Raw genomic sequence first — 230,686 nt, 5'->3', positions numbered from 1 at the left:
AGATGTCATTGCGTAAGTATGATGCACGACCTCACTGGGGCAAAAATTCTGTTGCGATCTTCGAGGATATGCCTTCTCGATTCCCGATGTGGCCTGAGTTCTTACAGGCGAAAGCAGAGCTGGACCCTTACAATATTTTTACCAACCCTTTCTGGGAGCGCGTAAGTGGAGATATCCCTATGGATGACTATTTAACGCCAGGATGTAACGTCCGTGGGGAATGCTACTGCCAGACAGACGAGCACTGTCAGTCTGGAACGCAATGTCAGGCTGGGCTGCATTTCACCGACGCTCGTATTTGTCGCTAGCTAGTGTCAATTGGCCATAGGGAGAACTCCTTGTGGCCGATTCAGCATCAATACTTATTTCCCTTTACTCATCCTCATTGATTTAAAGGAACAACAGACGATGAATCTCAAATCGATTTTTCTTACCGTCACAGCAGCGTTTTCTCTGCTGAGTCTAACTGTGTTTGCGACTACCTTAGATGATATTCGGCCACATGTACCAAGCTCGGATAAAACTTGGGCAGAACAGTGGTTCTATAATGTTGCGGTACCGGATGTGGGTTATTTCAAAATCAGCCTCCAGAGCTATATAGCGCCTGATTTTGATGAGCCAACGCCCAAAGCGTACGTTCACCTTGCTTTTACCCCACTCAATGGAAAAACCATTAAGTACGATATCTTCCGTGATAAACTCATTATGAAAGGTTTTGATGATGCGACGCTTTTTCACTATGAAATCCCGGGAGTTGTCGTCGCTAATCAAGACTCGGTTGAAGTGACCTACAATGACTTCCATTTCTCGATGCGTTGGGATGGCGAGCATGCTCATTATTGGCGAGGATTAAACCCAGGGCAGACCCCATTTGGTATCATTCCAGAATTGCCCGGTGTCGGAGGCAAATGGTTTCTTTATACTGTAGGAACACCAATTCAATACAGCTTCTCTGATGGTGACGTGTCTCTTTTTGGAAGCGGTTATGCTCAGGTTGATAAAGGCTGGTATGACAAAGAGTCGAGTGCAGGCATGGTTTATAGTATGGGACTCTCCGATGATCTCTACTACATGTTCACAGGTGCTAAAATTGGAAACTCCAACATAGAGTTATGGGCTGGACGCTACATTTCAGACAACTACGACCTTATTTTCTACCCCGCCATTGGAAACCTATCGGTCAAGCGTGAATATGATTCTTGCGCTGGCTACCTAAAAGTTGAAATGAACAAACTCAGATACAAAATGGTGATGGAGGCAAAATCTGATTTAGATGATTTTTATCCTCTTGAATTTCCTTCCGTTATCATTTTTGGTGGTGAACAAAAGTACATGAAGTCTATGAAAGCGGATGTAAAATTCTCTTTGTATGACTTTGGGCAATTGGAAGAATCCATCGAAATTCCGCAAGCATTGCTTGAGTTCAGTGGTCCTTTCTATTGCGATGCCTTGTCTACAGAATAAGCAGCTGGCCTATATAAAATGGTTGGAAAACCCAGCCATTTTATAGGCCTTATACTTTTAATATTTTTATTAAATAACGATTTCCTACATTAGGAAGTTTTAATTTAGAGGCATTTAAAATATAAACCTTAACTGAACATAATTGTTTTAACATTATTCCTTAAAGCCTATCTGGTTATTATACCGAACGATAAAAAATCATAAAAATACCTGAAGTTTCTTATAAGAAACATTTGTGATCTATGTTTTGATTTTAGCTTAAAATTTCAAATTATATTTGAATTTTAATTAGAGCAATTACTTTAATTAATGTTTTGACATTATCAATATTGAGACATATGACTGAGAGCACTTTAGCAACATCTGAATGAAGAGCTATTCACTGTTATAACGATCACTTAAAAACTAATGCAAAACAAAAAATTTTCTTTTTAAACAGAAATTTATATTAAAATCCATCATCTGCTCTTTTTATATTTAACTCATTTAATACCGTTTAAATTAAATAACAAAAGTGGCATTAAGATCATTAAAAGAACAAAGTCTGTATCATTTCCGAGCAACAATGTCATAGACCAATCATGGTTTAAAATGAATTAATGTCACATTTTGTGCTAATTGATTAGTATAAGAATTCAATTAATTCACCTAAAAAATCCCTTTCCCGAAATCCATTGATCGTGGTACTAAATAAAACACGGGGATTGATTTGGAATATAGCTTGATTCCAAGAGGTATTTATTCTCGTTCAAGGATGACAACAAAATATCATGGAAAGTTAACTAACGTTTAAATTGTTATTAAGTAATAACTCTTTACGAGGATTTTTGTATGCAAAATAACAGAACTAAAGTGTTAGGGACGCTTACCCTACTCTCTTCTTTGTTTGCTGCACATGCGTTTGCTGATATTCAGATACTTGGAAGTGAAAGTGAAATTTCTCAGTCAATTACTGAGCACTATCAGCAATCAACTCAGTTTTACAACGGACACTTGGCTAAGACCGATTTACTCTACATCAATGTAGGAACCGCATCTGATGATGATATAGCACAGGCAAAATCTCATGTTGTTAAAGGTGATACAGTGGTTATCGACCTAAAACAAGTTTCCGGTGACGATGCAAAAATTGAGTTAAGCCAATCGTTAACAGGGCTTGGTAGTGACGCACCTGTAGTGGTCACTGGAATGTATCAAGGCGACAATATCATCAACTCTATTGTGGCGGACGTTCGTGACGAAAACGGTGAGCCAGTGAATAACCCATCGGCTGAATTAGAAAGCATTAAGCAATCATTGGTTCATGCACTTGATCGCCTTGGTTTTGGAGGGGAGTAACATGAAAACTTCTACTATTTTCACACTTTCCTTGCTTGCGGCTTCTGTCAACGCGTTTGCGGATGATTACGTTCCTGTTGTTGAGAAAGTCTACTACATCACCAGTTCCAAGCTGACGTGTAATTTGTATACCAGTAAAGATTTCGAAACGAAACGAGATTGGTGTAACGCGGGGGCCTCGGTTGATATTCGCGTTAACGTATCCCAAATGCGTTCGGTTCAGTCATCAACTTCACAAGGTTTTACACCTGACGCTAAGATCGTGCGCTTTACCGTTGAAGCTGATAAACCTGGCACAGGTTTCCACCTCGTCGATGACCTTCAACAGGATCACAGCTGGTTCCAAAGCTGGGCGAATCGACGTACATATATAGGTCCATTTGCAAGCAGTTACGAGCTATGGGTAAAACCAGTTTCAGGTTACGTACCAAAGAAAGTCAGCGACTTTCCTCATAACGAGAATAAGAATTACCAGCATCGTGATACACATGGCTACTCTATCGGTATTAATGGCTCCGCTGGTGCGGAGGTAGGCAAAGATGGGCCTAAAGTCAGCGCAGAAGTCAGCGGTTCATTCAGCTATAAGAATGAAAAAACATTGGTGTTTGATACCAAAGACTACCGTGTAAACAACCGTTCTTCACTCAGTGATTTTGAGGTTGCTTTTGAGCGCGAATTTGATGAATGTGAAGAGCTACGCCGTGAAGAACTAGGCTGCTACTTTACATCTGCACACTGGGGAAGCGGATGGGTATTCGATAAATCGAAATTCAACCCAATCTCTTACGCTAACTTCAAACCTAACTACGACGTCATCTACGAAGCTCCAGTCTCTCAGACAGGAACTACGGATTTTGAAATCGGTGCGAAGTTTATTGCCAAAGCACGCTATGGCGACGTTATTCCATCGGCACTCTTCTCCGTCTATGGACCTGGCGGCTGGGCAACAACAGGTTGGTCCATTCCGCGTACAGTTCGTATAGACTGGAGTCACCCACTGTTTGAAGCTGAGGCACACGTAACCTTGCAGTCGTTAAGCAACAACGACTTGTGCCTAGACGTTTATGGTACCAACGGCGATAAAGAAGCCGAGGGTGGTCAAGTGGATGGCTGGAGCTGTCACGGAAGTTGGAATCAGACTTGGGGCCTAGATAGTAATGAGCGTTACCGCAGCCGTGTTGCACCAGATCGATGTCTGACGGTTTCTGATGATAAGAACCTAACCGTTGAGTCATGTAGCTCTAACCTTGCTCAAAAATGGTTCTGGGAAGGTGACAAGCTGATCAGTCGCTACGTCGATGGTACCAATAAACGTTATGTGCTTAACATTCTAGACGGTCGTAACGTTGGAGTAACGCCTGAAGATCAAGCAACACACGCGAGATGGAAACCAACACTACAAAAAATCAAACTGTAATTTTGTAATGAAGCTAAAACGGAAGACACTGTCTTCCGTTTTTATTTGGAAACACTCTTTTTAGACAGAGAAACTCGAATAGAAAACCACTCCACTTTGGCTGATTAATAGTTAGCCTGTTCCAGATGTTTGTTCAAATCGTCGCTTTGATTACACAAAAAACCGAGGACTGGGATCGTTCGTAATAGTACGTTTCTCTTATATCTATAATTAATTTCAAGCCAAATAGCGGTGCGATTCTTGTGCCACAAAATTAGGTAGAATAAGTTAATCTTATGTTTCATTTTTAGCAGGTGCATAACTTAAACGGTCCTATTATTGTTATCAGTAGGTTTACAAACCGTTACACAGTGAGGGCCAGATGAAAGTACTAATCCAATATACTCAAACCGGTAAATATCGCGATCACGCTTGGGAAGCCTATACTCTTAGAGCTAAAGGCGATATTCATGCGGTCACTCCTTCTTACGCAGCACAGCTCATAAAGCAAAATAAAGCCAACTTGTTCACCACAGAAGATTCTGACATCGTCATTGCGCCATAATATAAAAGTTCTCAACGATTACGCTGAGAACTTCTTTTTGTTTGATTTACAGAAAAGTGCCCATCATCAGTCAATATAGGCGGCCCTTTATTGGTAGGAGTATGAGTTAAACTATGATGAAGTTGGCGATTATCGTTCAGATCTCGATAATATTTTGATATTGAAGTATTCAGTTATAGTGCGTTAAATGGTGCTTATCTTAACTCAGACACTCAAGTCAATACGGCCAGGGTTACAATTACGGATAGCTTTTAATGCCTCTGGTGGCATCTGAACGTTGGCGAACCAAAATGGCTTATGCTTGTTAACAAAAACACTACTACGATCAAGCGCATCATATATTGAATAGGCTTGAGCTTGGGCTAAAGCAACCCCGTAAGGGCTTCGCTCTAATATGGGAATGTCATCTAAATCTTCAAGTAAAGCATTCTTTAGGTGTATATTTCTGGGTGACCACTCAATATGCTCTACCACTTTACGTGTTAGTAAACTTTCTAAACCAAGAATAACGTCTGGAAGCACACTCATAATGGGCTTAATCTCCGCGCAAGCGTAATATTCTTCACGACGATTCTTATCACGATAGAACTGCATTCGTTCTACTAAGGTATCTTCGAACATCATCGGGAAGTTGTTAACAATAGCAAACTGGCTAATAGTCCGTAAAATGCCGATTGCTATTCCCTGCTCAGGTGATTTTACACCAGCTTCCTCTAGGCGAATACGAGTAACATTTGCTGTCAAAATCATATGTTGCCAAAGTTTTGGAGCTATGAGCTTAGTGGTTGGTTCATCCCAACGTAGCAAAGGCTTAACCATTAAGATTGGAAACAAAACACGACTGTTATCAATACCAAGCAAGCCTATTGCCATCTTCGTGTCAGTGAAACTTCTTACCGTTTTACCCAAACGAGCACAAAACTTGGGATTCCTGCATAGTTCGAAAAGATTATTCTTTAATTGATTGTCGTTGACGGCTAAAACATCGAGCTTGCTATAACTGACTGAGGGCGAATACGCGATACTTAAAAAATAAGAAAAGTCAGGGAAACGCCCGAATAACTTTAACACCTCTAGCTCTGCAAGCTTTTCTATCATTCCTTCTGTCGCTAACTTGGAAATGTCCCCTATGACACTCTCATGTATCTTCTGCCTTGCTTCTGCTGCTTGGCGCCTCTCCTCGACTTTACTACTTTCACATTCCAGTAAGAGGCGCTGGTTTTTCATTACTCGCTCTTTTTCATTGAGAATCACTGTGTCGCAAAACTCACTCTGCCGACTGAGCACTGAATCAACGTCTGACTGATCAAGCACATACTTAATACTAACAAGCCATTTGGCGTAACGTTCTCTGGTTGATGCAGCTATTGCTCCAGCCAGCTGATTTGCTTCTTCATTGTATTTTTTGTTGGTAAGTAGCAAACAGAAATACCCCATGGGAAGAATCATTATTTAACATTAGCACAAACAATTATACCTAAGAGTGCTGACTAAAAACCTAATAGCAAAAGCCCCAGTGATTGATGCCAATCACTGGGGCTTAGGTATAAATGATGTTCTGTTAATGCGCTTTTTTCTTACCTTTGGACTGAAAACCTTGATGAGGGAACACATTTCTTATCCGCTGCTGGATCTTCTTCGGCACTTGTTTAGAAAAGACAAGTTTCATTCCTGTCCGTTGCTGATAGACTTTAAATTCGCCATCGAAAGGATCGCGCTCAGCAATATCGAGAACATTGTGGCGAAAAGTAGGAGGAAAGTGACCTTTTTCCTTAGTGATTTGCCCCAACTTAAATTGAACTCGCAAGACTGGTCTATCAATAGCTACCAGCCAAAAGATAACAATGGCCGCCACTAAAATTACATAAAGCATATCTACTCCTTAATCTAGTAACTTACTCAGATCCTCTTTGAGAGTGTTGACTGCTCTGCTTGCCTTTTCACTTCTAGAGGCCTCCGAAAGCAGATATTCAATGGCATCAGACAAAGTACAGCCCAGTTCATTTGCCCGCGTTGACAGCTTTTCCCAAACTCGATAGTCCAAGTCAATTGACTTCTTCTTGGTGTGTATCTGTTCGGCATTAAAATGGCGCTTACGCTTTGCTCGAATGGCTTGTTTGAGTTTATTGTCTAACTCAAGAGACATGTGAAGTTCTATCCACTCCAGAACTTTTGTTGGCTCATGCTCAAGGTTACGCAACTCATTCACCGCAGCCTCAGCTTCACTAGTGTCAACGTGACGAGTGATCTCCTCACCGTTTTTCCATTTACTAATGAGATAATTCCACTTCCAACCACATTCTAAATTTTCAAGCTGTTGATATTTCATTGTAAGCAGTTCCATTGAATTTGGGTGACAGCGTAACTCAGCGTCACTATAGATACAATCTTTATTGTAGAAAAATCGACCTAGATCATCACATTAAATTGGCTATGTCATACTTAGCGGTTTTTCTATATAATTTCTGACCTTTTCAAGCACATGAATACTGTCGATGAACCAAGAAAGCTGGCATGCCGTCACACCGCAATACTCCCATTATGACGATGTTATATCGCAATTTGAAAGCCTACCCCATGTTAGCTTTCTCGATGTTCAACCTCGATTAAAGCAAGCCTTGTCAACCTTTGCTGAGATTAAAGGCTTTTCCAGAATTCTCGTAATAAATTCACCTGATAATGCTTTCTACCGCACAAGTATTAAAAACGGTTTATCTTCGTTATCTAACAGCCCCATTATTTCATCTGAAAGCATTAATATAAACGAGTTGCTTGGCACTTATTCATGTAACAAGCTTGGTGAAATTGTTTCACAAAAACAAGGTCTTTTAGAAAAAGCAAATGGCGGTTATCTTGTAGTATCGGCGAATATTCTTCTAGCGAATCCAAGTAGTTGGCTAATGCTTAAATCTGTCTTTCTTGGCGAACAGGTTAGCCCCGTCAACGTTACACCAAGCAACATTGCAAACGAGTGCCCTATTTCAGCTTACAACATTAAACTCGTTGTCGTTGGCAATAGAGATCAGATCGCTGATTTAGAGTACTTGGATGGTGAACTCTATAATGGTTTGGCTTCTTATACCGAGATCGAACACGAAATCACATTAAGTGAACAATCTATCAGACCGTATTTAGGGTATCTGTCTTCCTTGCTAAAGGAATACGGTTTGCCATCGCTTTCTGCAGCATCTATTCATCGCCTAATGGTCGCTGGTGCAAGGTATACCGAAGATCAACGCTATATGCCGATTGAGCCACTGTGGTATCTCTCGCTCTTTCAAGAAGCATCCCTCTACTCCGATGGGCAGCAGATTAGTGAAAGCGCACTAGATAAAGCTATAGAAGCAAAATTTCAGCGTGAGTCATATCTTCCGGAGCGTGCATTATCTGATATCTTAGATGGTCAAGTGATTATTGAAACTCAGGGTGAGTGTATTGGCCAAGTAAATGGTCTGACAGTCATTGATGTTTCAGGTCATCCTCTTCCTTACGGTGAGCCCGCACGAATTTCATGTGTTATTCATTTTGGTGATGGCGATATTTCCGATGTTGAACGCAAAGCTGAGCTAGGTGGTAACCTCCATGCAAAAGGCATGATGATCATGCAAGCATTTGTCTCAAGCGCGCTACAATTGGATGAGCCGTTGCCTTATTCGGCTTCAGTTGTATTTGAACAGTCCTATTGTGAGGTTGATGGCGACAGCGCCACGCTCGCGGAGTTGTGCTCTTTTGTGAGTGCCCTATCTGAATATCCAATTAATCAACAGATCGCAGTCACTGGTGCGGTAGATCAATTTGGACGAGTGCAAGCAGTCGGTGGCCTTAACGAGAAGATTGAAGGTTTCTACCATGTTTGTAAACACCAAGGCCTCACTGGCCAACAAGGGGTAATTTTACCCAAAACGAATCTAAAACATTTAGCCCTTCATAAAGATGTAGTAGAAAGCATTAAGAATGATGAGTTCCATATTTGGTCGGTGGAAACGGTTGATGAAGCTATTCCTATCATTATGGGAAAACCATTCCGTGGAGACGATGAAACTAGCGTGATTCATAAAATTGCGGAACGAATTGATAACTATGAAAAACATGAACATCCACAGGGAATTGTGGAACGCATCAAAAACTGGTTCTCTTAGAGCAAAGATTAGTCACATTTAGACTGATCGGAGTTGTTTAGCGTACACGTGTTCACTAACATGCTGCTATCAAAATTTGGAGTAATTGATAATGCAAAACAAACGTGATTCTTATAACCGCGAAGATCTATTAGCTTCTAGCCAAGGTGAGCTATTTGGCCCAGGTTACCCCCAGCTACCTGCACCTAACATGCTAATGATGGACCGCGTCACTAAGATGTCTGAAACTGAAGGTGATTTCGGTAAAGGTCTAATTCTAGCAGAACTCGATATTACTCCTGATCTCTGGTTCTTCGATTGTCACTTCCCTGGTGACCCAGTGATGCCTGGCTGTCTAGGCCTTGATGCGATGTGGCAACTTGTTGGCTTCTTCCTTGGTTGGGTTGGTGGCAAAGGTAAAGGCCGAGCTCTAGGTGTGGGTGAAGTGAAATTCACTGGTCAAATCCTGCCTACTGCAAAGAAAGTTACTTATGAAATTCATATGAAGCGAGTTGTTAACCGTAAGCTTGTAATGGGTCTAGCTGATGGCCGCGTTCTTGTAGATGGAAAAGAAATCTACGTAGCGAAAGACCTTAAAGTAGGCCTTTTCCAAGATACATCTGCGTTTTAAGCAAGTCTTTTTCTAAGCGACTCGATTGAGTCGCTTTTTTGTTGCCAATGCATTTAGTTATAGTGCGTTATAAATGCAAACAAAAGCCCCGAATTTTCGGGGCTTTTGTGTTCCTTATGTCGTATGTGGATTGAGTCTGTTATTTGTAGAGACCAGAGTGTTTGTCTTCCCTGGCATCGCGCCAACCACCGAGCCAATAAGATCGAGCATCCATCTGTTGATATGGACATGAGTCCGTTGAGCGGCCATTTAAGCCTGCTTTGTAGCCTTGAGATTGAGCTCTTTCTAAGCGGTCACGCTTTTGTCTCTTCATAGTGTCGTCCTCATACATAAAGTTTTTCTAACGTACTACTATTAACTTTTTGTGGAGCTTTTATGACTCCACCATTAAGAATCGATCAAAATCTGGTCTTTCTCAAGGCATAAAAAAAGCACAGGCTCAAAAATGTGAACCTGTGCCCTAGATGAAAATTTAATCTATTTTCTACGGAACCCTAAGAAAGCAAGTAGAGTCAGAGCTAGGAAACCAAGCGAAGATCCTTTGCGCTCGACTGTCTCAGTGCGGAAGCTTCTCGCTTGAATATCATCTTTTCCACTTCCAGCAATAGGCACCAGTTTAACCGCGACCAGCTTTTCAACCCCAATAGCGCCACCTTGACAGTATGAATCAACTTCAGTGGTGTCGTAACCATTTGTACATTTAAGCGCCGTAGCAGCAATGACACCTGCATCATTGATATCTGCTGCATCAATAATTCGGTATTGGTTATTATTTGAGGAAACAGAACCATCGTTAGTGAGGTCATCTAGAATCCAAGCTTTGCTATTAAATATAGATGAACGACGTGTAGAATTTGTGTCAGTAGCGTTGAGGGGATTTATAAATGCTCGCTTAGCTCGCTCCACTCCATCGACTTCAGCCGAGCTACTGATATCAACGCTACCGACCACTTCATTAAAGTTGTTGATCCCGCCCATGGTTCCACCAGCTCCATCAAAGAAGATTCCACCACTAAAGTAGGTGGCTGTAGGTGAGCTTGTCACATCAGCAATATAAAACAGCCTATTTGAAGCAGCGCGATTCTCTGGCTTATCACCCGCTCGCTTTGCACTACCTACTGCGACAAAGTTGTCATTAATAGATGAAACGACTGAATTGCTATAGATATAGTCAGAACCGCTTGTTGCATTGGCAACTGATTTAATCCCCGTACCTTTTGCATCATCAGAGCTAAAAGACCATTTAGTCACATCAGTTGGCGCTGCGCTCATATCACCAACAAATACGGTCGCATCCATCCTTTGATCAGTGTAGGTGTTATAGCCGACAGCATAGAACAGATTACCATCTACTCTGAAGTCTCTGATACTTGCCTGGCCCAAAACATCAGAGTCAATGGTTGCTCCACCATCACCAAAGCCTATTTCTAATGAATCAGAACTATCCCAAATAGCAGCTTGAGAATAAAAGTGTGACCCATTAGCATTATCTTGTTTACGAGAAATACTACCAACGGTATAGGTACCATCCGTTTTCCAAGCTCGTGTTTGCACTACACCAGTAGGATTATCTGATGGTAGCGTTAAATCCGAAGCACCAACAAATGCCACATTTCTTGTGCTTCCATCACGTTTATTACCAACCGGATCCGTTCCATCTAGACTATTAATAACTGCGTTGGTTGTAGAAACTGCCGCTGTTTCGCCCTCGACAAAAGCAATCGAATTTAAATAGTTGCTCGATAGCTCTTTAGCATAACCATTCCATTCATCTGTAGACCAAGTGTCACAATCTGCATAACGAAGCTGAGCATTACAATAGCTTTCAAAATCAGCTTGATCATCCACGTAGTTAAAAGCGTTATCCATCGCAAACGGAACTTCTTCTCGATAGCTAATACCTTCCTTCCAGTTACGCGTTTCTGCAGCAATTTTGAAATCAGAACTACTACATGGAACACCAACTGCATTTTCATCAGTACTGGTAAAACAGCCTAAAAAATTAGGTGTCCCCCCAATATTTCCTTGCTCAACCGCTGTTCCGTAATATTCCGTGGTATATCCACCAAGACTGTATGTATCGTTAAGAGACTCATCAATCTCAACAACTTTATATATAGCGGCATTTACCCCAAAAGAAGCGGCTACAGCCAATGTAATAGATGATAGTTTAAAGATTTTACTACTCATTGTTTGTTAACTTTCCTGTTGCATTGCTTCGAGTTCTTCCCAACGCTCGAAAGCAATTTCAAGTTCCTGCTCTACGGCAGAAAGCTTATCTAAAATCGGTTGTGTCTGCTCTACTGGTTGAGAGAAGAAGTCAGGATCATTGACCTGCTCTTGCAGCGATTCCAACTCAGCTTCCAGTGCTTCAAGTTTTGCCGGCAGTGCTTCTAATTCACGCTGCAGTTTATAGGATAACTTCTTCGGCTTACTCTTTACAGACACTGTTTTGGGAGGTGCCTCAACCTGTTTCTCAGCCTTGTTCGGTTTTTCGACCGTACGAGCTTTCTTTGTTTGTTCACGTTGCTGCTGGGCATCATGATAACCGCCAACAAACTCTTCTATTCTACCTTCACCTTCAAAGATCCAACTCGTCATAACTGTGTTATCTACAAATTGTCGATCATGGCTTACAAGCAACAACGTACCCTGATAATTGGCAAGTAAATCTTCCAAAAGTTCCAACGTTTCGATATCTAAGTCATTGGTTGGTTCATCTAAAACTAATAAGTTGTTTGGTTTTAGCAAGATACGAGCAAGTAATAAACGGTTTTTTTCGCCACCGGATAGCGCTTTCACTGGCGTCCGCGCTCGCTTAGGTGCAAATAAGAAGTCCTGAAGATAACTCAAGGCATGGCGCTGACGACCACCTACCATCACTTCTTGTTTCCCATCAGCAAGGTTATCGATAACAGACTTCTCAGGATCGAGCATTTCTCGGTATTGATCGAAATAAGCTACTTCCAACTTGGTCCCACAATGAAGTCGCCCCGAATCAGGTTGAAGATCACCAAGTAATAACTTAAGTAAGGTGCTCTTACCGCAGCCATTAGGTCCAATCAAGGCAATGCGGTCTCCACGCATGATATTGAAAGAAAAGTCCTTCAATATCGGCTTGCCATCAATATTGAAGTTGATACTTTCCGCTTCGAAAACGATCTTTCCAGAACGAGCCGCGTCGTCAACCTGAATATTGGCTTTGCCCTGCACTTCACGACGATCTTTACGCTCTTCACGGAGCTTTTTTAGGGCTCGAACTCTCCCTTCATTGCGGGTTCTTCGAGCTTTAATGCCTTGACGTATCCACACTTCTTCCTGAGCGAGTTTTTTATCAAACTCCGCATTTTGCATCTCTTCGACACGCAGCATTTCTTCTTTATCAACGAGGTAATTGTCGTAGTTACCTGGAAATGAGGCTAATTTACCGCGATCAAGATCGACAATACGAGTCGCCATGGACTTAATAAAGGCTCGGTCGTGAGAAATAAAGATAATTGAGCCGCGAAAATCTTTCAGGAAGTTCTCTAGCCATTCGATCGTTGTCACGTCTAGATGGTTAGTCGGCTCGTCGAGCAGCAAAACATCAGGGTCTCGTACTAAAGCTCTAGCCAACGCAGCCTTACGCTGCCAGCCACCAGATAGATCCGTCAGCTTTGTATGCCCGTCAAGCTTCAACGCGCCAAGAACATTTTTAATCCGATCTTCGAAACGCCAAGCACCTGAATGCTCAAGTTGTTCTTGAATCCGTGCAAGTTTATTAATGTTCTGCTCTGTTGGCTGAGTGGCAATCAGATCGAGTTGATCTTGGTAGATCTTTAAATGTTCCCCAATTTCCGCTAGCCCACCAGCCACATAGTCAAAAACCGTTCCTTCTTGATTACGTGGTGGATCTTGCTCAAGGCGAGACACAACGACATCTTGAGTCACCGTCAGTTTGCCGTCATCCAAAGTTACTTCGCCGGCAAGAACTTTCATTAATGTCGATTTACCCGCTCCATTGCGACCGACTAGACAGACACGTTCATTTTCTTGAAGCGCAAAGTCTGCATTATCAAGTAGCGGGTGATCACCGTATGCCAGCAATCCATTATTTATGGTAAGTAATGCCATTTTGTTCCAACCAATGTTGTAATTCTTGTAAATCAAATGGCCAGTTCAACTCTTCACCGTTGATATTAAGAACGGGAATAGTGACGCCGTAACGAGAAAATAGCTCATCATCGAATGCAATATCGACAATCTCTACGTCCTGGCTGACCTTTGCTTGTTGGCAAAGGTCATAGGCCATCTCACAGAGATGGCACCCTTCTGTACTGTAAAGTGTGATCAAATCTTGGCCTACTATTCTGTGTGAGTCACAATCCAGCAGTTGTGAATATGTTTATTGCGAGAAAAGTCTAACGGCAAAGTTTGACTCGATATATTTTTCGCATTGAGATTCAATTCACTCATCGCTTCTATGTCCATTTTGAACTGTCGTTTATTGTTCGAGAATACGATGGTTCCACCTGGACGTAGCAGTCGCTTTAGATTTTTCATCAGCTGAATATGGTCTCTTTGAACATCAAAACTTTGCTGCATCCTCTTCGAGTTAGAGAACGTCGGAGGATCAATAAAAATTAGGTCAAACTGTGAATTTGAACTTTCTAGCCACTGCAAGCAGTCTGCCTGTTCAAATTTGTGCTGCCTCCCTACCTGACCATTAAGCTTCATGTTTTCTTTAGCCCACTCAAGATAGGTATTAGACATATCCACTGTTGTTGTCGATTTCGCACCACCACAGGCCGCATGAACGGTACCTGAACCTGTGTAAGCAAACAAGTTCAAGAAGTCTTTACCTTTGGCCATTTCACCCAACTTGCGACGAGTTAGCTTATGATCAAGGAACAAGCCCGTATCGAGATAGTCATGCAGATTGACGATCAAATTAACGCCATATTCGTTAACATGCATGGTTTCAGATTCTTGGGAGAGTTTCTGATACTGTGAGCGTCCCTTTTGCTTCTCTCGGACCTTAAGCACAACCTTATTTGCTTCCGTACCAGTCACTTGAATTGCTGCACGAATAATATCCGTTAAACGGCGCTTCGCCTTCTCTTCTGGGATATTCTTTGGTGCAGCGTATTCTTGGATCACAAGATGATCGAGGTAAACATCAATAGCTACGTTATATTCAGGTAGGTCTGCATCATAGATTCGGTAGCAATCGAGCTTTTCTTTGCGCGCCCATTTGCCAATTTTGGCAATGTTCTTCTTCAATCGGTTAGAGAAATCAGGAGCAATTAACGACTCTGTGACATTGACACCTTCATTTTCTACCGGACGCTCACTAATCAAGTAGTTCTTCTGGTGACAAGGTAACGCACCATTATTCAGTTTGAACTGTTTATCTGCGCGCATGCGCAAACAGCTTAAAAGCTCGTCAGAACTAGAGAATATAGACGCTTGGCAGCCACCAAATTCAGATTTTAGCTGGGCACCAAATGCGGTGTACAGAGCAATTAAGCCTGGATGCGTCCCTAAACGCTCACCATATGGCGGGTTTGAAACAATAACGCCTGCTGTAAACTCTTTAGGACGTTTAACTTGAGCGGCATCGCCAAGATTAAATTCAATCAGAGCATCAACACCTGCTCGACGGGCGTTGTCTTTTGCCGTTTTAAGTACTTTTGCATCGTTGTCAAAGCCGAAAAACTTAGTGTCAACTTTTTTGACGCCCTTTCTCGCCTGTACTGCTGCTTCTGATTTAATCTCAGCCCAAAGCTCAGGTTCAAAGTCTTCTAGTGACTCAAAGCCCCATTTTTCACGATTGACGCCTGGTGCCATGTTCGCCGCCATCATGGCTGCTTCAATCAATAGCGTGCCTGAACCACACATAGGGTCTAGCAGAGGCTTATCAGCACTCCAGCCACTACGAAGAATAATGGCAGCAGCTAGGGTTTCGCGAAGTGGCGCACGACCAGACTCAGGACGATAACCACGTTGGTGCAGGCCTCCCCCCACCATATCCACGCCAAGAATTGCTTTATCGCGATGCAGGCGAACATGAATACGAAGATCTGCACGATCTTTACTGATCGACGGTCTTGGCAAGTTCTTTTTCTCGAAACTATCCACTACGGCATCTTTCACTTTCATTGCGCCGTATTGGCTATTGCGGATTTCTCGGTTAGTACCATTGAAATCAACAACAAACATCTTCGAACTATGGAATTGGTTTACCCAGTTCACTGAAGACGTTGCTAGATAGATATCCATATCATCGTTACAAGTGAACTCGGATAACACACGGACGAAACGCGACGCTAAGCGGCTCCATAAGCAACAACGATAAATTTGCTCATTTGATGCTTTAAAGCGTACCCCTGCTTGAACAGGTTTGGCATTAGTGATCCCTAGCTTAGTTAACTCTTCAACCAACAAGTTTTCCAAACCGTTGGACGTAACCGCAAGATATTGATGCATAGTGTTTTTAAATTCTTGATAAATGACCCTTCATTATACCTGTCCCATAACAATTTCGTTAGCCCAATCCGAGTCAATCTCCCACTCAATTCACTTGATTGAGCAAAACATCATCAATGTTGATTTGATCCATAAATTCCAAAGTACTCATTAGTGTCTTTTCAATTTCCTACCTATCTTTTGGCTTAAGGTGATAGTGAATGCTTATTCACAGCAAATCTGGACTACACCAAATGATATCTAATGTGTAATAAAGTTTCATTTTTGAGCTAATTGGGGAATAAATAACAACTAACAGCTCTGCTATCATCAATAACAGGAATATTTTATTGATAGTTAAATCGAAAATTTATGGGTTAATTACGGATGTACCCTCTCAATATACGACGAGCAGGCAAAAAAAAGTCGGCACACAGGCCGACGGGGAAATGAAACAAAGGAACGAATGGTTAGCTGACCAGAGCCATTGGCTGTGTCTGACCAGCGAAAAGATGGTTAATATTAGCCATACGGTCATGCATCACTTTTATTGCCTGACCGAATGCGAGAGATTTCACGCCATTAAGAACAAAGGCGTCCAAATTAATAGATGCGCATAGACTTGCGTTATCTCCTACTTCCAGAACCAGGAAGCATCCATCACTGTAGCTATTAGATAACTGGACAAAGTCCCCTTCTTTAGGAGTATCAAGACCATTCGAGAGACAATCAAAAAACCAGCTCTTGGGCTGTACTGGTTTATGGAAACGCTTGGCAGCAACACAGTAAAGTGCCAGTTCTGCTTGGCGAGGTTCTGAAAGGTCTAAATGGGCGATTTGCTCTTTATAGGTTTGATAAGCAGATGCGTCATCAACGGAGAACTCATTCACACCTATTGCACAATCTACAATCAACTTTTTGGAAAGATTTGTCTTGAATACCATATCATCACCCAGATCCAGCATTAGGTGCTGCTCTGCGTCATCATAGTACCAAGTCCATTTGTCACTCGGTTTAAGCATCATTCCAATCTCGTGTAAAAGTTAATTCAGGTAAAACACTCAATTACCTTCCCATACATTTACCGAAATTCTATTCGCTAATAAGCAAAAAAAAAGAGGAAATGATAAATCATCCCCTCTTCAGAAACCGAGTAATTTCAAACCATTTTCTCGTGTGACAATGTCACTAATAGATTATAGGTTTTTAACAATATCTCTGACCAGTGCGGGCCCGTGATAGATGAAACCAGAGTAAACTTGTACAAGTTGCGCTCCAGCCATCATCTTTTCTTTTGCAGCCACGTACGAATCAATGCCACCTACCCCTATGACGGGAATTTGCTCTCCCAACTCTTCATGCAAACGACGTACAACTTCCGTGCTACGAGATTGAACTGGTCGACCACTTAAACCTCCTGCTTCATTTGCGTGCTTCATACCTTCGACAATACTGCGATCCAATGTCGTATTGGTCGCAATAACACCATCGATTTTATTCTTCAGTAAAGAATCACAAATTTGGCTGATCTCATCGTTACTGAGATCTGGTGCGATCTTTAGAGCAAGCGGAACATATTTATTGTGTTTCTCAGCTAATTCGGCCTGCTTTACTTTTAATTCGGAAAGCAACTCATCTAGAGCCTCGCCATATTGAAGTGAGCGTAATCCCGGAGTATTCGGCGATGAGATATTTACCGCGATGTAACCTGCGTGCTCATACACTTTTTCCATACAGTTCAGGTAATCTTCGGCACCCTTTTCAATTGGTGTATCTTTGTTCTTACCGATATTGATACCAAGCACACAATTGAAGTTTGCTTTCTTCACATTATCAACTAGATTATCGACACCTAAGTTGTTAAAGCCCATTCGGTTGATGATACCTTCCGCTTCCACCAACCGGAAAAGACGCGGCTTATCATTACCAGCTTGTGGTCTTGGTGTTACAGTTCCAACTTCAACAAAACCAAAGCCCATCGCATCAAAAGCCTCTATGCATTCACCATTTTTATCCAAGCCAGCGGCAAGGCCAACAGGATTACGAAAAGTGAGCCCCATACATTCAACAGGACGATTTGGAAGTTGTTGACGATAAAGAAGATCGAGAGGTGTTCCTGTGAAACGTTTGAAGTTTTGAATTGCGAGATCATGTGCCTTTTCGGCATCAAGTTGAAAAAAGCCAGCTCTGGCTAGACGGTAAAGCATTTTGCCTCCGATAGAAAAAAGCCCCGTATAAACGGGGCTGTATTATTGACTGTTTTACCGAATAATTCAACGAAATATGTGTTGATTACTCGTTCGCGGAACAGTTTAAGTTAAGCAGCATCAATTCACGTAAAGCAACGGAGAACTTAGCAAATTCATGCACCGAGCCAACTTTAAACTCATTAAGGATATTCTCCCAACGATGAAGGGAGACTTCATTATTGGCGATCCAATCATCCAGTGCTTTCATCACATCAAGATCTTCCGGTGCACAACTGCAACTCAGAACTTGACCGGTCAACTGGCGTTGCTGCCAGTCTAGATCTTCACGGAAAGCCGCTCTTGCTAACGCTTGCCAATGATTGTCTACGGCCTGCCCGTTGATCTGTTTCAAGAACCAATGCAGAGACAAACGATCGCCCAAGTTGTAGTACAGCTTAGCGCTCTGCTCGACTGATTTGCCTTTTTCTCTAGCTACTGTGGAAATGTCCAGTACTGAGTATAAACTAGACAAGCGAGAAACGTAGTTGGCAATCTCTGGACTAATACCTTGTTCAATCCATGCTTGTGCCATTTCATTATGCTCTTCCACTTCTGATGGAACCAGCATATCGTCAAGCTTGGCTTTGATCGTTTCTACATCGCCTTGATAAAGTTCGATCAATGCTTTCACACATTGACGGCCAGTGCGGTTACGTAACAGCCAGCGAGACAGTCGACGTAAAGTCCGACGGACATAAAACATCATATCGTACTGAGCTTCTGTTGAAGCTTGGTTATCTAGTTCGCGCAGTGATTTGAGTACATCACCTAAACCAAAAATTTCGCGAGAAGCTGCATATGCATTAGCAATATCTACAACGTGAGCACCTGTCTCTTCTTGTAGACGTGTCACGTAGTTACAACCCATTTCATTAACCATCTGGTTCGCAAGCGCTGTTGCAATAATCTCAGCACGTAGAGGATGGTTGTCCATTTGTTGAGAATAGTTACGGCGTAACTCAGTAGGGAAATAATTAACCAGCTGCTGAGCATGATAATCATCGTTTGCGATATCATCATGGACTAACTCTTCTTTCAGAACCATCTTGCCATAAGCGACCAAGACGGAGAGTTCTGGTCGAGTTAATGCTTTGCCCAGCTTTTCTCGCTCCAGTAAGGTTTCATCATCAGGGATATACTCAAGCGCACGATCAAGGTGCCCCGCTTTTTCTAAATCGTGAATAAAGCGAATCTGCTCTTTGACTAGAGAAGTACCCTGCTGTTCAGTTACTGAAATAGACTCAGATTGGCAATATGCATCATCAAGTACGATTTCACCGACTTCATCTTCCATCGATTCGAGAATCTTATTACGCTGCTTGACTGTAAGATCACCATTAGCAACAAGACCATTTAAGAAGATCTTAATGTTAACTTCGTTGTCCGAACAATCTACACCACCAACGTTATCGACAAAGTCTGTATTTACGCGACCACCGGTCAATGCATACTCGATACGACCTAACTGAGTCATACCTAAGTTACCGCCTTCACCGACCACTTTTGCTCGCAGGTCACGCCCATCGATACGTAAAACATCGTTAGCACGATCACCAACATCAGTGTGAGTTTCGCTTGATGCTTTCACATAAGTTCCGATACCACCGTTCCATAAAAGATCGACTTTCATTTTCAGTAGCATCTTAATGAGCTCATTTGGTGCCAAGGAAGCTTTCTTGGTACCAATCATTTTTTGAATTTCTGGCGTTAGTGTAATCGACTTCGCACGACGAGAGAAAATACCACCGCCTTTAGAAATCAGTTTCGCATCGTAATCTTCCCAACTTGAGCGAGGCAATTTGAACAGGCGCTCACGCTCTTTCCAACTCTTCGCTGAATCCGGATTTGGGTCAATAAAGATGTGCATGTGGTTAAACGCTGCTTGAAGACGGATATGCTTAGATAGGAGCATACCATTACCAAATACGTCACCAGCCATATCGCCGACACCAATCACGGTAAAGTCCGTGGTCTGACAATCAATCCCCATTTCACGGAAATGACGTTTTACAGACTCCCAACCACCTTTTGCCGTGATGCCCATGGCTTTGTGGTCATAACCGTTAGAGCCGCCAGAAGCAAACGCATCTCCAAGCCAGAAGTTGTATTCATCGGAAACTGAGTTTGCTAAATCAGAGAATGTTGCCGTGCCTTTATCTGCAGCAACCACTAGATATGGATCATCATCATCATGACGAACCACACTCTTAGGTGGAACCACTTCCCCTTCGATGATGTTGTCTGACACATCTAGAAGTGCACGAATGAAGCGTTTGTAGCAACGCTGGCCTTCTGCGAAAATCTCGTCACGACCACTCAACGTATGCTGACGCTTACAAACAAAGCCACCTTTTGCACCGACTGGCACAATAACGGTATTCTTTACTTGCTGCGCTTTTACTAAGCCGAGGATTTCTGTACGAAAATCTTCCTGACGGTCTGACCATCGCAAACCACCTCGGGCCACTTTACCACCACGAAGGTGCACACCTTCAATGTCTGGGGCGTAAACAAAGATCTCAAATGCAGGTACTGGCTGCGGGATCTCCGGAATATCACTCGGCTTCATTTTCAATGATAACCAAGGCTTATTCTGCTTTTTCTCATCTAGCTGGTAGTAGTTAGTACGCAGTGTCGCAGTGATCATTTCCATGTAACGGCGGAGAATACGATCATCATCCAAACTTTCTACATGGTCCAATTTCTCAGTGATCTTTTTCGTCAGATCATTTTGACCTTTCTGGCTGCCTTTGAACTTAGGATCAAAGCGCTTGGCAAATAGCTCAACAAGACACTTAGCTAATTCTGGGTAGTGACTAAGTGTTTCCTCTATGTATTGTTGACTAAATGGGAAGCCGACCTGGCGCATGTAACGAGCGTATGCACGCAGAATAGAAATCTCACGGCCAGTGAGTGAAGCCCCAAGAACTAAACGGTTAAAGCCATCACTTTCTAGTTCGCCAGCCCAAATAGCAGCAAACGCTTGTTGGAAGCGATCACGAGCTTCACGAAGATCCACAGTTTTCTCGCTCTTATGCAGCATAGAGAAATCTAGGATCCAATAAACCTGCCCGTTCGCTTTGCGAACTTCGTAAGGTGATTCTCCAATAACACGTAAGCCAAGGTTTTCCAGCATCGGCATCACATCGGATAGATGAATAGGCTCATCACGATGATAAAGTTTCAGACGAACTGACTTTGAATCTGAACCCAATTCTTGTGGGCGATAGAAGAGCATGCCTAGTTTATTGTCATCACTCAATGCCTCAAGGCGTTCGATATCTGCAACCGCAGAACCTGGCATAACATCTTCTTTATATGAACGAGGGAATGCACGTAGATACTCTTTCGATAAAGGCAGACCTTTACTTTCACCGAAGTTCGCTACAATCGCGTCTGATAGGCGATCATCCCAAGTTGAAGATGCTTCCATTAAGTTTTGCTCAATCATTTTTACGTCTACATCCATGTTGTTGTTATCAACACGAACAATGTAATGAGTTCTGGCTAGTGGGCTTTCAGAGAAATAAGTTGTGAATTCTACTTCTTTATCGCAGCCAAAATATTGTTTTAATATTCGCTGAGTCTGGCGACGAAGCTCTGTGTTATAACGATCTTTCGTTACGTAGACCATGCAACTGAAGAAGCGACCAAACGGGTCTTTGCGAACAAATAAACGAAGCATGTCGCGATCTTGCATCTGCACTACGCCCATGCCCACTTCAAGAAGTTCTTCTTCGTTGGCTTGAAGTAGTTCATCACGCGGATAGTTTTCTAAGATGTTGTGCAGTGCTTTATAGGAGTATGAACCTTCGCGGTAGCCACTTGCGGCTAGGATACGTTCTACTTTTTCGCGGATTAATGGGATGCTTTCCACACTTTGATTGTAGACAGCTGAAGTGTAAAGACCCGTAAAGCGGTGCTCACCAATGACTTTACCATCTTTATCAAATTTCTTGATACCGATGTAGTCCGTATATGCCGGACGGTGAATTCGCGAAGGCGTATTGCCTTTAGTCATGATCAACAAAAACGGCTTTTTCGCTTCTAAGCGTGCCGAATCTGGAAAGTCAGAAAGCTTAACGCTGCGGACACGATCGCGATTCGCAAACAGCCCCAGCCCTTTATCAGCTGTTGGACGAAGCTCTGTATCACCATCCACATTGACCAAGTCATATTCTTTGTAGCCCATGAATGTGAAGTTATGATCGCCTAACCAGCGTAAGAACTTAATCGTTTCCTCATAACGATCACGTTCGACATCAACTTTGCCTTCATGCGCTTCAACTTGGTTCGTTACTTCTTCCAGTTTCTCGACCATCAACAACCAATCTTGCACCACTAGAGCGGTATCCGTCAGGATTTTCAAAAGCTCTTCTTTTAGCGAGCTCATCATCTCCTTCGCACTTAAGCGGTCAACCTCAATATGGAACAGTGACTGGAGAACACCTTCTCCTTCGTTGATACTTATGATCTCACCTTTTTTATTGCGTTCAATTTGTGTAGGGCCATGAAGCATAAGGTGGGAAGCTAAATCTAAACGGCTAAGCGCCATTTTTACCGAATCAACAAGGAATGGACTATCGGGAACGACGATTTCTACAATGGTGTGTGTGGATTGCCATCCTTGACGGCTTACGGTCGGGTTAAAAACTCGAACCGATACATCATCTGCTTTTTTCTCATTAATATGGTGCCAAAGGCTGACTACAGCACCATACAAATCAGATTCGTTTCGTTCGACTAGATCGTCTTGAGATATGTTATTGAATAAATGCTGAGCAAGTTGAGTGACTAGGGGTTGATGAGCAAGCTCGAGTTTGTCTTGAATCAGTTTGTAGACCTTTTCAAGCAGAACCGGCATCAGAGTTTCACGCGCGGTCATAATCACACTCCACAATTAGAATTGTATATATATTTGGGGGATGTTGTAAGCATAGTGCTTAACACGGGTAATGCCGCTTTATTGTAAAAGCTTTATTGATAAATAGTTAATTCTTTTAGGAGTGGTAGGAGGTGAAATGTTCGATAATGTGACTAAGGCACTATTTAAACTCCTATAAAATCAGTTGCTCACAGAACTTCTAACTTAATAAACTTGTTATTTTGGTCAGTTGTTAAACGAAAGCGACCTTTAAGGCCGATTTGACTAAGAAAAGGTCTGAACCTCGATGCAGGCAATTGTAAGCGTAAACCATTATCAGTTATCACTAAAACGTTGCTTGCAGCTCCACTGTAATGAGCTAGAAAAGATTGATAAGAGATGTTAAGTGAAAAGTAGTAGTGATTCATTTGTGTTGATTAAAAAAGTAACGGTTTGTTCACACTGACAAAATAACTGTATAAATAAACAGTAGCGCTATGTGGCGCTACTGTTTCTATTAAAGCCCTAGGATTCTAGTGCTTTATTGACCTTTTCAAACAGGTCTTTTGCTAAGTTATCCATTGACTTGAGTGCTTCAAGCTCAGTTCTAATCAAAGCTTGACGCTCTTCATCATACTTGCGGAACTTGAGCAATGGGTCAATGAGCCGCGAAGCAACTTGTGGGTTACTACTGTTGAGCTCTTTCAAAATCTCTCCCGCGAACTTGTAGCCTTCACCTGACTTAGCGTGGAACCGCACTGGGTTCATATTCAGGAAAGATCCAATCAGGCTGCGAGTTCGGTTTGGATTTTTCAAGCTGAACGCTTCATGACTCATCGTGTCCTTGATGACTTCCAGCACATTTTCGGCTGGGTTTGTACCCTGTAAAGCAAACCATTTATCCATGACCAAACCATCATGCTTCCACTTATTGCTGTAATCAGCCATTAATTTTTCACGGCATTCAAGTTGGGCACTGTTCGCCGCGCTCATCGCCGCAATCGTATCTGTCATATTGTTGGCTTCAGAATACTGTCTTTCAGTTAATCTGTTGCCTTGATCTGTATACGCAAGATACGCCAAAGCTGTATTTCGCAAAGAGCGCTTGCCAATTGCATCGTGATCAATCGTATATTCTGACTGCGTCAAGCTGTGATAAAGCGCGCCAAACTCATCTTCTAGCTCGAAAGCAAGCTTCATTTTGATGGATTTAAGCACTTTAGCAACAGCGTCTACATCAATCTGCTTGTACCAACCGGATACTTCATTGTGGTTTGGCAATGCCATCATCTCAGCAATAAATGCTGGTTCAAGCTTGTCTGATAGTAAGACACCTCGGAAGGCATCAATTAGCGCTGGAGACAGTTCAACATCTTGACCGTTTTGCACTGCTTCAACGTTACTACGAATGTATTTTGCTAACAGCATTTGACCAGCGTCCCAACGAGCAAATTCGTTACGCGCATGCACCATCAGGAAAATCAGTTCTTCATCGCTATAATCGTACTCCAAAACAACTGGTGCAGAGAACTCACGTAGCAAGGACGGTACTGGTTGCTCAGATACGTTTTCGAACACGAAGGTTTGCTCAGCTTCGGTAACGTTAAGAACATTATCGACTTTTTCACCGTTACATTGTAACTCAATGACATCACCGTTTTCCGCATACAACTCAACATCAAATGGAATATGAAGCGGCTGCTTTTCTTGCTGCTCATGAGTCGGTTCAGTGTGCTGAGAAACAGTAAGCGAATACGTTTGTGCCGCAGAATCATACTCACTTGTGACAGATACCGTTGGTGTACCTGACTGGCTGTACCATAGGCGAAATTGTTTCAGATCGACACCTGATGCATCTTCCATAGCCGCGACAAAATCTTCACAGGTTGCCGCAGTACCATCATGCCGCTCAAAGTAAAGCTTCATACCATTCTGGAAGCCTTCCTCTCCCAGCAGTGTGTGCATCATTCGGATAACTTCACTACCCTTTTCGTATACCGTTAAAGTATAGAAGTTGTTCATTTCTATAACTTTTTCAGGTCGAATTGGATGTGACATAGGGCTCGCATCTTCTGCGAATTGTGGGCCACGGATAATTCGTACGTTGTTAATACGATTCACCGCTCTAGAACCCAAATCAGAAGAAAATTCTTGATCACGGAATACAGTAAGGCCTTCTTTCAGGCTCAATTGGAACCAGTCTCGGCACGTCACTCGGTTACCCGTCCAGTTATGAAAGTACTCGTGACCAATGACTGCTTCGATACCTAGGTAGTCAGTATCTGTTGCCGTTTGATCATTAGCCAAAACAAATTTAGAGTTAAAGATGTTCAGGCCTTTGTTTTCCATTGCCCCCATGTTGAAGAAGTCAACGGCAACAATCATGTAGATATCTAGGTCATACTCAAGACCAAAACGCTCTTCATCCCACTTCATTGAGTTAATAAGAGACGTCATGGCATGAGGGGCACGATCCAGATTGCCTTTATCAACAAAGATCTCCAACTCAACATTACGACCTGATTTTGTTACGTATCTATCACGAAGAACGTCAAAGTCTCCGGCTACCAATGCGAACAAATAGGCTGGCTTAGGATGAGGATCCTGCCACTGAACCCAGTGGCGACCGCCTTCCAGTTCACCTTCAGCAATACGGTTACCATTGCTTAACAAGAATGGGTACTCGAATTTATCCGCGATGACTTTGGTGGTGTATTTAGCCAAAACGTCAGGACGATCCATGTAGTAAGTGATACGACGGAAACCTTCCGCTTCACATTGCGTACAAAATGCACCACCAGACTTATATAATCCTTCCAGAGCGGTATTCTCTTCTGGATTAATCTCAGTAACAATTTTCAGTTCGAATTCTTCAGGTAAAGCAGAGATCTCCAATGTACCTTCAAGCTCTTCAAATCGAGTCCAAGCTTCACCATTAACGAAAATACTCACTAACTTGAGACTTTCGCCATCAAGGCGAAGCGTGCTTTGATCTTTCATTTGTTTAACTTGAGAAACCGCCGTGACTATAGTTGCGGTATCATGAAGCTCAAAGGTTAAATCAATGTCGGAAATAGTGTGTGATGGAGAGGTATAATCTTTACGGTATTTGGCTTGAGGTGTTTGAGCCATGTCGAAATCCTTCTGACTAGATGTAATACACTGTGAACTGCTCTACAAGAGCACTTGGTGAGTATGTTGTTATTTAAAAACACTGCTACTTTCTTTTCAGCTAGCTTAACCTCAGAAAATTAAAAAAACGAGGTATTATGTCTAAATACCTCGCTTTTCAGCTGCTGTGGTTAGTATTTTCAAATTATACGTCTAAATAATCACCATCTTTTAATGCTTGTTATATCACCTGACTCGATTCAAAACAGCATAAAGTGCACCTTCTTCCATCTCTAATGTCAAAATATCACTGTTCAAGCTGTATCTCGTTTCATGCTCACCATTTTCATACAGTAAAACTAAATGCTCCCCTTCTGTGTAATAAACACCTTTATGGATAGCTTCATCGCCTTCTTCATTGCTGACTCTAAACATGAACACAAAATCTGGCTGCAAAATGAGATCCATACGTTGCACTTCACTTGCAATCATTTCATGCCCACTTAGCTGAGCACTAGACCACATACCAGCAAGTGAATTAGATAAAGCTTTTGTGAAAACCACGCCATTAAGGTTAAGCATATTATGGTTACTGCTGTAATTGTATATTTGCGGCTCAGACGTGTTTAAACCTAGAATTATCGTATCTTCATTTGCCGCATAAAGCCCCTCCCAATGATCCACAGAGTAATCGCGCTTTTGAATATCAATTTGGAAACTGTAGTTGGAGTCGAGACTAAGTTTGATTGCTAAGAAATTTTCTTCTGATTGTTCTGGGTTTGGGTTCACAAGGTACCAATCCCCAAGTAAGAATGGTTGATCGAATTGGGTCAAATCGCTGTTATCTCTGGTTTCGCTTGCGAACACAGAAACGCTTATACAAGTCAGTAGAATTCCAATCCATCTCATATCGCATCCCTCACTCTTTTCTATAAGCTTAGGTGCGGAAATCTGAATAAGCGAAATTTTTTGATCTATATCACGTTAATTATTTAAATAAAAAAAGCGAGCTACAAATTAGCTCGCTTTTTATTTCAAATATTTCAATTACTTAAGCATATCAACCATGATAGCTACCGACTCATCCAAGTATGCATCTGGAGCTTCATAATCTTTTGGCACGTCATCAAGAGATTTAAATGGTTTCTCTCCATGAGCAGTTTGCCTTAAATTAATACGAGCCAAGCGATCGTCATCCGCTTTATCACTTTCATCCTTACGAACTTTCTCGTTAAGAGACAAAGTATTATCGTCTTTTTCTGCTTTGTATTTCGCAATATCCTCAGAAATAAACTGGAATTCTAAATCCTTAGCTATTCTTGCCTGATGCTGAGCATCGAGTTTTTTGATTAATTCACTGTTACGCTGTAACACTTCATATTTAGCTTTATCAATACTATCCCAAGGCAGCGCATTGTCTTCAACGCTTTCACCCGTATCGCTTGGTTCGATCGGGGTTGGGAACGCAATATCGGGTGCTACACCTTTGTTCTGAGTACTGCCACCATCGATGCGATAAAACTTTTGAATCGTGTACTGTACATAACCCAGCTCTTTATCAAATAGATCATAAATATGATTTAAAGAGCGATGCTGTTGCACAGTCCCTTTACCAAATGAGTTTTCACCTAGAACGATTGCTCGGCCATAGTCTTGCATTGCAGCAGCAAAAATTTCTGAAGCCGATGCACTGTATCGATTAATAAGAACTGTCATAGGGCCGTCGTAACTGATTTTACCATCAGTGTCACTATTCACATTGACACGCCCGTAACTGTCGCGAACTTGCACCACTGGCCCACTGGTAATAAAAAGGCCGGATAAAGCCGTCGCTTCCGTCAGTGCTCCACCACCATTGTTGCGAAGATCAACAATGATACCGTCAACACCTTTACCTTTCAGTTCTGTAATCAATTTATCTGTGTCTTTCGCGAGGCCAACATAAAAGCTTGGTACTTCTAGTATGCCAATCTTCTTACCATCTTTTTCAACCACCTCAGACTTTACAGCGCGGTCTTCAAGTCGGATTTTATCTCGAACAATGGTAATGACTTCCGCGTTAGCATCTTTACCTTCAGGCAAGATTTGCAGATACACTTTAGTGCCCTTCGGCCCTTTGATTAGTTGAACAACATCATCCAACCTCCAGCCGATGACATCAACGATACCTTCGCCATCCTGACCAACACCGATGATACGATCACCTTCAGCCAATTGTTTGCTCTTGGATGCTGGGCCACCAACCACTAATGAACGAATAACAGTGTAATCATCTGTCATTTGAAGAACAGCGCCAATACCTTCTAGAGACAAATTCATCTCTGTTTGGAACTGCTCAGCATTTCGAGGAGAAAGATAGCTGGTGTGGGGGTCCACTTCTCGAGCAAACGCATTCATATACAGTTGGAATGCATCCTCATTATGAGTTTGGCTGAGGCGCTTGAGTGCATTGTTATAACGTTTGCCTAAAACGTCTTTAATTTCATCCCAGTTTTTACCGGTTAGCTTGAGATTCAACGCATCATATTTAACACGTTTTCTCCATAGCTCATTAAGCTCTGCTGTATCTTTCGGCCAAGCCGCTTCACTACGATCAAGTTCAATACTTTCATCTGTATCAAACTTCATTTCGTTATCAAGTAGAGACAACGCATAGACAAACCTTTCGTAGCGACGTTTCATCGACAAGTTATAGATGTCAAAAGCGATTTGGTTATTACCTGACTTTAGCTGGTCATCAATATCCAAAGCTACCTTATTGAATGAATCGATATCAGCTTGAGTGAATACATTTCTGTTGAAATCAAGAGATTCAATATAGCGCTGAAATATCGCTTGAGAAAACTGATCGTTGAGAGTGAAGTGCTTGTAATGGGAGCGAGTGAAACGTGAGGTCACACGTTTACTTGCAGTTGCATGTTGATCTTCGGGAGTTAAGACAGGTAAGTCTTCGAGGTTAATTTTCGCTTCAAGAGCGCTTGCTGAAGAAGCTGCCAGCCAGAGGCTAGCAGCAATCAGCGACAATTTTGAACGGCATTTCATGCGTAGGAGTATCTCCTTTATGCGCGCAGGTGCTCCGCTTTAACAACCATTTGCAGGCCGTTAGACAGTTGAACACGCACATCTTCCTTATTAATTTCAACGATAGTCGCAGCCATGTTTCCTTTGCCCATATTTACGTTTACTTGATTACCGATCGTCATTTCGTCAGCGTTCAGAGCACGCGTTTCTACTGGCTTGTTGGCTTTCTGTGTTTTGTTTTGCTGTGGGCGACGGCTCTGTGGCTTTTTATTCGCCGGTTTAGCTTTCGCTTTACCTTCTTCACGAGCTTTTTGAGCTTGCTCTTTACGACGAGCTTGCACTTTTGCTTTACTTTCAGCTAGTGCTGTTTTCGCGTGTTCAACATGCTCTTCTTCTAGCTCACCCGCTGGATTGCCATCTAGATCAACACGAGTCGCCCCCGGTTTGACACCGTGTAGGTAACGCCATGATGAAGTGTACTGTCTTAACGCTGCACGAAGCTGAGTTTTACTCACCTTAGGATCGTCACTTAGACGTTCCGCAAGATCTTGAAAAATACCAATTTTAAGTGGTTTTGCTTCACCTTCTAAAGTAAAGCACTTAGGGAAACATTCAGCAATATAGGCAATAACTTCTTTGCTGTTTTTTAACTTTTCAGTGTTTTCCATGAGGAGTCCTGGTTAGTGCGGTCTGTCCGCGAGCATTAAGATAAATATTTCAGGTATTATAGTGACCTGCAAGCGAAAAACCACACTCAATCTGGAAATTATGCACTGATAGCGTGTGAATTAAGCAGCTTTTCCACTTCGCTCATCAAAAAAGTCAAACCTTCTTCATCTGTTTCACTAAATCGGCCGACTTTCGGACTATCAATATCCAGAACACCTACAATATTACCGTTAATGCTAAATGGAATGACGATCTCAGAATTACTCGCCGCATCACACGCAATATGGCCTTCAAACTCATGCACATCATGAATCCTCTGGACGGTATTATTTGCAACAGCAGTACCGCACACCCCACGACCCACAGGAATTCTTACGCACGCAGGTTTACCTTGAAATGGCCCAAGGACCAGTTCCCCTTCTTTCATTAGATAAAAGCCCACCCAATTAAGTTCCTCAAGCTCCATGTTCAAAAGAGCACTTAAATTAGATAAGTTGGCGATAAGGTCCTTTTCCGATTCTAAAAGTGCGACAGCTTGCTTGGTTAAGCGGTGGTAATATTCTATTTTCATACTGACTTCCATTTGAAAATGAGAGACTTCCATCATGAATCAACGTACAATCTTCCGTAAATTATAAATAGTAAGCATTCTCATTATAATGTCTGATAACCCCAACACTATTAGCCGTTCTTGGCTAATAACTCAAGTAAAACAGCACAAGTCGAAGCTTGTTCTCGCTAATATTATCGCGTTGATAGCCACTCTTGTGAGTGTCCCTATCCCGCTTTTGATGCCTTTAATGGTTGATGAAGTTCTTCTAAACCAGCCTGCAACCGGCCTCGAGTTGATGAATAAAGTGTTACCTGTTTCAATGCACACTCCAACAGGTTATATCTTCTTGACACTGCTTCTCGTCATTCTCATGCGCACCGTCAGCCAAGGACTGAACATTCTTCAGGGGCGACAGTTTACGTTAATTTCCAAGACCATCACTTATCAAATGCGAAGTAAAATGATTGATAAGTTGGGGCGTATTAGTATCAGACAATACGAAACTCGTGGTAGTGGTGGCATTAATGCTCACTTAATCACCGATGTGGAAACCATCGATCAATTTATTGGGACGACACTAAGCAAGTTTCTTATTAGCTTACTTACAGTTATCGGCACCGCTGGTGTATTGCTTTGGTTGGAATGGCGCCTTGGGCTATTTATTCTTCTAGTCAACCCTATTGTCATCTACTTCTCTCGCAAACTCGGCAGTAAAGTTAAGCACCTTAAAAAAAGTGAAAACCAGTCCTTCGAGCGCTTCCAAAACCGGCTGGTCGAGACCTTAGACGGTATTTATCAACTACGAGCAGCTAATCGCGAGCGTGAGTTTCTCGGCGAGTTAAAGCAGCAGGCAAACCAAGTTCGCCTTGATGCGGATAAATACGCATGGCAATCAGAAGCAGCTGGTCGAGTTTCTTTCTTGCTATTCCTCTTGGGCTTTGAACTTTTTCGCGCAGTAGCCATGTTAATGGTCCTGTTTAGTGATTTAACCATCGGACAGATTTTTGCCGTCTTTGGCTACCTTTGGTTTATGCTTAGCCCGGTACAGGAGCTACTCGGCATTCAGTTTTCTTGGTATAGCGCAAAAGCTGCAATGGCCCGTATTAATGCTCTCCTTGATTTAGAAGAAGAGCATCGCCCTGTCAGCAAAACCAACCCATTCACTGAAGATAGAGAAGTGGATGTTAGAATCGAAAACGTTGACTTTTCTTACAATGAAGAGAGCCGAGTCCTCAATAATTTGAGTCTTAGTATTCCCGCAGGGAAAAAAGTGGCATTAGTTGGTGCAAGCGGTGGTGGAAAATCGACACTAATTCAGTTGCTCATTGGTGTTTATCGCCAAGACTCAGGCATCATACGATTCAATGGTGAGACAACCGATGATATCAGTTTTGATGTAATTCGTGATCAAATTGCCGTTGTATTACAACAACCTATACTATTCAACGACAGTTTAAGGCATAATTTGACACTCGGTTCCGACTACGATGATCTACAACTATGGCGTGCTCTTGATATCGCACAGATGCAAGATGTCATTAGCCAGTTAAGTGATGGCTTAGATACTCAAGTGGGCCGAAATGGCATTCGTTTATCAGGCGGACAAAGGCAGCGCCTAGCAATCGCTCGTATGATTTTAAGCGATCCTAAGTTTGTCATTCTGGATGAAGCGACTTCTGCTTTAGACACCGCTACCGAGGCAGCACTACACAAAGCGCTGACAGAGTTTTTGAATGGGCGCACAACCTTGATTGTGGCGCATCGACTCTCGGCAGTAAAACAGGCTGATTTGATCTACGTTTTAGAAGATGGACAAGTTACACAGGCAGGCACGCATGTTGAGTTGGTTGAACAAGAAGGATTATACCAGACGCTTTATGGAAGCGTTCAATCGCACGCCTAAAACCCTGACTGCATGCCATTTAAGGAGGGCGTTATGAGCCCTCCGCAAAAGCTTGCACCGCACTTATCTGAAACTTCTCATATTAGGTTATGCCATGGCTGCGAGTTGCCCATTGATACCGTTGCAGTCGCTCGAGGCAAAAGCGCATTCTGCCCTCGTTGTGGTAGTCAGCTATATAGGGGGGGAACACCTTCTCTATCTGGCAATTTAGCCATCGCAATAACCTGCTTGTTGTTGTTTATCCCCTCTCACTTCTTTGACTTTATTAGCATTCGCTTGTTCGGGGTAATGATTCCAGCGACGCTACCTTCAGGTGTCTTCACATTATTCAATGAAGGGTTTATTTTCCTATCGGTCTTGATTATTTTCTGTAGCTCAATCGCCCCGTTGCTTGTGAGTGGCTCCGTATTAACTGCTCATCTTGCATTAAAACGTCGTGACTTCCAATTGCTCAAACATTCCCTTTATTTGATCCAACATCTTAAAAATTGGGTCATGATCGATGTCTTTCTTGTTAGTGTCGCTATTTCATGTTTCAAACTTCAAGATTATTCCGATATTTATGTTGGTGTAGGCTTATATGGCTTAGTCCTATTGCAAATCGCCACCGTTATGCTAGTAACTCGTGTTAGTGTTCGACATTATTGGGAAGCGTATGAATCAGAGTTTTCATATCAGTTCAAAGAGAAGCAGTTGCACTGTCACCATTGTCACCTATCTCAGCCGGAAGGCTTAGAATGTGTTCGTTGCCATAAACCAATCTATCACCGAAAGCCGCATTCAATATCACTGACATGGTCCTATCTAGCTGCCGCTACCATTGCTATTTTCCCTGCCAACCTCATCCCAATTTCTATCTTAATTACGAATGGCCAACGATTGGAAGACACGATTTTTTCCGGTGTGGCATCACTTATGAAGAATGGAATGCCAGGCATTGCTGTCATTATATTCGTAGCCAGCATTGTCGTACCTGTAGCAAAAATCATCGGTTTGGCCTATTTATTGCTGGCTATCCAATTAAAACGTAAAGTGTTTCACCGCCAACGAATGACTATTTATTTTGTTATTAAGTGGATTGGACGTTGGTCTATGATGGACCTGTTTGTGATATCCATTATGATGACATTGGTGGATCGTGGTCAGATTCTAGATTTTACCCCTGGATATGGGGCTGTCGCATTTGGAATCGTTGTTGTACTGACTATGCTAGCTGCTGAAAGTATTGATCCTAGATTACTCTGGGACAATTACTCTGATCCGGCAAAAAATAACTCAGAGAAAAAAGAAGAGCCTTTAAATGACTAATTCATCTTCTAATCAACCTTCTTACTCACCAGATATCAAGCGTAACAAGGGGATATCGCCTTTATGGCTTTTACCTGTTTTAACCATGGTTTTAGCAGGATGGTTAGTAGTGAAGGCAATTAATGATGCGGGTCAGCGAATTCAAATCTATTTCTCTGATGCTCAAGGGCTAGTGGCGGGTAGAACAACGATTCGCTACCAAGGCCTAGAAGTGGGAATGGTGCGTGATATCAACCTCTCCGAAGATTTAGAAAGTATCTATGTCGACGCGGATATTTATCCTGAAGCCACTAAGTTGCTATCAAAAGAAACACGCTTCTGGATGGTGAAGCCCACGGCAAGTCTCTCAGGCATTTCCGGATTAGATGCTTTGGTCTCCGGTAACTATATTGCTATCCAACCAAGTGATAACCCTTCAGAACCAGAAACCAAATTTACCGCACTGGAACGCGCGCCTTCAGATATTCTGACTCGTGAGGGGCTTAGTATTACTTTACGGGCAGAAGATCTCGGCGGTATTTCCGTCGGTTCTCAGATAGTTTATCGTAAAATCCCAATTGGTGAGGTATACAGCTTTCAGCTTGATGAACACGGTAAAAATGTACTAATTCAAGCTTCTATCCGCGATGAATATCGGACAATTATCACTGATGAAAGCCGCTTTTGGAACGTCAGTGGTCTGGGTACCAATATCGGTTTTGATGGCGTTGATGTGCGATTGGAGAGCTTGAGTGCTTTAATTGGAGGCTCTATTGCGGTTGATTCTCCAGACGGTGGCGAGCCGGTTGCAGATAATACGAGATTTAAACTTTACCCCGATCTAAAAACTGCGGGGCGAGGTATACCAATCAAAATCACACTTCCAGATGATAATCAGATCAGCCCAACTGGCGCTCCCATCATGTATAGAGGGATTGAAATTGGTCAGATTACTGATTTACAACTTAGTAATGGCCGAAAGGAAATTGTCGCCTCAGCAGCCATTCAGCCTGCTTTCTCAGACATGCTGACGAGCGGAAGTAATTTTATCCTCGAAGAAGCGAAAGTCTCTCTTTCTGGTGTAGAAAACCTAACTAACTTGGTGAAAGGCAATTTCCTCACTCTCGTGCCAGGTAAAGGCGAGCGCTCTCGTTACTTCAACGCCATTCGTAAAGAGCAGTTCAACAAGCAACAAGCTAAATCAGTCGCCATTACGTTGATTGCTGACAACTCATTTGGCTTAGGAGCCGGTGCTAATGTTCTTTATCGTGGGATCACGGTCGGTGAAGTAACTAACGTTTCCTTAATCAACGAAAAAGTGCATTTAGATGTGTTGGTGGACAAAGCTTACGCAAAGACGATTAAGTCGCAGAACCGCTTTTTTGTAACAGGCAGCGCCACCGCCGAATTGACAGAATCAGGCCTAAACATTAGCGTTCCTCCCGCCCAGCAGCTTTTGACTGGTTCGATTAGCTATGTCAGTGAAGGGGATCAAGACCCTAGAGAGCAATATACTCTCTACCCAAGTAAATCGCTGGCTGAACTCGCCAAATACAACATGTCTGGTTCACAGACGATCACTCTCTTTGCTAATGAGTTGCCACCAATTAGCAAGGGAAGTCCCCTACTTTACCGCAACCTACAGGTTGGAAGTATTTCAGACTTCCACTTAGTCGATGGGGGCATCATTATTTCAGCCAGTATTGAAAATCAATACAAGCATCTTATAACTGAGCAAACGGTTTTCTGGAACCGTTCTGGCGTCGAAGTAGACGCCAGTCTTTCAGGTTTCAGTGTCAAGGCTGCACCGCTAAAATCCTTGATTCAAGGTGGCATCGCGTTTGACTCTTTACCCGGCGTCGAGAATAAACAGAATGACAAATGGCTGCTTTACCAAGATTTTAAAACAGCTAGAAAATTTGGCCATGTCATAACACTCAATGCTGAGGGTGAGAACAACATCACCAAAGGTACCTCTGTCAAATACAACGGCGTCAAAGTTGGTGAAGTGACCTTAGTCGTACCTGACTTTAACCACAAACGAGTTGAGATCAAACTTCGTGTGCTTCCAGAGTATGCTGACAAATTGGCAAGAGAAAACAGCTATTTCTGGGTTGAGCAAGCTACGTTAGGCCTGGATGGCGTTAAGAACCTACAAAACCTGCTCACGCAAACGATCAATGTCACCCCAGGTTCAGGTAAGCCAGAGCACACTTTCACTTTACACAAGGAAGAAAAAGACAGCCAAGGAGTGAGTTTCACATTACAGAGCGAATCTCGCGGCTCAGTCACCAAAGGGACTCCCGTTCTCTACAGAGAGATTGAAGTCGGTAAAGTCACCAATGTCGAACTTGGTGAGTTCGCCGATCGCGTTGTATCAACTATCTCCATCAATCCAAAATACGCTTACCTCGTCCGTCGAAACAGCGTGTTCTGGAACACTTCTGGCGTCGATGTTTCAATCGGTCTTGGTGGGGCCAACATTAAAGCGGGAACCATAGATAGCCTTGTTCGGGGCGGAATTACCTTCTCAACTCCTGAGGGTAATCAACTGCAACCCGCCGCTCAAGAAGGGCAATCCTTCTTTCTTTACCCTACACCAGAAGAAAACTGGAATGCATGGCGTACAGCCATACCCAAGCCATAACGTCAGTAACCTAACAAAACGCAGCGATATCTCGCTGCGTTTTGTTTTTCTATCCGCTATAATCCCTGCCTCTTTACAAACCGAGACAGAACCTTGCATCAGAACGTCTACTTACCAGAAGAATTCTTGAAAGAGATGGAGGCTATACTTCCTGATGGCCTCTATATGGACGACTTCATCGCCGCATGCCAACGTCCACTGCGCAAAAGTATCCGCGTCAATACCCTGAAGATTTCCATTGATGATTTTACCCGACGTGCCTCTGATAAAGGTTGGCGCCTTACACCAGTCCCTTGGTGTACAGAAGGCTTTTGGATTGAGGCAGATGAATCTGACACACCTTTAGGTAACACAGCAGAGCATATGTCTGGCTTGTTCTACATTCAGGAAGCCAGCTCCATGATGCCTGCAGCTGCTCTTTTTGAAGGAAAAAACGAATTTCATCGTGTCTTGGACATGGCTGCAGCCCCAGGCTCAAAAACTACTCAAATTGCCGCAATTATGAGAAATAATGGCGTATTAGTTGCCAATGAATTCTCGGCCAGTCGAGTCAAGGTATTACATGCAAACATTGAACGTTGCGGTGTTCGAAACACTGCATTAAGCAACTATGACGGTCGGGTCTTTGGTGGTTGGTTACCGGAACAGTTTGATGCCGTGTTGATCGATGCTCCGTGCTCTGGCGAAGGTACTGTTCGCAAAGATGCCGATGCGATGAAAAACTGGAGTAAAGAATCCGTTATTTCGATTTCTGATACACAAAAAGATTTGATAGAAAGCGCATTTCACGCTCTAAAACCAGAAGGCACGATGGTCTACTCAACATGCACCTTAAGTATTGAGGAAAACCAACATGTCTGTTTGTACTTGAAAGAAAAGTTTGGTGATCTAGTTGAATTTCAGCCACTCAACTCCCTATTCCCCAGCGCCGAAAAAGCACTCACCGAGGAAGGTTTCCTGCATATTTTTCCTCAAATGTACGATTGTGAGGGATTCTTTGTAGCAAAGATCAAAAAGCTAGGTTCTGTCGAAGCACCACAAGTCAAGAAACGCTTGGGCAAATTCCCATTTGAAAAAGCGTCTAAAAAAGTTCAGCAGGATATTAGTAAACAGCTGAACGAAAGTTTGGGGATTAAACTTCCACAAGATGCGGCAATATGGCTACGTGATAATGATGTTTGGCTTTTCCCCAATGCATTAGAGCCCATGCTTGGAGAGTTTAGATTCTCTCGAATGGGGATAAAAATCGCCGAATCACATAAGAAAGGCTATCGCTGGCAACACCAAGTGGCAATGGCCTTAGCCTCAGGTAATGAAGCTAACAGCATTGTATTATCCGTCGATGAGGCTCGTGAGTGGTTCATGGGCAGAGATGTCAGACCGCAAAATCAATCTGGCAAAGGCGAAGTGATCGTCAAACTTGGTAACGATGTGATTGGCTTGGGAAAATGGGTAGGAAATCGAGTGAAGAATGGCCTACCTAGAGAGTTAGTTCGAGATAAAAACCTATTCTAAATGGGTATTTTTCAGTAGAAAACTCCACATATGCCTAGCGAAACGATGATGATGTACTACACTTTAGTTAATGATAAGTCATAGAATATCAAATAGTTAGCGCAGGCTCATAAGAGCCATTCCCCTAGGCCCAAAGCAATATCTGCTTCGGGCCTTTTTTTAGACTCAATTACGAAGCGATACGAATCCCATCTTTCTCTATCGTAATTTTTCCTTGCTTATACAACCCACCAATTGTTTTCTTGAAAGTGCCTTTACTGGTACGAAATGCAGCAAAAATACTTTCCGGTGATGATTTGTCGTTCAATGGAAGAAACCCACCTTTTTTTTCAAGGAGGTCTAGAACTTTCTGACTCAAGTCATCCATTTTAGCCACACCGACTTTCTGTAGCGATAGATCGATCTTACCGTCTTCTCTAACCGCTTTGATATAACCTTTTAGACGTTTACCAATGAACAGCTTTCCGAACACATCAGATTTAAAGATCATTCCCCAATGTTCACCTTCCACGATCGCTTTAAAACCAAGGTCACTTCGCTCAGCAATAATGAGATCCACTTGCTGATTACGTGTATAGTTTGCTGGCGTCTTGTCCAACACTTTGTTGAACTTGGTGGTGCCAACAATTCGTCCAGAAGCTTTATCAGTATAAACGTATACAAGGACCGTTTGACCTTCGGAGAAACGCCCACGCTGCTCACTGAATGGAATCAATAAGTCTTTGCCTTTGATGCCCCAATCTGCGAAGGCACCTGTGCTATTAATTCCTTGAATCTTCATCAGCCCCCACTCACCCACTTGAGCAATTGGAGTTTCTGTAGTTGCAACCAGCTGATTGTCTGAATCGAAGTATAAAAAAGCATCGATAGACTGACCGACTTCGGTACCTTCGGGAACAAATTTATTTGGTAATAAACTCGTTCCAAAATCCTCCGCATCGAGAAATACGCCAAAATCTGCTTTCTTTACTACTTCTAAGTGGTTTATCTGACCAACTTTAATCATTTCAACTGTCTCTTGCTAAATTTGCGGAGATTATACCGAAACTCTGTTATGCTTTCGCCAGATAATTATAATTTTTTCAGGAGTACTCTTTGCTCACCGTTGATAAGCAGGACGGCATCACTCTCAAGATTTCCCACGCTATGGCTTCCTCTAAGAAGTCAGATCTCGACCTCTACTTTTTCATTCCTGGCGAACTTGGCCTAACGCCCGATGTGCTTAAAGAAAGTGAGATTTACTACGAATCCATCGTACAAAAACGTGCCTACTATAGTGATAAAACACTTCTCCCGCTTGTACACAGTCGATTGGCAAAGCGTGGCCGCCTATCCTCAACTCAATATCGCGTGAGTTTGAGTTTGTTTGCTTATCAATATGTGATTGCTTTAGATAAAGCCGTGAACGAGCTTAATAAGCATAATTCCGATGTCATTACGACAGATGAAGTCGATGAAGTCATTGAGCTTGCTTTAGATATACTGAAAAAACTCAGACGAGGAATTCCTTACGAGGAAAGCCTCAAACGCTACTACGCTAACATTGATAACTATCTTTCTTGGTACACAGGTCAACGATTCATGTCGTTGATTGCGCATATGCCAAGAGACAATGATTATAAGACCATTAAAGATCGATTACTGGCGATTATTGAGAAAGAAGCCGCACACCGCAAGCTCAACAATTACAACTCTGAAAGTGTTCGTGACGATGTAACACGGCTTAGTAACAAAATGCGTTTGCTACGTCGATTAATTGAGCATCCCGTTGTATTGAAAGCAAAGACTCAATCACTCGGGAAAAACATGAAGCGCGTTGTCAAAGGCTCTGCAACCGGCTTTGTTATGGTTTTCGTCACTATTACAGCCATCCTAGCTCGTGACTACTGGGGTGAGATCACCGTTTCTTTCATCATTTTGATGTCGTTCGTTTATGCGTTACGTGAAATATTTAAAGATGATCTACGCGACGTTATGTGGCGTTGGATACGTAAAGGCAGGCCTAAATGGCGTAAATACTACTTGGACCCTACAACCAATAAAGCGGTCGGCCAAAAGCTTGAGTGGTTGGATTATAAAAATATCCTCAAGTTGCCCGATCGGATTCAATTAATCCGCAAAAAACGCGTTGTACAGCGTGAAGAACAAATCCTGCATTATCGTTCAGAAACAGAAATGTCGACGTCCAAGTTTATGAGTGGTTATGAAGAAACTCGCGAGTCCATGATGCTCAGTATGAGACCATTTATGCGTTTAATGGACAAAGGTTCAAATAAGGTTTACACACTCAATAATGGTCAAGTCAGTAAAGAATCCGTTGAAAAGCGACACCTGATCAACCTGATCGCGAAAGAAGATAATCACAATGGCGAGCCCAACTATTATCGTTGGAAAATTGTTCTTAATCGAAACAAGATTGTGGCAATTGAACAAATGGAGGTCGATGACATCAACCACCCATTCTCTTCAATGAAAGAGTAAGTTGAAACTCTGCCATCGGCTCGTTGCCATGTAGGCTTGGGCATATCGCAGTGATTTTGACCGGTTGGTTGATTCGTTCTCCAGTTTCTAATGCTTCATCCAACATTTGATCAATAAGCGCGCCGTCGTTGCAAACGAAATGGACATCACTTTCTGGTCGCTTCAAGAACTGTCCATCGACGGCTTTAAATGCCAGTGATACTTTATGCCCACGCTCTTGTGCTTTGCTCATTGCCATGAAACCGCCCGCCACATCAGCCCCCACAGCCAAAACACCAAAATACATACTATTTAGATGGTTTTTTGTTTTTCGTTTGAGGGGGATTTTAATTTCAACTGACTGAGAGTCGAGTTTTAATATTGTAGGTCGGCATAGCCAGATCAATGGCACTTTGAAGAATCCGAAGAGCTTGAGATATAGATTTGCTTTGGCGAGTGGAGAGAGCATTAAACTGGTCCGACATGTTATTATTTGTACGTCTAGTTCATACTGTCCAAAAGAAGATGTCAACACTTTGTTAACATCTTGCTTATGAAATTATAGCCGTATCACCTAACCGTTGGTTACAGCGTCACTACAAGTTCAATATTCGAATGCTCAACCATATAATCTTGAATTCTATGATAACGGGCTAAGCCGCTACTGATCATAACGATTGGCTTGCTACTGCTATTCGCAGCTCTAACAGATTTATCGATAAGATCGATAACCGCTTCACTTTGCGGATCAAATAGGTACTCTAATTCTTCATTAAGTCGGTCAACACCTAAGGTAAATTGAGCTAAGTTCTCTAGGTTAATGACCACACCATCAAAGTAGTGCAGTAAGCGCTCCGACATAAGAGCAGCAGAAGGAACATCAACGGTATACAGTACTTTCAAACCATTTAGCCCACGAGGTAAACCCTGCTCAGCTAATAAATCTATGATTTTTGCAGCATCTGATAGCGCTCTAACAAATGGGATGACAATATCCACTTGCACACCCTGCTGTTGCAGTGTCTTAATCACCTTACATTCGAGAGCAAAAACTGAATTGAAAGGCTCTGATGCGTAACGAGATACGCCACGAAGCCCCAAGGCAGGGTTTATCTCTGTGCTCTCTACTTTACCGCCAAGAAGAGAACCAAGTTCATAGCTATCGGCACTGCTCAATGCAACTCGGATTGACTGGTGGTTCGGTTGAATAGCTTGCAACACCTGTTCGGTTAACGTCGCTACAAAATGATCCTCAGCAGAAGCGCTGCCCAGTATCGCTTCGATAGAGTTGCGTTCCACATCATCCAAAGTCGACTTCACAGTCTTATAACATGGGTGATAGAAAATATGTTCTGAGGCTAAATCTGATAAAGAAACAAAGAGATGAGGGCTATCAGAAGTGTTTTCTGGCCCCGGCAATGCATCGCCGATGTTCAGCTCTGAATGCAAATTGTCTGAAGTTTTAATGCTCATTACTGCTCCGTGCATTTTTACTGTGTTGTTCTACACCGAACATACCGACAGTCCTCTTCTAAAACAAGTTAAAAAGCATCTTTAGTAACAATAAGTGAATAAAATTTCACTCTAGAGTAATGAGCACTCTAAGAATGCAGATAAGAGGTTTATTCCTACTGACGTTTCCGTTATCTTTACCGCTTCGCAATAAAAGAACAGGCTGTCGTATGCCACTCAAAACCGATGAACTAAGAACTCAACCACTGGGGCCAATGCCGACTCCGGCAGAGCTTGGAAGCGCCCACCCAATTACGGAAGATGTCGCAGAGCGCATAGCTGAGTCTCGCCGTCAAATTGAAAAGATTCTTGTAGGGGAAGATAACCGTCTGTTGGTAATCGTCGGCCCTTGTTCAGTCCATGACACAGAAGCAGCTCTTGATTACGCTGAGCGTCTTGCAAGTATCCAAGAACAATACAAAGACGAATTGTTTGTTGTCATGCGAACTTATTTTGAAAAGCCTCGCACCGTTGTCGGTTGGAAAGGCTTAATCACAGATCCTAATTTAGATGGGTCATACGCACTGGAAGCGGGCCTCAATAAAGCACGTAAATTGCTTTTAGATATCAACAAGCTAGGATTAGCGACTGCGACCGAGTTCCTCGACATGATCACTGGTCAATATATTGCAGATTTGATTACTTGGGGAGCCATTGGTGCACGTACTACAGAGTCACAGATTCACCGCGAAATGGCCTCTGCTTTATCCTGTCCTGTAGGCTTTAAGAACGGCACCAACGGAAACATTAAGATTGCTATCGATGCGATTCGTGCGTCCCAAGCTTCACACTACTTCTACTCACCCGATAAAAATGGCCGCATGACTGTTTATCGCACAAGTGGTAATCCATTCGGACACGTGATTCTTCGTGGTGGTGATAAAGGTCCGAATTTTGACGCTGATTCTGTTGAAGCCGCTTGTCAGCAATTGGCAGAGTTTGATCTACCTCCACGTCTGGTTGTCGATTTCAGTCATGCTAACTGCCAAAAGCAACACCGCAAGCAACTTGATGTTGCACAAAATATTTGCGAACAAATCACATCGGGTAAGAATCAGATTGCGGGTATTATGGCCGAAAGCTTTATTATCGAAGGCAATCAGCCAATGAAGGACATCAGCAACCTCAAATACGGACAGTCAATCACAGATCCGTGTTTGAGCTGGGAAGATACTGTAACTATGCTAGATATGCTGGCATCAGCAGTAAGATCACGCGGTTAAAGAAAGGAAATTGAGCAATGCCATCTTTTGATATTATATCTGAAATCGATACGGTTGAACTTCGTAACGCAGTAGATAACGCATCCCGTGAATTGTCTACTCGCTTTGACTTCCGTGGTGTTGAAGCGTCATTCGAAATGCAGAAAGATGAATCGGTACGCTTAAATGCGGAAGGTGACTTCCAACTAAAGCAAATGCGCGATATTTTACGTTCACATTTAACCAAGCGTGGTGTTGACGTTAATGCAATGGAAGCAAAAGCGGAAGAAGCGTCAGGCAAAAACTGGCATCAAATTGTTGTTTTCAAACAAGGTATTGATACCCCAACAGCAAAGAAAGTGGTTAAAGCGATTAAGGATGCCAAGCTGAAAGTGCAAGCGTCAATTCAAGGTGAGAAGGTTCGAGTCACTGGCAAAAAACGTGATGATCTCCAGTCAACCATCGCCATGATTCGCGAAGCCGACCTCGGCCAACCGTTCCAGTACGACAATTTTCGTGACTAACTTTTTTATTCATAATCCTCACAGAGCCCGCTAACGGCGGGCTCTGTTTTTCTGGCTTCAGACTGAACCCAATCGAATATGCATATCGCTGCTTTTAAGCAAATTATACTGAGAAGAACTTGGGGCAACTAAGATTACCACTCTCAAATTCTCACTTTTTGCCGTTGCTAATCCCTCTGATAAGTCCACATCATCACGATACTCCTTTCTTTCTGCATCCCTTCTAATCAAATCAACAAACTCGAACGGACAAGCGTTATCAAAAAATACAAGTTCAGCTTGCTGCATGATTCGTAATGCCTTGATAGGAAGCAGTTCAACGTCATGACCATAGTCTATCCAAGTGACTGAGCCTTGGGCTTCAAGCTTATTTTCAAGCGTGTTTAAATAGACGTCCTCTAGCTGCGTTCGCTCTGTTGCCATTTCAGTTTCAGGGCGATTAAAGAACGACTCCCAAAACTTTCGTCGCAGATCAACCGAAGGTAATCGCTGTTTGATGTCAGTACGCTTTGATGCTCCAAAGTCAGCCAGTAATGACAAGTTCTGAGGCAAAGTGGCTTCAAATTGCTCTCTGATATTACGCACCAAAACAGGAGAAGCTCCACCACTCGAAATCGCAATCTGAATTCTTCCACGATTTATCATCGAGGGTGTAATAAAATCACAATATGGCTGATCATCGACTACATTCACTAATAAACCTAACGCTTTCGCATCATGGTAAACACGATGATTAAGCTCCGGGTTGTCTGTCGTTGCCCATACCTGTAGATATTTACGATCTAGTAGTTCCTCAGAGTAAAAGTTCTGTACCCACAAACACTCGTCATTTTCGGCAAGTTTTTGTAGATAAGGCTCAATATTGGGCGACACTATGGTGACTTCCGCCCCCGCACGAATCAGGCTGTCTACTTTTCGACAAGCAACCTCTCCTCCCCCCACAACCAGAACGGGTTTGTCGGTGAGATTCATAAACAGAGGAAAATACTGCATTTTTATCCTTGAGCAATGTTACGACCTATACAAACGATACTACCAAAAATGGGGCACATCGATAAACCCAACAATGCGAAACGTATAATTTATCACCAAATTTAATGCTATTTATAGAATTATATTTTAATCATAACCCAATGCTCGAAATGTAAATATTGTGTAAACACTAACTTATAGAGAGTCTCTATGTTTGCACCATTAGTGTGAAGTCTTGCACTATTTACATTCGTGTAACATTTAGTCATTCTATTCACAGGTTGGATTCGTAGATTCGTTTAATAAATCTTTTTAAATTATATATTTGAGAATTTACAGATCCTTTCCTACTCTTATAAACGGTTGATTTATATACAACTCAAATTTGAGTAATCAGCCAATAACTATTGAAACACAACAATTTTTTCATTCGTTGTATCAGGTGTTACCTGGTTTAACATGGATCATACAGGAAGGATACAAATGGCGAACAAACTAACACTTCTTGCTTCTGTAGTAGCGGCTTCTACTGCTCTAATGTCTACGAGCGCTTTTGCAGCAGATAGCACTTTGGATAAAGTGACTAAGCAGGGTTTCCTAACTTGTGGTGTAAGTACCGGTCTACCAGGATTCTCTAACCCAAACTCCAAAGGCGAATGGGAAGGTATTGACGTTGAATACTGTCAAGCTCTTGCAGCCGCTGTTCTTGGTGATAAATCTAAAGTTAAGTATGTGCCCCTCACTGCAAAAGAACGTTTCACTGCACTACAGTCTGGTGAAATTGATGTTCTGTCTCGTAACACTACATGGACTCTACACCGTGATACAGCATTGGGTCTGAACTTCGTAGGCGTCAATTACTACGACGGTCAAGGTTTCATGGTCAAGAAAGACTTGGGGCTGAAGAGCGCGAAGGAACTTGACGGTGCATCTGTATGTGTTCAGTCCGGTACCACCACTGAACTAAACCTTGCAGATTACTTCCGCAACAATGGTATGTCATACAAACCCGTTGTATTTGATACAGCAGCTCAAACTTCAAAAGGTTTTGATGCAGGTCGTTGTGATGTCCTAACCACAGACCAATCTGGTCTGTATGCCCTTCGCCTGAATCTTCAAGATCCAAGCTCAGCAGAAGTTCTTCCTGAAATTATCTCTAAAGAACCACTAGGCCCAGTGGTACGTCAAGGTGATGATCAATGGTTCAACATTGCCAAGTGGACACTTTCGGCGATGGTGAATGCTGAAGAATATGGTATTTCCTCTAAAAATGCTGACGAGATGCTAAAATCTAAAGATCCGAATGTAAAACGTATTTTGGGTGTGGATGGTCCTAAGGGTAAAGGCCTTGGTATCCGCGATGACTGGGGTTACCAGGTAATCAAACAAGTTGGTAACTACGGTGAAAGCTTTGAACGTACTGTAGGTAAGGGCTCTCCACTACAAATCTCACGTGGTGTAAACGCACTATGGAATGCGGGCGGCTTTATGTACGCTCCACCAATCCGTTAAGCAATACATTACAACAAAATGGGCGGTGTAAGCCGCCCTTTTTACAAAAATGGATTTGAGGTTATAGCTGTATGAAACCTACTAATACTGTTGCGTCGAAGGCGGATAACGGACCGACTTCTAACGCTAGCCTTTTTTACAATCCCACCTTTCGATCAGTCGTATTTCAGATTATCGCAATACTTGCACTGATCTTTTTCTTTTACACTATTGTAAACAATGCACTGACAAACTTGGAGGCACGCGGTATCGCCACAGGTTTTGGATTTCTGACGCAAGAAGCTGGCTTTGGGATTGGCCTAACGCTGATTGAATATGATGAAACCTTCTCTTATGGCCGCACTTTCATCGTTGGCCTACTCAACACAGCCCTAGTATCCGTGCTCGGCATTATACTTGCGACTGTCATTGGGTTTGTTATGGGTATTGCCCGCCTTTCATCCAACTGGTTGGTGAGCAGACTGGCAGCTGTATATATCGAAACGTTCCGCAATATCCCCCTACTTCTGCAAATCTTCTTCTGGTACTTTGCCGTTCTGCAGGCGTTACCTTCTGCTAGACAAAGTTTGAGCCTTGGTGAAGCTATTTTCTTAAATGTTCGAGGTTTGTATTTCCCTGCTCCAATCTTTGAAGCTGGGTCATCCGTGGTGATTGCGTCTCTGGTTATTGGTATTATTGCGACCATCTTTATTGGCATTTGGGCTCGCAACAAACAGCGTTTAACAGGCCAACAAACACCAATGGGTCGCATTGCGCTTGCCTTAGTGTTTGTGCTTCCGATTGTTGTCTATTTCATTATGGGTTCGCCAATTTCGGCAGAATATCCAGAGCTGAAAGGCTTCAACTTTAAAGGTGGTGTCAGCATCATCCCTGAACTTGCTGCTTTATTGCTTGCGTTAAGTATTTATACTGCGTCTTTCATTGCAGAGATTGTTCGTTCAGGCATTAATGCCGTCAGCCACGGTCAAACTGAAGCCGCGATGTCTCTTGGCCTCCCTCGTTCTAGAACGTTGAAACTGGTTATTGTTCCTCAGGCGTTGAGAATCATTATTCCACCTTTGACCAGTCAGTATCTGAACTTAACCAAAAACTCATCATTGGCGATGGCCATTGGTTACCCAGATTTGGTCTCCGTATTTGCTGGTACAACTCTTAACCAAACTGGCCAGGCGATTGAAATTATCGCAATGACCATGGCGGTATACCTATCATTGAGCTTAATTACTTCTGCTCTGATGAATATCTACAACCGTAAAGTTGCTTTGGTGGAGAGATAGCATGAAGATACATCAATTTCAGCCAGATCTACCACCACCAGCTAATACGGTGGGCGTTGTAGGCTGGCTACGTAAAAACCTGTTTAATGGCCCAGTAAATTCGATCCTGACCGTGATTTTGGCCTATCTTGCCTTATCACTGTTATGGACTGTTTTCGATTGGGGAATTTTAAAAGCCGACTGGGTCGGAACCACACGTGATGCCTGTTCGCGTGATGGCGCTTGTTGGGTATTTATCAGTGTACGCTGGGAACAGTTCATGTACGGATTCTACCCTCAAGAAGAGCTTTGGCGCCCTCGCCTTTTTTACATTACGTTAGCAATCTTTACTGTATTGTTAGCCTACGAGAAGACTCCAAAACGTTTGTGGATATGGCTTTTCTTCGTCAACATCTATCCCTTTATCATCGCAGCATTGCTCTACGGTGGCGTATTTGGGCTAGAAGTGGTAGAAACACACAAATGGGGCGGATTGCTGGTTACGCTAATCATAGCGCTTGTCGGTATTGTTGTGTCTCTCCCTATTGGTGTAGCACTGGCGCTGGGTCGACGTTCTGAAATGCCAATCATTCGAAGCATCTGTACCGTCTACATAGAGATTTGGCGTGGCGTACCGCTCATCACGGTTCTTTTCATGGCATCAGTAATGCTTCCACTGTTTCTTGCGGAAGGCTCTGAAACCGACAAACTTATTCGCGCTTTAATTGGTGTGGTTATGTTTAGTGCTGCGTATATGGCGGAAGTCGTTCGTGGTGGATTACAGGCAATCCCTAAAGGCCAATATGAGGCGGCTGATGCATTAGGGCTAAGTTACTGGAAGAAAATGGGCTTGATTGTTCTTCCTCAAGCATTGAAGATTACCATTCCATCCATTGTAAATACCTTTATTGGGCTGTTTAAAGACACCAGTCTAGTACTAATTATTGGTATGTTTGATGTGCTAGGAATCGGCCAAGCAGCAAACACTGACCCAGAATGGCTTGGGTTTGCAACAGAAAGTTATGTATTTGTCGCGTTAGTGTTCTGGGTATTTTGTTTCGGCATGTCGAGATATTCGATATGGCTAGAGAACAAACTTCATACCGGTCACAAACGATAATCAGAAAGCTCAAGGACGTATTATGACGCAACAACAAGAACACATGATCCAAATTAAGGATATGAACAAGTGGTACGGTGAGTTTCACGTACTGAAAAACATCAACCTCGATGTTAAAAAAGGCGAAAAGATCGTAATTTGTGGCCCTTCTGGTTCTGGTAAATCCACCATGATTCGCTGTATCAACCGTCTTGAAGAACATCAGCAAGGGCAAATTATCGTTTCTGGCAACGAGTTGACCGAAGATTTGAAGAACATTGAAGCGGTTCGACGCGAAGTGGGTATGTGTTTCCAGCACTTCAACCTCTTCCCTCATCTGACGGTTCTGGAAAACTGTACTTTGGCGCCTATATGGGTGAAAAAGATGCCAAAAGACGAAGCGAAAAAAGTCGCAATGAAGTACTTGGAGCGAGTGAAAATCCCTGATCAAGCGGAGAAATACCCTGGTCAGCTATCTGGTGGTCAACAGCAACGTGTGGCTATCGCTCGCTCACTATGCATGAGCCCACAAGTGATGCTGTTTGACGAACCAACGTCTGCACTTGACCCAGAAATGGTACGTGAAGTATTGGATGTTATGGTCGAGCTCGCTGAAGAAGGGATGACCATGCTCTGTGTAACTCACGAGATGGGTTTCGCGAAAGAAGTGGCTGACCGAGTTATCTTTATGGATGCTGGAGAGATAATTGAAGAAAACAACCCTGTCGATTTCTTTGAAAACCCTCAGTCTGATCGAACACAAAACTTCCTTGCTCAAATCTTAAGTCACTAAGAAAAAAGAGCAAATTTTTAAAGAGGCGATTTAGATCGCCTCTTTTTATTTGTTATATTGTGTTACATCTTTCAAAATACATAACTTTGTATTTCTATTATCATTTACTCTACTGCATGCATTAGCAGGGCTTGATTTTTTCACTGTTCGCCCTCATAAATGTAGATATAAACATAAAACCTTACGAGGAAGATTATGAACAGCCCTATGTTTACACGTTCTACAAGCACTCCTAGCACACTTGAGATCAATAAGACACTGAAAAACACTTATTTCTTATTGTCTATGACACTAGTAACAAGTGCCATTGCAGCAATAGCAACGATGGCGATTGGTATTTCTCCAATCATGGCTATTGTTATGCAAGTCGCGGCTATTGGTATTCTATTCTTTGCACTACCTAGAAGTATCAACTCATCAATGGGTATTGTTTGGACGTTTGTTTTTACAACATTAATGGGCGGTGCTCTTGGCCCAATGCTCACTTATTACGCATCCATTGCTAATGGTCCTTCAATCATTGCACAAGCCCTTGGTCTGACGGGTATGGTGTTCCTTGGTCTTTCAGCGTACACAATCAGTAGCAAAAAAGACTTTTCTTTCATGCGTAACTTCCTGATCGCAGGGCTTATCATTGTTATCGTCGCTGCAATAATCAATATCTTTGTTGGTTCTACAATCGGTCAGCTAGCGATCAGTAGCATGTCGGCTTTAGTATTCTCAGGTTTTATTCTGTATGACACTAGCCGTATTGTGCGTGGCGAAGAAACTAACTACGTTAGTGCGACTATCTCAATGTATCTAAATATTCTGAATCTGTTTACTAGTCTACTTAGCATTCTAGGCATCATGAATGACGATTAATTCATAGACTTAAGTTAATTAAATAATGCCCGGAAGATGAAACTTCCGGGCTTTTTCTTTTCTTACATATTGTTGTCCCAACCTAAGCTGCGCTACCCTATCCTATATCTGAGTTTTTGAGACCTATAACAATGTTTGAATACAACGGTAAATCAATCGAAACTGATGCACAGGGTTACCTACTCGATCATACTCAGTGGGAAGAAGGCATGATTCAAATCCTTGCAGAGCAAGAAGGTATCGAACTGACTGAAGCTCATTTGGAAGTTGTCCATTTTGTTCGAGAGTTTTATGAGGAGTTCAACACATCTCCAGCGGTGAGAATGCTAGTGAAAGCCATGGAAAAAGCGCATGGCCCAGAGAAAGGTAATAGTAAATACCTTTTTAAGCTGTTTAAGCAAGGCCCTGCGAAACAGGCAACCAAACTCGCAGGCCTACCAAAACCCGCGAAATGTTTGTAAATATCAAAGAATTTTGAATCCGCTAAACGGTTTAAAAGACATTGGCTCTGAGACTACTGAATCAACATGTGACGTCTTAGGGCCATCTTCCAACCACTTTGCCATGTCGGCGATTTGTTCTTCATTGCCACACACCACCACTTCAACATCTCCATTATTTAAGTTCTTCGCATAGCCTGTTAAACCCAATTTCATGCCATAGTGAGAGGTGTGATAACGAAAACCAACTCCTTGCACAACACCTGACACTGTGAACTTCTCGCACTTTTGATTCATTACTCATTCCTCAAGACAAGGTCCGTGATATATTCGCTTGGTATGTTTTACGCCCCATAAGGAACTACGGGGTTTCATCGGAAGTTGCCATTATGAAAGAAATACCATTTCGCTGGATTGATAAATATCTCATTCATTTAAAGATACAGGAAAAATTCTACCTCCTATTTTTCCTTCCCGTTATCGCACTACTCGTTCTCACCTTCGTTTTCGATAATGCCGCAGATCAAATGCTAACTCACTTATATCAAGATGAACTAGTTTTGATAAAAAATCTAATAGAAGCAGGGAATCTCACTCAAAGTCAGGTCGCTAGCTTATTAGCCAGTTCTGAAACCATCGCTCTTGGTAATGGACCTAGCGCTATCAATATAAACAATGGTGCTTTTAGCATCGTTGCTAAGCCAAGCATCAATCTATGGTCAGCTCTTTCTACAACCCATATCGTCGTTGTTCTGGTTACACTGTCTCTTATTGCATTGGGGGTCTACTACATCATGACCTTTATTGGCGGAGCTATGTTTACAATGAACAAGGCACTCAGCACTCTGGCAGATGGTGATTTGACGAGTCGAATGAACTTTTTCAAGGTTCGCGATGAATTCAGTGAAATCGCGATAACCATAGACAAAGTCGCAGAGCGTGAACAATCGCTGGTGCTCTCCATTCAAGAGTCAGTAGCGTTAATGCAACAAATAAGCTCAGAACTTAATCAATCTAACCAACACAGTGCTGAAATTTCCGGAACTCAACAGGAACACCTGAATTCACTGGCAAGTGCCACGGAAGAAATGGCTTCCACCATTCGTGAAGTCGCAAACCTAGCTCATGACTCCAGCACGCAAACTGAAAACGCGCGTTCTGTTGCTCAACAAGGGCAGCAGAAAGTTGGACACACGTTAGCCTCTATTTCCCAACTTTCCAACGAAGTTCAGTCAGCTTCACAAGCGGTTGCCGAACTTGATGCTAATGCCGCCCAAATCGACGAAGTGGTCACTGCCATTAACGGTATCTCTGAGCAAACGAACCTACTAGCACTCAACGCGGCCATCGAAGCTGCTCGAGCGGGAGAACAAGGCAGAGGTTTTGCCGTTGTTGCCGATGAAGTACGAGCATTAGCAGCAAGAACTCAACAATCTACCGTTGAGATTCAATCTATGATCGAAGCCTTACAGCGCAACAGTCAGTCTTTGACAAAACTGATGGAAACCACCGTGGTGAACTCTAGCGAGGGCCAAACATTGATGTCAGAGGTGAATACAGAAATCGCATCCTTGGCAGACAAAAACCAATCCATATCTGACGCAAGTGTACAAATAGCCACAGCCGCAGAAGAACAGGGTGTTGTTGCAGATAGCATCGCGGCGAGTGTGGAAGAAATTCGCACTCAGTCGAACCAAGTCTGCGAAATGATCAACGCAACCAATGGAAATATTGAACAACTTCGGGGACAAAGTGATTCCATGGAAAATCTACTCACAGGCCTTAAAGCATAATGTACAGAGCCGCCAGTTGGCGGCTCTTTTATTTGCTTTTCACTCCCACTTCCCTGAAAATAGCCAACCTTTCAAAACCAATCAATTGAGTAAACACATGACTCCAGCTATTTACCTTGAAAAAGGCCGTGATAAATCCTTAAGACGTCGACATCCTTGGATTTTCTCTCGCGGTATTCGCAAAATGGAGGGAGAGCCTTCATTAGGTGAAACAGTGGACATTTTTACTCATGACGGCAAATGGTTGGCAAAAGGCGCTTACTCTCCCCACTCTCAAATTCGTGCCCGTGTTTGGAGCTTTGAGAAAACTGAGATAAATGAAGATTTCTTTGTTAAACGTATCCAAAACGCACTACTGCTTCGTCAAGATGTGATTGAGCGTGACGGTCTCACTGGTTATCGATTGATCGCAGCAGAATCAGATGGTCTACCTGGTATTACCATCGATAAATATCAAGACTACCTTGTCTGCCAGCTCCTAAGTGCAGGCGCAGAGTTCCAGAAGCAATCACTGATAAACGCTCTCCTAAAAGTATTCCCGCAGTGCAACATTTATGAACGTTCAGACGTAGCGGTACGTAAGAAGGAAGGCTTAGAAGAACGCACAGGTGTTTTACACGGTGATGAGCCACCAAAGTCTGTTGTCATTGAAGAGAATGGAGTAAAAATCAGCGTCGACATCGTTGGCGGACATAAAACAGGTTTCTACTTAGATCAACGTGACAGCCGCCAACAAGCCATGAAATACGTTAAAGGCAAAGAGGTACTTAACTGCTTCTCCTACACCGGTGGATTCGGCTTGTATGCGCTTAAAGGTGATGCAAAACGTGTCATTAATGCTGATGTCTCTCAGCCAGCACTGGATACTGCAAAGCTCAATGCTGAGCTTAACGAGTTCGATATCTCTAAAAAACGCGCTGTGTTCCTCAATGCTGACGTGTTTAAGTTGCTACGTGAATATCGCGATCAGGGCACCAAGTTTGATGTTGTCATCATGGATCCGCCAAAGTTTGCAGAAAGCAAAGCTCAGCTCAATGGTGCATGTCGCGGCTACAAAGACATCAACATGCTGGCAATGCAGATTCTAAAGCCTGGTGGAACGCTGCTGACGTATTCATGCTCAGGCCTTATGGACCAAGTTCTATTCCAGAAAATCATCGCGGATGCTGCGGTCGATGCGGGTAGACAAGTCAAGTTCGTCGAGCGATTTGAACAAGCTGCAGATCATCCTACTGATACCGCTTACCCGGAAGGTTTTTACCTTAAAGGGTTTGCTTGTAAAGTTATCTAAGCAGACAAATTCATTAATAGAAAAGGGCCTTACGGCCCTTTTTTAATCGTGTGATTTGATAATTTCATTCAGTAAATTGGTCAAGTCGTTGCCCGTGATACTGCCATGACTGGTATCAATGCCGTTCAGTTGATCGACGACGTTATCCAGCTTAATCGACTGAGTGGTTTGTCCGTTGTCTCTCTGAATGGTGAGTTCAATGCCGTTACTATCAACAACATTGGCAGAGACATCAGAGAGCAACTCTTCCATGGTTTCATCTTGTCCCAACAGGTCAGAAATATCGATCTTATCTTCTGATACATGGAAATCCGTAATTACGTCAGTACTGCCATCTAGGTCACCATAATGCCAGACGAATTCATCTTCTCCATCGCCGCCAGATAGAATATCACTACCTAAGCCACCGATGAGCGTATCATCACCCGCTCCACCCAACAGGATGTCATTGCCTGCACCGCCGTCCAGAGTATCATCCCCCCCTTGACCGAACAGAATGTCATCTCCTGCTCCACCAGAAAGAGTGTCGTCCTGATCACCGTCACGGGAAACATCAAAATCACTGTGGCTCTGACGAACATAACTGTGAACATCTTCTGCTGATACGTCAGCTAATGGACTGCTGGTCTCTGATGCAACGTATTTCTGTAATGCTGCAATACCTTGGCCGTCGATGTTATCGAAATCAATGAGGTCGCCAAATAGAATATCATTGCCCTGCCCACCTTCGATATTGTCTTCACCTTGCTCTAAGGTCACTTCTTGGCCAAGGATTGTTTCAGCTAGCTTATCTACGTTGATGTTAGGAACAACGACACCATCAGAATCATATTGCGATAAGGTGGCTTCATTAATTCCATTACCAATACCCACTGCTTCCACTGCTGAGATTAGTGCCAATACCTGATACATATGACGAGCTTGCACAGATGCATTGCTACCATCGGTGTATCGCAATCCACCTGAATAGCTTAAGTTACCAAGCGTTGCTCCTGTCAGTGGAGATTTAACAGCACCAGAACTGGAGACAATTTCTTCGCCTTTGTAAGAGACTGCAGTTCCCACAGAATAATTGTCAGGAAGAATATCGTCTAAGGTCACAACATCCTTCGTTGATGTATCATAATCCAGCACAAGCTGATCAAAATCGTCAGAAGTCACATTAAGGTGATTGCTAATGTTAGGATAACCATCGGTAATGAAGTAAGTAATGTTTTCAGCTTGGTCGTTAGTATTGCTATCAAACCATTCAACAGCTGCGTCGAAGCTGGTTTCGTAGTTTGTAAGACCACTACCATTGTTTTCGATATTACTGATCTGGGATACAAAATCGGCGCGTGCGGTTGGAGAGCTTAGGTCCACCGATATCGTGACACCTGAGTTAGTAGCGAACTCAGTCAAGAGGATATTGACTGTCCCGGCATTATCGCCTGAGTTAGCAGTGCTGAGTAACTGATCGAAAACCTCGATAATTTCTGTTTTCGCCGTACCAACTCTTCCACCCATACTACCTGAAGTATCTAGAACAAATGCGATGTTATAGTCCTGACCCGCAATAATCTGGATACCCTGTACATCACCGACAATGAGCTCATGATCCCCGTTGCCAACAATAGTGTCATCACCATGGGAGCCTGATTCAAGCACATAGCTACGGAAAGAAAGTGTCTCTTCCGCTGTACTATGCGCTGTATCTTGGTTGGCGGTTTCGACGGAAGACCCTTGAACCTGAATCGGGAACTCTAAGCTACCACTGTAATCGTGAGGTACTTTGATATCGAAGGACGCGTCGCCATCACCATCTAGTGTGATTAGATAAGAGCCATTAGGTTGTGAGACAATTAAGCTATCGTTCACATACACTTCGACTCCGGCAGGAATACCTGTGACCACAATTTGCGATCCTAAAGACTCACTACTATCAATATCAGTGAGTTCAACAGAAACACTGACTGGGATTGTTTTATCTTGAGATGTCTCATAGCGGCCGTCATCTGTTTGCTCCGTCGCCACGTTCACCACTTCCATTTCACCTATAATCATAGAGACCTGAGGTGCATCGGCTACTGGCACGACTTGAATGGATAGCGTATCTGAGGCACCCGTATTCGTCGTGTAAGTGATAACTGGAAGCTGACCAGACCAGTTTGCGTTTGGTGTAAATTCATAAGCACCATTAGCCTGCATGACAAACGTGCCTTCAGACAAAGTCACGCTACCGCCAGCTGGGTAAGAGACATTGTTGATAGAGAAGTGTTCAACAGAAAGGATGTTATCTTCGTCGCTGTCTCTACCGTCTATATCCGTCAGCACATTACCAATCGCACTGTGGTCTTCATCGACAACATTAACGTCAGATTGCGTCACTGTAGGTTTGTTTTCATGAACGACAACATCGATCGTTGCTTGAGAATCCGCCTCGCTGGTTGAGTTCACCTCTGAAGCTGTGGCCACAACTGTAATTGTAAAATCGTCGTGAGAACCTGCTGGTGGTAAAACGGATAACGAAGATAGATCCCAAGTCGTTACATCCACCTCACCGGAAGCGCCTACAACCACATTATTAGAACCACCATCACTCAATGTCGCACCTTGTGGTAAACCACTCAATGTGACCTGCAGCGTTTCAGAGCCATCGTTATCGTTAAGAGCACTCGTAATCTGAGAAAGTGGGATTTCAGTATCTTGAAGCCCTTCGTTGTAACCGTAGACTTCATATACTTCCACACCATTTACCGACTTAAGCTCTGAAGCCCTGACATCAGATTGATCCAGCTGTGTTTCGTCGGTCACTACGGATAGAGCAGAGCTGGTAAGATCAACTGCTGTTGCGCCATTTATAGAAACATCGACATTAAAGTTGCCTGGACCACTTTGGTTATGGTGGTAAATCGCAAGTGGGTAATAACCCGACACCTGAGGCGTAAAGGCACTGCCCTGAATTTGCCCACTTGAGTTCCCCCAGTAGGCTTGATCGGACATGACGCCACCAATAGTGATCGCTAGGCTGTCATCACCACGCCCTACAAAGTCATAACTCATTCCAGCCTCAAGGTACACCAAACCAGTCACGAGCACGGCATTGTCTGCTGCCATTGCCCATCTTCCAGTATCTTGCGCATTAGTTGTTGTACTTGAAGAGGCAAGCTGAGGATCGAGAGCATCAATAGCTGAAATCAACGTGCTGCCATTCACACCCTGACCATTGTCATTTCCTACAACCACTCCCGTCCAGGTCGCCACATTAAAGTGTTGTTCTGGAAGCACAGCATCTGGAGTGGTGATGTTAAGAACTGGAGTATCTGCCACGGGCGCAACATCAAGAGTCAGCGTCATTTCGTCAGACTTGGCATCACCTTTTTCAACCACAAAGTCAATGTGAGCATAATCCTGATTCAGGTTACCTTCTCCGGCGCCAGTATGCTGGTTGTATCCTGACTCATTATCCTCAGGCGTAAATCGGAGATTGCCCTGAGACACATTACTCACGGAGATCAAATCACCTTCTGAGACTGGTGACCAGACTCCCGGCGAAGTTTGCACCTCTAAAACACCTGAACTCGGTAATTCAGAGATTGATATTTGTGCATCTAGATCAGTAATCCCGAAGTCAGAGACACCTAAGATATAGTTTTCGTCTTCATCAAGTGTCACTTCCTTGCTCTCAGCATCAAGCACAGGCAATACCGTTAGATTAATTACCTTGCTGACTGACTCAGCTGTCGCAGGTGCATTATCTTGTGCGGTTACAACAAATTCGAGCGGGTAGCTGCCCTCCTCAGAAACATTCACTTCAAGTCCCGTCAGGTCATTACTCCATGCAGACAAATCTACGCTATTCTTCCCATCTGGCGTTGCTACAACAGTGATCGAGTGACCATTGCCATCTCGAATAACAGTACCTTCTGGTAATCCATTAAGTACCAAAGACAAGGTTTCTGAGCCGTCAGTATCACTTAAGCCAACAACAATATCGCTAAGCGGGATGAAGCTGTCTTCGTAACCAATGTTGTCTGCTTTCTCTAACGTTATGTCATCGAGCAGCGCACCGTAGCTGTTTGATGATGTTTCTGATTCAAATACAACTTTGTACTCGCCATCCGATGGTGCTTGGAAATTAATACTTTCGGTTTGCCAATTGAGGCTTTGCTGATCGGTGTACTCAAACAGAACTTTACGATCACCATTTTCATCTTCAAGGAATACCGTCAATGGAGAATCATTTAGCCTGCGCGCGACGACATCAAATGAAAGGGTGTAGAACTGGTCTGCTTGCGCAGTAAACTGAGTGAATAGTTGGTCATCGCCATTGCGACCTTCCAGTTCATATATCTGGTTTTCTCGGTCTGAGACTCCACCTCGATAGACGGTTTCTTTACCAACTTCATTGTAACTATTACGGTTATCCGTTCCCCAGATACCTTCTGCACCATCAGATTGTGTAAGCTCACTCGCACTCACATTACCGCGCCATGAGCGGTTACCCATGTCGATAGAATCGAAATCATGGAACGAAACGACTTCTGGCTCTGCAATAGTAATCAAAGGCACGTCAGTAACAGCATCAACCTGAACATCGATACTATGTTGTTCTATAAGCTCGTTCGAAGAAGTATAACCTTCAACATTAACCGTAAAATTCTCGTCATTGTTGTTTGGCGGAGTTATGGTCAACTGCGCTAGCTGTTGTGGAGTCAGCGTCGCTTCTCCATTGCTGATCGCAATCATATTTTCGCCAGACTTAAGAATCGAACCGTCTGGTAAATCGGTCAATACAATTTCAGTCACGGAGCTGTTCGCAGGGACAGAGATGTTCAGCGCAATTTGGCTATCTTCATCACCGCTAGCATTCTGTTGTACGGTCAGGTCAGCCACTTCAACAACGCTTACCGTTGTCGTTGCCGTTTCCGATTGTTGACCCGAAGCATCCGTCACATGGATGTCGATCTCACGATCCGTTTCATCAGGGTTTTCACTGGTATTTTCGAATCGAATCCCTTTGAGGAAAGTTTCAAACTCTGAAGAAGATACACCACCAACTGTATCGGCTGTAATCAACAAGGTAACACTGGTAGGTATCACAGTCTGGCTGACGGTGAACCCGGGTGTAGAAGACCAAGTAAGTTGATCGCCTGCATACTTGTTCGTCAACGTCACTTGCATAGATTGAATAGCGTCTTTGTCGTCAAAAATGTCGACAGTTGCATCCGCAATCGAGATTGCATCATCACCTTCAGTGAAAGAAGTAGCAAAATCAACATTGGTGTCTTGTTTCGAAACTTTGATGACTAAGTCGTTGTAGTCATTGTCATCATTGACGTGATTTTTCTGGTCGTCAAAGCTTAAAACCGTATTTCCATCGCTATTTTCAGATACTCTCAGGTGAGAGTTTTCGTCATGGCTAAGGAACACATTAATATTGGATTGCGTTGCTCCATTAATAAGCAACTTGCCACTTGAATCCACTTCAAACGTTGAGCCTGATGGTGCATTTTCAATTGCATTGGCACCATTTGGAATGAGGAAGTACTCGACGTTGTCCATGCTATCTAGATTCGCAAGGACAGGAGCAAACCCATTTTGACGAGAGTCGTACGAGTCCGACATCAAGATTTGAAGCTGCTGTGTATCTGACGATTCATCATAAATGTAGTAGCCGAATACATTGTGATAACCCGCACTTTCGCTGACAAATTCAATCTGATATTCACTGCCATCTAAATCGATGGTTGGTTTTTCATTATCTTGGATCGTGGCTGTACCGCTAACCTGATTCGATTGATACTCTGTCTTAGCTTCTAACGTGAACGTCTCGTTGTTATCGGACACCTGATCATCGTTCGTTTGTACAGAAACCGTAAAATCACTTTCACCGGCTGGTAAATCAAACTCAAAAGCACCATTTTGTAGGGTGACTTGCTCTGATTGCTCAGGGTCCCCATATTTCACCGTCACAACACTACCATAAAAGTCTTCTGGTGACGTGGCATTAATTTCATTGAGCTCTAAAACCACTTGGGTATCCGAAGTGCTCTTTGCAGACAATGCGACATCGAAGCTAACAACACCGCCTTCTTCAACATTTTGGTCACTGACAGAGGTTACAACCGGACGATCATCATCGGCGATTTCAGGGCCCTCACCGTCAGGGTCAACGCTTCCATCATCGACAATAGTCACCACGCTAGAGTCAGAACCCTGAGCACCAGCAACACCGCTAACGGCAAGCTCGAATCGCTCATCTCCCTCGTAAACAGGCTGAGAATCATCATCGCTTGTCTGAACAGAAACGCGAGCCTGAGTCACCCCTGCTGGGAATATGACATCACCATTTGGAGCAATCGCCAGCGTTTGCCAGCTGTTGCCATCGTGATACTCCACTACCATGCTTGAAATATCAGACGCGTCTGTCTCTAAGTGAGTCACAGCTAGGTTGATAGTCACCGCTTCAGCCGTGTTTTTGCTCAATGAAACGGTGAACTCTGCAGCTGAACCTTCACTGACACTCACATTTTCAGAAACCGACACCAATGGTATATCTACATTCTCAATCGTGCCCGTGGCCTGCTGTTCACCTAAAATCAGTGTGTAATCTTCGGAGCTTTCATAAACACCATCTATTACGGTCGGGATGAGAACGGAGAAAGAGCTAACACCGACAGGAACAACCACTTGCTGTGTCGTGGAGTCATAAGTCACCCCGTTGGTGAATATCACTTGAGACAAGTCCACATCCGAATTGTCTGCGCTATCACTATCTGACTTACCAAAAGTGACACTGTATTGTGTTTCTTGCAGTACACCTTCTTCCAGTGTCACTTTGTAGACTAGGCTATCCCCTTCATCCACTGAATTCTCTAGCATTGAGATAGATTCTACGGCGACTTCTTGAGGCAATGGATTCACAACAATTGAAACCTTCGCCTCGGCAAAGCCCCCTTTATCATCAGTAATAACGTAGTCAAACGTAGTACTACCAACGAATGCATCATCTAGATCTATATAAACTACGCCATTCTCAATCCTAGCACTGGCGTTATTGACTTCAGAGACATGGGTAATTCGAATATTGTCGCCATTCGGGTCAAAATCGTTACCCAATAGTTCAGTCAAAGGAATTTCAAGAACTTCTCCTTGATTGGCTGCGTATGCTCCGTCACCAGACGCTTTAAAGCCTGTTAGGAAATAGTCTGAAGAGTCACTGCCACGGGCAGGAATGTTGCTAAAATCTGTCGCTTCAAAAACAACGCTATCAAATGCGACGCCGCCGAGGTCTTGCTCGTCAAAATGATAAGAACCTTGGTTGCTACCATCATTGGCGACGAAAGTGCCACTCGCGACTGGGTTATCACCGAGATAGGCCACCCATTTACCTTGCTCATGGTTACCACTTCTACCTTCATTTTTGAATAGATTCGATACTTCAAAACTAAACTCTGTTGCAGGCTTATCTAGGTCTACTCTGAACTGCTCAGATTCACCATCTTCTCGGTTGTATTGAATTTGAGCACCTGGCCCTCCATTCTCGTCACCTGCAACCCCACGTTTGACACCGCTTTGAGTAATAGACTGATCTTGACCTTGATAGCTACCGCTAATACTCACGCCATCATGTGTCCAAGAATTAGAGTTAAAGGTACCAAGTGCGACCTCAAACGCAACAGGGTCATCTGTGGCAATCGGCGCTTGGTTTCCTTCGACTAGAGTCACCGTGTGCTCGTCGCTGTAATTTCCATCACTATCTACTGCTCGGTAATCGAAGGTATCATTTGATGATGTTTCTAGATAACGCAGCTCCCAGTTACCCGGGCCTTCGGTGGTAACTATCAGCTCTTCAATTTGTCGACCTTCTGGAGCATCGATAGTCACAACCTGGAACAAATCTGTATTGCCTGAGGTCTCTTTTGAGACTGGTACTTCGATGATTGAGCCATCATCAAGTTTTGCTTGCACTATCGCTGTTGTTTCAAACTCGTGGCCATCCTCAAACCAGCCACCGAGTCCATCTAACCCTATTTCTACAAACGTTGACGGGCGCTGGGTAAAATCAATCGTAATTGTCTCACCTTGCTGAAGACCGCCATCATTTCCTACTGCAAGTCCATATCCAACATGCCCTACACTTTGCTGACCAAAGTATTGTGTTAATGCCTGACCTGAGGAAGTAATTGTGATTGAATCGCCGTTGTCAAAAGTCAGAACCCTCTGACCAGCATTGCCTTGAACAGGTTCACCCCAATTTAAGAAATTAGACTGGCTAGCGCCGCCATCCATACCATCGGGCGCTTCTTTTACTCCCAGAACGAAGCCTGTCGATTCAGCATCATTTTCATAACGAATCAGGTTTGGATCACTGAATATTGTTCCTTGCTGCAGCACTTCGCCTTCTGAAGTAAAGGTCGTAAGATCATCGGCGTCGATCAACTGATCGCCGTAATACAGTTGACCCGACTCAGGAAGCTCTGTGATAACAACGCCAACAGGTGTGTTTGTTGCGTCATCTTCGTTATCAGAAATATGATCTTGTTCAGCATCCTCACTATTAAACAAGATGGTTGCATTTCCATTTGCGTCGAGTGTCGCATCAAAATCTTCTGCTTCAGGTGGATTATCTTCGAAATCTAAAATCGTAGCGCTCGCAGTGGTGTCTGTTGACGCGCTAACCGTTCCGCTTCCCGCACTAACGGACAGACTAAAGCTTTCATCCCCTTCATAGGTATCATCTTGTTGAGTGACCACTTTGACGTTTACGGCACTCGAACCTGGAGAAACAGAAATTTCTCCCGACGCTGGTACATCCAACCAAACACCGTCCGCAGCTTGATATTGGTACGAAGCCAGATCTTCTGGTGAAGTATCTCCCGCATTTAACGTGAGAACGAAAGAAACAGTCGATGTCACAGTATTTGACAAATGAACTGTGAAGTTAGCGGTATTACCTTCATTAACGTCCCCACCTCCTGAGATGGAAACTTGAGGGCGGTCATCGTCGCCACCCTGCCCCCATCTTGAATGGTCGCTTCACCGCTGACGGTACCTGTTTGACTGCTGCTAGCTCCACTTAAAGTAAAGGTTTCATCGCCTTCATACACAGGTGCATTGTTGTCATCCGTGGTCTCAACCGACACAGTGTAAGAACTGTTGCCCGCTGGCACATCAAAACTGAACTCACCATTGACCGAGTTGACCACCGTGCTGGTACCATCGGCAAAGTTGACCGTAATTTGATTACTGGTGTAGTCGTCACTTTCCGCCGTGCCATTCGCCAGCGTCATGGTGACTGGTGTAGCCAATTCACTTGGGTTGCTCAGCGTCACATCAAAGACAGCCGTACCGCCTTCATCGACGGTTGGACTGGAGATGCTGGTAATGTCTGGGCGATCGTCGTCTGGGTTATCCCCCGCACCATTGCCACTGTCATCAATAAACGCCGCCGCTTTGGCTTTGCCATTGCTGTCGGTGGTCACGCCATCGACATCGCGTACCACAAGCTGGAAGCGTTCACTGCCTTCATGCACTGGTGAAGCGTTGTCATCCACGGTATCAACTTCAACAAAGATGTCCTGCACACCCGCTGGCACAGAAATCTCACGACCATCAAAGTCCAGATAGACTTTGGCGTCGCCATCGAGATAGTACGCGCGCATCTCACCAATATCGTCCGCTTCCGCGGTATTGGCATTGCCGTTGGTTTTGGCACGCAGGTCAAGGGTAACCGCATGGTCAACAGGGTTAGAAAGATTGATGCTAAACGTTGCCACGTCACCCTCGGAGACGGTACCTGCGCCTGTCACGGTTAAGTCAGGGCGATCGGATTCATCGCTGATTGTACCTGTCCCAGACTCATTGAGATTAAAACTCTCATCGCCTATTGTAGCGTTTGCACTTACATCCAACGTAAAGCTTTCGTTGCCCTCAAAAATACTATCATCCGTAGTTTCAACAGAGACTTGAATGTTAGTTGCGTTACCGGGAATGGTGTAGCTGCCATCTTGATTCGCTGCAGCTGTCTTCGTCTGCCCATTCACTTGATAACTAACATCGATGGGATTTACGGCAAAATCATCAAGAGTCGCAGTTTGCTCATTGAAGTTTAACGAGAAGTTATAGGTAACATTGCCATCAACATCATTCGACAACGCAACGTCAAATACTGCTGTATTGCCTTCTACAACAGATTCTGAACTAACCGAAAGAGTTGGTGTATCAGCATTACTACCACCTACTTGTTCGTCGGTAATTGTGCCTATTCCTGATTCATTCAAGTTAAAACTATCATCACCAACGGTAGCGTTCGCGCTAACATCCAGTTTGAAGTTTTCTCTGCCTTCAAAAATATCGTCATCTAATGTTTCAACTGAGACTTGAATATTGGTTGCATTACCAGGGATGGTGTATGTACCATCCTGATTGGCTTCAGCTGGCTGAGTAACACCATTCAGTTGGTAGCTGACACTGTTCGGATTCGTTGTAAAGTCTGCTAACTCCGCAGATTGTCCTTCTATACTAAGTGCAAAGTTATAAGTCACATCACCATCGACAACATTCGACAGCGCAACATTAAACACAGCGGTGCTGCCTTCAACGACAGCTTCAGAGCTCACTGACAAGGATGGAGTGTCCGCGTTGCCTCCTCCCGGTTGTTCATCACTGATCGTGCCTGACCCGGACTCACTCAGGTTAAAGCTTTCACCACCCACTGTGGCACTCGCATTAGCATCCAAAGTGAAGCTTTCACTTCCTTCGAAGATCTCATCATTTGTGGTTTCAACCGAGACTTGGATGTTGGTCGCGTTGCCAGGAATCGTATAACTGCCATCTTGGTTTGCAGTGGCAGTTTGAGTAACACCCGTTATCTGATAAGTGACACTGATAGGGTTTTCGGCAAAGTCAGCAACCTCAGCTGTTTCACCATCAAGATTTATTGAAAAATTATAGGTAACATCACCATCTACATTGTTTGACAAAGCAATATCGAAGACGGCGGTGTTGTCTTCAAACACGGATTCATTACTGACAGTGAGTTGCGGAAGATCGGACTCGTTGCCAGTGTTGTCCAAAATTGCCGTGCTTGCACTGTTGCTGCCAGCACCATCTCCCACTAGACCGAATACAGGCTCGACGTTGAGCTGGTATTCTTCTGAGCCTTCAAATGTTGTGTCCTGAGCAGTGTTGACGGTCACACGGAGTGATGTAACACCTGCTGGCACCTCAACCGTTCCATCATTTCCCACAACAAGAATGACGCGTTGCGATGAATCAGAATCACCAGAAGAACTTAATGCTTCTACACTCATCCCCGACAAATCTTCTCCTTCAGCAGAGCTCAAAGACAAAGTCAGTTTTAAATTAGTGGTTTGGTTTGACGCTTTGTCAAAGTTGATGGTGTAGCTCGCATTACTACCTTCATCTACCTGAGCATCTCCTGAAACAGATATAGCCGGAATCGGGGTCACATCTACATTAACGACTACAGTATCCGTTCCTCCATTCCCATCATCGACCGTTACTTCAAACGAATCAGAGCCATCATAATTTTCATTAGGCGTGTACTCCCACAGCCCAGTAACAGGATTGATCGTGACTACCCCGTTTTCCGGGGATGAGGAGATAGAAAAAGTAAGGGAGTCATCGGGGTTTGGATCAGTAGCACTAACCTGTCCGCTAATCGACGTATCTTCATTCGTTGTTACAGATACATCATCGGCAAGAGGGCTATTATTTGAAGTAGTAAAGGCTGGGGCTTGTTGAATGGCTTGATATTGGTCTAAAAGCGTTAGGCTCTGAGTTCGAGAAATACCCAAATTTTCAAAACCTTGAGTATTAAATTCAGTATTAGCAATGGTCTCATCACCTGTCCTGACGATGGAACCAATTGTGGTCAGACTAGAGCTTATTTGACCACCAGCAGCAGTCGAAAATTCATCACCTAGTTGAGTTGGATCTTGGCCTTCTTCCAGTGCTGCAATAATGTCATCTATTTCGCTTGTTATGTCTTGAAGTTCAGCACTTCCGTCAACAATACTAATATTCACATCAGCTAAATCCGGATTAAGCTCTTCCATAGACATGACAACTTCACCGGGTTTAGCAATTTCATTCTCATTGAGGAGTCGAATGTTGCCATTTTCATCGATTGCAATTGTCTGACCAGCAGTTAGATTACCCATTGCTGTGAATCTACCAAAACCCATAATCCCCCCTATCTCTTACAGAGCTTTTCCTGTCAGCACCGTGTAAGTAAAGCAACCTTACATATTTCTATTTTACCTAAGCTAACATTGGCGACTTTCGAAACAAAACCATTTTTGTTTATAATACGGACACCAAATATGAAATTTAATACATATCAATATGGTCGTTATTTGAACTAATATCACTATTTTTTGGTCTTCACCGGCAATTTTATCTTTGTGTTGAGTTTGAGTATGTACACTAACCAAGCAGCATTTTATTAACGAATTACCATCTCAGTTTCTTATAATGATGTTAGTCTTCATAGTTGGATAGTGTTACTTTATTGATGTCACAGATGGATAATTCTCAAAAATGAGACCGAACAATTGAGTAATATCCCTCGAACAAGATGTACCCGAGGAGCCCCCATAGTGAAATGGAACCGGATTAAACTGTTGAGCATCGCTACCGCGTTCGCTTTCCCAGTACAAAGCCAAACCTTAGAACAAGCTGTCGCCCTTACAATTGCTAATAACCCAAACGTTAAAGCCTCTTATAATGAGTACATGAGCAAACTTTACGATGCCGAAGCATCATCAGGTGCTTATTTACCATCGATCGATCTCGATGCAGGCATTGGCTATGAACAAGTCGACTTAGCATCGGGAACAGAAGATGAACTGACTCGTAAAGAAGCAACATTAAGTCTGACACAGCTTATATGGGATGGCTCTGCCACGTTGAACGACATGGATAGAACCGCAGCTGACGCAGAATCCGTTCGATTCCAACTACTCGCCGATTCTCAAGACATCGCTCTCGAAGTAACAAAGATTTACCTCGATGCGACCAAAGCTCACGAAGTGCTAGCGCTTTCAGAAAGCAATTTAGCGGTTCATAAAGAGATTTACAGTGATATCAAGAAACGGGTCGAATCAGGAATAGGTTCAACCGCAGACCTATCACAAGTGGAGGCCCGCTTAGCGAAAGCTCATGGTAATCTACTGGCTGCGCAAAATAACCTTTATGACGTCCACACTCAGTTCAAAAGAATTGTCGGCCAGGCACCACAAGGACTTATTTTCCCAAGAGCAGACGAAAATGCCATTCCATTCTCTATCGATGAAGCCCTTGATATTGCAGTTAAGAATCACCCAGTAGTTAAGATTGCACAAGCGGACGTAGATTCAGCTCGTTTTCAATATCAACAGTCAAAAGGTGTCAACTACCCAACTCTCTCTGTTGAGGCAAACCAAATATGGCGTGATGATGCTGGAGGTATACGAGGCAGTAGCAACGAATCTTCTGCCATGCTGCGTATGCGCTATAACTTGTACAATGGAGGCTCTGACTCTGATCGTACCGAGAGTGCAGCGTATCAGTTGAATAAAGCGAAAGATTTTCGTGACCGTACATTCCGTAGCCTTGAAGAAGGCCTGCGTTTGTCTTGGAGTGCTCTTGACCTAACTCTGCAGCAAAAAGAATTTCTTGCTGACCACGTAGACTCGGCATCCGATACTGTTATTGCTTACGAAAAACAATACAAGCTTGGCAAGCGCACTCTTCTCGACCTCCTCAACACTGAAAACGAGCTGTTCGAAGCACGTAAAGATTACCTAGACGCCAAATACGATGAGCAGTATGCCAAGTACCGGGTTATGAATGCTACGGGTGGATTGCTAACAGCACTTCGTGTTGACACGCCTGAAGATTGGAACAAAGTGGTTGAGTACTAATATGAAAAAGTCGATTATTTCTACAGCTATCATCGCTCTGACATTTTCTGCCACTACTTACGCTGAAGATGTTTACAGTTACCGCGAGACGCCAATAGCGAACCAAGTATCGGATCTCTATGATGATGACAAGGATGGAGTTATTAATGCACGAGATCTCTGCCCAGAAACGCCTCTGGGTGCAGATATCGACAATGAAGGCTGCGGTACATACGTAAAGTCTGAAGAGGAGTTAAACCTTCACATTTTATTTGCCAATGACTCAAGCGATATTCAGCCAGTGTTCTTAACTCAAATTCGTGAAATGGCAGATTTTTTGAAAGTGTACCCTTCAACGTCTATTGAATTACAAGGGTATGCCAGCAAAGTTGGTAACCATAACCACAATATGGAGCTTTCCAAAGAGCGCGCTCAGGAAGTGGAGTCCGCTCTGATTAATAATGGCGTGAGCCATCAAAGAATTAAGATCGTCGGTTTTGGAGACACCAACCTAGACGACAGCGGTAATGATGAAATTACTCACGCTAAAAACCGGAAGGTGGTCGCGACTGTGATTGGGCACAAAGGTAACTTCAAAAAAGAATGGACGATTTTCACTAAGAAATCTCGCTAGTTAATTTTTCATTTACATCGAATGGGCACTCAATGTGCCCATTTTTATTTAGCTTTCATAGCAACAGTGGTACCCTATCCGCGATTCTACTTATGAGATAAAACCTATGAGCAAATTAACTGCTGATATCCAGGCTAACCTTGAACTTTTTGTAGCTGAAACCAAAACAAATAGCTTGGTTTGGGGCTTACGCAATGAAGAAGGCTGGCTGTCTTGTGACTCAACTGAATTTGAAAACAGCGAAGTCATGCCCTTTTGGTCTTCTAAAGAAGATGCGCAAGCACACAATATTGAAGAATGGGCAGACTTTGAAGTATTGGAAATCCCGCTAGACATTTTTGTTGAAGACTGGCTGCTAACACTTGCGGAAGATGGTGTTCTTGTGGGTACAAACTGGAATGCACAGCTTGAAGGGAAAGAAATCGAACCTTCTGATCTTGCGAAAATGTATCTAGATTAATCATTCCTGATTAGAAAAACGCCCTCATTTGAGGCAATGTAGATCAGATAAGGATCGGTTGACCGATCCTTATGATGAGAGACAATCGGAAATCTGTTTATAGGTTTCCGATTTTTTATGTCTATTCAACACTTCTTTGCCGACTTCCTTGAAGAAAACCCTGTTGATGTTGCCCAACTCACCACCTTTTCTGAACACATTCCCGATGCGTGGGTAGCTAAAGCAGCCTCACTGTCCGATAAAGCGACTATCCGTCGACGCCGATTACCGAGCGATATGATGTTGTGGCTGATTGTGGGTATGGCTTTTTTCCGCAATGAACCCATTGCCGAAGTCGCTCGAAGAATGAACGTCTGTGATGACGGTTTGGCTGATGAAGAGCTATTGGCAAAGAGCGCCTTAACCCAAGCAAGACAACGCTTAGGCAAAGCAGCACCCGAATGGCTGTTTAAGCAATGTGGGAAAACGTGGGGACTTGAGCGATACCCTGATGATACATGGCAAGGCTTACAAGTTTTTGCTGTCGATGGCGCTCTTTTTAGAACGGCTGACACACCAGAATTGAGGGAACATTTTGGCTCTGGAAATACGTCTAGCAACAGACAAACACCTCATCCAGTATTGAGAGTTGTGACTATGATGAATGTTCGCTCTCATGTCATCGTTGATGCGGCGATAAGCCCGTATCGCCGAGGTGAAATTCCTCTAGCGATGCCTTTCATCAACGCTCTACCAGACAACTCAGTGACGTTGCTGGATAAAGGTTTTTATGGCGCAGATTTGCTCCTTTCTCTGCAAAACAGTGGAATAAATAGACACTGGCTTCTCCCTGCAAGGAAAGGAGTCAAATATACTCTACTGGATGATAAAGAAAGCAGTGACATGCTTGTGGAGATGAAGGTCTCACCGCAAGCTCGTAAAAAGAATCCTCGTCTTCCAGAAAAATGGACAGTCAGAGCCGTTAGTTATGAGGTTCAAGGTAAATCCAAAACGGTGTTTACCTCGCTTCCTAGAGAGCAGTATGACGCTCAATCTGTGGCAGAGCTTTATCATGAAAGATGGGAAATCGAATTAGGTTATCGTGACATCAAGAGCTCAATGCAACACAACGCTTTAGTGTTGAGAAGCAAAACAGTCGAACTCGTCTATCAAGAGCTGTGGGGGTTATTACTTGGTGAGACGAGAGGCTAGTCAAGCTGCCGTTGAACATGGACGCTTACCTAATGAAATCAGCTTTAAGTACGCTTGCCAATTTATAGCCAGCCAGCTCAAAATGATGAGTAAAGCGGTGTCTTTAGGTAACACGCCGAAACGCTTAAAGAGCCTTCGAGGCGATTTATCTATCCTCTTTATAGACAAACGCCCTAAGCCAAATCGGCCTAGGGCGGTAAAAATATCAAAGACCCGCTATCCGGTTAATCGCAACGCAGCACCGCTTAAGTGAACTACGTTGCCTCATTTGAGGGCGTTTTTGTTTTGGCTATCTTAGAGAAACGCTACGCTTCACTGATTTGCTTACTGACTAATGAGGCCATAACGGCTTCTCGATTGTCGATGTAATCATTCAAGCCCGCTTTTCTTAAATCACAGGCTGGGCAATCACCGCAGCCATCACCAATAATGCCGTTGTAACAGGTCAGTGTTTTCTCTCTCACCAACTGCAGTGCATCGTATTGGTCAGCTAGGGCCCAAGTCTCCGCCTTGTTTAACCACATCAGCGGCGTAACAATGTCTAGATTCCGATCCATACCTTGCACTAAGGCACTGTTCATCGCTTTAACGAAGTCATTGCGACAATCAGGGTAGCCAGAGAAGTCCGTCTCACATACGCCAGTAATCACAGCCTGAGCACCAATTTGATACGCGTAAATGCCCGCTAGGGTCAGAAAAAGAATGTTACGGCCAGGGACGAAAGAGTTAGGGAGCCCATTTTCCTGCAACTCATGTGAAACCGGAATGTCATCACGAGTCAATGAGCTAATGGCAAGTTCGTTCAGCAAGCCCACATCCATCACTTTATGCGCTTTAACGCCTAGCTCTTTTGCAAGGTCTTGAGCCACTTCGATTTCGAGTTTATGTCGCTGACCGTAATCGAAAGTGATCGCATGCACTTCATCAAAATCCTTAAGTGCCTGCACGAGACATGTAGTGGAATCTTGACCACCACTAAATACTACTACCGCTTTTTTCATTTCGTTTCCCTTACGCAATACTTAGATACTTATGAGTCTGGATAGAGAGTCTCCAGTTACGCGCAATACAAGTATCAATACATAGCTGAGTGGCGCGTGGTTTCTGGCTGATAGGCTGTAGGGCAATAGTCGTGCTTTCAGGCACGCCTGCGCGCTCAATCAAAGCATCAAGTTGCTCAATGTCTTTATCAGTTGCCACTGGATGCTTAATCTCATTTGCTCGGAGTAAAGCACTGTCCAACACTGGCAGTTTACCTTTCATTGCCACTTTTGGTGACACTGTCACCCAAGTATTTTCACTTGCTAAAACTGGTGATGTACCACTGGTTTCAATTTGGCAACGACATCCAATCGCTTCGAATGCTTCTGTCAGCGGACGCAAATCGTAAATGCATGGCTCGCCGCCAGTAATAACAATATGCTTAGCCTGATAACCTTGTTGACGATACTGCTCAATAATGTCACCTCCAGAGACACTACACCATGTTGGCGAGTCTTCCGTTTTCGCGAGTACTTCCACTAACGGGCGTTCGTCTTGAGGCGTCGCATCCCAGGTTTGTTTAGTATCACACCAAGCACATCCTACCGGACATATCTGTAGGCGAACAAACACTGAAGGAACGCCGGTAAATACGCCTTCACCCTGAATGGTTTCGAACATTTCGTTTAATTTGTACAACTTTGTCTCAGCCTAACTCATCATCAATATTTAGCAGGAACGAGACCATAAATGACTGCAATGCGTAGGTCAACTAAATCAGAAATTGATCATTCTATTTGACTCATTTAATCTGCTTCTTTTGCTAGTGATAACTTTAAAACTATTAGGTAAGTCTATGTATAAATTGATTGCACTGGATATGGATGGCACTTTGCTAACCAGCGACAAGTCCATTTCAGAAAGAACAAAAACCGCTATAGAAAAAGCGCGAGCTCAGGGAGTCAAAATCGTTCTTGCTTCAGGCCGCCCTCTTGCAGGTATGCAAGAGAAACTGACAGAACTTGGCATAGACGGACACAATGAATTTGTTGTTTTTTACAACGGAAGTACTGTGAAAGAAATTGGCACTGGAAAAGTAATTCATCAAGCCTACATTGATGGTATACGTGCGAAACAAGTGGCGAAGCTCGCTAAAGAGTTAGGATTGTACTGCCATGCATTCAGTACTGAACTCGGCTTAATTACGCCTGAAAATAACGAATTTACTACCTTGGAGTCCGATATTAACCAAGTGCCGATTACGGAAATGGCGTTCGATTCATTGGAGGACGACCACCCTATCATCAAAGCCATGATCGTCGGTGAACCATCAAAACTAACACAAGCGGCGAAAGCCATTCCAGATATACTCCATCAGGAATTCACGATAGTGCAAAGCGCCCCGTTCTTTCTAGAGTTTCTCAACCTTGAGAGTAATAAGGGCGTGGGTATTAAAGCGATTGCGGACTACCTTGGTATCCACGCTGACGAAGTTATTTGTATGGGAGACGCGGAAAACGATCACCATATGATTCGCTATGCGGGACTTGGAGTCGCTATGGAAAATGCAATGGATCAAACCAAAGCTATTGCCGACCATATTACCGCAAGTAATGATAACGATGGTGTGGCTTTAGTGATCGAACAATATGTATTGAATTCGTAATGCGTTAATAAAAGCTGCCATTAGGCAGCTTTTGCAAATTTCCTAACACTGACCACAAACAGAATCATGAGCACTGGGTAACGAATCGCATCTAACCCAAACGACAAGACACTACTTCTCGCAACAAACACTTCACTGAACTCAAACAACCAATAGATTGCGACCATTAAAATGGTGAGCGGGATAATAAATTCAGACGTGATCATTTTATCACTCGCATCCGATGTATAGATAATACCTAGCGTCGTAACCATAATGCCAAGCCAGATACTGAACACAGGGATTGGCCATACAGAGACCATCACCACTCCCGCTGCAATCAATACAGCCCAAAGCGCCTTAGATTGTATCAATGCCATCAAATCGACATCGGGTTTGTTATCTAGACGAATTAGGTGCCATGCGCACAACCCGCCAATGAGTAAACCGCCAAACATATCAACAATGAAATGCGTGCCTGTGTAAAAACTCGCCACAGCAAGCCACAAAATAAGAGCGATGCTTGTAACAGCAAGATGATCAGGCCTGTTTTCTCTCATTTTATTCAGTAATAAGGTTACAACGCACATCCAAACAGCAAAAGGCAGACTCGGTAAGCTATAGCCAGCAAACTGGGGTAACGCACGACTTGCCAAATATACTTGCGGCGGCGGGAGCTGGAAACCTTGCTTAGCAAGTAACACGATCAAAGATGTACTCGTTATAGCGAAGAACACCTTATAACTAAACTCTTTTCCAAATCGCCAGTACAAGTATGGAAAGAGTATCAATAGGATAATGGGGTGATTAAGCTGAAGGCTCAACTTAAACAACTCTTCGATTATCTCTTCAGCCTGCGTTGGCAACATGTCCAGCAGCAAGTGAAACTCGTTCAGCCATCCAAGCTCAATTTGATTTATTATCGGCGCAGCTTCGACTAAATTATCAACATACCGAACCGTTTGCGGTGTGGCCTGTTCAAAGTAGCCTGCAATACGTTTAAGCTGTTCAGGAAAACGATACTCTTGCGCATTGATCATTTCTGGCGATATGAGCATCGCAGAGGCTATTTCAACGCCGTAATGTGGTGCAAACCAAATTGGGAGTTGGTGAGCATCCAATGAATTATCGATATGGAAAGCGACAATTTCGGAGTCCGAAATACAATCATAATAAATGGTATTGTTTCTCTGCCCCAGCACTTTGTTGATAGAAACAACAAGCCCTGTTTCTTCCCAAGTTTCCCTTTGTGCTGCCAATTCAGGCTTTTCACCATGTTTGACATTACCCGCGGGTAACCAGGATTTGCCCGTCAAAATTTCGTTGACTAGAACCAACTTATTGTCAGCCCTAATGACGCAAGCTGCGCCTTCAATTTCAGGCTGCTTTTGCTCAGCCAACACTAATGATGAAAAAAAAGCGAGAGCAAAGAATAGGAACACTCGTTCCAATTGCTTAAAAATGATCATTGACTACTTCTTGATTTAACCCACTGGTTTACGCAGCCAATGGATATGATGTTCGAATCCGACTTCTTTATAAAAATTCAATGCCACGCGATTGAAGTTCCATACTTCAACAAATATCTGTTTCACTCCGTAGTCGTCAAAACGTTGTTCTATCGACTCACAAAGCTGTTTGGCAATGCCCAACTTACGACATTCAGGCAATACATAAAGTTCATCAACACTGCCCATTTGCACGGGTTTACTGACACTAGAAATCAATTCACAAAAGTGACCAGATACAAATCCCACTACCTGTTGCTGACTAGACGCAACAAGCACAATGCATTCTGGATCATCTAGGTATCGAGCGATGCTTTTTTCCTGCTCAATTTCTTCAGCCGCCTTGAAATGCTCCGAGCATTGGTTATGGTGCTCATCATGCAATCTGAACATCAGATCATTAAGCCGCTCTAAATCCCGCGCTTGAGCCACCCTGATTTCTACTTTGTGCATAATTATTTTCGCGTCACAAATAAAGGCACAGTGTGAGTCGAATGTGAAAAATTATCAACAAAAAAGCCCCTTTAAAAAGGAGCTAATTCGTGATTATGGGACGCCGTCTCAACTATGATTCGAGCACTTTTTGGATTTCTTCCAAACTTGTTGGATCGTCAATGGTTGAAGGAACTGTGTATTTCTCCCCATCGGCTATTTGTCGAATCGTCTTACGAAGGATTTTTCCCGAGCGAGTTTTTGGTAAACGCTCAACGACCAGCGCGTGCTTAAAGCAAGCAACTGCGCCTATTTCATCGCGTACCTTACCCACGAGCTCACCTTCAAGTTGCATGTCATCGACTTTGACGCCGTCTTTTAGTACCACAAACCCTAATGGTAGCTGACCTTTTAAGTCATCATGCACACCAACAACCGCACATTCCGCGATAGCCGGATGGCCACCAACAATTTCTTCCATTTCGCCGGTCGACAATCGATGTCCGGCGACATTAATCACATCATCGATACGGCCCATAATAAACAGGTAGCCGTCTTCGTCTAGGTAACCACCATCACCTGACACATAGTAGCCTGGGAACTGGCTCAGATATCCCGATTCGAATCGGTCGTGGTTGCGCCACACGGTAGGTAAACAGCTGGGTGGTAATGGGCGTTTCAACGCAACAAAACCTTGTTTATTCGGCGCGACAGGCTCACCTAGCTCATCCAATATTTTAACCTGATAACCGGGGATGGGTTTAGTCGCTGAACCTGCTTTAACAGACATCAACTCAATCCCCGTTGGGTTACCCGCAATTGCCCAACCTGTCTCCGTTTGCCACCAATGGTCTACAACCGGTTTGTCGGTTTTACTTTCTACCCACTCCAAGGTTGGAGGGTCTAAACGTTCCCCCGCCATAAAGATGGTTTTCAGATTCGACAGGTCATATTGCTTAAGGTGATTACCCTCTGGATCTTCTTTCTTGATGGCACGGAAAGCAGTTGGCGCAGAGAACAATACATCGACCTTGTACTCTTCACACACGCGCCAAAAGGCGCCAGGGTTTGGCGTTCTAACAGGCTTGCCTTCAAACAAAATCGTTGTGCAGCCATGAATGAGCGGCGCATAGACGATATAAGAATGCCCGACTACCCAGCCCACATCAGAAGCAGCCCAGTAAACACCATCCTGAGGAACGTTGTAAATGGCACTCATTGAGTACTTCATCGCGACAGCGTGGCCTCCATTGTCACGCACGACTCCTTTTGGTTTTCCGGTTGTACCCGACGTATAAAGAATATAGAGCGGATCAGTGGCCAGAACCGGTACACACGCGTGAGGTAAAGCGTTGTTATACGCCTGCATCCAATCCACGTCTCTCGCCTGACTTAATTCAGCCTCACACTGTGGGCGTTGTAATACCAAAACCTTTTCTGGTTTCCAACGGCTATCCATCACTGCTTTATCAACCATAGGTTTATAAGGGATGACTTTATTGATCTCGATACCACAAGACGCTGTCATGATAACTTTTGGCTCTGCGTCTTCTATCCGTACCGCAAGCTCATTGGGTGCAAAGCCGCCAAATACCACCGAGTGAATGGCCCCTAATCGTGCACATGCCAACATCGCCATTGCGGCTTCTGGAATCATTGGCATGTAGATAACAACCCGATCGCCTTTCTCCACCCCTTGCTCTGCTAGCATCCCAGCGATCTTAGCGACCTTATCCCTAAGTGCTTTATATGTGTACTTTTGCTTGTTACCAGTGACAGGAGAGTCATAGATCAGTGCTGTTGTCTCCCCTCTTCCTTGTTCACAGTGGTAATCGAGTGCCAGCCAACAAGTGTTAAGCACACCATCAGGGAACCAACGTTCAATACCGTTCTCATCCTTTTGCAAAATGGTCTTTGGTTGCTCAAACCAGTCCAATTGCTCGGCTTGCGCTTTCCAAAATTGCTGTGGGTTTTCCTGTGCCCAAAGGTATTCTTTCTGATATGCAGACATAATGCTTCCTCCAGTATGTCCTGACATTACTTACATCGGGTTTGTTACCGACGAGATTTATTCTTCAAAGACATTGGAGGGAACACGCACAAACCCCTCCATCAAAATACGAGCGCTTCGGCTCATTGCGGCTTTTTCTACTACCCAGCCTTGGTTTGAATGAGTGGCCCTAGCGCCTACTTTTAGCGTTCCGGACGGATGCCCAAAAGTCACTGAATGCTTCTCACCGCCTCCAGCGGCCAAATTGACTAATGTCCCCGGCACACAAGAAGCTGAAGCAATGGCAACTGCGGCTGTTCCCATCATTGCGTGATGTAACTGGCCCATAGATAAAGCTCTCACCAGCAGATCTACGTCATTTTCATCAACCTGTTTTCCGCTTGAGGCTTGATAACTCTTCGCTTTGCTGACAAAAGCCACCTTAGGGGTATGTTGGCGAGATTCCGCTTCTTCGACCTTATCGATAAGCCCCATTTTGAGTGCGCCATAAGCTCGGATTTTTTCAAATCGTGCTAATGCTAACTCGTCACTATTGATATCTTGTTGAAGCTCAGTGCCGGAGTAACCAAGGGCATCGGCATCAATAAAAATCGTTGGGATGCCAGCATTAATCAAAGTAGCGTTAAATGTACCAACCTCAGGTACTTCAAGATCATCGACTAAATTTCCCGTTGGAAACATGCTTCCATCGCCCGCTGCAGGGTGCATGAAATCCACTTGAATTTCAGCAGCAGGAAAAGTCACCCCGTCTAGCTCAAAGTCTCCAGTTTCTTGAACAAGTCCATTGCGGATAGGTACGTGAATGACAATCGTTTTTCCGATATTGGCCTGCCAAACTCTCACAGCAACCACACCATTTTCCGGGATACGCTCTGCAGGGATTAGCCCAGCATGAATCGCGAATGGGCCAACCGCTGCCGATAGGTTTCCGCAATTTCCGCTCCAATCAACAAAAGGCTTATCAATGGAAACTTGCCCAAATAGGTAATCTACATCGTGCTCTGGCTGACTGCTCGGAGAAACAATAACGGTTTTGCTTGTACTCGAAGTTGCCCCTCCCATACCGTCGATTTGTTTGGCATAGGGATCTGGGCTACCAATGACTCTTAGCAGCAACGCATCGCGGACCTTTCCCGGTTTTTGCGCCACCTCGGGTAAATCAGAAAGATTAAAGAACACACCTTTACTCGTACCACCTCGCATATAGGTCGCGGCAATTTTTATCTGGCTCGGTCTAATGTTACTCATAATCACTCCTTATTGAGCCAGAAAGTCTTGAGCGAAGCGTTGCAATACACCACCCGCGTTGTAAACAGAGACTTCGTCGGCGGTATCAAGGCGGCAAGTAACCGAAACGTCGAGTTTTTCGCCATTTTTACGAGTAATCACCAAGGCGAGATCCGTACCCGGTTTAATATCTCCGACGACATCATAAAGTTCTGTGCCATCAAGCATTAATGATTTACGGTTGACTCCCTCTTTAAACTGCAAAGGTAGCACGCCCATTCCAACGAGATTGGTCCTGTGGATACGCTCAAAACCTTCGGCAACAATAGCTTCGACGCCTGCCAAGCGAACACCTTTTGCCGCCCAGTCACGAGATGAGCCCTGACCATAATCGGCTCCTGCAACAACAATAAGGGGTTGTTTTCGGTTCATGTAGGTTTCGATAGCTTCCCACATACGCATGACCTTTCCTTCAGGCTCAATACGAGCCAGAGACCCCTGAACAACTTCGCCTTTGTCTCTCACCATTTCGTTAAATAACTTAGGATTCGCAAAGGTCGCACGCTGCGCGGTAAGGTGATCTCCTCGGTGAGTCGCGTAGGAGTTGAAGTCTTCTTCAGGAACTCCCATTTTCGCTAGGTACTCACCTGCAGCGCTGGATGCAAGAATAGCGTTAGAGGGAGACAAATGGTCGGTTGTAATGTTGTCACCAAGTATTGCTAGAGGCCTCATTGCGGACAGTGTTCTTTCACCCGCCAATGCGCCTTCCCAATAAGGAGGTCTGCGAATGTATGTACTTTGAGGCCGCCAGTCATACAAAGGATTGCTGTTGCTTTGTTCATCATCAAGCTTAAACATTTGAATATAAACTTGATTAAACTGCTCAGGTCTAACGTACTTACCCACTACCGCGTCAATTTCTTCGTCAGTTGGCCAGAGGTCATTGAGGTAGATAGGCTTGCCCTCAGAGTCTGTACCCAGAGGATCTCGCTCGATATCGAAGCGAATCGTCCCTGCCAACGCATAAGCAACGACCAAAGGCGGTGACGCCAAAAATGCTTGTTTCGCGTAAGGATGGATACGCCCGTCGAAGTTGCGGTTACCAGAAAGTACAGCCGTCGAATATAAATCTCGGTCAATGATTTCTTGCTGAATCTCAGGGTCTAACGCCCCACTCATCCCGTTACATGTCGTACACGCATACGCGACGATGCCAAAGCCAAGTTTTTCCATCTCTTCAAGCAAACCGGCTTCTTCAAGATACAACTTCGCAACTTTTGAACCCGGAGCGAAAGACGACTTCACCCATGGCTTGCGTACAAGGCCCAATTGGTTGGCTTTCTTAGCGACCAAACCAGCAGCGACAACGTTTCTTGGGTTACTGGTGTTAGTACAGGAGGTGATCGCTGCAATAATTACCGCACCATCGGGCAATTGACCTTCACTCTCTTGCCACTGGCCTGCAATACCTTGTGAAGCTAGCTCTGACGTTGGCAAGCGGCGATGTGGATTCGAAGGGCCGGCCATATTGCGTGTCACTGCAGACAAATCAAACTCAAGCACTCGTTCGTATTGCGCCGTATCTAAATCATCAGCCCAAAGGCCTGTTTGCTTGGCATAGTTCTCAACCAGTTCAACTTGCTTTTCATCTCGCCCCGTCAATTTTAGGTAGGTAAGCGTTTGTTCATCAATGTAGAACATGCCTGCTGTCGCACCGTATTCAGGCGTCATATTGGAAATGGTTGCACGATCACCAATCGTTAGGTCACTGGCACCTTCACCGAAGAACTCAAGGTACGATGAGACAACACGCTCATTTCGTAGAAACTCAGTGATAGCTAGAACGATATCCGTTGCCGTAATACCGGGCTGGCGTTTACCGGTGAGCTTAACACCCACAATATCCGGTAGGCGCATCATTGATGGTCGGCCTAACATTACCGTTTCAGCTTCAAGCCCGCCAACACCAATGGCAATAACACCTAACGCGTCTACATGCGGGGTATGACTGTCAGTCCCGATACAGGTATCTGGGTAAGCAATACCTTGCTTGGCTTGCACTACAGGCGACATTTTTTCCAGATTAATCTGATGCATAATGCCGTTCCCTGCAGGAATAACACTGACGTTTTCGAATGCCGTTTTACACCACTCGATAAAATGAAAACGGTCTTCGTTGCGACGCTCTTCAATCGCGCGGTTTTTCTCGAACGCATCGGGTTCAAAACCTGCATGCTCCACCGCTAGAGAGTGGTCGACGATCAGTTGGGTTTCCACTACAGGGTTCACTTTGGCAGGGTCACCTCCTTGGTCTGCAATTGCATCACGTAAACCGGCTAAATCAACCAAAGCGGTTTGTCCCAAAATATCGTGACAAACCACGCGTGCTGGGTACCAAGGAAAATCTAAATCGCGTTTGCGATCAATCAGTTGTTTAAGAGAGGCCGTGAGCGACTCAGGATCACATCGTCGCACTAATTGTTCGGCAAGAACTCTCGACGTGTAAGGGAGCGTCTCATAAGCTCCTGGCGTAATATCATTGACTGCTTCTCGGGCATCGAAAAAATCAAGATCAGATCCCGGAAGCGGCTTACGATATTTTGAATTCACTGTACTACTCATATCATTGCTTCCATTCAGATAATATTCGGGTATCCGAGCCTCCCTACAAGCTGGCAAGGAGGCTCTTGGGTAACTGGGTGTTACCTCTTTTCGATAGGAACCCAATCCTGATGCTCAGGACCCGTGTAATCCGCACTTGGGCGAATAATGCGGTTGTTAGCACGCTGCTCATAAACGTGCGCAGCCCAGCCAGTCAGACGGCTCATGACGAAGATAGGTGTAAACAGCTTGGTTGGAATGTCCATGAAGTGGTACGCCGAAGCGTGGAAGAAATCTGCGTTACAGAACAAGCCCTTTTCGCGCTTCATCACCGATTCGACTCGCTCAGAGACCGCATAGAGGTGTGTATCGCCCACTTTATCTGAGAGCTCTTTCGACCAACGTTTGATTAATGCATTTCGAGGGTCACTTTCACGATAGATAGCATGGCCAAAGCCCATAATCTTGTCTTTATTGGCTAGCATCTGCATGATGTTGGTTTCTGCCTCATCAGGCGTCTGCCAGTTTTCGATCATTTCCATCGCAGCTTCGTTTGCTCCACCATGGAGTGGACCACGCAAAGTACCAATTGCAGCCGTAATACAAGAATGGATATCCGACAACGTCGAGGCACACACACGAGCCGCAAACGTTGAAGCGTTAAACTCGTGCTCCGCATAGAGAATCAGCGAGCAATGCATAACCTGTTTATGCAATTCACTCGGCTCTTTGTCCGTAAGCATTTTAAGAAAATAACCACCAATACAATCTTGAGACTGATCTTCGGTATCAATTCGAACGCCATCATGACTGAAGCGGTACCAGTAACAAATGATTGCTGGGAATAGCGCCAGCATTCGTTCCGTCGCATCTTGTTGCTCAGAAAAATCCATTTCCTGTTCAAGATTGCCAAGAACAGAACAACCTGTTCGCATCACATCCATTGGGTGAGCGCTTGCTGGAATCAGTTCCAAAGCTTGTTTTAGCTCAGCAGGTAAGCCACGTAAACCAATCAGACGTGTTTTGTATGCATCCAACTCCTGCTGTGTTGGCAAGTGACCGCGTAACAGTAGATGGGCTACTTCTTCAAACTGTGCGTTATTGGCCAAGTCAGTGATATCGTAGCCACGATACGTCAGACCTGTACCTGTTTTACCGACGGTACATAATGCAGTGCTTCCGGCGCTTTGACCTCGTAGGCCTGCGCCACCTAACTCTTCATTCTTTTTCGATGATAGAGGCATGTTGAACTCCTTTTCTGTCCGCTCTGCCCTCTGAATGGAGCATTTTCTGTTCGGACAAGTTTCACGTTATTGAATTAAAAGTTTTCCGATACTTTTCTTGGGCTTCCGTTTGTTTCCGTTGGCTATTTTCCTTCTGAAAACAGCTGATCTAATTTGTCTTCGTAATCATGGTACTTAAGGTGCGCATAGAGCTCTTTACGCGTTTGCATCGAGTCAAGCAGTGCTTCTTGATTTCCCTCTTTCAGCAGGTGGGCATAAACCATTTCTGCGGCTTTATTCATTGCTCTGAAAGCACTTAGTGGATACAGCACCATATCAACATTTGATTTGGCTAACTCTTCACTACCGTACAATGGCGTTTGGCCAAATTCGGTAATGTTCGCCAATATAGGCACGTGTTTTCCGGTCGCTTGCTTTAGCGCTTCAGAGAACTGTGAATACTGCTCTAATTTGTTCATCGCCTCTGGGAAGATCATGTCCGCGCCAGCTTCAACACAGGCAATCGCTCGTTCAATGGCGCTATCCATTCCTTCAACTGCAAGCGCATCGGTGCGAGCCATGATGACGAAACTCTCGTCATTGCGCGCATCTACCGCTGCTTTAACGCGATCAACCATTTCCTGTTGACTGACAATGGCTTTGTTTGGTCTGTGACCACAACGCTTTTGGGCCACCTGATCTTCCATATGAACAGCGGCAGCACCGGCCTTTTCCATCGCTTTGATCGTGCGCCCAATATTGAATGCGCCACCAAACCCAGTGTCGATATCCACCAATAAAGGCAGATCACACGCGTTAGTAATGCGGTCAACATCGACCAAGACGTCATTGAGGGTCGTGATTCCTAAATCAGGGAGACCGTAAGATGCATTGGCAATACCGCCGCCTGACAAATAGATCGCTTGGTGACCTATGTTTTTCGCCATCATGGCGCAGTATGGGTTAATCGTACCGACAATCTGCAAAGGATCATTTTGCTCTACGGCGTCTCTGAATTTCGCCCCTGGAGATAAACTCATGACAGTTTCCTTCTAGTCATTTTCAGCAAGTAAAATTTGTTGCTCTATTAACCGTCTGCTGCCTGAGATATGTCTTCTCATCAACATTTCGGCCAACTCTTCATCGCGATTACGAATCGCCTGAAGGATAAATTTGTGTTCGTTTAGCGCTTCTTTTGGTCTGGATTGAGCACGCGGCGATTGGTATCGATACATACGCAGCAAGTGATACAGCTCATCACATAAGAGCGCGATCAACTTACTATTGCGGCTCGCCTGAATAATGCGATAGTGAAAATCAAAGTCGCCTTCCTGATGAAAGTAAGAAGCACCTGCAACTTCATCAATGTGCTTTGAGTGTTTAGCAAGCAATAGCTCCAAACTCAGCAGCTCTTCCTGCGAGATATAACGTGCCGCCAAGCGCGCAGCCATACCCTCTAAAGCCTCTCTAACCGCGTAGATTTCAACCAGTTTTTCAGGCGAGAAGGCAATCACTCGTGCCCCCACATGAGGAATGCGCTCAATCAACCCCAGTCCCTCAAGTCGCATGATGGCTTCTCGCAGTGGACCTCGGCTTACCTCAAATCGTTTCGCCAGCTCAGGCTCGGATATCTTACTTCCGGGAGCTAATTGCCCCTCAACAATCGCCTCAATCAGTATCGAAGTCAGGTTTTCGGACTTAGTGTGCTCTTTTTCAGCCGTTATACTTTTCATACGAGTCATTAATTCATCATTCATATGTCGTCCACTCGTGTTTTTCGACTTAAATCTGTCAACAATCTCTGTGCAATGATTATAAAATAGCCGAACAAACTGTCGACAATCAAGATTATTGTCGACAATTTAGACTAAGGTATTACGGGTAATCACATCTGAATTTGAAACAATAAACAGAAGGGTTCTCATCATAGTTTGTGAAGTCTATTAGCAAGAATAAAATGAGAACAATGACTTAGCTCACTCGCAGCATTAGTATCTTTTATGTAGAAGAAACCATGGGAATCAATGGCAAGGATGCTGAATTCACTCACGAAGATATCTATAGGTATAGTGCTAGGCCTTGGATTGACGGCCTGCTCATTCTTTTCGGCACCAGAAAGAGAGCCTTACTATCCAACTCTAAGAGATGCAGTCTATTCCGATGAAGACATTAGGGTAATAGAATCAAACAACATCCTTAAAACCGCAATTAAATCCAACCATTATGTTCAGGTCGCTGACCGCGCTGCCGTCAACAATAATGCGCACAAAATCTTCGCCGAAATACTTAATAGTTCCACTATTCTCCTTAGCGATATTCAGAACTCACGTTTCCATGACGGACTGGAATTCATCATTAAGCAGTTCACCTGTGAGCTGTATGCAAGCCAGCAGCCTTCAGATTCTGTTCAGCTTTGTCCGTTTTCCTCTCAAATTGTCGACAATAATCTTCATTATCTCCCATTTGAAGATGGCTTGAGGCTGACTCAAAGGTTGAGCACCACATTGCATGACAACGAGGATACCTTACAGTTAGAGTTGTTCCTGAAGAGCACATATGAACGCCCCCTAACCTCTCTATGGGGGGCGGTTCACGAATTAGGTCGATTTAAGTATAGCCAGCTTGCAGAAGACAACCTTGTACTCACTGTAAATATGAAGGTCTACAAAAAGTCAGAGTCAAGCTTGCGCTGGGTGCACCTTCACCCAGATCCACTCATCTTCTTTGTAGTACTCCCCTCGGTTGACTCAATTCTAGCTCACCCTAATGAGTTGGAAGGTATGCACTTCTCCTATCAAAATGCAAAACTACTCGTTGTGGACAGTCGATAAAACTTGGGAATTCAGAAAGCGGCTCACACATTCAGCCATTTTAGTCGCAAACCATCTTATATAAGCAGTGGTAGGATTTATTTACGCTTAGTTTACTGCTACTTTTTATAAATCCAACAAATTATACCTTATGTATCAGTATAATTTTTAAGGTCTTTTTTCATACAGACTCATCATTTCAAGGATAATATATGGCTGATAAGTATTCAGCGTCGGCTAGCTTAATTTCAGCAAAGGACTATAAGAATCAAGAGCATACGGTAAGCGAGTTTACTGTAACTCAATCTTTGTCTACTCCTTTTGAGATTACCGCGACTCTTGTCTCTTCTAATTTCAGCGTTAAAGATCAACTAGGCCAGCTGTTGACGATTAACCGATATTCCAATGAATCTGGCAGTAATACACTGCAGCGCTCTTTTAACGGTATTGTCGCTCGTATCGAGCAAATGGGATTGGATGCCAACCTGCAATTCATGCAGTATCGAATCACTCTTCGACCATGGTTTTGGCTACTCACACACACGCACTCTTTTCGTGTTTATCAAACTCAGTCAACAAAAGACATCATTAGTGACATCTTTGATAACGCAGGATTTAAAGGCAAATATAAGCTATCAAGCTTACCGTCGACCAAACGAGAATACTGCTTGCAATATAACGAATCTGATTTTGACTTTGTTACACGATTACTTGCCGAAGAAGGGCTGCACTACTATTTCGAGCATGAGTCCGGCGACCATACAATGGTCATTCAAGATGCTCAGTCTCCTTTCGACAAAGCCGACGTCGCCAAATTCGATATGCAGGAGACCCCTTCTGGCAGCTTACCTCTAATTAAGTCGTGGTCTCCTGTGATGTCCTTCCACGGCGCAAGTGTCGAACTCACAGCCTACGACTATTCGCAATCTAAGTTGGTCACAAGTAAAGCGAAAACCAGCAGTAACACTATCGCGAACAATACTAAACTTGCTTCTGTTCACTACCCTGAGCTAGGTATTAGTGGAGATATGACGGATCTTTCTAGTAATTTAGCAAAGCGCCGTATTGAACAAATTGAGCAAGACTACCAATCCATCATTGCTCACGCAGAACACGATATGTTCGAAATCGCGACTTGGTTTTCTCTATCCAGTCACCTAGACAAGTCTCAGCTCGGTGATTTTTCCGTCGTTAGTACATCCACACATTATTCTGATGATGTCCGTTGTGCAACGGAAGTTAAACTTATACCGAAAGCAACGCCAACCTATCCGAAACCTAGATCTAAACAAGTCATCAATGGCTTGCAAAGTGCGACAGTAGCGGGCTCAACCGCTGGCGAGATAAATCAAGATGAACAAGGCCGAGTACGTATTCAGTTCCATTGGGACACCGAGGCTAGTGGTGACAAAACTAGTTGCTATGTACGTGTCGCACAAATGATGGCTGGAAGCGGTTATGGAACACAGTTTATCCCACGAGTTGGGCAAGAAGTTTTGGTTTCCTTCATTGATGGCGATCCAGATCAGCCGATTATCACAGGAAGCGTCTATAACAGCAAAAATGCCCCTCCTTACAAAGAAGCGAATACGACCAAGACGGGGATTAAAACTAAACTAACTGGCCAAACCAACGAGCTCTACTTCGACGATAAGAAAGACAACGAGCTGGTATATATTCATGCTGCCAAAGACATTACACAAGAAGTCGAAAATAATCATACCGAAACAGTGAAAGGTGAACTTAGTCAGTCTGTAACCAAAGCTATGACAATAGCCACTGAAGACAACTACACGCTCAATGTCACTAAAGCGATGAGTGGTTCAGCGAAATCAATCACACTTGAAGCAGATGACTCTATCGATCTCAAGGTGGGTTCTAGTAAAATTTCAATCTCCTCATCCTCAATTTCCATTGAGGCGACCAACATTGATATCAAAGCAAGTAGTGCTCTAAATCTGGAAGGGACGAATGTCACCAGCAAGGCAACCTCTGCGAATAAAATATCTGGTACGACTACAGCACTTGAAGCGACAAGTTCAAACAGTATTAAAGGGCTTAGCATCGCTATGAAAGCCAGTACAACACTAAGTGCTGAAGGCTCGCTCAGCGCTGAATTTAAGTCGGGTCTCAAAGGTACATTCGATGGTGGCGTATTAGGCGAGTTGAAAGGCGCCATTGTGAAAGTGAACTAAATCTATGTATAAAAAAATCCCTTACCAAAGCAGCACTCAAATATTGCCAAGGTTTCAAGCCTCTGATGAAGCAAAAGAAATCATTGGAGAAGAGTTACCGATAGACCAAGTGATAAGCAAACTTCAACAGGCTCGCTTATACAATGATTTAGTACAGTTCCTCGCGCATGCACTTCCTGTTCGAGAAAGCATCTGGTGGGCCTTATGCTGCGTATCTACAAGAAATGATGTCTGGAGCGACGCTCAAAAAATGGCTCTTGATACCGTCAAGCAATGGGCTCTCTCCCCATCAGAAGAACTGCGCAGACGAGCAGAATTGTTGGCAAACCGTTTAGATCTCAATTGCGGCCCATCATGGCTAAACCAAGCCGTGTTTTGGAATGGTTCTGGCAGCATCGTCGCTCCAGATCTACCGGCAGTGCTACCTGACCCATTTCTTTATGCAAAAGCGGTCAGCGGTGCTATCAATCATGCGGCTTCACTACCTGAGTGGGATAAATCTGAGCAATATTATAAAAGTGCAATTGAAGTTGCGCTTGATATTGCTTCTGGAGGAAACGGAGGTCTCAAATGACGCTACCAGCTGCAAGGCTAACCGATATGCACGTTTGCCCAATGCAAACCCCAGCTGTTCCGCCAATCCCTCATGTTGGCGGCCCCATAACTGGCCCAGGAGCACCAACCGTCTTGATTGGTGGTATGCCGGCAGCCACAGTTGGTGATGTATGTGTCTGTGTAGGTACACCAGATTCAATAGTCAAAGGAAGTGCCACTGTTATGCTAACGAGTAAACCAGCAGCCAGAATGGGAGATACAACCTCTCACGGCGGCAGTATCGTATTAGGTATGCCCACCGTTTTGATAGGCGGATAGCTAACTGCTAAATTTGAGCTGTTGTTGCGAAACGACAGCTCAATATGCCCTTCTGACTAGAAAACATCTCCTGAAGCATTTCATTTCGTCACGCAAATAGAACATTCGACTTACAGGGCGATGAAATGCAAATGCCAAACGGTTCAAAAAAACGCCACCAAAAGAACAAAAAAAACACCACTTTTATTTCCTGTAAACCACATAGAAAACAAGACATTGATAAAAAATATACGTCATCCGGCCAATTTTCTAGAAGCGGATCACCTTTCAAGGTAAATAATGAATTTGAACGAGCCTTTTCAAAAAATAAGCCTAGACTATGAAAGGTGCAGTTTTATTTACTAATAATAAGCAAGAACACTTTTTATAAACTTTTTTGTGAACAACTAGCAACGGGCAATGTATGGTTGATATTGAAGCATTATTGAAACCTATATCAGAAGAGCAACCATCAGGAACTTACCTGAAGTTAGATCGTAGTGCCTACCGTACATTAAGAAATCACTACAACACGGCTCAATCATCATTCCGTCAACTGATTGAAACGCCCGATGCCTCGAGTGATGAAGCTTTAATCGACGCCAATCAAAACAACTGGGACTTGTTGCGCACTTCAACATTTGATGCCCTCGTTTCTCAAACAAAAGATACAGAATTCTTAGGTTGGTACATTGCAAGCCAACTCTTTACTTCCGCACCTTATGAAAATCTCGCCAGCTCCACTAAGGTTTTGGTGGGCTTTGTTGAATCTTTCTGGACAACTCTTAATCCTCACCCTCCAATTGAAAAGCTAAAGAGCAGCGAGGAGGCAGGTCAAACTAAAGAGCTGATTGAATTTAGGACCAAACCTTTATTACAGTTAGTTGGGGAAAGCCAGGATTCGACAGCACTGTACATGCCTCTGCAAATGATTGGCCTCATCGATGAGCTATCTTTTGGTGATTTTTTACGTGCAGAACGAGCGGGAACCATCGCCGATCTAAAAGGCCGAGCTCAATCTCTATTTTCTAAAGAAGTAGAAGACACGCTCAATGCTCTTTCTGAAAGCTATCAAAATTTTGATGAGGCAGAGAAGCGAATTGCAAAAGAATGCCAATCTGCTGGTGTCACTCCGGTTAGCTTTAAGTTTGTCAAAGCCAACATTGCGGACTTAATCAATGCTATCCAGTATTTAGTTGGGGATAAATTCACACGTTGGCCACTAGATAGTGAATACAAGCAAGCTGCCGATGAACCAGCTTCTGAAACTAATGCTATGTCTCAGCCAAGCAATAGCATTGAAGCTCCTCAATCAGAGTCAATAACCTCAGACACAGTTATTGAGCAAGCGTCAGCACAAAGCCAAGTACAGCAAGCAATTCAAGCTACCGATGAACAACCAGTCAACGTAGCGCCGGGCGTAATAACGAATCGGGATCAAGCTTTTCACGAGCTACGTAAGATTTCTGAGTTTTTCCAACAAACAGAGCCTCATAGCCCTATTCCATTTCTACTTGAAAGAGCGATTCGATGGGGTTATATGAGCTTGCCAGAACTGTTGAATGAAATGACGGGGGGCAACTCCGGCGTTATTGCCCATATCAACCAAATATCAGGTATGGACAACTTAGCTCAAACAGATCTAAGCAATAGACCAATGACTTCAACACAAACTTTATCCTCTGCATCTGTGCTAGCACAGGCAGGTGCTCATGTTCCGTCTCCGCAGACTTCCGCTCCTTCGGAGCCAGTCACAACGAGCGAACAAAATACTCAACCTGAAGCGAACACTACTCAGCCTGAAAGCGGTATTAGTAACTTCGAGTGGTAAATACACTACATGCTTAATTAGCGAAGGAGATCAACATGGCTTCTATTTTCATGAGAATTGATGGCACTACACCTAAAGGTGCGGCAACAGTAGAAAAGATCGGTGGTAAAGATGGCTTCTTTGCTATTGATACCGTTACTTGGAACGCAGTACGTGGTGTAGGTATCGATGTAGGTAATGCAAACAACGCAGACCAAGGTATGGTGGCACTAGGCGAAGTCAACATTACTCGTGGCTGTGATGGCGCAACACCTCACCTAACGACTTTCCTTTACGCTCCTGGCGGTGAAGGTAAAACAGTTGAGATCGTGATGACTAAACCTAACCGTGAAGGTTCTGGTGCAGATCCATATCTAATCCTAACGTTGAAAGCTGCTCGTATGTCTAGCTACAACATGGCTGGTTCTGACGGCACTCTACCAAACGAATCTTTCTCTCTAACTTACACTGAAATCTCGAAAGCTTACTACATCGAAGGTGAAGGCGGTAAGATCGAGAAAGGTCCAGAAGTAGGCTTTGATGCAACCACTGCAAAAGTTACTTCGACTGCTGCTTAATTAGTTAAGGAGAACCATTGTGGCACTAAATTCCCAACACAAACGTGTAAGTAAAAACCGCGTAAGTATTACTTACGATGTGGAAACTAATGGCGCTGTAGAAACCAAAGAACTCCCATTTGTGGTTGGGGTAATTGGTGACTACTCTGGCCATAAACAAGACAAGGAAGACGTTGAAGATCGTACTTTCTACAACGTTGACAAAGACAACTTTGACACTGTGATGAAGCGCGTGGGTCCAGAGTTGTCTTTGAAAGTCGATAACGTACTTGCAGACGATGACAGTCAGTTTGAAGCAAACTTGAAGTTCAATTCGATGAAAGACTTTGAACCGGAAGCCATCGTCGAGCAAGTAGAACCTCTAAAGAAACTTGTTGAAACACGCAATCAGCTTAAGGTTCTACTTTCAAAAGCAGACCGCTCTCGTGATCTAGAGAAGCTACTGAAAGAAGTTCTGCAAAGTGCCGATACAATCAATGCACTGTCGGAAGAGCTTGGTGTCAATAAGGAAGGAGGCGAATAATGAGTACAGAAGCTGAAAATCAAACGCAAACCGAAGCAGCAGAAGGTTCGTTAAGTTTTCTTGACCGAGCCATTGAGGCAACCACTCAGACACCAGCTGATACAACGAAAGAACTGTTTTCAGTCCTTACAGAACAAGCGCTTTCAGGTACTGTAACGTGGGATAAAAACGTTACTAAAACTATCGAGAATGCCATTTCTGAAATCGATAAGAAGCTTTCTAAGCAGCTTTCAGAAGTTATGCAGCAGAAAGAGCTTCAAAAACTCGAAGGTTCATGGCGAGGATTACAAAAACTGGTTAAGGAAAGCGAACTTGGACGCGATCTGAAAATCAAGATGGTCGACTTTTCACAAGAGGAGCTGCTAGACCAATTTGAGGATGCACCAGCTATCGACCGTAGCCCTCTATTTAATGCTGTTTATCAGGGTGAATTTGGTACAGCAGGCGGTGAGCCTTACGGTACATTCATCGGTGACTACGAATTCAGTGCTAAAGACGAAGATGTTGCTCTACTTCGCTATATGGGTGAAGTTGCCGCTGCGTGTCATGCACCATTTGTAGCCGCAGCAAACGCTCAAATGTTTGAGTTTAATGACTTCACTACTTTTGACGAAGGTAAACCTGTTGCAGCTGGTTTTGACTCACCTGCTTATGCCGCTTGGAATGCATTCCGTGAAAGTGACGACGCTCGATACGTAACGCTGACTCTGCCAAGAACCCTAGCCCGTTTGCCTTATGGTGCTAAAGGTCTTGGTACAGAGCTATTTGACTACGAAGAGCTTGATACAGACATGGATGGTAATCCAAACCCATCAAGTAATGATCAGCTAGTATGGTCTAACGCAGCTTATGACCTTGGTTTGAAAATGACTCAAGCATACACTGCTTCTGGCTGGTGTACTTCTATCCGTGGTCTTGATAACGGTGGTAAAGTAGAAAACCTACCAAACCTAACTTACAAAACAGAAGCTGGTGACTTAGTTCAACAGTGTCCAACAGAAGTGAACCTTACTGATGAGCGTGAAAAAGAACTCAGCGATCTAGGCTTCCTGCCTCTCGTTCATTATAAGAATTCGAACTACGGTGTATTTATTGGTGGCCAAACAACTCAGAAGCCAAAAACTTACACTGATCCAGATGCAACAGCTAACGCTGCTATTTCTGCACGTCTTCCATACATCATGGCAAGTAGCCGCATCGCGCACTACTTGAAAGTAATGGGACGTGACAAGCTAGGTTCAAATTTAGAAGCGCCAGACATTCAACGTGAGCTTCAACTTTGGATCGATCAATACACCAATGCTGGTGCGATTGGTAACGAGCAACGTGCGAAAACTCCGCTTTGTGAATCTAGAATCGAAGTGGTTGAGCAACCAGGTCGTCCTGGTTCATATTCCGCTGTCGCTCACCTACGCCCATGGCTACAACTGGAAGAGCTCACAACCTCAGTACGCATGGTTGCTAAAATTCCAGGTTAACCAAAACTAAGGCCGGAACCATCCGGCCTTCCTTTCTGTTACTTACCACCTAAGGAAAATATGAAACTGAATTTTGATGCGGGTTGGCAACAAAGGTTTACCACCTTAGACAGCAAAAAAAGCGACTTTCTAAGAGACGCGCTCTTTTTGCTGTCTGAAGTTAATCCAGCCGCCTTAGAAAATAAACCGTCACTAGTTAATTTCATTTCTCGACTTGTCGCTTTTTTAGATGATGCGCTGTCAAAACAGCTCGATGAAATCCTTCATGATGGAGACTTTGAGCACCTTCATAGCAGTTGGCTCGGTTTACAAGGCCTCGCCACATTACCTGTAAACAAACAACGCACTAAACTAAAACTCCTTGATATGGACTGGAGTGAAGTGTCTGCGGACGTTAACCAAGCCTACAATATCAAGGCTTCCAATCTGTTCAACAAAATCGGTAATCAAGAATTAAATACTCTAGGCGGTCATCCATTTGGTTGCATTGTTTACACACACCCAATTGCAATCGATATGGATTTTGATGCCGACTATGATGATCTTTTCACTGTAGAGCTTCTCAGTAAACTTGGGGAGTCAACACTTTGCCCAATGATCTTTTCACCCGATGAGCAATTTTTTGTCGATTCCGGTGCCGATTGGCTTTCAGACATCAATCGAATAGATAAAATTCTCACAGGACCAGACTACCAAGCTTGGCAATCACTCCGTAGTAAGCAAAGCTCACGTTTTGTTGGCTTTGTGATGCCTTCGATACGTATGCGACATTGCTATCGCAACGCTAAGGCAGGTTTTATCTACAACGAGGTAGGAACTGGTCTGTGGGGTAGAGCGAACTTTGCGTTTGCAGCAACCATAATGCGAGAGTACCATCGCGTAAACTGGTTTGGCTTTCTCAAGTCACGCTGGAACGATAAATCTCAGGGTGCCGTTGTAAACATTGAACAGCAGAACAGTCTGTTTCTACGAGAGCCTCAAACAAGTGTTGTGCTCTTTGGCCAAATATCTACCTTTTATGCACAACATGGGTTTATCCCTCTCACTAAGAGTCCACTTAGCAACAAATTCTTTTTCAATGGAAATAACTCCATTTGGCAAAGTGGTACTTCAGACAACGAAAAGATATTAACTCAGATTCAAACCTGCCTAATGTCTTGCCGCGTAGCCCACTATTTAAAAGTTCAAGTTCGCGAAATGCTTGGTAGCTTTAATACTGCTGCGGAATGTGAGTTATTTTTAACCCAGTGGGTTGAAAAGTTTGCCAGTAATGTCACCTACGCAAACGAAGAGACGCTGGCTAAATACCCACTCAGTTTTGCCAAAATAAGTGTTTCAGAATCGGATAATCAACCCGGCAGTTTTGTCTGTACACTGAGAATTGTCCCTCAGTATCAATATGATCACTTTACAGGCGAAGTTGTTTTAACCACTGAGCTGGATGAGGCTGCGTGATGGGCTTTTGGAAAACATTTATTGACCCTAAGAGCTCAAGCCAAAGCGAAGAGATTGATGATATCAAGTACCACCTAACTAAGCTTCTGGAGTCTGAGTCCTCTCTAATCGATATTGATGACCGATTCACAGAGCTTCAACGCTCTAATTTGCGTTTTGGAATCGAAGATGTACAACTTCTAAGTGCCAGCTTGGACCAAACTCAACTCGCATTACGGTTAGAAAGCTATATTCGACATTTCGAGCCTCGACTTACTCAGATTATGGTTGAGTTACTTGAACGCAAAGAAAATGAAAACGCATTAGTTTTCAATATTATAGCCAAGGCTAAAACGTCTAAAGGGGAACAAGATCTGGTATTCGATTCTAAGATTTCACTCAATGATCTGACAACTGTAATGACGGAGGATAGCTATGACTGATCCTTTAATGCGTTACTTTGAGCAAGAACTGACTTTTGTAAGACGGGCTTTAGGTCAATTTGGTCAACAGCATTCAGAACATGCCGAGCGCCTTAATATCCATCAAGGCCAAATCGAAGACCCCAGCCTTGCTCGGTTGCTAGATGGTGTTGCTCTACTAAATGCTACTGTAGAAAAGCAGCTTTCCGAACAGCTACCTGAAGTTGTAGAAGGTTTACTTGGCGTACTCTACCCTAGTTATACTCAAACCATCCCAAGCGTTGCTTATTTGCAATTATCCCAAGAAGAGGATGTTCCAGAGTCAGTACTGCTTCCTAAAGGAGCGCATTTTACTTCGGAAGCAAAAGGAAAACTTTGTCAGTTTACAACGGTAGATGACCTCAAGACAGCGCCATTCACCTTAACCGATACAACAGCATCCAGCGCACCATTTAGGTTTAATCGTCCTTCTGGCACCGAGCAATCAACAGCGGTTATCCAACTTTCACTCGCTACGGGCGATCCAGATAAATATTTTTCTCAACTGGATCACCAAGATTTAGATCTTTTCGTACAAGGTTTTGAAAATAATGCGGACTCACTTGTCGAGCTGCTCTTGGGTCAGACTAAAGCCATTTCTATCTCTGATAGCGACTGCGAAAAGCATGTTGTTTTATTGGCAGAAAAACTGAAAAGCCGAATCAGTGATCTCAATTTTTTATTTCTTCCTCAAAAAGGCAATCAGTTCTCTGGCTTCCAGCTCATCAGTGAATTTTTCTTTTTCAAAGAGAAGCGTCAGTTTTTCCGATTAAAAGACTTTGGGCAAGCGATTAAGCAATTTGAATGCGCGGAAATCAAATTAAATCTATTTATGAATTCGATACCAACTGAATTCATGCGTCTATTTGATAATCAAGTATTTAAGCTCGATATTGTCCCTGCTGTTAATCTATTTGAGCAAACTGGTGAGCCGACCCATTATGATCAACGCTCCCTCAGCATACCTGTCAATGCAGACGCACACAGTGAAAGTGACATTGAGGTCGTTGAAGTAAAAGAAGTGTTCGAGATCACGCCTCAAGGTGAGAAACAATTGATCCCTCTATTTAGGGACAGCTACAAATCAAACCCAAATGCCGATTACTGGCAGAGCTCCCGGGATATCAACGGTCAGTTTAAGCTTGCGATCAGCCTAAAACCTAACCATGACTTAGAGTTCAACAAACTCTATGGTACCCACCTACTGTGTACCAATGGAAAACAAGCGTGCGGTATTAATGGTGATATGGAGTGCTTGGAAAGCATAGATTTGCCCGGTTCTTTTAAAGCGATTTATCCACCAACAGCTCCCATTGAACGAGAACAAAACCTCAACTTGCACTGGCAATTTGTTGGCTTGCTGAATGGTAACTTTTCTTCCTTGCTGCACTCTGATAACCCAACAGAAAAGCTAAAGCAGATGCTGCAGCTTTGCAGCAGAGAGCAAATCTCAGCGGAGGAGATTCAAACCATTCACAGCGTTTCTATTCGGTCTCAGGTTTCTGCGATACGAATTATGGGTAAAAACGTCTTCTCCCCTGGCACTGAAATTGAGTTAACACTCGATACACAAAGCGGATTCCTCGTATTTAGCGATGTCCTTAACCGTTTTTTCCAACAGTTTTGTAGCTTTGACCGGTATATTCAATTATCCATTCGAATTTACGGTAGAGATGGCATTGCAAAACGCTACCCTAAAATCCATGGGAGCCAACTAGCTATGTAATCGCTAGTTGAGGAATATGTATGTCATTGATTAACGATTTAACCCAACACCCACAACACTACGATTTCGCTCAAGCGATGAGGTTATTAACCCACTGGGTTAATCAAAACCCGAATCGGGTAAAACTCGAACTCAAAGCTGAGGCAATGCCAACAGGTGATGCCAGTGAGATACAGTATTTTTCACTAAAAAATAATCGATTAAAGCTAAGACTAGCAAAGCAAGCTTTATCTGGTGTGAAAGGCGTTATACCCAACTATATCTATGAAGAACTTCTTGCGGCACTTCACAATGACGATCATGCGCTCAAAGACTTCCTTGATGTGTTCAATCAGCGCTATTTCGAAATTGTAGGTCAGCTTGAAACGGGCTCTTGGCTTGTGGTCCAGAATGAACTTCAGCCCGAGAAAACTGCCTTGCTGAATCACATTGCCACTCTCAAAAATAACCATGGTAAGTATTTTCAGTATTCGATGCTGTTGAGCCAAGGCCAGAGGAATCTCAGCACATTGAGCCAAATGCTCAATGACTACTTCCCATTCGACGTTAAAGTGTCAACCAAGACTCATGAAAGAAGACAACTTCCGTCTGACTCATTGACTCGCTTAGGTCAAAAAGAACATTTTAACAGTCGTATTGGACAAGGCTTTTTGATCGGAAAAACTTGCTTGACGCACTTTAGCCACTTGATGGTTTACATCACGCCAAAAACCGAGAGTGAGCTGATTGCTATTCAATCTGATCCCTTGCTCGCTAGCCACATGAAAGAATTGATTCAGCATTATTTAAAAGATAACACCTCAACTTCCGTTTATCTCAACGTCAAACGGGAGTATCTGAATAGACCTCGTCTGTCCAGTAACAAGTATAACGCGGCTAAACTGGGCGAAGTTGATTGCCTAGCGCCGGAAAGGAAACCTCAACAAATAGTAAGTATTCTTCTGAAGTGATGAGACTTCAGAATCAAATAAGAGCTAGGTATTAAAGACGTATTGATGCCTCTTGAGATACAAGGAAAACGGTATGACGCAAGTTACGCTAACAAATCTAGTCGCTAAGTTGTCACCAGAGCTGAAACAAGCACTTGAAGTTTCAGCTGGGGCTGCGATGAACCAAAATGTGCCTTCTATTGAGACTGAGCACTGGCTATTACAGCTACTCTCACAGCAAGATAAACATTTGAATAGTCTCATTCAGTCCCAGAACCTCTCGCAGGACAATTTAGTGAATGAGTTGTCCTCAAGAATTGCACGTTTTCCTAAAGGAAATGAAGGCCAACCGACTCTCAGTCAAGCTCTTACCGAAATCGTAAAAGATGCCTGGATGATTGCCTCTGTAAACTATGGTCATGGCGAAGTGATCAGCCTTCATTTGATTCAGGCCATGTTGCAACAAAACGTGCTTGGAATGAATACATTGCAGCTAGAAAGCTTGCAAAATGTATCACTGGAATCCTTGCAAGGCTTAATCAATAAAACAGCGGTAGCACGTTCTAAAACCAGTGCTGCAGCTACCGATGGTACTAGTGGTGCACCTGTCGGTAACGATGCGTTAAGTAAGTACACCACAAACCTAACTCAGCAAGCCTTAGATGGTAATATTGACCCAATTTCTGGTCGCAACTCCGAAGTACGTAAAGCGATAGACATACTGTGCAGAAAGCGTCAGAACAACCCAATTATGGTAGGTGAGCCTGGGGTTGGTAAGACCGCTGTTGTCGAAGGTTTAGCACTACGTATTGCAGAGAATGAAGTTCCAGGGGCACTGCAAGGTGTACAAATCCACTCTTTGGATCTTGGTCTACTTCAGGCTGGGGCTAGTGTAAAAGGCGAATTCGAAAACAGACTCAAGGACGTCATCAATGAAGTCAAAAATAGTGAAAAACCTATTATTGTTTTCATTGATGAAGCTCACACCTTAATTGGGGCTGGCGGCGCTGCTGGTCAAAATGATGCTGCAAACTTATTGAAACCAGCTCTAGCGCGTGGCGAATTCAAGACCATTGCAGCAACGACTTGGGCAGAATATAAGAAGTATTTTGAAAAAGACCCTGCGTTAACTCGACGCTTCCAAGTTGTATCGATCGAAGAGCCTAACGCTGAAGATGCCAAGCAGATGCTTCGTGGAATAGCGGCTTCGCTGCAAAAACACCACGGTGCCTTTATTGCAGAATCAGCCATAGATGCAGCCGTTCACTTATCCATTCGCTATCTACCAAGTCGCCAACTTCCTGACAAGGCCATTAGCTTACTCGATACAGCAAGTGCTCGTATCGCTCTGACTCAAGGAGCAAAACCCGAAGTTATTGAAGCACTTGAACAAACTATTCGTTACCAAAAAAATGAAAAAACCGCATTAGAAAAAGAAAATGCGCTATTTGGTATTGCGGAAGATGAAATTGCCGAACTTGCTACCGAAATTGCGGATAACGAGAAAAAGCTGGAAGATTATCAAACCCGCTGGAAGCAAGAAATCGACTTGGTTGAGCAAATCAAAGAGCTTCAGCAAGAAATCGGCGATGAGCAAACCGGGGAATCCGTCGATAAAGCAAAACAAGACAAACTCAACGCACTCATTGATCAGCTTAGTGAATTACAAGGTGAAGAGCCTTTGGTCAACGCAATGGTTGATGACAACACCATTGCTCAGGTCATTGCTAACTGGACAGGAATTCCTGTGGGGAACATGATGAGTGATGAAATCGCCCGTCTTTTATCCTTAGAAGAAGAGCTAGACAATCGAGTCATCGGCCAAGATGTAGCAAAACAGGAACTTGCCAAAGCGATCCGCATTTCTCGTGCTGGCCTCACCGATAGCCGAAAACCAATTGGGGTATTTCTAATGTGCGGTCCTAGTGGTGTAGGTAAAACAGAAACCGCTATGGCACTTGCAGAGCAGCTATATGGTGGTAGCAACGACCTTACTATCATCAATATGACCGAGTTTAAGGAAGAGCATAAAATTTCTATGTTACTTGGTTCTCCCGCCGGCTATGTAGGCTTTGGTGAAGGTGGAGTATTAACAGAAGCCATTCGCCGTAACCCCTACTCGGTCTTACTGTTAGATGAAATGGAGAAAGCTCACCCTGGCGTGCATGATCTCTTCTATCAGATTTTTGATAAAGGGCATATCAAAGATAGCGAAGGTCGAACTGTCGATTTTAAAAACACTATCATTATTATGACGTCAAACGCAGCGGATCAGGCTATTTGTGATGCTTGTGCAGATAATAGTGAACGCCTAAGTAATGAAAAACTCCTTGAAGCGATACGCCCAGATCTTCAGCACTATTTTAAGCCAGCGTTTTTGGGCCGTACAACGATTGTTCCTTACTACCCACTAAACGACGAAGAGTTAGCTAAAATCACTGAGATATCTCTAAATAGGATCAAGAAGAAGCTTGCCGAACAGTATCAAGCATCGTTCACTTGGGATGAAGGCTTCGTTGAATACGTTGTTGGTAAAAATACAGATCCAACCACTGGTGGTCGAGCTGTTGAGCAAATCATTAACCGTTCTTTGATGCCTAAGCTAGCTGAAGAGTGTATTAGCAGGTTAAGCCAACAACAGCCAATCACACAAGTGTCTGTTACTGCAGCTAACAATGAGGAAGGATTCGAACTTACTATTCAGTAAGTTCGGTATATTAACAGCAAGATGGATACTGGATACATGGTTAAAGCTCAACGATTTATCTCACTGCGAGCCAAGCTTATTTTGGCCATTGTCGCTGTCTTGCTGTTTTCTAACGGGTTAAATACAACATTAAACTACCTCAACTTCGATAAACGTCTAACCCAGACAAGTGACTCAACTTATCAGGTGGTACTGGACGAGACAGATAATGACATTCGACAGGCAATGAGTTTGGGGCTCCCCCTTTCTTCTATCTCGAATATCCAATCTCTCATCGAAAGACGCCTAGAGCTTGTTGATGGTATCAGTAAAATTCAAGTCGTAAACAGTTCTGACGACGTCCTGTTTACTACAGGAGTAGCTAAATTCGACACTGACAGGCTGCTGACTACCGATATTGTAAATACATTCAATGTAAAAGAAGGGGAGCTGCGACTTTACTACTCGCCACTTTATCTTGAGCAAATCAAACAAACTTTGCTTTCTCAACAAGTCATGGACACCCTTTTATGGGTTTTAGTCGCTGCGGTCATTGGATATTTGGCACTAAACTCTTTGCTTGATTTTCTGCTGAAAAAAGTCAAATCAGCGACCAGTGCAATAAATACTGAAGGGATGACCGAAAAACAACTGCTAACCTCAGTTAAAAGCCATATTATCGCTGACCGAACTAGTTCTAAGTGGAACAAAGTCCGTGCAAAGTATTTTCCACTTCTTATCATTCTTCTCGCGATTGTTTTAACAGTAGCTTCAAACTTAGGAAGTTCCTATCAATCATTGAATAAGTTCTCCGTTGTTTATGAAAATCAGCTAGAACAAAAGTCTAACCTTATCGGCGATACACTCTCCCATATGATTGGACGCATCATTAATGAAGGAGTACCTCTCGAACGATTAATGGGTCTAGAAGAAGAATTTTCATCTTATATTGAACATCACCCTGAATTGCTTTCTATTCGTTTGGAACGTAACGAAACGGCTCTCTATCAACATCCCGACTTTTTCCCAGATTATGTCGAAGCAAGCGAGTTATCTATTCCGATAGATACTACTGGAATGATTAAGCTTCAAATGATGGCTGATACTAATATCATCCCACAGATGATCAAAGATAGTATTATGGATATGATCACAGTCCTTGTTGCCTCTGGATTGTTCGTTATTGAAATCATTTTATTTATCTGTCACTTCATGATCATCAAACCATGGAGGCAGATTAAACAGTTGATTGCGATGGGCGAACATAAACAAGTCCCATATCTTGTTAAGGTTCAATCCAATGACGAGCTTGGCTCTCTTATCGGTAAGCTAAATACCCTCATAAAGAGTACTTTTGACAGCAAAGCGCTCCCTGAGAAAAACATTCAGGACTACCGTTTTGTTAGACTTCCTCTATTTATTTTAATATTCTCAGAGGCCGCCTCCCTAGCCTTTTTCCCTAACTTTGTAGCCAGCTTGCCAAGCACGCAGAATTGGATCCCAACAGACTTAGTCACCAGTTTACCTATTTCACTCTTTATGTTGTGTTGGGCCCTATCTCTTCCCTTTGCTGGCTACTGGTCTGACAAAGTCGGCCGAAGAAAGTCTCTCATCGGTGGTGGTCTTCTAACTGCTGTGGGGCTAGTAGCAACCGCCCTAAGTCCCAACCTTGAGTTGCTGCTTGTTGCTAGAGCAGTAACCGCTGTTGGTTACGGTATCGTATTCATTTCGGCTCAAGGCTATGTCACTGATACAACAAATACGCAAAACAGAACTAAAGGTATGTCGACCTTCTTATCCGCCTTTTTCTCTGGTTCACTTTGTGGGGCCGCAATTGGTGGCGTTCTAGCGGACAAACTTGGCTACTCGATGACATTTATGCTTGCCGCCGCTTTAGCGATCGTTGGGGTAATGCTAGTCATCATCTTCTTTGAGCGTGGAGAAACCAATAGTGAAAGCAAGCCTGTACAGTTAACTGACTTTAAAATACTGTTGAGTAATAAGTATTTTGCACTCATTACCTTCTTTAGTGCCATTCCTGCAAAAGTGGTTTTAACTGGCTTCTTATATTACATCTGCCCGGTTTATTTGCAGTCGCTAGGAGAAAGTAGCGCTGTTTCGGGTCGTGTAATGATGACATATGGTCTTGCAATTATCATCATCTCACCTCTCGCTGCGTCGCTAGTTGACAAGTGGAATAACAAAATTGCCTTTATCTTTGCCGGTGGTATCTTGTCTGCCGCCGCATTGATCAATATTATGATGCTCCCGGGGACATTTGGCTTACTCATGATAGTTATACTCGTGGGTATCGCACACGGCCTATGTGTTTCTCCGCAAGTTCCACTCATAATAGAGCTATTGTCAGGTTCTGGGCTGGATAAAGGCAAGACGATTGGTATATTCCGACTGACCGAACGAATTGGCAATATCGCTGGCCCATTAGTCGCAGGGCTTGCTTTAAGTGTTTTAGGTTTCCAAAGCACCATTATGATGTTTGGTGTTGCATTACTAATCAGTTCTATTGTTCTGCTGAGCTTCTATAGCTTGTTTGTCCGCAGAGACAGAAACCAAGTGGAGGTGGTAAAATGAAGGCTTTGCTTTTGTGTTTGCTAATTCTTCTGCCGTTTGCTGTGCCAGCGGCAGATTCAGGAAACGAAAAACATGTCGTAATGGTGTTATGGCGCGGCATCACCGATGCTGAGCGTGGGTTTATGGATTACTTATCCGAAAAAATGAACATACGCTATACAGTGCTAGATGCAAAACGTGACAAAGCAACCTTAAGGCAGCACTTAGAAAGCATAGATAATTTAAACCCAGATTTAATCTATACATTTGGCACCACAATCACTCTTAACCTTTTAGGCACAGAACACAACCCAAGCCTTTTCCGAGAAGAAAGTGATACCCCCGTTGTGTTCAGTATCGTCACTGATCCCGTGGGTTCAAAGATAGTGAACTCTTTAGAAAAAAATGGACGAAATTTTACTGGTGTCAGTCATATTGTTCCACATAATGTACAGTTCAACGCCATCAGTCAGCTAAACGGTATCGAAACTATCGGCATTATTTTCAACCCTTTAGAAAACAATGCCGTAGTAACAGCGCGCAGCATACAAACACTTTCAGCAAAATTCAAAAAGGATGTGTATTTGTATCCTCTCAGAACAATAAACGACAAACCTGATTCCAGCTCAGTTGGAAAGGTCGTTGACCTTATGTTGGAAGATGGTGTTCAACTCGCCTACCTTCCACCAGATTCATACATTATCAGTCAGGGCAAAGATATTGTAGACAGCTTACATCGACAAGGTATTGCGACGTTTTCCGCAACCGAATCACCAATAAGAAAACATGACGCTCTTTTTGGCATTGTGAGCCGTTATTACAATGTCGGCCAGTTTGCTGGCCACAAAGCAGAGCAAATACTGAGTGGAAGATACGAACCTAGTGATGTACCTATTGAGCCTCTGACTCAGTACTCATACATAGTCAATGTCGGCGCAGCTCGTGCCCTCGATTATTATCCACCAGTTTCAATATTAAAGATTTCCGAGCTTATTGGAGGAAATGAATGGTCAGAATGATGCCGTATTTTACTTTCTGCCTAGCGATTCTACTTGGCCTTATCACTGTAGCCAATGCATCCGCACAAACAACATTTGGCCCTGCGCGGCTGCATTTAACCACTCAGGATTGGCCGCCCTATCAAGACTATAAACATGGCCAGATGCAGGGAATCGCTCTGGATAAAGTAAAGTGCGCCCTAAGCCATATGGGTCAGCCTTACCAGATCACAATGACGATTTGGTCTGATGCACAGTTGCGAGTTCAAAGCGGTACACAGCATGGCTTTTTTGTTGCAACTCAAACGGCTGAACGGGATGAATACGCAACACTATCAGCACCGATCGCTCAACAAGAGTTACGCTGGTACTTTGGGCCCGGTGTAGAGCCCAAAATGGATGAACTTACCAAAGTAAACCTTAAGTTTTCTGCTAAATTTGGGTCCAACAAGTGGTTTTGGCTAAAGCGCAACGGATTCAACGTAGTCAAACAGCCCCGAGATGCTAAAGTATTACTAAAGCTTTTAAAACAAAGGGAAATTGATGTTGCATTGGAGGATGAAAAAGTCTTTCGGGGTGAACTAAAGGAAGCTTCTCTACCTGAGGATTTCTTTCAGTCACAATTGATGGACACCAAACCAATGGGCGTCTACTTTTCAAATCGATTCCTTAACAAGTACTCAGGCTTCCTATCTGCATTTAATGCAGCGATTTTAAAGTGTGAGGGGTAACAAGTGACAATTAGCATTCATTTGATTTCAGTACCCTCTGATGAGGTAGTCACTTCTCGTGTCGTGTACTTACCAAGAACAGGTGGTGAATTTGGACGGGCGACTTCTTGTGATATCTCTTTACCCGACCAAAGCAAACGCATTTCAAGAGTACATGGCAGCATTCGCCTTACCGATAATGGGTACAGTGTAAAAAGTACAGGCCAAAACAGTGCCGTACTGAACGATAAATCAATGGCGAAAGGAAAAGAATACCCGCTCAGCGATGGCGATATTCTTAAGGTCGAGAATTATACCATGCTGGTCTCCACTCTCATCACCTCCGAGCAACCTCAAGATGAGAAGAAAGATGACGAGCTGTTTTCTGAACCTTTTTCGCTTCAACTAGATAATGATGACATTGACTTTTTAGAGGAAGAACCCTCTCCCGTGGAAAGTAAAAAGAACAACCATTTTTCTGAAGATAACATCTTAAGTGATGATCCATTTGCTGCGGACCCTTTTGAAGACTTAGATGAAGATCTGATTGCTCAACACGTCGAAGTTGATGATATCAACTCGAAAGTGGCCCAAAACCCAGAAGAACCTGAGTTTTTACCTGTACATTCGAAAGCAGGTGTACCCATAGAAGCATCGCTAGAAAAACTTCTTTCTATGACAGAGAAGAACAATAAATACCTGAGAAACCCGACCTTGCATCATGAAGCGCTGTTTGATGCCCTCGAAAAAACGGTTGATCAGTTCTTGAACGAATTCGCACCGACTCAGCTTGAGAGACAGTTTAGCGATTATATCTCTGGCGGAATGTTTACCAATAAAGAGAAGAAATACTGGAAAATTTATCGCAAACACTTCCAGCACAGACAAGAGAATGGAGATTTCAGACGCCAATTCAAAGCTCTTTTTATGGAGAACATGCAGAAACAAAGAGAGGAAAGTTAATGGCCAAGTGGTGTGTTGTTTTGGCCCTGTTTCTGATCGGTTGTTCGTCAGATCCTGCGCCTGTTGTAACTCAATACTCTTTAGCAATTAAGTCAGATAAATCGGCCAACCCGTCGGATTCCAATGAGTCGAACCCCGTTGTGGTTAGATTATATCAATTGACTGATGCACAGATGTTTAAGCAGCAGCCTTTTATTGACCTATACAGTAATGATGTGCAACTGCTCAGCGCCAATTTAGTCTCGAAACAAATACTACCGATTGTTATTCCCGGTAGTGAACAAAAGATAACGTTAGATATTAATAATCAAACACAATACGTTGCAGTGTTGGTCGAATTTATCGATTACCAGCAAAGTGAGCCTAAGTCAGTATCTATGTTGCCAAAAACCTCGGACGAGTATTTGCAGCTCAGTATTTCAGGTGACAAGGCCAAGCTAGAAGTTATTACGCCAGATTCTCCCTGGTGGAAGTTATTTTAATCATAAAGTAGGGAAAGTACGTGGACGCATTCAAAAAAGTAGTATGGCAAGAAGGTATGTTCATTGCCCCACAGCATTTTCAACAGCAGGATCGATATGTTCAAAACTATGTTCGCCAAAATATCGAGACATTAGCTGGATTTGCTCCCTTTTATGGTGTGACTGAATTAACCATCAATCACGATTTGCTTAAAATCGGCAAGCTCTCTGTCGCGTCTTCGGCTGGCGTATTCCCCGATGGAACCCATTTTGAGTTAAGAGAAGAAGTCGCCCGAGATATCCCACAAGGCACTATTGAGACTATCGCTTATCTCGCTTTGCCAATTTCGTTACAAGGTAATAATGACTACGGTAGTGACGAAGCAGAGCAAAGTCGCTATATAACCCAATCGATCAGTGTCTTCGATACTTCAACATCAGAAAATGCCAGCGTAGAGATTGATGTTGCACAGCTCAACATTTCCATCAAATTAGAAGGCGAAGACACCTCTGGTTTTACACTGATCCCTATTTCCAAAATTCTGGAAAGTAGTGAATCTGGGGATGTGGTGCTTGACCGAGCATTTATTCCAGCTTGCCTCCACTATGGGGCTTCAACACTATTAGTGGAACGTATGAAAGAGATACACGCCCTATCTTCTAATCGAGCCACCAACCTACTCAAACGTATTCAAGCAGGTCAAGGGCAAAAAAGCCCTCAGTCAATGATGCAAGACTACCTCTGGCTACAGACATTGAATACTTGGCTTCCTTGGTTCGATCTCACAATTAACAACCCCAAATTCCAAACTCATGATCTGTATCTCGAACTACGCAAGTTTGAAGCTCAAATCATGGCATTAACGCCGGCAATACCGGAGCCATGCAGTAACCTGCAATATCACAGGCTTTATGACAGCTTTAATCCGCTGTTTTCTAGCCTACGCAATATGCTGACTCTGGTTCAGCAGGATTCTGTGATTGAATTTAACTGGGATTCATCCCTATTCGAACGCCGTCGACTTCTAAGAACCTTGATAAAAGATACGGCAAGTGTCTCTAATCGTCGTTTCGTATTGGCCGTCAAATCCAATATCAGTAGCGCCGAATTGAATGAGCTTTTCCCAGTCGCAGCCAAGCTCGGTAACAATGCTCGTATCGTTGAGCTGGTTAGAAACAGCTTGTCCGGAATCGCGTTGTCACCACTACCCGTTGCTCCAAGCGAGCTTAAACCAATGCAAGGTGTTTCCTATTTTGAAGTCGACACCTCAGACAGAATGTGGCTAGAGATGCTTGAAAACCGTGATGCGATAGCGCTTCACGTCGATACTCGCATTGGTGAATTAGAAGTCATGTTGTACGCGTTGAGATAATGCCTATGGACTACTTAGACGAAGAAACACTGGTTTGGGATACCAACAAATCAGACTTTACAGACAAAAACAGTGACGATACAACAACCCATTGGGCTCCTGTTCACGCGAGCAAAAGCCATCATGACTTTCTGAATTTTTTCGATAAAGCTGAAAATCAGCTGATTAATATCAGTAGTGAATTATTGGCGACAACGCTCAAAGTTTCGACTCTGCCTGAACCTGAAGATGTCACTACACTACGCCACCAGCTTGTCAGCAATATCAATGAAATCAAGTCTAAAGGGGCAGAGTTAACTTACCCTGTCGCTGTCATCGATAAGCTCTGCTTTCTGTATGCTGTCGTGCTGGATGAGCTTATTATCTACAGCGAATGGGGTGAGAAACGGGGTTGGGAAAATAAAACGCTACTCAGCGAGTTATTTGGGATGCGTAACGGCGGAGAGTTATTTTTCACTGTTGCGGAAAAGGCAATACGCCAGCCTCATAAACTTATCGATTTACTTGAAATCATCTACATTTTTCTCAACATTGGCTTCAAAGGCCAATATCGCGAAACAGGTAGCGAACAGTTAAAAAGCTTTATTCACCAATTAGAGCAAGTCATTAGTCAATACCGGCAAAGTAACAGTATCCATTGTCGTACAAGAGTAAAACTGCCCAAAGCGCGTAAACCAACTCGCAGAAAACGTTACCTACTTACCACGTTGTTTTTTAGTACGTTAGTGGCGCTAAGCATTGGGTTAACACACTTCTGGTATGAGAAGACCATGTCTCAACGAGCGCGAGATTTTAGCTTGCTGCCTGACTTTAGTGAACGCTACATCTTATCGGGAGAGGTCAACGACATCGTTTTCATTAGTAACGACGATGATTTAGTTAATCCCCCCCAAAGAGCCAGCAAGGTCGAAATGGTAGATGCAACACCTCCGCCTTCCATGCTCACAAGTAAATCAGATTGGCTGGTGCAATTGGCGACTTTCTCATCACAAAAAAATGCCAATGCGTTTATTAACACACTATCGCCTTCTGCATATACACCTTTAGTGGAACCATTCCACTCTTACTTCCGCGTTATTGTACGTAGCGACTCTTCTCAACAAGCACGTGAAATCAAAGCTTGGTACCTAGAGAAAGACGCAATTAAAGCCATCATTGTGCAAAACAGAAAAACGACAAAAGACACAAAGAAAACTTCAGAGGCTCCTTAGGAATGGCAGAATCAACTTCATCTAAACCTGTAAGCAACAAACGAAGTACCATACTTTGGACCCTGCTCTTAGTATTCGTTATTGTTGTGGTCGGTGGCGTTCTGACATGGCAGCTCGCCTATCCCGATCATACGTCGGTCGGCGTTTTATCGACAATATTGGTGGCCATTGTTCTAGGCTATATTTGTTACTGGCTGCTCTCCAGAAGAAAGAACAAACCACAAACCTCAGATCAAGAAAAAGCGCTCATCAACAAGCGCTGTAAGCTTTTAGCACAAAACTTTAAGTTAATGCTCAATGTTCAAAAGCGTAAAAAGAGACTCACTAGTCGCTATGATCAACCGACATACTTATTCCTCAGTGAGGACCCACGTAAAGATAAGAGCATCATCACTCAGATGGGCTATGAAGCTTATAAAGTGGACGATTTCGGGAACGATATAGAATTCCCAATTCTATTTTGGTTAAGTGAACATTCCATTCTAATTTCAGTGAGTTTAGGGGAAGACCAAAACCCAGCCTATATCAAAACATTATGTCAAAGCTTGAATAAGTGGCGCCCTCGTCAGGCCCTGAATGGACTCATTCTGACTACAGATGTCAAACAGCTACTAAGCACAACGGAAGCATTGACTCAAAAAGCGGATCAGATCAAGTCTGAAATCAAAGGTTTTAACCGCGCTTTTGGCTTAAACCTTCCCATATATAACATTGTCACTCAAATGGGCCAGATCAACGATTTCTGTCAGTTTTTCTCTGCCTTTGATGAAACAAAGCGCAATGAAGTCTTTGGCGCCACCTCCCCAATTCAAAAACATGGTGGCATTGATGGAGACTGGTTTAATAAAGAATATGACAGTCTAATTAGTCAATTGATCGCCAATATGAGCACGGCTCTGGCTTCGCAGCTTAACCAAGACTATCGTAATGCTATTTGCGCCGCCCCTTATCAATTTGGGTTACTCAAGCAAAGCTTATGGCAGTTCCTACATCGCCTGTATCGCGGTGATCAGCTCCAAGATGGTTTAAACTTTCGCGGGTTCTACTTTACGCATAGTGGCACCGTTCAAAGTCAGCACGATGTCTTGGCCAATGTTGTCAACCAGTCTTTAGGTAACGAGCAGTTCCAACAACACCAACAGATACCTGTACAACAGACTTTGTTTGCGCAGCATTTGATGACTCATACCATCATTAATGAGCATGAGCTGGTGGGAGTAAACCGCCGCAAAGAGAATATGCTTCTTACTATGCAAACCGCCTACACCTTGTTTTGGCTTGGTTTGTTTGCAAGCGTTCTCTTGATCATTAAGCTGGATTTTGACTATCAAAACCAGAGGGAAGCAAGAGCTGATAATATGCTTGAGCGCTATAAAGAAGCCATTGCCGCTCAACCTTATGACATCGAAAACATGTCGGATAACATCCCGAATCTGTATTCGCTGAATAGAATTTACTCTCTCTATTTAGAGCCCAAGCCTTGGTACAGCCTGCCGTTCATGCCAAGCTCTAGCATAATGAATGACGTGCAGAAAGCTTACTTTAGTGAGCTACAACGTGTGTTAATTCCTTCAATGGAGAATACCCTAGAAAAAGACCTTTTTGTCTACGTGAATCTTGAAGATCAAGCGAAAACTTTGTCCTTACTAAATAACTACCGACTGTTATTTAACGCAGAGCGAACAAATATTGCGGAGCTTAAAAACTATTTCATCAACACATTGGAAGAACAAGGCGAGGCTGATAGCGTTAATTTAGCTCAACTGAGAGTCTTACTTGATGATGTCTTCGCTCAGGACTTAGTCCCACTCAAGCCAAACTTTGATTTAGAAAGCTTAGCTAAGAAAGTGATCAATCAAACCGGTATTGAGACATTACTTTATGAGCATATCCTAAACTCTCCAACTTATTCGAAGCGTATCGATGTACGACAAGAACTGGGTAGCAACTTTGATCAATTGCTATCTTTTTCACCAAACTATGTCGGCTATTTAGTCCCCTATTTATTTACACCTTCTGGTTTTAACGATCTAGATTTGTCTGTTGACTCGCCAGTATTGAAAGAAGCACTCAAAGCTTATGAAGGCGTTGCAGGTACGTCTCCAAGTGCACTAGAAATGTATCGCATCAGTCGTGACCTTAAACAAATGTACCAGAACGACTACATTAATTACTGGCGTGATTTTTCCTCACATATTCAAGTCAAGAGCCTAGCAAATGCAGATCAACTTAAACAAACCTTATCTGTCCTGACCACAGCCTCGAACAACCCTTTGGCGCAGTTATATAACACGGTAAGTAAGTACACTTCTGTGGAGCTCGTTCAACCTGAAACTACCAGTGAAGGAGAGCAGCCACCCGAACAAGATGTCGATAAGAAAGAATCAGCACGACAGATCTTTATTGCCTTTTCCCAATACCACAAGCAGGTAACGGCAGATGAACAGGGCAACAAACCTATTGACTCTTTGCTGGGGCAATTTACCGAAGCTGAGACTTGGCTAGGGAAGTTCTACGAGGCAGAAGAACCACAAAAAGTGGCCTATCAAGCGCTAACCGCTAAAATAAAAACCAGTAACCCAATTACTTTGCTGGCTCAGCAAGAGTCGTCACAACCCAATATTTCAAAACAAATACTGACTCAGGTGACGCAACAAGCCAATGACTTAGTTATGGGCTTGGCGCATGCCTACCTCAACGGCACGTGGACGTCAGAAGTCTACCAACCTTATGAAACAACCATTGCAGCCTATTACCCATTTAACAAAAGTGCGAGTTTAGATGCGAGTACCGCAGACGTAGCCGCATTCTTTAAAACAAACGGGACCTTAGATCAGTTTTATCAAAGCAAGCTGAAAAGTTTCTCTACTGAAGAGCGCTCTCCCTATCTTTATGGTTTGCTGCCAAACACTGGCTTAGCGTTAGACCCTGCCGTTTGGCAAATGATTGAGAAAGCTCGTGATATTCGAAATGCTTTGTTCTTAGCTGACCCGCAAAACATGTCTTTGCAGTTCCAGCTAAAAGCCAAAGAAATGAGCTCCGATGTTACAGAGTTCGTTATTCGTGGAGAAAAGCCTCTGTTTACATACCAGCATGGGCCACGTCTATGGAGTAAGCAGAGTTGGAATGCTGCAGCGATTGAGCAAGATACGTTAGGCTTCCAGATTATGGCTCAGGCTAATTCTATCGCCAACGAGAAGTTTGAAGGTAACTGGGCTTGGTTTAAGCTTATTGAGCCAAGAGTCGCCTCATCGACATCTCAGCAAACCGAAGTTGCCATTAAATATGGTGACAGCCAAGTACAGCTGAGCATTAAAACTCAAGGGCAAAATAATCCCTTTGTACCAAACTTCTTCTCGGCTTTTTCGCTACCTTCGAGTATATAAATTGTGGCGATGAACCATGAAGCAGAAAGCAAAATCGCGGCTTGCTTTAGAGTACTGGGTGTCACCCAGTACTCATTGCTTCGCAGTGGAGCCTTCCTTGCTACTCACCCTCACTTTGGTTCAACCATTATCAAATTTGCTTGGTCGCTTCATGCGAAGCAACAACTCAAGACCGAGGCCGAGTTTCTCCACCATCACTCTTCGCCATACTGGCCTAAGTATCTCGATTACGGCTCAAGCTTAGGGGGTGACTGGCTTATATTAGAGTTTGTGGAATCTTTATCGGCAGACTTTTCTTTATTGGATCTACCTTTAAAAAAAGAAATTACGCACAATGCCGAACAAGCACTTAAAGCACTTCATGCCACAGGCTTTGTTCATGGTGATATAAAGCCATCCAATCTGCTCGTCACTCCATGCTACCGAACACTTTTGGTAGATTTTGGCAGCATTCTCCCCATAAATTCATACTATGAAATACAGACCAACCCTTCCCTATCACCTATGTTCTCTCCCTTAAATTCTCTCCTTCGCTGTGGAGAAATCTCATCGCAAAATGACTTCTTTTCACTCGCTATCACGCTTCAGACGATGTGGGGAAAGCATCCATTTTCAGAGCTAACTTTGCTCGATTTCGCTAAAACAGAAAAGCGTCCACTACTAAACCACCTCTCTAGCAGTTACCAAATATTGGTTGATCAACAACTTAAACGCGCTAAGCAACACGTGATTCACTCAGGAGCTGAGTAATACCATTTCAGGAAACAGAGCTGTGAACTTTATGAACAAAATCGACAGAATAAACAGTATTGTTTTTATCAACGCATTAGCGACAACTATTTAACACCTCATTAACCTTAAACGCATCTATTGGTGAAAACTCTTCCTCGCCAATGGAAAACTGATAACGATAAGTGCTATCTCAATGAAGATGCACCTAAACATAAGGAACGTGAATCATGTTTAAGGTACTCAAGCCGACTCTGGCAGCTTCAATCATCGCTGCGTCTTTTTCTTTCAACACTTTTGCAGCTGATCTTGAAAAAATACACTTCTTAATCCCTGGCGGTGCTGGCGGTGGTTGGGATATGACGGCTCGTGGAACAGGTGATGTTCTCGTTAAGTCAGATATCGTCGATAACGTCTCATTCCAAAACCTATCCGGCGGTGGTGGCGGTAAAGCCATTGCTCACCTGATCGAAACCGCTCAGCGCCAAGAAGATACCTTGATGGTGAACTCTACTCCAATCGTTGTGCGCTCCCTGACAGGCATTTTCCCTCAGTCATTCCGTGACCTGACACCGGTGGCAGCCACCATTGCAGACTATGGTGCAATCGTGACTTCTGTCGATTCCAAGTACAACACTTGGGAAGACGTAGTTAAAGACTTTGAATCTAACCCTCGCAAAGTCAAAATTGCCGGCGGCTCAGCTCGTGGCAGTATGGACCATCTAGTTGTAGCGGCAGCGTTCAAGGGTGAAGGTTTCGATGCACGTAAAGTGCGCTACATCGCTTACGATGCAGGCGGTAAAGCAATGGCTGCGCTACTTTCAGGCGAAACACAACTGCTTTCCACCGGCCTAGGTGAAGTACTGGAGATGTCGAAATCTGGGCAAGTTAAGATCCTAGCGGTCACAGCACCTAAACGCCTAGATGCTGCACCAGAAATTCCAACTCTAACGGAATACGGAAACGAAACTGTCTTTGCTAACTGGCGTGGATTCTTCGCTGCCCCTGGCACCAGCCAAGAAAAACTCGATGAATGGAACACCGCGCTGCAGAAAATGTATAACACCGACGAGTGGCAGGTCGTTCGAGATCGCAATGGCTGGATCGATAACTATAAGGCAGATAAAGATTTTTACGCTTTCCTTGAAGATCAAGAAAAGCAAATGGGCGACTTGATGCGCGAGCTGGGTTTCCTTAAGTAATCCTGTCGAGGGCAAACTTGCACTTGCCCTCTTTCCTTTTTGCCGTACCCGAGATAACGACACAATCTCCTCTGTTTAGAAATAAACAGCTAAGCCTCTTTGACTAGCAGCAAATGGCTTATTGGTTAGTGATACATGCTCATTAATCCCTCTTGTACGGCTTTTTTCTTCCCTCAATGTGAATGCAAATGGAGTTGGATATGTCGGACTTGCCAACGAATTCTTTCAACAAAGGTCAGTTTTTCTCAAAAGAGAATTTGCTTTGTCGCGATCGCGTCGGTGCCATGATCTTTCTTATCGTATGCCTTTGTTATGGTTATCAAACATCACAAATCCCTCTTTTTCCCGGTGACGAATATGAACCCTTCACGGCTCGCACCTTACCCACACTTCTGACCTTTATCGGTATCGGTCTTTCTCTGATGTTACTTGTGACAGGCCAAGCGGATAAGCAAAGTGGCGCGGTAATGGATTTTAACTGGAAACTGCTGATCGCTTTTTTAGCGTTAATGGCATTTTATGGTTTAGGGCTGACTTACATTGGATTTGTGCTCGCAACGGGACTATTCCTGCTCGCAGGTTTCTACCTACTGGGTGAACGACGAAAAAAGGTCCTGTTCGGAGCCTCCTTCCCTTTTGTCATCGCATTTTATCTGCTGCTCACTCAGGGACTGGATATTTATCTGGAACCGGGCGTCATCTTCACTATGTGGTCGTAAACAGTAAGGAATAACAAATGTTAGATGGAATCTTACAAGGTCTTTCGACCGCAGTTATGCCGATGAACATCATGATGGTGATCGTCGGATGTTTCGTTGGTACCTTCATCGGTATGCTTCCAGGCCTTGGCCCCATTTCAGCTATCGCTCTGATGATCCCCATTACGTATGGATTAGATCCTTCATCAGGCCTAATCTTAATGGCAGGTGTGTATTACGGTGCGGTATTTGGTGGCTCAACCTCCTCAATTCTAATCAACGCTCCGGGCTGTTCTTCTACCGTTGTGACCGCTTTTGATGGCTACCCAATGGCGCAGAAAGGTCAAGCTGGTAAAGCACTAGCATTAGCTGCCTACTCGTCATTCACGGGTGGTACCCTATCCGCGATTATGCTGCTCGTAGCAGCTCCTGCTCTGGCAAGTGTGTCACTTAGCTTCCAGTCTTCTGACTACTTCGCACTGATGCTATTGGGCCTATCAGCAGTTGCTGCCTTCGCTGGTAAAGGTCAGGTAATCAAAGCTTGGATGATGACCATTCTAGGCCTGATGCTGTCCACGGTAGGTATCGACAAAGGCGTGGGTGTTGAGCGCTTCACATTTGGACTGACAGACTTAATGGATGGATTCAGCTTCCTGCTGTTAGCGATGGCGACTTTTGCATTAGGGGAGACCTTAATGGGCATCCTTAAGCCAGAAAAAGACACTCGCAACGAAGAACAAAGCAAAATGAGTGACATTGGCAGCATGAAAGTCACCAAAGAGGAAGTCAAAGAAGTCGCGCCTGTTTCGATCCGTTCTTCCATTTTGGGTTTCTTTACTGGCGTGTTGCCAGGCGCTGGTGCAACTATCGCAGCCTTCCTGAGCTATGGTATGGAACGTAACCTAGCACCTAAAGATAAAAAAGAAGAATTTGGTAAAGGCAGCATCCGCGGGTTAGTTGCTCCAGAGTCAGCAAACAACGCGGCATCAAGTGGCTCTTTTGTACCACTTTTAACTTTGGGTATTCCGGGTTCAGGTACAACAGCCATCATGTTAGGCGCACTGATTGCTTATGGCATCCAACCTGGCCCACGTCTGTTTGTCGAACATCCTGACGTCTTCTGGTCAGTCATCATCTCCATGTATTTCGGCAACATTGTTTTGGTTATCCTCAACTTGCCACTGATTCCTTACATTTCCAAGCTGTTAGCAGTTCCTAGGACAGTGCTGTTACCGATGATTCTGTTCTTCTCTATCACTGGTGTTTACCTAGTGTCATTCAACACTATGGACGTCTTTATCATGTTGTTGATTGCCATAGGTGCGATAGCACTGAGACTGGCTAACTTCCCACTCGCCCCCCTTCTCCTCGGGTTCATTCTCGGAGGATTAATGGAGGAAAACCTTCGCCGAGCATTAATGATAAGCGATGGAGAGCTTAGCTTCCTTTGGGAAAGGCCAATTACAATGGCATTTACAGTACTAGCAATAATGGTTTTAAGCAGCCCTATCCTTATTGGTTTATTTAAAAGGTTCAAGCCAGAACCAGTCAAAATAGAGCAATAAACATAACTAGACTAAGAAGGCAATAGTGCCTTCTTTTTCATTAGCGCAATTTGCAAACCCAACCGCTTAGAGTTTAAACTCTATTTTTTAACGAATAGAGTAAATACTATGTCGCTGCGCCCTATCGCATTGATCATCGCTTGCCTTAGCTGTCAGCCAATAGCCGCTCATTCGGCTGCTATCAGCTTTTCAGAAGCTTGGCAGTTGTTACAGAGTGAAAACAATTCTCTTGCAGCACAAAGGGCCAATGTCGACCGATATCAGCATCTCGAAAACGCAACCGACAACCTTCATCTTCCTTCCGTGACCGTCGGTGCAAATTATACCCGGCTAGATACCGACGTAACGCTATCTGGTAACCAATTGATAGAAAGTACTCATGGAACGCTTCCCAGCGTTGGTAGCCTTGCCCTACCGACTTCCTTACTATCAAGCCTGAGTCAACTCTTTAGCGATCTTGGTAATACTACATCCACCATCAGCGAACGAGATATTTTCACTTCTTCGATAAGAGCCATTTGGCCTATTTTTACCGGTGGCCGAATTAATGCAGCACAATCGGCAGCCCGAGGTAAAACCGAAGAAGCACAAAGCCAGTTGGCAATGGAGACACAAGCGCGATACGAAGACCTAAGTAAATACTATTTCAGCGTATTACTGGCAAAAGAGGTGGTTCAAACACGCCAGCTTGTTGAAAGTGGACTTAAAAAGCACCGGGATAATGCCCTTAAGCTGGAGCAGCAAGGCCAGATTGCGCGTGTTGAGCGCCTCCAAGCTGAATCAGCCTTAGATCAAGCCAGGATAGAGCGAAAGAAAGCGCAGAAAAACCTCGATATTGCCCAAACTGCATTAACCCAAATACTGAGCCAAAATGCCACAGTCGAGCCAAGGGATCACTTATTCATCAATGAAACACTTCCTCCGATTGAGGCATTTATTGATCAAACATTAAACACCTACCCTGGGCTTTCCTTACTTGATGCCAAAGAGAAGCAAGCACGCAGTCTTATCAAAGCAGAGCAAGGCAAGTACTACCCTGAAGTGTATCTATACGGTGACTACAGTTTGCATGAAGACGACTCTCTTGCCAGTCAGATGAAACCAGACTGGCTAGTCGGTGTAGGTGTGAGCATTCCACTGATAGAATCAAGCGGCCGCTCTGAACAGGTCAAAGCCGCACACAGTGCCGTTTCACAAGTCCAGTACCTCAAAGCTCAGGCGAAACAAGATTTGACCGTGTTAGTGCAAAAGACCTACTTGGAAGCCCAGCAAGCACAAGAAGAAGTATTGGGCTTGAGTTCAAGCATTGAACTTGCGAAAGAAAACATAAAACTGCGAGAGAAAGGGTTCTCTCAGGGTCTCTCAACATCGACAGATGTGGTCGATGCTCAACTTTATCTGGCCAACGTACAAACCCAAAAGTCTGCTGCAAGCTTTAACTATCTGTTATCACTATCAAAACTTTTAGCACTATCGAGCGAAATGGCCACATTTCAACAATACCAGCAGGACTCGATTAACACGTCAACTCTCTAGGACACTAAGATGAAAAAAGCCAAACCGATTATCCTAACTGCCGCTGCTTTAGCCATATCATCTTGGGTTGGATACCAATTCTATACGGCTTATTTGCCTAAGCCGGTTCGACTGCAAGGGCAAATCGAGTCACAGCAGTATAGTATTTCTTCTAAAGTCCCCGGACGAATTGATCAGGTATTGGTCCGCAAAGGCGACAAGGTGCAAAAAGGCGAATTAATCTTCACTCTGCATAGTCCAGAAATTGAAGCAAAACTTGAGCAAGCTATAGCAGGAGAAAAGGCAGCTGGTGCCATCGCCCAAGAAGCAGAAAAAGGGGCGCGCACCCAGCAAATTCAAGCTGCTAAAGACCAATGGCAAAAAGCCAAAGCAGCGTCTCAGCTTATGGAGAAAACCTACCTTCGAGTCAACAACCTCTATAAAGATGGCGTGGTTGCTGAGCAAAAGCGGGATGAAGCAAAAACCCAATGGGATGCTGCGAAATACACGGAAAGTGCAGCATATCAAATGTACCAAATGGCGCGTGAAGGGGCGCGTGATGAGACCAAAATCGCCGCTGCAGAAAAAGCCCGTATGGCAGCAGGCGCTGTGGCTGAAGTAGAAGCTTATGCAAAAGACACTCAAATCGAAAGCTGGTTTGATGGCGAAGTGTCACAAGTCTTACTTCAAAGTGGAGAGCTTGCCCCGCAAGGCTTCCCTGTAGTGACCGTTATTGATACAGCGGATTCTTGGGCTGTATTGAATGTCAGAGAAGATCAACTCAAGCATTTTTCTAAGGGCCAGATATTCAATGCTTACCTGCCCGCGCTTGATAAGTCATTGGAATTTGAAGTCACTCATATCGCGGTAATGGGAGACTTCGCAACTTGGCGTTCAACCGACTCGTCACAGGGTTTTGATCTTCGAACCTTTGAAGTTGAAGCTAGACCTTTGACGCATGATCACGCCCTTCGAATGGGGATGAGCTTGGCAGTCGAGCTTTAACATGAACGATCTGTTTTCCACTCAGTGGACCATCATCAGGCGCGATAAATGGTTGTTGTCCTGTCTTACATGGATACCTATTGCTCTCGTCATCTCAATTTGGGCGATTTTTTCACAAGGGCTGGCACGAGACTTACCTATTGGCATTGTTAACTTATCTCATAGTCAACTTTCCCGCCAACTGAGTCACTATTACGATGCGACATCAACTTTAAAAGTGACTCGGAACTTTACCGATATTGCCGAGGCCAAAAATGCACTCGTGACCAGCAAGGTTTTCGCCTATGTCGTTATTCCGACGGATTTTGATAAGAGTATTTATCAGGGTATTCCTCCACAGGTGAGCGCGTTTTATAACAGCCAGACAATATTGATTGGAAAACTTATCAGCTCAGCCTTGGTGCAAGCACAGTCAACATTCAATGCCCAAATCGACACTAAGAAAGTGTTATTAGAAGGAGGACACTCCATAGATCAAGCGCTGGGAGCAGCACTGCCAGTAAAAACCCAAATTACACCTTTATTCAACAAAAACGCCAATTACGCGCAGTTTTTGGTCTCTGCAATTGTGCCTGCCTTGTGGCAAATCATCATTGTGGTTTCGACCATTTTAATACTGGCCGCAAATCATAGAAATAGAGGCTTAGTACGTTGGTTGGGAAATAACAGCACCACAGAGTGCTTAAAAACTCTGCTTCCTTACTTCCCCATATTTATAGTACAAGGCTTGGCCTTCCTATACTGGTTTTACATGGGCTTCAAATGGCCAATGAGCGGTAGTTATGCTGTGTTGATATTCGCGCAAATCATCACTGTTTTCGCTTGTGTTGTTATGGGCAGCTTCTTCTTCTTTTTAACTCTCGACCCAGCTCGCGCCATGAGTTTTGCTGGCGCTTTCACTGCCCCCAGCTTCGCCTTCATGGGCATTACTTTTCCAGTGACAGACATGAACCACCTCGCACAAGCTTGGCGCAGCTTGTTACCTATTAGTCATTATATCGAGGTTCAGGTAAGCCAAGTCAGTTATGGTCAAAGTGTTTATGATGCCTTACCTCACCTGCTACCCATGTTAGGCTACTTACTCCCAGCCTTAATGTGTGCTTTGCTAATTCGAAAACATTTATTCAACACAAGACAAAGCCAAGTGGAGGCGCAATGAGAATAACAGATGTACTTTCTGCCGAAGTTAAAGCTTTGTTGAGTAACCCTATCGTGACACTTACTGTGTTTGGTGGTGTACTGTTCTATTCGTTTCTGTACCCTCTTCCCTACAACCACCAAACGCCAAGGGAACAACCCATCAGTATTGTCAACCTTGATCGTAGCCAGACTAGTTACAAGCTTGAGAGAATGGTGGATGCAACGCCACAGGTCAAAGTCGTACAACGTGATTACGCAATCGAGTCTGCTCAACAAGCCTTTATTGATGGTAAAATCAGCGGCTTTCTTGTGATTCCTGAGCATTTTTATAAAGACCTATTAATGGGTGCTAGCCCGACTCTCTCTTTCGCAGGGGATGCCTCCTATTTTCTTGTCTACGGAACCGTCGTTGAAGGCCTTGCACAAGCTGGGGGAACCTTAGCCGCCCAAACAAAAGTTACTCGATTACTCCTGGATGGGACTCCAATGGCTTTAGCCAGTGAACAATATAGCGCAACCAAACTGAACCTTAAGCCGACCTTCAACCCACGTATGGGCTACATTGACTATGTTGTTCCAGCTGTGTTTGTTTTGATTTTACAGCAGACGATGGCGATGGCTTCAGGCCTAATGACTGGTAGCCAAAAAAGCGGAAAAGGCTATTGGAGTGCCACCCAGCCGAGCACACTACTCTTGGTCCGCTTTAGTGTTCTGGTAGGCATTTACTATATTCTGAGCATGTTTTATTTTGGTGCCAGTTTCTCGATGCATGGCATCAGTCAACTTGCAACTAGTGCTCAACTCCTCTCCCTGCTATTGCCGTTTTTACTCGCTTCCTGCGCAATCGGTATCTGCTTGGGAGCAATAACGCCAAGACGAGAACTTGTTACCCTAGTCGTTCTCATCAGCTCAATGCCGTTGATCTTCAGTGCAGGGTTTATCTGGCCACTAAACAGTATTCCCTCCCCAGTCCTCTGGCTCTCACAACTTTTTCCAAGCACACCAGCTATTCAGGGCTTTCTTGCCTTAAATCAAATGGGAGCAAGTTGGGATCAAATATCTTCTCAATGGGGGCTGTTGTGGTTACAAAGCGGCTTATGGATCAGCTTAGCTCTCTACAGCTATCGAAAATACTGTCAATAAAGCGATTACCAGCACTTATCATCTAACGGTAAATAAAATAGATCACCTAAGGCGAAAATTGGCTGAATAGCCAGAATTGGTGTAAAAGTTAACTTAGTTATTGCGATTAATTTGCGGACAGTTCGACATTTTTATGCGGCAATATATATTAATATCAAATAAGTTAACTGGATAGAATAATTAAAATGAATCAAAGCGTATCAACTCTAACACTAGAACTTAAATCACTGCTTGCTTACATTTTAATTCCACTTTGCATTGTTTTTCCTGTTTCACAATACGTTGCGTATTATGGAATTACGGATAGCTTGAAAACCATCGCCTTAAATTTTCAAGATAGAATTGAAGATGTCATCACTGAGCTCCAAGAAAAAAATGCTAAAGCAATGAAGCATCCTGAGAGTTGTGACGCTATTCGTGAAGATCTCCTGTTTGAGAGTTCCTTAAGAGAACTCATCATCATTCAAGACGGCATCGCTATTTGCTCCTCAAAGCGTGGGGAAGTTTATACCGACTTAAACTATGCCTTTAAAAATGGTACGGCTAAATCTGGCGCCTTTCTTTTCGATATTAACCAAGACCCAAAACAAAGAACGATGGTCGTGGTGAATAGAGAGCCGAATATCGTAAATAGTGGTGCCTTTGCTATCGTTGACAATAACTACCTTCTTACAAGGCTAACTAACATTGAAAATGATAAGCTGAGTTTTATTACGGCTAAGTTTGGTCAAAAAGTCTACCCTGCAGAAAAAGATTTTACATCGGATACTCTTCATTACATTACTACCTCTCCAAAGTATGGTTTTTCTTTAATGACTGAAGCGAGCTCCGAATTTATTCATCGACGTGTTGTTTATTCTGCATTAAGCAGCATTCCAATTTCTTTTCTCATTTCAATGGCTTTATATATTGTTCTTTCGCGTCTAAAAAGCCGTGACAGCCTCGTCGATGACCTCAAAAAAGGCTTAAAAAGAAAAGAGTTATTCCTCGTTTATCAACCTATTGTTGACGCTGACGACAGTCAGAAACTGAGTGGTTTTGAGGCACTTATTCGCTGGCAACACCCTAAACTAGGTTTGGTTCGCCCAGACTTATTTATACCACTGGCTGAGCAAGAAAATATCATAGATGCTATTACTGATTATGTATTGGAAGTGGCATTAGAGGATTTCAGTTCAGAACCTGCATTCCGTCATGTTCATCTAGGTATTAATGTTCCTCCCTCCTATCTACATCAGCCACAAAATATATCAACTCTATGTCACTATGCTATCCGCTTTAGACAGGTTGGGATTCGCCTTGTAGTTGAGGTCACCGAAAGACAGATACTTGATGACAAAGGGCGAGATGCGCTTGCCGAGCTGAGAAAGAGCGGCGTTCTCATCTCGATTGATGACTTTGGTACCGGTCACACAGCTCTCTCAGTCATCCAGAGCACTCAGTTTGATTATTTGAAAATCGATAAATGCTTTGTTGATACTATTGGTTTAGAAACCGTTAATGCCACTGTACTAAACACGATTATTGAACTTGGCCATCGCCTGGGTGTAAAAATAATTGCAGAAGGCGTCGAAGAGCCCGAGCAAGTCAAATATTTAGCCGAAATGAAGGTATCTTATCTGCAAGGTTACTACTTTTCCAAACCCTTGAAGTTAGAGACACTTAAACAATCTTGGCTATAGTGACAGGAACAGCCTAAAACCCTCGTCTTTTCCAGAATTCTCCTTCATCTCGGCTGTAAACATCGAAGGTCTTATCCGCAACCACTTTGCCATTTAATTCAATGGTCATACGCCATTTACCAATGTTGGAATCATAACCATTGATAGGGTCTAAAAGCTGAATGGTATCCCCAAGATAAAAATCCCAGTCATTACTCCCGACATGCATGTCCCCAGTAAACGGATCTAATATCTGGCCCTTTTTACCCAGAACCCCCGGATGGTCAATGCAATATTCAATCACCTGACCTTTGGCTTTTTTGATATTCACAATAAAACCAAACTCTATATCCTGATCGGCAGGAATGTTAGTTGTGAAGTCTTGAATTTTAGGTAAGTGCTTAGATTTTGAATCCCACTGGCTATAGACGCCGTAAGAGGTCATTTCTATTACAGCGGTTCTCTTCGCCATTCTTGCCACCGTTTTTTCATCTCTAGGATAGTGCTTTCAGGAACACCGTGAATATTGCCATAGTCTTGCTTACATTCGATGATTTCAAACACCGCGCCATACTGTTGCGCCATTTTGTAGTAGGGTATGATCTCCCATCTCATGACAAAAGTATTAGATACCACCACACTTTGCTTCTGAAGCAAGCTTTCACGCGTCATTGTTTTGCACCAATCATGCGCCTTCGAGATATCTTCTGGTCTGAAAATGTAATCACCTTGAGCATCAATGAAGTACATATCCGCTTCATAATGATTCACACCCAGTGTCCGAGCTAGAGTACTTTTCCCGGAACCAGGCAACCCACGAATAATGGTCAGCTTTAGCGTCATTGAAATGAATAGTTCGACTAATGAGGCACAAATTTTACCGCAAATAAGCATAACAATGCTATCGACATCTCATTAGGTTTGAGTTAAGTTTGGATGTATAGACGTCCAAAAAACTTAGGGAGAAAGCTGTGCCGATTAAGATCCCCGACCAATTACCTGCTAGTGATGTATTACGTCAGGAAAATATCTTCATAATGCCCGAATCTCGAGCGTCTACGCAGGAAATTCGTCCCCTAAAAGTATTGATCCTCAACCTAATGCCGAAGAAGATAGAAACTGAGACTCAGTTTCTTCGCTTACTTTCTAATAGCCCGCTTCAAGTAGACATTGAGCTGCTACGTATCGATGATAGACCAAGCAAGAACACACCCACGGAGCACTTGGATAACTTCTATCGTCAGTTTGAGATGGTCAAAGGGCGTAATTTCGATGGTCTGATCATTACAGGAGCCCCATTAGGACTGGTTCAATTCGAAGACGTAATCTATTGGGAGCACTTACAAGCCATCATGAGTTGGGCGAAAGAGCACGTAACCTCGACATTATACGTGTGTTGGGCTGCTCAAGCAGGTTTGAAACTGCTTTATGACCTACCCAAGCGCACTCGGAAAGAGAAACTTTCTGGTGTCTACCACCATCAGATACATCAACCGTACCATCCTGTATTGCGTGGCTTTGATGATACTTTCTTAGCTCCCCACTCACGATACGCAGACTTCTCACCCGAGTATCTCGCTGAGCATACCGATTTGGATGTGCTGGCGACTTCTGATATCGCAGGAGTGTATTTAGCCGCGACGAAAGACAAGCGAAATGTCTTCGTGACGGGTCATCCTGAATATGATGCATTTACGCTTCACAATGAGTATATCCGTGATCTCGGCGAAGGAATGGAACCCGCTATTCCTGTGAACTACTATCCGAACAACAATCCAGATAACAAACCCATCGCAAGCTGGCGCAGTCACGGTCATTTGCTATTTTCGAACTGGCTCAACTACTGCGTATACCAACAAACTCCTTACGACTTAGATCAATTTAGTGAAGCCAATTTCACAAAGGATGATTAAGGCCTAAAGCGTGGATTAGTTGTTTGATTTCGTTGATAACTTTAGGGGCATTTTGCCAAAGGATAAAATGCCCCTCACCCTTAACTTCCACCAACCTCTTATCTTTTCCAGATAGGCGCTCAATAGCAAAAGTCGAATTCTCAGGCGCTGCGATATTATCTTCATCACCGTGAATCAAAGTCACGGGCACTGAATCCAATGGACTCCAATCCTTAGCACTGAGCTTTTCAAGCTCTCCAGCAAGAGGCAACATTTCTCCATTTGACTTCCTCCAGCTGTCAGTAAGAAAAAGACTAACCAGCCACGTATCTGCCAGCTTGTTGTACCACTTAGGTGCTTCATGTGTTGGGTCAAATGCTGGCGCAATCAATACCATTCCGTGAACCAAATTCGGAAACATCAGTGCGAGATTTAGTGCAATAGGCCCACCTAGAGAATGACCAACCAGAATATTAACTTTGTCTTCAGCAAGAAAAGGTTTAATGGATAGGGATTGTCCGTCTAAATTGGCAATAAGCTGGTTAGGAGACTGACCGTACCCCAAACGATCAATTGAAACCAATTCAGCATTGGCTAATAACCAAGTGTCTTTCAAGTAAGCTTCATAGCCTTCTTTATTCCCGGGGATCCATGAATAAAAATCAGCCTATAGTGACTAGCATGGTTACCCTGCTTAACATACGCCACACCACTGTCCACATACTGAGTGTTCATGTCTAACTCAGATGCGATAGACGATTTAATAGACAGCCCGACTAAAAAGCTCAAGGCCGCTGCACCGATGACTTGTTTTTTCACACTCTGTTCCCTTTATTTTCAGCCGTTGTTGCTAAATCGGCCGCATGATTACGCCTATTTTGATGTGACCGGACAAACAACGTAATACATTCAAAAGAAGGTCCTTCTCTTTGCCATACTATGCGCTTTCTATTTCTTTTCGCCAGCCTATTACTATCAGCTTGTGTCACCGTCAAAAACCCTTTATCGACCTCAGCGAAAAACCATCAAGCGGATGCTCGAATCGCATTGGGGATAAGTTATTTACAACGTGGGGAGCGGGTCAAAGCACGAGAGAATCTACATAAGGCTCTTGTACATTCACCGAACTATTTCCGCGCGCAACTGGCTATGGCTCATTATTTGGATTATGTGTCTGAGTACGAACGAGCGAATGAGATGTACCAGAAAGCCATTCGTAGCCAACCTAGTAATGGGCAGATACTGCATGACTACGGTAGTTTTCTTTGCAAACAATCCCGCTATAACGCAGCGCAGACTATGTTTGACAAGGCCATTCAACAGCCTGATTACCTCAATGTCGCAGCGAGCTACGAAAGTGCCGCTTTTTGTTCGCTTAAGGCTGAACAAACCATACAGGCAATGACATACTTCAAAAGAGCGATAGCACACGATCCCAAGCGAGCACAATCAATACTAAACTTGGCAAAGCTTGAAATTGAGCATGGAAAATTGGCCATTGCCCGACAGCGAATCAACTCGTTTCACCAAGAATTTGGCGTACGAGATGTTTCGCTCCGCTTGCTCATGAAGTTAGAGCAGAGCCAAAAAACAATCAACCCCAGACCATAGTATTGAAGCATACTTAGCGTTTCTTTCGGTGTGATAAAGGGGTACTACGCCGGCGTTTTATCCGAGAAGCTCGCTGGATTTTGAGGTACTCTCTATAAACGATAAATACAAAGACCAAAAGCCCAACAATAAACAGGAAGGCAAAGAGAATAAGTAAACCATCGCAAAACCATTCAGGCTCACAAGGCATATAAATTTCGACATCCATATGCCCTCCTTTGGTTACTGTTTTGAGTTGTACCAGCCTTGTCTTTCAGCTGGCGTTTGAAACGTCCATGCCATAAACCGGCTCACTTTGTGCCCTTGACTCATTTCAACTATTTGTACCTCTTTCGCACCAACTTTAGCGAGGTTCTTGCGCATCCAACGTACGTTCTCTTTTTTGGAAATCAAAGTAGAAAACCACAATACTTGTTTCGCAAAGTCACGGCTTTCAAACGCAAGGTTCTTGATAAAGGCCGCTTCACCTCCAGGGCACCAAAGTTCCGCATTTTGGCCACCAAAGTTAAGTATAGGTGATGCTTTGTATTTCTCTTTTTCTCTGTATAAGCCACGTTGCTGCTTACTGCGGTTGAGGTTGTTAATTTTACGTTCCGTACCTTGTTGCGCTTCCTGTAAGGATCTGTGAAATGGCGGGTTACAAGTTGTTAACTCAAAATACTCATCGCTTTGAATGATACCTTTAAAGAAATACCGACTTTGTGTTTGCAAACGGCACTCTATTAGTGGTTTGAGTTCAGCATTACTTTCAACAATCTGATTGGCGTTCTCAATAGAAACCGGATCAATATCAGAGCCTACGTACTGCCATCGGTACTGCGTTGCTGCGATGATAGGATAAATACAATTTGCCCCTACTCCGACATCCAGTGCCCTGACTTTTTCGTGGTTTATCTGCTTGTTATCTTGCACTAGCAACTCGGCTAAGCGGTGGATATAGTCGGCACGACCGGGAATTGGCGGACACAGATAACCCTCGGGAATATCCCAAAAGACAATGCCGTAATGATGAACCAGTAAGGCTTTGTTGAGTAATTTGACGGCAACAGGATCAGAGAAGTTAATGGACGCCTCACCTTTCGGATTTTTAACAACATGCCTTTTCAACTCTGGGGTCACTTTCACTAATTGAGAAAAATCGTAGCGACCTCGATGCAGATTACGCTGGTGTAATCCCGCTTTTCCTTTTAAAACCGTGACTTTCATTTCTCCTGACGGCTTGCCTGTGTATTTCGGGCTTGTTCGCTTGTTCTGCTCAATCATAAATCAGTTTACTTATTCGTTTTCTCTACCGTCTCGGTATATATCATAAATAATCGAGCATCGAGCTCAAGTTGGTGATAGTCAGGTTCCATATGGCAGCAAAGTTGGTAAAACGCTTTGTTATGGTCTTTTTCTTTCAGGTGTGCAAGCTCATGAACCACAAGCATTCTCAGCAAAGGTTCAGGGGCATTTCTAAACACACTGGCGATGCGGATTTCATTTTTGGATTTAATTTTACCGCCGTGCACTTTAGCGACGTAAGTATGTAGCCCTAACGCATTGTTGATAAGGTGAATCTTATTGTCGTATACCACCTTACTGATGGGCGATGTTTTTTTCATATAGCGATTTTTTATCGCCATTGTGTACTCAAACAGCGCTTTCTCGCTTTTAATCTCGTGATTTTCCGGATAACGACGCTTAAACCATTTCTGCAACTGTCCTGTTTCCAACAATTCTGTCACTGGATTAATAATATGTTCTGGATAACCTTGGATGTAACGACGAACTGGATTCATAGCGTAAATATCAGTGCAAAGAACAAGGTGTGCCAGTCTACCCGAATCACACTTGCCATTCACTGTCTTTTCATTACACTCTGCTGCAAAGCAAGATTAGGAATTTACGATGAAAAGACTTGTCCTATATGTGAAGGATAAATGCCCGCACTGTAAAGATGCCCAGCGATACTTAGATGAAAAAGGGTACGCCTACAGGTTAACTAACGCCAAAATGCAACGCGGTCGCAAAGAGCTTGATGCGATCGGCGCTCGTTCTTTGCCCGTACTCAAAATTGGTGATCGCTATATGATTGGCTGGAACCCGAAAAATTTCGAAAAGATGTACAACTCAAAGTGATCAATCATGCTTCGCGCATCGCTTTTTCTTCCAAAGTTTTAAGCGTTGCGTGAAATACTTCATCCAGTTTGTCTGAACTGATAGGTTTGGTAATGACATCTGCACAGCCTGCAGAGATCATTCGCTCTCTTGTTTGTTCAAATGCGTCAGCAGTACAACCAATGATCACTGGAGGGGACGTTAAGCCTAGTTCAACAATCGCTTTGGTTGCCTTCAACCCATCCATCACTGGCATATGGTTATCCATTAAGACACAATCGAAATGTTGATTTTGCACTCTTTCCACAGCCAATTCACCATTCTCAACCACTTCATATTCAAACCCTTTGTTTTTAAGGAATTTACCTAAAACCAAGGCGTTGACTCTCGTGTCTTCCGCAATAAGAACACTCAGGCCTGATCCGTCGAACTCTGGGAGCTGTTCCTGCTTCTCATGAGTCTGACGAACTTGTACAGTTTTCAATTCAATAGGAACGATCACCGTAAACTGGCTACCCTCTTCGACGGTACTGTTTAAGTCAATCGTCCCCTTCATTGCTTTGACCAAATCACGTGTAATAGACAAGCCTAAGCCCGTTCCACCAAATCGACGCGTGGTATCGTTTTCCGCTTGAGCAAAAGGGTCAAAAATCACTGATTGCTTTTCCGAACTTATCCCTATACCTGTATCAGCAACCACCATATGAAGCTCTGTTTTCTGACTTTGCTTCACCACATCTAAAGTTAGGCTAATCCCTCCTTCCGAAGTGAACTTTAAGGCATTACTGAGCAAGTTTTGTAAGATTTGCAGTATGCGCGTTTCATCCGCGATTAGTGCTTTATCAGATGATTGAGGGTAGGTACATTTGAACTCAAGGTGTTTGTCAGCACACAGAGGTTCATAAAGCCGAGTCAGCCTTGTCGCCACGTCCTGTAGAGAAAACTCTGTTTTTTCAAGTTCGAGTTTTCCCGCTTCGATTTTTGAGAAATCAAGAATATCATTCAGCACATTTAACATGTGTTTCCCAGAGCTCACTAAAGTGTCCACGTACTCTTGCTGCTCTTGGCTAAGGTTTGTGTTTTTAAGTAGATCTCCGACACCAAGAATACCATTCATCGGCGTTCTTAGTTCATGGCTCATCGCGGCTAAAAATTGAGATTTAGCTATGTTCGCCGCTTCCGCTTCTACAGCTTTTATTTTTAGAGACTCTTCAAGCTCAACACGCTGGGTAATATCGCGCTCGACAGCCATAAAGCCCTCAATCTGCCCATCTGTGGAATATAAAGGAGTCAGTGCAATTTCAATCCAGTATGACTCTCCGTCTTTGTTATAATTCAGCAGCTCAAAGAAACCCGGTTCTCTGCGGTCGATGAAATCACGCATTTTCTTTGTGGTTTGTCTATCTGTATCCGCTCCTTGAAGCAGTTGGCTAGGCTTTTTACCCACTAGTTCAGATAACGAATAACCTGTCAGCTGTTCAAAAGCTCCATTAACCCATGTCACTTTGGCATTTAGGTCAGTGAACACCACGGCATCACGCATATGCTTAACCACGCGTGCTAATCGAGCCGATTCTGCCTCTCGTATTTTCAAAGATTCTGACTGCTTATATAAACGTTGCTCTGACTCTGCCAATTTTAGGAATGGCGAGACCAGAACTCTACGCCCAAAGATAAACATAACAATCAGCGTCATCCCAGTGGCAGTGAGCATGCCAATAAATAAGCTTTCCATTAAATTGGATCTAGCGTTCACCACCAACTGTGGTGATACCGAATACATTAAGGTCAACTCAGTTCCTTCGATAGGAAAGGTATCAACCTTCCAATTATTGGGTGGACTCATCTCCCAATTCAGTCGATTTTGAGCAATACCAAACCAATGCAAACTATCTGTGCCTAAGCTCTCGAAAAACTGGCTCTCATCCAGTGGTGTGACATAGGTACCTAGGCCTTCTGCGTAATCGTTATATAAGATTGGAGAAGTAAGCAGAAGATAGTCTCTTCCACCATATTTAAACAGTGAGTATGACTGTTCATCCATTAATGACTCATTTTCTACACCAGTTGTAATGAAGGTTAGTACCGTATCTGGAAGGGCTATTTCTTGATAAATCTCCCCTCCTGAAAAATCATATATATTGACGTAGGCGGTCGAGCCAGATGACTTAATTACATCAAGTTGATCTTTAAATGCGCTGCGATTATCCACCCCTTCTAATACCGCTCTTGTGACAACAGGGTGAGAAGTGACACGTCCAAGCCTTTGCTCATGCAGCTTCAGAAACTCGAGTACATATCTCTCAATGGCAACGAATTTTCCTTTTAGACTCTCGTTAATAAGGATTTGTGCCGTCTCTCTGGCTTGATGTTGAACAAAGGCAAAACTTGCAAGCATGAATACGCAGGCCCCAACGATGAGAAACAACGAAAACAAATGCATTCCATTCTTCTTATCAAACTTCAACATAGACCTGCGTTACCTGTACTTAAATGGATTTAGGCTTCAGTTTTACAGCGTTTTTATCATCGTAAGTCGCCATACATAAATCATCAGCACCTAATGCTTCATGGGCATCAAAATTTTCTTCAGAGAAGGGAGAAAATGGTGATTGATATTCTTTAATTAGCCCTTGCACAATGATATCGCTTGATTCCAAAGCATTTTTTAGCGCGATACGATTAGATTCCACATTGTCCGTTAACTCTATTCGACTGGCTGCTTCAATGAATATTTTTGCCAGATCGTAACCATGAACAAACCCGGCTGGAGCCTCAATATTGGTGTCTTCAAAGTACGCTGGAAATAGTTTTTTGGCGTCTCTAAACACATTTTGGCTAAAAGTATTTAACTCAGAGCTATAAAAGTTGAAACACGATTGGATGAAGTGAAGATTAGCTTTCTCGCGGATAGAGAAAGGGACATTTTGTGCAAACTTCCCTCCCGTAATTCCCCAATGGCTGTATATCGGCATTTCTATATCAATATCTGCCACACTTTCCACAATCAATTTGCCTTCACGGCTATTCGCTACCAGTAATACGCAGTCCGCACCACTGGATTGGGCTTCACGAATCAAAATCCGCGCATCAACATTCTTAATCCCCCAATTAAACCAGCTTGTTTTAACCTGCTCGGTGAGGTCTTTAGGTAACGCAGACATCATGGCTTTGTGATTGGATTTCCCCCACCCTGTATTCTCTAACACCAAGTGAGGTTGTTTACATTGCTGCTCTAATGCATAGTTAACCAATATTTTCCCAACCTTAGAGTCATCGACAGAAAGGCGAAATACATAGTTATCTTCCGCTGAAGGGTAACGGGTTATTGGCGTACCGGCTGCCCATGGTACTAGCGTCAGCATCTTGGATTTATTGATGTATTCTCGATATTTCATTAAAGGCGGCGAATGCATTCCAGCAAAATAAACCAATCCATTATTATCTTTTAGGAAACGATCCATATTTCTCTTACTACGCAGTACGTTTCCTCGGTGATCGGTCGTTACAAACTCAACCGGAATGCCCGAAATTTGATTTCCTTGTTGAGCGAAAGCCACCTTAACCCCATGCTCAATGGAAAGTGCCGACTCTAGATGCCCAGTTCTATCGGCATCCAAATACACTCTTAGCACATCGGGTTTAGTCGCATGAACCAAACCGCTGAATAGTAGCATCACTCCAATCAAAAATTTCCTAGCCATATAGATCACCAAGTTAGTCGTTATCCTTTATTTCTATAATTAGCCTAGGAAAGCATGACGTTTTTTCCAGTAATTTATTGACTTTAAAAAACAAAAATTGAGGGCACCCGCTGTTTAGGCCATCAACCAGAGAATATCACCTCTCTCATTACAGCGATTGGTGAATGATAGTCTTGTAGCATGCATGAGTTTGATCGAAGCAAAACTCTAGTTCGTTATGGATACTTTCTAGCTTGTCATTTTGATAGTGAGAAACGTAAAGAAGCTGGCTCAAGTTTTCCTTAGCAATCAGCTCGAGCGTATTTTTAACCAGTCTCCTGCCTAAGTAGTCAAGCCCCTGATAAGGTTCATCTAGGATTAGAATTGCTGGTTGTTTTATTATCGCTCTGGCAATCAATAACAGACGCTGCTGACCGTACTCAAGTTGCTTAAAAGAGGTTTTTTCGTACTCTGACATATGCAGTATTTCCAGCCACTCTTGAGCGACTTGGACTTCCTTTTTGGAAGGCGATTGATAGAGACCAATAGAGTCATAAAAGCCAGAAAGGATAACTTCTAGTGCGCTACAACTGACACGATATTGCAGATGTAATGCAGACGACACCATCCCAATGTGTTTTTTAATATCCCAAATAGATTCACCTGAACCACGTTTATTCCCCAAGATATGAATATCGTTAGAATAGCACTGCGGATGATCACCAAAAATCAATCCAAGTAACGTACTTTTCCCACAACCATTAGGGCCTTTAACCTGCCAGTGCTGACCTTTGTCGATTCTCCAATTTACACCAGAGAAAATTGTTTTCTCTGTGTATTCGACCTTACCCTCCTTAAGTTCAAATATCGGATTGTTAAATTCTGTGGTGTGCTGATGACGACGAATAAGAGACATCATCTGTTCACTCTGCTGTTTAGATTGGGCTTTGATTTGATTGATGACCGGGTGTTGATGCCAAGATTCGATGTCCATGACACTCTCGAGTTTTCCCTGATTAAACAACGCAACTTGCTCAATCCAGCTAGGCACATCTTCCTCTCGGTTAAATGTGATGATCATCTGAAGTGATTTCGACAGTGCCGCTAGATACTCCGCAAGCGCTGAACGGTGAGTGACATCGAGACCTGTAAATGGATTATCAAGAACAATCAAATCCGGCTTGGTTGCCAGCGCTCGTGCTAACATAACTCGCCGTGTTTCTCCTGTGGAGAGAACACGAAAACCACTATCACTGAGGTGTTTAAGATCTAACTCTTTAAGCAGTCGTTGAGTTAGCGCTTCATCTTGACACTGCTCATAGATCAGAGTCTGAACAGTGCTCCCATTATCTATTCGGTCTAGAAAGTCGGTATCGTCTTTCGCGAGCTCATCTTCTAGCAACCGCTGTTGCTCGACAAGAGAGACCTGAGCGACTCGACCTTCAGATATAGCGAAACCTCCCTCGACTCCCTCCAACTCCCCACAAAGCAAACAGCCCAGAGTAGAACCAATATTGCCTTCTGTACTAAACACGCCCCATGATTGGTCTTGCTCAATATCCCATCGCGTAATTTCCAACTTACTCGCGCCAATTTCAACCATCAGATCTTCAATCTTCAATTGCATTTCACTGCATTCCTTCCCTGAACTTTGTATCCAATCAAACTACTCTAATCGAAACAATGTTGCGACCAACTTAGGGGAAAGTGTGAGCTACATGAGCTACACATACTGCTTAACAAATTCAATGAATGTCCGATCAGCGATGGATAGATAACCATCTTTTCGCCATGCGAGAGATAAGCGTAAGTTGACGGGATCATCAAAAGGCACAGCAACCACATCTTTCTCATGCTCCGTGACCAGCTTAAGTAGAGCAGTAATAGCAAACTCATGCTTCACAATGCTTAATATCATTGGTAGCAAATTGGTTTCAAAAGAAAAATTCATCTTCTTTTCATACTGACGCGCTTTGCTTTCCACGAAGTCACGGTGGAAATACCCGGGCTTAAACATCACCAATTCATGTTCAAAGAACTCGGTGAAACTAATACTTTTCTTTTCAGCAAGTGGGTGTTCGGGGCCAACGACTGCAACCATTTCAACATTCAACAAATGGTCCGTTTCCAGATCATCAGGTACATTTTCATCATCAATGACACCAATATCGAGCTCTCCATTCAAGAGCATCTTTCTGATTGAACGAGCGCCCGCATCAATAAGGGTTAATTTGAGATTGGGATAATGTGTCTTGAATGCCATCAAAACCTGCGGAAAGAAATAGGATCCCATCATGCTTGGTGCTCCCAACCTGACTTCCCCTTTCTCTAAACCTCGCATTTCGTCGATGGCTAATTTGGCGTCATCGATTTGTTGCAGCACTCGCTTGGCATGTTCATACAGCACCTTGCCTTCATCAGTTAACGTTATTTGTCGTTCTTCTCTACGGAACAATTCAACACCAAGTTGCTGTTCAAATTTTTTTATTGAAATGCTTAATGCGGGTTGCGCAATATGCAGTGCTTTTGCAGCCATGGTGAAGTGGCCATGCTCTGCTACAGAGACGAAATGTTTCAGGTGTCGAGAGTCCATATTTCTTCATATATTTTATATATAGTATCCATATTTTTAATATATTTTATTAATCTTCATCTCGCTGATATTTTGATCACATTAACCGATTGAATTTCTAAGGCACACCTTCAATGATCGAATTAGGCACTCAAGATTACCGACGGGTCACTTTGAGCCTCGCATTGGGATCCTTCATTATTTTCTGTAACTTATACTTGTTCCAGCCAATGCTTCCCTATATGGCAGTGCACTTTTCAGTGTCCGAAACTCAGGTTAACTGGCTATTTGCTGCAACAACACTCGCACTTTCATTCAGCTTGGTTCCTTGGGCTGTTGCCTCTGAAGCAACTGGACGTAAACGCGTCATGCTAGCAGGACTTCTTACAATGCCAGTGATTGGTCTTTGTATGCTGCTCTTTCCATCATTGATCAGTTTGGTGGCTATGCGCGCTTTAATGGGCATTGCGATCGCTGCATTTGCTTCCGTTGCTGTCGCTTACATGGTCGAAGAACTCTCGCCAAAAGCTTTTGGGCAAGCTATTGGTGGCTACATTGCCGCTAACTCACTCGGCGGGATCACCGGGCGTATTGTCGGAGGGACGCTTACCGACGCACTTGGCTGGCAACAGGCGGTTATTGTCATGGCGATATTGACTTTCATTGGTGCCCTAGCCGTCTGTGTGATGTTGCCAAAGCAGAAACATTTTGTGCCTCAAAAAGGTATGCTGAGGTATCACAACCGAGCACTCATCAAGCATCTCAAGAACCAGACTATTTGGCTCGCAATGCTGATTGGCGGAGTGAATTTCGCTCTATTCGTAAACTTGTATTCGGTCATGGGGTTCCGACTCGTTGCAGCTCCCCACTCTTTACCGATAGGGTTAGCATCGTTGATTTTCCTTTGCTACTTACCCGGTACACTAAGTTCTAAGCTGACTTCTGTATGGAACCGCAACCATCAACCCATATCCGGTATGGTTTGCGGCACCATGATCAGCCTACTAGGAATGTTGGTCGCCTACATTGACCGTATTCCATTTATGATTCTAGGCTTAGCCCTAATAAGCTTTGGGGCTTTCTTCACTCATACTTTGGCTTACGCTTGGGTCAGCCAAAAAGCCACCAGTGCCAAAGCAACAGCAACCGCATTATACCTCGTGCACTATTACGTAGGCGGTAGTTTAGGAGGATTCTTCTTAATTTACTGCTGGCAGCATGGTGGATGGGCCTATGTGATTAGTGGGGGAATGACTCTATATCTGACAATTTTTACCCTTTGCTACAAGTTAAACTCAATCAGTATTGAGCCGGTAGTTAAAGACAACAAGACACAAACTGAAACGTCTCATGAGTTAAAGGCTACAACACCTTCTCAATAGCCTTCTTAACTACTTACTGCCATAAACTGAATCTGCTATTCTTGCTTCCAAATAATAAACCGGAAGCAAGATGACCACTTCAAGCTCAACACAAGCCATCGCAGAGCAAGTCAATCAATGGCTCAATGATGTCGTAATCGGCCTAAACCTATGCCCATTTGCTGCCAAACCACAACGCAATAAACAGATTAAAATCTTTGTGAGTGAAGCTACGCAAGAAGAAACACTGTTAGAAGACATACTCACTCAATTAATGGAACTCGAAACCAAGCCCGCCGAAGAATTGGAAACCACTCTAGTGGTGGTACCAAACATGCTGGAAGACTTCTTCGATTACAATCTATTTATTGACTGGGTAGAAGCCTTAATTCGCCAGCAAGATTGGGAAGGTGTCTACCAATTAGCGACATTCCATCCCGATTATTGCTTTGGGGGTGCTGAGCCTGAAGATGCAGAGAACCTGACTAACCGTTCTCCTTATCCAGTTTTTCATCTCATCCGCGAGGCGAGCATGGAAAGAGTATTGAAGCACTACCCTGACCCCGAATCTATTCCTGACAACAACATTGCGCGAGTCGAGTCTCTTACTCAAGCAGAGTTGATCAAACTTTTCCCATACTTATTTAAATAACGTACCAGTTTGAGTGGAGTCTCACCTCCACTCATTTCAACGATTCATTGACAAAGAAGATAGCGAACGCATCACAACGCAATTGCGTCCTTGGTTCTTAGCGGTATACAGCGCCTCATCAGCCACAAGAATGATTTGATCGAGAGTACTCTTTTTACAATCAGAGTTTGATTCAAGGGAAAAGTCAAACTCACAAACGCCAATGGAAACCGTTATTGGTTTATTATCCAGCACCACTTCGGTAACCGATTGGTGAAGTTTATTGATGAACTGCTTTCGTTCTTCAGTATTGCGCTCAGGGAACCAAACAACAAACTCCTCTCCGCCTAAACGAGCAATAAAGTCTCTGTCAGACAAGCTGGACTGAAGTTTTTGTGCCGTTTTCTTTAGAACGTCATCACCAATTTGATGACCATAAGTATCGTTGACTTTCTTGAAGTTATCGATATCAATGACCGCCAGGGCTCCTTTACCACCAGCATGTTTCATACGTTCAATATCCAAATGTATTGTTTTGAACATACAGCGACGATTCGCGACACCTGTTAAAACATCATGATAAGCCTGATATTCTAACTGGCTGTTCATCTTTTGTAGACGTTCTTCCTGATTACGACGAATTAACTCGACTTCAATCCATGAAGCCATGAGTTTAAGCGCATCAATATCGATATCTTTGAATTTTCTTGGGTAGGGAGAGGCGGAAGAAAAGTTGAGCGTCCCAAAAATCTCGTCATCAATAAAAATTGGTACGCCGATGTATGACTCTAAGCCAAAAGCCTCATAAGCTGGGTGTTTAGCGTACTTATCGTTTTCTCCCATATGCTCAATAGAGACAGGGCCAGACGAGCTGCAGGTAATTTGGCAATACGTAGACTCATAATTAAAAGTATCCCCAGGGTTTAACTCAACACCTTCGGATGTAACGCAATATAACACGGTATATTGGTCGTCATCTATACGAGATAAGATACCAATATCAAGATTAAAGCGCTCCAACCCCATCATGATCAGTTGGGTGATCTGGATATCAAATCCTTTCTGATAATCATTGGTGATCTGGTAAAGACGTCGTATTACCTTTTCACTTTCACTCGCTACAACCATATGCTTTCCTAATAAATTTCCTTTTATGTAAGATAGACTTACCTTCACAACAACATCAATGCCCTTGAACGTGAAACTCTGAATATTTTGGCCTTGCCCCATTTATTTTCGTGCTGCAATGGCACGTTTCATAAGGCTTTGTTAGTATGACGCGATAATTAGCAATTGCAGGTTAAGTGAATGCACCTATCCAAACTTACTCAAGATATCTTTGACCATCTTTACCGCGACATTACCGAGTTTCGTACTACTTTCGACTTACCTGTTGCCTCTCCTGAAAGCTTAGACGAGAAAGCAGACACCCTGCATACCTCTTTAGCGGTAGAAGAGCTCACTGAGTTAGCTGAAGCTGACAATAAAACGGAACAAGCTGACGCTATCATTGACAGTGTATATGTCTTAATGGGCCGCCTAGTTCATCTAGGGGATAATAAAGTAGAGTCCAACCTAGCCATCAGTTACCTGATTGACTTGCTACTCAATGTTGCGGTTAATCGTGGCATCGACTTTATTCCTTGTTGGGATGAAGTCCACTCAAGCAACATGAGTAAAGTCTGTCGAAATGAGCAAGAATACGCGGAAACCGAAGCCCATTATGCAAAGCAAGGCATCAAGTTGAAAGCGGTACAGAAAGGTGATTACATTATCGCCAAATGTGCTGAAGACTTCGTCTCTGAGGGCAAGACAATTCGCCAAGGTAAGGTGTTAAAATCTGTTTATTACCGCCCAGCAGACCTTGCTCCCCTCACCGTATAACCCCTAGATAAAAAGCCGCCACCTTCGGAAACCTTAGGTGGCGGAAGCTGCCATAATCATAAAAATGGCTTATTTGTTGTCAGCTTTCTGGTTTCCCTTCAAATTGACTAAGCCTAACAAGAACGAGAATGTATCGTTCTTATTAATGCCAAACTTATGCCACCCTGCAAAAAAATCTAACCAATTGATATTTAAGATTAATAAGATCTTTGCTTCGCTAAAAACAGATGAGTATGAACACATTCAGTGCAGAGTGCACTAATTTGAGTATTAGAAATGGTAGGGCTGTCTATCAGTCAAAGACTAATACGGGTTCCCCATTAAACTCTGTCCGGTGAACTTGAGTGTTGAACACTTTCGATAACTTGCTTGGCTCCAATACTTGAGAGACGGGGCCGACATGTTGCATCACTCCTTTATCAAGCAATAAAGCTTGATCGGCATGCTTCAGTGACCGATTCAAATCATGATTGGACATCACAACGCAAATTCCCATATCCGCCACCTTTCGAATCAACCGATATAACAGCGCCTCTTGGCCAATATCCAACGACGCAGCAGGTTCATCGAGAACCAAGAGTTTCGCGTATGGATTCAATGCTGGCCAAATTTGAAGACAAATGGCACATAAACGGACACGTTGCCATTCACCACCAGATAATTGATGAATTGAGCGATGGAGCTTATCCTCGAGTTCGAGCAGTTGGACCAGTTCACTCACCACTTGCTCTACCCCTTGATTCATTTTCAGAACTGAACTCGGCAATGATAGAGAAAGGTATTGTGACACTTCAAGATTAAAAGCTGGTCGATCATTTTGGCTTAAGAAAGCTCTATACATGGCCAGGCTCTCAATAGAGCTAGAGTGGACGCTTAAACCGGAAATCGTTGCTTCCCCCTCAAACTCTAACAACCCCGAAATAGCCGTCAATAAGGTGCTCTTCCCACTCCCATTTGGGCCGACAACGTGAAGTATCTGCCCTTTCTCGACCGAGAATGAAAGCGGCAATAAACGCGCGCCTACCGATAGGCTATTAACGTGAATCATGATGTTTTACCAGCATCCATATAAACACAGGGGCGCCTATCGTCGTCGTGACGACTCCAAGTGGCAGCTCAGCAGATTCCAACGCGATTCTGGCGATGATGTCGGCAAAGACAAGCAGCAACGCACCTGACAATGCGGAGATAGGGAGTAAATAGCGATTCTCACTTCCCAAAGCGAGTCTAAGCAAATGCGGAACAATTAAACCAATGAACCCAATCACACCACCGAGTGCGACTGAACCACCAACAAGAATCGAAACGGCTAAGATTAACTTCCAGCGAACCGCTTCCACGTCAACGCCGAGTTGCTTGGCATGCAGTTCACCCATCATTAGCTTGTCCAGTATCTGCCCTTTTAAACACAACCACACCAAAACAGGGATCAACGTGAGTGTTAATGTGTGGTGGTACCAACTCGCCCCACCAATACTACCCATCAACCAATACATAAGCTGCCTTAGGCTTAAGTCATCACTGAAATAGAACGCCCAAGTCACAACGGCACCCGTCAAAATACCCAATGCAACACCAACCAAAAGCAGCCTTGTCGTAGTCAGCCGCATCACCTTAGCCATAGACACAAGCAGTAGAGTGAACAGCAATGCACCTATCACCGCAGCCACCATAAAACCAACTGGGGTTGCCAAGGCAGGAAGAAAAAACAGGAGGATGACCATCATTACGCTCGCCCCACCTGAAATACCAAGAACGCCTGGCTCTGCAAGAACATTGCCCAAAAGCACCTGCAAAACGGCACCCGATATAGCCAGTGACGCCCCAATAGCAATCGCGGCAAGTAGCCTCGGCAAGCGAAGTTGAGTGATCAATTGTTGCTGCAAATGGGTCAATTCTGAGAAAGGCGAAATGAACATTTCACCAACCATAAGGTGCGCCATGGAGAGAAGAACAAGCACAGCAAAGATCACCATAAGACAACGTTTCCAGCGTTGATGTCTGCGACTTAATAATTGACTCATTTCCATAGGACTTCGCTTAACTTCATACAGCAAGTGATTCTAGGTATGATAAAAATAATGGCTTAACGATACCGTTAAGCCATTAAAATAGAAAGCTTGTCTGATGAGTTTAGACTGCAAACGCTTTAATCATAGACAAGTTGATCTTCTTCATAACGCGTTTTCACTGGGCAAACCATTAGCGCAGCTCTTTGCCCTATCGCTACATGCCTGTTAGGGAATACGATCGCTTCCCCCTCATTTTTTGCCATCAGCGGTTTATCACCATCATGACCAAACACTTCGCCATGCTTAAATGCCGTAAAGTTTTCTACGTCATCATCAAACATGAAGTCAAAGTCATCGTGCAGACGAACGATAGTACGGCTAACACGATACATAACGGGCACACGCGGTAGGTGTTCTGCTTCGCTGGATGAGAGGAGATCTCGCATCGCCAAATCAAAAGCGACCAATTTATCGAGATCATTCTCCCCGATACGTGCAACTCGCCCTAATTCCACCGTCAATGCCTGTGCGGCAAAGTTTTCGGCACTAAACCAGCTGAATGTGCTGGAAGGCGCATTGGAAAACATCACTGCATCAATATGACCGCTCGCAACAAACTCCATGAGAGCTTTGCTTCGAACAGGATGGCGTGTCTTCGGGCTCACCACAAATGTGTAGTGTTTAGATAAGCGGATTGCACAATGCAGATCTAGATGCCAGCGCTTATCTGAAGGCGTACCTTCATAGAATTCTGCCACAATACGTTTAAGGTTTCGCGCAATGACCAGCTCTTTCGTAGGTTCATATTCTTTTTCATCAAACAAACGGTTGAGGTTCATTTCTAGAAAACGAGTATGAGCGTTCGTTGACTCAGGATGAGCAATAATAAACAACAAACGTTCCGTGACAGGCTGAAAGCCTGACTGGATATCAGAAATGATTTTATCCACCAACTCCATGGGAGCGGTTTCGTTACCATGAACACCACAGGAAAAAATGATGTGTTTACTGTCTTCATTTAACGTTGACGGGATGACTTCCAGAACTCCACGTTGGTGAAGTTTGAACACAGTACCATTTGCAACAGTGATTTCACCAGCTGGCATGTCTTGTTCTAAGTTCAGACTGTCAAAAAGAAAAGATTGGCGAAAGAGGTTTTTCGTCATGCGCTACTCCTTTATTGCACAGCGGGTATGTTAATGAATTGTTCAGGCAATTTATGTAGACACGATCTCACTTATCAAGAGAAAATTCGTGCTTCATCGTAAAAAACTCAACTGCCACGCCCGATACCATTTTCCGTTCGGGATAGAATGCTCTCGCTGTACATAAAACAACCGGGCAGACTCCCTACCCGGTTTGCTGACTATCGTATCATATTTATGGTGAATTTATTCTTGATCTAATAGAGATTCGAACTCATCAATTTTATTTTTCACCATATCGATGCTTTGTTGCCAAAACACTTCACTGTTCAATGCCATACCCAGATGCTTTTCAACCACTTCTTCTGCCATCATTGAGCCAGTATCACGTAAAAGGCTGACGTAATCCGCATAGAAGTTGTCACTTTTCGATTCTCGTTGTGCATAGACACCTTTACTAAACAGATAGCCAAATAAATACGGATAGTTGTAAAAACTGACTCCCGAAATGGAGAAATGAAGCTTGCTTGCCCAGAAATAAGGATCGGCTTCCGTCATCGACTCACCGTACCATTCTTTCCAAGTCTCACTCATCAAAGCACACAATTGTTCAGCACTCAGTTCACCTGCCATTCTCTGCTGATAAAATGCCTTTTCAAATTCAAAACGCACTGGAATATTGATCATCAAGGCGTAGCAACTTGAAAGCTCTTCCCATAGCATTTCCAACTTTTCTTCACGACTTTCGCTCTGTTCCAGCAAGTAATCACGGACAATATTTTCCGCGAAGATGGAAGCCGTTTCTGCTAGCGTCATCGGATAGCGTGTTTGACACAGCGGCATATCACGCATTACCCAGTTATGAAAAGCGTGGCCAAGTTCATGAGCTAGAGTGAGAAGATTGGAACGGCTTCCTCCCCAAGTCATGAAGACTAACGGGGAACGCGTTGCGGCAAATTTTGTACAATATGCACCTAGGCGTCTGTTGGTTGAAGGCGCAGCGTCAATCCATCCATTTTCCACCATCATGGTGACAAATTCCGCCATTTCATTGTCCACTTGAGCAAAGGCATTGGTAATGATCTCGATACCCTCATCAAAGCTATACACCTTAGGTTGAGCCTCTGTTAGGCTCGGCATACCCGCTAAATGGTTCCAAGGTTTCATTTCCGTCAAACCATGCACTTTGGCCATGAGCAAACCTGCTTTCTGCCCTACATGTCGGTTGTCTTTAGCAACTTTCATCATGGTATCTAAGGTTTCCGCTTGGATACGACTGCCATGAAGACTACTATCTAGGAAGTGTACTTTTTTCACATGAGAACGTTTCTGGTTGACCGTGTGGCGCCATCCCGCTAGTACATTTAAAATTCCAGCAAAACTTTCTTGGTGCGTGTGCATTGCTTTCTGAATACCGCGCCAAGCTCGTTCTTGTTTGTTAAAGTCCGTACCATACAAAATACTGGCAGCCTGAGAAAAACCGATAAAATCGGGTTCGTGTTCTCCTACATTCACTTGCAGCGAGCCTGTGATGTTGTCATACATTCTCCCCCAAGCATCTCGCCCATCCACCTGCATTGCCGATAGCAATTGCTCTTCCGCAACACTTAACTTGGTGTCTGCAAGCTTACGTGTACAATCAATCTGAAAAGCCTGACCAAACACATCCCCACTTTCATGGTTCAATACCTCAATAATGAACTCTTCGGGAGCGTTTGTCAGAGTATCTTCATAAGGTATAAACGCTTGAGAAAGCTCAGAGTTCAGCTTAGCTACACGACCAATCATTGCTTTGGCTGCGCTGTTTTTGGCGTCTACCGACGCATGGCAATTTGCAAACGTATTGATTGTTGAAAGTAGCTTGCCTGCGGCTTCACTAGTCAATATTGCATTTTGCATCACGGTAACCGAGTTACGTTTATCAACGTTCAGTCCCAATACCTGAATACATTGCTGAACGAGCTCGACATCTTGTTCAATCTTATTATCGTCTAAACCTTGATAAGCAATGGTCAGATTCCAACTTGGTGTTGTCATGTTTTATTCCTTAATTTGAAGTGGTACGCCAATGGAGCACACTCGTTGGTACAGACTGTCTGCTCTGGTCAGTTGGATGTGAGTCAGGCTTTGATTGTCTATTTGAAGCACAGAATAGAGCGCAGGGTTTTTCCAGTCTAAATCCAATATTGAAGCTAATATCATACGTATCGTACCACCATGACAAATGATTAATGTGTCCTCTTCGACACTCTCTACCAGTGCAGTCCACCGTTGAGTAACACGACGGTGAAACTGCTGTAGAGTCTCTGCCTCTGGTAAAACCGTCTCTGCGGGGTCTTGCCAAAATTGCTCCAGCAATGGCCAGTGAGGCTTAATACAGTCAAATGGTTGACCGTCAAGCTCACCAAAATTCATTTCCTGCAACTGAGGATCTGCTGATAATGAGAGAGCCGGCCGATTTGACACCAGTAGTGCGGCCAAGTCTTGGCAGCGCCGAAGTGGTGATGTCACGACGTGGGTGATGTTTAAAGACGATGATATCAAACCTCGGCAAATTGCTTGCTGAGTATCGGAGTCAACCAAAGCATCAGTGGAACCATTCAAGGCAGGCTCACCTTGTGTTTTTCCATGCCTGAGTAAATAAATATTAACTGTCTTCAAGCTTCTTCCCTTACAGCTTGATTGGCAAAATAGCCGCAACCAATGTCAAATGTATAGACACTCTTTCACCTTCACAGAAAACCAAGTATCACTAGATAAATCACGATTTCCATCAACTGCTGAGCAGCACCTAGGCAGTCGCCCGTAAATCCACCAATTCGTTTCATTAGCCAGTGTTTGAAAAGCGCTCGAAACATAAGAGCGGCAGTAATCAACAAAACCACTAGCGTATAATCTAGCCACAACATCGGCAGCAAAGCGGTGACAGCCAGTATCACAAGTTCACTTTTAGATTGTTGATTTGCAAGCGGTTTACTCTTGCTCACCTCGGGGGCACTCACATAAGGCATGTTATAAATAAGCGAAGCAGCGATCGCTCGGCTTAAAGTATAAGAGACGAGTAAAACGACTATGAGTTCAGTTTTAAGCGCAAGCTCAGTAAGCAGAACGTACTTTCCCAGTAAAGCCATGACAAGGGCACTCGCGCCATAGGTGCCAATTCGACTGTCTTTCATGATGGTCAAACGCCTTTCAAGCGTCATTCCACCACCAATGCCATCTGCCATGTCGGTCAGGCCATCCTCATGGAAAGCACCGGTTAACAACAAACTAAACACCATAACCACGACAACGGCAACATTGACGCCCCAGACACTTTCGGCCAACCAATAAACCATGGCACATAATGTTCCTAGGCATAAGCCGACTAAAGCAAAGTAACGGCCAGCCTGATTCATGCGCTTTTCTGAGTATGGAGTGGCTTGAGGAATGGGTAACCGCGAAAAAAAACCTAAAGCCAGCCAGAACAGTTCTATCTGATACCTCAGAGAATGCATCAAACCGTTACTCCGGCATCTTCGAAGCTTGCCATTGAATTGTAAAACTCCGCAGCCGCTCTGACTAAAGGAATCGCAAGAGCGGCACCCGTGCCTTCTCCTAAACGCATAGACAAATCTAACAGCGGGTTAGCATTGAGTTTTTCGAGTAATATCTGATGGGCCAATTCTTCAGATTTATGCGCAAAAATCATAAACTCTCTGCACTCAGGTGCTATCAGTGTTGCTGCGTAGGCTGCTGCTGTGACAATAAACCCATCGACAATAACGGGTGTTCTTGTTTCACTGGCGGCCAAGAACGCCCCCACCATTTGCACAATCTCAAAACCGCCCACTTCAGATAACACCTGATAAACGTCACCACCTCGGCAACGCGACACGCCTTGCTCAACTAGAGCCACTTTTTTCGCTAGCTGTTCAGTGGTGATACCTGTGCCTAGACCAACACATGATTGGGCATCCTGACCTGTCAAAGCAGCAACTATGGCGGCGGCACTTGAAGTGTTCCCAATTCCCATTTCACCAAACATGACAAGGTTGCAACCTTCATTGACCGTTCGCTTAACCAGCTCGCGACCAAACTCAATCCCCTGTTTGACTTGGTCACTAGACATCGCTGCCTCATTGGCAAAATTGGCGGTTCTGTCACCCAGCCTTTGCACTACAAAGTTAGGCGCTGACACCTCTACAGGAATCAATATTCCCGTATCAACCACCTTAAGCTCAATCTGGTTTATCCGACAAAAACAATTGATTGCCGCTCCACCAGCAAGAAAATTTAACACCATTTGTTGAGTCACAGCGCTTGGCGCGATGCTCACACTTTCGTCCGCAATGCCATGGTCACCAGCAAAGACAATCGCGGTTGGCTTTACAATGCTCACATTAGTGACAGCGTCACCCTTTGAATTACTCTGAATCAGTGCGAGCTGGTGGGCAATTGACTCTAACTGCCCAAGAGCACCCAGTGGTTTAGTTTTTTGATTGATTCGATGCCAAATAGCATCTGAATAAGATTGATCTAACATACAGCTTTATTTCGGTCTGGCGACAGTAAAGGATTGGTCTAGGTTGGCATATTGGCTACCACCTAAACGAGAAAGAGGATTCACTTTTAGTGCGTCAACAACTAAACGTTCTTGGTTATCTCCAATCACTTCCGGCGCAATATATATGTCTTCAATTTGAGCAAAGATTAGGCTTTGAGGTGTTTCCCCAATTTCTTTAACTTCAAACAGCTTGCATCCAAAAGCAATTGGGCAATCTTTGATTCTTGGTAATTCAAAGCCCTCAAATTCAGTCAGTTCCAACTCGGCTAAGGCAACCTCAGACTGACCATGTGGTAAGGTTGCCGATGTCTGAGTTACTTGCTCAGCCATCTCAGCATTTGCGATATGCACCACCATTCTTCCAGTCTCTAGGATGTTGCGTGTCGTATCTTTGATCTCGCCTGTCGGTTTTTTACCCACAGAAAACATTAAAAGCGGAGGGTTACTTGAGATAGGTGTGAAATAAGAAAATGGTGCGAGGTTGTAATCTGCATCACCCGAATCGGTCAAAACCCACGCAATTGGCCTTGGAATCACGGTTTGAGTCATCAAATGGTACATCTGAGTAGGCGCAAGAGTGCTTGCATCAATATTCATTTTATTGTTCCTTTTGGTGTCACGAATCCCCTGTGAAGCTCTGAGTGTAACGCGAAATCAGCTAGTTAACACCCCACCCCCACGCTTATTTCATCGCGGATAGACATATACAGACGTCATTTTCATATTCAAATTGATGTGAAAAATGAAACTTTTCCCTCCCATCACCTATCTTATTATATGGGGCAGCCTTATTCACAACTAACTTACTGAAAAATATCACACTGAAAATTAGTCGGCATGAAGACTGCATTGCTTAACGCCGAGTACGGTTGACCCAAGCTTGATAGCTCAAGGAGGTTTGTATGTTTGCCAATCAAAAATCGAAGAAACAGAAACAACACAGGTCGAATCAAAAGACTCAAAAGCGAGTCCCTTTCTCCCTTACTTGATCTCTCCACCACCAGAATGGCCTCGTTAATCGAGGCCAAACATGACCCAAGATAACTCTCAACCTAAAAGATCGATCACAGACTTTTCAGGTGCATTGTTAGATGCTCTGGTTGTTACATTGAACTAAGGACAATAATGTGTCTGAGTCGAGAGATTTAGTCGTCATGATTGCTGGCGCGACAGGCTTAATAGGAACAGAGCTGATTAAACAGATGCTAGAAGAGGCTCCCATCACACGCATCTATGCCTTGAGCCGTCGTCCACTGCCTTTCTTTCACCCCAAACTGGAAGTACTGGAAAACAAGCAACTTCAAGTTCAACAGTGGGACTCTGATAAACCATCCCCCAAATATGGCTTCATCTGCCTAGGTACCACCATCAAGCAAGCAGGATCAAAACAGGAACTGGAACGCATCGATTACGAGTTAGTGTGCGATGTAGCTCAAACAATGAAGGTGCTTGGTGTGACTCACTTAGCCGTTGTCTCTAGTTACGGTGCTTCGGTACGTTCTGTGTCTCATTATTTGCGCTGCAAAGGCAAAATGGAAATAGCCATTGAGCGAATGGGGTTTGAACATGTTTCCTTTGTCAGGCCTGGACCTCTTGTCGGCCTTAGGGATACCCCTCGCACTGATGAAGCCGTTGTTCAATTTGTCATGAAATCTCTTCGACCGCTTATGTTAGGCAAGCTGGCTAAGTTGATTCCCATTCAAGCTGAAGAAGTCGCAAGGGCAATGCAATACAGCTTGCTGACCAACACGGAAAGAAAAATTCAAACTCTTGATAGTATCCAGATGAGAGATTTGATTAATAAATATCAATAAGTTGCCCATTTTCACTTTTATTCGCGCACTTTCGATACAAAATCGCCAGTTTAATAACTTAAATACATATCAAATATCTTTTTTTTATTTCAATCATACTTTTCAAATCATTATTGTTTGTTACAGAATTTAATCCTGTAATGCATTTACTCAATAAATGCGACTCAAACTCTCAATAAGGACAACCTATTATGTCAGTAGCGGCTATCGCTTCTTTAGCGGTATTTGTCGGTATCCTCTTTTTCCTTTTTGGACAACAGAGGAAGGAAAACACATTATCCCGACTCGTTCTATTCGGTTTAGTGCTCGGCAGTGCATTTGGCTTAGCGCTTCAACTTATATTCAGTGAAGGTAACCCGGTTATCGATCAAACTCTGGAGTGGATCAATGTCGTTGGCCGTGGTTATGTTGGCCTATTAAAGATGGTCATTATGCCGCTGGTACTGGTCTCTATGATTGCCGCCGTTGTCAAGCTAGAAAAAGGCGGTTCATTGGGCAAGATCTCTGGGCTGACAATTTCAGTACTACTAGCCACCACGGCAATCTCTGCCATCATCGGTATCTTTGTGACCCAGGCGTTTGGCCTTAGTGCAGAAGGTTTAACTGAAGGTGCCCGAGAAACAGCTCGTATTGCTGTGCTCGAAGATCGCGTAGGTGTCGTCAGCGATCTCACCATTCCTCAAATGCTGGTTAGCTTTATTCCTACTAATCCTTTTGCTGATCTAACTGGTGCGCGCTCGACTTCGATTATCGCTGTTGTGATCTTCGGTGTATTAACTGGTATCGCTGCACGCAAAGTGATGGCAGAAAAGGAAGAGTTGGAAGCACCGATTCGTACGTTTGTAGAAGCCACTCAATCGGTAGTGATGCGTTTGGTAAAAATGATCATGGCTTTGACACCTTACGGTATTGCAGCGCTGATGGCGAAAGTTGTTGCCACATCCAGTGCGAGTGACATTCTCAACCTACTGGGCTTTATCGTTGCGTCATACGTTGCCATCGCATTAATGTTTGTTGTTCACGGAATTCTGGTGTCTTTTGTTGGTGTTAGTCCTAAAGAGTATTTCCAGAAGATTTGGCCGGTGCTGACATTCGCATTTACGTCACGCAGCTCAGCAGCAACGATTCCACTTAACGTAGAAGCACAGATCAACAAGCTGCGCGTGCCACCTGCAATTGCAAACCTTTCAGCATCATTTGGCGCAACCATAGGACAAAATGGCTGTGCGGGAATCTACCCTGCAATGTTGGCCGTGATGGTTGCTCCAACTGTGGGTATCGATCCAACGGATATCAACTTCATCCTATCCCTAGTTGCGATTATCGTGGTGAGCTCATTCGGTATCGCCGGCGTAGGGGGCGGGGCGACCTTCGCTGCTTTGATTGTATTACCTGCAATGGGATTACCAGTAACCATCGCAGCGCTACTTATCTCAATTGAACCTTTGATTGATATGGCACGAACCGCTCTTAACGTCTCAGGTGCCATGACAGCAGGCACTCTCACAAGCCGTATTCTTGGTGATAAACTCACCGACGAAGAGCTTGAAGCTCAACAAGCCTAACATAGCAAAGCCCTGAGTTAACCACTCGGGGCTTTTTCTAAGCCAACAAATTTCCTGCAATCCAGCGCTTCCTGTTTGCCTTGTCTCATCCTCAGTGGTCTAATACCTGAGTGAATTTCAAAGACTTGGTAAAGAGATAATGCAACGAGAGCATCAACCTACGTTTTTTTTCTTCGATTATGAGACGTGGGGAACCAGCCCAGCAAAAGACAGACCGTCTCAGTTTGCGGGAGTACGTACCGATATGGACTTCAATATCATAGGTGAACCTCTTGTTATCTACTGCCAACCGCCCTCAGATTATCTTCCTTCACCAGAAGCTGCGCTGATCACAGGTATTACACCTCAAGTTGCGGAATCGAAAGGCCTGCCAGAGCCTGAGTTTATCGCCAAAATTCATGAGCAATTATCCACCCCCAACACCATCAACTTAGGTTACAACAGCATTCGATTTGATGACGAAGTGACTCGATACACCTGTTACCGGAATTTCATCGATCCATATGCGTGGAGCTGGCAAAACGGCAACTCTCGCTGGGACTTACTTGATGTGATGAGAGCTTGTTATGCTCTTCGCCCAGAAGGCATCAATTGGCCAGAAAATGAAGAAGGCTTCATCAGTTTTAAGCTGGAACACTTATCCGTTGCAAATGGCATTGAACACGCGAATGCACACGATGCGATGGCCGATGTTATCGCCACCATTGAGATGGCGAAAAAGGTCAAAGCTGCGCAACCAAAGCTTTTCGATTACTTCCTGAGTATGCGCCACAAGCGTAAACTCAATGATCTTGTCGATATCGTAAAGATGACACCGCTTATGCACGTATCGGGTATGTTGGGGCGTGAATGCAATTATACTAGCTGGGTAGTTCCGGTCGCTTGGCACCCAACCAATCAAAACGCAGTCATTGTGGTTGATTTGGCGAAAGATCCTCAGCCGTTGTTGGATTTAGATGTAGAACAGCTTAATGAGCGTCTCTACACCAAACATTCTGAACTTGGCCCAGACGAACTGCCTGTACCAATCAAACTTGTCCACCTCAACAAGTGCCCTATTTTGGCCCCAGCCAAAACATTAACTGCTGAGAATGCAGCTAACATAGGCATTGACAGAGAAAAGTGCTTACAAAACCTTGAGCGACTTAGACAACGCCCAGAAATAAGAGAAAAACTCAATTCGCTATACAGTATCGAACGAGAATACGAAAAGAACGATGATGTCGATACCATGCTTTACGATGGTTTTTTCTCTCCAGCTGATAAAACATCAATGGCAATAATCCGCGAAACGGATCCGGAGAATCTATCCGCTCTAGATATCTCATTCAATGATGAGCGAATAGCCCCACTTTTATTCCGCTATCGCGCCAGACATTTTCCGTGGACATTGGACGAGAGTGAGCAACAAAAATGGGCGGCACATTGCCGTGAGTACTTTGAAAGCCGAATTGAAGATTACATGTTGAATTTGGAAAACTTAGTTCACGAGTATGAAAGTGACGAAAAAAAGATAGCTATCTTAAAATCTGTTTACCAATACGTCCAAAAGCGAGTATCTTAAACAACTTATTGCCTGCACCCTATAACAGTTAGGCCTCATCACACTATAAAAATACCACCTTGCTGAGGCCTGTGAATACACTGAACCTACGTTTCAGTGTATTCACATATGCAAAAGTTGATTAAATTTGGACGACACCACCTATGGCGAAAACCTTGCTTAAATACGTCGTATCTATGGGGCTGATTTTTCTTTGCCTCATGGCAGGCATTAATATTCAAAACCTTCTAGATATCTCAATTCCGGGCAGCATCATTGGCATGTTAATCTTGTTTTCACTTCTTGCCAGCGGGCTAGTACCAGTGGAATGGGTACGCCCTAGCGCCACTCTGTTTATTCGATACATGGTGCTGCTCTTTGTTCCAATCAGTGTTGGATTAATGGAACACTTTGATCTGCTCCTCAACAACGCGCTTCCGATTCTTGCTAGTGCAGTAGGTGGCACATTCATCGTACTGGTTTTATTAGGACTCATGTTGGATAGAATGCTCAAGCGAGGTGACCAATAATGTGGCTACTCGTAACAATTGTCGTTTTCCTGTCTGCACGCTGGCTCTGCCAAAAGATCACTAGTCCGTTTATGAATCCTCTACTGATCAGTCTGGCAGTGATGATCCCTTTACTCACCCAGCTCAAAGTACCGTTCGAAACTTATTACCAGGATAATGAGTGGATTAATTTTCTGCTACAGCCTGCCGTTGTTGCCCTCGCTTATCCCCTATACGAGCAGCTTCCTCAAATACGAGCTAACTGGCGAATCATCATTCTGGCCTGTGGTGTCGGTAGTGTCATGTCGATGCTGACCGCCACGGTTATCGCATCCTACATGCAGACAGACCTCTCATTGATCGCCAGCTTATTAGGTAAATCTGTAACAACGCCAATCGCAATGGAAGTATCAAGCCATTTAGGTGGCGAACCTGCTATTGCCGCTATTTTGGTGCTATTGGTTGGGTTGTTTGGTGCGATTCTGGCCTACCCTATTTATAATGTATTGAACATTACTCATCCCATTGCCAAAGGCCTCACCATGGGCACCGTTTCTCATGCATTGGGGACCGCAACCTGTGCAGAAAAGGACGCACAAGATGCAGCCTTCAGCTCATTGGCACTCGTGGTCTGTGGCGTAATTACCTCAATTCTGGCCCCATCATTCTTCGCTCTCGCGATCTGGCTCGCTGCATAAACCTCCGCGTCGGATAGCGTATCTACGCATTCCGACGTACATCACCTAAACCTTCACTGCAATCGTTACCATGTGTGACATCACTCTAATTGTGTAACAATAAAATCCATTGCAATTTTTATTGTGACAATGATCTCAGTAAAGTTTTCTGCGTTACATAAAATGAAATACCAGTATCAGGGTAAGCCACTCTAAAAGTAACTCAGGCAGACCCAAAGATATTCATTATTGCTTAAACAAGGATTCAATATGAGAAGCCGCATAGAACAAGCGCTGTCTGAAGCGCCAGCTAAAGTCGCAAAGTTCCTTTCTCCTATTTTGTTAGCGGATGATTTTGATGCAACCCTCTCTTCTGAACAGTTTGCAGAGCTACTCGCTATTTCTGATCTACAAGATGATGAGCTGAGAGTGGCACTGCTTCCCTTCGCCGCGGCTTATTCTTATGCTCCGATTTCAAATTTTTATGTAGGTGCAATTGTTCGTGGCCTGTCAGGAAGACTTTACTTCGGTGCAAACGTTGAAATTTTAGGCGCGCAACTTGGTCAGACCGTACACGCAGAGCAATCAGCGATTAGTCATGCGTGGATGAAAGGCGAACAAGGTATCTTGGACATTACAATCAACTTCAGTCCTTGTGGCCACTGTCGACAATTTATGAATGAATTGACGACAGCTGGTGAGTTGGCGATCCAACTTCCTCAACGTGATGAAAAAAACCTTCAAGAGTATTTGCCTGAATCATTTGGGCCTAGTGATCTCGGTATCGAATCAGGTTTAATGGCAGCCGTTGACCATGGAAAGCGATGTGACGAGTCTGATGAAGTCGTCCTCAAAGCATTAAGTGCGTTGAATAGAAGCTATGCGCCTTACACTCACAATTTAAGTGGTGTTAGCATCAAGCTAAAAAGTGGAAAAGTGTATCAAGGTGCCTATGCAGAAAATGCAGCCTTCAACCCAAGCCTACCTCCACTACAAGTAGCATTGATCCAATTACTTCTTGATGGTGAGTCATTCGATAATATTGCCACAGCAGCACTTGTTGAGATGTCTGAAGGCACAATCAGCCACCTTGCCGATACTCAGTCAACGCTGGAAGCAATCAACCCCGATATCCCTGTATCTTATTTGGCTATCTAATAAGGTGATATTCGCATAAGGCGCTGAGTTAGCGCCTTTATTATTTTCTCACACATCAAAAAATGGGGCGGGATCTACTTCAAGATTACTTGGCGCAATCGCCTTCGCAATTTTATATTGACTGTTCTTGATATCGACGAAACTGACATCAATAAAACGCTTATATTTTCTTGAGTAAAAGCACTTCACTACTGGCTTTAGAGGTTCATCCGCATTCGATGTCCAAACAATGCCAACCCTACCGTCATTCAGTTCGACTAATGCCCCGACTGGATAGACGCCGATACAGTTAATAAACTTATAAACCAAGTCACGATCAAGATGAAATGGCGTTAAACTCAATATGATCTTAAACGCTTCGGCCGAGCTCATTCCTTTCTTGTAACAGCGATCTGCGGTCAATGCATCATAGATATCCACAATGCAGCTCATTCTCCCATGTAATGGTATTTCATCACCCTTGAGCCCCTTCGGGTAGCCATTGCCGTCTAATTTTTCATGATGCATCAGACAAACATCACGACTGATGCTACCTAACCCCTCGACAGTAAAAATAATCTCTTCAGCATAGACTTGATGCAATTTCATATGCTCAAACTCTTCGGGGGTGAGCTTACCAGGCTTGTGCAGAACTTTATCGTCCACCTTAATTTTGCCAACATCATGAATAATACCGCCGATAGCCAGTTGCTTTAGTGTCTCTTTCGGCAAGTCAAGGTGTTTGCCAAAAGTCACCAGTAAAGTAGCGACATTGACTGAATGCTCAAGCAAATACTCGTCTTTACTTCTTAGTGCAGAGACGCAGTGCAAAGCATCGGAATCAATCAATACCGCTTCTATAAGATCATTGGCCCAACCATCTAACTCATCAACATGAATCGACTTATCATCAAACGTCTGATTAAGAATTTTTTGCGCAAGACCTTTGGCTTCACGAATGATTTTTGACGCTTTCTTCTGCTTAGAAAAACGGCTCATGGGCTTGCGTTTAATTGGTGTTGGTGACGACTCTTCGTTCACCTTGGGCTTGGCTTCAACCACAGGTTTAAACACACTCCCTTTAGCAGACAGACTTTTATCTACCCAAGCGAATTTGATCCCATTCTGAACGAGTTGCTGGATGGCTTTCTTAGAAGAAACTCTACCCGCATTTGCCAAATTGACGCGCTTGTTATCTTCGATTGCCGTAACAAACATCCCAACCATTAACGTATCAATCGGAACCTTTATGGAGTTGTTTGGATCGTACTTCATCTATTGACTATGACAACTATTGTGATTTCTGTAGTTTTATAAATTATAATCACAAACTTATCACTTTACTTAAGCATTCACTCTACTGATATGTCACATAATTAAGATTTTTAACGATGCACACTCAATTCACTCTCTTCCGTTCAATACACAAGTCATAACAACCTCATTCGGCAGCATAGAGCAAGTAAAATCATCCACTGAACGTATATAATACATGGTTCTACAGTATCCAGATGTAATTCTCACAGAAAAGGCAAACGTTTGCCTTTTCTGTTTATATCAGTATGATTCGTATCAATTTCAATCTCCATTAATTGTGAAAGGTTATTTATGTTTGGTACTGCTACCCGCAATAACGCGACACGAGTGTTGCTGCTAGGTTCCGGGGAACTTGGAAAAGAAGTTGCGATTGAATGTCAACGTTTAGGCTTAGAAGTCATTGCATGTGACCGATATGAAAATGCTCCCGCCATGCAGGTGGCGCACCGAAGCTACACATTAGATATGCTTGATGGCGAAGCGTTAGAAAAAATTATCACCAAAGAACAACCGGATTACGTTGTACCTGAAATTGAAGCCATAGCCACAGAGAAACTCGTTGAGCTTGAAGCCAACGGATTAAATGTTGTGCCAACAGCAAATGCAACTCGCCTAACAATGAACCGAGAAGGAATACGCCGGCTGGCAGCAGAAGAGCTCAACCTCACCACTTCACCTTACCATTTTGCTAGTACCTATGAAGAATTCACCCAAGCCGTTGAGTCTGTTGGCATCCCATGTGTATGCAAACCAATTATGAGCTCTTCAGGCAAGGGGCAAAGTGTTATTAAATCAGCAGCGGATGTAGAGGCCGCTTGGCAATATGCACAAGAAGGTGGCCGCACAGGTGCAGGACGCGTTATTGTCGAAGGCTTTATTGATTTTGATTATGAGATCACTCTATTAACGGTTAAAGCTATTGATGGTATCCACTTCTGCGCTCCGATTGGACACCGCCAAGAAGACGGTGACTATCGTGAGTCATGGCAACCTCAAGCGATGTCTGATGCTGCGCTATCTGCCGCTCAAGACGCCGCTAGCAAAGTTGTAAATGCGTTAGGAGGCCGAGGTATCTTCGGCGTAGAACTGTTCGTTAAAGGTGACACCGTCATTTTCAATGAGGTCTCCCCTCGCCCGCACGATACTGGCCTAGTCACTCTTATGTCTCAAGACAGTTCTGAATTCGCACTTCATGTCCGCGCATTCACTGGCCTACCTATTTCAGGTATCACCCAGTACGGGCCTACCGCATCAGCGGTAATTTTGGGACAAGGCCAATCCGATAACCTTCAGTTTAAAGGAATGGTAGACGCTCTAGCTGCCCCACAAACTCAACTTCGTTTATTTGGAAAACCTGATATCAATGGACGCAGACGCTTAGGAGTGAGCATTGCTCGTAGAGAGGCCATTGAGCAAGCGATAGAAAGCGCCGTGTCCAGCGCAGATAAGATAAAAATCGTTTATTAAAACAAAAGCCCCTGAGCTTATTCAGGGGCTTTCATCATTAACTTTCTATCAAATACACTTCTTCTGCGAAGCTAGATAAGCCTTTCTTCGCTATCTTAGGATGGTTTTCATCTGCGTCATCACGATACAGTTTAGTGATGCGGTATTCTGAGAATAAAGAGCGTACTTCTGTTTCGGTCACAGAGAATGGAGGACCCGCCATTTCAGCTTGCGGATAATCTAACGTAACTAACAGAATTCTTCCGCCCGGTTTCAGCAGAGATTTAATACGCTGGACGTAATCTGCACGCATTTCTTCTGGCAAAGCGACCAGAGCAGCACGGTCATACACAATCTCAACTGGCTGAACGGGCGCGGTAAAGATGTCGCCAGTGTAAACAGACAGCTCATCAAACTGATACAATTCGTGCTGACCATTTACAGGGATCACCGTAGGCGTATAAAAATGTTCAGCAAAAAATGAACGTACTGCAATTTTGCTTAGTTCCACTCCCTGAACATCTTCATGCTTGGTCGCTAACCAGACTAGATCTTCCGTTTTACCACACAGAGGGACAAACACTTTATCTTCTCTGCTCGGTTTGGTTTCGGACCAATACTGAACCAGCAGCGGGTTTACATCTTCTAAGTGAAAACCGATTTGGTTTGATGCCCATTTACTGTGCCAAAATTCTGGATCTTTCATTTTTATTCCCTACCTGACGTGACTGCCTCATAGCCTATACGAAAGCGTTTCTCAGTGGTATCCCTCAAGCTTTATAAACCGTTCAGATTGGGTTCAGATAAAGCGTTTATACTGATTTACAAATTGAGAATGAACCATAAGGGAATCGGGCACTCAAACAAATTGAGAGTTAGCTCATACAATTACATCACAAGGATATTCCTACATTGTAATTATCGGACTAGCCCTCATATATAAATTAGAGATTGGTATGCCTTGGTTGTTGAATCTTTTCTTACACCATTTACCCAAGACGCTACGAATCTAAGGAGAGTGAATGAGCCTATTTTTGCGAACTACGGCCCTGATGCTTTTAATGCTCAGCCGCGCGCCAGCTTTCGCCGCTATTCCAACAGCACCCGGTAGTGAGGAAAATCGTTCGACTAACCAGAACGAAGTTTGTTCCAAAGCATTCAAACACAACCTGAGTGGCCTGTATGGCATCCAATCCACACCAACAACTCCACTTCAACCCTACTCTGACTTCGACATTCTATACAGCAAAGCACACCAAGCTCAGGCTGAGCTAGAAATGATCTGTAAGAGCACTGCAATGCTAACTTCAACAAACGCCCACTTTGCAGGTGTGAAATCTGCAGAGCGAGCAAAGCAAAAGATCGCCTATGAACTTGATGGTGATGCTGAGCGTATTACTGACCTTGCCCGTGCAACGATTGTTGCCGATGACATCGAAGGCTTGATGTCAGCTTACGAAGTGTTGAATCGTGAAACCACTGTGGTAAAAGTAAAAAACCGCTTTAAGAAACCTGGGGCTTCAGGCTATCGTGACCTAAATCTATTGGTCCAGCTTCCAAAGACCAACTTGATTGCTGAAGTCCAGCTACACCTTAAAGCCATTGCCGATGTAAAAAGTGGTCCAGAGCATGACTTGTACGAACGTATTCAGAAAATTGAACGTCAAGCGGCTTCAGAAGGCCGCCACATCAGTGAGTTTGAATTCGCTCAGATTAAGTCAATGCGAGCTCAGTCGAAAGCGCTTTACCAAGAAGCATGGCAACCTTATATTACCACCCATCTAAGTGCTGCCTAGGCCTAACTAAATGCGACAGCCCCTTATTATTGAAGGGGCTTCTTTTCAAGGACGATGATGACCTCACAGCAACAAGCGTATCTAAACGAATACCTCACCACACTCACACCTCAACAGCGAGAAGCGATACCAGACACCATCGCTGAATATTTTTGCGCTGACGAGTTTAATGCCAACCAATGCGCCAAATTGATTAGCGAAGGTACAAAGCGAGCGTCCTGTAGCTTGAAACAAGGCTATGATATTGAACAAGAACCTCTTCCTCAGGTAGGTCGCATTACAGTGGTGCTTAACTGGCAGCAAGAGCCGGTTTGTATCATTCGCCTAACAGAAGTTTCTATCTGCCCTTTCGATCAAGTAACTGAAGAGTTTGCCCGCTCAGAAGGAGAAGGTGACCTGAGCTATGAATGGTGGCGTGACGCGCACATTAGATTCTTTACTCAGTACGCTGGTGAGATTGGTGCCAAATTCGATTTACAGTCCGAATTGGTACTAGAACGATTCGAAAAAGTGTATCCGCTGTAAAGCTCCCCCAGACCGACTGCTGAGAGTTAGCCAGACGTCCCTCAGCACATATCCGATCATAAATTCGGCACATGGTAAAACCATAAACTATCCTTTTATCAGTGACATAAGAATAAGAAATGAATCTATGATCCTTTGCAGACAGTTTTTTCTCTCTCTCATTCCTCTGGTAATAGTTAACGCTGCGTGGGCACAAATCGACTACGGACCAGTGCAAAGCTATACACAATCGCCTTTCCATACCAACAGTTTGTCCCCTCAGCTCCGCTCTGGATTTTCAATGGATGAAGACGATATCGAGGTCTATGGTACCGGCACTATTTCAAGTATTTGGGCTGTCACTCCGGATTACGAGTTAGACTACTACCAAAATCAGATTGCCGTTGGTGGGAAATGGCAGTTCTCTTCAGAATGGCAATTAGAGCTAAGCTATCGCTGGAACTATGCTGGCAATAACCACCTAGATCGATTAACCATTGCGTTTCACGATTGGGTTGGCATTGACCAAAATGGCCGAGAGGATGTGGACAACGACCGCTTTGTGATCAATATGCCTGAATATGGCATAGAGTTGGAAGACTTCCGTGGAGAAAGCCTAAGCCACGCGATCACCAGTTACATGCAATACCAATTTATCAATAAAGAGCATCACGGGCTTTCAGTCGGGGCATCTCTTTACTACAACGACACCAAACATGGCATTTTCAGTTCTTCAGAATTCGAACAAGGTATTCAGCTAAACTACGGCTATCGCCGCGATAAACACTCTCTAGACACCCTACTTGCGATTACTTTTCGCAATACACCAACAGTATTCAAAGATATGCCCTATCGCTCTAGCACCTGGACGGTTGGAGCTAGCTATCGCTACCAGCTATTGGAAAGGCACCATCTTATTGGGCAAATCGCTTTTCATGAGGGCGTATCAGATGGGGAGGATGAATTTTCCAAGCCGTCGACCGAATTCACCTTTGGCTATCGTTACCAGATGGAAAACTCAGCCATTGAATTGACCGCAGTGGAAAACATGTTTAACGCAGATAACAGTACCGACATCGCCTTTGGAATAGGATATCGGTACCGCTTTGGGGGCTCAGATAACCAAGCTTAAACTGAAAGCACTCGGCTAACCGCAGAGCTGATTTCAGCATCGCTGGCGTTAAGGCTCAGAGAGAAAGAAACGTACTGGTCACCTCGCATGCTAAGCGAACGGTCAACTTCTGCTAAACAATGCATAACACTGCCATCAAGGATGAATGACAATTCTATTTCTTTCTTGTTGATGAAGCCATTGTTGCGGAATTCTATCTCCTGATAGCAACCAGATTTAGATGAGAAGTTACTGCCTCGCAAATACCCTTTTTCCACATCGGCCTTGACCATTGCAAAGCCAGCCTGCTCTATCGCCGAAATTACTTTAGAAGCCACCGGTAATGCTTTCACTTCAACAAAGTCACGATCTTTAGGATCGATCGCGAAATCAATATCTAATGCTGTTTCTACCCAAACATGACACTGATTCTTCATTGCATTCAGCGCCGTAATCGGTGTTTCATCATCTAACTTAAATTCGAAAGGAACCTGTTTATTTTCCTGCGGCTGAATAGTGAAAGGTTGTACTGCCTGAAGGCTACCAATGGTGAAACTCTGATAGCTAGCACCGTTATCATTCTCAACTTTGACCTCAGTACAGAGTTTAAGATTAATAGCGTCAATTTGCTGCTCAACATCGCCCCCTTGAATATGGACAACACCTTTCAGAGTTTCTCCCTGAAAAACAGACATACTCTCAAGAATCGTATCTACTTTCGCAGCTCCAATACCCAGTGACGCTTTTAACTTACCAAACATAAGGTTTCCTTTTACTTTCTATGTCGTTATCGTGTCTGATTAACATGTCGTGTTAATCAGCCGCAAGTCCTTTCTCTGAATAATGCGTCAACCATCATTTGAACGATTAATCCGTAACCAGAGTTGCAATTTAATGGCAAATGAATCACCATTTGTATAGTCAATTAGGTAATTATTAAGTAATTATGAGCCAATCGCCATTATATCTTCAAATAAAACAATATATTACTGACAAAATCGATTCCGGATATTGGCCTGTGGGTCATCGTATATCGACTGAACTGGAGCTAACAGAACAGTTCGAAGTTAGCCGGATGACAGTCAATAAAGCAATTCGTGATCTAGTCGCTGAAGGTAAGCTTCAAAGGCGGCCTAGGCTCGGCACATTTGTTTGTGCACCAGATGATAAAGCAGAGTCTCCATTACTGGATATTCAAAATATTGCCGAAGAAGTGAAGCTACGTGGTAAAACCTACTCTAGCAAAGTGATTAAGCAAGCCTCGATGCTCGCCGACGAAACTGTTGCAATAAAGTTAGGAGTGATGTTGAACAGCCCGATTTTCTATAGTGAAATCATTCACTTTGAAGATAATTCTCCTATTCAATATGAACTTCGCTGGGTTAATAGCACTTATGCGCCTGATTATCTTGAACAAGACTTTACCCAAATCACCCCAAACCAGTACCTATCCGAAAATTGCCCACTAAGTGCTATCGAACATACCGTTGAAGCCATCGTTGCAGATGATGAGGTGCGTAATGCCTTGAGACTCGGGGCTAATGAACCTTGCCTGCTACTGAACAGAAGGACATGGAGCCAAGATAAGCTCGTGAGTTCTGCATTGCTTTACCACCCGGGCACTCGCTACAAATTAAGCTCCAAAATATTACTCAGTTAAAGCATTTCATACTTTTTACTGATCACATTTTTGCAACAAGCCACTTGATCAATTGTTATACCTGAATAATTATTTGTATATACATTTGAACTTATGGACTCAACTACATGCTTGGAAGCGCTTCTTCATCCTTAAAAACCGACAGCCAAGAGTTGCTGCTAACTAATGCACGACTGGTCTCTATGGTCGCTGGATCGCAAGGGTATTCCGTTTCAGAACCAAGTAGCCTTCTTATTAAGGGTGGAAAGATCGCGCAAATCGGTGGCTCCGAGCTTTCTTGCACCAACTCTTATGATTGTAACCACCAGTTGGTCACACCTGGGTTTGTTGATTGCCACACTCACCTAGTCTATGCAGGCAATCGCGCCAATGAGTTTGAAATGCGTCTTAATGGTGTCCCATACCCGGAGATTGCCAAGCAAGGTGGCGGTATTCTATCAACCGTTCGTGCAACTCGAGAAGCGAGTGAAGAAGCTTTAATTAACCTCGCACTGCCACGATTGGACGGTTTAATTCGAACTGGTGTTACATCAGTAGAAGTAAAGTCGGGTTACGGTCTGACTGTAAAAGATGAGATCAAAATGCTACGTGCAGCAAAAGCACTAGAAGAGCACCGTAAAATTCGAATCACCACAACATTACTCGCAGCACATGCCCTTCCTCCAGAATATGCCGGTAAAGCGGATGACTACATTAAATTGGTGTGTGACGAAATTATTCCTCTTGTCGCAGAAGAGAAACTAGCCACCAGCGTCGATGTATTCTGTGAATCGATTGGCTTCAACTTGGAACAAACCGAAAAAGTATTCGCTGCTGCCAAACAATATGGTCTGCATGTAAAAGGTCATACTGAGCAACTGTCTAACTTAGGTGGCACAGCCCTAACCGCTCGCTATCAAGGACTGTCAGCAGATCATATTGAATATCTCGATGAAGAAGGCGTAAAAGCACTCGCCCAATCTAGAACGGTTGCCACGCTGCTACCTGGGGCGTTTTACTTCTTACGAGAAACCCAGCTACCACCCATTGAGCTGCTTCGTCAACACAATATTCCAATGGCAATAGCAACGGATCTTAACCCGGGCACCTCGCCTTTCTCAGATTTGACTATGATGATGAATATGGGCTGTACACTTTTTGGCCTAACACCTGAGGAAACATTGCGTGGCGTGACTTGCAATGCTGCTCACGCGCTAGGCTTCGGTGACAGCCGAGGGCAAATTCAGCTGGGCTATGATGCTGATCTTGCTATTTGGGATGTGAGCCACCCTGCCGATTTCAGTTATCAGCAGGGTTTGTCACGCTTGTCTGCTCGTGTGGTAAACGGAGAACTGGAATATGTCTAATCTACCAACGACTAACCAGGATTTTCACTGGCAAGGACGCCATGACGCTGAAGATGGTGCGATGGGAAAACGCGTCCATCACGTTATCAAACAGCTGCAAGTACAGGATCTCGAACCTTATCGAAACGCTGTGAGCGTCTTGGGCTTCGCCTGCGATGCAGGTGTTGCGCGAAACAAAGGTCGCGTCGGCGCTAAAAAAGCACCTGATTTGATTAGACGAGCACTTGCCAACATGGCTTGGCACAAAGAAAGCGCACTTATCGATTTAGGTAATGTCGTCTGTGAAGATGACTTGCTGGAACAATACCAATCAGAATGTGCCGATGTCATCGCCGCAGCGCTTCGCTCTACTCCAGTTATCACACTAGGCGGCGGTCATGAAGTGGCTTGGGCTTCCTTTCAAGGACTTGCACGCTACTTCGAGTACCTCAACCCAGTAACGCCGCCTAAGATTGGTATCATCAACTTTGATGCTCACTTTGATTTACGTGCGTTTGAAAGCAATAACGCCGACGTAAAGCCCAGCTCTGGGACACCATTTAATCAAATTTATGATTACTGCCAAAAGCATGACTGGCCGTTCCATTACGCCTGCCTAGGTGTCAGCAGAGCCAGTAACACGCAAGCCTTGTTTGAGCGAGCCAAAGAGCTCAACGTGTGGTTCGTCGAGGACAAAGATCTCGCGCATTTAAACCACATCTATCATCTGACCCAGTTGCAGCATTTCATCGATAATTGCGATTACATCTATCTCACCATCGATCTTGATGTCTTCCCTGCTGCGACAGCTCCGGGCGTCAGTGCCCCTGCCGCCAGAGGCGTCAGTATGGATACGTTAGCACTCTTTTTAGACCGAATTTTACACTACAAACAGAAGTTGGTTATTGCCGACATCGCTGAGTACAACCCTACTTATGACGTTGACAGTCAGACGGCGCGGTTAGCTGCAAGGCTTTGTTGGGATATCGCTAACGCCTTTTCCGAAAAATAGAAAAACCAGAAAGGAAAGCGACTAGATTGCGTGAGAGCTTTGCTCTTGCGCCAGCCGCTTTCAACCTGAAAACGTGAAATACAAGGAGTCTTACCATGACGGAACGCCAAGTAGAAGATATGCGTCTCGATACTACCCGCACCATTCGTGCCCCACATGGCACGGATCTGAGAGCAAAATCTTGGCTGACTGAAGCCCCGCTTCGCATGTTAATGAACAATCTGGATCCTGACGTCGCTGAGCATCCTCATTCGCTGGTTGTGTACGGTGGTATTGGCCGTGCAGCGAGAAACTGGGAATGTTTTGACAAGATTGTTGAAGTTTTAGAGCGTTTGGAAGACGACCAAACCTTGCTGGTTCAGTCTGGTAAACCTGTTGGTGTATTCCCGACACACAAAAATGCACCACGTGTTCTTATTGCAAACTCAAACCTAGTACCGCATTGGGCGAACTGGGAGCACTTTAATGAGCTGGATAAAGAAGGCTTGATGATGTACGGCCAGATGACCGCTGGTAGCTGGATATACATCGGTTCACAGGGCATTGTTCAAGGCACTTATGAGACGTTTGTTTCTGTTGCGAAGAAGCACTTTGATGGTAAAGCAAACGGACGTTGGATTCTAACCGGTGGCCTTGGCGGCATGGGCGGCGCTCAACCTCTGGCTGGCACCATGGCGGGCTTCTCTATGATCGCGGTTGAGTGTGACGAGTCTCGTATCGATTATCGTCTACGTACAGGCTACGTTGACAAAAAGGCCACCAGCTTAGATGAAGCACTGGCAATCATTTATGAATCTGAAGAGCCTGTGTCTGTCGGCCTACTAGCAAACGCGGCAGATGTATTCCCTGAGCTGGTTGAGCGCAACATCACGCCAGATGTCGTGACAGACCAAACTTCAGCACACGACCCACTCAACGGTTACCTTCCAATTGGTTGGTCGATGGAACACGCAGCCGATATGCGTAAGCAAGATGAAGCCGTTGTTGTCAAAGCAGCCAAAGAATCGATGGCGATTCAAGTTAAAGCGATGCTTGAGCTTCAAGAACGCGGTGCAGCGACTCTAGATTACGGCAATAACATCCGTCAAATGGCCCTAGAAGAAGGCGTAGATAACGCGTTTGACTTCCCGGGTTTCGTTCCAGCTTATATTCGCCCACTCTTCTGTGAAGGTATTGGTCCATTCCGCTGGGCTGCACTATCCGGTGACCCAGAAGATATCTACAAAACCGATCAGAAAGTCAAAGAGTTAATCCCTGACAACCCACACTTGCACAACTGGCTAGACATGGCTCGCGAGCGTATTCAGTTCCAAGGCCTACCTGCTCGCATTTGTTGGGTTGGATTGAAAGATCGTGAGCGTCTAGGTCAAGCATTCAATGAAATGGTCAAAAATGGCGAACTTAAAGCGCCGGTTGTCATAGGTCGTGACCACCTAGATTCAGGTTCAGTAGCCAGCCCTAACCGTGAAACAGAAGGCATGATTGACGGTTCTGATGCCGTGTCAGATTGGCCTCTGCTGAATGCTCTGCTAAATACAGCAGGTGGTGCTACTTGGGTTTCACTCCACCATGGTGGCGGTGTAGGAATGGGCTTCTCTCAACATTCTGGTATGGTTATTTGTTGTGATGGCAGCGATGATGCGTCTGAGCGAATTGCTCGCGTTCTTCACAATGACCCAGGCACAGGCGTGATGCGTCATGCAGATGCTGGCTATGATATCGCCAAGCAATGCGCAGCAGACCAAGGGCTCGACCTACCTATGCTCAATGAAGAGCTGAAGAAGCTTAAGTAAGCAAACCTGAAGAAAGGAAAGACAAAGATGTTAAATTTAACGCTAAAGCCGGGAAATATTAGCTTAAAAGAACTCCGTCAGGTGAGTCGCTCTCCTGCAAGATTGACTCTGGATCCAGAAGCCATTCCTGCTATCGATGAAAGCACTAAAGTGGTTGAACAAGTGATCGCCGAAGACCGCACTGTCTACGGTATCAACACCGGCTTTGGTCTGCTTGCTAACACTCGTATTGCCCCAGAAGATCTCGAAACGCTGCAAAAGAGTATCGTACTGTCGCACGCGGCCGGTATCGGCGAGTTCATGTCAGATGAAACGGTTCGTCTGATGATGGTACTCAAGATCAACAGCCTTGCTCGCGGTTTTTCCGGTATTCGCCTTAAAGTCATTCAGGCGCTGATTGATCTAGTGAACTCTCAAGTCTATCCATGTGTGCCACAAAAAGGCTCTGTCGGCGCTTCTGGTGACCTGGCGCCACTGGCGCACATGAGTACCGTATTACTCGGTGAAGGTCAGGCTCGCCACAACGGTAAGATCATCTCAGGTCTGGAAGCGATGAAAGTCGCTGGCCTTGAACCAATCACACTTGCGCCTAAAGAAGGCCTTGCGCTGCTTAACGGCACTCAAGCATCGACTGCCTTTGCGCTCGAGGGCTTGTTTGCGGCTGAAGATCTGTTTGCTTCTGCGACCACCTGTGGCGCAATGTCTGTAGAAGCGGCACTGGGAAGCCGTCGTCCATTCGACCCTCGTATTCACCGCGTGCGTGGTCATCGAGGCCAGATGGACGCTGCACTGGCGTACCGCCACGTTTTGGACGCCAATAGTGGAATCGGTGACTCACACACAGGTTGTGAGAAAGTTCAGGATCCATACTCGCTGCGCTGTCAGCCTCAAGTTATGGGCGCGTGTTTACAACAAATCCGTAACGCCGCAGACATTCTGGAGGTGGAAGCCAACTCTGTCTCTGATAACCCTCTGGTTTTCGCTGAAGACGGTGACATCATCTCCGGTGGTAACTTCCATGCTGAGCCTGTCGCCATGGCAGCGGATAACCTAGCTTTAGCCATTGCTGAGATTGGCAGTCTCTCTGAGCGTCGTATGGCACTTTTGATCGACAGCGCATTGAGTAAGCTACCACCTTTCTTAGTCGACAACGGCGGTGTTAACTCAGGCTTTATGATTGCTCAGGTCACTTCCGCTGCATTAGCAAGTGAAAATAAAACGCTGGCTCACCCTGCGTCTGTTGATAGCTTACCAACATCGGCAAACCAAGAAGATCATGTCTCGATGGCAACCTTTGCTGGGCGCCGTCTGCGTGAGATGGCAGAGAATACTCGCGGCATTTTAGCGGTTGAGTATCTTGCGGCCGCTCAGGGAATAGACTTCCGTGCTCCAAACAAGTCGTCTGCGAAAGTCGAAGAAGCAAAACAGATCTTGCGTGAGAAAGTACCGTTCTACGATAAAGACCGTTACTTTGCGCCAGACATTGAGCAAGCAAACAGTTTACTCAAGCTTGCCGTGCACAATCATCTGATGCCAGATTCGATTTTACCTAGTCTCTGAACACTGTTTGTAGGGCTCCAATTCGGAGCCCTTTCTTGAATTTATCGTCATAATTCAGTAATAACTCCACTGGATGGACCATTCAAAAAGAATCGTCATATATAATCCATCTCAGTTTTGGCTATTTACCGTAAATTATGTTTTTAAAACCATATTTTTCTAACAACGACAAGCAGTTCCAGTTCACTCGTCAGCAAGCAAGCCATTTTGCAAAGATGGTTGCGGGCGACTTCAACCCAATTCACGATGAAGACAACAAGCGCTTCTGCGTTCCGGGCGACCTGCTTTTCGCTGTCTTGTTACAGAAAGAAGGCGTTAGCCAGAAAATGCGTTTTGATTTCTCAGGTATGGTCAGTGATGGTGTTGCTCTGCACATTGAAAACAAGTGTGACAAAGAAGCCGCTGTTGTTGACGAAAGCGGTAAAGAATACCTCCACATGAACCGCGAAGGCGAAGTGAATCGTGATGCCGCATTTATTGAGCATGTCGTAACAAATTACGTTCAGTTCTCAGGCATGAACTTTCCACACATCATGGTTCCATTAATGGAAGAACAGCAGATGATGATCAACTGCCAGCGCCCATTAGTCATTTACGAGAGCATGGAAGTGGAGTTCACTCGTTTAAATCTCTCACATCCAGAAGTCGAGTTTGCAGGCGCAACGTTTGATGTTGAAGGCAAACGTGGTGTCGTCACCTTAAATTTCGACTTTAAAGAAGGCGACGAGGTTGTCGGTAAAGGTGTTAAGCGCATGGTTGCGAGTGGTTTGAAGCCATACAACCAAGAAGACATCGACGGCTTAGTGGCTCGCTTTAACGAGCGCAAAGAGGCATTCTTAGCGCAGTTCAACAAAGCGGCATAGCCACTCTGATTTCTAAAAAGAACCCCGCACATATGAGCGGGGTTCTTTTATATCCAGCGTCTGACACGTTGCTTGTAGTCTAAATAAGCGGCTCCAAAAAGCTCTTCAAGGGCGCGCTCTTCAGGACGAATTTGAAATCGATTCATATATAGAACAAATCCGAAAGCGAACACAATACACAACAAGTTTTGTTGCCAGTAAGCGAAACCAAACAGCAACAAAAACAGCCCCAAATACATTGGGTTTCTTGAGTAAGCAAAGACACCACTATCCACGATCTTTGAAGCTTCTTTGACGTTGACTGGATTGACAGTCGTATTCGCTTTGCGAAACTCATAGACGCCAGATAGCCCAACAAACACTGAAATAACGAAGCACGCCAATAAAACTATCCAAGGTAGTGGCAAACCAATTGAAAAAGTGTGGAACTCATGGCCAATATGATTCATCAACACTCCAATAAGGATAAACAGCGCGACAGGTGGGATTTTTCTTTCTAACTTTTCCATAATCGTCAAGAGCTTTGCAGGTGTTCATAAAAAATAGCCCAGCTTTCAACGCTGGGCTAGGTCTAATCACACAATTTGCAGTAGCGCCTGTAAAGGATGCTTCACTTTGACTCCCTCAAAGCGCTTGACCTGACTTCGGCAGGAGTAGCCTGTTATCAGGCAACGATCTTTTGGCAATTGTTCTAGTTGAGGCTTCCAGCTCAGCCCGTAAATGTTTTTCGACATCTGCAATTTATCAACTTCATGGCCGAACGTTCCTGCCATACCACAGCAGCCAACAGGTACCGTATTCAAGCGAGAACCAAAGTGCGAGAATATTGCTCCCCACTCTTTCTCTGCGTTTGGCATTTTGGTTTTCTCTGTACAGTGAGCCAGAAGATACCAAGGTTCTTCTTCACTCGTACCAAAGGTCTCGAACTCACCCAACCTAGGTTGCAGCCATTCATGAACCGTCAGCACTTCGAAGTCACCACGCTTATCGCCAAGCACTTCGTTGTATTCATCGCGATAGCAGAGCACCAATGCGGGGTCGACACCAACCATAGACACTTCTAGATCGGCCACTTGTTGTAAGAACATCGCTGTGCTCTTAGCACTTTTGGCAAAACGCTGTAAGAAACCTTTCACGTGCTGAGCCTTACCATTAGGTTTGAAAGGCAGCAAAACAGGCGTTTTACCAAGTTTAGTCAACAACTTAGCAAAGTCTTCCACCACTTCAGCATCGTAGTAGCTGGTAAATGGGTCCTGTACGATCACCACATGGTTCGCTTTATCTTCTTTCGACAAAGCCGCCAGGTATTGCAGATCAAAAGGTTGATGATGCTGTAATCGCGACTTGAGTGTTGGCACCGACATGAATGGCGCATCGGTATAACCTACCGCAGAAGCCGTGAGATTTTGGACCCATTTTTGGTTGAGGACACCATTAACTAACTTAGGTGCTTTCGCCATGATCGGTAATACTGATTCTATATTCGCAACCAGATAGTCCTTTGCTGGACGCTGATAACGCGAGTAATAGATATTGAGGAACCTTGAACGGAAGCTTGGTACATCGACTTTAATCGGGCATTGGCTGGCACAAGCTTTACAGGCTAGACAGCCATTCATCGCTTCGTAGACTTCATGGGAAAAGTCATACTCATGACGCTTGTTTAACGAATTACGCACTCTGTCCAGCATTGACTTGATGGATGACGTTTCTTCTAAAGCCTGCTTCTCCAAATCGAGAATATCCACACCCTGCTCTGTAAGCTGACGCAGCCACTCCCGAACCAAGCCAGCACGACCTTTAGGAGAGTGGCGACGATCTGCCGTCACTTTCATCGAAGGACACATTGGCGAAGATGTATCGTAGTTAAAACAAAGACCGTTACCGTTACATTCCATCGCCTGCTTAAAGCTGTCTCGCACTTCAACGTCGATCTGGCGATCAAAGTAGCCGCGCTTTGTATCTGTGACTTTGACTAGTTCTTCTTGGCTCTCTAGTGGTGTGCAGATCTTACCTGGGTTCATCTTGTTGTGAGGGTCAAACGCCGCTTTAACTCTTCTCAACTCAGTAAACAGCTCGTCACCAAAGAACTCAGGGCCATATTCTGAGCGGTAGCCTTTGCCGTGTTCTCCCCACATTAAACCACCATATTTGGCGACGAGCTTAACGACTTCGTCAGACACTTCATGCATCAAGGCTTCTTGCTTAGGATCGCACAAATCTAACGCAGGTCGAACATGAAGAACGCCTGCATCAACGTGACCAAACATACCGTAGCTGAGAGATTTGGAATCCAGTAGCTCTCGGAACTCAACAATAAAGTCAGCAAGGTTTTCAGGCGGGACACAAGTGTCTTCTGCAAATGCGACAGGCTTAGCTCTTCCTTTCGCTGCACCAAGCAAACCAACCGCTTTTTTACGCATGTTGTAGATACGACCAATACTGGCCACATCACTGCACACCTGATAACCGATAATGCCCGCTTGCTCGGCTTCCATCATTTGATCCAAACGTTTGGTCAGCGCCTCGACCTGCTGCTCAACTTCCTCAACATCTTGGCCTGCATACTCCACCATGTTGATGCCTTGCATATCTTTACCGGGCACATCGGTCAGCAAATCACTGACGGTATGCCAAACAATGTCTTGCTTAGCTAAATTGAGTACTTTTGAGTCGATGGTTTCTACTGAAAGCGCATTGGCTTCAACCATAAATGGGGCGTTACGCAGTGCGGAATCAAAACTGTTGTATTTCACGTTCACTAACGTGCGAGCTTTAGGGATTGGAGTGAGGTTAAGCTTAGCCTCCGTAATAAATGCCAAAGAGCCTTCCGCGCCACATAATACTCGAGTTAAATCGAAGCTCTGTGTCTCTTCATCAATGGCATTCTTTAAGTCATAACCCGTTAGAAAGCGATTGAGAGGGGGAAATTTCGCATTGATTTGCTCACGCTTGCTACGACAAACTTGCTCTGTGACCTGCAATGCTTGGTATGCGTACTCTCCCTCCTGAGGACGACCTTGTGACATATCCGACTCAAACACTGAACCATCAGCAAAAACGGCTTGTAAAGACAATACGTGATCAGACGTTTTTCCGTATTTCAGGGAGCCTTGTCCGGAAGCATCAGTATTGATCATACCGCCTAGAGTCGCACGGTTACTGGTCGAAAGATCAGGCGAGAAGAAATAGCCATAAGGCCTGATAACATCGTTTAACTGATCCTTCACCACACCAGTCTGAACGCGTACCCAACCTTCCTTCTCATTGATTTCCAGCACCTTGTTCATATGGCGTGATAAATCCACCACGATACCCTTGGTCAGCGACTGACCATTGGTGCCAGTGCCTCCACCACGCGGTGAAAACGTAATACGCTCATATTGAGATTGGGTACTGAGTCTGCCAATGAGGACAACATCTTGAGTAGACTTAGGGTGAACGACTGATTGAGGGAGTTGTTGGTAAACACTATTGTCCGTCGCGACAGCCAAGCGGCTAGAGTATTGACTTTCGATGTCTCCGGTAAAACCCGATTGTCTGAGATCTTCTAAAAAACTGAGTACGACGGGATCAACATCAGATTGAGAGTGTAATCTTGGTAACATTTGCTTCCTGCCCCTACTGCGCTGATCCTATCAGCATTGGGTTCAATATAATGAGTAATATTTTTTTGATTTTCGTCACTTTACAACATTTGAAAGGGTGAATAAAACAGAAATGCAATGTCAGAATGGCACTAATTGCAATTCTTATCCACACTTAGTAATTATACCTAAAATTAGTAAGTGTCTTTCATGAGCGAATCATCAATGAAAAAAAATAAAGTCATTACCACAGAAGATATCCTTTTAAAGCTTTGCCAGTCCGTATCGAGTGTGCTGACTTCAGCAACCAGTTCTGATATCAGCTATTCCGCTATGGTACAAAAAATCACCAAAACGAGTCTCAAACCTGACTTCGGTTGTTTTGTACTGTTTGATGGTGGTTTCTCTGGGCTGGTTGTCATCAACTTTACTTCAAAAGCCGCTTTGGAGATTTATACCAATTACATGCGCAACATGGGTATGCCTGAGGAAGAATTAGCCGTCCTACATACTTCAGATGAGGTAGGTGATGTGCTTGGAGAGCTAATGAACCAGTTGGTCGGTGACTTCACCAACCAAGTAAGAAAAGCCCTGCAAACACATATTACGCAGAACCAACCTAAGATGCTGACGCTGAATAAGCAAGTCATCCTTTCCGTTGACACTAACTTAGACCGCCCTCAGGCTCGCCGTGTGACCTTCTCAACCGAAAACGGCAACATTTTCTACCTTGAGCTTGCTATGGACAAAACGGAGTTCATTCAACTAGAAGAATTTGAAACTCACGAAGATGAAACACCAGATTCGATTCTTGAACAAGCACAACAAAAGCTGAAATCTAAGAAAGAATCGCCAAAAGAACAGGCCGATAACGGCAACGATTTGTTAGATGAGCTAGGTATCTAATCTTTCTCAACCAAATCTGACTAAGCCGCTGTAATTTCAGCGGCTTTTTATTTTTGAATATATGGTTTCAAAACAAAATTTATCCTCTGGCAAGCCAAGAGTTTCGTTTTGATGTCAGAAGCGTTAAAATGGTCGACTTTGTAAAAATCAGTGAGATTTTCTGTTGTCGATGGATAAACAAAAAGCCCTCAAAAAAATTGCTAAGTGTTTAGAACTTGGTAACTCAGCCAATGTTAATGAAGCGGCGAACGCGATAAAAATGGCGCATCGCCTCATGCTCAAATATGGCTTAGATAAAGATGACATTGAATTCATCAAAATGGGCAAAACTAAATCGACAAACTTACTGCCTTCTAACATTAGCTCTACCCTACTCCGTATTATTCGCGGGATTAATACCAAATTTGGTGTAGAAGCCGTCTTAACCAACCACAAAGGCCTCAAGCGTGCTGAATTCATTGGTGAGGCTGATCGCGCCATCTTTGCAGCTTTTGCATTCGATATCATCTATCGTGAGATGAATGAGCAAACAGGTAAGTTTCGCAACAGCTTTGCGGGTACAGGCACGTCTACTGGTGAGGTATCTCGTCGGGTCAATTCCTTCGTTTCGGGTTGGGTTGAAGGGGCGCTTGAGAAACTACCGATCATCAGCCCTGATGATGACTCAAATAAAAAAATCGACGACTATATCGATAAAGAATTCAAAAACATTGATCGCGAAACGTTCAAAAAGCAACTTCGCGAAGCAATGAAAAACCTCACAGAAGACTATGAAGTCGGCCTAAAGAAAGGTCGTTCAGTCTCAGTCAGTCGTCCAATTGACGGGGCCCAAGCCCCTAAAATGCTACGATAAACTCTCCCCTCTCTTAAATTAGCTTGGCTGAATTCTCACCAGTTACGTTCAGCCAACGTTAACATTCAGTCAATTGATATATAATTAATTGACATAACAAACACTAGAGGGTTAATTCTACTCCCGTATAAGTCCACAGGTCAGTTTTGACTTATGCTGACAATGAAAGTGAAAGAATACATGGAGATGTTTTCGTGAAAAAAATGACTTTAGCACTTGCGGTAGCGATCGCACTCACTGGCTGTCAAGCAACACAGCGCCAGAATGCGACCACCGGTGAATCCGAAACAAATTCAGCTACCAAAGGGGCACTGCTCGGCGCTTTGACAGGCGCTGCAGTTGGGTTAGCGACAGGTGATGATGCAACAGAGCGCCGACAACATGCACTAATAGGTGCTGCCGGAGGAGCCGCCGTCGGCGGTGGTGTAGGTTACTATTTTGATCAACAAGAAGCGGCTCTTAGAAAAGAGTTGCTCAATTCAGGTGTTCAGGTTGAGCGTGTTGGTGAAAATCAGTTATTGCTTCGTATGGAAAATGGTATCGGATTCCAAACCAACTCGTACAACCTAGACCCTAGCATCCACAATACCCTACGCGGCGTGGCTAAGATTCTGGTTGAGTATCCAGATACCAGCTTAGTCATTGAAGGACATACCGACAGCACAGGTAGCGATACGACTAACCAGGTATTATCTGAACGCAGAGCTGAGTCTGTTCGCTCTTATCTATTATCACAAGGTGTTGCGGCTGGCCGCGCGATTGCACGAGGCAACGGCGAACGCTTCCCGCTATGCTCGAACAGCACTTCAGACGGTCGAGCTTGCAATCGAAGAGTAGAAATTAAGATTCTACCTCTTAAGGATTCTATCGATGAAAATGGCTTCTCTAGAAGCCATTTTTTTATTTGTTAGATAAATACATTACACTATAGATCAGGTAAGTCATTTTTAATGGTTTGGGGAATATCTTGAAATTTATCAGCCTTTTATTGTTAATGCTCTCCCCAATCACCTTGGCCGAGTCTATCGAAGTTTTAACGAATAAAGCTCAAAGCAATGACGTAGAAGCACAGATACAACTAGCCAACCAATACCTTAAGGGTAAAGATGTTCAACCCTCACAAGAAGACGCACTCTACTGGCTTGAACAAGCAGCCAACAACGGCAGCACTGAAGCTGCAGTACAACTCGCCTCTCTTTATCTTCAAAATGAGACTAAAGATACCCAGGAAGCCATATATTGGCTCACTAAACTCGCTGTATCCGGAAATACCCAAGCTCAATTCAATCTGGGCAAGGTTTACGAGAACATGCCTGACTCACCTGAAAATTTGGATCTAGCCGAAGTTTGGTACCGTACGGCCTCATCAGCCAATGAAGAGGCAGAACAAGCCTATGCCAGGGTACTGGAAAAGAAATTCAATGCCCAAAGAGCGAAACAAGTGTCATCGATCGGCCAGTTAGACGTCGCTTTTGATAATTCGACTATTGAGCTAAGCCCTGTCGCTAAAAGTAAGTCCCGTGCCAGTAACCGGAGTAATGACATCATTTATGCATTGATGATCATTTCAGGTGCATTATCAGTATTAGCATTCTGGCTGGGTCGCAAAGTACGTAAGTTAAAAGCATATTCAAAGCTCTCACATGATGATTTGTCTGGTGAGAAACGCAAACTAGAGTCTAAACTAAAAGACAAAGATAACCTGTTGAGACAACAAAAAAAACAGCTGGAAACCTTGTATCGCCAGTTTAAGAAGATGCAATCGTCTCAAGCACAACACATACCTAAACACAAGTCAGATACTCTCGCTACAGAACAAAAACTCTCGCTTGCGTGCGCTCTATTTGGCTTCAAAGTAGAGGCCATTCCTGCTGAAAAAGACATCAAAGTCAGATATAAGCAATTATGTAAAATTTACCACCCAGATTTGAAGGGCAGTGATGAGGAAATGAAACGCCTTAACAATGCACTAAAAGTCATCCTTGCCAATGTTAATAGATAGTTACAATTTAAAACTCGTTGAATTTAAAACAGACAGGACCCTTAGTTTCACTCACTTACGCAATCGATCTCCCTCCCACTTCAAGTAACAAAAAGTTAACTTACCTTCATCATGTATGTCATACTCTTCGCCGAAAATAACACCTGGTAAAACAAGGTGAGGAGAAATCTATGTTTACTATCGAAGGTATTTGCGATTGGTGCAAAAAGCCTAACCTAGTTACCAAACATGAGTATATTGACGGCCTTTGCCACCACTCCTGTATAGAGTGTAACGATCTAGCCAAATTAGACGTTCGCCAATTTAATATCGCAGAAACCCAGCAACGGGAGCGCCTTGCACAATCATAGTATCCGCTGTTGCCATGCTCTATGAGAAGAAATAGAACAGCCACCGTTTTCGCGGTGGCTTTGTTTTTGTGGTGAGGGTAATTATTTAGCTCGTCACTGCATCGGGTTGATGTTCCGGCGCTGCGGAAATAAAGGCTGGATGCTCCCTTAGTGACATTGTCACTTTATGAATAAGAGGATAACGGCTCAAATCCACACTGAATCGTTCTGCATTATAAACCTGTGGAACCAAACAAACATCGACTAGACTGATATCATCACCAACACAATAAGCACCATGTGTTTGCGCCAGTTTCTTTTCCAAACTATGAAAGCCCACATCGATCCAATGACGATACCATTGAGACTTTTGTTCCTCTACAACCGACAGCTCTTTACTTAGGTACTGCAGTACACGCAAGTTATTGATAGGATGGATATCTACAGCAATATCCTGCGCCAACGCTTTCACGATATAGCGTTTCTGCTTATCCAGTGGCGTCAGAAGATAACTAGGGTACTGCTCATCAAGGTAATCAATAATAGCTAGTGATTGATTCAACCTAACATCACCATCAATCAGCACTGGGACCAGTTCGCTGGCATTCAGGGCTTGAAATTGGGCGGAGTGTTGCTCTCCGCCATTGTTCACCAAGTGAATAGACTTCTGTATGTACGGCAACTGCTTGAGATTCAGAGCGATTCTAACTCTGTAAGCCGCTGATGAACGCCAGTACCCATACAATGTCAAATCAGACATCAGTACTTCACCACTTTTTGATCTATCGAACCAAAGATGGAAGCGCCAGAGGCATCCTTCATTTCCATTTTGATTCGGTCACCGAACTTCATAAAGCCAGTCGAAGGTTTACCATCCCGAATCGTCTCGATCATACGAACTTCTGCAATACACGAATAACCTACTCCTCCTTCTTCAATAGAAGTACCGTATTCTGTACCTTGCTTATTGGAGACGGTTCCTGAGCCTATGATAGCCCCTGCTGATAACGGACGAGTTTTTGCAGCATGAGCTATCAGATCAGGGAATTCAAATGTCATATCAACCCCTGCATTGGGGCAACCGAATGCTTCGTCGTTATAGAACGACAACAAAGGTAAAGTGACTTTCCCCCCATCCCATGCATCACCTAATTCATCTGGCGTTACAGCAACTGGAGAGAAGACAGAGGAAGGTTTTGACTGAAAGAAACCGAAACCTTTTGCCAACTCATTAGGGATCAGCCCACGCAGTGAAACATCATTCACCAACATCAGCAAGCGGATTGACTTCGCTGCTTCTTCCGCATTCGCCCCCATAGGGACATCGTCAGTGATCACAGCCACTTCCCCTTCAAAATCAATCCCCCACTCTTCACTGCTTACAGGAATATCATCTCTAGGACCGATAAACGCATCAGAACCTCCTTGATACATAAGTGGGTCAGTCCAGAAACTCGGCGGCATTTCGGCACCACGGGCCTTACGCACCAGCTCAACGTGATTGACATACGCACTGCCATCAGCCCACTGATAAGCGCGCGGTAAAGGAGACTCGCACAGGCTCTGTTCGAAAGGCATTTCAGCAACCAGCGTGCCTTCATTCAAGGCTTGGTAAACTTCGGTAAGTTGAGGTTCTACTTTTGACCATTGATCGAGCGCAGACTGCAAAGTCACAGCAATGTCTGCAACAGCCACACATTTCGTCAGATCTTTGCTGACAACAACCAACTGACCATCTCGAGTATCGTTTTTCAGGGTAGCTAACTTCATCATTGTTCCCTTTTATTTTTCTGGATGTGCTTTCCAGCTATAAACATATTCTGGGTTCTCTACAGCATGCGCTTCATCGCTGAACTTTAACGCATGTCGGGTATCGATCATCACAGCAACTTCGTCGGTAAACTTTTTCTTATACTCCTGTCCCGCTTTGAATGCTTTAGGATGAGGGCCATGCGTAAATCCTGCAGGGTGGAATGTCACCATGCCCGCTTCGATGTTATCCCTGCTGAAAAAGTCACCGGCATGGTAGAAAAGCACTTCATCGTAGTCATCGTTGTTGTGATAGAAAGGCACTTTAAGTGCTCCAGGGTCACTTTCAATCGGTCTTGGTACGAAGGTACAAACGACAAAACCTGCTCCTACAAACGTCGTATGCGCTGACGGTGGTAAGTGGTAGCGGTGAGACATTAACGGACGAATATCACGCCAATTAAGCTTCACAACAGAGAGATCACCGTGCCAACCAATCGCATCAAGCGGGTTAAACGGATAAGTGATCACACTCACTTGCTCGTGTCTTTTCACCTGCACTTGAGTTTGCTTCTCCGAATATTGCGCTTTGAAATGATCATCAATTGAAGGAATTTCCAACACGGCAGGATCAAACACCGCATGATTACCAACCATACCTTTTTCAGGCAATGAATAAGCGGCATCGGTATTCTCGACCATCAGAATGAACATTGGTTCAGAAGGCTCTAGGCGCCAGTTGGTCGAACGGGGAATCATCACATAATCCCCTTCGCCAACTTCTAGGTGACCGTAATCGCAATACAGATCAGCTTTGCCCTGATGGATAAACAGAAGCTCATCGCCATCAGCGTTGCGCACAAGAAAGTCCATCTTGTCATCCATACGCCAGATACGAATTTTACAGTCATTGTTATGCAGAAGATTCGGCACTGCCCATGGTGAAACCTGTACCGCTTTCTCAACCAGATTAAAATTAAACGCGCGAGGCCTTAGCTCCCCTTCCCATTCCGTCCAGCCTGTTGGTGCGTGCTGGTGATGGAAATGAGCTGCTGGGCCGAAGAATCCACTTCGACCTGCTTCGCGCTCATAAATTGCCTCTTCCGGAAAGTCAGCATGTGCCTGTTTGGAGCACACTCCCTCCCGGTGAGGGAATGTAATCCATTTATGCATCGCTCAATACTCCTCGGCGGATCTGATCTTCTTCAATCGATTCAAACAACGCTTTGAAGTTACCTTCACCGAAACCTTCATTACCTTTACGCTGAATGATTTCAAAGAAAACTGGACCAATGACCGTTTGAGTAAAGATTTGCAGCAAAATACCATCTTTCATTGGCGCACCATCGATCAAGATCTGCAGATGTTTTAGTTTCTCAACATCTTCCGTGTGGCCTTCAACTCTAGAATCGATTTTTTCGTAGTAAGTGTCCGGTGTTGGCATAAAGTCCATACCACGGTCGCGCAGCGTTTGTACGGTTTGGTAGATATCATCCGTTGTCATCGCAATGTGCTGGATACCTTCGCCATTGTATTCTCGGATAAATTCTTCAATTTGTGATTTGTCGTCAGAGGATTCGTTAATTGGGATTCGGATCTTTCCACACGGAGCCGTCATCGCTCGGCTGACTAGACCTGTCAACTTACCTTCGATGTCGAAATAGCGGATTTCACGAAAATTACCGATACGCTCATAGAAGCCGGCCCATGTGTCCATGTTACCTTGCTTAACGTTATGCGTCAGATGGTCAATTTCGTACATACCAACATCCGCTTTCTTCAAACGCGCTTCAGCATCATCATAGAAATTAAAGTCGACATCATAGATACTCTGCTTACCATAACGATCGACAAAATAAAGCAAGCTTTCACCAATACCATAAACCGCTGGTATGCTAAGCTCCATTGGACCAATTTGCGTCTTGTATTCTTCTGCACCATTCTCTAATGCATGTGCCATGGCTTTGGCAGCATCTGCCACACGGAATGCCATACCACACACAGATGGACCATGTACCTTAGCAAACGCTTCCGCTTGGCTATGGGGCTGTGCATTGACAATAAAGCTGATGTCTCCCTGGCGGTATAGCCACGCTTCTTTTGAGCGATGTTTGGCAATTTCCGCGAACCCTAGAGAAACAAACAAATCCTTCAACTGCCCGATCCCTTCATCTGTCGCAGCGGTGTACTCGACAAATTCAAATCCATCAGTTCCAAGTGGGTTATATGCTTGAGTCATTGTTTTTCCCTCAGTGATTAGTTACGTCCTTTCCTAATTAACTTGAACCAACTTGACCACTAAGGGAATAAGCTCACTCTAAATCGATTTTAAAAGTCAAACGCATGATTTTGTAAACAAAGCGTAACAAGACAGGAAAATAAAAAAAAGACCATTAGAAACAAACAATTAGACAAAAACAAAGGTAACATTTTATTTACAAAAGAGCATATACCTGCAACTTTTCACTCACAATCTAGTGTTTGGTATAGAGCTCCTAAGGGGCAAAGCAAAACAATATTTGGCGATGACAAAGCTCTTCACTAAAAGATGTTTCATCAACGCCACTGCGGCACTATCACGTGACTTGATTACTTTGTTAACGCTCCGTGTTAAAGCTGTATGACTGGATTTTTTGAAGAGTTTTGCTCATAAACACGATAGCGATAGATCCAACCAAAACAGGCGTAATTAAAAACGACCACCCATAACCAGCCAGCATGATTAAAATAGGGTTTGCTCCAGCTGGCGGATGCGTCGTTTTAGAGACCAGCATACATGTAATTCCCAGCCCAGTGGCGATAGCTAAGTTCATTGGATTTACATCCATATACTGAGAAAAAGTCACCCCAATGATCGCAGTGATTAAGTGACCCATAATAACATTTTTCGGTTGGGCAAGCGGACTCTGCGGTAAACCAAAAACCAGAACGGCTGTAGCGCCAAATGGAGCAATTACCAACATCACATTTTCTATATTACTCTCCAGCACCAAAAGAAAGCCAATAGCAAGTGATGCTCCAACCCCCGATATCAACGCAGACAAATAATGATTCATATAAACCTCTCCATTGCAAAAGTAGACCACTCTGTCTACTTATCTAGGGTAGACAATTTGTTCTACCTGCGTCAATATAGAAAACACGATTTTTGAGGTACCGTTTATGAGCAAGAAGCGAGATTTATTGCTAAGCACAGCACTAGAATTGTTTTATCGACATGGCATTAACTCCATTGGAATAAACGAAGTCATCAACGTTTCTGGGGTAGCGAAAAAAACACTGTACAGCCACTTCAATAGTAAAGAGGACTTAATACTTAAGGCTTTAGAAAGAAGGCACCAAACTTTTATGTATTGGTTGGAATCTAAACTCGAACACGCCACAACCAATTCTGAGTTGATTGAAGCATTGTTTTCTTCTTTAGAGAGTTGGTTTAATAGTAAGGAGCCTGAATTAGGCGACTTTAATGGATGCTTCTTTATTAATACCTCTGCGGAGTTTCGCGATACTGACAGTGAAATATCGAGCTATTGCCGCTTTCACAAAGAACAAGTCCGTCAATTTATTCAGTACAAACTTAGTGAAAACTCAGAGGAGTTACTAAACGCGATTTGTTTGCTAAAAGAAGGCGCTATTACAACCGCTTACATGTCGGGACATAGTTCAGAACTCATTAAAAGTAGTGTGGATACTTTGCATCGCCTGAGTGATCTGCTCCAGCAAGACTCGGGGTCACATTAGGTGTGTGATTCATAGACATCTTTTCAACTATACTGGGTGTCTATTGGCAGATAAATCAACCACTTATAACAAACATCCAATTACCACTTTCAACAAGAGGCTCATTCAAAAAGAAAAGACTACCAACTAAAAACCAAATCGCTATTAGCAAATCATTGATTGCTCCCAAGGCCTCATAACGACGTTGGATGACAGCATGTCGATTATCAATGTCTAGATCCAATTTCATAGTTTGACTCATTTCCACCTCATAAACGCTCCATGAGTGAATAAAATAAATATCAGGTTGCAAATGTCCATTGGCAACCTAACGCCTCGTTAAGTGGTGAACAACGCCCCCACTATGCTCTAGAAAACCGTCGAAAACACTGCACTTCAATCTGCAACTAAAAGTGCTTAGCGTTGTGAGTCCGTCTTGAACGCTTTGTTGCTTTCTTTCGAAACAGTGAAAGTGATGCCAGAACAACTAAAACAAACCAATGGATACTACCGCCGCTATAACCGCTGTCGTAGCTAACATTCGCTACCTTTTCCTCTTTGATGCGGATTTTGAACAAATCGAGTTCTGAACCAAGATTGTTCACCATATCTGTAACTGCCAAGTCAAAACCTTTTTCAGAGTTTTCGTAGAAGGTCTCCTCAATGCCGACGGCCGTGGACAAAGACCCAACATTACTCAAGCCAGGAGCTCTGAATAGCAACTTGCTGCTATTAATATCGAATACCGCAGTATCTACAAAAGTTTGAGTTGTATTTTGGTCTCCGGGGATTAAGTACATACCAACGATGGTCCAATAAAGTAGAGCAGCGTTGTTTTGACTACTACGCGCCACTTGGTCATACGAAACTAACGCCATAACTTGTACATCATACAACCTAGAAATTTGCTTTAAATTATCAAAACCACCGCCACTTCTTAGGTAGGGGTCGGATATAATTTCTATTCTGTTTACGTAGTCGAGCCCTAAAAATTCATTTTTTACTTTTGACAAAATTTCATGCTTTCGCTTACTAGATAAATCCAACTTGCCGTATTTTGAGCTAGGTACAAAGGCGATACCAACGTTAACTGGTAAAACCAAATGAGGAATTGTCGGCTGGTGTTCTTGATAATCTTTAGTATTGGGGTAGAGGAAGTCAACTAAGCTACTAGAAGCCGTTTCTTCACTTTGACCAAGCCCGCTACACCCAAATATAAAGAACGATAAAGCAAAGATAAACGCTATTTTCTTCATATTATTACCCCTTTATTAATACTAAAAACCCTTAAAAGCTACGCTAAGTTAAGTGGTGACTAGACGTGCGCGATGCTTGAGAAAACGAGTCCAGCGCACGTTTAGACATCCACTTAAACGCCTTGTTATAAGGGCTTATTCTGCCACCGATTTTTAAACAGCGCACAGTGGTTGGGAGAGTTTTGTGAAGCATAGAACACCGCATTCATCGCTGAGCCCTCGAGCCGAGTACGTACAGAAGTTAAGACACATTGATAGAGCGGTGGTAAATATTGACCACTACGCCACAGTGAAACTATGCCAGTAATTGTGAACCGCTAAACTTGGCAAGGTGTCCAGTAGTAACCATCGATTTCAACACACAAACCAACACCACAACAACGAGATTTGGCTAGCTAGATAGAAGGTCAGGTGGAAAACTTTAGAATTAGAGTACAAAAGCACAAAGCCTTGTAACACCGCATTAAGGTGTGAGCAACGCAATACCGATTCTGCCGCATACCACCTTAATCACTTAAACCACCGCACGGTGAAAATGCCACGCGTTGAGAATCCCTCTTAAACCCCTTGTTATGTGCATTTTTCGTTAGATGTCAGTTGACCGTATGAGAGTTCTAAACGTTCAATGAAAGACTCTTTTTGTCCGGAAGACCAGAAGCAAAGGTATCAACATACGACTTTTCAAAAACATCATATAAAAATCTATCTTCAGTTTTGGCTACATGAATAGGTGAATATGGCCTAAGAGCAATAAGAAAGTCGTCTAATTCATTGTCATCGATCAAATTGTATTAGTCTCCGTAATATCTACAGCGATACCGTTAATCTCTATCCAATAATGCGTGATAAGCCTATTTTCAGGTCGAACACCTGTAATACTTTTGATTTCAAGTTCTGGATAGAGTTTGAGGAAATGATAGACAAGGATCATTGACGTCAGTTTGCAATTCATTGCAGGAAAATCAGCCGTTACTAAATCTGCCTGCTCTGGGTCACAAGACTGAATTAGCTACCTGAGCTTAGCGGCCTCCCTTAGTATTTCATGCTTATTAATAGCCACAAACTCCCTCATGCACATAACGCCGAATTAATAAGGTGTTCGATTAATGTAAACTTTTAGAAAGTCAATATAGCTTTTTATTAAGATATCAAATTTAATAACCCATAGATGACTTAAATAACACTAAATCGCATTCTATATGTGACGTTAATAACGTTATTGTATTTTGAATGCATCAAGATAAAAAATAGTTTTAACTTTAATTAGTTAGGCAAATATAATTTTAAAACCAATCATAATAAATAATATATTAATCATGAAAATAACGTCTGTTATTTTAGCCTGCATGGCTTTGGGTAGTACAGCCAGTTTTTCCGAAGAAAATCATACCATTCGTTGTGATGCTAACCCTCCCGGTAGTGTAGTGATTATCGATGAGCGCTTATATGTAGTGGTCGATAATGCGCTATTGCGCCAACAAGATTACTGGCAAAACTTTATCAACGGCAAGATAGAGCTGTGTACAAGCCATGTCACTGATATGAGCGATTTATTTGCTCAATCACCCTATTTTAATTACGACATCAGTCAATGGGACACGCGCCGCGTGACCAATATGGATCGTATGTTTAAAGGGGCAACGCGCTTTAAGCAAGATTTATCCAATTGGTCGGTGGAAAAGGTCACTCGCCATAAAGACTTCGCCCTGCAAAGTGGCCTACCTAATTATTACCTGCCGCTATTTTCGCACTAATTTCTCTTAATAATGTCGATTCAACCTAGGAAATAACCATGAAAAAAAATCTTCTGTCACTGCTTGTTGGGGCGGCGGCGCTCGTCAGCCAGCAGGCTTATGCCATCGATATTTCAGTCAAATGCCCAGATCAGCCCGTCAATTCCGTAATACTCGAAAACGGTAAGGTGTATGTGGTGGTCGACAACACTTTGATTAAAAACCAAATTATGCTCGATAACCTAGAGCAAGGCCATATTGGCTTTTGTACCACCCAAGTCACTAATATGTCTTATATGTTCTATAAAAGAGCCACTTTTAATGCCGATATCAGCGATTGGGATACCTCGAATGTGACTCATATGACTTCGATGTTTTCTGAGGCTGAAGCTTTTAATCAAGATATCGGGCACTGGGATACCTCGAATGTGAATAGTATGGGCTCGATGTTTTATGGTGCTGAAGCTTTTAACCAAGATATCGGGCATTGGGATACCTCAAATGTGACTAGTATGGGCGCGATGTTTTTTAGTGCTGAAGCTTTTAACCAAGATATCGGGCACTGGGATACCTCTAATGTGACTTACATGTCTCAAATGTTTAGGGAGGCTAAAGCCTTTAATCAAGATATAGGGCACTGGGATACCTCGAATGTGACTGACATGTCTCAAATGTTTTGGAATGCTGAAGCTTTTAATCAAGATATCGGGCACTGGTATACCTCTAATGTGACTGATATGAGTTTTATGTTTATGGGTGCGGAAGCTTTTAATCAAGATATAGGTCGTTGGGATACGTCTAATGTAACTGCTATACATTCAATGTTTTATGGTGCGAAAGCTTTTAACCAAGATATAGGTCAGTGGGATACCTCGAATGTGACTACTATAGCTTTTATGTTTAAGGGGGCTGAAGCTTTTAATCAAGATATAGGGCACTGGGATATCTCGAATGTGACTCGTCTGACTGGTATGTTTCATAAAGCTAAAGCCTTTAATCAAGATATAGGACACTGGGATACCTCGAATGTGACTGATATTATTAATATGTTTGCGGGTGCGGAAGCTTTTAACCAAAATATCGGTGATTGGGATACCTCGAATGTGACTAGTATGTTTGCTATGTTTCATAAGGCTGAAGCTTTTAGCCAAGATATAGGTCGCTGGGATACGTCTAATGTGACTTACATGTCTCAAATGTTTAGGGAGGCTAAAGCCTTTAATCAGGATATCGGTCAGTGGGATACCTCGAATGTGACTGATATGCGTTCAATGTTTGAGGGTGCTGAAGCTTTTAACCAAGATATTAGCAATTGGAATGTTAGCCAAGTAACTCAGTATACCGATTTTGCTAAAGACAGCGTATTGACTGAGGAGCAGTTGCCTATGTTTGCCCAGTAGCGGTTGATCTATAGATTTACTGCTTATCTCTATGCAGTGGCCAACTAAAATTGGCCACTGAAAGATTCCAATACCACGACACATGGAGATTGTTGAGGCAAAAATGCCTAAATTGCTGAGGCGTCAGTTCTCTATTAGAAAGCAGCTTTGAGTTTCAATAAACACCTATTTATATCGCCTTAATGGCTAGGGCAACGCCTATGATCGTGGTTTTCTTCTTGTTAGCTGGTCGTTTCCACGACATCCAAAGCTACCAAATTGAAATTTGTTGCCTGAATAAACCACTCATGCCAATGCATCGATTCCTTAAAACCTTCAAAGTGGGATCTACTGCCATCAAACTTCGCGTTCATAATTTCATCAATCGGGTACTCTGGTGTTTCGTGGGCGACAGGTGCAATGTTATTTAACCAAATGAGGCTTTTTTCATCAGACACGTTGTATAGAGTCATCTCCCCTATTTTGAACAATTAGGTCGCTTCCATTTGTACTTGGGTGCTGTTTGCTGATGAACATACCACTGAGAGCATGATAACCTTCGAGCCAACTCTGGAAACTTCTTTGATAGACACATTATCAAAGCTCATCTTCTCAAAATTGGTATTAAACTCCATATAACCTCCTATCAGCTAACCTAAAACATTGTGCTGTAAACGCTTAAGCTGATTTGAACTAAAAATGTCATGCGTTGCAAATTGATCCGCACCATCAGTTTTGGACACTGCGTTAAGTGAGTACAATCACTAACAAGGTGGACAATGACAACCAAGAAAACACGAATCAAACATGCTCCCGAATTTAAAGCCGAAGCACTTAAGTTGGCTGAGAAAGTCGGTGTCGCTGCTGCACGACAGCTATCGTTATATGAATCTCAAATCTATGGGTGGCGTAAAGCCGTTAAGAAAGACGCGAAGATCAGCGACAGAGAAAGAGAGCTCGCCACTGAAAATGCCAAACTCAAACGATTACTGGCTGAGCAAGCTGAAGAGCTAGATATCGTAAAAAAGGCCGCCACCTAATTCGCGAAAAATCTAAAGTAGATTGTTATGAGTTTATGCTCGAACACCTGATGCGGTATAGGGTTGTCCGTATGGCTAAGGTGTTTGGGGTTTCTCGAAGTGGGTTTTATTACTGGATTAATCATCGCCACAAAGTCACTCAACGCAATGAGCACCGCAAACAGCTTGATAGCAAGGTTCGAGAAGTTTTTGCAAATAAAAAGGAACGCGATGGTGCACGGCGTATTCAAAAAGAACTTGAAGAGAATGGGAACAAGCACAATGTAAAAACCATTGCTGTGAGCATGAAGCGCCAGAGCTTAGTCGCGAAAGCCGCCCGTAAGTTTAAATGTACGACAGACAGTAAGCATAAGCTTCCTGTCGCACCGAATTTACTTGAGCAAGATTTTAATGCGACAGCGCCGAATCAAAAATGGGCTGGCGATATTACTTATCTAGCGACAACCGAAGGTTGGATGTATTTAGCTGTTGTCATCGACTTATACTCACGGCAAGTCGTTGGTTGGTCAATGAACACTAGAATGACGGCGACTCTGGTCTGTGATGCGCTATCAATGGCATTATTCCGCAGAGGTATGCCAGAAGGGGTGATTATCCATAGCGATAGAGGTAGCCAGTATTGTTCAAAAGACTACCGAGACTTAATTGCAGCCCATAATCTAAAACAAAGTATGAGAAGGAAAGGAAATTGTTGGGATAACGCTTGTGTTGAAAGCTTTTTCCACTCAATGAAAGCAGAAGCCGTCCAATACGAGCCGATAATGACGCGAGAAGAGATGCGCCAAGCACTTTTTGAGTATATCGAAGTTGATTATAATCGAACAAGAATGCACAGTGCCCTTGGGTATCTAAGCCCAGTTAAGTTTGAAAAACAATATGTCGCTTAATGCGCTGTCCAGTCTGGCTGGAGCAGATCAAGGCCAACTGCACCGCAATAACCACCCAAGCCGAATAACAACTAAATCACTATTTTTGCGGTAGTTCGCTGAAGCAAAAAAGCTAACCAAGTTGAGAGAACAAACTTCCAATAAATCAACTTGGACAAGGCACTGAAAACGGAAAACACTCAGCCACTGACGGCAAAGCTTGCCAGTTGAATGAAACTTTCACCCGAAAAAGCTAGAGCCACATAGCTGCTGAAATTCGCGACAAACAAGATTATTGAAGTGGCTGATTAAAAAACCAAAAACCGTACTCGCCTAAAGCAACCTAACGCCGCATTAAGGTGTGAGCAACGCTACATAGAAACTAAACCACTGCGCCATAACGCTAAACTGGTAATACCAAGCGTTGGGAATCACTCTTAAATTGCTTGTTAGTTTACCTTTCACACAAATCGCACGATTTAATTAGATTGACCATTTCATGCGAACAACTATAATCTTACTGTAATTCCAGATTTGGAGATTGATCATGCACACATTAACAGCAAATGATGCCAAACGTAATTTTGGTGAGCTACTTCTAAGCGCCCAACGTGAGCCTGTGAAGATTAGCAAAAACAGTAAAGATGCCGTCGTTGTAATGTCTATCAAGGACTATGAAGAACTAGAAGCAATGAAAACCGATTACCTTAAGCACTGTTTCGAGTCAGCGAAACAAGACTTAGCTCAAGGAAATGTGGTTGATGGTGAAGACTTTTTAAACGCCTTATAACCCGCTATGCAAAAGAACAAATACAAACTGAGTAAATTAGCTCAGACTCATTTACGGAAAATCAAAAGCTATACTGTTAACAACTTCTCCGAGACCCAGTGGCGAAGCTATAAAGATACGTTACTAACTGGTTTTCAAATGCTTGCTGATAATCCAGCTGTTGGTCGCAGTTGTGATGACATATACCCAAGCGGGTTCTATTTCCCTGTGGGCAAGCATACCGCTTATTTTACAAAAGAGGATGGCTTCATTTTAGTTGTAGCTATACTCGGTCAATCACAGCTTCCTCAGAACCACTTATAATCAAGGTTTCACCCTAGATTTGGATTTAGGGTGATGATCTCGATTGGTAAACTAACGCCCAATTAAGGGGTGAACAACGCTGCCACCCAACCTAACGCATTGTACCGTAACCACTAAAATTGAAGTAGAAGCCAAAATGCCAAGCGTTGCGAATCACTCTTAAATTGCTTGTTATGTTCGTAGCCATTTGTACATGACGTGGCTATCAACTAACCCTAGATGAGCATGCTTATATGCCTTGGGAATTGTACCTATGATTTGAAACCCTAGCTTCTCCCAAAGCTTCACCGCAACTTCATTGGTAGAGACCACGCTGTTAAATTGCATCGCATCAAAGCCAAGTCTTAGAGCTGTTTCCTGAGAATGTTCACACATAAGGCGTGCAATGCCCTTACCTCTAGCTTCGCTAGAAACCATATATCCACAATTACATATATGGCTACTTGGCCCCATTGCATTTGGCTTGATGTAGTAAGAGCCCAGTACAACGTCATTTTCTACGAAAACAAAAGCTTTCAGGGGAGATTCACACCATAAAGCGAAGGCTTGTTCTAGCGCCATATTTGGGTCAAAGGCATAAGTTTCTTGTGCCTGAATTACCGCTGAAAATGTCGGCCAAAACGACTCAAAATCGGCTTTTGTGATTTCCCTAATCATGAATTTCCTCCTAGAACATAACGCCGCGTTAAGGCGTGACGTAATACGTGCCATACTGTGAACGAAGCGAAACTGGCACGCGTTGCGGAATCGCTCTTGAACGCTTTGTTAGGTGTGTAGCTACTAGTTGAACGTATATAACCTTACTTGGGATGCCAAGGAACTAATACATTCCTGCACTTTATTTTCCTTATACCAAAAAATAAATGTATAGTCGTACGTCTCTTTGATTAATAAATCCAAACTAGGAATAAATATTTCCACAAAATCTCCACCCTCAAAGCTACAAGGATAGTCAGACAAAAAAGAGTCAATATTATTTATTTTGTGCAAAGTTCTCGAATCCCATTCAGCTCTATATATGTCGTATTTTGAGTACAATAGTCGTATTAATTGTTTGAAACGCTCAACCTCATAGGCATCAACTTGATTAAGCTTATAAGCTTCTTCTCTAGTTAACCAGCCACGCCATAGTGAGATAAACCCCTGAGAAAGCACCGGTTTAATTTCGTCATTTTCATCGTAGAAATCAGATATTTTCAAAATGCCCTCCGAACACCTAACGCCGCATTAAGGTGTGAGTAACGCGACCACGAAACCCAACCATACCACCGTAAACACTGAGCTAAACTTTAACACCAAAAGTCCCAAGCGTTAGGAATCACTCTTAAATGCTTTGTTATATATTCATTCTTCTAGTTTACCGGCCACCCATTGTGAACCCAAAGCAGAACGCCTTGCACAGGTACCTGATTCCAGTGCCGTCAAATCGGTTGCATCCTCAGCCACTAGGTGCCCCACACCAATATGATGGGGGCGACCGCTTTCGACGCAACCGTCAATACCACACAGAAACTGCCAGTCTCCATCAAAATCTCTTACAGAAAAGAGCACTGGCCTAGTTTTCTCAAATACATGCGTGCACACAAACACGCCATAATCGTTTCTAAATTTCATAAAAGCCCTAGAATATATAACGCCCTGTTAAGGGGTGAGCAACGTAATACCGGAGCTGCCGCATACCACTTTAACCACTAAAACTAACGCATAGTAAAAATGCCACGCGTTGCGAATCCCTCTTGAACAGTTTGTTAAATTGCTATTTTCCGTAGCTTTGCATTTGCTGATAACACGATTGAGCCACCTGAAATACGCCTTACGTCAAAATAGCCACCTGACGACGAAAGTTGGTGTACCTGAAGTGAATCTGAGTCAAGCCTGTCAAACCAGTATGGAGCTAAAGAACATTGAGCAGAGCCTGTCGCTAGATCTTCAGATATACCAATTTTGGGCGCAAAATATCTTAATACGTACCCATTTTCGCCATTTGCTGCAGTCACGATTAAAGCATGGTAATTACCAAGCTGTTTAAAGCGCATATCATCAGGCTTAAAATCTCTTACAGATTCTATTGAGGGCAAGACTATAACTAAGTCTCGAGTTGAAAATACGTCAATAGCATCAGCTGCCAAATCCGCTATTTCTGGCGGAACAACACATGTTTCACTTTTCCAGCTAGGCATCTCAAGAGTATACGCACCATTCTTTTTGGCAATTGAGAGGTCTCCGTATTTGCTAATGAAAAGTACACTATCGAGTTTGTACTTAGAGATGATTGCAGCACCAGCCCCTAAGCTACCATGCCCACACAGGTTAATTTCCCCATCCAGCGCAAACCAACGAATGTGAAACTGTCCATTAATTGGGATGACAAAAGAGGTAACAGGAAGTCCTGCTTCACAAGTTATTTTCTGTAACTCTTCATCAGAAAGCCAACTATCAAGCTCTAATACACCACAAGGGTTACCAGAAGCCGACTCACCACCAAACACATCATATGTTTCTAATTTGATAATTCACCACCCTCGATTGCAATTTACCGCCCTTGCTAAGCGGCTACCAACGATACCACAAAACTTAAACCAACCACCGTAAACACTAAACATAACCAGACACAAAATCGCCAAGCGTTGGTTGTCCGTCTTGAGCGGATGGTTAGGTATGCTCACTACAAACACCTTTGCTAGCTTGAGCTATAGGACTAAACTATAAAACACCAAAGCTGCTGCACCGCAATAACCACACAAGCCGAATAACAACCAAATCACTATTTTTGCGGTGGTTCACTGAAGCAAAAAAACTAACCGGATGTATATAGCGAACTTTCAACGAACAAACTTGGCCAAAAGCACTTAAAACGGAAAATCCTCAGCCACTGACGTCAAAGCTTACCAATTGAATGAAGCTTTCACCTGAAAATCTTCGAGCCACGTGGCCGCTAAAATTCGCGACAAATAAGATTATTGAAGTGGCTGATATCAAGACTAAAAAGCCGTACAAGCTTAAAGCAACCTAACGCCGCATTAAGGTGTGAGCGACGCTTGGCTATACTTGAGCGAAGCGAAACCGCCAAGCGTTGAGAATCACTCTTAAATGCTTTGTTATATACCCTTAACTCCCGAAATAAAATTATGATAGGTTGACCAACTGGGTTCTGAACTTATCGAGATTTCAATTGGATATACTTTATGATCAATAAGTAACTCGTTTAGTTTAGCCATCCAACTATCTGCATCTTTGACATACCATAACCACTCTTTTCGGCCATCCCCTGTAACCACGAGCAGTTAGATGGCTCATACCGTTTTGGTCCAGTGTTTCTAGAGCATCCTCAAATAAAACTTGCTCTTCATTTGTTTGCTGATCGGGCATACCATTATTTACATTTTCATTAAAAGGCCAATAGATACTAACTAAGGTTGGAAAGTCAGATTCATTTTGACCTTCAGGCACATTTTCCATACTTCTATAAATTACTGGATTACCGTTTTGCTCCCCTCGGGCAGTAAAATACATATTCTGAGCGACTGCTTCAGCCATAAGCAAACTCCATATGATTAATATCCTAAAAAACTTCAATATACTCTGTTCCTTTTTGGGTATATAACGCCGCATTAAGGTGTGAGCGGCGCTTGGCTATACTTGAGCGAAGCGAAACTGCCAAGCGTTGCGAATCACTCTTAAATGCTTTGTTAGATGCCAGATCACTGAACCTGATTTAGTAGTGGTAACGACACGAGATTATCGTTATCGCTTGATCATCGACTGCGTAAACAAGCCTATTAGTGTCATCAACACGACGAGACCAAAAACCAGATAAGTTCTCTTTTAACGGCTCTGGTTTACCGATACCCTCAAATGGGGAGCGCTTTACATCATTGATGAGTTTGTTGATGCGCTTGAGTGTTTTCTTGTCTTGAGTTTGCCAATACAGGTAGTCATCCCAAGCGTCATCAGTCCACGATAGTAAACGTTGACTACTACTCATCAATTAACTCTCGTGTTGTTGTTTTACCAGCGCGGTACTGTGCTATCGAACGGTTTAGGTGTTCAGCGTTTTGAGGAGAGCGTAGTAAGTGAACGGTCTCCATAAGGCTATTGTAGTAGTCTAAAGACATAACCACAGCATCTTCAGAATCACGGCGTGTAATAACTGTTGTATCAGCGTCATTAACTACACCGTCCAAAACAGCTTTAAGACCATTTCTAGCTTCAGTAAAAGATACGATTCTCATAAGAACCTCCACATGTACATTTAATGGAACAAGTATAGTCTTCACTCACATAGTTGTACAGTACATTGAACATACGATGTTAATAAGGCAACTAACGCCGCGTTAATGGGCAGACAACGCTACCACATACTTAAACCATTGTAACAGCAACACTAATGCCAAAATGAGAGCCAAAACTGCCAAGCGTTGACTGTCCCTTTGAACGCTTTGTTATGCCACTAGCGGTCACTGATTGCGACTTTACTTGCTAGACCAATGAGTAAAACACCCGAAAATCCCTCCAGTATTCGTGAATAACGCTGAGAATTCGGGCGACTAAAGACCCAACTACCCACTGATGCATACAAAACATTACACATTGTAGCTAATACGCTAAATAGCAAACCAAGCACCAATAATTGCATTGAAGCCGAACCTGCTGAGGCATCAATAAACTGAGGAAGGAATGAAAGGAAGAATAGTGCTACCTTAGGGTTTAAAACACTAACGATAACACCTTGTAAAAATACATTTTTGTCGCTGTCAACGCTTTCACTTACCACTAATTTGCTATCCCCACGCCACATAGAGAGTAACGACTGAACACCCAAATAGACTAGGTAAGCAGCACCTAGCCATTTTACGGCACTAAAAGCTACCGCTGAGCTGAGGATGATTGCGGATAAACCTAAAGACGCAGCTAATGTATGAACAAAGTAACCAACACCAAGCCCCATTGCAGCTTTAAACCCTGTAACCAGCTTACCTTTCATTGTGTTTGAAACAATGTAGATAACGTCTGGCCCCGGTATCATATTGATAGCCAAACAAGCGACTACAAATAATAGTAGTGAATTAAAATCCATTTCCTTTCCTCCATATTTGATTGCTGTGGCATAACGCCCTGTTAAGGTGTGAGCAACGCAATACCGAAGCTCCCGCATACCACCTTAAACACTAAACGCAACGCATAGTAAAAATGCCACGCGTTGCGAATCACTCTTAAACAGTTTGTTAGCTAATTTACTACAACGATTGTTTTCGCAAGTTTGTCACCTAATCTCTGCCTTCTTTTACCTAGAATAAAGATCGCGTCAATCATACCGATTATTGGTGTCAAAACATTGCGGAAAAACGACTGAGGAAAACTACAACTTTTTCCTGTAACTGAGTCTATAACTGAAATACCTAGTAGCTTCTTACCAAGGCTTTGACCTTTTGCGAAACCATCAGAAAGTAGGAAATAAAAAGCAGCGGCAGAAAAGGCGATTAAGCCAGATGAGTCTTGGGATAAACCAATTAATGTACCGAGCCAAAGAAAGAAAATAAATATTGCGGCACTTATTGCACCATCAATGATTTGTCCTAAATACCGAAGACCCGGGCTTGCAAGCCTATGCGATTCGATAATCGAATCTCTATCTGTTTCCACTTACTTCTCCTCCATGTGAGTTAGATGTCGAATAAATTTGCTAACGCCGCATTAAGGTGTGAGCAACGCTACCACAAAACTTAACCATACCATCGTAAACACAAAACCCAACGATGGAATGAAAAATGCCGAGCGTTGTGAATCACTCTTAAATGCTTTGTTAGCTGAGTGGCCTATAAATAAACTCAGGCTATTCTTGAAGCTTTTTAGGATCTATAAACTTGAACAGCCTGATAGTCTCACCCGAATTATCAACTATTTCAGCCTCAATCGGAAATCCCCTCCATGCATTTACGCTTATACCTTCAGATAATTGCTCAGAGTTCAGATTCACCCTATCATGGTCAAAATCATTTTTAGGGAAAATTATTTTCGCTTCATTGAAGGTTGCTGGTTGATTATCTTGTTTAGAAACAACCTGTATTACCGTGTGATAATTTTTCGTAAGAATTCCCTTACCTTCAAGCCAACTCTTTAAGCTCGTGGATTCTTGTGGTAGTAATTCAACTCGAATTTCATATTTTTCATTGGAGGCATTTTCTAATTCGTTAAAAGGAAGGGCTTGATTACGCTGAGTCCAGTCATAGAAATACGGTCTATTTTGCTCGATAATCTCCTCTGCCATTACAGAAGTTGTACCAGTTGCCATAGCAAAGATAATTAAAGAATTAATCACATACAAAATCACCTTAGTTAACTTTGATGTCTTGTCCAACTTAAACTCATTACTTTGAAACACCATTAGTCCAACCAAAAAGCTTAGAGCTATTGAACAGAACGCAACAGACAACCCAAAATTCTTAAAGAATGCCCCTGATATTAACGCAACAATAGCCCCAGCAGCTGCCGGAGTTGGCATAGATTTAGGGTTTAAAAATTCTTCAACTTTAGTTCCTGACATTGCGGCCTCCTGTTTTATACTAGCTGGGCGATTCCTTGCACTTTGCTTGGACTTTCATAGATACAACTAATAACTCTAGCGTAGAAGCACAACGCTGACTTCAAAGAATGTTAACAACCATGATGCAGCGATAGATTCTTTGCTTTGCGATCAGCTAACGCCCTTGCTAAGCGGCTACCAACAATACCATAAAACTCAAACAAACCACCGTAAACACGATACCCAACCAGATACAAACCCGCCAAGCGTTGGTTGTCCGTCTTGAGCTGATGGTTAGGTATGCTCATCAAACATGCCTTTGCTCGTTGGTGCTATAGGACTCCCCCAAGCAACACCCAAGCCAACTGCACCGCAATAACCACCGAAACTGAATAGCAATCACATACTTTTTTGCGGTGGTTCACTAAAGCAAAAAACTAGCCGGATGGAAATAGCTAACTTTCAACGAACAAGCTTGGCCAAGAGCACTTAAAACCAGAAAAAACTCAGCCACTAACGTCAAAGCTTGCCAGTTGAATGAAACTTTCACCTGAAAAAGTTCGAGCCACTTAGCCGCAGAAACTCGCGACAGAGAAAGATTTGAAGTGGCTGAGTACAAAACTACAAACCGTGCAATCTTAAAGCAACCTAACGCCGCATTAAGTGGTGATCAACGCAGACCACCCTGCCTAACCCATTGTGCCGTAAAAGCAAACCGAAAATGCCGAGCGTTGGGAATCCGTCTTAAATGCTTTGTTAGGCTTGTTGCTGGCAAAGAGTAATAGGCAGCTTTTTAATTCCGTACTCTCTATTTGCCCATACATAAAACTAATGCTGATCGGTTTAGAGACTTGAACGATCCTGAGATCGTATGATAATCCCCACTAACAAAGTTAGTGGGGATTTTTTATGTTTGCTCAAGAGCTGCTTTTGGCACATGAGACTATTGAGGATGGTAAAAATTACGAGTCTGTAGTTAATGCCATTCAGCTTGAATGGATAGAACAAGCTTTGCTTGATACGTCTAAAGCAAGCATTAGAAGGCGACGCTTACCAGCGCAACAAGCCGTCTGGCTCGTCATTTGGATGGGACTACAACGAAATAAATCAATCAAAGAAGTATGCAGTTCTCTTGACCTAGCTCTCCAACCTAAGCCTCAGGATTCTTGGTCTCGTGTTGCACCTAGCGTACTTACTGACTCTAGGCGACGTTTGGACGAAGCTCCTCTCGCTGCTTTGTTTAAAACCTCTGTGGCAGCTTGGGAGAGAAACGCATTAGTGAAAGATAAGGGGCTAGGGCTAAACATTATGGCCGTGGATGGTACCACTTTTCGTTGCCAAGATTCAGAAGACAATGCGCAAGCGTTTGGATTCATTTCTCAAAAACATAAACCTTATCCTCAACTGCGCTTGGTCGGTCTGATGGCTACCGAGACACGTTTTATGGTAGGGGCTGCATTCGATGCTTGTCAGGTCGGTGAGACAACACTGGCACGCCGATTATTAGGAGACGTGCCAGCAAACTCACTCAAATTGTTTGATCGTTGCTACTTTTCTGCCGACCTATTGATATCGTGGAATGCTGCTGCCTCCAATAGCCACTGGCTAACCCCTGTGAAACGCAAAGTAAGATATGAAGTTTTGGAGCGTTTTGCTGAAAACGACATGCTTATCTCTATGCCTGTTTCACAGCAAGCTCAGCGCAATAACCCTAATTTGCCGACTCATTGGCAAGCACGCCTCATCCTCTACAAAGACCCAAAAGGTGAAATTGAAGGCTTTATAACTTCACTGGTTGATCCTGAGAAATACTCATTAGAAAACTTATTGACTGTCTATTGGCAACGCTGGGAAATAGAAGAAGGTTACGGTGAGATAAAACAAACTCAGTTACAAAATGAAGTCACCTTGAGAAGTCGTTTTGCTGCTGGTGTTAGACAAGAGCTCTGGGGAATATTACTGGCGTACAATTTGGTGCGCTTAGAGATGGTTCATATTGCTAAAGACGCTGAGGTAAGGCCAACTAGAGTGAGCTTTACAGCGGCAATAAATTTGATAGATACCCAGCTACGTTGGCTAGCGCTTAGCCCTGACGGAACTCTACCGAGCAAACTCAAGCAAATGAGGGAAAGCATAAGTCACTTCATTTTACCGGATAAAAGGAAGGACCGAACGTATCGACGTTCAGTCCTTTTTGTCCCACCCAAATACCCATTTAGGTATAAGCGTTAATGCTTATCCTAACGACATTACATACATAAAACTGCCTTTTACGATTGAACTTAACATTTCAGCGTGAGAAACAGCCCGAAACAACATCATATAAGCGCTGCCCTGACGATCAAAATGTAACTCTAGCGGGTCGCCTTTATCATGGTGCTTCACTGTATTCTTTGCCCCATTTGTGATTTTTTTGACCTCACCTTTTGATATATGTGGCGTACCGTAATAGTTTCTGAGCATTATTGTAAAACGCCAGTCATTGTCAGTTGCTGAATAGCTTTGCGTTTCCAACAATATGCCACAAAATACTTCATCAGCAGCACCAAGTAACGTTAGTGCTGAAACGTAGCGACCTTTAAAGTAAAGATCTATACCATCTTCTAGTTGCTCTTTGGCTAAGTTAATTTTCTTCGATTTTGCTGCCATTTCTTCCCTAAAGCCTAACGCCCTGCTAAGGGGTGAACAACGCATATCATCAAAACTAAGCCATTGTGCCGTAAACACATAAACTCATTCAAACCAACATTGCCGAGCGTTGTGAATCCCTCTTGAGCAGATTGTTATGTGTTGATTAACCATGCTGAAGCCAGAAAGCAAGCTAGAGAAATAAGTACACCTAAAAATGGAATTTTAAACCAGTATTTTTTGGCCAAAATTAAATATGACACACCAACCGCTACTGGTAAAAGAGAAAACCAAATAGAGTTCTTAATGACTTCGAAATGGTTAACGGCCAATGGAAGGTAAATTGCTGGTAGCAACATGGCGCCTAAACTATGGCTAGCATTGAAGCCTATCCAAGCGCGCCACATTGTGGTTTCTTTGGTAAGTCTTGGTGACGTACTTTTCATGGCAGTAAACACTGAAGCGTCATAAGGGTTAAACTTTTCTGTGAAAAATGTATACACCAAGTGGATAGCGCCCAGAACACCGAATATTGACACTCCAATTATTATTAATATTTGACTCATATTCCCTCCCTAATTTGACACATAACGCCCTTGCTAAGTGTCTGACAACGCATAGCTACTCTGCTTGAACAAACCACCGTAAACATTGTATCGAACTAGAGCCAAAATTGCCGAGCGTTGGCAGTCCACCTTGAGCAGTTTGTTATACGCCAGAACGCTATTTTAGCAACTGCTCTAGTTTATTTGTCTCTTGGTCTGAAAACGTGACGTAGCCAATCGGTACATTGGTATCTAAGCTCTCGATAATGTAACTAGCACTGTCAGCACCAAAGCCACCACACAGTTCAATTACCTGTATTCCACTTTCAATCATCGCTTTTGCCACAACAATAGCCTCATCATCACTACTCACACCAACGACATGAGTCGAAAATTCCGGCGCATTCAAATCCGTAGAATCACGAACATGACTATAACTTTCTGCCTTTATGATAAACCCGTAACGCTTGATCATATTTATCCCTTAGACCTAAACATCGATTGGCGTATAACGCCTTTGCTAAGCGGCTACCAACGATACCACAAAACTCAAACAAACCACCGTAAACACCGAACACAACCAAACACAAACTACCAAGCGTTGGTTGTCCGTCTTGAGCTGATTGTTAGGTATGCTCATTACGAACATCTATGTTCGCTTAAGCTATAGGACTCCCCCATGAAACACCAAGGCCAACTGCACCGCAATAACCACCAAAACTGGATAATAACCGCGTCACTGTTTTTGCGATAGCTCGCTGAAGCCAAAAAGCTAACCAAATTGAGAGAGCGAACTTTCAATGAATAAACTTGGACAAGAGCACTTAAAAACAGAAAACACTCAATCACTAACGTCAAAACTTGGCAGTTGAATGAAACCTTCACGTGCAAATGTTCGAGCTACATGGCCGCTTAAATTCGTGACAAACAAAACAATTGAAGTGGCTGAGCACCCAACTAAAAAACGACCAAATCTAAAACAACCTAACGCCCAATTAAGGGGGGAACAACGCCTCCACCCAGACCTAAAGCATTGTGCCATAAACACTAAATCTGAAGTAGAAGCAAAAGTGCCAAGCGTTGTGAATCCCTCTTAAATTGTTTGTTATACATTTTCTTTCAATGTGTTAGAGAAAAACTGCTTGATATACACCTCTACTTTATCAACCTCTTCATCAAAGTAAGCAACCACACCACCATCAAGCTCTATTTTTAAGCTTGATACATCAAAGTCTTTCGAGAAAGCTGATGAAAATGCCCCTTGATGTCGCACTGTTTTTTTAACTACAGGCTGATACATTGTAATACCCCGATGCTTACTGCCATTGGCTATATCTTGCATGTAGCCGAGAGCGGGACAAGAGCCTTTCATGAAATTTTGGAAATCTCGTTTTTTGGGGTACGTTATAGCTAATGAAGGATATTCTTGATAAATCCACTCCACAATGTGCCATGAAAAAATTGCACAGATTACCGCAGAGCCAGAAGATAACGGCTCTTTGCGATACTCTTCAGCTAAACGTGAAAATTCTTGAAATAGATCTTTTGAATTTTTAATATCAAATGAATAGCTCAACTTTACCTCCAAATGTATAACGCCGCATTAAGGTGTGAGCGGCGCTTGGCTATACTTGAGCGAAGCGAAACTGCCAAGCGTTGCGAATCACTCTTAAATGCTTTGTTATACGCGTACCTAACCCTTCTTTATTTAAGCGGACCTTTATCAAATTGCTTTAAGCCATCAGTGATTTCATTCCAAGGTGCTTTTGAGCCTGTAAAAATATGAAAACTTGGCTTGTGAGTCGGCTCGTTATCTAAAATACCCAAGCGAATGTTGTACTTACCCGTTTTGAGTTTTCGCGAAAATAAGCTCGAACCACAACAACTACAAAACGCTAATTCCGTCTCCGCGCTCTTCTTGAAAACGGATACAAACTCTTCACCGGATTTAAAGCCAAATTTATCAGAGCTTAATCCACCAACTGACGAGTAATCCGAACCAGTGAACTTTCTACATTCAGAACAATGGCAATTGCCCATATATTCAAATTCATCTGAAACTTCTATCTGAATCTTTCTGCACAGGCACGAACCAACTAATTTTCTCATTATTATTTCCTATAAACTATCAAGCGTATAACGCCCTTGCTAAGCGGCAACCAACGATACCACAAAACTACAGCAAACCACCGTAAACACTAAACACAACCAGACGCAAAATCGCCAAGCGTTGTGAATCACTCTTAAACGCCTTGTTAGAGGTGTGGCTAAAACTGGGTACGATTCAAAATACGCCCTAATCGCTCATTAATTTCTCGCGACTCTCTACTCTTCAAGTCCAGTTCACGAGCAAACAACTGACACGCTTCAGCGAAAACTGCAATTGTTGTTTCTATGTGTGCTACCACATAGTCGTACTTAGGCAAGTTTTCCGCGAAGTCTCTCAAGTCACCTACTTTTGGAGAACTTTTACTACCTGAATAAAATATGATTTCTTTAACCTTTCCTGATTTAGACAAGTCAGATGACATTGTAAATGTGTGTAATAAAGAACACCTATAACCCCAGAGATCTTCCGATGTATATTCAATCTCTGGATTGCTACATATATACTTGTCAGCCCATGCTTTGAATGACTTACCTGACGATTTTGTTTCGGAAGCCGGAGCATTGAGCAATCCGAATGCGTCAATTGCAGACATGCAATTATGAGAGCTTGAGTTTGTAGACTATTTTTCTGAAGTAGCTTTATAGCACTCAAGGTTTCAACTAAATATGTCTCTATAATTTCTGAAGTACGTTTGGGACTTTTGAACATGAAAACCTCTAACGCCCTTGCTAAGCGGCTAACAACGATACCACAAAACTCAGACAAACCACCGTAAACACTAAAAACCACCAAAGACAAAACCGCCAGGCGTTGGTTGTCCGTCTTGAGCTGATGGTTAGGTATGCTCATTACGAACGCTTTGCTCGCTGGTGCTATAGGACTAACCCATGAAACACCAAAGCCAACTGCACCGCAATAACCACCGAGGCTGAATAACAACCACGCCACTATTTTAGCGGTGGTTCGCTGAAGCCCAAAAGCTAACCAAGTTGATAGAACAAACTACCAATGAATAGACTTGGACAAGAGCACTTAAAAACAGAAAACACTCAGCCACTGACGGCAAAGCTTGCCAGTTGAATGAAACTTTCACCCGAAAAAGCTAGAGCCACATAGCTGCTGAAATTCGCGACAAACAAGATTATTGAAGTGGCTGATTAAAAAACCAAAAACCGTACTCGCCTAAAGCAACCTAACGCCGCATTAAGGTGTGAGCAACGCTACATAGAAACTAAACCACTGCGCCATAACGCTAAACTGGTAATACCAAGCGTTGGGAATCACTCTTAAATTGCTTGTTAGTTTACCTTTCACACAAATCGCACGATTTAATTAGATTGACCATTTCATGCGAACAACTATAATCTTACTGTAATTCCAGATTTGGAGATTGATCATGCACACATTAACAGCAAATGATGCCAAACGTAATTTTGGTGAGCTACTTCTAAGCGCCCAACGTGAGCCTGTGAAGATTAGCAAAAACAGTAAAGATGCCGTCGTTGTAATGTCTATCAAGGACTATGAAGAACTAGAAGCAATGAAAACCGATTACCTTAAGCACTGTTTCGAGTCAGCGAAACAAGACTTAGCTCAAGGAAATGTGGTTGATGGTGAAGACTTTTTAAACGCCTTATAACCCGCTATGCAAAAGAACAAATACAAACTGAGTAAATTAGCTCAGACTCATTTACGGAAAATCAAAAGCTATACTGTTAACAACTTCTCCGAGACCCAGTGGCGAAGCTATAAAGATACGTTACTAACTGGTTTTCAAATGCTTGCTGATAATCCAGCTGTTGGTCGCAGTTGTGATGACATATACCCAAGCGGGTTCTATTTCCCCGCGGGCAAGCATACCGCTTACTTTACAAAAGAAGATTGCTTCATTTTAGTTGTAGCCGTACTCGGACAATCACAACTTCCTCAGAACCACTTGTAATCAAATTTCACCCTAGAATTGGATTTAGGGTGAAGATCTTGATTGGTAAACTAACGCCGTGTTAATGGGCAGACAACGCTACCAAATACTTAAACCATTGTGACATCAACACTAATGCCAAACTGTGGACCAAAACTGCCAAGCGTTGACTGTCCAATTGAACACTTGGTTATGTTTATTTTGGGAAACCTTCTAACTTAACTGCTTGCAAACCCAGCTTATGCCACTCTGCTTGTTCTGAACAGAATATTTGAGCATCAGGAACCTTTGATGGCTCTTCATTTAAAGAACCAGCTGGAACAATTAGAAATTTCCCACTTTGAGTCAAAAATGGTAAACCTGAACCACAATCCGTACAAAATGCCTTAGAAAAAGAACGAGTTGGATGATCATAGCGCTTTATCTTGTCGTCACCTTTAATCCACTTAATGTTAAGCGGAGACGTAAACAAGTTCGACGCATGAGCCGAGCCTGTTAGTTTCCTACACTGTTCACAATGACAGAAGAAGAACTTACCGAAGTCATCATTAAGTTTAAAGGCGACGCTTTCACAGCAACAACTACCAGTAATCTCTTTAGCCATACCAAAACTCCATGTTTGTTTTTTGTACTGTAAACATAACGCCCTGTTAAGGGGTGAGCAACGTAATACCGGAGCTGCCGCATACCACTTTAACCACTAAAACTAACGCATAGTAAAAATGCCACGCGTTGCGAATCCCTCTTGAACAGTTTGTTAAATTGCTATTTTCCGTAGCTTTGCATTTGCTGATAACACGATTGAGCCACCTGAAATACGCCTTACGTCAAAATAGCCACCTGACGACGAAAGTTGGTGTACCTGAAGTGAATCTGAGTCAAGCCTGTCAAACCAGTATGGAGCTAAAGAACATTGAGCAGAGCCTGTCGCTAGATCTTCAGATATACCAATTTTGGGCGCAAAATATCTTAATACGTACCCATTTTCGCCATTTGCTGCAGTCACGATTAAAGCATGGTAATTACCAAGCTGTTTAAAGCGCATATCATCAGGCTTAAAATCTCTTACAGATTCTATTGAGGGCAAGACTATAACTAAGTCTCGAGTTGAAAATACGTCAATAGCATCAGCTGCCAAATCCGCTATTTCTGGCGGAACAACACATGTTTCACTTTTCCAGCTAGGCATCTCAAGAGTATACGCACCATTCTTTTTGGCAATTGAGAGGTCTCCGTATTTGCTAATGAAAAGTACACTATCGAGTTTGTACTTAGAGATGATTGCAGCACCAGCCCCTAAGCTACCATGCCCACACAGGTTAATTTCCCCATCCAGCGCAAACCAACGAATGTGAAACTGTCCATTAATTGGGATGACAAAAGAGGTAACAGGAAGTCCTGCTTCACAAGTTATTTTCTGTAACTCTTCATCAGAAAGCCAACTATCAAGCTCTAATACACCACAAGGGTTACCAGAAGCCGACTCACCACCAAACACATCATATGTTTCTAATTTGATAATTCACCACCCTCGATTGCAATTTACCGCCCTTGCTAAGCGGCTACCAACGATACCACAAAACTTAAACCAACCACCGTAAACACTAAACATAACCAGACACAAAATCGCCAAGCGTTGGTTGTCCGTCTTGAGCGGATGGTTAGGTATGCTCACTACAAACACCTTTGCTAGCTTGAGCTATAGGACTAAACTATAAAACACCAAAGCTGCTGCACCGCAATCACCACCAAAGCCGAACAACAACCACGTCACTATTTTTGCGGTGGTTCGCTGAAACAAGAAAACTAACCAAATTGAGAGAACGAACTTCCAACCAACAAACCTAGCCTAGAGCACTTAAAACGGAAGACTCTCAGCCACTAACATCAAAACTTGCCAGTTGAATGAAACTTTTTCCTGAAAAAGTTCGAGCCACATAGCCGCTAAAATTCGCGACAAACAAGGTTATTGAAGTGGCTGATATCAAGACTAAAAAGCCGTACAAGCTTAAAGCAACCTAACGCCCTGCTAAGCGGCTGCCAACAATACCATATAACTCAAACAGCCCACCTTAAACACTTAACTCAACCAAATATAAAGTCACCGAGCGTTGGCTGTCCGTCTTAAGCAGTTTGTTATGTTTCTTGAAGATGCTTTATCTCTCCTTTGAGAATAAAATAACCTATAAAACCACCTACAATAGGAAGGCCCAACGACAAAAAAATTATTAAAAATCGGTGTCGAACCTCTCTGGCACGAAATGCAACCACCGCTGGAGAAAGCCAGAGGCCAAAAACACCAACGCTCAAGAGCACAACTTCGACCCACGAAATCCATTCATACTGCTCAATTACACTAGGGAACGTTGTAAGTGCTATTAATTGAAAAACAAATACACTTATAAAGCATAACATCGATAATTTTATGAAATTCACTAAGACCTCTATATAAATTGCTAACAATCGAGCAAACATAACGCCCTTGCTAAGCGGCTACCAACAATACCACAAAGCTCAGACAAACCACCGTAAACACTAAACTCAACCAAATACAAAACCGCCAGGCGTTGGTTGTCCGTCTTGAGCGGATGGTTAGGTATGCTCATTACGAACGCTTTGCTCGCTGGAGCTATAGGGCTAACCCATGAAACACCAAAGTCAAATGCACCGCAATAACCCTCGAAGTTGAATAACAACCACATCACTATTTTTGCGGTGGTTCACTGAAGCAAAAAAACTAACCGGATAGAGATAGCGAACTTTCAACGAACAAACTTGGCCAAAAGCACTTAAAACGGAAAAGCCTCTGCCACTAACGTCAAAGCTTGCCAACTAAATGAAACTTTCACATGAAAATCTTCGAGCCACATAGCCGCTGAGGTTCACTACAAATACGATTATTGAAGAGGCTGATATCAAGACTAAAAAGCCGTACAAGCTTAAAGCAACCTAACGCCCTGCTAAGTGGCTAGCAACGCATAACATGATACTTAAACTAACCACCGTAAACACTGTACCAAACTAGAACTAAAATCGCCGAGCGTTGATAGTCCGCCTTAAGCAGTTTGTTATATGCCATTTTGGGCAATAAAGTCAGCAATTGTATTCTCTTGGCGCTTACTACCAACTAACCATTCCACAACCCATTCAGTTACACGTTCCCCCGTTTTGTGAATGAACTTCCCTGTTTCAGGTTCATCAATCCACTCAAGTTGTTTAACTAAAACCAACGGCTTTTCAGAACCTTCAGTATTATTTGAAAACTCAAGAGCCTCTTCATAAGTGTGAAATGCGTAATAGTATATTTCTCCATCAAATTCATCGGGGGCACCTTGCCACGGCCGACACCAAACCCGGTATTCTAGAACTTGATCATAAAAATACCCACCACCTGATTTTGTGCTTGCTGAATACTCTCCAACCATATTCTTATTTATCGAATTAGGATACATTTTTAAATCTCCATGGCATATAACGCAGCATTAAGGGGTGAACAACGACACCAACTAACAGCTACAAGATATGCTAATAGAGACATCAAACTAATGAAAATAGACGATATATCCGCCCCCTCCGAGGCAATATTCACAAGCTGATAAACCTGTGCACTAGCAATGAGCGCAAGTACTATAAGAATAGATTGACCGATGTAGATTATTAAATACTTGTTATCACTATGAAGTTTTTCTGTTTGTGCAAGCCGTTTTTCCAAAGATGAAACCTTCTTAGCTTTGCTCCAGATCCAAATTTTAATTACCCAACCTTTGTAAACAGGTATTGTTGCAATCAAACCAACAATTGCTACAAATTTCTCGAAAGTCATACTTTTCCTATTAAAGAAGCCTAGCGCCGCATTAAGGTGTGAGCAACGCTACCACCCTACTTAAACTATTACACCGTAAACACGGAACCCAATTGTGAACTAAAAATGCTAAGCGTTGCGAATCACTCTTAAATGCTTTGTTATACATTTTCTTTCAACGTGTTAGAGAAAAAATGCTTTATGTAAGCCTCTACTTTATCAACCTCTTCATCAAAGTACGCCACACCACCATCAAGCTCGATTTTTAAACAAGATACATCAAAACCTTTAGAGAAAGCCGATGAAAAGCTCCTTGATGTCGCTCTGTCTTTTTAACTACAGGTTGATACATTGTAATACCACGATGCTTACTGCCATTGGCGATATCTTGCATGTAACTTAGAGCAGGACAGGAGCTTTTCATGAAATATTGAAAATCTCGTTTCTTTGGATATGTAGCAGTTAATGAAGGATATTCTTGATAGATCCATTCTACAACGTGCCATGAAAAAATTGCACAAATTACTGCTGAGCCAGAAGATAGTGGCTCCTTGCGATATTCTCCTACTAAACGTGAAAATTCGTGAAATAGGTCTTTTGAATCTTTGATATCGAATGAATAGCTCAACTTTATCTCCAAATGTATAACGCCGCATTAAGGTGTGAGCGACGCTTGGCTATACTTGAGCGAAGCGAAACTGCCAAGCGTTGCGAATCACTCTTAAATGCTTTGTTAGGTGCATTCCTTTTAACCTACATATACACTCTTGAAGTATTCCACTCGTTCTAACGTCATTCTTAACCTACATTCTTCAATTTGGACACCTTGCCAAGGTGAAGGCGTGGAAGAAAGACCTGAAAACTCGCACTCAGCGTCTCTATATTTTAACCAAGCCCTTTGGGCCTTTCGAAACGGCTCCACCAGCTCGGTTTCAGACCAGGTTTCCCTTAGCGCTGCTTCTTCCTCGCTTATTCTAGCGATTGCTTCCTGATAACTTTCGTTAAGTTCTTTGTCTGCGAGTTCCATCTTCTGTTCCACACACTGATAACCGGCCATAACCCCGCCACCTTTCACTTTACAGGGGTCTTCGATATCATCAGAAGCGAAGCTAGGCACAGAAACCAATGCCAATATCACGAGTAATTTTTCAAGTTTGCCTCCTAGCACCTAACGCCAAGCTAACGGGCGACAACGCATACCACCCAGTTTGAAAATTGCACCCTAAACACTGAAGCTGATTTGAATGAAAGTAGCCAAGCGTTTGGAGTCCCTGTTGAGCGCCTTGTTAGTTGCTGCGCCATAGCTGACTGGTGAGCTAAGGTGTCAATTAGTTTTAGCTTATTGATTTCACTTACGAATACAAATAGGGCAGTTGAGAACTGAAACCCTACGCACGAAACGAGCTTGGTAAAGAAGAAATTGCCGTTGATTTCAAAGGTGCTATCGCAGAGGTGGTTTAGCAAAGAATTCTTTAAATGCAGCCGACAGCCAAATGCGTTTGACTTTGATGATTCTTGAGTGAGTATCCAAACCTAAGAATCAGAGCCAAAGAACTTAACATTCACACCACTTCAGTTAACTACGAAAGGTGGATTCACGTACTAAACGGCCAGTGCCACAGGCGAGATAGACGAAGGATAGGGCGCGTCAGGTGTATTGCTAGAGCTAATGACCCTTCATATTTTCAACACTTGTCTATTGGCTTTCATAGATGGTGCTTCAGAAACGCTACCGTATAAAACGAACTAAACATACGCACCAAATTGTTCAACCCACTAACCTAAGATGACAACGTTCAGGCTAACATCTGCGATTGGACATAAAACATGACAAAAAATAGACTTTCAACACCAAAATACCTTTAAGCAGGTAAATCTAAGCGGGGAATTTTCAGCCTGAGAGATCGATGAATGACCCCTAGCGTTTCTTTCGCTAACTAACGCCCCGCTTAGAGGCAAACAACAGTGCTCCCATATTTGATGCACAGCGACAAGAGTCAACCGTTATTTGTTCTGCTTGAGATGCTTGTTATATATTTCTATTTTGTTTGCCTGTTTGGTTCTGACCCACAAATACCCCCAACCATTTCTTGAGTTTTTGTATTTTCTACCCAAAATCCTACAGAGTAATTTTTTACTTCTCTTTTAATAATGTAATTTTCGCCAGCTTTAGCATCAATCCATAGGCAGCCATTTGCATATTGATTAAGGTGAGTATATTGAACCGACAAAGACTGCATGCCTTCTTTAACATGCAGAACATCAGGGTACGGATCGATTAATCCTAACAAACTCTTATCATTATGTTTAGTTATAACTAATCGCTGATCTAAATTCGAAAAAATTTTATTATTTTTCTCAGTCTGAGTAGTAATTGTTGCATAGCCATTTGTAGTATTAAGGTCTATGCCTTTTTCAACATAAGTACTAGAGCATGCGGATAATACAATTGTGGATGCAATTACTATTGCTTTTTTCATGTTATAACCTTTAAAAAATATATTACGCCCTGTTAAGTGACTATCAATTGATCACAGAACCTAAATAAAACGCCGTAAACACTAAATTCGATCAGACCCAAAAGTGTCCCGTGTTTGGCGGTCCGTCTTGAACAATTGTTAGTTGGTCTGTAATGATGATGCGCCCAAAACACCACCGTTGGAAACAAATTAAACATATGAACCCAATTATTCAAATACTTAACTAGCGTTAGCAACCTTCAAGTTAAGATCTGCGACTGAGTACACAACATGTCAGATAGTGGATTTTCAACATACCGAATGCTTTTGAACAAGCAATTTTGAAAAGCCCATTTTCAGTCTGTAAAGACTTTCATATTTCCGAAAAACCACAACAATTGGATGCCATCAAACTAAAAGTGTACAAACCGAATAACTTATTGAAGCAAAGATATAAGTTGAGTTTTGGCGACAATACAAAATTGCCGAAAAACTAAAACTTACAGCCGGAGAGAGTGATGAATGAACTCTAGAATTTTTCACCAACTAACGCCCTTGCTAAGCGGCAACCAACAATAATACAAAACTCAAACAAACCACCGTAAACACTAAACTCAAATAGACACAAAGCCACCAAGCGTTGGTTGTCCGTCTTGAGCGGATTGTTAGGTATGCTCATTAGAACACCTTTGCTAGCTTGAGCTATAGGACTAACCCATGAAACACTAAAGCTTCATGCACCGCAATAAACAGCCAAACTGAATAACAGCCACGTCACTATTTTTGCGGTGGTTCGCTAAAGCAAAAAAGCCAACCAAATTGAGATAACGAACTTTCAGCGAACAAACATGGGAAGAGCACTTAAAAACAGAAAACACTCAGCCACTAACATCCAAGCTTGCCAGTTGAATGAAACCTTCACCTGAAAAAGTTCGAGCCACATGACCACTGAAACTAGCGAAAACAATATTATTGAAGTGGCTGGACGCCAAACTAAAAAACCGAACAAACTTAAAGCAACCTAACGCTGCATTAAGGTGTGAGCAACGCTACCAATGAACCTCACCATACCACCTTAAACACAAAACCCAACGATGGAATAAAGACTGCCAATCGTTGGGAATTACTCTTAAATGCTTTGTTACATTAGCCAAATATGAGTAATTAAGGGACGACTCCCAGTACATGATAAAGCCAACTTCACGGGCTTTCCGGCACTATATGCAGTTAATGCCATAGAATATATGCCTCTACCTTTGTGAGTGTTTAAAAACACGGTGTTATACGTACTGTCACTTCCTGTACGACACTCCGAAGGGATGAATTCACTAGGCACTCCACCCTCTATGATTATCAATGCTCTGCCGTTTTCATCACCTTCCACAATAATGCTAGATATCTTTTTTGCTGTAGGCATCCAACTCCCCGGATTTGCAGATGTAGATACCGATGTAAACACCAATACAAACAAAATTAGAGGTAAAACCTTCATGACCTTAGTTCCTTGAAATATTTTAAAAATCAAACTTACGATATTTCGATATAAAAATGTAACACCCTGTTAAGGTGTGAGCAACGCAATGCCGAAGCTTCCGCACCCCACCTTAATCACTAAAACCAACGCATAGTGAAAATGCCACGCGTTGCGAATCACTCTTAAACAGTTTGTTATGTAAAACAATCACAGTAAGCACTTGATTTTTTGAGCAAAGCCCTCATCTAGAGTTAGCTTCAAGTGAAGTCACGATCCATTTTAACCTTTTGGTTCGTGTTTCTTAATTAACAAAAAAACCAAGAAGTAATAATGACAAGTTTACTAAAAAGCATTCTAACCAACACCGTTTTCAAAACTAAACTACCTTCGCATTCTCGACTATGTATTAGCCAAATGGTATTTATCGCAGTCTTTGTAACACTGGCAGATTTATGCTCTTACTATATTATTAGTAACGATATGACTCTAAGCTCTTCCGTCCCTGATTGGACTGACTATCTGCTAAAACCGTTTGAAACAACGAAAGTTTATGCTCTGGTGGCTCTTGCAGTCCTGATGTTCGTACTAAACGTTTTGTACGATAGGTTTCAGCATCAACAAACTCGAATTGCTACCATGTGTATCAACAAGATTCTAGGCTCATTTTCTCTATTTACAGGACTACTGGTCTTTAGCCGAATTATTTCGACCAATGTGCCTTTTTTAGAGGCAACCCCAGACCTCAACATCTATACGGTGATGTTTATTTTCATCAGCCACGTGCTACTGAAAATGGCTAACGAGATTTTCAAATAAATAGCTTGCAGCCTAGCCACATCCGATTGGCTAGGCTTTCCACATAACGCCCTTGCTAAGCGGCTACCAACCATAACACAAAACTCAAACAAACCACCGTAAACACCAAGCTCAGCCAGACACAAAACTGCCAGCGTTGGTTGTCCGTCTTGAGCGGATGGTTAGGTATGCTCATTACAAACGCTTTTACTCGCTGTTGCTATAGGACTCCCCTATGAAACACCGAAACCAACTGCACCGCAATCACCACCGAAACTGAATAACAACCACGCCACCATTTTTGCGGTGTTTTTACTGAAGCAAAAAAGCTAACCAGATTGAGATGGCGAACTTTCAACGAACAAACTTGACCAAAAGTACTTAAAAACAGCAAACACTCAGTCACTAACATCAAAGCTTGCCAGTTGAATGAAACCTTCACCTGAAAAAGTTCAAGCCACATGACCACTTAAATTCATGACAAACAAAGCAGTTGAAGTGGCTGATCTCAAGACTAAAAAACGTACAAACTTGAAGCAACCTAACGCCGCATTAAGGTGTGAGCGGCGCTTGGCGCTTGGCTATACTTGAGCGAAGCGAAAACGCCAAGCGTTGCGAATCACCCTTAAATGCCTTGTTAGTTGCCCAACCCCAAATCCAGTGCTAACATTTGTACACACACAACATACGGAGCACATCATGGACACCAGAATTCAGTTTCGTGTTGATGAAGAAACGAAGCGACTAGCTCAACAAATGGCAGAAAGCCAAGGCAGAACACTAAGCGACGCTTGTCGTGAACTGACTGAACAACTAGCTGACCAACAGAGAAAGACTTTATCTCACGATGCATGGCTAACTGAACAAGTTAACTTGGCTTTTGAGAAGTTTGACTTAGGAAAAGCCAACTTTGTTGATCACGAATCAGCTAAATCACGTATGGCTGAGCGCAAAGCAAAAATCCGTAACCGAGGCAAAGTATGATTTTTTGGGAAGAAGAGTCTCTCAACGATCGTGAAAAGATCTTCGAATTTCTTTACGACTTCAACCCAGAGGCTGCTGAAAAAACCGATGAAGTTATCGAAGCCAAAGTGGAGAACCTTCTAGAACAACCTCATATGGGAGTCCAACGTGACGGAATTAGAGGGCGATTGCTCATTATTCCTGAGATATCAATGATTGTTTCATACTGGATTGAAGGCGATATCATTCGCATTATGCGTGTACTACATCAAAAACAAAAATTCCCTGCGAGCTAGTTATGTCAACTGGGCAACTAACGCCCTTGCTAAGCGGCAACCAACAATACTACAAAACTCAGACAAACCACCGTAAACACCAACCTCAGCCAGACACAAAACCACCAAGCGTTGGTTGTCCGTCTTGAGCGGATGGTTAGGTATGTTCATTACAAACGCTTTTGCTCGCTTAAGCTATAGGACTAAACCATGAAACACCAAAGCTCAATGCACCGCAATAACCCCCAAAGCCGAACAACAACCACGTCACTATTTTTGCGGTGGTTCGCTGAAACCAAAAGCTAACCAAGTTGAGAGAACAAACTTCCAATGAATCAACTTGGACAAGACACTGAAAACGAAAAAACTCAGCCGCTGACACCAAAGTTTGTCAATTAAATGAAACCTTCACCGGAAAAAAGTTCGAGCCACATGGCCGCTGAGATTCGCGACAAGCAAGATTATTGAAGTGGCTGACTGCCAAACTAAAAACCGTGCAAACTTAAAGCAACCTAACGCCGCGTTAATGGGCAGACAACGCTACCACATACTTAAACCATTGTGACATCAACACTTGTGCCAAACTGTGAGCCAAAACTGCCAAGCATTGACTGTCCTATTGAATGCTTTGTTATATGTTTGATTACACCTTATCCGCAAAGTAAGCCATGATTTCTTCTGTAGTCATTTCCTTAGTTTCATTAGCAAAGCAGTAATAGCTTGGACGCATGTCGCTAAAGTATTGCATGTCCATTTTCAAACCGCTTAATTGTGAAAATAAGCCTACGGGGATGTTGTATTCACCTGTTTCTTTGAACTTGTAAAACAAATGAGTGCCGCACTCTGTGCAGAAACCACGGGAAGCCCAAGTGGATGACTTGTACATCTTTACTTTGTTTTCACCCTCGATTTTCACTTGTGTACCACATTTAACTGCGAAAAATGGCGCCCCACCCCAAGTTCGACATGACTGACAATGACAAACTGTGAAGTTAGGGTTGATACTTTCTGCTGTGATTTTTACAGAACCATATAGGCAGCTAGTCTCTGCGTAAGACATTAAATTACTCCTAAATTGATGAAAACATATAACGCCCTTGCTAAGCGGCTACCAACCATACCGCAAAACTACAACAAACCACCGTAAACACAGTACTCAACTAGACACAAAACCGCCAAGCGTTGGTTGTCCGTCTTGAGCTGATTGTTATGCCTGTCCTAAAACGCGCTCAATAAAAGCTGACTTTTTTCGACGATACTCTTCGTGAGTCCAGCCTGTACAAGACATCTTGAGTTCATTGTATTGTTGAACTAACTCAGGGCTTTCACGAAGCTTGTCCCTAAAACCCATAAAGATGTCAAATTCTGAGCCATTCACTACGACTTGGAAAGCTACATCTTCACCTGAGCTATTTTCCAGCATGCAAAGCTCTGGTGTTCTTAACGTATTGGATTTTTCGTTGAAGCCTAAAGTAGAAAGTAACTTCACTGCTTTTTCTAGCTCGTTAACGTTAACACCAACAAGTATGTCTAGGTCTCCCTTAGATACAGCATTAGGGATAGAAGAAGCACCAATATGCTCAATTGTTGCGCGCGGAAGTAAAGCAGCTATCTGAAGTTTATACTTACGATAAAGGTCTTCACAAGATGCCTGATACTCATCTGCTTTGTAAAACTGCATATTTTCCCCCAAAAGGCATAACGCCGCATTAAGGTGTGAGCGACGCTTGGCTATACTTGAGCGAAGCGAAAGCGCCAAGCGCCAAGCGTTGCGAATCACTCTTAAATGCTTTGTTATATTCGTACTCAATACATTGAATTACTGTACAAAAACGACTTTCCTATGGTAAGCCAAATACTCCTTTTTACGCTCTGATAAGCCACTAATTTTGACTTTAAGGTCGACTCTCCACTGCTCTAATTGCGCTTCAATTTCAGCACTTGAGATCATTAGCTCTCCAGTATCGGAGACAGAGATGTAACCTTTATCAAAGAGAGCATAATAGGTTTTGTCTATATCGCCCCTGACCTATACGTGAAGAAGCTAAGGCAATTCTTTCTGTTGATTCAGTTACTGAAGCCTGAGCTTCAGCATCTAGGCTTAACTCATGTGCTTTTAGTAGCTGGACAGTACATAGACCATCTTCGTAGGATACAACAAACTCACCACGTAACTCAAGACTATTGAGGTGGGATGCAAGAGCCTTAATTCTTGACGGAAAGCGAGTGATATCTGAACCTGAAAACTCACATAGAAACCAGTTATCTTCGATTACAATAACACTTTCTTTTAATGCATAACCACGATCATTAAACTTCACTTTGAGAAGATCGCCATCTAGAAGAGCACCTAAATCTATCTGTGACTCTAAAGCATCATAAAACTTTGGCTTACGTTTGTTGTAGTTGATTTTTCTCATATTTTTGCCAAGTTTCCCTCAAAGAATATAACGCCTTGTTAACGGGCGACAACGCAATGCCACCCAACCCAAAATTTGCGCCCTAAACACTGAAGCTGACATGTATGAAAGTGGCCAAGCGTTAGGAGTCCCTGTTAAACAATTTGTTATGTAGTTGCCTCCCACACCATGATAGTAGTTGCTACTTCGTGATGACGCGCTTGATGGAGAGGTTTAAAGCCTTGATTTAGATACAGCTCAACATTAAAGCTTTCACACTGTAGATAAAGCTGAGGCATGCCAGCCTTTTTGGCGAACTCTTTAGCTTTGTTGATTAGTTTGGTCGCAATACCCTGACTTCGATGCTTTGGATTTGTGAACACACCTCCAATCCAATTTTCATACTCCAAAAAGTTCTTATTTTCGTGGAGCTTCACTTCTAAAACCCCAGCTAACTCCCCATCAATATGTGCAACAAATGCCATTGGTATACTGGTATGGTTTTTAGACTTCTCTGCAACTTTTCTAGCTCCATTTCTTCAGTCACATCTGGAGCAGTATGAGACCATTCATTAAAGTACCATTTTGCTATCTTCGGTACTTCTTCTGGATGTTCCGCTAATGTTGATATTTTCATTTTTACTCTTTGCTACATAACGCCCAATTAAGGGGTGAACAACGCCTCCACCCAACCTAAAGCATTGTGTCATAAACACTAAATTTGAAGTAGAAGCAAAAATGCCAAGCGTTGTGAATCCCTCTTAAATTGCTTGTTATGTGCGTTCTAATTCTATGCTTTTGATCTTAGTACCTATTGGTAGTTCTTTAATTTGGGCGTAAATTGCGCCTGCAGCTTTTAACTTGCTGAGAAAAGGCATTAACTGCAAATTATCTATACTTAACTCGCCTCCTAGACTGGGAGGAACTATAAAGTCATAACACTGATTCTCTGAGAGAATCAACTGATTATCACGAGCTTCTGATACGAGGCTAACCAATAGCAACTGCTCCTGACCTGGCTTGGTGTTCAATAGCGATTGAAGTTCGTTTCGATCTGTTGCGATAACAGTCAATGTTCCTTCCAATGTATCGAAGAAATATATTCCTTCACTAGATTCAAAGAACATATCTCCGAATAGATTTGCAGTAAGGAATGTTTTTCCCGAAAAGTCTAACCAGTCCCAAGCAGTTAAACCTTTACGAATATCATCTAAATCTGGTTTGAATAAAAACATAAATTTCCCTTCGAGCACATAACGCCCTGCTAAGGGGTGAACAACGCATATCATCAAAACTAAGTCATTGTGCCGTAAACACATAAACTCATTCAAACCAACATTGCCGAGCGTTGTGAATCCCTCTTGAGCAGATTGTTATGTGTTGATTAACCATGCTGAAACCAGAAAGCAAACTAGAGAAATAAGTACACCTAAAAATGGAATTTTAAACCAGTATTTTTTGGCCAAAATTAAATATGACACACCAACCGCTACTGGTAAAAGAGAAAACCAAATAGAGTTCTTAATGACTTCGAAATGATTAACGGCCAATGGAAGGTAAATTGCTGGTAGTAACATGACACCTAAACTATGGCTAGCATTGAAACCTACCCAAGCGCGCCACATTGTAGTTTCTTTGGTAAGTCTTGGTGACGTACTTTTCATGGCAGTAAATACTGAAGCGTCACAAGGGTTAAACTTTTCTGTGAAAAATGTATACACCAAATGGATAGCGCCCAGAACACCGAATATTGACACTCCAATTATTATTAATATTTGACTCATATTCCCTCCCTGATTTGACACATAACGCCGCGTTAAGTGGTGAACAACGCCACCACCTAACCTAACTCATTGTGCCGTAGACACTAAAACCAAATCAAACCGAAAATACCGAGCGTTGTGAATCCGTCTTGAACGCTTTGTTATATACCGTTTGGAAGCTCTATTTGATGGTCTGTAGGCTGAGGAGTTATTGTCATGACCTGCACACCATTTGGAGTCTCAAAGCGGTGCCATATAGCTTGGGGAACTACTAACAGCTGCCCTTGAGAAAGCTCATTCCGCTGTTCTTTACCATCTACAAGTAACACCAACGTCGTTTGACCACTTAAAACTTGCACCAACTCATCGCCGTGTGAATGTCGTTCCCACTCACTGTAACCATCGTAGTGACCAATATAGACACCGCCATTTGAATATTCTGACAACATAGCAAAGGCATCTTTGGACTCTTCATCAGTAGTTTTGGGGGTACGTCCACTAAGATAGTTCAGTTTAGAAAACTCTTCTTCAATTGTAATAACCGTCGATTTGGCCATTTTTTCCTCCGTCCTTGAATAGGTATATAACGCCCAATTAAGGGGTGAGCAACGCTACCACCCAACCTAAAACATGGTACCGTAACCACTAAAATTGAAGTGGAAGCAAAAATGCCAAGCGTTGGGAATCCCTCTTAAATTGTTTGTTATGTCAATTTGACTAACTTAATTGCTTCGCTTCCCAGATCAATACCGTCATGAATAAGTTTCAGCTCTTCGCTACCGGATAAATCTACTGCCTCACTAACAACTACTGCTGCAAAAGGACCAGCCCATAACTTCATATTTTTAATAACTGTACGTTTTCTAAATTGGCTAGCAACTTCAACCCTATGCTGCCTGTTTCTATAAAGAGCTGCTTTTTCCTTAGCTAAGGATTGAAATTTAAACCAATTACGCACACTGAAATAAAACAGTGCTCCCATACAAACAAAGTACAATGTAAGTAGTATTTCGTGATTAGATACCAGAATAATTAGTGGTGACATGAGAGAAGTAACTACAAATGTACTGGTAAACAAAAAATTAAAATTTGATACGTAAGAAGTAACTTTCAGCAAATCATCTACTTCGTTTTGAGTTAGCAGAGGTGAATAGTGTTTGCCGTCCTCTTTGTAACAGACATGCGCCATTGTAGTAAAAAACAACGGAGATTGCGGACTATAAGTACAGCTCGAAAAGCTAAGCTTCTCCATATTAAAAAACAAATTCCTATTAGCTTTATCTTGAATTGCCTTTGCATCAAATGGGTTTATCATCGGTAGCCTCGGATTGAACGAAAACACAGACAAAAATATAGTTCATATAGCCGCAATTGACATAACGCCGCAATTGACATAACGCCGCATTAAGGTGTGAGCAACGCCAGCCACCCAACCTAAACCAATGCGCCTTAAACACAAAACTCAACCTTGAGCTAAAAATGCCAAGCGTTGGGAATCACTCTTAAATGCTTTGTTAAGCATAAAACTCATTTTTATTTATTATTTTTCAACAAGTTATAATTATAAATGTACATTTTTAAACTAACTTTTTGACCATAGTAAAATTACTACCTATAGTTATATTAGAGAATAAAAACCACAACATATAGTGCTTCATTCTCAGATTTGTGTTTAACCAGCTCTAAGGAGGTTTCCAATGGCAAAAACACAAGGTGGTAAAAAGAAGGTTCATGTCCCTTCACACACTCGAAATGGGAAAAAAGTGAGAGAGCATTATCGCTCCACTCCAAATTGATCGCCCATAAAAACCCCTTTACCTATAGATGTACTGGGGCTTTCTTTATGCTTAACGCTTTGCTAACGGGCGATAACGCTATACCACCCAGCTTAAAAATTATGCCCTAAACACTGAAGCCGATTTGAATGAAAGTGGCCAAGCGTTAGGAGTCCCTGTTAAGCGATTTGTTATGTTTTTACGACCTCGATGCTATTTCTATGAACAGTACGACCAAAAAGCCTAAAACGAATCCTAGAAAGGCAATAATTGTCATTATTGTATCTGGTTCTGAATGAGCTCTGTCGATATCTGGATGCTTTATGTAGATACCCTTTATGGGAAAGCGCCTGTAGTACAATCGTGGATAAAAGCCATGTGTAGCTTTGATCTGGTGGCTATAGCGTAGTTGAACTAAAAAACTCAACTGCGCAGCTGAAAACATAGCGAAGGACGTAATGTCACCACGGGTATAACCATTATTGAAATTGTATACGCCTAAAACGAAGTACAGAAATAGTAAGCCTGCAACCACTTGAAGCGCTTTTTTGTGATGATAAATTGGCTGCAAAACAATGAACATAATGACACATGTACTTGTAGTGCTAATGGTAAGATTCCAGTCCATGTGACTCCTAAACATAACGCCAAGCTAACGGGCGACAACGCTATACAAACCAGCTTAAAATCTGCGCCCTAAACACTGAAGCTGATTTGAATGAAAGTGGCCAAGCGTTGGGAGTCCCTGTTGAGCGCCTTGTTAGTTGCTGCGCCTTAGCCTACGTTGTGAGCTAAGGTGCCAATAGATTTTAGGTTATTGATTTCATTTACGAATGCAAATGGGGCAGTTGAGAACTGAAACCCAACGCACGAAACGAACTTGGTAAAGAAGAAATGACAGTTGCTTTCAAAGGCGCTGACGCAGAGGTGATTTTGCAAAGAATTGTGGCGATGAAGCCGACAGCCAAGTGCATCGGATTTTGGATATTTGAGTCGATATCAAAGTCTAAGAATCAGAGCCAAAGAACTTAACATACTCACCACTTCAGTAAGCTGCGAAAGGTGGATTCAAGCACCAGACGGCTAGTGCCACTGGCGATATAGGAGAGGGGCAGGGCGTATCAGATGTGTTGCTAGAGCCAATGACCCTTTATATTTTCAACATTTGTTTATTGGTTTTCGAACTTCAACTAACGCCTTGCTAACAAGCGACAACGCGATGCCACTTAACTTGAATATTGTGCCATAAACACAGAGCTGAAATTGCGACTGAAGTCGCCAAGCGTTAGGAGTCTTTGTTAAGCAATTTGTTATGCTTATGTTCCGCTAATCTTTGCGTTAGCGAGCCTAACTATCTTTCGGATCGGTTGCATTTGTATCTCGCTTATAATCAGGCAGATGTAGCCAGCAATAATCGAAGGGATGCCGATAGTCAGTGTTGCCCAGTTGTATACATCAAAGTCTTTTTGTTCAAGTAACCCTATATACAGTGAAGATAAAAAACTTGATAAGAGTGCTGTATTGATGATTAGCATAAGGACTGTGTTGTTAGTAAAAACATAGCTGTTTGAGTAGGTGCTTTTCCTAATCCCAGCTTTGCCTGACAGACCGCCTAGTTTAACTTGTATCATGGAATCACTTCCTGTGACTTCGTAACCTTGAGCGATTAGCTCATCGACAATTTGTTCCATTTTGTATTTCCATTGAATTGAAGCATAACGCCCAATTAAGGGGTGAACAACGCCTCCACCCAAACCTAAAGCATTGTGTCATAAACACTAAATTCGAAGTAGAAGCAAAAGTGCCGAGTGTTGTGAATCCCTCTTAAATTGCTTGTTATGTTTGTTGTTATTTATTCAAAGAACTCTTTCACTACTGTTCGAGAACCAATTTTCTTCCAACTATCAGCATCGAAGTTTGGGCACCAATCACAGCCTAAATCTACTGCTTTAGCTTGGATCTGATCTTCTGTACAAGCTGGATGATCGGATTGAAACCTAAAGCGCTGATGTAAATACTTACATGGAAAAACATACCTATCAATTTCAATTTCTTGTGTGATGGTAGGCTTATCTGTAATTCTAATTGACAAAGATAGACCACCAATTTTTTCGAGTTCAGCATTAAACGGGTCATCAATGACCGTTTGGCAATGCGCCTTTGAGTCTCGACAAGACTGAGATTTAAGATAGCAATTAATCACCTCAATAACGTGATAGCTTGAAGGAACTAGTTTTCCTCGCGAAAAAATTTGAACACCTTTCCAAGACGCTGCGTAATCTAAAAACGCAATTGCCCTTGCAGCATCAACCTGATTGCCTCCAAAGCAAACACTATATGTTATTTTTCCATCAATGCTTGTTTCTACGAACTTGTCTGCACCACGAGCGATGTTTAGTGCCAAAGGGAAGTTTTTCGAATTACTTTTAGAGAACACTACAACCAACAATGAAGTAAACGACTCTGAAAATGGGTCAATTTGTTGGTTTGTAATCAACGAATTATCATTAGACATGTTCAAATTTCCTCGTAAAACATAACGCCAAGCTAAGCTGCGAGTAAACTCGTGCAACACTGTGAGCGAAGCGAAACCGGCACGCGTTTACGAGTCAGACTTTAGCGCCTTGTTATGTTTTGTGCTAAAGCGATTGTACGTATTCTTTTAGGCGATACCACACCGCTAAACCACCGATTTGAGCATAGTCAAATTCCATTTGATTTAGTGCTCCTAAATCTACAACTGGTCCAGACACAAACCCTAAGTCATACTTTTCAAACTTATGTGGTTTAACAAACCACGTAGGTGCTGCGATCCCATGCGAAAACGCATTTCGAACGGCTTTGATAACTTCTCTTGCAGCAATTGCTTCCGCTTCAGATGGATTAGTATTTTCAAGTAAGCAATCCATTGCTATTGATGTACCAGCAAAAGATAGGCTAATAGACATTTGTGCTGTTCTAACTATGTCGGCATGGCTCGTAAACTTGCCTTTTGGGAACTGGAGGTTTTCTTCCAAGTTTAGCTGTAAATCTTGCCCAAAAAGATCAACATCAAAAGCATTTAACTCCGAGTAACACATTGAGCGTATTTCGCACTCTAATATCTCAAACGATATCTCAACATCTTGATTTAGTTCGTTCGGAATCATTAATCACCTCGAAAAACATAACGCCCTTGCTAAGCGGCTACCAACGATACCACAAAACTCAGACAAACCACCGTAAACACTAAACATAACCAGACACAAAACCGCCAGACGTTGGTTGTCCGTCTTGAGCTGATGGTTAGGTATGCTCATTACGAACGCTTTGCTCGCTGGTGCTATAGGACTAACCCATGAAACACCAAAGCCAACTGCACCGCAATCACCACCGAAGCTGAATAACAACCACGTCACCATTTTTGCGGTGTTTTACTGAAGCAAAAAAGCTAACCAAATTGAGATAACGAACTTTCAACGAGCAAACTGGACCAAAAGCACTTAAAAACAACAAACATTCAGCCACTAACATCAAAACTTGCCAGTTGAATGAAACTTTCTCCTGAAAATGTTCGAGCCACACGGCCGCTCAAGTTTGTGGCGAATAAGACAGTTGAAGTGGCTGATTGCCAAACTAAAAAAACGTGCAAACTTAAAGCAACCTAACGCCGCGTTAAGGGGTGAACAACGCAAGCTGCCAAATCTAAATATTGTGCCATAAACACAAAAGCTAAACTTTGAACCAAAATTGCCAAGCGTTGAGAATCCCTCTTGAACGCTTTGTTATGTGCGTGCCTGCTCTTGCACCACCCTCACCCATTTGGAACGCCACTCCTGCGCTTCCATTGGGTCTGGCCAGAACTCTTTCTGTTTAAGGATAAGCCCATTTTCTACCGTATGGAAAGTAATAGCACGCGCTTTTTGAACGCTATCAGTTATAGAAACATCAGTGACTACTGTTTCGCCATCGCAGACAATTGAATGAACGACGAACTCCCAAGTCCCATTTGCTGGATAGTAAGAGTTAATTGCCGTGAAATTGTCTCGTCCAACAATAAGCTCACCAGATTGAGGCCAAAAACCTTCAAAATCTGGGCTAAGCCACTCACTTGCTTTCGTGAAATCATTCGTTTTCATTGCGTCCCAAAAAGCTAAGACGACTTCCTTTGAATTCATTATTTCCCTCCAAGCACATAACGCCGCGTTAAGTAGTGAGCAACACTACCACTGAACCTAACCTATTGTGCCGTAAACACTAAAACTGATTCAAACCCAAAGTGCCAAGCGTTGCGAATCTGTCTTAAACGCTTTGTTATGCTCGTACTTAAAGAAATTGAAGGACTAAACAAGCAATGAACGCTGGCAGACCCGCTATGAAGAAAACTAAGCCTGTTTGGTAATTCATTCGATAGTGCTCTCGTTCGTCTTTTTCGAAATCATGCCCTTCTACCAGTTTGTAGACTTTATCTGTTCTAGGATCATCTAACCGAGTCGTCTTGCTATGGACACCGCCTTCCCACATTAGCTTCGCCAAAACCCATATGACGATGACGACAAAGAAAAGAAAATCGACCAACTGAGTAGTAGCAAAGAATGGGACAAACTGGGCTAGAGCGATAACAACAAGAGCTGCTGAGAGATTAATTAGAACTACTTTCTTGAATAAATCGAGCAAAATCATCTCCTAGAGCATAACGCCGCGTTAATGGGCAGACAACGCCACCACATACTGAAACCATTGTGACATAAACACTAATACCAAAATAAGAGCCAAAACTGCCAAGCGTTGACTGTCCCTTTGAACGCTTTGTTATGTGCTCACTTTATTTCGTTTACATATATTTTGTATTCCTTACCACGATCATCAATTGCCAGCATAAATTTACGCCTACTTGATGGCCAAACGAGCTTTAGTGAATTAAGCTTTGCTAACTCTACGTTTTGAGAAGCCAAGTGTTTTTCAAGTGAACTGCCCCAGTAACCTATGGATTTGTTTATTCGAGCAGTAGCTAATTCGTTTGGTTCAAACTTGAGAGTGAGCCAGTCAACCTCAATATCGTAGCCTTTGCTATGAATGCTAGCCAAAGCATCAATTACGTAGTCGCCATCGACATAGTTCATAAGGCTAGTAAAGCTACACCCAAAATTATGTATTGCCGAGTAAATGTTTTTGTACTTCATTACTATCCTTAGTGACACATAACGCCCTTGCTAAGCGGCAACCAACCATACACAAAACTCAGATAAACCACCGTAAACACGATACCCAACTAGACACAAAACCGACAAGCGTTGGTTGTCCGTCTTGAGCTGATGGTTAGGTTGACGACTTCGATACTCTTCCAACATGAACTAAACTTGTAAGCTTTATTAGTGGTTTAATGATTAGCTGGGCACTACCTACAACAAACAACCAAGTACCACTTTCAACAAGAGACTCATTCAAAAAGAAAAAACTACCAACTAAAAACCAAATCGCTATTAGCAAATCATTGATTGCTCCCAAGGCCTCATAACGACGTTGGATGACAATATGTCGATTACCAATGTCTAGATCTAATTTCATTGTTTGACTCATTTTCACCTCATAAAACGATACATGACTGAATAAAATAAACATCAGGTCGCAAATGTCCATTGGCAACCTAACGCCCTTGCTAAGCGGCTACCAACAATACCACAAAGCTCAAAAAAACCACCGTAAACACCAAACTCAACCAGGCACAAAACCGCCAAGCGTTGGTTGTCCGTCTTGAGCTGATGGTTAGGTATGCTCATTACGAACATCTTTGCTAGCTTGAGCTATAGGGCTAAACCATGAAACAACAAAGCTAACTGCACCGCAATAACCACCGAAACTGAATAGCAACCACGTCACCATTTTTGCGGTGGTTCACTGAAGCAAAAAAGCTAACCAAATTGAGATTACGAACTTTCAATGAACAAGCCCAGCCAAGAGCACTGAAAACGGAAAACACTCAGCCGCTGACGCCAAAACTTGCCAATTAAATGAAACCTTCACCTGAATAAGTTCGAGCCACATGGCCGCTAAGATTCGCGATAAACAAGTTTATTGAAGTGGCTGATTACAAAACTACAAACCGCAAACACTTAAAGCAACCTAACGCCCTTGCTAAGCGGCAACCAACAATACCACAAAACTCAGAAAAACCACCGTAAGCACTAAACTCAACCAGACACAAAATCGCCAAGCGTTGGTTGTCCGTCTTGAGCTGATTGTTAGGTATGCTTATTACGAACACTTTAGCTAGCTTGAGCTATAGGACTAACCCATGAAACACCAAAGCCAACTGCACCGCAATAACCATCGAAGTTGAATGACAACCACATCACTATTTTTGCGGTGGTTCGCTGAAGCAAAAGACTAACCAAATTGAGATAACGAACTTTCAACGAACAAACTTAACCAAGAGCACTTAAAACCAGAAAACACTCAGCCACTGACATCAAAGCTTGCCAGTTGAATTAAAACCTTCACCTGAAAAAGTTCGGGCCACATAGCCACTGAAGTTCGCGACAAAGAAAGATTCGAAGTGGCTGAGAGCCAAACTAAAACCGTACAGTCTTAAAGCAACCTAACGCCGCGTTAAGTGGTGAACAACGCTACCACCCGACCTAACTCATTGTGCCGTAAACACTAAAGTTGATTCAAACTAAAAATGCCAAGCGTTGTGAATCCGCCTTAAACGCTTTGTTATGTTGCGAACTCATCGATATACAATTTACCTAAAATCGATTCAACAGCAGCAATTTTACCGCCACTACCATGATAAGTTTCAGCGCGAAGATGTATTACTTGCCCGCAGAGCTTGCAAACAAAGTAATTGCTTACGAAATCGCCCCAATTTTTCCCATTAGCTATTTGGGAAAAAGGCTGGCCATAAGAGCCAAACCCTAAATATTTGAGGTTTCCCTTCTCTGTGTTTGTTCTTAAAAGAAGTATCGATTCCGTTAACTTTTGGGGATTTCGAATCTCCCTGACTAATCGAGAACACTTTCCACAACTCATCCCAATGTCCTTTTGATAGCTAGAGCAACATAACGCCGCATTAAGGTGTGAGCAACGCTTGGCTATACTTGAGCGAAGCGAAACCGCCAAGCGTTGCGAATCACTCTTAAATGCTTTGTTAGTTGCACAATGCACACTGAATTTTTTGTTTATTTTCAGTGATATATTCTATGTCATCTAGATAGGCTTGAAGATGACCTTGCTCTATATTTTCAGCAAAAGATTCATTGCCATTTTCGGCTTCACTACGCATGAAGGATACTAAAGCCTGTAAACGCTGAACCATAGCATCAGCTAGTTGCTCTTTTTCTAATTCAGTTGCACCGTAACTATCACAGAACAACTTAGCCCTAGCCACCAGCTCTGTGATTGTGCCTAGCTTATCATTGCTGTCAGTTTTGAAAGGTGACCAACAATAAACCGAATATGCTAAATCCCATATTCTTGGTGCTGGGTGCGCCGTGTCGAAGTCAAACACACCAACAACTGTATTTTCTACTAGAGCAACATTGTATGGGGCAAAGTCACCATGACAGATAACCTCGAATGGTTCTATCGGCTCTAACATCCATCGGTGTGCATTAACATCAATTTGCCCCAAGAGTGAAACTGTTGAGTCATGTATTTTACGTAATAATTTACCCGCAGACATGAGTGCATCATTTGTTGCGATTGCGCCAACTAGCGGATAGTTGTAGGTATTACCTGCGACAAAACTTAAGATTTCTTGGTTTTGATTAACACCTAGAAACTTTGGAATTTCATCTACCTTTGCTCGCTCAAGATGTTTCAAAATAAGATGAATTGTAGAACTCCATGACTGAAGAGGTCGATAGACGACTTCACCATCTCGATATATTGCAGATTTTCTTCCGCCTGATAATTCTTCCACAATACCTCCCTGTGCAACTAACGCCGCATTAAGGTGTGAGTAGCGCTTGGCTATACTTGAGCGAAGCGAAACTGCCAAGCGTTGCGAATCACTCTTGAATGCTTTGTTATACCTATTTAGCTTAAATATTGCTCTGAAAAACCTTGTACAAACAACAACATCATTTGAACTTGTGATACGTCATATTCGTCATATTGACCATGTGCAGCTTTATTTCGAATGTGAGCAAAACTTGTGACCTGCTTCTGAACCAACTTTGAATATACTTCGTTTTGAGCAAGCTCAGTATTTAAAGGCTCGATTGTCTTAGGTGCGCCATTAGGCTTAACAACAGCAATATCATTTTTCTTACTCAATTCCCGCAGCCCATCTTCCAGAACTGCCCCAATAGTCACTGCTGCGGCATCTTTGTATCCTTCGTTCAGAAGGTGTTCTCCGATTTCTAAGAAATTTGCAAATATCTCGGCTTGTAATAAACCTTTTATGTTGGCGATTAGGTCATTTTCGATGTCGTGTTTAACTGTTAGTGCTACACCATGAACTTGAGATACGTGACCATACCAATTACTGTGAATTACATAGAAATTGTCTATTCCTATAGCCTTAGTGTAATTTTTGTAATGCTGACTATTTTCACCATAGAGCTTTAATATCAGTTGCCCAACTCTAGTTACCCAAGACGTAACTTCAGCTAAATCACTCCCCTCTAGTGAGCTTCTAGCTGTTGATGCTTTTTTAACTACTGTCTCTCCAAGCCTGACAATCGAATCCACTTCATTCTTCACAATATTACTGATATTCATTTGAATCTCCAGACTATAAATTGTGGTGTAGGTATAACGCCGCATTAAGGTGTGAGCAGCGCTTGGCTATACTTGAGCGAAGCGAAACCGCCAAGCGTTGCGAATCACTCTTAAATGCTTTGTTAACTGGCGCTCTCAAAAGTCGATACTTTCTAATTTTTTATTCAATATTTTCATGCCGAGCTGTTTCGAAATATCTACAATTGCAGAGAAGCCTTCTCCTTTAAACTTATCTACTATCACATCAAGTACTTTCGGCTCTTCAAGAGACGACAAAAATTCAATACCTGAACTCGTCAGCCTTATTGGTGAGCACACTAGCATAAACTTCATCGGAGCTTGTGGTGAAGCTACTAAACCACTGCTCTTCATGTCATAAATCGGACCTTTGTTAGTAGATAGAAGTCCATTCTCGACGATTAGATGCCAATGAAACACAAATTTTTTATCTGTTCCATCATCCACATTGAGGTATTTCATGTACAACTTCTGCGAGTCCGCATAAGGTTCTTGAGCCTCTTTGATTTCACTAAGAAGCTGTTTTATGTATGCGTAATCTATATCCATTCTTACCTCCGAATGTGATTTTGTCGTAAGCCAGTTAACGCCCAATTAAGGGGTGAACAACGCTTCCACCCAAACCTAAAGCATTGTGCCATAAACACTAAATTTGAAGTAGAAGCAAAAATGCCAAGCGTTGTGAATCCCTCTTAAATTGCTTGTTATGTGCGTACTAAAGACATTGGCACGAAACGAATTCCGTTGAACTCTGCTTCTTCGCCTGTTGCTACGAAACCATGGCGATTGTAGAACCCAACAGCATTCACCGATGAGCGTAGACTAACCTCACAAGCGTCTGTTTGATTAAGCAAATGATTCAATAGCGTACGACCTAAACCTGAACCCTGTTGAGAATTAGCAACAAACAAGTGTGTTAAATAGTTCCCATCACGCAAAGCAGCAAAACCAAGTATTTCCCCACTCGATACAGCCTTAATTGATGAAAAATTCTCATCATCGAAAGTAGTCGCTAGGTCAGGTAGAACTCTGTCCTTATACTCTTTCTTTCCTTGTGCATTAAGCAGTGGAAGCACATCCTTGGCCGAAACCTCTGACACAAGCCTTGTTACTGCGTCCAAGTCCGCTTTTTGGACTTTCTGAATTTCCATATTTCCTCCGAGCACATAACGCCGCGTTAATAGGCAGGCAACGCTGCCGTAAACATAATTCATTGTGACATAAACACTAATACTAAACTGTGAGACAAAACTGCCAAGCGTTGACTGTCCAATTAAACGCTTGGTTATGGAAAACTGAGACAACCACTACACTCACCGCAGAACATGAGCGTTTTGCAACCACAAAACGCAACAGACCCGTATGCAGCAACCCAACGAGTCCAAAGAAGAAACCTAACAACAACGATACAGCAAACTAAAACAAAGAAGGGCCGCCCCACTGAAGTCAAGCTCCAGCTAATTGCCGCAACATCAAACCCACTTGGGAGCCAGATGCAAGCGGCAGATTAGCCGTCATGAAAAACTCAAAGCGGCTTTTCACCAGAGATAAAGATTTTGAGCCTAATCGACACGTAAGAATGGCCATGAAGTTCACAGCGAACGCTGAACCAACAAACAAAATAAGAACTAAATCTTGCTGCACCATAACGCCGCATTAAGGTGTGAGCAACGCTACCACCAAACCAAAACCATTGCACCGTAAACACGAAACCCAACCTTGAACTGAAAATGCCAAGCGTTGCGAATCACTCTTAAATGCTTTGTTATGCGTAAACTCTAACCTCTACCTTCTAACTGATGTCGACATATCCCTAAACTTGGGCCAGCCATCTGACCAAGTCGATCAACATGATTTTCCAGAAACTCTATCAGCTCTATTGCTTTCGTGTAATGTTGCTTGTAAACAAAGTATGGATCCACATTATCTTCGTAGAGGGCTATGGCACTTGAATATGAACAAACAAGTTTTAATAAGCGGTTAAGGCAAGCATTTAACTCGTTAGCATTTACGTAATCTACGCCGATAACTCCCCAAACAACCAAACTTAATTGAGCAGTATCACCTTCCCTCGTAGTAGCAATTTCTGTTTTTAACCAGTTATCAATTTCTTCGTCAGCCCGAGAAACATAACGCAACATATCCAACTTTATAGCTTCAGATGTCGCGAGATTAATGTTTTCTGATTGTTGGAAAACTGTATAAACAAGCAATACGATACTCAAAAATGAAAATACTGGACCAACAACACCACCAAAATATGAACCAAAATTAGACCAATCAGAAGCATCAAGAGAAACAGGCTGATTAACACCAACAAAATAGTAAAAAGCTCCTACCGCTGAAATCATAACAATAAAACCGACGACACATATCGTCACAATACCTTTCGTACTTACCGATTCCTCTTTACGCATAACGCCCTTGCTAAGCGGCAACCAACGATACCACAAAACTACAGCAAACCACCGTAAACACTAAACATAACCAGACACAAAACCGCTAAGCGTTGGTTGTCCGTCTTGAGCGGATGGTTAGGTATGTTCATTACGAACGCTTTGCTCGCTGGAGCTATAAGACTAACCTATGAAACACCAAAGCTAACTGCACCGCAATAACCACCGAAGTTGAATAACAACCAAACCACTATTTTTGCGGTGGCACACTGAAGCCAAAAAGCTAACCAAATTGAGATGACAAACTTTCAACGAACAAACTTGACCAAGAGCACTAAAAACGGAAAACACTCAGCCACTGACATCAAAGCTTGCCAATTGAATAAAACTTTTACCCGACAGAGTTTGAGCCACATAACCACTAAAACTTGCGACAAAGAAAGATTCGAAGTGGCTGAACGCCCAACTAAAAAACGACCAAACCTAAAGCAACCAAACGCCCTTGCTAAGCGGCGACCAACGATACCACAAAACTTAAACCAACCACCGTAAACACTAAACATAACCAGACACAAAACCACCAAGCGTTGGTTGTCCGTCTTGAGCGGATTGTTAGGTATGCTTATTTCGAGTGCCTTTGCTCGCTGGTACTATAGGACTCCCCCATGAATCACCAAAGCCAACTGCACCGCAATAACCACCAAAACTGAATGGCAATCACATCACTTTTTGCGGTGGTTTACTGAAGCAAAAAACTAACCAAATTGAGATGGCGAACTTTCAACGAACAAGATTGGCCAAGAGCACTTAAAACCAGAAAACACTCAACCACTAACGTCAAAGCTTGCCAGTTAAAGAAACTTTCACCTGAAAATCTTCGAGCCACGTAGCTGCTGAAATTCGCGAAAAATAAGATTATTGAAGTGGCTGATCTCAAGACTAAAAAACCGTACAAGCTTAAAGCAACCTAACGCCGCATTAAGGTGTGAGCAGCGCTTGGCTATACTTGAGCGAAGCGAAACTGCCAAGCGTTGCGAATCACTCTTAAATGCTTTGTTATGAGTTGGGTGTGTCAGTCAGCACTTTCTCTTCTCGACGGCCTTTAAAGTAATACAATACAAAACCAGACGCAGCAGGAAATAAAACTGCAAATAAGACTAATAGAACTTTATTACGAGTACGTTTTGCTGATAGTGCCACAACAAACGAATACACAATCATATGCAATATAAACATCAATACTAATGTTTTTAAAACTATCTCGAACCAACCCTCTACGGGAAGATAGCTCAAAATGGCAGCTACTAAAAAAGAACCGTAACAACTAATGCCTGCGTACTTCTTTATCAATTTTATTACCTCGTAAACTCATAACGCCCTTGCTAAGCGGCTACCAACAATAACACAAAACTCAAACCGACTACCGTAAACACTAAACATAACCAGACACAAAAACGCCAAGCGTTGGTTGTCCGTCTTGAGCGGATGGTTAGGTATGCAAATTACGAGTGTCTTTGCTCGCTGGTGCTATAGGGCTAACCCATGAAACACCAAAGTCAAATGCACCGCAATCACCACCCAAGCTGAATGACAACCACGTCACTATTTTTGCGGTGGTTCAGTGCAGCAAAAAAGCTAACCAAATTGAGAGAACGAGCTTCCAGTGAGTAGGCTTGGACAAAAGCACTAAAAACAGAAAACACTCAATCACTAACGTCAAAACTTGCTAGTTGAATGAAACTTTCACCTGAAAAAGTTCGAGCCACATGACCGCTGGAACTAGCGACAACAAAAGGATACGAAGTGGCTGAGCGCCAAATTAAAAAAACGTACAAATCTACAGCAACCTAACGCCGCGTTAAGGGGCAGGCAACGCTACCACATACTTAAACCATTGCGACATCAACACAAAAACAAAAATGTGAGATAAAGCTGCCAAGCGTTGGCTGTCCCATTGAACGCTTTGTTATGCAAATTTAGCTCACGTCTTTAATGTGATGTATTTTACCATTTTGAAACTCAAAGTATGTCTTACCTTTCAGAGCTAATTCCTGACCTCCCTTGAGACCATTGGGAAGATCGATTGCCAAAGTGCCCGTATAATCGATACTGACTGTTGCTGTACTATCACTTAGCTGTATATCCGTTACAACTTGCTGGCGAGCACTAAACATTTTTGCCGACTGGGAAGCTAAGTTTTCAAAATCTACCTTACCTACTGTACGCGCTGTTATCTCACCATTTGATTCGTTTTCGAAAACGATATTATCACTAAGAAGTTCTAACATCCCAATCACATCAAACGCGTTGTAACGACTTATATAGGACTCGACCAATTCAACTTTTTCACTTTCTGACATGCTAATTATCCTTACTTGCAATTTGCATAACGCCGCGTTAAGGGGTGAACAACGCCACCACCTAACCTAAGCCATTGTGCCGTAAACACTTCAGCTGAATCAAACCTAAAATTCCCAGCGTTGAGAATCCCTCTTAAACGCCTTGTTATGTTTGATAAATAACGGGGACTTTTAATGTTGATAATCTATCGATAAAACGTTGAGAAACACCATAAATATAGAAATAATCATCCTTAACATTTGCACCTGCTATTAGCTTATTGCCCGAATAAAACTGCCACTCACTAATTCCCCATTCAAGATCTGACTTAAAGCACATCAACCCTCTTCCCATTGAACGGCTGATAATATGTATGGAGTCTCGGTTAAATTTATAGTGCTTAGACGTTTCTCGAAAGCAATTTGTGTTGTAACTAAAAAAGCAAACTTCTTTAGTGAATACCCCCAGGTAAAATTCGGAAATACTTTCCTTGAACCGCTTTTGTTGGCGATCGCAACCTCTATCAATAGACGAGTTGAATTGAACGGAAAAGTTATCAACGCTTAAACGCAACAATTCCTCAAATATTAGCAAACTCGCTTTGTATGTAAGCTCACAATCTTCGATACCAACGTTCATATCCAACCTTAAAACATAACGCCGCGTTAAGGGGTGAGCAACGCAGACCACCCAACCTAACCCATTGTGCCGTAATCACTAAAGCTGAATCAAACCCAAAATGCCGAGCGTTGGGAATCCCTCTTGAACGCTTTGTTATGTGAATTTTTTCACGCGCCCAAAAGAGGCAAATTTTTACGCTGTTGATAGGTTAAAGCTAACTCTAAACAGGACTTGATTGCTGTTTCTGGTAACGCTTTCGATAAGGACAGAACTATTGCTCTGTTTCCCTGAAACACCAGTTCTTCACCATACAATTCTCGAAATGTATCGACTAACTTAGTTTGGCAATTAAAGAACAGGTAATAATTGTTTAATGCCGTTCGGATAAGCATTAACGCTTATACCTAAATGGGTATTTGGGTGGGACAAAAAGGACTGAACGTGGATACGTTCGGTCCTTCCTTTTATCCGGTAAAA

Annotated in this window: 221 protein-coding genes and 3 pseudogenes (2 of these 224 running past the window's edge); 96 read left to right on the top strand and 128 right to left on the bottom strand. The window is 43.3% G+C overall.

All coding sequences use genetic code 11. The features are described from left to right. The 5 genes from CTT30_RS07675 to CTT30_RS07655 all read left to right on the top strand — a co-directional run. On the top strand, positions 1 to 308 hold the final stretch of the coding sequence (locus CTT30_RS07675; protein WP_252036556.1) for an FAD-binding protein. The gene continues 1,303 nt to the left of window position 1, outside the view; 308 of the gene's 1,611 nt are visible here — the last part of the coding sequence; its start codon lies off the left edge, out of view; it ends in the stop codon at positions 306 to 308. Positions 309 to 408: 100 nt separating this feature from the next. After that, positions 409 to 1,464 carry a hypothetical protein gene (locus tag CTT30_RS07670; RefSeq protein WP_252036555.1) on the top strand — a complete coding sequence of 352 codons (1,056 nt, stop codon included), beginning with the start codon at positions 409 to 411 and terminating at the stop codon, positions 1,462 to 1,464. An 831-nt stretch (positions 1,465 to 2,295) separates the two neighbouring features. Further along, entirely contained in the window at positions 2,296 to 2,802 is a 507-nt protein-coding gene (locus CTT30_RS07665; protein WP_239875802.1) for a cytolysin secretion protein, read from the top strand. 1 nt (position 2,803) lies between these two features. Further along, positions 2,804 to 4,219, top strand: a complete 1,416-nt coding sequence (locus tag CTT30_RS07660) for a leukocidin family pore-forming toxin (RefSeq protein ID WP_239866513.1) — start codon at positions 2,804 to 2,806, stop codon at positions 4,217 to 4,219. 361 nt (positions 4,220 to 4,580) lie between these two features. Next, positions 4,581 to 4,763 (top strand): hypothetical protein, encoded by a 183-nt coding sequence (locus tag CTT30_RS07655; RefSeq protein WP_239866514.1) that lies wholly within the window; start codon positions 4,581 to 4,583, stop codon positions 4,761 to 4,763. Positions 4,764 to 4,967: 204 nt separating this feature from the next. Here CTT30_RS07655 and CTT30_RS07650 read toward each other — a convergent pair whose 3' ends face one another. The 3 genes from CTT30_RS07650 to matP form a co-directional block, all read right to left on the bottom strand. Then, positions 4,968 to 6,212, bottom strand: coding sequence for an HDOD domain-containing protein (locus CTT30_RS07650; RefSeq protein WP_239836414.1), 1,245 nt, complete (start codon positions 6,210 to 6,212; stop codon positions 4,968 to 4,970). A 112-nt stretch (positions 6,213 to 6,324) separates the two neighbouring features. Then, a complete protein-coding gene (locus CTT30_RS07645; protein WP_239866516.1) occupies positions 6,325 to 6,636 on the bottom strand; it encodes a DUF3634 family protein in 312 nt (103 codons plus the stop codon). Between the two features lie 9 nt (positions 6,637 to 6,645). Continuing rightward, entirely contained in the window at positions 6,646 to 7,092 is a 447-nt protein-coding gene (matP, locus tag CTT30_RS07640) for a macrodomain Ter protein MatP (RefSeq protein WP_239866518.1), read from the bottom strand. A gap of 166 nt (positions 7,093 to 7,258) precedes the next feature. Between matP and CTT30_RS07635 the strand changes: the two genes are divergently transcribed. Both CTT30_RS07635 and fabA read left to right on the top strand, forming a co-directional pair. Continuing rightward, complete coding sequence (locus CTT30_RS07635; protein ID WP_252036554.1) at positions 7,259 to 8,902, top strand: S16 family serine protease; 1,644 nt, start codon at positions 7,259 to 7,261, stop codon at positions 8,900 to 8,902. A 91-nt stretch (positions 8,903 to 8,993) separates the two neighbouring features. Next, on the top strand, positions 8,994 to 9,512 hold the full coding sequence (fabA, locus tag CTT30_RS07630; protein WP_004743352.1) for a bifunctional 3-hydroxydecanoyl-ACP dehydratase/trans-2-decenoyl-ACP isomerase: 519 nt from the start codon (positions 8,994 to 8,996) through the stop codon (positions 9,510 to 9,512). 139 nt (positions 9,513 to 9,651) lie between these two features. Here the strand turns inward: fabA and rmf are convergent, their stop codons facing one another. From rmf to msrC, 14 genes are all read right to left on the bottom strand, one after another. Beyond that, positions 9,652 to 9,825: a ribosome modulation factor gene (gene rmf / locus CTT30_RS07625; RefSeq protein WP_006962151.1), complete on the bottom strand. Its 174-nt coding sequence runs from the start codon at positions 9,823 to 9,825 to the stop codon at positions 9,652 to 9,654. 164 nt (positions 9,826 to 9,989) lie between these two features. Next, on the bottom strand, positions 9,990 to 11,702 hold the full coding sequence (locus CTT30_RS07620; protein WP_252036553.1) for a DUF3466 family protein: 1,713 nt from the start codon (positions 11,700 to 11,702) through the stop codon (positions 9,990 to 9,992). 6 nt (positions 11,703 to 11,708) lie between these two features. Beyond that, positions 11,709 to 13,625, bottom strand: coding sequence for an ABC transporter ATP-binding protein (locus tag CTT30_RS07615; protein ID WP_252036552.1), 1,917 nt, complete (start codon positions 13,623 to 13,625; stop codon positions 11,709 to 11,711). After that, positions 13,603 to 13,845, bottom strand: a complete 243-nt coding sequence (locus tag CTT30_RS07610; RefSeq protein ID WP_239866526.1) for a glutaredoxin family protein — start codon at positions 13,843 to 13,845, stop codon at positions 13,603 to 13,605. Before CTT30_RS07610 ends, CTT30_RS07615 begins: the two co-directional genes overlap by 23 nt. Positions 13,846 to 13,856: 11 nt before the next feature. Continuing rightward, entirely contained in the window at positions 13,857 to 15,980 is a 2,124-nt protein-coding gene (gene rlmKL / locus CTT30_RS07605) for a bifunctional 23S rRNA (guanine(2069)-N(7))-methyltransferase RlmK/23S rRNA (guanine(2445)-N(2))-methyltransferase RlmL (RefSeq protein WP_252036551.1), read from the bottom strand. Between the two features lie 449 nt (positions 15,981 to 16,429). Continuing rightward, entirely contained in the window at positions 16,430 to 16,981 is a 552-nt protein-coding gene (locus tag CTT30_RS07600) for a cell division protein ZapC (RefSeq protein ID WP_239836893.1), read from the bottom strand. A gap of 174 nt (positions 16,982 to 17,155) precedes the next feature. After that, positions 17,156 to 18,166, bottom strand: a complete 1,011-nt coding sequence (gene pyrD, locus CTT30_RS07595) for a quinone-dependent dihydroorotate dehydrogenase (RefSeq protein WP_252036550.1) — start codon at positions 18,164 to 18,166, stop codon at positions 17,156 to 17,158. A gap of 85 nt (positions 18,167 to 18,251) precedes the next feature. Continuing rightward, complete coding sequence (locus tag CTT30_RS07590; RefSeq protein ID WP_252036549.1) at positions 18,252 to 23,093, bottom strand: NAD-glutamate dehydrogenase; 4,842 nt, start codon at positions 23,091 to 23,093, stop codon at positions 18,252 to 18,254. Positions 23,094 to 23,281: 188 nt separating this feature from the next. Then, entirely contained in the window at positions 23,282 to 23,500 is a 219-nt protein-coding gene (locus tag CTT30_RS07585) for a DUF2835 domain-containing protein (protein ID WP_239836424.1), read from the bottom strand. A 97-nt stretch (positions 23,501 to 23,597) separates the two neighbouring features. Beyond that, complete coding sequence (pepN, locus tag CTT30_RS07580; RefSeq protein ID WP_252036548.1) at positions 23,598 to 26,204, bottom strand: aminopeptidase N; 2,607 nt, start codon at positions 26,202 to 26,204, stop codon at positions 23,598 to 23,600. Positions 26,205 to 26,429: 225 nt separating this feature from the next. Continuing rightward, the gene (locus tag CTT30_RS07575; protein WP_252036547.1) at positions 26,430 to 27,092 is read right to left on the bottom strand and encodes a hypothetical protein; all 663 of its coding nucleotides are present in this window, start codon (positions 27,090 to 27,092) and stop codon (positions 26,430 to 26,432) included. A gap of 138 nt (positions 27,093 to 27,230) precedes the next feature. Then, positions 27,231 to 29,225: a carboxy terminal-processing peptidase gene (prc, locus tag CTT30_RS07570; RefSeq protein WP_252036546.1), complete on the bottom strand. Its 1,995-nt coding sequence runs from the start codon at positions 29,223 to 29,225 to the stop codon at positions 27,231 to 27,233. 17 nt (positions 29,226 to 29,242) lie between these two features. Next, complete coding sequence (gene proQ, locus CTT30_RS07565) at positions 29,243 to 29,872, bottom strand: RNA chaperone ProQ (protein WP_239836428.1); 630 nt, start codon at positions 29,870 to 29,872, stop codon at positions 29,243 to 29,245. Between the two features lie 98 nt (positions 29,873 to 29,970). After that, complete coding sequence (gene msrC, locus CTT30_RS07560; RefSeq protein ID WP_252036545.1) at positions 29,971 to 30,444, bottom strand: free L-methionine (R)-S-oxide reductase MsrC; 474 nt, start codon at positions 30,442 to 30,444, stop codon at positions 29,971 to 29,973. An 88-nt stretch (positions 30,445 to 30,532) separates the two neighbouring features. Here msrC and CTT30_RS07555 point away from each other — a divergent pair, with 88 nt between their 5' ends. The 4 genes from CTT30_RS07555 to rsmF all read left to right on the top strand — a co-directional run bounded on the left by CTT30_RS07555 (position 30,533) and on the right by rsmF (position 37,778). Next, positions 30,533 to 32,329: an ABC transporter ATP-binding protein gene (locus CTT30_RS07555; RefSeq protein ID WP_252036544.1), complete on the top strand. Its 1,797-nt coding sequence runs from the start codon at positions 30,533 to 30,535 to the stop codon at positions 32,327 to 32,329. A 33-nt stretch (positions 32,330 to 32,362) separates the two neighbouring features. After that, positions 32,363 to 33,637: a paraquat-inducible protein A gene (locus CTT30_RS07550; RefSeq protein WP_252036543.1), complete on the top strand. Its 1,275-nt coding sequence runs from the start codon at positions 32,363 to 32,365 to the stop codon at positions 33,635 to 33,637. Beyond that, a complete protein-coding gene (locus CTT30_RS07545) occupies positions 33,630 to 36,263 on the top strand; it encodes an MlaD family protein (protein WP_252036542.1) in 2,634 nt (877 codons plus the stop codon). The genes CTT30_RS07550 and CTT30_RS07545 overlap by 8 nt, the downstream gene beginning before the upstream one ends. Before the next feature lie 93 nt (positions 36,264 to 36,356). Further along, complete coding sequence (rsmF, locus tag CTT30_RS07540; protein ID WP_252036541.1) at positions 36,357 to 37,778, top strand: 16S rRNA (cytosine(1407)-C(5))-methyltransferase RsmF; 1,422 nt, start codon at positions 36,357 to 36,359, stop codon at positions 37,776 to 37,778. Between the two features lie 169 nt (positions 37,779 to 37,947). On the opposite strand, the gene CTT30_RS07535 is transcribed toward rsmF, so the two are convergent. After that, positions 37,948 to 38,784: a CvfB family protein gene (locus CTT30_RS07535; RefSeq protein ID WP_239875776.1), complete on the bottom strand. Its 837-nt coding sequence runs from the start codon at positions 38,782 to 38,784 to the stop codon at positions 37,948 to 37,950. 89 nt (positions 38,785 to 38,873) lie between these two features. On the opposite strand from CTT30_RS07535, the gene CTT30_RS07530 reads away from it, so the two are divergent. Beyond that, positions 38,874 to 40,259, top strand: a complete 1,386-nt coding sequence (locus CTT30_RS07530) for a hypothetical protein (protein WP_239866548.1) — start codon at positions 38,874 to 38,876, stop codon at positions 40,257 to 40,259. Here the strand turns inward: CTT30_RS07530 and CTT30_RS07525 are convergent. Then, positions 40,228 to 40,707 (bottom strand): DUF4442 domain-containing protein, encoded by a 480-nt coding sequence (locus CTT30_RS07525; protein ID WP_239866550.1) that lies wholly within the window; start codon positions 40,705 to 40,707, stop codon positions 40,228 to 40,230. The genes CTT30_RS07530 and CTT30_RS07525 overlap by 32 nt on opposite strands. A gap of 116 nt (positions 40,708 to 40,823) precedes the next feature. Next, a complete protein-coding gene (locus CTT30_RS07520; protein WP_252036540.1) occupies positions 40,824 to 41,711 on the bottom strand; it encodes a putative PEP-binding protein in 888 nt (295 codons plus the stop codon). Positions 41,712 to 41,920: 209 nt separating this feature from the next. On the opposite strand from CTT30_RS07520, the gene CTT30_RS07515 reads away from it, so the two are divergent. Both CTT30_RS07515 and CTT30_RS07510 read left to right on the top strand, forming a co-directional pair. Next, on the top strand, positions 41,921 to 42,973 hold the full coding sequence (locus tag CTT30_RS07515; protein ID WP_239866782.1) for a 3-deoxy-7-phosphoheptulonate synthase: 1,053 nt from the start codon (positions 41,921 to 41,923) through the stop codon (positions 42,971 to 42,973). Positions 42,974 to 42,990: 17 nt separating this feature from the next. Further along, positions 42,991 to 43,476 carry a YajQ family cyclic di-GMP-binding protein gene (locus tag CTT30_RS07510; RefSeq protein WP_006962125.1) on the top strand — a complete coding sequence of 162 codons (486 nt, stop codon included), beginning with the start codon at positions 42,991 to 42,993 and terminating at the stop codon, positions 43,474 to 43,476. 57 nt (positions 43,477 to 43,533) lie between these two features. On the opposite strand, the gene CTT30_RS07505 is transcribed toward CTT30_RS07510, so the two are convergent. After that, positions 43,534 to 44,469, bottom strand: a complete 936-nt coding sequence (locus CTT30_RS07505) for a precorrin-2 dehydrogenase/sirohydrochlorin ferrochelatase family protein (RefSeq protein WP_252036539.1) — start codon at positions 44,467 to 44,469, stop codon at positions 43,534 to 43,536. 462 nt (positions 44,470 to 44,931) lie between these two features. On the opposite strand from CTT30_RS07505, the gene CTT30_RS07500 reads away from it, so the two are divergent. The 6 genes from CTT30_RS07500 (at position 44,932) to CTT30_RS07475 (ending at position 50,433) form a co-directional block, all read left to right on the top strand. Continuing rightward, entirely contained in the window at positions 44,932 to 45,960 is a 1,029-nt protein-coding gene (locus CTT30_RS07500) for an amino acid ABC transporter substrate-binding protein (protein WP_239866556.1), read from the top strand. Between the two features lie 71 nt (positions 45,961 to 46,031). Continuing rightward, complete coding sequence (locus tag CTT30_RS07495) at positions 46,032 to 47,237, top strand: amino acid ABC transporter permease (RefSeq protein ID WP_239866558.1); 1,206 nt, start codon at positions 46,032 to 46,034, stop codon at positions 47,235 to 47,237. Between the two features lies 1 nt (position 47,238). Beyond that, complete coding sequence (locus tag CTT30_RS07490; RefSeq protein WP_239836441.1) at positions 47,239 to 48,336, top strand: amino acid ABC transporter permease; 1,098 nt, start codon at positions 47,239 to 47,241, stop codon at positions 48,334 to 48,336. Between the two features lie 22 nt (positions 48,337 to 48,358). After that, positions 48,359 to 49,108, top strand: coding sequence for an amino acid ABC transporter ATP-binding protein (locus CTT30_RS07485; protein ID WP_239836442.1), 750 nt, complete (start codon positions 48,359 to 48,361; stop codon positions 49,106 to 49,108). A gap of 195 nt (positions 49,109 to 49,303) precedes the next feature. Further along, entirely contained in the window at positions 49,304 to 49,972 is a 669-nt protein-coding gene (locus CTT30_RS07480) for a Bax inhibitor-1 family protein (RefSeq protein ID WP_252036538.1), read from the top strand. Positions 49,973 to 50,103: 131 nt separating this feature from the next. Next, positions 50,104 to 50,433, top strand: a complete 330-nt coding sequence (locus tag CTT30_RS07475) for a TusE/DsrC/DsvC family sulfur relay protein (RefSeq protein ID WP_006962117.1) — start codon at positions 50,104 to 50,106, stop codon at positions 50,431 to 50,433. Between the two features lie 3 nt (positions 50,434 to 50,436). Here CTT30_RS07475 and yccX read toward each other — a convergent pair whose 3' ends face one another. After that, positions 50,437 to 50,709, bottom strand: a complete 273-nt coding sequence (gene yccX / locus CTT30_RS07470) for an acylphosphatase (RefSeq protein ID WP_239866560.1) — start codon at positions 50,707 to 50,709, stop codon at positions 50,437 to 50,439. 92 nt (positions 50,710 to 50,801) lie between these two features. Between yccX and CTT30_RS07465 the strand changes: the two genes are divergently transcribed. Further along, positions 50,802 to 52,205 (top strand): methyl-accepting chemotaxis protein, encoded by a 1,404-nt coding sequence (locus tag CTT30_RS07465; RefSeq protein WP_252036537.1) that lies wholly within the window; start codon positions 50,802 to 50,804, stop codon positions 52,203 to 52,205. A gap of 97 nt (positions 52,206 to 52,302) precedes the next feature. Then, the gene (locus tag CTT30_RS07460; protein WP_031342692.1) at positions 52,303 to 53,496 is read left to right on the top strand and encodes a class I SAM-dependent methyltransferase; all 1,194 of its coding nucleotides are present in this window, start codon (positions 52,303 to 52,305) and stop codon (positions 53,494 to 53,496) included. Positions 53,497 to 53,538: 42 nt separating this feature from the next. Here the strand turns inward: CTT30_RS07460 and CTT30_RS07455 are convergent, their stop codons facing one another. Continuing rightward, entirely contained in the window at positions 53,539 to 62,397 is an 8,859-nt protein-coding gene (locus CTT30_RS07455) for an Ig-like domain-containing protein (protein ID WP_255906417.1), read from the bottom strand. Continuing rightward, positions 62,394 to 65,690, bottom strand: a complete 3,297-nt coding sequence (locus CTT30_RS07450; protein ID WP_255906416.1) for an Ig-like domain-containing protein — start codon at positions 65,688 to 65,690, stop codon at positions 62,394 to 62,396. The genes CTT30_RS07455 and CTT30_RS07450 overlap by 4 nt, the downstream gene beginning before the upstream one ends. A gap of 414 nt (positions 65,691 to 66,104) precedes the next feature. On the opposite strand from CTT30_RS07450, the gene CTT30_RS07445 reads away from it, so the two are divergent. The 4 genes and pseudogenes from CTT30_RS07445 (at position 66,105) to CTT30_RS07430 (ending at position 69,926) form a co-directional block, all read left to right on the top strand. Continuing rightward, the gene (locus tag CTT30_RS07445; RefSeq protein ID WP_252036535.1) at positions 66,105 to 67,409 is read left to right on the top strand and encodes a TolC family outer membrane protein; all 1,305 of its coding nucleotides are present in this window, start codon (positions 66,105 to 66,107) and stop codon (positions 67,407 to 67,409) included. 1 nt (position 67,410) lies between these two features. Then, positions 67,411 to 68,022: an OmpA family protein gene (locus CTT30_RS07440; protein ID WP_252036534.1), complete on the top strand. Its 612-nt coding sequence runs from the start codon at positions 67,411 to 67,413 to the stop codon at positions 68,020 to 68,022. A 106-nt stretch (positions 68,023 to 68,128) separates the two neighbouring features. Further along, a complete protein-coding gene (locus CTT30_RS07435; protein WP_252036533.1) occupies positions 68,129 to 68,482 on the top strand; it encodes a DUF2750 domain-containing protein in 354 nt (117 codons plus the stop codon). 117 nt (positions 68,483 to 68,599) lie between these two features. Then, positions 68,600 to 69,926 (top strand): annotated as a pseudogene (locus CTT30_RS07430) (IS4 family transposase). 52 nt (positions 69,927 to 69,978) lie between these two features. On the opposite strand, the gene queC reads toward CTT30_RS07430, so the two are convergent. Together queC and queE are read right to left on the bottom strand one after the other, a co-directional pair. Continuing rightward, positions 69,979 to 70,674, bottom strand: a complete 696-nt coding sequence (gene queC, locus CTT30_RS07425; RefSeq protein ID WP_252036532.1) for a 7-cyano-7-deazaguanine synthase QueC — start codon at positions 70,672 to 70,674, stop codon at positions 69,979 to 69,981. 10 nt (positions 70,675 to 70,684) lie between these two features. Then, complete coding sequence (gene queE, locus CTT30_RS07420) at positions 70,685 to 71,335, bottom strand: 7-carboxy-7-deazaguanine synthase QueE (RefSeq protein ID WP_252036623.1); 651 nt, start codon at positions 71,333 to 71,335, stop codon at positions 70,685 to 70,687. Positions 71,336 to 71,510: 175 nt separating this feature from the next. Between queE and CTT30_RS07415 the strand changes: the two genes are divergently transcribed. Next, positions 71,511 to 72,320 (top strand): Cof-type HAD-IIB family hydrolase, encoded by an 810-nt coding sequence (locus tag CTT30_RS07415; protein WP_252036531.1) that lies wholly within the window; start codon positions 71,511 to 71,513, stop codon positions 72,318 to 72,320. A 20-nt stretch (positions 72,321 to 72,340) separates the two neighbouring features. Here CTT30_RS07415 and CTT30_RS07410 read toward each other — a convergent pair whose 3' ends face one another. The 8 genes from CTT30_RS07410 to CTT30_RS07375 all read right to left on the bottom strand — a co-directional run bounded on the left by CTT30_RS07410 (position 72,341) and on the right by CTT30_RS07375 (position 83,058). Beyond that, positions 72,341 to 73,768 carry a bifunctional NUDIX hydrolase/phosphatase PAP2 family protein gene (locus CTT30_RS07410; RefSeq protein WP_252036530.1) on the bottom strand — a complete coding sequence of 476 codons (1,428 nt, stop codon included), beginning with the start codon at positions 73,766 to 73,768 and terminating at the stop codon, positions 72,341 to 72,343. A gap of 15 nt (positions 73,769 to 73,783) precedes the next feature. Further along, positions 73,784 to 74,260, bottom strand: a complete 477-nt coding sequence (locus CTT30_RS07405) for a GNAT family N-acetyltransferase (protein WP_239875761.1) — start codon at positions 74,258 to 74,260, stop codon at positions 73,784 to 73,786. Positions 74,261 to 74,372: 112 nt separating this feature from the next. Next, complete coding sequence (locus CTT30_RS07400; RefSeq protein ID WP_252036529.1) at positions 74,373 to 76,250, bottom strand: propionyl-CoA synthetase; 1,878 nt, start codon at positions 76,248 to 76,250, stop codon at positions 74,373 to 74,375. Between the two features lie 57 nt (positions 76,251 to 76,307). After that, positions 76,308 to 77,498, bottom strand: coding sequence for a 2-methylaconitate cis-trans isomerase PrpF (gene prpF, locus CTT30_RS07395; protein WP_252036528.1), 1,191 nt, complete (start codon positions 77,496 to 77,498; stop codon positions 76,308 to 76,310). Between the two features lie 9 nt (positions 77,499 to 77,507). Then, positions 77,508 to 80,099 carry a Fe/S-dependent 2-methylisocitrate dehydratase AcnD gene (acnD, locus tag CTT30_RS07390; protein WP_252036527.1) on the bottom strand — a complete coding sequence of 864 codons (2,592 nt, stop codon included), beginning with the start codon at positions 80,097 to 80,099 and terminating at the stop codon, positions 77,508 to 77,510. Between the two features lie 80 nt (positions 80,100 to 80,179). Beyond that, positions 80,180 to 81,322 (bottom strand): bifunctional 2-methylcitrate synthase/citrate synthase, encoded by a 1,143-nt coding sequence (gene prpC, locus CTT30_RS07385; RefSeq protein WP_252036526.1) that lies wholly within the window; start codon positions 81,320 to 81,322, stop codon positions 80,180 to 80,182. A 122-nt stretch (positions 81,323 to 81,444) separates the two neighbouring features. Then, a complete protein-coding gene (gene prpB, locus CTT30_RS07380; protein ID WP_252036525.1) occupies positions 81,445 to 82,341 on the bottom strand; it encodes a methylisocitrate lyase in 897 nt (298 codons plus the stop codon). Positions 82,342 to 82,353: 12 nt separating this feature from the next. Beyond that, on the bottom strand, positions 82,354 to 83,058 hold the full coding sequence (locus CTT30_RS07375; protein ID WP_239866584.1) for a GntR family transcriptional regulator: 705 nt from the start codon (positions 83,056 to 83,058) through the stop codon (positions 82,354 to 82,356). Between the two features lie 267 nt (positions 83,059 to 83,325). Here CTT30_RS07375 and CTT30_RS07370 point away from each other — a divergent pair, with 267 nt between their 5' ends. From CTT30_RS07370 to CTT30_RS07225, 30 genes are all read left to right on the top strand, one after another. Beyond that, positions 83,326 to 84,132 carry a hypothetical protein gene (locus tag CTT30_RS07370; RefSeq protein WP_252036524.1) on the top strand — a complete coding sequence of 269 codons (807 nt, stop codon included), beginning with the start codon at positions 83,326 to 83,328 and terminating at the stop codon, positions 84,130 to 84,132. A gap of 191 nt (positions 84,133 to 84,323) precedes the next feature. Next, entirely contained in the window at positions 84,324 to 86,306 is a 1,983-nt protein-coding gene (gene tssI, locus CTT30_RS07365; protein WP_252036523.1) for a type VI secretion system Vgr family protein, read from the top strand. 4 nt (positions 86,307 to 86,310) lie between these two features. Beyond that, positions 86,311 to 86,880 (top strand): DUF6931 family protein, encoded by a 570-nt coding sequence (locus CTT30_RS07360; RefSeq protein WP_252036522.1) that lies wholly within the window; start codon positions 86,311 to 86,313, stop codon positions 86,878 to 86,880. After that, positions 86,877 to 87,179: a PAAR domain-containing contractile injection system baseplate protein gene (locus CTT30_RS07355; protein ID WP_239836463.1), complete on the top strand. Its 303-nt coding sequence runs from the start codon at positions 86,877 to 86,879 to the stop codon at positions 87,177 to 87,179. Before CTT30_RS07360 ends, CTT30_RS07355 begins: the two co-directional genes overlap by 4 nt. 403 nt (positions 87,180 to 87,582) lie before the next feature. Further along, complete coding sequence (locus tag CTT30_RS07350) at positions 87,583 to 88,989, top strand: type VI secretion system protein TssA (protein ID WP_252036521.1); 1,407 nt, start codon at positions 87,583 to 87,585, stop codon at positions 88,987 to 88,989. A 35-nt stretch (positions 88,990 to 89,024) separates the two neighbouring features. Further along, positions 89,025 to 89,546 carry a type VI secretion system tube protein Hcp gene (locus tag CTT30_RS07345; protein WP_239836465.1) on the top strand — a complete coding sequence of 174 codons (522 nt, stop codon included), beginning with the start codon at positions 89,025 to 89,027 and terminating at the stop codon, positions 89,544 to 89,546. Positions 89,547 to 89,565: 19 nt separating this feature from the next. Further along, positions 89,566 to 90,069: a type VI secretion system contractile sheath small subunit gene (gene tssB / locus CTT30_RS07340; RefSeq protein WP_239836466.1), complete on the top strand. Its 504-nt coding sequence runs from the start codon at positions 89,566 to 89,568 to the stop codon at positions 90,067 to 90,069. Next, on the top strand, positions 90,069 to 91,547 hold the full coding sequence (tssC, locus tag CTT30_RS07335; protein ID WP_239836467.1) for a type VI secretion system contractile sheath large subunit: 1,479 nt from the start codon (positions 90,069 to 90,071) through the stop codon (positions 91,545 to 91,547). The genes tssB and tssC overlap by 1 nt, the downstream gene beginning before the upstream one ends. Positions 91,548 to 91,607: 60 nt before the next feature. Then, a complete protein-coding gene (locus CTT30_RS07330; protein WP_252036520.1) occupies positions 91,608 to 93,002 on the top strand; it encodes a type VI secretion system contractile sheath domain-containing protein in 1,395 nt (464 codons plus the stop codon). Continuing rightward, on the top strand, positions 93,002 to 93,424 hold the full coding sequence (gene tssE / locus CTT30_RS07325) for a type VI secretion system baseplate subunit TssE (RefSeq protein WP_239866594.1): 423 nt from the start codon (positions 93,002 to 93,004) through the stop codon (positions 93,422 to 93,424). The genes CTT30_RS07330 and tssE overlap by 1 nt, the downstream gene beginning before the upstream one ends. Next, a complete protein-coding gene (gene tssF / locus CTT30_RS07320; RefSeq protein ID WP_252036519.1) occupies positions 93,417 to 95,168 on the top strand; it encodes a type VI secretion system baseplate subunit TssF in 1,752 nt (583 codons plus the stop codon). Before tssE ends, tssF begins: the two co-directional genes overlap by 8 nt. 20 nt (positions 95,169 to 95,188) lie before the next feature. Further along, a complete protein-coding gene (locus tag CTT30_RS07315; protein ID WP_252036518.1) occupies positions 95,189 to 96,118 on the top strand; it encodes a type VI secretion system baseplate subunit TssG in 930 nt (309 codons plus the stop codon). 73 nt (positions 96,119 to 96,191) lie between these two features. Next, complete coding sequence (tssH, locus tag CTT30_RS07310) at positions 96,192 to 98,804, top strand: type VI secretion system ATPase TssH (protein WP_239836472.1); 2,613 nt, start codon at positions 96,192 to 96,194, stop codon at positions 98,802 to 98,804. Between the two features lie 36 nt (positions 98,805 to 98,840). Further along, a complete protein-coding gene (locus CTT30_RS07305) occupies positions 98,841 to 101,375 on the top strand; it encodes an MFS transporter (RefSeq protein WP_252036517.1) in 2,535 nt (844 codons plus the stop codon). Continuing rightward, positions 101,372 to 102,373 carry an ABC transporter substrate-binding protein gene (locus CTT30_RS07300; protein ID WP_252036516.1) on the top strand — a complete coding sequence of 334 codons (1,002 nt, stop codon included), beginning with the start codon at positions 101,372 to 101,374 and terminating at the stop codon, positions 102,371 to 102,373. Before CTT30_RS07305 ends, CTT30_RS07300 begins: the two co-directional genes overlap by 4 nt. Beyond that, positions 102,370 to 103,083, top strand: a complete 714-nt coding sequence (locus CTT30_RS07295; protein ID WP_239875872.1) for a transporter substrate-binding domain-containing protein — start codon at positions 102,370 to 102,372, stop codon at positions 103,081 to 103,083. Before CTT30_RS07300 ends, CTT30_RS07295 begins: the two co-directional genes overlap by 4 nt. Before the next feature lie 3 nt (positions 103,084 to 103,086). Then, positions 103,087 to 104,025 carry a type VI secretion system-associated FHA domain protein gene (locus tag CTT30_RS07290; protein WP_252036515.1) on the top strand — a complete coding sequence of 313 codons (939 nt, stop codon included), beginning with the start codon at positions 103,087 to 103,089 and terminating at the stop codon, positions 104,023 to 104,025. After that, positions 104,025 to 104,507: a type VI secretion system lipoprotein TssJ gene (gene tssJ / locus CTT30_RS07285; RefSeq protein WP_239866601.1), complete on the top strand. Its 483-nt coding sequence runs from the start codon at positions 104,025 to 104,027 to the stop codon at positions 104,505 to 104,507. The genes CTT30_RS07290 and tssJ overlap by 1 nt, the downstream gene beginning before the upstream one ends. A gap of 20 nt (positions 104,508 to 104,527) precedes the next feature. After that, the gene (tssK, locus tag CTT30_RS07280) at positions 104,528 to 105,859 is read left to right on the top strand and encodes a type VI secretion system baseplate subunit TssK (protein WP_239866602.1); all 1,332 of its coding nucleotides are present in this window, start codon (positions 104,528 to 104,530) and stop codon (positions 105,857 to 105,859) included. 5 nt (positions 105,860 to 105,864) lie between these two features. Further along, positions 105,865 to 107,070, top strand: a complete 1,206-nt coding sequence (gene icmH, locus CTT30_RS07275) for a type IVB secretion system protein IcmH/DotU (RefSeq protein ID WP_239866603.1) — start codon at positions 105,865 to 105,867, stop codon at positions 107,068 to 107,070. A 2-nt stretch (positions 107,071 to 107,072) separates the two neighbouring features. Continuing rightward, positions 107,073 to 110,456 carry a type VI secretion system membrane subunit TssM gene (gene tssM / locus CTT30_RS07270; protein WP_252036514.1) on the top strand — a complete coding sequence of 1,128 codons (3,384 nt, stop codon included), beginning with the start codon at positions 107,073 to 107,075 and terminating at the stop codon, positions 110,454 to 110,456. Between the two features lie 9 nt (positions 110,457 to 110,465). Further along, the gene (locus CTT30_RS07265; protein WP_252036622.1) at positions 110,466 to 111,206 is read left to right on the top strand and encodes a protein kinase domain-containing protein; all 741 of its coding nucleotides are present in this window, start codon (positions 110,466 to 110,468) and stop codon (positions 111,204 to 111,206) included. Between the two features lie 209 nt (positions 111,207 to 111,415). After that, positions 111,416 to 112,387 carry a tripartite tricarboxylate transporter substrate binding protein gene (locus CTT30_RS07260; RefSeq protein ID WP_006962072.1) on the top strand — a complete coding sequence of 324 codons (972 nt, stop codon included), beginning with the start codon at positions 111,416 to 111,418 and terminating at the stop codon, positions 112,385 to 112,387. Between the two features lie 200 nt (positions 112,388 to 112,587). Next, entirely contained in the window at positions 112,588 to 113,106 is a 519-nt protein-coding gene (locus tag CTT30_RS07255; RefSeq protein WP_082313864.1) for a tripartite tricarboxylate transporter TctB family protein, read from the top strand. Between the two features lie 17 nt (positions 113,107 to 113,123). Next, on the top strand, positions 113,124 to 114,650 hold the full coding sequence (locus CTT30_RS07250; protein ID WP_252036513.1) for a tripartite tricarboxylate transporter permease: 1,527 nt from the start codon (positions 113,124 to 113,126) through the stop codon (positions 114,648 to 114,650). Positions 114,651 to 114,758: 108 nt separating this feature from the next. Next, complete coding sequence (locus CTT30_RS07245; RefSeq protein WP_252036512.1) at positions 114,759 to 116,186, top strand: TolC family protein; 1,428 nt, start codon at positions 114,759 to 114,761, stop codon at positions 116,184 to 116,186. A gap of 9 nt (positions 116,187 to 116,195) precedes the next feature. Beyond that, positions 116,196 to 117,170: an HlyD family secretion protein gene (locus tag CTT30_RS07240; protein WP_239866610.1), complete on the top strand. Its 975-nt coding sequence runs from the start codon at positions 116,196 to 116,198 to the stop codon at positions 117,168 to 117,170. A 1-nt stretch (position 117,171) separates the two neighbouring features. Continuing rightward, entirely contained in the window at positions 117,172 to 118,329 is a 1,158-nt protein-coding gene (locus CTT30_RS07235; protein ID WP_252036511.1) for an ABC transporter permease, read from the top strand. Continuing rightward, on the top strand, positions 118,326 to 119,453 hold the full coding sequence (locus CTT30_RS07230; RefSeq protein WP_252036510.1) for an ABC transporter permease: 1,128 nt from the start codon (positions 118,326 to 118,328) through the stop codon (positions 119,451 to 119,453). The genes CTT30_RS07235 and CTT30_RS07230 overlap by 4 nt, the downstream gene beginning before the upstream one ends. Before the next feature lie 185 nt (positions 119,454 to 119,638). Then, positions 119,639 to 121,135 carry an EAL domain-containing protein gene (locus CTT30_RS07225; RefSeq protein WP_239866615.1) on the top strand — a complete coding sequence of 499 codons (1,497 nt, stop codon included), beginning with the start codon at positions 119,639 to 119,641 and terminating at the stop codon, positions 121,133 to 121,135. 13 nt (positions 121,136 to 121,148) lie between these two features. Here CTT30_RS07225 and CTT30_RS07220 read toward each other — a convergent pair whose 3' ends face one another. After that, a complete protein-coding gene (locus CTT30_RS07220; RefSeq protein ID WP_252036509.1) occupies positions 121,149 to 121,586 on the bottom strand; it encodes a DUF3859 domain-containing protein in 438 nt (145 codons plus the stop codon). Then, positions 121,565 to 121,957: an ATP-binding protein gene (locus CTT30_RS07215; RefSeq protein WP_252036508.1), complete on the bottom strand. Its 393-nt coding sequence runs from the start codon at positions 121,955 to 121,957 to the stop codon at positions 121,565 to 121,567. The genes CTT30_RS07220 and CTT30_RS07215 overlap by 22 nt, the downstream gene beginning before the upstream one ends. 128 nt (positions 121,958 to 122,085) lie before the next feature. On the opposite strand from CTT30_RS07215, the gene metA reads away from it, so the two are divergent. Continuing rightward, a complete protein-coding gene (gene metA / locus CTT30_RS07210) occupies positions 122,086 to 123,027 on the top strand; it encodes a homoserine O-acetyltransferase MetA (RefSeq protein ID WP_239836491.1) in 942 nt (313 codons plus the stop codon). Here the strand turns inward: metA and CTT30_RS07205 are convergent. After that, positions 123,011 to 123,622, bottom strand: coding sequence for an alpha/beta fold hydrolase (locus CTT30_RS07205; protein ID WP_255906404.1), 612 nt, complete (start codon positions 123,620 to 123,622; stop codon positions 123,011 to 123,013). The genes metA and CTT30_RS07205 overlap by 17 nt on opposite strands. 323 nt (positions 123,623 to 123,945) lie before the next feature. On the opposite strand from CTT30_RS07205, the gene pilW reads away from it, so the two are divergent. Continuing rightward, positions 123,946 to 124,617, top strand: coding sequence for a type IV pilus biogenesis/stability protein PilW (gene pilW, locus CTT30_RS07200; RefSeq protein ID WP_252036506.1), 672 nt, complete (start codon positions 123,946 to 123,948; stop codon positions 124,615 to 124,617). Between the two features lie 13 nt (positions 124,618 to 124,630). Here the strand turns inward: pilW and CTT30_RS07195 are convergent, their stop codons facing one another. Genes CTT30_RS07195 through CTT30_RS07185 form a run of 3 tightly spaced genes read right to left on the bottom strand, consistent with a single transcriptional unit; the run spans position 124,631 to position 126,398 of the window. Next, positions 124,631 to 124,825, bottom strand: a complete 195-nt coding sequence (locus CTT30_RS07195) for a hypothetical protein (RefSeq protein ID WP_252036505.1) — start codon at positions 124,823 to 124,825, stop codon at positions 124,631 to 124,633. A 14-nt stretch (positions 124,826 to 124,839) separates the two neighbouring features. Then, complete coding sequence (gene rlmF, locus CTT30_RS07190) at positions 124,840 to 125,880, bottom strand: 23S rRNA (adenine(1618)-N(6))-methyltransferase RlmF (protein WP_370689709.1); 1,041 nt, start codon at positions 125,878 to 125,880, stop codon at positions 124,840 to 124,842. A gap of 8 nt (positions 125,881 to 125,888) precedes the next feature. After that, positions 125,889 to 126,398: a M48 metallopeptidase family protein gene (locus CTT30_RS07185; protein ID WP_252036504.1), complete on the bottom strand. Its 510-nt coding sequence runs from the start codon at positions 126,396 to 126,398 to the stop codon at positions 125,889 to 125,891. 109 nt (positions 126,399 to 126,507) lie between these two features. Between CTT30_RS07185 and CTT30_RS07180 the strand changes: the two genes are divergently transcribed. Then, positions 126,508 to 126,738, top strand: a complete 231-nt coding sequence (locus CTT30_RS07180) for a glutaredoxin family protein (RefSeq protein WP_006962058.1) — start codon at positions 126,508 to 126,510, stop codon at positions 126,736 to 126,738. A gap of 4 nt (positions 126,739 to 126,742) precedes the next feature. On the opposite strand, the gene CTT30_RS07175 is transcribed toward CTT30_RS07180, so the two are convergent. The 4 genes from CTT30_RS07175 to CTT30_RS07160 form a co-directional block, all read right to left on the bottom strand. Further along, on the bottom strand, positions 126,743 to 129,160 hold the full coding sequence (locus CTT30_RS07175) for a PAS domain-containing hybrid sensor histidine kinase/response regulator (protein WP_252036503.1): 2,418 nt from the start codon (positions 129,158 to 129,160) through the stop codon (positions 126,743 to 126,745). Between the two features lie 46 nt (positions 129,161 to 129,206). Beyond that, on the bottom strand, positions 129,207 to 130,421 hold the full coding sequence (locus CTT30_RS07170; RefSeq protein WP_252036502.1) for an ABC transporter substrate-binding protein: 1,215 nt from the start codon (positions 130,419 to 130,421) through the stop codon (positions 129,207 to 129,209). A gap of 148 nt (positions 130,422 to 130,569) precedes the next feature. After that, on the bottom strand, positions 130,570 to 132,027 hold the full coding sequence (modF, locus tag CTT30_RS07165; protein WP_252036501.1) for a molybdate ABC transporter ATP-binding protein ModF: 1,458 nt from the start codon (positions 132,025 to 132,027) through the stop codon (positions 130,570 to 130,572). A gap of 96 nt (positions 132,028 to 132,123) precedes the next feature. Beyond that, positions 132,124 to 132,993 carry a LysR family transcriptional regulator gene (locus tag CTT30_RS07160; protein ID WP_239836499.1) on the bottom strand — a complete coding sequence of 290 codons (870 nt, stop codon included), beginning with the start codon at positions 132,991 to 132,993 and terminating at the stop codon, positions 132,124 to 132,126. A 113-nt stretch (positions 132,994 to 133,106) separates the two neighbouring features. On the opposite strand from CTT30_RS07160, the gene CTT30_RS07155 reads away from it, so the two are divergent. Both CTT30_RS07155 and CTT30_RS07150 read left to right on the top strand, forming a co-directional pair. Beyond that, positions 133,107 to 134,354, top strand: a complete 1,248-nt coding sequence (locus tag CTT30_RS07155) for an MFS transporter (protein ID WP_252036500.1) — start codon at positions 133,107 to 133,109, stop codon at positions 134,352 to 134,354. A 70-nt stretch (positions 134,355 to 134,424) separates the two neighbouring features. Next, positions 134,425 to 134,985: a DUF1415 domain-containing protein gene (locus CTT30_RS07150; RefSeq protein ID WP_239866637.1), complete on the top strand. Its 561-nt coding sequence runs from the start codon at positions 134,425 to 134,427 to the stop codon at positions 134,983 to 134,985. Between the two features lie 36 nt (positions 134,986 to 135,021). On the opposite strand, the gene CTT30_RS07145 is transcribed toward CTT30_RS07150, so the two are convergent. Next, on the bottom strand, positions 135,022 to 136,092 hold the full coding sequence (locus CTT30_RS07145; protein WP_252036499.1) for a sensor domain-containing diguanylate cyclase: 1,071 nt from the start codon (positions 136,090 to 136,092) through the stop codon (positions 135,022 to 135,024). 180 nt (positions 136,093 to 136,272) lie between these two features. Between CTT30_RS07145 and CTT30_RS07140 the strand changes: the two genes are divergently transcribed. Next, positions 136,273 to 136,848, top strand: a complete 576-nt coding sequence (locus tag CTT30_RS07140; protein WP_252036498.1) for a nucleoside triphosphate pyrophosphohydrolase family protein — start codon at positions 136,273 to 136,275, stop codon at positions 136,846 to 136,848. Between the two features lie 292 nt (positions 136,849 to 137,140). On the opposite strand, the gene btuD is transcribed toward CTT30_RS07140, so the two are convergent. From btuD to CTT30_RS07100, 8 genes are all read right to left on the bottom strand, one after another. Continuing rightward, positions 137,141 to 137,896, bottom strand: coding sequence for a vitamin B12 ABC transporter ATP-binding protein BtuD (btuD, locus tag CTT30_RS07135; RefSeq protein ID WP_252036497.1), 756 nt, complete (start codon positions 137,894 to 137,896; stop codon positions 137,141 to 137,143). Beyond that, positions 137,883 to 138,878 carry a vitamin B12 ABC transporter permease BtuC gene (btuC, locus tag CTT30_RS07130; RefSeq protein ID WP_252036496.1) on the bottom strand — a complete coding sequence of 332 codons (996 nt, stop codon included), beginning with the start codon at positions 138,876 to 138,878 and terminating at the stop codon, positions 137,883 to 137,885. The genes btuD and btuC overlap by 14 nt, the downstream gene beginning before the upstream one ends. 119 nt (positions 138,879 to 138,997) lie before the next feature. After that, positions 138,998 to 140,026 carry a succinylglutamate desuccinylase gene (locus tag CTT30_RS07125; RefSeq protein ID WP_239836506.1) on the bottom strand — a complete coding sequence of 343 codons (1,029 nt, stop codon included), beginning with the start codon at positions 140,024 to 140,026 and terminating at the stop codon, positions 138,998 to 139,000. Between the two features lie 225 nt (positions 140,027 to 140,251). Beyond that, positions 140,252 to 142,042, bottom strand: coding sequence for a M3 family oligoendopeptidase (locus CTT30_RS07120; protein WP_252036495.1), 1,791 nt, complete (start codon positions 142,040 to 142,042; stop codon positions 140,252 to 140,254). Positions 142,043 to 142,045: 3 nt separating this feature from the next. After that, positions 142,046 to 142,666: a histidine phosphatase family protein gene (locus tag CTT30_RS07115; RefSeq protein ID WP_252036494.1), complete on the bottom strand. Its 621-nt coding sequence runs from the start codon at positions 142,664 to 142,666 to the stop codon at positions 142,046 to 142,048. 71 nt (positions 142,667 to 142,737) lie between these two features. Next, positions 142,738 to 143,502 carry an adenosylcobinamide-GDP ribazoletransferase gene (locus tag CTT30_RS07110; RefSeq protein WP_370689711.1) on the bottom strand — a complete coding sequence of 255 codons (765 nt, stop codon included), beginning with the start codon at positions 143,500 to 143,502 and terminating at the stop codon, positions 142,738 to 142,740. Continuing rightward, a complete protein-coding gene (gene cobT / locus CTT30_RS07105; protein WP_252036492.1) occupies positions 143,502 to 144,530 on the bottom strand; it encodes a nicotinate-nucleotide--dimethylbenzimidazole phosphoribosyltransferase in 1,029 nt (342 codons plus the stop codon). The genes CTT30_RS07110 and cobT overlap by 1 nt, the downstream gene beginning before the upstream one ends. 6 nt (positions 144,531 to 144,536) lie before the next feature. Continuing rightward, on the bottom strand, positions 144,537 to 145,148 hold the full coding sequence (locus CTT30_RS07100; RefSeq protein ID WP_239875700.1) for a flavin reductase family protein: 612 nt from the start codon (positions 145,146 to 145,148) through the stop codon (positions 144,537 to 144,539). A gap of 530 nt (positions 145,149 to 145,678) precedes the next feature. Between CTT30_RS07100 and CTT30_RS07095 the strand changes: the two genes are divergently transcribed. The 6 genes from CTT30_RS07095 (at position 145,679) to cdd (ending at position 151,817) form a co-directional block, all read left to right on the top strand. Further along, on the top strand, positions 145,679 to 146,365 hold the full coding sequence (locus CTT30_RS07095; RefSeq protein ID WP_252036491.1) for an NAD(P)H-binding protein: 687 nt from the start codon (positions 145,679 to 145,681) through the stop codon (positions 146,363 to 146,365). A gap of 191 nt (positions 146,366 to 146,556) precedes the next feature. Continuing rightward, the gene (locus tag CTT30_RS07090; RefSeq protein ID WP_252036490.1) at positions 146,557 to 147,930 is read left to right on the top strand and encodes an L-cystine transporter; all 1,374 of its coding nucleotides are present in this window, start codon (positions 146,557 to 146,559) and stop codon (positions 147,928 to 147,930) included. Positions 147,931 to 148,069: 139 nt separating this feature from the next. After that, positions 148,070 to 149,494, top strand: coding sequence for an exodeoxyribonuclease I (sbcB, locus tag CTT30_RS07085; RefSeq protein WP_252036489.1), 1,425 nt, complete (start codon positions 148,070 to 148,072; stop codon positions 149,492 to 149,494). Between the two features lie 143 nt (positions 149,495 to 149,637). Beyond that, on the top strand, positions 149,638 to 150,003 hold the full coding sequence (locus CTT30_RS07080; protein ID WP_239836522.1) for a CidA/LrgA family protein: 366 nt from the start codon (positions 149,638 to 149,640) through the stop codon (positions 150,001 to 150,003). Beyond that, the gene (locus CTT30_RS07075; RefSeq protein ID WP_239836523.1) at positions 150,003 to 150,680 is read left to right on the top strand and encodes a CidB/LrgB family autolysis modulator; all 678 of its coding nucleotides are present in this window, start codon (positions 150,003 to 150,005) and stop codon (positions 150,678 to 150,680) included. The genes CTT30_RS07080 and CTT30_RS07075 overlap by 1 nt, the downstream gene beginning before the upstream one ends. A 249-nt stretch (positions 150,681 to 150,929) precedes the next feature. Continuing rightward, positions 150,930 to 151,817 (top strand): cytidine deaminase, encoded by an 888-nt coding sequence (gene cdd / locus CTT30_RS07070; RefSeq protein ID WP_252036488.1) that lies wholly within the window; start codon positions 150,930 to 150,932, stop codon positions 151,815 to 151,817. A gap of 48 nt (positions 151,818 to 151,865) precedes the next feature. On the opposite strand, the gene CTT30_RS07065 is transcribed toward cdd, so the two are convergent. Beyond that, entirely contained in the window at positions 151,866 to 153,071 is a 1,206-nt protein-coding gene (locus tag CTT30_RS07065; RefSeq protein ID WP_252036487.1) for a cyclic di-GMP phosphodiesterase, read from the bottom strand. A gap of 333 nt (positions 153,072 to 153,404) precedes the next feature. On the opposite strand from CTT30_RS07065, the gene purT reads away from it, so the two are divergent. Continuing rightward, positions 153,405 to 154,580: a formate-dependent phosphoribosylglycinamide formyltransferase gene (gene purT / locus CTT30_RS07060; RefSeq protein ID WP_252036486.1), complete on the top strand. Its 1,176-nt coding sequence runs from the start codon at positions 153,405 to 153,407 to the stop codon at positions 154,578 to 154,580. 37 nt (positions 154,581 to 154,617) lie between these two features. Here purT and CTT30_RS07055 read toward each other — a convergent pair whose 3' ends face one another. Next, positions 154,618 to 155,265, bottom strand: coding sequence for a thiopurine S-methyltransferase (locus tag CTT30_RS07055; protein WP_252036485.1), 648 nt, complete (start codon positions 155,263 to 155,265; stop codon positions 154,618 to 154,620). Between the two features lie 316 nt (positions 155,266 to 155,581). Here CTT30_RS07055 and CTT30_RS07050 point away from each other — a divergent pair, with 316 nt between their 5' ends. The 3 genes from CTT30_RS07050 to CTT30_RS07040 all read left to right on the top strand — a co-directional run bounded on the left by CTT30_RS07050 (position 155,582) and on the right by CTT30_RS07040 (position 157,991). Continuing rightward, positions 155,582 to 156,355, top strand: coding sequence for a nucleotidyltransferase family protein (locus CTT30_RS07050; protein ID WP_239866676.1), 774 nt, complete (start codon positions 155,582 to 155,584; stop codon positions 156,353 to 156,355). Positions 156,356 to 156,412: 57 nt separating this feature from the next. Further along, on the top strand, positions 156,413 to 156,880 hold the full coding sequence (locus CTT30_RS07045; RefSeq protein WP_252036620.1) for an ASCH domain-containing protein: 468 nt from the start codon (positions 156,413 to 156,415) through the stop codon (positions 156,878 to 156,880). A 127-nt stretch (positions 156,881 to 157,007) separates the two neighbouring features. Continuing rightward, entirely contained in the window at positions 157,008 to 157,991 is a 984-nt protein-coding gene (locus CTT30_RS07040; protein ID WP_252036484.1) for a DUF3187 family protein, read from the top strand. Here CTT30_RS07040 and CTT30_RS07035 read toward each other — a convergent pair. After that, on the bottom strand, positions 157,988 to 158,731 hold the full coding sequence (locus tag CTT30_RS07035) for a sporulation protein (RefSeq protein ID WP_252036483.1): 744 nt from the start codon (positions 158,729 to 158,731) through the stop codon (positions 157,988 to 157,990). The two genes, CTT30_RS07040 and CTT30_RS07035, sit on opposite strands and share 4 nt — an antisense overlap. A gap of 185 nt (positions 158,732 to 158,916) precedes the next feature. On the opposite strand from CTT30_RS07035, the gene hutC reads away from it, so the two are divergent. The 6 genes from hutC (at position 158,917) to CTT30_RS07005 (ending at position 166,183) form a co-directional block, all read left to right on the top strand. Next, the gene (gene hutC / locus CTT30_RS07030) at positions 158,917 to 159,630 is read left to right on the top strand and encodes a histidine utilization transcriptional repressor HutC (RefSeq protein ID WP_239866684.1); all 714 of its coding nucleotides are present in this window, start codon (positions 158,917 to 158,919) and stop codon (positions 159,628 to 159,630) included. A 107-nt stretch (positions 159,631 to 159,737) separates the two neighbouring features. Further along, positions 159,738 to 160,976: an imidazolonepropionase gene (hutI, locus tag CTT30_RS07025; protein WP_252036482.1), complete on the top strand. Its 1,239-nt coding sequence runs from the start codon at positions 159,738 to 159,740 to the stop codon at positions 160,974 to 160,976. Next, positions 160,969 to 161,967 (top strand): formimidoylglutamase, encoded by a 999-nt coding sequence (hutG, locus tag CTT30_RS07020; protein WP_171353390.1) that lies wholly within the window; start codon positions 160,969 to 160,971, stop codon positions 161,965 to 161,967. Before hutI ends, hutG begins: the two co-directional genes overlap by 8 nt. A gap of 95 nt (positions 161,968 to 162,062) precedes the next feature. Beyond that, complete coding sequence (gene hutU / locus CTT30_RS07015) at positions 162,063 to 163,760, top strand: urocanate hydratase (protein ID WP_252036481.1); 1,698 nt, start codon at positions 162,063 to 162,065, stop codon at positions 163,758 to 163,760. Positions 163,761 to 163,787: 27 nt separating this feature from the next. Then, complete coding sequence (gene hutH / locus CTT30_RS07010; protein WP_252036480.1) at positions 163,788 to 165,320, top strand: histidine ammonia-lyase; 1,533 nt, start codon at positions 163,788 to 163,790, stop codon at positions 165,318 to 165,320. A 137-nt stretch (positions 165,321 to 165,457) separates the two neighbouring features. Continuing rightward, positions 165,458 to 166,183: a DUF3581 domain-containing protein gene (locus tag CTT30_RS07005; RefSeq protein ID WP_252036479.1), complete on the top strand. Its 726-nt coding sequence runs from the start codon at positions 165,458 to 165,460 to the stop codon at positions 166,181 to 166,183. 47 nt (positions 166,184 to 166,230) lie between these two features. Here CTT30_RS07005 and CTT30_RS07000 read toward each other — a convergent pair whose 3' ends face one another. Both CTT30_RS07000 and ydiJ read right to left on the bottom strand, forming a co-directional pair. After that, positions 166,231 to 166,692: a methyltransferase family protein gene (locus CTT30_RS07000; RefSeq protein ID WP_252036478.1), complete on the bottom strand. Its 462-nt coding sequence runs from the start codon at positions 166,690 to 166,692 to the stop codon at positions 166,231 to 166,233. Between the two features lie 66 nt (positions 166,693 to 166,758). Continuing rightward, positions 166,759 to 169,791 (bottom strand): D-2-hydroxyglutarate dehydrogenase YdiJ, encoded by a 3,033-nt coding sequence (gene ydiJ, locus CTT30_RS06995; protein ID WP_252036477.1) that lies wholly within the window; start codon positions 169,789 to 169,791, stop codon positions 166,759 to 166,761. A gap of 204 nt (positions 169,792 to 169,995) precedes the next feature. Here ydiJ and CTT30_RS06990 point away from each other — a divergent pair, with 204 nt between their 5' ends. The 5 genes from CTT30_RS06990 (at position 169,996) to CTT30_RS06970 (ending at position 173,881) form a co-directional block, all read left to right on the top strand. Further along, positions 169,996 to 170,676, top strand: a complete 681-nt coding sequence (locus CTT30_RS06990; RefSeq protein WP_239836538.1) for a DUF3334 family protein — start codon at positions 169,996 to 169,998, stop codon at positions 170,674 to 170,676. Positions 170,677 to 170,845: 169 nt separating this feature from the next. After that, entirely contained in the window at positions 170,846 to 171,529 is a 684-nt protein-coding gene (locus CTT30_RS06985; RefSeq protein WP_239866699.1) for a DUF2786 domain-containing protein, read from the top strand. A 194-nt stretch (positions 171,530 to 171,723) separates the two neighbouring features. Further along, on the top strand, positions 171,724 to 172,440 hold the full coding sequence (locus tag CTT30_RS06980) for a YiaD family glycine zipper/OmpA-like lipoprotein (RefSeq protein ID WP_252036476.1): 717 nt from the start codon (positions 171,724 to 171,726) through the stop codon (positions 172,438 to 172,440). Between the two features lie 56 nt (positions 172,441 to 172,496). Further along, positions 172,497 to 173,531: a J domain-containing protein gene (locus tag CTT30_RS06975; RefSeq protein WP_252036475.1), complete on the top strand. Its 1,035-nt coding sequence runs from the start codon at positions 172,497 to 172,499 to the stop codon at positions 173,529 to 173,531. A 170-nt stretch (positions 173,532 to 173,701) separates the two neighbouring features. Continuing rightward, positions 173,702 to 173,881 (top strand): hypothetical protein, encoded by a 180-nt coding sequence (locus tag CTT30_RS06970; protein ID WP_252036474.1) that lies wholly within the window; start codon positions 173,702 to 173,704, stop codon positions 173,879 to 173,881. A gap of 85 nt (positions 173,882 to 173,966) precedes the next feature. On the opposite strand, the gene maiA is transcribed toward CTT30_RS06970, so the two are convergent. From maiA to CTT30_RS06945, 5 genes are all read right to left on the bottom strand, one after another. After that, positions 173,967 to 174,620, bottom strand: coding sequence for a maleylacetoacetate isomerase (maiA, locus tag CTT30_RS06965; protein ID WP_239875677.1), 654 nt, complete (start codon positions 174,618 to 174,620; stop codon positions 173,967 to 173,969). Continuing rightward, entirely contained in the window at positions 174,620 to 175,630 is a 1,011-nt protein-coding gene (locus CTT30_RS06960; RefSeq protein ID WP_239866795.1) for a fumarylacetoacetate hydrolase family protein, read from the bottom strand. Before CTT30_RS06960 ends, maiA begins: the two co-directional genes overlap by 1 nt. Positions 175,631 to 175,642: 12 nt before the next feature. Then, on the bottom strand, positions 175,643 to 176,782 hold the full coding sequence (locus CTT30_RS06955; RefSeq protein WP_252036473.1) for a homogentisate 1,2-dioxygenase: 1,140 nt from the start codon (positions 176,780 to 176,782) through the stop codon (positions 175,643 to 175,645). Further along, positions 176,775 to 177,848 (bottom strand): 4-hydroxyphenylpyruvate dioxygenase, encoded by a 1,074-nt coding sequence (gene hppD, locus CTT30_RS06950; RefSeq protein WP_252036472.1) that lies wholly within the window; start codon positions 177,846 to 177,848, stop codon positions 176,775 to 176,777. Before hppD ends, CTT30_RS06955 begins: the two co-directional genes overlap by 8 nt. Positions 177,849 to 178,206: 358 nt before the next feature. Continuing rightward, positions 178,207 to 178,665 (bottom strand): HPP family protein, encoded by a 459-nt coding sequence (locus CTT30_RS06945; protein WP_239866704.1) that lies wholly within the window; start codon positions 178,663 to 178,665, stop codon positions 178,207 to 178,209. Between the two features lie 106 nt (positions 178,666 to 178,771). Between CTT30_RS06945 and CTT30_RS06940 the strand changes: the two genes are divergently transcribed. Beyond that, a complete protein-coding gene (locus CTT30_RS06940) occupies positions 178,772 to 179,350 on the top strand; it encodes a TetR/AcrR family transcriptional regulator (RefSeq protein ID WP_252036471.1) in 579 nt (192 codons plus the stop codon). Between the two features lie 64 nt (positions 179,351 to 179,414). On the opposite strand, the pseudogene CTT30_RS06935 reads toward CTT30_RS06940, so the two are convergent. Continuing rightward, positions 179,415 to 179,591, bottom strand: a pseudogene (locus CTT30_RS06935) (YrhK family protein); the annotation flags it as partial. A gap of 145 nt (positions 179,592 to 179,736) precedes the next feature. Beyond that, entirely contained in the window at positions 179,737 to 180,585 is an 849-nt protein-coding gene (rhlP, locus tag CTT30_RS06930) for a rhombotarget lipoprotein (RefSeq protein ID WP_252036469.1), read from the bottom strand. A 1,316-nt stretch (positions 180,586 to 181,901) separates the two neighbouring features. Between rhlP and CTT30_RS06925 the strand changes: the two genes are divergently transcribed. Together CTT30_RS06925 and CTT30_RS06920 are read left to right on the top strand one after the other, a co-directional pair. After that, entirely contained in the window at positions 181,902 to 182,339 is a 438-nt protein-coding gene (locus CTT30_RS06925) for a BspA family leucine-rich repeat surface protein (RefSeq protein WP_252036468.1), read from the top strand. Between the two features lie 38 nt (positions 182,340 to 182,377). Next, positions 182,378 to 183,718 (top strand): BspA family leucine-rich repeat surface protein, encoded by a 1,341-nt coding sequence (locus CTT30_RS06920; protein WP_252036467.1) that lies wholly within the window; start codon positions 182,378 to 182,380, stop codon positions 183,716 to 183,718. Between the two features lie 221 nt (positions 183,719 to 183,939). Here the strand turns inward: CTT30_RS06920 and CTT30_RS06915 are convergent, their stop codons facing one another. After that, positions 183,940 to 184,170, bottom strand: a complete 231-nt coding sequence (locus CTT30_RS06915; RefSeq protein WP_252036466.1) for a hypothetical protein — start codon at positions 184,168 to 184,170, stop codon at positions 183,940 to 183,942. Between the two features lie 18 nt (positions 184,171 to 184,188). After that, positions 184,189 to 184,332, bottom strand: a complete 144-nt coding sequence (locus tag CTT30_RS06910) for a hypothetical protein (protein ID WP_252036465.1) — start codon at positions 184,330 to 184,332, stop codon at positions 184,189 to 184,191. A gap of 144 nt (positions 184,333 to 184,476) precedes the next feature. Between CTT30_RS06910 and CTT30_RS06905 the strand changes: the two genes are divergently transcribed. The 3 genes from CTT30_RS06905 (at position 184,477) to CTT30_RS06895 (ending at position 186,696) form a co-directional block, all read left to right on the top strand. After that, positions 184,477 to 185,624, top strand: a protein-coding gene (locus CTT30_RS06905) for an IS3 family transposase (protein WP_252036464.1) whose coding sequence is annotated in 2 segments (ribosomal slippage) — positions 184,477 to 184,717 and positions 184,717 to 185,624 — 1,149 coding nt in all. Because the reading frame shifts where the segments join, the coding sequence is not laid out codon by codon here. Positions 185,625 to 186,150: 526 nt separating this feature from the next. After that, complete coding sequence (locus CTT30_RS06900; RefSeq protein ID WP_005526987.1) at positions 186,151 to 186,393, top strand: type II toxin-antitoxin system Phd/YefM family antitoxin; 243 nt, start codon at positions 186,151 to 186,153, stop codon at positions 186,391 to 186,393. A gap of 6 nt (positions 186,394 to 186,399) precedes the next feature. Next, positions 186,400 to 186,696 carry a type II toxin-antitoxin system RelE/ParE family toxin gene (locus CTT30_RS06895; protein ID WP_252036463.1) on the top strand — a complete coding sequence of 99 codons (297 nt, stop codon included), beginning with the start codon at positions 186,400 to 186,402 and terminating at the stop codon, positions 186,694 to 186,696. Between the two features lie 171 nt (positions 186,697 to 186,867). On the opposite strand, the gene CTT30_RS06890 is transcribed toward CTT30_RS06895, so the two are convergent. The 13 genes from CTT30_RS06890 to CTT30_RS06825 form a co-directional block, all read right to left on the bottom strand. Beyond that, on the bottom strand, positions 186,868 to 187,353 hold the full coding sequence (locus CTT30_RS06890; RefSeq protein WP_252036462.1) for a GNAT family N-acetyltransferase: 486 nt from the start codon (positions 187,351 to 187,353) through the stop codon (positions 186,868 to 186,870). A 123-nt stretch (positions 187,354 to 187,476) separates the two neighbouring features. Further along, positions 187,477 to 187,896 (bottom strand): hypothetical protein, encoded by a 420-nt coding sequence (locus CTT30_RS06885; RefSeq protein WP_252036358.1) that lies wholly within the window; start codon positions 187,894 to 187,896, stop codon positions 187,477 to 187,479. A 144-nt stretch (positions 187,897 to 188,040) separates the two neighbouring features. Beyond that, positions 188,041 to 188,310, bottom strand: a complete 270-nt coding sequence (locus CTT30_RS06880) for a hypothetical protein (protein ID WP_252036461.1) — start codon at positions 188,308 to 188,310, stop codon at positions 188,041 to 188,043. 134 nt (positions 188,311 to 188,444) lie between these two features. Beyond that, on the bottom strand, positions 188,445 to 189,185 hold the full coding sequence (locus tag CTT30_RS06870) for a PhzF family protein (protein WP_353505746.1): 741 nt from the start codon (positions 189,183 to 189,185) through the stop codon (positions 188,445 to 188,447). A 24-nt stretch (positions 189,186 to 189,209) separates the two neighbouring features. Beyond that, positions 189,210 to 189,362 carry a hypothetical protein gene (locus tag CTT30_RS06865; protein WP_252036460.1) on the bottom strand — a complete coding sequence of 51 codons (153 nt, stop codon included), beginning with the start codon at positions 189,360 to 189,362 and terminating at the stop codon, positions 189,210 to 189,212. Positions 189,363 to 189,794: 432 nt separating this feature from the next. Beyond that, positions 189,795 to 189,914 carry a hypothetical protein gene (locus tag CTT30_RS23395; RefSeq protein ID WP_353505745.1) on the bottom strand — a complete coding sequence of 40 codons (120 nt, stop codon included), beginning with the start codon at positions 189,912 to 189,914 and terminating at the stop codon, positions 189,795 to 189,797. A 4-nt stretch (positions 189,915 to 189,918) separates the two neighbouring features. Further along, entirely contained in the window at positions 189,919 to 190,233 is a 315-nt protein-coding gene (locus CTT30_RS06860) for a hypothetical protein (protein WP_252036459.1), read from the bottom strand. 178 nt (positions 190,234 to 190,411) lie between these two features. Next, positions 190,412 to 190,681 (bottom strand): Txe/YoeB family addiction module toxin, encoded by a 270-nt coding sequence (locus CTT30_RS06855; protein WP_252036458.1) that lies wholly within the window; start codon positions 190,679 to 190,681, stop codon positions 190,412 to 190,414. After that, the gene (locus CTT30_RS06850) at positions 190,674 to 190,928 is read right to left on the bottom strand and encodes a type II toxin-antitoxin system Phd/YefM family antitoxin (protein WP_252036457.1); all 255 of its coding nucleotides are present in this window, start codon (positions 190,926 to 190,928) and stop codon (positions 190,674 to 190,676) included. Before CTT30_RS06850 ends, CTT30_RS06855 begins: the two co-directional genes overlap by 8 nt. 218 nt (positions 190,929 to 191,146) lie before the next feature. Then, entirely contained in the window at positions 191,147 to 191,773 is a 627-nt protein-coding gene (locus tag CTT30_RS06845) for a LysE family translocator (protein ID WP_252036456.1), read from the bottom strand. 152 nt (positions 191,774 to 191,925) lie between these two features. Continuing rightward, the gene (locus CTT30_RS06835) at positions 191,926 to 192,339 is read right to left on the bottom strand and encodes an RDD family protein (protein WP_038162647.1); all 414 of its coding nucleotides are present in this window, start codon (positions 192,337 to 192,339) and stop codon (positions 191,926 to 191,928) included. 190 nt (positions 192,340 to 192,529) lie between these two features. After that, positions 192,530 to 193,240: a hypothetical protein gene (locus CTT30_RS06830; RefSeq protein ID WP_252036455.1), complete on the bottom strand. Its 711-nt coding sequence runs from the start codon at positions 193,238 to 193,240 to the stop codon at positions 192,530 to 192,532. Positions 193,241 to 193,350: 110 nt separating this feature from the next. Then, positions 193,351 to 193,527 carry a hypothetical protein gene (locus CTT30_RS06825; RefSeq protein WP_252036454.1) on the bottom strand — a complete coding sequence of 59 codons (177 nt, stop codon included), beginning with the start codon at positions 193,525 to 193,527 and terminating at the stop codon, positions 193,351 to 193,353. 601 nt (positions 193,528 to 194,128) lie between these two features. Here CTT30_RS06825 and CTT30_RS06820 point away from each other — a divergent pair. Next, positions 194,129 to 195,451: an IS4 family transposase gene (locus tag CTT30_RS06820; protein WP_252040103.1), complete on the top strand. Its 1,323-nt coding sequence runs from the start codon at positions 194,129 to 194,131 to the stop codon at positions 195,449 to 195,451. 3 nt (positions 195,452 to 195,454) lie between these two features. Here CTT30_RS06820 and CTT30_RS06815 read toward each other — a convergent pair whose 3' ends face one another. From CTT30_RS06815 to CTT30_RS06785, 6 genes are all read right to left on the bottom strand, one after another. Continuing rightward, the gene (locus CTT30_RS06815) at positions 195,455 to 195,868 is read right to left on the bottom strand and encodes a hypothetical protein (RefSeq protein WP_252036452.1); all 414 of its coding nucleotides are present in this window, start codon (positions 195,866 to 195,868) and stop codon (positions 195,455 to 195,457) included. Between the two features lie 134 nt (positions 195,869 to 196,002). After that, positions 196,003 to 196,413 carry an LIC_13387 family protein gene (locus CTT30_RS06810; RefSeq protein WP_252036451.1) on the bottom strand — a complete coding sequence of 137 codons (411 nt, stop codon included), beginning with the start codon at positions 196,411 to 196,413 and terminating at the stop codon, positions 196,003 to 196,005. 157 nt (positions 196,414 to 196,570) lie between these two features. Beyond that, a complete protein-coding gene (locus CTT30_RS06805) occupies positions 196,571 to 196,867 on the bottom strand; it encodes a DUF6506 family protein (protein WP_252036450.1) in 297 nt (98 codons plus the stop codon). Between the two features lie 630 nt (positions 196,868 to 197,497). Continuing rightward, on the bottom strand, positions 197,498 to 197,968 hold the full coding sequence (locus CTT30_RS06800; protein WP_252036393.1) for a hypothetical protein: 471 nt from the start codon (positions 197,966 to 197,968) through the stop codon (positions 197,498 to 197,500). Between the two features lie 128 nt (positions 197,969 to 198,096). Beyond that, positions 198,097 to 198,501 carry a GFA family protein gene (locus CTT30_RS06795; protein WP_252036449.1) on the bottom strand — a complete coding sequence of 135 codons (405 nt, stop codon included), beginning with the start codon at positions 198,499 to 198,501 and terminating at the stop codon, positions 198,097 to 198,099. 158 nt (positions 198,502 to 198,659) lie between these two features. Further along, entirely contained in the window at positions 198,660 to 199,094 is a 435-nt protein-coding gene (locus tag CTT30_RS06785) for a hypothetical protein (RefSeq protein ID WP_252036447.1), read from the bottom strand. An 804-nt stretch (positions 199,095 to 199,898) separates the two neighbouring features. On the opposite strand from CTT30_RS06785, the gene CTT30_RS06780 reads away from it, so the two are divergent. Together CTT30_RS06780 and CTT30_RS06775 are read left to right on the top strand one after the other, a co-directional pair. Further along, positions 199,899 to 200,141 carry a type II toxin-antitoxin system Phd/YefM family antitoxin gene (locus tag CTT30_RS06780; RefSeq protein WP_005526987.1) on the top strand — a complete coding sequence of 81 codons (243 nt, stop codon included), beginning with the start codon at positions 199,899 to 199,901 and terminating at the stop codon, positions 200,139 to 200,141. Positions 200,142 to 200,147: 6 nt separating this feature from the next. Then, a complete protein-coding gene (locus CTT30_RS06775; RefSeq protein WP_252036446.1) occupies positions 200,148 to 200,444 on the top strand; it encodes a type II toxin-antitoxin system RelE/ParE family toxin in 297 nt (98 codons plus the stop codon). 175 nt (positions 200,445 to 200,619) lie between these two features. Here CTT30_RS06775 and CTT30_RS06770 read toward each other — a convergent pair whose 3' ends face one another. From CTT30_RS06770 to CTT30_RS06720, 10 genes are all read right to left on the bottom strand, one after another. Continuing rightward, positions 200,620 to 201,027, bottom strand: a complete 408-nt coding sequence (locus tag CTT30_RS06770) for a GFA family protein (protein ID WP_252036445.1) — start codon at positions 201,025 to 201,027, stop codon at positions 200,620 to 200,622. Positions 201,028 to 201,180: 153 nt separating this feature from the next. Next, positions 201,181 to 201,921, bottom strand: a complete 741-nt coding sequence (locus CTT30_RS06760; RefSeq protein WP_353505746.1) for a PhzF family protein — start codon at positions 201,919 to 201,921, stop codon at positions 201,181 to 201,183. Positions 201,922 to 201,945: 24 nt separating this feature from the next. After that, positions 201,946 to 202,098, bottom strand: a complete 153-nt coding sequence (locus tag CTT30_RS06755) for a hypothetical protein (RefSeq protein ID WP_252036460.1) — start codon at positions 202,096 to 202,098, stop codon at positions 201,946 to 201,948. Positions 202,099 to 202,879: 781 nt separating this feature from the next. Continuing rightward, entirely contained in the window at positions 202,880 to 203,029 is a 150-nt protein-coding gene (locus tag CTT30_RS06750) for a hypothetical protein (protein ID WP_252036444.1), read from the bottom strand. A 462-nt stretch (positions 203,030 to 203,491) separates the two neighbouring features. After that, complete coding sequence (locus CTT30_RS06745) at positions 203,492 to 203,875, bottom strand: hypothetical protein (RefSeq protein WP_252036443.1); 384 nt, start codon at positions 203,873 to 203,875, stop codon at positions 203,492 to 203,494. 2 nt (positions 203,876 to 203,877) lie between these two features. Further along, entirely contained in the window at positions 203,878 to 204,246 is a 369-nt protein-coding gene (locus CTT30_RS06740) for a hypothetical protein (RefSeq protein ID WP_252036442.1), read from the bottom strand. Positions 204,247 to 204,490: 244 nt separating this feature from the next. After that, positions 204,491 to 204,853: a hypothetical protein gene (locus CTT30_RS06735; RefSeq protein WP_252036441.1), complete on the bottom strand. Its 363-nt coding sequence runs from the start codon at positions 204,851 to 204,853 to the stop codon at positions 204,491 to 204,493. A gap of 120 nt (positions 204,854 to 204,973) precedes the next feature. Further along, positions 204,974 to 205,393: a lysozyme inhibitor LprI family protein gene (locus CTT30_RS06730; RefSeq protein ID WP_252036440.1), complete on the bottom strand. Its 420-nt coding sequence runs from the start codon at positions 205,391 to 205,393 to the stop codon at positions 204,974 to 204,976. Between the two features lie 871 nt (positions 205,394 to 206,264). Next, positions 206,265 to 206,705, bottom strand: coding sequence for a hypothetical protein (locus tag CTT30_RS06725; protein ID WP_252036439.1), 441 nt, complete (start codon positions 206,703 to 206,705; stop codon positions 206,265 to 206,267). A gap of 508 nt (positions 206,706 to 207,213) precedes the next feature. Beyond that, positions 207,214 to 207,363 (bottom strand): hypothetical protein, encoded by a 150-nt coding sequence (locus tag CTT30_RS06720; RefSeq protein ID WP_252036438.1) that lies wholly within the window; start codon positions 207,361 to 207,363, stop codon positions 207,214 to 207,216. A 1,125-nt stretch (positions 207,364 to 208,488) separates the two neighbouring features. Here CTT30_RS06720 and CTT30_RS06710 point away from each other — a divergent pair. The 3 genes from CTT30_RS06710 (at position 208,489) to CTT30_RS06700 (ending at position 210,212) form a co-directional block, all read left to right on the top strand. Then, entirely contained in the window at positions 208,489 to 208,974 is a 486-nt protein-coding gene (locus tag CTT30_RS06710) for a hypothetical protein (protein WP_252036437.1), read from the top strand. Between the two features lie 678 nt (positions 208,975 to 209,652). Next, on the top strand, positions 209,653 to 209,937 hold the full coding sequence (locus tag CTT30_RS06705; RefSeq protein WP_252036436.1) for a type II toxin-antitoxin system RelB/DinJ family antitoxin: 285 nt from the start codon (positions 209,653 to 209,655) through the stop codon (positions 209,935 to 209,937). Next, positions 209,934 to 210,212: a type II toxin-antitoxin system RelE/ParE family toxin gene (locus CTT30_RS06700; protein ID WP_252036435.1), complete on the top strand. Its 279-nt coding sequence runs from the start codon at positions 209,934 to 209,936 to the stop codon at positions 210,210 to 210,212. The genes CTT30_RS06705 and CTT30_RS06700 overlap by 4 nt, the downstream gene beginning before the upstream one ends. Here the strand turns inward: CTT30_RS06700 and CTT30_RS06695 are convergent, their stop codons facing one another. From CTT30_RS06695 to CTT30_RS06540, 32 genes and pseudogenes are all read right to left on the bottom strand, one after another. Next, a complete protein-coding gene (locus tag CTT30_RS06695) occupies positions 210,213 to 210,362 on the bottom strand; it encodes a hypothetical protein (protein ID WP_305130659.1) in 150 nt (49 codons plus the stop codon). A gap of 472 nt (positions 210,363 to 210,834) precedes the next feature. After that, positions 210,835 to 211,251, bottom strand: coding sequence for a GFA family protein (locus tag CTT30_RS06690; RefSeq protein ID WP_252036434.1), 417 nt, complete (start codon positions 211,249 to 211,251; stop codon positions 210,835 to 210,837). Between the two features lie 147 nt (positions 211,252 to 211,398). Continuing rightward, positions 211,399 to 211,872, bottom strand: coding sequence for a GrpB family protein (locus tag CTT30_RS06685; RefSeq protein ID WP_252036433.1), 474 nt, complete (start codon positions 211,870 to 211,872; stop codon positions 211,399 to 211,401). Between the two features lie 138 nt (positions 211,873 to 212,010). Then, positions 212,011 to 212,142, bottom strand: a complete 132-nt coding sequence (locus CTT30_RS06680) for a hypothetical protein (RefSeq protein ID WP_255906341.1) — start codon at positions 212,140 to 212,142, stop codon at positions 212,011 to 212,013. Positions 212,143 to 212,179: 37 nt separating this feature from the next. Beyond that, positions 212,180 to 212,611 carry a hypothetical protein gene (locus CTT30_RS06675; RefSeq protein ID WP_252036432.1) on the bottom strand — a complete coding sequence of 144 codons (432 nt, stop codon included), beginning with the start codon at positions 212,609 to 212,611 and terminating at the stop codon, positions 212,180 to 212,182. Positions 212,612 to 212,757: 146 nt separating this feature from the next. Further along, positions 212,758 to 213,075, bottom strand: a complete 318-nt coding sequence (locus CTT30_RS06670) for a GNAT family N-acetyltransferase (RefSeq protein ID WP_252036431.1) — start codon at positions 213,073 to 213,075, stop codon at positions 212,758 to 212,760. Continuing rightward, positions 213,042 to 213,227, bottom strand: coding sequence for a hypothetical protein (locus tag CTT30_RS06665; RefSeq protein WP_252036664.1), 186 nt, complete (start codon positions 213,225 to 213,227; stop codon positions 213,042 to 213,044). The genes CTT30_RS06670 and CTT30_RS06665 overlap by 34 nt, the downstream gene beginning before the upstream one ends. Positions 213,228 to 213,363: 136 nt before the next feature. Continuing rightward, complete coding sequence (locus CTT30_RS06660) at positions 213,364 to 213,825, bottom strand: T6SS immunity protein Tdi1 domain-containing protein (RefSeq protein ID WP_252036430.1); 462 nt, start codon at positions 213,823 to 213,825, stop codon at positions 213,364 to 213,366. Positions 213,826 to 213,963: 138 nt separating this feature from the next. Then, positions 213,964 to 214,374, bottom strand: a complete 411-nt coding sequence (locus CTT30_RS06655; RefSeq protein ID WP_252036429.1) for an LIC_13387 family protein — start codon at positions 214,372 to 214,374, stop codon at positions 213,964 to 213,966. A 140-nt stretch (positions 214,375 to 214,514) separates the two neighbouring features. After that, a complete protein-coding gene (locus tag CTT30_RS06650) occupies positions 214,515 to 214,910 on the bottom strand; it encodes a cupin domain-containing protein (protein ID WP_252036428.1) in 396 nt (131 codons plus the stop codon). A 146-nt stretch (positions 214,911 to 215,056) separates the two neighbouring features. Next, positions 215,057 to 215,668, bottom strand: a complete 612-nt coding sequence (locus CTT30_RS06645; RefSeq protein WP_252036427.1) for a hypothetical protein — start codon at positions 215,666 to 215,668, stop codon at positions 215,057 to 215,059. A gap of 1,776 nt (positions 215,669 to 217,444) precedes the next feature. After that, complete coding sequence (locus tag CTT30_RS06640) at positions 217,445 to 217,819, bottom strand: hypothetical protein (protein WP_252036426.1); 375 nt, start codon at positions 217,817 to 217,819, stop codon at positions 217,445 to 217,447. 161 nt (positions 217,820 to 217,980) lie between these two features. Beyond that, positions 217,981 to 218,643 (bottom strand): hypothetical protein, encoded by a 663-nt coding sequence (locus tag CTT30_RS06635; RefSeq protein ID WP_252036425.1) that lies wholly within the window; start codon positions 218,641 to 218,643, stop codon positions 217,981 to 217,983. 124 nt (positions 218,644 to 218,767) lie between these two features. Continuing rightward, a complete protein-coding gene (locus CTT30_RS06630; protein ID WP_252036424.1) occupies positions 218,768 to 219,277 on the bottom strand; it encodes a hypothetical protein in 510 nt (169 codons plus the stop codon). 3 nt (positions 219,278 to 219,280) lie between these two features. Then, on the bottom strand, positions 219,281 to 219,427 hold the full coding sequence (locus CTT30_RS06625) for a hypothetical protein (protein ID WP_252036423.1): 147 nt from the start codon (positions 219,425 to 219,427) through the stop codon (positions 219,281 to 219,283). 465 nt (positions 219,428 to 219,892) lie between these two features. Beyond that, positions 219,893 to 220,285, bottom strand: coding sequence for a nuclear transport factor 2 family protein (locus CTT30_RS06620; RefSeq protein ID WP_252036422.1), 393 nt, complete (start codon positions 220,283 to 220,285; stop codon positions 219,893 to 219,895). Between the two features lie 148 nt (positions 220,286 to 220,433). Next, positions 220,434 to 220,784: a hypothetical protein gene (locus CTT30_RS06615; RefSeq protein ID WP_252036372.1), complete on the bottom strand. Its 351-nt coding sequence runs from the start codon at positions 220,782 to 220,784 to the stop codon at positions 220,434 to 220,436. A 143-nt stretch (positions 220,785 to 220,927) separates the two neighbouring features. After that, on the bottom strand, positions 220,928 to 221,290 hold the full coding sequence (locus CTT30_RS06610) for a hypothetical protein (RefSeq protein WP_252036421.1): 363 nt from the start codon (positions 221,288 to 221,290) through the stop codon (positions 220,928 to 220,930). Positions 221,291 to 221,426: 136 nt separating this feature from the next. Then, positions 221,427 to 221,687, bottom strand: coding sequence for a YrhK family protein (locus CTT30_RS06605; protein ID WP_239871653.1), 261 nt, complete (start codon positions 221,685 to 221,687; stop codon positions 221,427 to 221,429). Between the two features lie 41 nt (positions 221,688 to 221,728). Beyond that, positions 221,729 to 221,887 (bottom strand): hypothetical protein, encoded by a 159-nt coding sequence (locus CTT30_RS06600; protein WP_252036420.1) that lies wholly within the window; start codon positions 221,885 to 221,887, stop codon positions 221,729 to 221,731. A gap of 308 nt (positions 221,888 to 222,195) precedes the next feature. Continuing rightward, entirely contained in the window at positions 222,196 to 222,372 is a 177-nt protein-coding gene (locus tag CTT30_RS06595; protein ID WP_252036419.1) for a hypothetical protein, read from the bottom strand. An 885-nt stretch (positions 222,373 to 223,257) separates the two neighbouring features. Then, positions 223,258 to 224,085 (bottom strand): aminoglycoside phosphotransferase family protein, encoded by an 828-nt coding sequence (locus tag CTT30_RS06590; RefSeq protein WP_252036617.1) that lies wholly within the window; start codon positions 224,083 to 224,085, stop codon positions 223,258 to 223,260. Positions 224,086 to 224,147: 62 nt separating this feature from the next. Continuing rightward, entirely contained in the window at positions 224,148 to 224,834 is a 687-nt protein-coding gene (locus CTT30_RS06585; RefSeq protein ID WP_252036418.1) for a hypothetical protein, read from the bottom strand. Positions 224,835 to 224,969: 135 nt separating this feature from the next. Further along, a complete protein-coding gene (locus tag CTT30_RS06580; protein WP_102431683.1) occupies positions 224,970 to 225,401 on the bottom strand; it encodes a DUF2513 domain-containing protein in 432 nt (143 codons plus the stop codon). Positions 225,402 to 225,556: 155 nt separating this feature from the next. Next, positions 225,557 to 226,003, bottom strand: coding sequence for a GNAT family N-acetyltransferase (locus CTT30_RS06575; RefSeq protein WP_239839107.1), 447 nt, complete (start codon positions 226,001 to 226,003; stop codon positions 225,557 to 225,559). Positions 226,004 to 226,630: 627 nt separating this feature from the next. After that, the gene (locus CTT30_RS06570; protein ID WP_252036416.1) at positions 226,631 to 227,269 is read right to left on the bottom strand and encodes a hypothetical protein; all 639 of its coding nucleotides are present in this window, start codon (positions 227,267 to 227,269) and stop codon (positions 226,631 to 226,633) included. Positions 227,270 to 227,556: 287 nt separating this feature from the next. Further along, on the bottom strand, positions 227,557 to 227,811 hold the full coding sequence (locus CTT30_RS06565; RefSeq protein ID WP_252036415.1) for a hypothetical protein: 255 nt from the start codon (positions 227,809 to 227,811) through the stop codon (positions 227,557 to 227,559). 493 nt (positions 227,812 to 228,304) lie between these two features. Continuing rightward, positions 228,305 to 228,484, bottom strand: coding sequence for a 6-phosphofructokinase (locus CTT30_RS06560; RefSeq protein ID WP_252036411.1), 180 nt, complete (start codon positions 228,482 to 228,484; stop codon positions 228,305 to 228,307). Positions 228,485 to 229,224: 740 nt separating this feature from the next. Continuing rightward, positions 229,225 to 229,608, bottom strand: coding sequence for a nuclear transport factor 2 family protein (locus CTT30_RS06555; RefSeq protein WP_252036414.1), 384 nt, complete (start codon positions 229,606 to 229,608; stop codon positions 229,225 to 229,227). Positions 229,609 to 229,753: 145 nt separating this feature from the next. Continuing rightward, positions 229,754 to 230,227, bottom strand: coding sequence for a hypothetical protein (locus CTT30_RS06550; RefSeq protein ID WP_038162652.1), 474 nt, complete (start codon positions 230,225 to 230,227; stop codon positions 229,754 to 229,756). Between the two features lie 149 nt (positions 230,228 to 230,376). Further along, a pseudogene (locus CTT30_RS06545) lies at positions 230,377 to 230,580 on the bottom strand (DUF1801 domain-containing protein); the annotation flags it as partial. Positions 230,581 to 230,600: 20 nt separating this feature from the next. Then, a protein-coding gene (locus CTT30_RS06540; protein ID WP_252036413.1) for an IS4 family transposase crosses the window boundary here: on the bottom strand, positions 230,601 to 230,686 show its final stretch. Its footprint extends 1,237 nt past the window's final position; only the last 86 of its 1,323 coding nucleotides appear in the window; its start codon lies off the right edge, out of view; it ends in the stop codon at positions 230,601 to 230,603.

The organism is Vibrio coralliilyticus (assembly GCF_024449095.1).
In the GTDB taxonomy this organism is placed as follows: domain Bacteria; phylum Pseudomonadota; class Gammaproteobacteria; order Enterobacterales; family Vibrionaceae; genus Vibrio; species Vibrio coralliilyticus_A.
The sequence above is the reverse complement of the archived record's forward strand: the minus strand, read 5'-3'. Positions and strand labels throughout refer to the sequence as shown.

Excerpts from the sequence above, each read along its gene's own strand:
- CTT30_RS07140 (WP_252036498.1), top strand. The coding sequence starts at position 136,273 with ATGCACCTATCCAAACTTACTCAAGATATCTTTGACCATCTTTACCGC.
- CTT30_RS07495 (WP_239866558.1), top strand. The coding sequence starts at position 46,032 with ATGAAACCTACTAATACTGTTGCGTCGAAGGCGGATAACGGACCGACT.
- CTT30_RS07295 (WP_239875872.1), top strand. The coding sequence starts at position 102,370 with ATGATGCCGTATTTTACTTTCTGCCTAGCGATTCTACTTGGCCTTATC.
- CTT30_RS07300 (WP_252036516.1), top strand. The coding sequence starts at position 101,372 with ATGAAGGCTTTGCTTTTGTGTTTGCTAATTCTTCTGCCGTTTGCTGTG.
- CTT30_RS07450 (WP_255906416.1), bottom strand. The coding sequence starts at position 65,690 with ATGGGTTTTGGTAGATTCACAGCAATGGGTAATCTAACTGCTGGTCAG.
- CTT30_RS06635 (WP_252036425.1), bottom strand. The coding sequence starts at position 218,643 with ATGTCTAATGATAATTCGTTGATTACAAACCAACAAATTGACCCATTT.
- CTT30_RS06890 (WP_252036462.1), bottom strand. The coding sequence starts at position 187,353 with ATGATTAGGGAAATCACAAAAGCCGATTTTGAGTCGTTTTGGCCGACA.
- CTT30_RS07360 (WP_252036522.1), top strand. The coding sequence starts at position 86,311 with ATGTATAAAAAAATCCCTTACCAAAGCAGCACTCAAATATTGCCAAGG.
- CTT30_RS07065 (WP_252036487.1), bottom strand. The coding sequence starts at position 153,071 with ATGAAGTACGATCCAAACAACTCCATAAAGGTTCCGATTGATACGTTA.
- prpB (WP_252036525.1), bottom strand. The coding sequence starts at position 82,341 with ATGAGTTTATCTCCAGGGGCGAAATTCAGAGACGCCGTAGAGCAAAAT.
- CTT30_RS07405 (WP_239875761.1), bottom strand. The coding sequence starts at position 74,260 with ATGCACAAAGTAGAAATCAGGGTGGCTCAAGCGCGGGATTTAGAGCGG.
- CTT30_RS07555 (WP_252036544.1), top strand. The coding sequence starts at position 30,533 with ATGTCTGATAACCCCAACACTATTAGCCGTTCTTGGCTAATAACTCAA.
- fabA (WP_004743352.1), top strand. The coding sequence starts at position 8,994 with ATGCAAAACAAACGTGATTCTTATAACCGCGAAGATCTATTAGCTTCT.
- CTT30_RS06670 (WP_252036431.1), bottom strand. The coding sequence starts at position 213,075 with ATGGCATTTGTTGCACATATTGATGGGGAGTTAGCTGGGGTTTTAGAA.
- CTT30_RS06795 (WP_252036449.1), bottom strand. The coding sequence starts at position 198,501 with ATGAGAAAATTAGTTGGTTCGTGCCTGTGCAGAAAGATTCAGATAGAA.
- CTT30_RS06710 (WP_252036437.1), top strand. The coding sequence starts at position 208,489 with ATGACAAGTTTACTAAAAAGCATTCTAACCAACACCGTTTTCAAAACT.
- CTT30_RS06940 (WP_252036471.1), top strand. The coding sequence starts at position 178,772 with ATGAGCAAGAAGCGAGATTTATTGCTAAGCACAGCACTAGAATTGTTT.
- CTT30_RS06700 (WP_252036435.1), top strand. The coding sequence starts at position 209,934 with ATGATTTTTTGGGAAGAAGAGTCTCTCAACGATCGTGAAAAGATCTTC.
- CTT30_RS07050 (WP_239866676.1), top strand. The coding sequence starts at position 155,582 with ATGAGCCTATTTTTGCGAACTACGGCCCTGATGCTTTTAATGCTCAGC.
- btuD (WP_252036497.1), bottom strand. The coding sequence starts at position 137,896 with ATGATTCACGTTAATAGCCTATCGGTAGGCGCGCGTTTATTGCCGCTT.
- rhlP (WP_252036469.1), bottom strand. The coding sequence starts at position 180,585 with ATGAAGAAAATAGCGTTTATCTTTGCTTTATCGTTCTTTATATTTGGG.
- CTT30_RS06815 (WP_252036452.1), bottom strand. The coding sequence starts at position 195,868 with ATGGCAGCAAAATCGAAGAAAATTAACTTAGCCAAAGAGCAACTAGAA.
- sbcB (WP_252036489.1), top strand. The coding sequence starts at position 148,070 with ATGCAACGAGAGCATCAACCTACGTTTTTTTTCTTCGATTATGAGACG.
- pepN (WP_252036548.1), bottom strand. The coding sequence starts at position 26,204 with ATGGCTCAAACACCTCAAGCCAAATACCGTAAAGATTATACCTCTCCA.
- msrC (WP_252036545.1), bottom strand. The coding sequence starts at position 30,444 with ATGAAAATAGAATATTACCACCGCTTAACCAAGCAAGCTGTCGCACTT.
- CTT30_RS07045 (WP_252036620.1), top strand. The coding sequence starts at position 156,413 with ATGACCTCACAGCAACAAGCGTATCTAAACGAATACCTCACCACACTC.
- CTT30_RS06945 (WP_239866704.1), bottom strand. The coding sequence starts at position 178,665 with ATGAATCATTATTTGTCTGCGTTGATATCGGGGGTTGGAGCATCACTT.
- prpF (WP_252036528.1), bottom strand. The coding sequence starts at position 77,498 with ATGAGTAACATTAGACCGAGCCAGATAAAAATTGCCGCGACCTATATG.
- CTT30_RS06685 (WP_252036433.1), bottom strand. The coding sequence starts at position 211,872 with ATGCAGTTTTACAAAGCAGATGAGTATCAGGCATCTTGTGAAGACCTT.
- CTT30_RS07480 (WP_252036538.1), top strand. The coding sequence starts at position 49,304 with ATGAACAGCCCTATGTTTACACGTTCTACAAGCACTCCTAGCACACTT.
- CTT30_RS07375 (WP_239866584.1), bottom strand. The coding sequence starts at position 83,058 with ATGAATGATGAATTAATGACTCGTATGAAAAGTATAACGGCTGAAAAA.
- hutC (WP_239866684.1), top strand. The coding sequence starts at position 158,917 with ATGAGCCAATCGCCATTATATCTTCAAATAAAACAATATATTACTGAC.
- CTT30_RS07240 (WP_239866610.1), top strand. The coding sequence starts at position 116,196 with ATGAAAAAAGCCAAACCGATTATCCTAACTGCCGCTGCTTTAGCCATA.
- CTT30_RS06955 (WP_252036473.1), bottom strand. The coding sequence starts at position 176,782 with ATGCATAAATGGATTACATTCCCTCACCGGGAGGGAGTGTGCTCCAAA.
- CTT30_RS06920 (WP_252036467.1), top strand. The coding sequence starts at position 182,378 with ATGAAAAAAAATCTTCTGTCACTGCTTGTTGGGGCGGCGGCGCTCGTC.
- CTT30_RS06630 (WP_252036424.1), bottom strand. The coding sequence starts at position 219,277 with ATGATTCCGAACGAACTAAATCAAGATGTTGAGATATCGTTTGAGATA.
- CTT30_RS07125 (WP_239836506.1), bottom strand. The coding sequence starts at position 140,026 with ATGACGAAAAACCTCTTTCGCCAATCTTTTCTTTTTGACAGTCTGAAC.
- CTT30_RS06745 (WP_252036443.1), bottom strand. The coding sequence starts at position 203,875 with ATGTATCCTAATTCGATAAATAAGAATATGGTTGGAGAGTATTCAGCA.
- CTT30_RS06910 (WP_252036465.1), bottom strand. The coding sequence starts at position 184,332 with ATGGAGTTTAATACCAATTTTGAGAAGATGAGCTTTGATAATGTGTCT.
- tssM (WP_252036514.1), top strand. The coding sequence starts at position 107,073 with ATGGCAGAATCAACTTCATCTAAACCTGTAAGCAACAAACGAAGTACC.
- CTT30_RS07145 (WP_252036499.1), bottom strand. The coding sequence starts at position 136,092 with ATGGTTGTAGCGAGTGAAAGTGAAAAGGTAATACGACGTCTTTACCAG.
- CTT30_RS23395 (WP_353505745.1), bottom strand. The coding sequence starts at position 189,914 with ATGGCTAAACTAAACGAGTTACTTATTGATCATAAAGTATATCCAATT.
- CTT30_RS07185 (WP_252036504.1), bottom strand. The coding sequence starts at position 126,398 with ATGAATCCAGTTCGTCGTTACATCCAAGGTTATCCAGAACATATTATT.
- ydiJ (WP_252036477.1), bottom strand. The coding sequence starts at position 169,791 with ATGTTACCAAGATTACACTCTCAATCTGATGTTGATCCCGTCGTACTC.
- CTT30_RS07100 (WP_239875700.1), bottom strand. The coding sequence starts at position 145,148 with ATGAATATTGATGCAAGCACTCTTGCGCCTACTCAGATGTACCATTTG.
- CTT30_RS07520 (WP_252036540.1), bottom strand. The coding sequence starts at position 41,711 with ATGAGCATTAAAACTTCAGACAATTTGCATTCAGAGCTGAACATCGGC.
- yccX (WP_239866560.1), bottom strand. The coding sequence starts at position 50,709 with ATGAATCAAAAGTGCGAGAAGTTCACAGTGTCAGGTGTTGTGCAAGGA.
- CTT30_RS07440 (WP_252036534.1), top strand. The coding sequence starts at position 67,411 with ATGAAAAAGTCGATTATTTCTACAGCTATCATCGCTCTGACATTTTCT.
- CTT30_RS07195 (WP_252036505.1), bottom strand. The coding sequence starts at position 124,825 with ATGGATGTCGAAATTTATATGCCTTGTGAGCCTGAATGGTTTTGCGAT.
- CTT30_RS07550 (WP_252036543.1), top strand. The coding sequence starts at position 32,363 with ATGAGCCCTCCGCAAAAGCTTGCACCGCACTTATCTGAAACTTCTCAT.
- tssH (WP_239836472.1), top strand. The coding sequence starts at position 96,192 with ATGACGCAAGTTACGCTAACAAATCTAGTCGCTAAGTTGTCACCAGAG.
- CTT30_RS06970 (WP_252036474.1), top strand. The coding sequence starts at position 173,702 with ATGTTTACTATCGAAGGTATTTGCGATTGGTGCAAAAAGCCTAACCTA.
- CTT30_RS07215 (WP_252036508.1), bottom strand. The coding sequence starts at position 121,957 with ATGACGCTAAAGCTGACCATTATTCGTGGGTTGCCTGGTTCCGGGAAA.
- CTT30_RS07250 (WP_252036513.1), top strand. The coding sequence starts at position 113,124 with ATGTTAGATGGAATCTTACAAGGTCTTTCGACCGCAGTTATGCCGATG.
- CTT30_RS06750 (WP_252036444.1), bottom strand. The coding sequence starts at position 203,029 with ATGAGCATACCTAACCATCCGCTCAAGACGGACAACCAACGCCTGGCG.
- rlmF (WP_370689709.1), bottom strand. The coding sequence starts at position 125,880 with ATGATTGAGCAGAACAAGCGAACAAGCCCGAAATACACAGGCAAGCCG.
- CTT30_RS07090 (WP_252036490.1), top strand. The coding sequence starts at position 146,557 with ATGTCAGTAGCGGCTATCGCTTCTTTAGCGGTATTTGTCGGTATCCTC.
- pyrD (WP_252036550.1), bottom strand. The coding sequence starts at position 18,166 with ATGCTTTACCGTCTAGCCAGAGCTGGCTTTTTTCAACTTGATGCCGAA.
- CTT30_RS07170 (WP_252036502.1), bottom strand. The coding sequence starts at position 130,421 with ATGGCTAGGAAATTTTTGATTGGAGTGATGCTACTATTCAGCGGTTTG.
- CTT30_RS06580 (WP_102431683.1), bottom strand. The coding sequence starts at position 225,401 with ATGGATATAGATTACGCATACATAAAACAGCTTCTTAGTGAAATCAAA.
- tssF (WP_252036519.1), top strand. The coding sequence starts at position 93,417 with ATGACTGATCCTTTAATGCGTTACTTTGAGCAAGAACTGACTTTTGTA.
- CTT30_RS06985 (WP_239866699.1), top strand. The coding sequence starts at position 170,846 with ATGGATAAACAAAAAGCCCTCAAAAAAATTGCTAAGTGTTTAGAACTT.
- CTT30_RS06640 (WP_252036426.1), bottom strand. The coding sequence starts at position 217,819 with ATGGAACAAATTGTCGATGAGCTAATCGCTCAAGGTTACGAAGTCACA.
- CTT30_RS07355 (WP_239836463.1), top strand. The coding sequence starts at position 86,877 with ATGACGCTACCAGCTGCAAGGCTAACCGATATGCACGTTTGCCCAATG.
- CTT30_RS07415 (WP_252036531.1), top strand. The coding sequence starts at position 71,511 with ATGTATAAATTGATTGCACTGGATATGGATGGCACTTTGCTAACCAGC.
- CTT30_RS06660 (WP_252036430.1), bottom strand. The coding sequence starts at position 213,825 with ATGTTTTTATTCAAACCAGATTTAGATGATATTCGTAAAGGTTTAACT.
- CTT30_RS06570 (WP_252036416.1), bottom strand. The coding sequence starts at position 227,269 with ATGCGTAAAGAGGAATCGGTAAGTACGAAAGGTATTGTGACGATATGT.
- hutU (WP_252036481.1), top strand. The coding sequence starts at position 162,063 with ATGACGGAACGCCAAGTAGAAGATATGCGTCTCGATACTACCCGCACC.
- CTT30_RS06960 (WP_239866795.1), bottom strand. The coding sequence starts at position 175,630 with ATGAAGTTAGCTACCCTGAAAAACGATACTCGAGATGGTCAGTTGGTT.
- cobT (WP_252036492.1), bottom strand. The coding sequence starts at position 144,530 with ATGTTAGATCAATCTTATTCAGATGCTATTTGGCATCGAATCAATCAA.
- hutH (WP_252036480.1), top strand. The coding sequence starts at position 163,788 with ATGTTAAATTTAACGCTAAAGCCGGGAAATATTAGCTTAAAAGAACTC.
- CTT30_RS07260 (WP_006962072.1), top strand. The coding sequence starts at position 111,416 with ATGTTTAAGGTACTCAAGCCGACTCTGGCAGCTTCAATCATCGCTGCG.
- CTT30_RS07035 (WP_252036483.1), bottom strand. The coding sequence starts at position 158,731 with ATGTTTGGTAAGTTAAAAGCGTCACTGGGTATTGGAGCTGCGAAAGTA.
- CTT30_RS06785 (WP_252036447.1), bottom strand. The coding sequence starts at position 199,094 with ATGTCTGCAATTGACGCATTCGGATTGCTCAATGCTCCGGCTTCCGAA.
- CTT30_RS06775 (WP_252036446.1), top strand. The coding sequence starts at position 200,148 with ATGCAAAAGAACAAATACAAACTGAGTAAATTAGCTCAGACTCATTTA.
- CTT30_RS07670 (WP_252036555.1), top strand. The coding sequence starts at position 409 with ATGAATCTCAAATCGATTTTTCTTACCGTCACAGCAGCGTTTTCTCTG.
- CTT30_RS06555 (WP_252036414.1), bottom strand. The coding sequence starts at position 229,608 with ATGTCAGAAAGTGAAAAAGTTGAATTGGTCGAGTCCTATATAAGTCGT.
- CTT30_RS06620 (WP_252036422.1), bottom strand. The coding sequence starts at position 220,285 with ATGAATTCAAAGGAAGTCGTCTTAGCTTTTTGGGACGCAATGAAAACG.
- CTT30_RS07400 (WP_252036529.1), bottom strand. The coding sequence starts at position 76,250 with ATGTCTGCATATCAGAAAGAATACCTTTGGGCACAGGAAAACCCACAG.
- CTT30_RS07230 (WP_252036510.1), top strand. The coding sequence starts at position 118,326 with ATGAGAATAACAGATGTACTTTCTGCCGAAGTTAAAGCTTTGTTGAGT.
- CTT30_RS06915 (WP_252036466.1), bottom strand. The coding sequence starts at position 184,170 with ATGACTCTATACAACGTGTCTGATGAAAAAAGCCTCATTTGGTTAAAT.
- CTT30_RS07660 (WP_239866513.1), top strand. The coding sequence starts at position 2,804 with ATGAAAACTTCTACTATTTTCACACTTTCCTTGCTTGCGGCTTCTGTC.
- CTT30_RS07515 (WP_239866782.1), top strand. The coding sequence starts at position 41,921 with ATGCCACTCAAAACCGATGAACTAAGAACTCAACCACTGGGGCCAATG.
- CTT30_RS07590 (WP_252036549.1), bottom strand. The coding sequence starts at position 23,093 with ATGACCGCGCGTGAAACTCTGATGCCGGTTCTGCTTGAAAAGGTCTAC.
- CTT30_RS07330 (WP_252036520.1), top strand. The coding sequence starts at position 91,608 with ATGAAACTGAATTTTGATGCGGGTTGGCAACAAAGGTTTACCACCTTA.
- hutG (WP_171353390.1), top strand. The coding sequence starts at position 160,969 with ATGTCTAATCTACCAACGACTAACCAGGATTTTCACTGGCAAGGACGC.
- CTT30_RS06925 (WP_252036468.1), top strand. The coding sequence starts at position 181,902 with ATGAAAATAACGTCTGTTATTTTAGCCTGCATGGCTTTGGGTAGTACA.
- CTT30_RS07150 (WP_239866637.1), top strand. The coding sequence starts at position 134,425 with ATGACCACTTCAAGCTCAACACAAGCCATCGCAGAGCAAGTCAATCAA.
- CTT30_RS06720 (WP_252036438.1), bottom strand. The coding sequence starts at position 207,363 with ATGAGCATACCTAACAATCCGCTCAAGACGGACAACCAACGCTTGGTG.
- purT (WP_252036486.1), top strand. The coding sequence starts at position 153,405 with ATGTTTGGTACTGCTACCCGCAATAACGCGACACGAGTGTTGCTGCTA.
- rlmKL (WP_252036551.1), bottom strand. The coding sequence starts at position 15,980 with ATGCATCAATATCTTGCGGTTACGTCCAACGGTTTGGAAAACTTGTTG.
- CTT30_RS07245 (WP_252036512.1), top strand. The coding sequence starts at position 114,759 with ATGTCGCTGCGCCCTATCGCATTGATCATCGCTTGCCTTAGCTGTCAG.
- CTT30_RS07645 (WP_239866516.1), bottom strand. The coding sequence starts at position 6,636 with ATGCTTTATGTAATTTTAGTGGCGGCCATTGTTATCTTTTGGCTGGTA.
- CTT30_RS07435 (WP_252036533.1), top strand. The coding sequence starts at position 68,129 with ATGAGCAAATTAACTGCTGATATCCAGGCTAACCTTGAACTTTTTGTA.
- CTT30_RS07220 (WP_252036509.1), bottom strand. The coding sequence starts at position 121,586 with ATGGCGAAGAGAACCGCTGTAATAGAAATGACCTCTTACGGCGTCTAT.
- CTT30_RS06560 (WP_252036411.1), bottom strand. The coding sequence starts at position 228,484 with ATGTTTATATTGCATATGATTGTGTATTCGTTTGTTGTGGCACTATCA.
- CTT30_RS06780 (WP_005526987.1), top strand. The coding sequence starts at position 199,899 with ATGCACACATTAACAGCAAATGATGCCAAACGTAATTTTGGTGAGCTA.
- CTT30_RS06740 (WP_252036442.1), bottom strand. The coding sequence starts at position 204,246 with ATGACTTTCGAGAAATTTGTAGCAATTGTTGGTTTGATTGCAACAATA.
- CTT30_RS06605 (WP_239871653.1), bottom strand. The coding sequence starts at position 221,687 with ATGAGTCAAACAATGAAATTAGATCTAGACATTGGTAATCGACATATT.
- rmf (WP_006962151.1), bottom strand. The coding sequence starts at position 9,825 with ATGAAGAGACAAAAGCGTGACCGCTTAGAAAGAGCTCAATCTCAAGGC.
- queE (WP_252036623.1), bottom strand. The coding sequence starts at position 71,335 with ATGTTCGAAACCATTCAGGGTGAAGGCGTATTTACCGGCGTTCCTTCA.
- CTT30_RS07005 (WP_252036479.1), top strand. The coding sequence starts at position 165,458 with ATGTTTTTAAAACCATATTTTTCTAACAACGACAAGCAGTTCCAGTTC.
- CTT30_RS06690 (WP_252036434.1), bottom strand. The coding sequence starts at position 211,251 with ATGTCTTACGCAGAGACTAGCTGCCTATATGGTTCTGTAAAAATCACA.
- CTT30_RS06860 (WP_252036459.1), bottom strand. The coding sequence starts at position 190,233 with ATGGCTGAAGCAGTCGCTCAGAATATGTATTTTACTGCCCGAGGGGAG.
- CTT30_RS07305 (WP_252036517.1), top strand. The coding sequence starts at position 98,841 with ATGGTTAAAGCTCAACGATTTATCTCACTGCGAGCCAAGCTTATTTTG.
- CTT30_RS06575 (WP_239839107.1), bottom strand. The coding sequence starts at position 226,003 with ATGGAAATTCAGAAAGTCCAAAAAGCGGACTTGGACGCAGTAACAAGG.
- CTT30_RS06895 (WP_252036463.1), top strand. The coding sequence starts at position 186,400 with ATGCAAAAGAACAAATACAAACTGAGTAAATTAGCTCAGACTCATTTA.
- queC (WP_252036532.1), bottom strand. The coding sequence starts at position 70,674 with ATGAAAAAAGCGGTAGTAGTATTTAGTGGTGGTCAAGATTCCACTACA.
- CTT30_RS07460 (WP_031342692.1), top strand. The coding sequence starts at position 52,303 with ATGACTCCAGCTATTTACCTTGAAAAAGGCCGTGATAAATCCTTAAGA.
- CTT30_RS07175 (WP_252036503.1), bottom strand. The coding sequence starts at position 129,160 with ATGCATTTGTTTTCGTTGTTTCTCATCGTTGGGGCCTGCGTATTCATG.
- CTT30_RS06855 (WP_252036458.1), bottom strand. The coding sequence starts at position 190,681 with ATGAGTAGTAGTCAACGTTTACTATCGTGGACTGATGACGCTTGGGAT.
- CTT30_RS07510 (WP_006962125.1), top strand. The coding sequence starts at position 42,991 with ATGCCATCTTTTGATATTATATCTGAAATCGATACGGTTGAACTTCGT.
- CTT30_RS06705 (WP_252036436.1), top strand. The coding sequence starts at position 209,653 with ATGGACACCAGAATTCAGTTTCGTGTTGATGAAGAAACGAAGCGACTA.
- CTT30_RS06600 (WP_252036420.1), bottom strand. The coding sequence starts at position 221,887 with ATGAGCATACCTAACCATCAGCTCAAGACGGACAACCAACGCTTGGCG.
- CTT30_RS07635 (WP_252036554.1), top strand. The coding sequence starts at position 7,259 with ATGAACCAAGAAAGCTGGCATGCCGTCACACCGCAATACTCCCATTAT.
- CTT30_RS07000 (WP_252036478.1), bottom strand. The coding sequence starts at position 166,692 with ATGGAAAAGTTAGAAAGAAAAATCCCACCTGTCGCGCTGTTTATCCTT.
- CTT30_RS07350 (WP_252036521.1), top strand. The coding sequence starts at position 87,583 with ATGGTTGATATTGAAGCATTATTGAAACCTATATCAGAAGAGCAACCA.
- CTT30_RS06725 (WP_252036439.1), bottom strand. The coding sequence starts at position 206,705 with ATGAAAAAAGCAATAGTAATTGCATCCACAATTGTATTATCCGCATGC.
- CTT30_RS07255 (WP_082313864.1), top strand. The coding sequence starts at position 112,588 with ATGTCGGACTTGCCAACGAATTCTTTCAACAAAGGTCAGTTTTTCTCA.
- tssJ (WP_239866601.1), top strand. The coding sequence starts at position 104,025 with ATGGCCAAGTGGTGTGTTGTTTTGGCCCTGTTTCTGATCGGTTGTTCG.
- CTT30_RS07535 (WP_239875776.1), bottom strand. The coding sequence starts at position 38,784 with ATGATTAAAGTTGGTCAGATAAACCACTTAGAAGTAGTAAAGAAAGCA.
- CTT30_RS06820 (WP_252040103.1), top strand. The coding sequence starts at position 194,129 with ATGTTTGCTCAAGAGCTGCTTTTGGCACATGAGACTATTGAGGATGGT.
- CTT30_RS06990 (WP_239836538.1), top strand. The coding sequence starts at position 169,996 with ATGAAAAAAAATAAAGTCATTACCACAGAAGATATCCTTTTAAAGCTT.
- tssI (WP_252036523.1), top strand. The coding sequence starts at position 84,324 with ATGGCTGATAAGTATTCAGCGTCGGCTAGCTTAATTTCAGCAAAGGAC.
- CTT30_RS07040 (WP_252036484.1), top strand. The coding sequence starts at position 157,008 with ATGATCCTTTGCAGACAGTTTTTTCTCTCTCTCATTCCTCTGGTAATA.
- CTT30_RS07500 (WP_239866556.1), top strand. The coding sequence starts at position 44,932 with ATGGCGAACAAACTAACACTTCTTGCTTCTGTAGTAGCGGCTTCTACT.
- proQ (WP_239836428.1), bottom strand. The coding sequence starts at position 29,872 with ATGGAAAACACTGAAAAGTTAAAAAACAGCAAAGAAGTTATTGCCTAT.
- maiA (WP_239875677.1), bottom strand. The coding sequence starts at position 174,620 with ATGTCTGATTTGACATTGTATGGGTACTGGCGTTCATCAGCGGCTTAC.
- prpC (WP_252036526.1), bottom strand. The coding sequence starts at position 81,322 with ATGCCTCTATCATCGAAAAAGAATGAAGAGTTAGGTGGCGCAGGCCTA.
- CTT30_RS06625 (WP_252036423.1), bottom strand. The coding sequence starts at position 219,427 with ATGAGCATACCTAACCATCAGCTCAAGACGGACAACCAACGTCTGGCG.
- CTT30_RS07160 (WP_239836499.1), bottom strand. The coding sequence starts at position 132,993 with ATGGACTCTCGACACCTGAAACATTTCGTCTCTGTAGCAGAGCATGGC.
- CTT30_RS07370 (WP_252036524.1), top strand. The coding sequence starts at position 83,326 with ATGGCAAGGATGCTGAATTCACTCACGAAGATATCTATAGGTATAGTG.
- CTT30_RS07180 (WP_006962058.1), top strand. The coding sequence starts at position 126,508 with ATGAAAAGACTTGTCCTATATGTGAAGGATAAATGCCCGCACTGTAAA.
- CTT30_RS06675 (WP_252036432.1), bottom strand. The coding sequence starts at position 212,611 with ATGAGAAAAATCAACTACAACAAACGTAAGCCAAAGTTTTATGATGCT.
- CTT30_RS07225 (WP_239866615.1), top strand. The coding sequence starts at position 119,639 with ATGAATCAAAGCGTATCAACTCTAACACTAGAACTTAAATCACTGCTT.
- CTT30_RS06845 (WP_252036456.1), bottom strand. The coding sequence starts at position 191,773 with ATGGATTTTAATTCACTACTATTATTTGTAGTCGCTTGTTTGGCTATC.
- icmH (WP_239866603.1), top strand. The coding sequence starts at position 105,865 with ATGGACTACTTAGACGAAGAAACACTGGTTTGGGATACCAACAAATCA.
- CTT30_RS06880 (WP_252036461.1), bottom strand. The coding sequence starts at position 188,310 with ATGAAATTTAGAAACGATTATGGCGTGTTTGTGTGCACGCATGTATTT.
- modF (WP_252036501.1), bottom strand. The coding sequence starts at position 132,027 with ATGCAATTGAAGATTGAAGATCTGATGGTTGAAATTGGCGCGAGTAAG.
- btuC (WP_252036496.1), bottom strand. The coding sequence starts at position 138,878 with ATGGAAATGAGTCAATTATTAAGTCGCAGACATCAACGCTGGAAACGT.
- CTT30_RS07525 (WP_239866550.1), bottom strand. The coding sequence starts at position 40,707 with ATGCTCTCTCCACTCGCCAAAGCAAATCTATATCTCAAGCTCTTCGGA.
- CTT30_RS06825 (WP_252036454.1), bottom strand. The coding sequence starts at position 193,527 with ATGAGCATACCTAACCATCAGCTCAAGACGGACAACCAACGCTTGGCG.
- CTT30_RS07110 (WP_370689711.1), bottom strand. The coding sequence starts at position 143,502 with ATGCATTCTCTGAGGTATCAGATAGAACTGTTCTGGCTGGCTTTAGGT.
- CTT30_RS07475 (WP_006962117.1), top strand. The coding sequence starts at position 50,104 with ATGTTTGAATACAACGGTAAATCAATCGAAACTGATGCACAGGGTTAC.
- CTT30_RS06830 (WP_252036455.1), bottom strand. The coding sequence starts at position 193,240 with ATGTCAGGAACTAAAGTTGAAGAATTTTTAAACCCTAAATCTATGCCA.
- CTT30_RS06810 (WP_252036451.1), bottom strand. The coding sequence starts at position 196,413 with ATGAGTCAAATATTAATAATAATTGGAGTGTCAATATTCGGTGTTCTG.
- CTT30_RS06610 (WP_252036421.1), bottom strand. The coding sequence starts at position 221,290 with ATGAAGTACAAAAACATTTACTCGGCAATACATAATTTTGGGTGTAGC.
- CTT30_RS07080 (WP_239836522.1), top strand. The coding sequence starts at position 149,638 with ATGGCGAAAACCTTGCTTAAATACGTCGTATCTATGGGGCTGATTTTT.
- CTT30_RS07575 (WP_252036547.1), bottom strand. The coding sequence starts at position 27,092 with ATGAGATGGATTGGAATTCTACTGACTTGTATAAGCGTTTCTGTGTTC.
- CTT30_RS07505 (WP_252036539.1), bottom strand. The coding sequence starts at position 44,469 with ATGCAGTATTTTCCTCTGTTTATGAATCTCACCGACAAACCCGTTCTG.
- CTT30_RS06565 (WP_252036415.1), bottom strand. The coding sequence starts at position 227,811 with ATGTTTAGTGTTTACGGTGGTTGGTTTAAGTTTTGTGGTATCGTTGGT.
- CTT30_RS07665 (WP_239875802.1), top strand. The coding sequence starts at position 2,296 with ATGCAAAATAACAGAACTAAAGTGTTAGGGACGCTTACCCTACTCTCT.
- matP (WP_239866518.1), bottom strand. The coding sequence starts at position 7,092 with ATGAAATATCAACAGCTTGAAAATTTAGAATGTGGTTGGAAGTGGAAT.
- CTT30_RS07585 (WP_239836424.1), bottom strand. The coding sequence starts at position 23,500 with ATGAATCACTACTACTTTTCACTTAACATCTCTTATCAATCTTTTCTA.
- hutI (WP_252036482.1), top strand. The coding sequence starts at position 159,738 with ATGCTTGGAAGCGCTTCTTCATCCTTAAAAACCGACAGCCAAGAGTTG.
- CTT30_RS06650 (WP_252036428.1), bottom strand. The coding sequence starts at position 214,910 with ATGGCCAAATCGACGGTTATTACAATTGAAGAAGAGTTTTCTAAACTG.
- CTT30_RS06680 (WP_255906341.1), bottom strand. The coding sequence starts at position 212,142 with ATGATCTCAAGTGCTGAAATTGAAGCGCAATTAGAGCAGTGGAGAGTC.
- cdd (WP_252036488.1), top strand. The coding sequence starts at position 150,930 with ATGAGAAGCCGCATAGAACAAGCGCTGTCTGAAGCGCCAGCTAAAGTC.
- CTT30_RS07490 (WP_239836441.1), top strand. The coding sequence starts at position 47,239 with ATGAAGATACATCAATTTCAGCCAGATCTACCACCACCAGCTAATACG.
- CTT30_RS07235 (WP_252036511.1), top strand. The coding sequence starts at position 117,172 with ATGAACGATCTGTTTTCCACTCAGTGGACCATCATCAGGCGCGATAAA.
- CTT30_RS07465 (WP_252036537.1), top strand. The coding sequence starts at position 50,802 with ATGAAAGAAATACCATTTCGCTGGATTGATAAATATCTCATTCATTTA.
- CTT30_RS06645 (WP_252036427.1), bottom strand. The coding sequence starts at position 215,668 with ATGATAAACCCATTTGATGCAAAGGCAATTCAAGATAAAGCTAATAGG.
- hppD (WP_252036472.1), bottom strand. The coding sequence starts at position 177,848 with ATGACTCAAGCATATAACCCACTTGGAACTGATGGATTTGAATTTGTC.
- CTT30_RS06850 (WP_252036457.1), bottom strand. The coding sequence starts at position 190,928 with ATGAGAATCGTATCTTTTACTGAAGCTAGAAATGGTCTTAAAGCTGTT.
- CTT30_RS06770 (WP_252036445.1), bottom strand. The coding sequence starts at position 201,027 with ATGGCTAAAGAGATTACTGGTAGTTGTTGCTGTGAAAGCGTCGCCTTT.
- CTT30_RS07265 (WP_252036622.1), top strand. The coding sequence starts at position 110,466 with ATGAACCATGAAGCAGAAAGCAAAATCGCGGCTTGCTTTAGAGTACTG.
- CTT30_RS07545 (WP_252036542.1), top strand. The coding sequence starts at position 33,630 with ATGACTAATTCATCTTCTAATCAACCTTCTTACTCACCAGATATCAAG.
- CTT30_RS07345 (WP_239836465.1), top strand. The coding sequence starts at position 89,025 with ATGGCTTCTATTTTCATGAGAATTGATGGCACTACACCTAAAGGTGCG.
- CTT30_RS07315 (WP_252036518.1), top strand. The coding sequence starts at position 95,189 with ATGTCATTGATTAACGATTTAACCCAACACCCACAACACTACGATTTC.
- CTT30_RS06665 (WP_252036664.1), bottom strand. The coding sequence starts at position 213,227 with ATGAAAATATCAACATTAGCGGAACATCCAGAAGAAGTACCGAAGATA.
- CTT30_RS07055 (WP_252036485.1), bottom strand. The coding sequence starts at position 155,265 with ATGAAAGATCCAGAATTTTGGCACAGTAAATGGGCATCAAACCAAATC.
- CTT30_RS06585 (WP_252036418.1), bottom strand. The coding sequence starts at position 224,834 with ATGAATATCAGTAATATTGTGAAGAATGAAGTGGATTCGATTGTCAGG.
- CTT30_RS07120 (WP_252036495.1), bottom strand. The coding sequence starts at position 142,042 with ATGACAACACCAAGTTGGAATCTGACCATTGCTTATCAAGGTTTAGAC.
- CTT30_RS07485 (WP_239836442.1), top strand. The coding sequence starts at position 48,359 with ATGACGCAACAACAAGAACACATGATCCAAATTAAGGATATGAACAAG.
- CTT30_RS07615 (WP_252036552.1), bottom strand. The coding sequence starts at position 13,625 with ATGGCATTACTTACCATAAATAATGGATTGCTGGCATACGGTGATCAC.
- CTT30_RS07155 (WP_252036500.1), top strand. The coding sequence starts at position 133,107 with ATGATCGAATTAGGCACTCAAGATTACCGACGGGTCACTTTGAGCCTC.
- tssE (WP_239866594.1), top strand. The coding sequence starts at position 93,002 with ATGGGCTTTTGGAAAACATTTATTGACCCTAAGAGCTCAAGCCAAAGC.
- CTT30_RS07650 (WP_239836414.1), bottom strand. The coding sequence starts at position 6,212 with ATGATTCTTCCCATGGGGTATTTCTGTTTGCTACTTACCAACAAAAAA.
- prc (WP_252036546.1), bottom strand. The coding sequence starts at position 29,225 with ATGAAATGCCGTTCAAAATTGTCGCTGATTGCTGCTAGCCTCTGGCTG.
- CTT30_RS07620 (WP_252036553.1), bottom strand. The coding sequence starts at position 11,702 with ATGAGTAGTAAAATCTTTAAACTATCATCTATTACATTGGCTGTAGCC.
- CTT30_RS06805 (WP_252036450.1), bottom strand. The coding sequence starts at position 196,867 with ATGATCAAGCGTTACGGGTTTATCATAAAGGCAGAAAGTTATAGTCAT.
- CTT30_RS06550 (WP_038162652.1), bottom strand. The coding sequence starts at position 230,227 with ATGAACGTTGGTATCGAAGATTGTGAGCTTACATACAAAGCGAGTTTG.
- tssC (WP_239836467.1), top strand. The coding sequence starts at position 90,069 with ATGAGTACAGAAGCTGAAAATCAAACGCAAACCGAAGCAGCAGAAGGT.
- CTT30_RS07075 (WP_239836523.1), top strand. The coding sequence starts at position 150,003 with ATGTGGCTACTCGTAACAATTGTCGTTTTCCTGTCTGCACGCTGGCTC.
- CTT30_RS06695 (WP_305130659.1), bottom strand. The coding sequence starts at position 210,362 with ATGAACATACCTAACCATCCGCTCAAGACGGACAACCAACGCTTGGTG.
- CTT30_RS07655 (WP_239866514.1), top strand. The coding sequence starts at position 4,581 with ATGAAAGTACTAATCCAATATACTCAAACCGGTAAATATCGCGATCAC.
- CTT30_RS07410 (WP_252036530.1), bottom strand. The coding sequence starts at position 73,768 with ATGATCATTTTTAAGCAATTGGAACGAGTGTTCCTATTCTTTGCTCTC.
- CTT30_RS06655 (WP_252036429.1), bottom strand. The coding sequence starts at position 214,374 with ATGAGTCAAATATTAATAATAATTGGAGTGTCAATATTCGGTGTTCTG.
- acnD (WP_252036527.1), bottom strand. The coding sequence starts at position 80,099 with ATGAGTAGTACAGTGAATTCAAAATATCGTAAGCCGCTTCCGGGATCT.
- CTT30_RS07600 (WP_239836893.1), bottom strand. The coding sequence starts at position 16,981 with ATGCTTAAACCGAGTGACAAATGGACTTGGTACTATGATGACGCAGAG.
- CTT30_RS06900 (WP_005526987.1), top strand. The coding sequence starts at position 186,151 with ATGCACACATTAACAGCAAATGATGCCAAACGTAATTTTGGTGAGCTA.
- pilW (WP_252036506.1), top strand. The coding sequence starts at position 123,946 with ATGCGCTTTCTATTTCTTTTCGCCAGCCTATTACTATCAGCTTGTGTC.